The organism is Sandaracinus amylolyticus, assembly GCF_000737325.1.
Classification (GTDB): domain Bacteria; phylum Myxococcota_A; class Polyangia; order Polyangiales; family Sandaracinaceae; genus Sandaracinus; species Sandaracinus amylolyticus.
The window spans coordinates 6,432,869-6,661,424 of record NZ_CP011125.1 but is presented as its reverse complement, the minus strand read 5'-3'; the positions used below and the strand labels follow the sequence as shown (position 1 = coordinate 6,661,424).

210 protein-coding genes (2 of these 210 cut by a window edge) are annotated in these 228,556 nt (G+C 72.6%); 116 read left to right on the top strand and 94 right to left on the bottom strand.

Annotated elements, in window-relative coordinates; genetic code table 11:
* The 3 genes from DB32_RS28075 to DB32_RS28065 form a co-directional block, all read left to right on the top strand.
* On the top strand, positions 1–1,215 hold the 3' portion of the coding sequence (locus tag DB32_RS28075) for a serine/threonine-protein kinase (RefSeq protein WP_053235715.1). The gene continues 411 nt to the left of window position 1, outside the view; only the last 1,215 of its 1,626 coding nucleotides appear in the window; the start codon falls outside the window, past its left edge; its stop codon occupies positions 1,213–1,215.
* A gap of 134 nt (positions 1,216–1,349) precedes the next feature.
* Entirely contained in the window at positions 1,350–2,402 is a 1,053-nt protein-coding gene (locus DB32_RS28070; protein ID WP_157069476.1) for a hypothetical protein, read from the top strand.
* A 28-nt stretch (positions 2,403–2,430) separates the two neighbouring features.
* Positions 2,431–4,098 (top strand): caspase family protein, encoded by a 1,668-nt coding sequence (locus DB32_RS28065; protein WP_053235713.1) that lies wholly within the window; start codon positions 2,431–2,433, stop codon positions 4,096–4,098.
* Here DB32_RS28065 and DB32_RS28060 read toward each other — a convergent pair whose 3' ends face one another.
* The gene (locus DB32_RS28060; protein WP_053235712.1) at positions 4,099–4,707 is read right to left on the bottom strand and encodes an alpha-ketoglutarate-dependent dioxygenase AlkB; all 609 of its coding nucleotides are present in this window, start codon (positions 4,705–4,707) and stop codon (positions 4,099–4,101) included. It lies immediately after the preceding gene.
* 286 nt (positions 4,708–4,993) lie between these two features.
* On the opposite strand from DB32_RS28060, the gene DB32_RS28055 reads away from it, so the two are divergent.
* The 3 genes from DB32_RS28055 to DB32_RS28045 all read left to right on the top strand — a co-directional run bounded on the left by DB32_RS28055 (position 4,994) and on the right by DB32_RS28045 (position 8,093).
* Positions 4,994–5,470 (top strand): LEA/WHy family protein, encoded by a 477-nt coding sequence (locus tag DB32_RS28055; protein ID WP_157069475.1) that lies wholly within the window; start codon positions 4,994–4,996, stop codon positions 5,468–5,470.
* 65 nt (positions 5,471–5,535) lie between these two features.
* Positions 5,536–7,461 (top strand): AMP-dependent synthetase/ligase, encoded by a 1,926-nt coding sequence (locus DB32_RS28050; RefSeq protein WP_053235710.1) that lies wholly within the window; start codon positions 5,536–5,538, stop codon positions 7,459–7,461.
* A gap of 50 nt (positions 7,462–7,511) precedes the next feature.
* Positions 7,512–8,093: a hypothetical protein gene (locus DB32_RS28045; protein ID WP_157069474.1), complete on the top strand. Its 582-nt coding sequence runs from the start codon at positions 7,512–7,514 to the stop codon at positions 8,091–8,093.
* Positions 8,094–8,133: 40 nt separating this feature from the next.
* Here DB32_RS28045 and DB32_RS28040 read toward each other — a convergent pair whose 3' ends face one another.
* Positions 8,134–10,443, bottom strand: a complete 2,310-nt coding sequence (locus DB32_RS28040; RefSeq protein ID WP_075097650.1) for a serine/threonine protein kinase — start codon at positions 10,441–10,443, stop codon at positions 8,134–8,136.
* A gap of 32 nt (positions 10,444–10,475) precedes the next feature.
* Between DB32_RS28040 and DB32_RS28035 the strand changes: the two genes are divergently transcribed.
* Both DB32_RS28035 and DB32_RS28030 read left to right on the top strand, forming a co-directional pair.
* Positions 10,476–11,288, top strand: a complete 813-nt coding sequence (locus DB32_RS28035) for a tetratricopeptide repeat protein (RefSeq protein ID WP_053235707.1) — start codon at positions 10,476–10,478, stop codon at positions 11,286–11,288.
* A complete protein-coding gene (locus tag DB32_RS28030) occupies positions 11,282–12,229 on the top strand; it encodes a hypothetical protein (RefSeq protein WP_053235706.1) in 948 nt (315 codons plus the stop codon). Before DB32_RS28035 ends, DB32_RS28030 begins: the two co-directional genes overlap by 7 nt.
* On the opposite strand, the gene DB32_RS28025 is transcribed toward DB32_RS28030, so the two are convergent.
* Entirely contained in the window at positions 12,226–12,789 is a 564-nt protein-coding gene (locus tag DB32_RS28025; RefSeq protein ID WP_053235705.1) for a class I SAM-dependent methyltransferase, read from the bottom strand. The two genes, DB32_RS28030 and DB32_RS28025, sit on opposite strands and share 4 nt — an antisense overlap.
* 93 nt (positions 12,790–12,882) lie before the next feature.
* Between DB32_RS28025 and DB32_RS28020 the strand changes: the two genes are divergently transcribed.
* Positions 12,883–13,131 (top strand): hypothetical protein, encoded by a 249-nt coding sequence (locus tag DB32_RS28020; RefSeq protein WP_053235704.1) that lies wholly within the window; start codon positions 12,883–12,885, stop codon positions 13,129–13,131.
* On the opposite strand, the gene DB32_RS28015 is transcribed toward DB32_RS28020, so the two are convergent.
* Both DB32_RS28015 and malQ read right to left on the bottom strand, forming a co-directional pair.
* On the bottom strand, positions 13,132–14,544 hold the full coding sequence (locus DB32_RS28015; protein WP_053235703.1) for a sensor histidine kinase: 1,413 nt from the start codon (positions 14,542–14,544) through the stop codon (positions 13,132–13,134). It lies immediately after the preceding gene.
* Positions 14,545–14,560: 16 nt separating this feature from the next.
* Complete coding sequence (gene malQ, locus DB32_RS28010) at positions 14,561–16,123, bottom strand: 4-alpha-glucanotransferase (protein WP_053235702.1); 1,563 nt, start codon at positions 16,121–16,123, stop codon at positions 14,561–14,563.
* A gap of 166 nt (positions 16,124–16,289) precedes the next feature.
* Here malQ and DB32_RS28005 point away from each other — a divergent pair, with 166 nt between their 5' ends.
* The 22 genes from DB32_RS28005 (at position 16,290) to trpB (ending at position 37,052) form a co-directional block, all read left to right on the top strand.
* Entirely contained in the window at positions 16,290–16,958 is a 669-nt protein-coding gene (locus tag DB32_RS28005) for a Crp/Fnr family transcriptional regulator (RefSeq protein WP_053235701.1), read from the top strand.
* 582 nt (positions 16,959–17,540) lie between these two features.
* Positions 17,541–18,281, top strand: coding sequence for a tetratricopeptide repeat protein (locus DB32_RS48605; protein WP_169791585.1), 741 nt, complete (start codon positions 17,541–17,543; stop codon positions 18,279–18,281).
* A 59-nt stretch (positions 18,282–18,340) separates the two neighbouring features.
* A complete protein-coding gene (locus tag DB32_RS27995; protein ID WP_240481261.1) occupies positions 18,341–18,760 on the top strand; it encodes a helix-turn-helix domain-containing protein in 420 nt (139 codons plus the stop codon).
* Positions 18,761–18,808: 48 nt separating this feature from the next.
* Complete coding sequence (recO, locus tag DB32_RS27990) at positions 18,809–19,534, top strand: DNA repair protein RecO (protein ID WP_053235699.1); 726 nt, start codon at positions 18,809–18,811, stop codon at positions 19,532–19,534.
* A gap of 8 nt (positions 19,535–19,542) precedes the next feature.
* Positions 19,543–19,893: a gamma-butyrobetaine hydroxylase family protein gene (locus tag DB32_RS27985; protein ID WP_053235698.1), complete on the top strand. Its 351-nt coding sequence runs from the start codon at positions 19,543–19,545 to the stop codon at positions 19,891–19,893.
* 94 nt (positions 19,894–19,987) lie between these two features.
* Positions 19,988–20,560, top strand: a complete 573-nt coding sequence (locus DB32_RS27980; protein ID WP_157069473.1) for a hypothetical protein — start codon at positions 19,988–19,990, stop codon at positions 20,558–20,560.
* A 156-nt stretch (positions 20,561–20,716) separates the two neighbouring features.
* On the top strand, positions 20,717–21,112 hold the full coding sequence (locus DB32_RS27975; protein WP_053235696.1) for a response regulator: 396 nt from the start codon (positions 20,717–20,719) through the stop codon (positions 21,110–21,112).
* Positions 21,109–23,229, top strand: a complete 2,121-nt coding sequence (locus tag DB32_RS27970) for a chemotaxis protein CheA (protein WP_053235695.1) — start codon at positions 21,109–21,111, stop codon at positions 23,227–23,229. The genes DB32_RS27975 and DB32_RS27970 overlap by 4 nt, the downstream gene beginning before the upstream one ends.
* Positions 23,226–23,801 (top strand): chemotaxis protein CheW, encoded by a 576-nt coding sequence (locus DB32_RS27965; RefSeq protein ID WP_053235694.1) that lies wholly within the window; start codon positions 23,226–23,228, stop codon positions 23,799–23,801. Before DB32_RS27970 ends, DB32_RS27965 begins: the two co-directional genes overlap by 4 nt.
* 2 nt (positions 23,802–23,803) lie before the next feature.
* Positions 23,804–24,304, top strand: a complete 501-nt coding sequence (locus DB32_RS27960) for a chemotaxis protein CheW (RefSeq protein WP_075097648.1) — start codon at positions 23,804–23,806, stop codon at positions 24,302–24,304.
* Positions 24,301–26,421, top strand: a complete 2,121-nt coding sequence (locus tag DB32_RS27955) for a HEAT repeat domain-containing protein (protein ID WP_053235693.1) — start codon at positions 24,301–24,303, stop codon at positions 26,419–26,421. The genes DB32_RS27960 and DB32_RS27955 overlap by 4 nt, the downstream gene beginning before the upstream one ends.
* The gene (locus tag DB32_RS27950) at positions 26,421–27,311 is read left to right on the top strand and encodes a CheR family methyltransferase (protein WP_240481260.1); all 891 of its coding nucleotides are present in this window, start codon (positions 26,421–26,423) and stop codon (positions 27,309–27,311) included. The genes DB32_RS27955 and DB32_RS27950 overlap by 1 nt, the downstream gene beginning before the upstream one ends.
* Positions 27,308–28,408: a chemotaxis-specific protein-glutamate methyltransferase CheB gene (gene cheB, locus DB32_RS27945; RefSeq protein WP_053235692.1), complete on the top strand. Its 1,101-nt coding sequence runs from the start codon at positions 27,308–27,310 to the stop codon at positions 28,406–28,408. Before DB32_RS27950 ends, cheB begins: the two co-directional genes overlap by 4 nt.
* Positions 28,409–28,463: 55 nt before the next feature.
* Positions 28,464–29,348 carry a GAF domain-containing protein gene (locus DB32_RS27940; protein ID WP_053235691.1) on the top strand — a complete coding sequence of 295 codons (885 nt, stop codon included), beginning with the start codon at positions 28,464–28,466 and terminating at the stop codon, positions 29,346–29,348.
* A gap of 81 nt (positions 29,349–29,429) precedes the next feature.
* A complete protein-coding gene (locus DB32_RS27935) occupies positions 29,430–29,807 on the top strand; it encodes a response regulator (protein ID WP_053235690.1) in 378 nt (125 codons plus the stop codon).
* Between the two features lie 54 nt (positions 29,808–29,861).
* Positions 29,862–30,479, top strand: coding sequence for a phosphoribosylanthranilate isomerase (locus DB32_RS27930; RefSeq protein ID WP_169791584.1), 618 nt, complete (start codon positions 29,862–29,864; stop codon positions 30,477–30,479).
* A gap of 110 nt (positions 30,480–30,589) precedes the next feature.
* Complete coding sequence (locus DB32_RS27925) at positions 30,590–31,882, top strand: DUF2330 domain-containing protein (protein ID WP_053235688.1); 1,293 nt, start codon at positions 30,590–30,592, stop codon at positions 31,880–31,882.
* The gene (locus DB32_RS27920; protein ID WP_053235687.1) at positions 31,879–32,670 is read left to right on the top strand and encodes a hypothetical protein; all 792 of its coding nucleotides are present in this window, start codon (positions 31,879–31,881) and stop codon (positions 32,668–32,670) included. Before DB32_RS27925 ends, DB32_RS27920 begins: the two co-directional genes overlap by 4 nt.
* A gap of 97 nt (positions 32,671–32,767) precedes the next feature.
* Positions 32,768–33,451, top strand: a complete 684-nt coding sequence (locus DB32_RS27915; RefSeq protein WP_053235686.1) for a hypothetical protein — start codon at positions 32,768–32,770, stop codon at positions 33,449–33,451.
* Between the two features lie 85 nt (positions 33,452–33,536).
* Entirely contained in the window at positions 33,537–34,787 is a 1,251-nt protein-coding gene (locus DB32_RS27910) for a DUF2314 domain-containing protein (RefSeq protein WP_053235685.1), read from the top strand.
* 74 nt (positions 34,788–34,861) lie between these two features.
* The gene (gene trpA, locus DB32_RS27905; protein ID WP_053235684.1) at positions 34,862–35,641 is read left to right on the top strand and encodes a tryptophan synthase subunit alpha; all 780 of its coding nucleotides are present in this window, start codon (positions 34,862–34,864) and stop codon (positions 35,639–35,641) included.
* Positions 35,642–35,858: 217 nt separating this feature from the next.
* Complete coding sequence (gene trpB, locus DB32_RS27900) at positions 35,859–37,052, top strand: tryptophan synthase subunit beta (protein ID WP_053235683.1); 1,194 nt, start codon at positions 35,859–35,861, stop codon at positions 37,050–37,052.
* Between the two features lie 9 nt (positions 37,053–37,061).
* Here the strand turns inward: trpB and DB32_RS27895 are convergent, their stop codons facing one another.
* Positions 37,062–37,508: a DciA family protein gene (locus DB32_RS27895; RefSeq protein ID WP_169791583.1), complete on the bottom strand. Its 447-nt coding sequence runs from the start codon at positions 37,506–37,508 to the stop codon at positions 37,062–37,064.
* Between the two features lie 123 nt (positions 37,509–37,631).
* Here DB32_RS27895 and DB32_RS27890 point away from each other — a divergent pair, with 123 nt between their 5' ends.
* Positions 37,632–38,756, top strand: a complete 1,125-nt coding sequence (locus DB32_RS27890; RefSeq protein WP_053235681.1) for a ribonuclease D — start codon at positions 37,632–37,634, stop codon at positions 38,754–38,756.
* A gap of 7 nt (positions 38,757–38,763) precedes the next feature.
* Here DB32_RS27890 and DB32_RS27885 read toward each other — a convergent pair whose 3' ends face one another.
* From DB32_RS27885 to DB32_RS27820, 14 genes are all read right to left on the bottom strand, one after another.
* The gene (locus DB32_RS27885) at positions 38,764–39,171 is read right to left on the bottom strand and encodes a hypothetical protein (RefSeq protein WP_083457855.1); all 408 of its coding nucleotides are present in this window, start codon (positions 39,169–39,171) and stop codon (positions 38,764–38,766) included.
* Positions 39,164–39,949, bottom strand: coding sequence for an alpha/beta fold hydrolase (locus tag DB32_RS27880; protein ID WP_053238981.1), 786 nt, complete (start codon positions 39,947–39,949; stop codon positions 39,164–39,166). The genes DB32_RS27885 and DB32_RS27880 overlap by 8 nt, the downstream gene beginning before the upstream one ends.
* Positions 39,950–40,015: 66 nt before the next feature.
* Positions 40,016–40,951: an NAD(P)-binding domain-containing protein gene (locus tag DB32_RS27875; protein ID WP_075098044.1), complete on the bottom strand. Its 936-nt coding sequence runs from the start codon at positions 40,949–40,951 to the stop codon at positions 40,016–40,018.
* A gap of 108 nt (positions 40,952–41,059) precedes the next feature.
* Complete coding sequence (locus DB32_RS27870; RefSeq protein WP_169791582.1) at positions 41,060–42,781, bottom strand: 1-acyl-sn-glycerol-3-phosphate acyltransferase; 1,722 nt, start codon at positions 42,779–42,781, stop codon at positions 41,060–41,062.
* 92 nt (positions 42,782–42,873) lie between these two features.
* Positions 42,874–43,260, bottom strand: a complete 387-nt coding sequence (locus DB32_RS47195) for a hypothetical protein (protein ID WP_157069471.1) — start codon at positions 43,258–43,260, stop codon at positions 42,874–42,876.
* Positions 43,261–43,288: 28 nt separating this feature from the next.
* Positions 43,289–43,939, bottom strand: a complete 651-nt coding sequence (locus DB32_RS27860) for an RDD family protein (RefSeq protein ID WP_053235677.1) — start codon at positions 43,937–43,939, stop codon at positions 43,289–43,291.
* Positions 43,923–44,750 (bottom strand): inositol monophosphatase family protein, encoded by an 828-nt coding sequence (locus tag DB32_RS27855; RefSeq protein WP_053235676.1) that lies wholly within the window; start codon positions 44,748–44,750, stop codon positions 43,923–43,925. The genes DB32_RS27860 and DB32_RS27855 overlap by 17 nt, the downstream gene beginning before the upstream one ends.
* A gap of 55 nt (positions 44,751–44,805) precedes the next feature.
* Positions 44,806–45,525: a CHAP domain-containing protein gene (locus DB32_RS27850; protein WP_053235675.1), complete on the bottom strand. Its 720-nt coding sequence runs from the start codon at positions 45,523–45,525 to the stop codon at positions 44,806–44,808.
* 55 nt (positions 45,526–45,580) lie between these two features.
* On the bottom strand, positions 45,581–46,087 hold the full coding sequence (locus DB32_RS48600) for a hypothetical protein (protein ID WP_169791581.1): 507 nt from the start codon (positions 46,085–46,087) through the stop codon (positions 45,581–45,583).
* 2 nt (positions 46,088–46,089) lie between these two features.
* Positions 46,090–48,528: an alpha/beta fold hydrolase gene (locus DB32_RS27840; protein ID WP_053235673.1), complete on the bottom strand. Its 2,439-nt coding sequence runs from the start codon at positions 48,526–48,528 to the stop codon at positions 46,090–46,092.
* A 97-nt stretch (positions 48,529–48,625) separates the two neighbouring features.
* Positions 48,626–49,540 carry a hypothetical protein gene (locus DB32_RS49170; RefSeq protein ID WP_053235672.1) on the bottom strand — a complete coding sequence of 305 codons (915 nt, stop codon included), beginning with the start codon at positions 49,538–49,540 and terminating at the stop codon, positions 48,626–48,628.
* Positions 49,541–49,644: 104 nt separating this feature from the next.
* Positions 49,645–50,328 (bottom strand): hypothetical protein, encoded by a 684-nt coding sequence (locus DB32_RS27830; protein ID WP_053235671.1) that lies wholly within the window; start codon positions 50,326–50,328, stop codon positions 49,645–49,647.
* On the bottom strand, positions 50,328–51,179 hold the full coding sequence (locus DB32_RS27825) for a TIGR02147 family protein (protein ID WP_053235670.1): 852 nt from the start codon (positions 51,177–51,179) through the stop codon (positions 50,328–50,330). The genes DB32_RS27830 and DB32_RS27825 overlap by 1 nt, the downstream gene beginning before the upstream one ends.
* Before the next feature lie 75 nt (positions 51,180–51,254).
* Complete coding sequence (locus tag DB32_RS27820) at positions 51,255–52,607, bottom strand: M23 family metallopeptidase (RefSeq protein WP_053235669.1); 1,353 nt, start codon at positions 52,605–52,607, stop codon at positions 51,255–51,257.
* A gap of 376 nt (positions 52,608–52,983) precedes the next feature.
* On the opposite strand from DB32_RS27820, the gene DB32_RS27815 reads away from it, so the two are divergent.
* From DB32_RS27815 to DB32_RS27805, 3 genes are all read left to right on the top strand, one after another.
* Positions 52,984–53,907, top strand: coding sequence for a lysophospholipid acyltransferase family protein (locus DB32_RS27815; protein WP_053235668.1), 924 nt, complete (start codon positions 52,984–52,986; stop codon positions 53,905–53,907).
* 179 nt (positions 53,908–54,086) lie between these two features.
* Positions 54,087–54,920 carry a nuclear transport factor 2 family protein gene (locus DB32_RS27810; protein ID WP_169791580.1) on the top strand — a complete coding sequence of 278 codons (834 nt, stop codon included), beginning with the start codon at positions 54,087–54,089 and terminating at the stop codon, positions 54,918–54,920.
* A 180-nt stretch (positions 54,921–55,100) separates the two neighbouring features.
* The gene (locus tag DB32_RS27805) at positions 55,101–56,036 is read left to right on the top strand and encodes an SDR family oxidoreductase (RefSeq protein WP_053238980.1); all 936 of its coding nucleotides are present in this window, start codon (positions 55,101–55,103) and stop codon (positions 56,034–56,036) included.
* A gap of 86 nt (positions 56,037–56,122) precedes the next feature.
* On the opposite strand, the gene DB32_RS27800 is transcribed toward DB32_RS27805, so the two are convergent.
* From DB32_RS27800 to DB32_RS27790, 3 genes are all read right to left on the bottom strand, one after another.
* Positions 56,123–57,127 (bottom strand): hypothetical protein, encoded by a 1,005-nt coding sequence (locus DB32_RS27800; RefSeq protein WP_157069468.1) that lies wholly within the window; start codon positions 57,125–57,127, stop codon positions 56,123–56,125.
* 176 nt (positions 57,128–57,303) lie between these two features.
* Positions 57,304–58,224, bottom strand: a complete 921-nt coding sequence (locus tag DB32_RS27795) for a M23 family metallopeptidase (protein ID WP_053235665.1) — start codon at positions 58,222–58,224, stop codon at positions 57,304–57,306.
* Between the two features lie 32 nt (positions 58,225–58,256).
* On the bottom strand, positions 58,257–58,772 hold the full coding sequence (locus tag DB32_RS27790) for a tRNA (cytidine(34)-2'-O)-methyltransferase (protein WP_240481259.1): 516 nt from the start codon (positions 58,770–58,772) through the stop codon (positions 58,257–58,259).
* Positions 58,773–58,907: 135 nt separating this feature from the next.
* Between DB32_RS27790 and DB32_RS27785 the strand changes: the two genes are divergently transcribed.
* Positions 58,908–59,975, top strand: a complete 1,068-nt coding sequence (locus tag DB32_RS27785; RefSeq protein WP_053235663.1) for a hypothetical protein — start codon at positions 58,908–58,910, stop codon at positions 59,973–59,975.
* Positions 59,976–59,993: 18 nt separating this feature from the next.
* Here DB32_RS27785 and DB32_RS27780 read toward each other — a convergent pair whose 3' ends face one another.
* Positions 59,994–62,108 carry a serine/threonine-protein kinase gene (locus tag DB32_RS27780; RefSeq protein WP_169791579.1) on the bottom strand — a complete coding sequence of 705 codons (2,115 nt, stop codon included), beginning with the start codon at positions 62,106–62,108 and terminating at the stop codon, positions 59,994–59,996.
* A gap of 162 nt (positions 62,109–62,270) precedes the next feature.
* Here DB32_RS27780 and DB32_RS27775 point away from each other — a divergent pair, with 162 nt between their 5' ends.
* Together DB32_RS27775 and DB32_RS27770 are read left to right on the top strand one after the other, a co-directional pair.
* The gene (locus DB32_RS27775; protein WP_157069467.1) at positions 62,271–62,525 is read left to right on the top strand and encodes a hypothetical protein; all 255 of its coding nucleotides are present in this window, start codon (positions 62,271–62,273) and stop codon (positions 62,523–62,525) included.
* 90 nt (positions 62,526–62,615) lie between these two features.
* Positions 62,616–65,138, top strand: coding sequence for a sigma 54-interacting transcriptional regulator (locus DB32_RS27770; protein WP_053235660.1), 2,523 nt, complete (start codon positions 62,616–62,618; stop codon positions 65,136–65,138).
* A gap of 329 nt (positions 65,139–65,467) precedes the next feature.
* Here the strand turns inward: DB32_RS27770 and DB32_RS27765 are convergent, their stop codons facing one another.
* Positions 65,468–67,492 (bottom strand): ABC-F family ATP-binding cassette domain-containing protein, encoded by a 2,025-nt coding sequence (locus DB32_RS27765; protein ID WP_053235659.1) that lies wholly within the window; start codon positions 67,490–67,492, stop codon positions 65,468–65,470.
* Positions 67,493–68,044: 552 nt separating this feature from the next.
* Here DB32_RS27765 and DB32_RS27760 point away from each other — a divergent pair.
* Positions 68,045–69,328, top strand: a complete 1,284-nt coding sequence (locus DB32_RS27760) for a hypothetical protein (RefSeq protein WP_157069466.1) — start codon at positions 68,045–68,047, stop codon at positions 69,326–69,328.
* Here DB32_RS27760 and DB32_RS27755 read toward each other — a convergent pair.
* The 3 genes from DB32_RS27755 to DB32_RS27745 all read right to left on the bottom strand — a co-directional run bounded on the left by DB32_RS27755 (position 69,318) and on the right by DB32_RS27745 (position 73,473).
* Complete coding sequence (locus tag DB32_RS27755; protein WP_083457847.1) at positions 69,318–70,163, bottom strand: M48 family metallopeptidase; 846 nt, start codon at positions 70,161–70,163, stop codon at positions 69,318–69,320. The two genes, DB32_RS27760 and DB32_RS27755, sit on opposite strands and share 11 nt — an antisense overlap.
* A 218-nt stretch (positions 70,164–70,381) precedes the next feature.
* On the bottom strand, positions 70,382–71,695 hold the full coding sequence (locus DB32_RS27750) for a M16 family metallopeptidase (protein WP_053235657.1): 1,314 nt from the start codon (positions 71,693–71,695) through the stop codon (positions 70,382–70,384).
* Positions 71,695–73,473, bottom strand: a complete 1,779-nt coding sequence (locus DB32_RS27745; protein WP_053235656.1) for a peptidylprolyl isomerase — start codon at positions 73,471–73,473, stop codon at positions 71,695–71,697. The genes DB32_RS27750 and DB32_RS27745 overlap by 1 nt, the downstream gene beginning before the upstream one ends.
* Positions 73,474–74,117: 644 nt before the next feature.
* On the opposite strand from DB32_RS27745, the gene DB32_RS27740 reads away from it, so the two are divergent.
* Positions 74,118–75,152, top strand: coding sequence for a DNA adenine methylase (locus tag DB32_RS27740; RefSeq protein ID WP_053235655.1), 1,035 nt, complete (start codon positions 74,118–74,120; stop codon positions 75,150–75,152).
* On the opposite strand, the gene DB32_RS27735 is transcribed toward DB32_RS27740, so the two are convergent.
* Complete coding sequence (locus DB32_RS27735; RefSeq protein WP_157069465.1) at positions 75,153–75,626, bottom strand: hypothetical protein; 474 nt, start codon at positions 75,624–75,626, stop codon at positions 75,153–75,155.
* 23 nt (positions 75,627–75,649) lie between these two features.
* Between DB32_RS27735 and DB32_RS27730 the strand changes: the two genes are divergently transcribed.
* From DB32_RS27730 to DB32_RS48590, 6 genes are all read left to right on the top strand, one after another.
* Entirely contained in the window at positions 75,650–76,858 is a 1,209-nt protein-coding gene (locus tag DB32_RS27730) for a M20/M25/M40 family metallo-hydrolase (protein WP_157069464.1), read from the top strand.
* Positions 76,859–77,016: 158 nt separating this feature from the next.
* The gene (locus DB32_RS27725; protein ID WP_053235652.1) at positions 77,017–77,517 is read left to right on the top strand and encodes a DUF2914 domain-containing protein; all 501 of its coding nucleotides are present in this window, start codon (positions 77,017–77,019) and stop codon (positions 77,515–77,517) included.
* A 55-nt stretch (positions 77,518–77,572) separates the two neighbouring features.
* A complete protein-coding gene (locus DB32_RS27720) occupies positions 77,573–78,409 on the top strand; it encodes a hypothetical protein (RefSeq protein WP_053235651.1) in 837 nt (278 codons plus the stop codon).
* 160 nt (positions 78,410–78,569) lie between these two features.
* Positions 78,570–79,013, top strand: a complete 444-nt coding sequence (locus DB32_RS27715; protein ID WP_053235650.1) for a response regulator transcription factor — start codon at positions 78,570–78,572, stop codon at positions 79,011–79,013.
* Between the two features lie 79 nt (positions 79,014–79,092).
* Positions 79,093–79,476, top strand: a complete 384-nt coding sequence (locus DB32_RS48595) for a hypothetical protein (protein ID WP_053235649.1) — start codon at positions 79,093–79,095, stop codon at positions 79,474–79,476.
* A 131-nt stretch (positions 79,477–79,607) separates the two neighbouring features.
* Positions 79,608–80,078: a response regulator gene (locus DB32_RS48590; protein WP_169791578.1), complete on the top strand. Its 471-nt coding sequence runs from the start codon at positions 79,608–79,610 to the stop codon at positions 80,076–80,078.
* Here the strand turns inward: DB32_RS48590 and DB32_RS27700 are convergent.
* Positions 80,075–80,353 carry a hypothetical protein gene (locus DB32_RS27700; protein WP_157069462.1) on the bottom strand — a complete coding sequence of 93 codons (279 nt, stop codon included), beginning with the start codon at positions 80,351–80,353 and terminating at the stop codon, positions 80,075–80,077. The genes DB32_RS48590 and DB32_RS27700 overlap by 4 nt on opposite strands.
* 178 nt (positions 80,354–80,531) lie before the next feature.
* On the opposite strand from DB32_RS27700, the gene DB32_RS27695 reads away from it, so the two are divergent.
* Together DB32_RS27695 and DB32_RS27690 are read left to right on the top strand one after the other, a co-directional pair.
* The gene (locus DB32_RS27695; protein ID WP_053235646.1) at positions 80,532–81,359 is read left to right on the top strand and encodes a sigma-70 family RNA polymerase sigma factor; all 828 of its coding nucleotides are present in this window, start codon (positions 80,532–80,534) and stop codon (positions 81,357–81,359) included.
* A gap of 50 nt (positions 81,360–81,409) precedes the next feature.
* Entirely contained in the window at positions 81,410–82,795 is a 1,386-nt protein-coding gene (locus tag DB32_RS27690; protein ID WP_075097647.1) for a sigma-54-dependent transcriptional regulator, read from the top strand.
* 16 nt (positions 82,796–82,811) lie between these two features.
* Here DB32_RS27690 and DB32_RS27685 read toward each other — a convergent pair whose 3' ends face one another.
* The 3 genes from DB32_RS27685 to DB32_RS27675 are packed head-to-tail and all read right to left on the bottom strand — an operon-like array spanning position 82,812 to position 85,524.
* Positions 82,812–83,924, bottom strand: a complete 1,113-nt coding sequence (locus DB32_RS27685) for a hybrid sensor histidine kinase/response regulator (protein WP_053235645.1) — start codon at positions 83,922–83,924, stop codon at positions 82,812–82,814.
* Positions 83,925–84,299: a response regulator gene (locus DB32_RS27680; RefSeq protein ID WP_053235644.1), complete on the bottom strand. Its 375-nt coding sequence runs from the start codon at positions 84,297–84,299 to the stop codon at positions 83,925–83,927.
* A 19-nt stretch (positions 84,300–84,318) separates the two neighbouring features.
* A complete protein-coding gene (locus DB32_RS27675; RefSeq protein ID WP_053235643.1) occupies positions 84,319–85,524 on the bottom strand; it encodes a sensor histidine kinase in 1,206 nt (401 codons plus the stop codon).
* A gap of 226 nt (positions 85,525–85,750) precedes the next feature.
* Here DB32_RS27675 and DB32_RS47185 point away from each other — a divergent pair, with 226 nt between their 5' ends.
* A complete protein-coding gene (locus DB32_RS47185) occupies positions 85,751–86,206 on the top strand; it encodes a universal stress protein (protein ID WP_053235642.1) in 456 nt (151 codons plus the stop codon).
* Between the two features lie 42 nt (positions 86,207–86,248).
* Here the strand turns inward: DB32_RS47185 and DB32_RS27665 are convergent, their stop codons facing one another.
* Complete coding sequence (locus DB32_RS27665) at positions 86,249–87,196, bottom strand: universal stress protein (RefSeq protein ID WP_053235641.1); 948 nt, start codon at positions 87,194–87,196, stop codon at positions 86,249–86,251.
* Positions 87,197–87,387: 191 nt separating this feature from the next.
* Here DB32_RS27665 and DB32_RS27660 point away from each other — a divergent pair, with 191 nt between their 5' ends.
* A complete protein-coding gene (locus DB32_RS27660; RefSeq protein WP_075098040.1) occupies positions 87,388–87,822 on the top strand; it encodes a universal stress protein in 435 nt (144 codons plus the stop codon).
* Here DB32_RS27660 and DB32_RS27655 read toward each other — a convergent pair.
* Positions 87,801–88,322, bottom strand: a complete 522-nt coding sequence (locus DB32_RS27655; protein WP_053235639.1) for a GNAT family N-acetyltransferase — start codon at positions 88,320–88,322, stop codon at positions 87,801–87,803. The two genes, DB32_RS27660 and DB32_RS27655, sit on opposite strands and share 22 nt — an antisense overlap.
* Positions 88,323–88,365: 43 nt before the next feature.
* Between DB32_RS27655 and DB32_RS27650 the strand changes: the two genes are divergently transcribed.
* Genes DB32_RS27650 through DB32_RS27600 form a run of 11 tightly spaced genes read left to right on the top strand, consistent with a single transcriptional unit; the run spans position 88,366 to position 104,062 of the window.
* Positions 88,366–88,782: a hypothetical protein gene (locus tag DB32_RS27650; protein ID WP_157069460.1), complete on the top strand. Its 417-nt coding sequence runs from the start codon at positions 88,366–88,368 to the stop codon at positions 88,780–88,782.
* 28 nt (positions 88,783–88,810) lie between these two features.
* On the top strand, positions 88,811–90,319 hold the full coding sequence (locus tag DB32_RS27645) for a hypothetical protein (RefSeq protein ID WP_053235637.1): 1,509 nt from the start codon (positions 88,811–88,813) through the stop codon (positions 90,317–90,319).
* Positions 90,298–92,115, top strand: coding sequence for a pseudouridine synthase (locus tag DB32_RS27640; RefSeq protein WP_169791577.1), 1,818 nt, complete (start codon positions 90,298–90,300; stop codon positions 92,113–92,115). Before DB32_RS27645 ends, DB32_RS27640 begins: the two co-directional genes overlap by 22 nt.
* A gap of 57 nt (positions 92,116–92,172) precedes the next feature.
* Complete coding sequence (locus tag DB32_RS27635; protein ID WP_053235635.1) at positions 92,173–93,417, top strand: TolC family protein; 1,245 nt, start codon at positions 92,173–92,175, stop codon at positions 93,415–93,417.
* Positions 93,414–94,511: an efflux RND transporter periplasmic adaptor subunit gene (locus DB32_RS27630; protein ID WP_169791576.1), complete on the top strand. Its 1,098-nt coding sequence runs from the start codon at positions 93,414–93,416 to the stop codon at positions 94,509–94,511. The genes DB32_RS27635 and DB32_RS27630 overlap by 4 nt, the downstream gene beginning before the upstream one ends.
* Positions 94,508–97,699, top strand: coding sequence for an efflux RND transporter permease subunit (locus tag DB32_RS27625; RefSeq protein ID WP_075097646.1), 3,192 nt, complete (start codon positions 94,508–94,510; stop codon positions 97,697–97,699). The genes DB32_RS27630 and DB32_RS27625 overlap by 4 nt, the downstream gene beginning before the upstream one ends.
* Positions 97,635–98,318, top strand: coding sequence for a response regulator transcription factor (locus DB32_RS27620; protein ID WP_053235633.1), 684 nt, complete (start codon positions 97,635–97,637; stop codon positions 98,316–98,318). The genes DB32_RS27625 and DB32_RS27620 overlap by 65 nt, the downstream gene beginning before the upstream one ends.
* The gene (locus DB32_RS27615; RefSeq protein ID WP_053235632.1) at positions 98,315–99,676 is read left to right on the top strand and encodes a sensor histidine kinase; all 1,362 of its coding nucleotides are present in this window, start codon (positions 98,315–98,317) and stop codon (positions 99,674–99,676) included. Before DB32_RS27620 ends, DB32_RS27615 begins: the two co-directional genes overlap by 4 nt.
* 52 nt (positions 99,677–99,728) lie before the next feature.
* On the top strand, positions 99,729–101,015 hold the full coding sequence (locus tag DB32_RS27610; RefSeq protein WP_053235631.1) for a hypothetical protein: 1,287 nt from the start codon (positions 99,729–99,731) through the stop codon (positions 101,013–101,015).
* A gap of 51 nt (positions 101,016–101,066) precedes the next feature.
* Positions 101,067–102,488: an MBOAT family O-acyltransferase gene (locus DB32_RS27605; protein ID WP_053235630.1), complete on the top strand. Its 1,422-nt coding sequence runs from the start codon at positions 101,067–101,069 to the stop codon at positions 102,486–102,488.
* Positions 102,488–104,062, top strand: a complete 1,575-nt coding sequence (locus DB32_RS27600) for a GDSL-type esterase/lipase family protein (RefSeq protein WP_053235629.1) — start codon at positions 102,488–102,490, stop codon at positions 104,060–104,062. Before DB32_RS27605 ends, DB32_RS27600 begins: the two co-directional genes overlap by 1 nt.
* A 97-nt stretch (positions 104,063–104,159) precedes the next feature.
* Here the strand turns inward: DB32_RS27600 and DB32_RS27595 are convergent, their stop codons facing one another.
* From DB32_RS27595 to DB32_RS27585, 3 genes are all read right to left on the bottom strand, one after another.
* Positions 104,160–105,587 (bottom strand): sensor histidine kinase, encoded by a 1,428-nt coding sequence (locus DB32_RS27595; protein WP_053235628.1) that lies wholly within the window; start codon positions 105,585–105,587, stop codon positions 104,160–104,162.
* A complete protein-coding gene (locus DB32_RS27590) occupies positions 105,584–106,783 on the bottom strand; it encodes an FIST signal transduction protein (protein ID WP_053235627.1) in 1,200 nt (399 codons plus the stop codon). Before DB32_RS27590 ends, DB32_RS27595 begins: the two co-directional genes overlap by 4 nt.
* Before the next feature lie 115 nt (positions 106,784–106,898).
* Positions 106,899–107,960 carry a mechanosensitive ion channel family protein gene (locus DB32_RS27585; RefSeq protein ID WP_075097645.1) on the bottom strand — a complete coding sequence of 354 codons (1,062 nt, stop codon included), beginning with the start codon at positions 107,958–107,960 and terminating at the stop codon, positions 106,899–106,901.
* A gap of 67 nt (positions 107,961–108,027) precedes the next feature.
* Here DB32_RS27585 and DB32_RS47180 point away from each other — a divergent pair, with 67 nt between their 5' ends.
* Both DB32_RS47180 and DB32_RS27575 read left to right on the top strand, forming a co-directional pair.
* The gene (locus DB32_RS47180; RefSeq protein ID WP_053235626.1) at positions 108,028–108,639 is read left to right on the top strand and encodes a hypothetical protein; all 612 of its coding nucleotides are present in this window, start codon (positions 108,028–108,030) and stop codon (positions 108,637–108,639) included.
* Between the two features lie 19 nt (positions 108,640–108,658).
* Positions 108,659–109,846: a class I SAM-dependent rRNA methyltransferase gene (locus DB32_RS27575; protein ID WP_169791575.1), complete on the top strand. Its 1,188-nt coding sequence runs from the start codon at positions 108,659–108,661 to the stop codon at positions 109,844–109,846.
* Positions 109,847–110,444: 598 nt separating this feature from the next.
* Here the strand turns inward: DB32_RS27575 and DB32_RS27570 are convergent.
* On the bottom strand, positions 110,445–111,014 hold the full coding sequence (locus tag DB32_RS27570; RefSeq protein ID WP_053235624.1) for a DUF4202 domain-containing protein: 570 nt from the start codon (positions 111,012–111,014) through the stop codon (positions 110,445–110,447).
* A 34-nt stretch (positions 111,015–111,048) separates the two neighbouring features.
* Between DB32_RS27570 and DB32_RS27565 the strand changes: the two genes are divergently transcribed.
* The 3 genes from DB32_RS27565 (at position 111,049) to DB32_RS27555 (ending at position 113,784) form a co-directional block, all read left to right on the top strand.
* Positions 111,049–111,456: a TerB family tellurite resistance protein gene (locus DB32_RS27565; protein ID WP_083457836.1), complete on the top strand. Its 408-nt coding sequence runs from the start codon at positions 111,049–111,051 to the stop codon at positions 111,454–111,456.
* Complete coding sequence (locus DB32_RS27560; RefSeq protein ID WP_053235622.1) at positions 111,456–112,784, top strand: ABC1 kinase family protein; 1,329 nt, start codon at positions 111,456–111,458, stop codon at positions 112,782–112,784. Before DB32_RS27565 ends, DB32_RS27560 begins: the two co-directional genes overlap by 1 nt.
* A 400-nt stretch (positions 112,785–113,184) precedes the next feature.
* Positions 113,185–113,784, top strand: coding sequence for an RNA recognition motif domain-containing protein (locus DB32_RS27555; protein WP_053235621.1), 600 nt, complete (start codon positions 113,185–113,187; stop codon positions 113,782–113,784).
* Between the two features lie 173 nt (positions 113,785–113,957).
* Here DB32_RS27555 and DB32_RS27550 read toward each other — a convergent pair whose 3' ends face one another.
* Complete coding sequence (locus tag DB32_RS27550; protein WP_053235620.1) at positions 113,958–115,400, bottom strand: sigma 54-interacting transcriptional regulator; 1,443 nt, start codon at positions 115,398–115,400, stop codon at positions 113,958–113,960.
* Positions 115,401–115,535: 135 nt separating this feature from the next.
* Here DB32_RS27550 and DB32_RS27545 point away from each other — a divergent pair, with 135 nt between their 5' ends.
* Positions 115,536–116,057 carry a hypothetical protein gene (locus DB32_RS27545; RefSeq protein WP_053235619.1) on the top strand — a complete coding sequence of 174 codons (522 nt, stop codon included), beginning with the start codon at positions 115,536–115,538 and terminating at the stop codon, positions 116,055–116,057.
* Positions 116,058–116,081: 24 nt separating this feature from the next.
* On the opposite strand, the gene DB32_RS27540 is transcribed toward DB32_RS27545, so the two are convergent.
* The 6 genes from DB32_RS27540 to thiO form a co-directional block, all read right to left on the bottom strand.
* Positions 116,082–116,450: a DMT family protein gene (locus tag DB32_RS27540; RefSeq protein WP_157069457.1), complete on the bottom strand. Its 369-nt coding sequence runs from the start codon at positions 116,448–116,450 to the stop codon at positions 116,082–116,084.
* Positions 116,451–116,457: 7 nt separating this feature from the next.
* Complete coding sequence (locus DB32_RS27535; protein ID WP_053235618.1) at positions 116,458–117,561, bottom strand: peptidylprolyl isomerase; 1,104 nt, start codon at positions 117,559–117,561, stop codon at positions 116,458–116,460.
* Between the two features lie 63 nt (positions 117,562–117,624).
* Positions 117,625–118,554 carry a hypothetical protein gene (locus DB32_RS27530; RefSeq protein WP_053235617.1) on the bottom strand — a complete coding sequence of 310 codons (930 nt, stop codon included), beginning with the start codon at positions 118,552–118,554 and terminating at the stop codon, positions 117,625–117,627.
* A 78-nt stretch (positions 118,555–118,632) separates the two neighbouring features.
* Positions 118,633–119,484: a YIP1 family protein gene (locus DB32_RS27525; RefSeq protein ID WP_053235616.1), complete on the bottom strand. Its 852-nt coding sequence runs from the start codon at positions 119,482–119,484 to the stop codon at positions 118,633–118,635.
* On the bottom strand, positions 119,481–120,371 hold the full coding sequence (locus tag DB32_RS27520; protein WP_053235615.1) for an alpha/beta hydrolase: 891 nt from the start codon (positions 120,369–120,371) through the stop codon (positions 119,481–119,483). The genes DB32_RS27525 and DB32_RS27520 overlap by 4 nt, the downstream gene beginning before the upstream one ends.
* Positions 120,368–121,483 (bottom strand): glycine oxidase ThiO, encoded by a 1,116-nt coding sequence (gene thiO / locus DB32_RS27515; RefSeq protein ID WP_083457833.1) that lies wholly within the window; start codon positions 121,481–121,483, stop codon positions 120,368–120,370. Before thiO ends, DB32_RS27520 begins: the two co-directional genes overlap by 4 nt.
* 267 nt (positions 121,484–121,750) lie before the next feature.
* Between thiO and DB32_RS27510 the strand changes: the two genes are divergently transcribed.
* The 12 genes from DB32_RS27510 (at position 121,751) to ftsZ (ending at position 137,300) form a co-directional block, all read left to right on the top strand.
* Positions 121,751–123,220: a hypothetical protein gene (locus tag DB32_RS27510; protein ID WP_053235614.1), complete on the top strand. Its 1,470-nt coding sequence runs from the start codon at positions 121,751–121,753 to the stop codon at positions 123,218–123,220.
* A 17-nt stretch (positions 123,221–123,237) separates the two neighbouring features.
* Positions 123,238–124,353 carry an isopenicillin N synthase family dioxygenase gene (locus DB32_RS27505; protein WP_053235613.1) on the top strand — a complete coding sequence of 372 codons (1,116 nt, stop codon included), beginning with the start codon at positions 123,238–123,240 and terminating at the stop codon, positions 124,351–124,353.
* 2 nt (positions 124,354–124,355) lie between these two features.
* Entirely contained in the window at positions 124,356–125,489 is a 1,134-nt protein-coding gene (gene rlmN / locus DB32_RS27500; protein WP_053235612.1) for a 23S rRNA (adenine(2503)-C(2))-methyltransferase RlmN, read from the top strand.
* Positions 125,490–125,720: 231 nt separating this feature from the next.
* A complete protein-coding gene (locus tag DB32_RS27495) occupies positions 125,721–127,727 on the top strand; it encodes an MYXO-CTERM sorting domain-containing protein (protein ID WP_157069456.1) in 2,007 nt (668 codons plus the stop codon).
* Between the two features lie 56 nt (positions 127,728–127,783).
* Positions 127,784–128,167: a hypothetical protein gene (locus DB32_RS27490; RefSeq protein ID WP_053235610.1), complete on the top strand. Its 384-nt coding sequence runs from the start codon at positions 127,784–127,786 to the stop codon at positions 128,165–128,167.
* Complete coding sequence (locus DB32_RS27485; RefSeq protein ID WP_053235609.1) at positions 128,157–128,726, top strand: antibiotic biosynthesis monooxygenase family protein; 570 nt, start codon at positions 128,157–128,159, stop codon at positions 128,724–128,726. Before DB32_RS27490 ends, DB32_RS27485 begins: the two co-directional genes overlap by 11 nt.
* 127 nt (positions 128,727–128,853) lie before the next feature.
* Complete coding sequence (locus DB32_RS27480) at positions 128,854–130,461, top strand: serine/threonine-protein kinase (RefSeq protein ID WP_053235608.1); 1,608 nt, start codon at positions 128,854–128,856, stop codon at positions 130,459–130,461.
* Positions 130,462–130,484: 23 nt separating this feature from the next.
* Positions 130,485–131,861, top strand: coding sequence for a hypothetical protein (locus DB32_RS27475; RefSeq protein WP_075098038.1), 1,377 nt, complete (start codon positions 130,485–130,487; stop codon positions 131,859–131,861).
* A 54-nt stretch (positions 131,862–131,915) separates the two neighbouring features.
* Positions 131,916–133,310: a UDP-N-acetylmuramate--L-alanine ligase gene (gene murC / locus DB32_RS27470; protein ID WP_053235606.1), complete on the top strand. Its 1,395-nt coding sequence runs from the start codon at positions 131,916–131,918 to the stop codon at positions 133,308–133,310.
* Entirely contained in the window at positions 133,307–134,317 is a 1,011-nt protein-coding gene (locus DB32_RS27465; RefSeq protein ID WP_053235605.1) for a cell division protein FtsQ/DivIB, read from the top strand. Before murC ends, DB32_RS27465 begins: the two co-directional genes overlap by 4 nt.
* Positions 134,318–134,596: 279 nt before the next feature.
* Positions 134,597–135,862 (top strand): cell division protein FtsA, encoded by a 1,266-nt coding sequence (gene ftsA / locus DB32_RS27460; protein ID WP_053235604.1) that lies wholly within the window; start codon positions 134,597–134,599, stop codon positions 135,860–135,862.
* Between the two features lie 136 nt (positions 135,863–135,998).
* Entirely contained in the window at positions 135,999–137,300 is a 1,302-nt protein-coding gene (ftsZ, locus tag DB32_RS27455; RefSeq protein WP_053235603.1) for a cell division protein FtsZ, read from the top strand.
* A gap of 77 nt (positions 137,301–137,377) precedes the next feature.
* Here ftsZ and DB32_RS27450 read toward each other — a convergent pair whose 3' ends face one another.
* The 9 genes from DB32_RS27450 to DB32_RS27410 form a co-directional block, all read right to left on the bottom strand.
* Complete coding sequence (locus tag DB32_RS27450) at positions 137,378–138,313, bottom strand: NADP-dependent oxidoreductase (protein WP_053235602.1); 936 nt, start codon at positions 138,311–138,313, stop codon at positions 137,378–137,380.
* Positions 138,314–138,375: 62 nt separating this feature from the next.
* Complete coding sequence (locus DB32_RS27445) at positions 138,376–138,915, bottom strand: hypothetical protein (RefSeq protein WP_053235601.1); 540 nt, start codon at positions 138,913–138,915, stop codon at positions 138,376–138,378.
* Positions 138,912–139,676, bottom strand: a complete 765-nt coding sequence (locus DB32_RS27440; protein WP_053235600.1) for a hypothetical protein — start codon at positions 139,674–139,676, stop codon at positions 138,912–138,914. Before DB32_RS27440 ends, DB32_RS27445 begins: the two co-directional genes overlap by 4 nt.
* Positions 139,676–140,776: a pyridoxal phosphate-dependent aminotransferase gene (locus tag DB32_RS27435; protein WP_053235599.1), complete on the bottom strand. Its 1,101-nt coding sequence runs from the start codon at positions 140,774–140,776 to the stop codon at positions 139,676–139,678. The genes DB32_RS27440 and DB32_RS27435 overlap by 1 nt, the downstream gene beginning before the upstream one ends.
* A gap of 118 nt (positions 140,777–140,894) precedes the next feature.
* Positions 140,895–141,509: a hypothetical protein gene (locus DB32_RS27430; RefSeq protein ID WP_053235598.1), complete on the bottom strand. Its 615-nt coding sequence runs from the start codon at positions 141,507–141,509 to the stop codon at positions 140,895–140,897.
* Between the two features lie 52 nt (positions 141,510–141,561).
* Positions 141,562–141,819, bottom strand: a complete 258-nt coding sequence (locus tag DB32_RS47175; protein ID WP_053235597.1) for a hypothetical protein — start codon at positions 141,817–141,819, stop codon at positions 141,562–141,564.
* A complete protein-coding gene (locus tag DB32_RS27420; RefSeq protein ID WP_053235596.1) occupies positions 141,816–142,670 on the bottom strand; it encodes a SirB1 family protein in 855 nt (284 codons plus the stop codon). Before DB32_RS27420 ends, DB32_RS47175 begins: the two co-directional genes overlap by 4 nt.
* 36 nt (positions 142,671–142,706) lie before the next feature.
* Complete coding sequence (gene pckA / locus DB32_RS27415) at positions 142,707–144,293, bottom strand: phosphoenolpyruvate carboxykinase (ATP) (protein WP_053235595.1); 1,587 nt, start codon at positions 144,291–144,293, stop codon at positions 142,707–142,709.
* 171 nt (positions 144,294–144,464) lie between these two features.
* Positions 144,465–145,385 carry a S66 peptidase family protein gene (locus tag DB32_RS27410; RefSeq protein ID WP_075098035.1) on the bottom strand — a complete coding sequence of 307 codons (921 nt, stop codon included), beginning with the start codon at positions 145,383–145,385 and terminating at the stop codon, positions 144,465–144,467.
* A 13-nt stretch (positions 145,386–145,398) separates the two neighbouring features.
* Between DB32_RS27410 and DB32_RS27405 the strand changes: the two genes are divergently transcribed.
* On the top strand, positions 145,399–146,022 hold the full coding sequence (locus tag DB32_RS27405; RefSeq protein ID WP_157069454.1) for a DedA family protein: 624 nt from the start codon (positions 145,399–145,401) through the stop codon (positions 146,020–146,022).
* Positions 146,023–146,202: 180 nt separating this feature from the next.
* Positions 146,203–146,907, top strand: coding sequence for a hypothetical protein (locus DB32_RS27400; protein WP_157069453.1), 705 nt, complete (start codon positions 146,203–146,205; stop codon positions 146,905–146,907).
* Between the two features lie 191 nt (positions 146,908–147,098).
* Here DB32_RS27400 and DB32_RS27395 read toward each other — a convergent pair whose 3' ends face one another.
* Positions 147,099–147,419 (bottom strand): hypothetical protein, encoded by a 321-nt coding sequence (locus DB32_RS27395; protein WP_053235591.1) that lies wholly within the window; start codon positions 147,417–147,419, stop codon positions 147,099–147,101.
* A gap of 219 nt (positions 147,420–147,638) precedes the next feature.
* Between DB32_RS27395 and DB32_RS27390 the strand changes: the two genes are divergently transcribed.
* Entirely contained in the window at positions 147,639–148,823 is a 1,185-nt protein-coding gene (locus DB32_RS27390; protein ID WP_053235590.1) for a cupin domain-containing protein, read from the top strand.
* A 28-nt stretch (positions 148,824–148,851) separates the two neighbouring features.
* Here the strand turns inward: DB32_RS27390 and DB32_RS27385 are convergent, their stop codons facing one another.
* From DB32_RS27385 to DB32_RS27375, 3 genes are read right to left on the bottom strand one after another with little or no spacing between them, the layout of a single operon-like run.
* Positions 148,852–149,754 (bottom strand): hypothetical protein, encoded by a 903-nt coding sequence (locus tag DB32_RS27385; protein WP_053235589.1) that lies wholly within the window; start codon positions 149,752–149,754, stop codon positions 148,852–148,854.
* The gene (locus DB32_RS27380; RefSeq protein ID WP_053235588.1) at positions 149,739–150,863 is read right to left on the bottom strand and encodes a FecR family protein; all 1,125 of its coding nucleotides are present in this window, start codon (positions 150,861–150,863) and stop codon (positions 149,739–149,741) included. Before DB32_RS27380 ends, DB32_RS27385 begins: the two co-directional genes overlap by 16 nt.
* Positions 150,860–151,441, bottom strand: coding sequence for an RNA polymerase sigma factor (locus DB32_RS27375; RefSeq protein WP_169791574.1), 582 nt, complete (start codon positions 151,439–151,441; stop codon positions 150,860–150,862). The genes DB32_RS27380 and DB32_RS27375 overlap by 4 nt, the downstream gene beginning before the upstream one ends.
* 114 nt (positions 151,442–151,555) lie before the next feature.
* Here DB32_RS27375 and DB32_RS27370 point away from each other — a divergent pair, with 114 nt between their 5' ends.
* Entirely contained in the window at positions 151,556–152,296 is a 741-nt protein-coding gene (locus DB32_RS27370; RefSeq protein ID WP_157069452.1) for a hypothetical protein, read from the top strand.
* Between the two features lies 1 nt (position 152,297).
* Here the strand turns inward: DB32_RS27370 and DB32_RS27365 are convergent, their stop codons facing one another.
* Positions 152,298–154,016 carry a hypothetical protein gene (locus tag DB32_RS27365; RefSeq protein ID WP_053235585.1) on the bottom strand — a complete coding sequence of 573 codons (1,719 nt, stop codon included), beginning with the start codon at positions 154,014–154,016 and terminating at the stop codon, positions 152,298–152,300.
* 95 nt (positions 154,017–154,111) lie between these two features.
* Here DB32_RS27365 and DB32_RS27360 point away from each other — a divergent pair, with 95 nt between their 5' ends.
* Positions 154,112–155,197 (top strand): aldo/keto reductase, encoded by a 1,086-nt coding sequence (locus DB32_RS27360; protein ID WP_053235584.1) that lies wholly within the window; start codon positions 154,112–154,114, stop codon positions 155,195–155,197.
* A 675-nt stretch (positions 155,198–155,872) separates the two neighbouring features.
* Here the strand turns inward: DB32_RS27360 and DB32_RS27355 are convergent.
* The 7 genes from DB32_RS27355 to DB32_RS27325 form a co-directional block, all read right to left on the bottom strand.
* A complete protein-coding gene (locus DB32_RS27355) occupies positions 155,873–157,669 on the bottom strand; it encodes an SLC13 family permease (protein ID WP_053235583.1) in 1,797 nt (598 codons plus the stop codon).
* A gap of 66 nt (positions 157,670–157,735) precedes the next feature.
* Positions 157,736–158,824, bottom strand: a complete 1,089-nt coding sequence (locus tag DB32_RS27350) for a DNA topoisomerase IV subunit B family protein (protein WP_157069451.1) — start codon at positions 158,822–158,824, stop codon at positions 157,736–157,738.
* Positions 158,825–158,946: 122 nt separating this feature from the next.
* On the bottom strand, positions 158,947–159,759 hold the full coding sequence (locus DB32_RS27345) for a hypothetical protein (protein ID WP_157069450.1): 813 nt from the start codon (positions 159,757–159,759) through the stop codon (positions 158,947–158,949).
* A gap of 1 nt (position 159,760) precedes the next feature.
* Entirely contained in the window at positions 159,761–160,555 is a 795-nt protein-coding gene (locus DB32_RS27340) for a succinate dehydrogenase/fumarate reductase iron-sulfur subunit (protein ID WP_240481258.1), read from the bottom strand.
* Between the two features lie 11 nt (positions 160,556–160,566).
* On the bottom strand, positions 160,567–162,510 hold the full coding sequence (locus DB32_RS27335; protein WP_053235580.1) for a fumarate reductase/succinate dehydrogenase flavoprotein subunit: 1,944 nt from the start codon (positions 162,508–162,510) through the stop codon (positions 160,567–160,569).
* Positions 162,511–162,555: 45 nt separating this feature from the next.
* Positions 162,556–163,275: a succinate dehydrogenase cytochrome b subunit gene (locus DB32_RS27330; RefSeq protein WP_053235579.1), complete on the bottom strand. Its 720-nt coding sequence runs from the start codon at positions 163,273–163,275 to the stop codon at positions 162,556–162,558.
* A gap of 69 nt (positions 163,276–163,344) precedes the next feature.
* Positions 163,345–164,505: a KamA family radical SAM protein gene (locus tag DB32_RS27325; RefSeq protein WP_083457831.1), complete on the bottom strand. Its 1,161-nt coding sequence runs from the start codon at positions 164,503–164,505 to the stop codon at positions 163,345–163,347.
* Positions 164,506–164,790: 285 nt separating this feature from the next.
* On the opposite strand from DB32_RS27325, the gene DB32_RS49165 reads away from it, so the two are divergent.
* The 5 genes from DB32_RS49165 (at position 164,791) to DB32_RS44485 (ending at position 168,487) form a co-directional block, all read left to right on the top strand.
* Positions 164,791–165,207, top strand: coding sequence for a hypothetical protein (locus DB32_RS49165; protein WP_083457829.1), 417 nt, complete (start codon positions 164,791–164,793; stop codon positions 165,205–165,207).
* A gap of 108 nt (positions 165,208–165,315) precedes the next feature.
* The gene (locus DB32_RS27315; RefSeq protein WP_053235578.1) at positions 165,316–165,819 is read left to right on the top strand and encodes a hypothetical protein; all 504 of its coding nucleotides are present in this window, start codon (positions 165,316–165,318) and stop codon (positions 165,817–165,819) included.
* Positions 165,820–165,937: 118 nt separating this feature from the next.
* Positions 165,938–167,227: a YXWGXW repeat-containing protein gene (locus DB32_RS47170; RefSeq protein ID WP_157069449.1), complete on the top strand. Its 1,290-nt coding sequence runs from the start codon at positions 165,938–165,940 to the stop codon at positions 167,225–167,227.
* Positions 167,202–167,633, top strand: coding sequence for a hypothetical protein (locus DB32_RS27305; protein WP_053235576.1), 432 nt, complete (start codon positions 167,202–167,204; stop codon positions 167,631–167,633). The genes DB32_RS47170 and DB32_RS27305 overlap by 26 nt, the downstream gene beginning before the upstream one ends.
* A 68-nt stretch (positions 167,634–167,701) precedes the next feature.
* Entirely contained in the window at positions 167,702–168,487 is a 786-nt protein-coding gene (locus tag DB32_RS44485) for a Kazal-type serine protease inhibitor family protein (RefSeq protein WP_075097644.1), read from the top strand.
* Positions 168,488–168,860: 373 nt separating this feature from the next.
* Here the strand turns inward: DB32_RS44485 and DB32_RS27295 are convergent, their stop codons facing one another.
* Together DB32_RS27295 and DB32_RS27290 are read right to left on the bottom strand one after the other, a co-directional pair.
* On the bottom strand, positions 168,861–169,910 hold the full coding sequence (locus tag DB32_RS27295) for a beta propeller repeat protein (protein ID WP_157069448.1): 1,050 nt from the start codon (positions 169,908–169,910) through the stop codon (positions 168,861–168,863).
* A gap of 586 nt (positions 169,911–170,496) precedes the next feature.
* Entirely contained in the window at positions 170,497–171,744 is a 1,248-nt protein-coding gene (locus DB32_RS27290) for a serine/threonine-protein kinase (RefSeq protein WP_053235574.1), read from the bottom strand.
* 91 nt (positions 171,745–171,835) lie between these two features.
* Between DB32_RS27290 and DB32_RS27285 the strand changes: the two genes are divergently transcribed.
* From DB32_RS27285 to DB32_RS27275, 3 genes are all read left to right on the top strand, one after another.
* Entirely contained in the window at positions 171,836–172,690 is an 855-nt protein-coding gene (locus tag DB32_RS27285; protein ID WP_075097643.1) for a tetratricopeptide repeat protein, read from the top strand.
* A gap of 61 nt (positions 172,691–172,751) precedes the next feature.
* Positions 172,752–173,072, top strand: coding sequence for a hypothetical protein (locus tag DB32_RS27280; RefSeq protein ID WP_053235572.1), 321 nt, complete (start codon positions 172,752–172,754; stop codon positions 173,070–173,072).
* 57 nt (positions 173,073–173,129) lie between these two features.
* Positions 173,130–173,843: a hypothetical protein gene (locus DB32_RS27275; protein WP_157069447.1), complete on the top strand. Its 714-nt coding sequence runs from the start codon at positions 173,130–173,132 to the stop codon at positions 173,841–173,843.
* On the opposite strand, the gene DB32_RS47160 is transcribed toward DB32_RS27275, so the two are convergent.
* Positions 173,844–175,307, bottom strand: a complete 1,464-nt coding sequence (locus DB32_RS47160) for a hypothetical protein (protein ID WP_053235570.1) — start codon at positions 175,305–175,307, stop codon at positions 173,844–173,846.
* On the bottom strand, positions 175,304–176,980 hold the full coding sequence (pgi, locus tag DB32_RS27265; protein ID WP_053238974.1) for a glucose-6-phosphate isomerase: 1,677 nt from the start codon (positions 176,978–176,980) through the stop codon (positions 175,304–175,306). Before pgi ends, DB32_RS47160 begins: the two co-directional genes overlap by 4 nt.
* Positions 176,981–177,154: 174 nt before the next feature.
* On the opposite strand from pgi, the gene DB32_RS47155 reads away from it, so the two are divergent.
* Positions 177,155–178,114 carry a DMT family transporter gene (locus DB32_RS47155; protein ID WP_169791573.1) on the top strand — a complete coding sequence of 320 codons (960 nt, stop codon included), beginning with the start codon at positions 177,155–177,157 and terminating at the stop codon, positions 178,112–178,114.
* Here the strand turns inward: DB32_RS47155 and DB32_RS27255 are convergent.
* Both DB32_RS27255 and DB32_RS27250 read right to left on the bottom strand, forming a co-directional pair.
* On the bottom strand, positions 178,050–178,538 hold the full coding sequence (locus DB32_RS27255) for a DUF421 domain-containing protein (RefSeq protein ID WP_053235568.1): 489 nt from the start codon (positions 178,536–178,538) through the stop codon (positions 178,050–178,052). The two genes, DB32_RS47155 and DB32_RS27255, sit on opposite strands and share 65 nt — an antisense overlap.
* Positions 178,539–178,551: 13 nt before the next feature.
* Positions 178,552–179,061 carry a hypothetical protein gene (locus DB32_RS27250; protein ID WP_053235567.1) on the bottom strand — a complete coding sequence of 170 codons (510 nt, stop codon included), beginning with the start codon at positions 179,059–179,061 and terminating at the stop codon, positions 178,552–178,554.
* A gap of 606 nt (positions 179,062–179,667) precedes the next feature.
* Between DB32_RS27250 and ltrA the strand changes: the two genes are divergently transcribed.
* The gene (gene ltrA, locus DB32_RS27245) at positions 179,668–181,119 is read left to right on the top strand and encodes a group II intron reverse transcriptase/maturase (protein ID WP_205627084.1); all 1,452 of its coding nucleotides are present in this window, start codon (positions 179,668–179,670) and stop codon (positions 181,117–181,119) included.
* Between the two features lie 114 nt (positions 181,120–181,233).
* Positions 181,234–181,731: a hypothetical protein gene (locus DB32_RS27240; protein ID WP_053235566.1), complete on the top strand. Its 498-nt coding sequence runs from the start codon at positions 181,234–181,236 to the stop codon at positions 181,729–181,731.
* Here the strand turns inward: DB32_RS27240 and DB32_RS27235 are convergent, their stop codons facing one another.
* From DB32_RS27235 to DB32_RS27225, 3 genes are all read right to left on the bottom strand, one after another.
* Complete coding sequence (locus DB32_RS27235; RefSeq protein ID WP_083457823.1) at positions 181,732–183,288, bottom strand: DUF4215 domain-containing protein; 1,557 nt, start codon at positions 183,286–183,288, stop codon at positions 181,732–181,734.
* 76 nt (positions 183,289–183,364) lie between these two features.
* Positions 183,365–184,444, bottom strand: a complete 1,080-nt coding sequence (locus DB32_RS27230) for a glycosyltransferase family protein (RefSeq protein WP_053235564.1) — start codon at positions 184,442–184,444, stop codon at positions 183,365–183,367.
* Between the two features lie 22 nt (positions 184,445–184,466).
* Positions 184,467–185,711 (bottom strand): outer membrane protein assembly factor BamB, encoded by a 1,245-nt coding sequence (locus DB32_RS27225; protein ID WP_053235563.1) that lies wholly within the window; start codon positions 185,709–185,711, stop codon positions 184,467–184,469.
* Here DB32_RS27225 and radC point away from each other — a divergent pair.
* The 6 genes from radC to DB32_RS27195 all read left to right on the top strand — a co-directional run bounded on the left by radC (position 185,641) and on the right by DB32_RS27195 (position 190,178).
* On the top strand, positions 185,641–186,546 hold the full coding sequence (gene radC / locus DB32_RS27220; RefSeq protein ID WP_083457822.1) for a RadC family protein: 906 nt from the start codon (positions 185,641–185,643) through the stop codon (positions 186,544–186,546). The two genes, DB32_RS27225 and radC, sit on opposite strands and share 71 nt — an antisense overlap.
* A gap of 115 nt (positions 186,547–186,661) precedes the next feature.
* Complete coding sequence (gene rpmH / locus DB32_RS27215) at positions 186,662–186,811, top strand: 50S ribosomal protein L34 (protein ID WP_053235561.1); 150 nt, start codon at positions 186,662–186,664, stop codon at positions 186,809–186,811.
* A 186-nt stretch (positions 186,812–186,997) separates the two neighbouring features.
* On the top strand, positions 186,998–187,525 hold the full coding sequence (gene rnpA, locus DB32_RS27210) for a ribonuclease P protein component (protein WP_169791572.1): 528 nt from the start codon (positions 186,998–187,000) through the stop codon (positions 187,523–187,525).
* An 11-nt stretch (positions 187,526–187,536) separates the two neighbouring features.
* The gene (gene yidD / locus DB32_RS27205; protein WP_240481368.1) at positions 187,537–187,791 is read left to right on the top strand and encodes a membrane protein insertion efficiency factor YidD; all 255 of its coding nucleotides are present in this window, start codon (positions 187,537–187,539) and stop codon (positions 187,789–187,791) included.
* Between the two features lie 22 nt (positions 187,792–187,813).
* The gene (gene yidC / locus DB32_RS27200) at positions 187,814–189,523 is read left to right on the top strand and encodes a membrane protein insertase YidC (RefSeq protein WP_240481367.1); all 1,710 of its coding nucleotides are present in this window, start codon (positions 187,814–187,816) and stop codon (positions 189,521–189,523) included.
* Positions 189,516–190,178, top strand: coding sequence for a Jag family protein (locus tag DB32_RS27195; RefSeq protein ID WP_053235557.1), 663 nt, complete (start codon positions 189,516–189,518; stop codon positions 190,176–190,178). Before yidC ends, DB32_RS27195 begins: the two co-directional genes overlap by 8 nt.
* A 6-nt stretch (positions 190,179–190,184) precedes the next feature.
* Here DB32_RS27195 and DB32_RS27190 read toward each other — a convergent pair whose 3' ends face one another.
* Both DB32_RS27190 and DB32_RS48580 read right to left on the bottom strand, forming a co-directional pair.
* Complete coding sequence (locus DB32_RS27190) at positions 190,185–190,799, bottom strand: 16S rRNA (guanine(527)-N(7))-methyltransferase RsmG (protein ID WP_053235556.1); 615 nt, start codon at positions 190,797–190,799, stop codon at positions 190,185–190,187.
* Entirely contained in the window at positions 190,796–191,071 is a 276-nt protein-coding gene (locus tag DB32_RS48580; protein ID WP_169791570.1) for a hypothetical protein, read from the bottom strand. The genes DB32_RS27190 and DB32_RS48580 overlap by 4 nt, the downstream gene beginning before the upstream one ends.
* A 106-nt stretch (positions 191,072–191,177) precedes the next feature.
* On the opposite strand from DB32_RS48580, the gene DB32_RS27180 reads away from it, so the two are divergent.
* The 4 genes from DB32_RS27180 to DB32_RS27165 all read left to right on the top strand — a co-directional run bounded on the left by DB32_RS27180 (position 191,178) and on the right by DB32_RS27165 (position 195,896).
* A complete protein-coding gene (locus DB32_RS27180) occupies positions 191,178–192,581 on the top strand; it encodes a GAF domain-containing protein (RefSeq protein ID WP_053235555.1) in 1,404 nt (467 codons plus the stop codon).
* A complete protein-coding gene (locus tag DB32_RS48575; protein ID WP_053235554.1) occupies positions 192,578–193,702 on the top strand; it encodes an alpha/beta fold hydrolase in 1,125 nt (374 codons plus the stop codon). The genes DB32_RS27180 and DB32_RS48575 overlap by 4 nt, the downstream gene beginning before the upstream one ends.
* Before the next feature lie 46 nt (positions 193,703–193,748).
* The gene (locus DB32_RS27170; protein WP_053235553.1) at positions 193,749–195,266 is read left to right on the top strand and encodes a hypothetical protein; all 1,518 of its coding nucleotides are present in this window, start codon (positions 193,749–193,751) and stop codon (positions 195,264–195,266) included.
* Positions 195,267–195,341: 75 nt separating this feature from the next.
* Entirely contained in the window at positions 195,342–195,896 is a 555-nt protein-coding gene (locus tag DB32_RS27165) for a hemophore-related protein (protein ID WP_053235552.1), read from the top strand.
* A 3-nt stretch (positions 195,897–195,899) separates the two neighbouring features.
* Here the strand turns inward: DB32_RS27165 and DB32_RS27160 are convergent, their stop codons facing one another.
* The 4 genes from DB32_RS27160 to topA are packed head-to-tail and all read right to left on the bottom strand — an operon-like array spanning position 195,900 to position 201,807.
* Positions 195,900–196,622, bottom strand: coding sequence for an N-formylglutamate amidohydrolase (locus DB32_RS27160; protein ID WP_053235551.1), 723 nt, complete (start codon positions 196,620–196,622; stop codon positions 195,900–195,902).
* Between the two features lie 36 nt (positions 196,623–196,658).
* Positions 196,659–197,885 carry a hypothetical protein gene (locus DB32_RS27155; protein ID WP_053235550.1) on the bottom strand — a complete coding sequence of 409 codons (1,227 nt, stop codon included), beginning with the start codon at positions 197,883–197,885 and terminating at the stop codon, positions 196,659–196,661.
* Between the two features lie 49 nt (positions 197,886–197,934).
* Positions 197,935–198,774, bottom strand: coding sequence for an SDR family oxidoreductase (locus tag DB32_RS27150; RefSeq protein WP_053235549.1), 840 nt, complete (start codon positions 198,772–198,774; stop codon positions 197,935–197,937).
* A gap of 3 nt (positions 198,775–198,777) precedes the next feature.
* Positions 198,778–201,807, bottom strand: a complete 3,030-nt coding sequence (gene topA / locus DB32_RS27145; protein WP_083457817.1) for a type I DNA topoisomerase — start codon at positions 201,805–201,807, stop codon at positions 198,778–198,780.
* Positions 201,808–201,852: 45 nt separating this feature from the next.
* On the opposite strand from topA, the gene DB32_RS27140 reads away from it, so the two are divergent.
* On the top strand, positions 201,853–203,475 hold the full coding sequence (locus DB32_RS27140; RefSeq protein WP_083457815.1) for a trypsin-like peptidase domain-containing protein: 1,623 nt from the start codon (positions 201,853–201,855) through the stop codon (positions 203,473–203,475).
* A 323-nt stretch (positions 203,476–203,798) separates the two neighbouring features.
* On the opposite strand, the gene DB32_RS27135 is transcribed toward DB32_RS27140, so the two are convergent.
* Both DB32_RS27135 and DB32_RS27130 read right to left on the bottom strand, forming a co-directional pair.
* Entirely contained in the window at positions 203,799–204,752 is a 954-nt protein-coding gene (locus DB32_RS27135; RefSeq protein WP_157069444.1) for a hypothetical protein, read from the bottom strand.
* 169 nt (positions 204,753–204,921) lie between these two features.
* A complete protein-coding gene (locus DB32_RS27130; RefSeq protein ID WP_169791569.1) occupies positions 204,922–206,520 on the bottom strand; it encodes an AAA-type ATPase lid domain-containing protein in 1,599 nt (532 codons plus the stop codon).
* 147 nt (positions 206,521–206,667) lie between these two features.
* On the opposite strand from DB32_RS27130, the gene DB32_RS27125 reads away from it, so the two are divergent.
* Genes DB32_RS27125 through DB32_RS27110 form a run of 4 tightly spaced genes read left to right on the top strand, consistent with a single transcriptional unit; the run spans position 206,668 to position 209,460 of the window.
* Entirely contained in the window at positions 206,668–207,381 is a 714-nt protein-coding gene (locus tag DB32_RS27125) for a Crp/Fnr family transcriptional regulator (RefSeq protein ID WP_053235544.1), read from the top strand.
* A gap of 6 nt (positions 207,382–207,387) precedes the next feature.
* Positions 207,388–208,188: a hypothetical protein gene (locus tag DB32_RS27120; RefSeq protein ID WP_053235543.1), complete on the top strand. Its 801-nt coding sequence runs from the start codon at positions 207,388–207,390 to the stop codon at positions 208,186–208,188.
* Positions 208,185–208,901: an alpha/beta hydrolase gene (locus DB32_RS27115; RefSeq protein ID WP_053235542.1), complete on the top strand. Its 717-nt coding sequence runs from the start codon at positions 208,185–208,187 to the stop codon at positions 208,899–208,901. The genes DB32_RS27120 and DB32_RS27115 overlap by 4 nt, the downstream gene beginning before the upstream one ends.
* Positions 208,902–208,935: 34 nt before the next feature.
* Positions 208,936–209,460, top strand: coding sequence for an AgmX/PglI C-terminal domain-containing protein (locus DB32_RS27110; protein ID WP_053235541.1), 525 nt, complete (start codon positions 208,936–208,938; stop codon positions 209,458–209,460).
* A 6-nt stretch (positions 209,461–209,466) separates the two neighbouring features.
* Here the strand turns inward: DB32_RS27110 and DB32_RS27105 are convergent, their stop codons facing one another.
* Both DB32_RS27105 and DB32_RS27100 read right to left on the bottom strand, forming a co-directional pair.
* Entirely contained in the window at positions 209,467–211,410 is a 1,944-nt protein-coding gene (locus DB32_RS27105) for an ABC transporter substrate-binding protein (RefSeq protein WP_169791568.1), read from the bottom strand.
* 98 nt (positions 211,411–211,508) lie between these two features.
* Positions 211,509–212,237, bottom strand: coding sequence for a ferredoxin--NADP reductase (locus tag DB32_RS27100; protein ID WP_053235539.1), 729 nt, complete (start codon positions 212,235–212,237; stop codon positions 211,509–211,511).
* 163 nt (positions 212,238–212,400) lie between these two features.
* Here DB32_RS27100 and DB32_RS27095 point away from each other — a divergent pair, with 163 nt between their 5' ends.
* Positions 212,401–213,633 carry a sterol desaturase family protein gene (locus DB32_RS27095; protein WP_075097640.1) on the top strand — a complete coding sequence of 411 codons (1,233 nt, stop codon included), beginning with the start codon at positions 212,401–212,403 and terminating at the stop codon, positions 213,631–213,633.
* A gap of 126 nt (positions 213,634–213,759) precedes the next feature.
* On the opposite strand, the gene DB32_RS27090 is transcribed toward DB32_RS27095, so the two are convergent.
* Both DB32_RS27090 and DB32_RS27085 read right to left on the bottom strand, forming a co-directional pair.
* On the bottom strand, positions 213,760–215,844 hold the full coding sequence (locus DB32_RS27090) for an outer membrane protein assembly factor BamB family protein (RefSeq protein ID WP_157069442.1): 2,085 nt from the start codon (positions 215,842–215,844) through the stop codon (positions 213,760–213,762).
* Entirely contained in the window at positions 215,841–216,737 is an 897-nt protein-coding gene (locus DB32_RS27085) for a HEAT repeat domain-containing protein (protein ID WP_083457813.1), read from the bottom strand. The genes DB32_RS27090 and DB32_RS27085 overlap by 4 nt, the downstream gene beginning before the upstream one ends.
* Positions 216,738–216,746: 9 nt before the next feature.
* Here DB32_RS27085 and DB32_RS27080 point away from each other — a divergent pair, with 9 nt between their 5' ends.
* A complete protein-coding gene (locus DB32_RS27080) occupies positions 216,747–218,012 on the top strand; it encodes a bifunctional nucleoside/nucleotide kinase/histidine phosphatase family protein (protein ID WP_053238971.1) in 1,266 nt (421 codons plus the stop codon).
* A gap of 393 nt (positions 218,013–218,405) precedes the next feature.
* Here the strand turns inward: DB32_RS27080 and DB32_RS27075 are convergent, their stop codons facing one another.
* The 3 genes from DB32_RS27075 to DB32_RS27065 form a co-directional block, all read right to left on the bottom strand.
* Positions 218,406–219,725 (bottom strand): transposase, encoded by a 1,320-nt coding sequence (locus DB32_RS27075; RefSeq protein WP_157068918.1) that lies wholly within the window; start codon positions 219,723–219,725, stop codon positions 218,406–218,408.
* A gap of 1,098 nt (positions 219,726–220,823) precedes the next feature.
* Positions 220,824–221,186 (bottom strand): hypothetical protein, encoded by a 363-nt coding sequence (locus DB32_RS27070; protein ID WP_053235536.1) that lies wholly within the window; start codon positions 221,184–221,186, stop codon positions 220,824–220,826.
* Positions 221,183–221,680, bottom strand: a complete 498-nt coding sequence (locus tag DB32_RS27065) for a hypothetical protein (RefSeq protein ID WP_053235535.1) — start codon at positions 221,678–221,680, stop codon at positions 221,183–221,185. Before DB32_RS27065 ends, DB32_RS27070 begins: the two co-directional genes overlap by 4 nt.
* 101 nt (positions 221,681–221,781) lie before the next feature.
* Between DB32_RS27065 and DB32_RS27060 the strand changes: the two genes are divergently transcribed.
* Positions 221,782–222,264 carry a CHRD domain-containing protein gene (locus DB32_RS27060; RefSeq protein ID WP_083457812.1) on the top strand — a complete coding sequence of 161 codons (483 nt, stop codon included), beginning with the start codon at positions 221,782–221,784 and terminating at the stop codon, positions 222,262–222,264.
* A gap of 373 nt (positions 222,265–222,637) precedes the next feature.
* The gene (locus DB32_RS27055) at positions 222,638–223,414 is read left to right on the top strand and encodes a hypothetical protein (RefSeq protein ID WP_053235533.1); all 777 of its coding nucleotides are present in this window, start codon (positions 222,638–222,640) and stop codon (positions 223,412–223,414) included.
* A gap of 54 nt (positions 223,415–223,468) precedes the next feature.
* Here the strand turns inward: DB32_RS27055 and rsmA are convergent, their stop codons facing one another.
* Both rsmA and DB32_RS27045 read right to left on the bottom strand, forming a co-directional pair.
* On the bottom strand, positions 223,469–224,302 hold the full coding sequence (gene rsmA / locus DB32_RS27050) for a 16S rRNA (adenine(1518)-N(6)/adenine(1519)-N(6))-dimethyltransferase RsmA (protein ID WP_053235532.1): 834 nt from the start codon (positions 224,300–224,302) through the stop codon (positions 223,469–223,471).
* A gap of 157 nt (positions 224,303–224,459) precedes the next feature.
* A complete protein-coding gene (locus DB32_RS27045; RefSeq protein ID WP_053235531.1) occupies positions 224,460–226,115 on the bottom strand; it encodes a DUF58 domain-containing protein in 1,656 nt (551 codons plus the stop codon).
* An 81-nt stretch (positions 226,116–226,196) separates the two neighbouring features.
* Between DB32_RS27045 and DB32_RS27040 the strand changes: the two genes are divergently transcribed.
* On the top strand, positions 226,197–227,342 hold the full coding sequence (locus DB32_RS27040) for a hypothetical protein (RefSeq protein WP_157069441.1): 1,146 nt from the start codon (positions 226,197–226,199) through the stop codon (positions 227,340–227,342).
* A 21-nt stretch (positions 227,343–227,363) separates the two neighbouring features.
* Here the strand turns inward: DB32_RS27040 and DB32_RS27035 are convergent, their stop codons facing one another.
* The gene (locus tag DB32_RS27035; protein ID WP_157069440.1) at positions 227,364–228,428 is read right to left on the bottom strand and encodes a hypothetical protein; all 1,065 of its coding nucleotides are present in this window, start codon (positions 228,426–228,428) and stop codon (positions 227,364–227,366) included.
* Here DB32_RS27035 and DB32_RS27030 point away from each other — a divergent pair.
* Positions 228,406–228,556, top strand: partial view of a DUF6193 family natural product biosynthesis protein gene (locus DB32_RS27030; RefSeq protein ID WP_157069439.1) — the start only. It continues 1,268 nt past the right edge of the window; 151 of the gene's 1,419 nt are visible here — the first part of the coding sequence; the start codon lies at positions 228,406–228,408; its stop codon lies beyond the right edge, outside the window. The genes DB32_RS27035 and DB32_RS27030 overlap by 23 nt on opposite strands.

The following is a 228,556-nucleotide window of genomic DNA, read 5'->3' as shown; positions in this document are numbered from 1 at the left end:
GGCCTCGGCGCCGCGCACACGCTCACCGATCCCGACGGGCTCGCGCTCGGGATCGTCCATCGCGACGTGTCGCCGCACAACGTGCTGATCGGGAGCGACGGAGTCGCGCGCATCACCGACTTCGGCGTCGCGAAGGCCGAGGTGCGGCTCAGCTCGACGCGCGACGGCCAGTTCAAGGGCAAGCTCTCGTACATGGCGCCCGAGCAGGCCTCGAGCGGGCGCGCCGATCAGCGCAGCGACCTCTTCAGCATGGGCATCGTGCTGTGGGAGACCTTGACCGGGCGGAGGCTCTTCCGCGCCGACAACAACGGCGAGCTGCTCAATCGCCTGCTCAACGAGCCGATCGTCCCGCCCTCGACCTACGTGCCCGAGGCCGCGGCGTTCGACGCGATCTGCGCGTGCGCGCTCGAGCGCGATCCCGAGGCGCGTTACCAGACCGCCGAGGAGTTCGTGCAGGCGATCGAGGACGCGGCGCCGGCGTGCGGCGGCGTCGCGAGCCCGCGCGCGGTGGGGCGTCTCGTGCGCGAGCTGCTCGGCCCGAAGATCGATGCCCAGAACACGCGAATCCGCGCGGCGACCGACACGCTCGGCCGCGCCGAGATGCGCGGCGGGCTGCTCCCGCTGCCGGGCCCTGGTGGATCGCAGCCGAGCCAGCCGAGCAGCAGTCGCCCCGCGTCGCTCACGCCGAGCGCGGTGCGCCCGATCGTGCTGGACACGAGCGAGATGACCGTCGGCGCCAAGCCGTCGACGCTCGCGAGCGAGGTGTCCGGCGAGCAGCCTGCGCCGCGGCGATCGCGATCGAAGGCGTGGATCGTCGCGGTGCTCGCGCTGCTGGTGATCGGCGGCGTCGGCGCGGCGTTCGCGCTCGGCATCGCGGCCAGCGCGCCGAGCGCGACGACCGCGCCGGCGATCGCGGCGCCGCCCGCGATGGTGAGCTCGACGAGCGCCGAGCCGAGCACGCCCGAGGCGGTGCCCGCGCCGAGCGAAGCCGCGGCGACCGCGGCGCCGTCGGCCGAGCCGGTCGGGACGCCCGAGCGCGCCGAGGCCACCGAGCCCGCGCGCTCCGACGAGACCGCGGCGTCGCCGGAGCGCCGCGAGAGCGAGTCGGCGCGCGAGGCGCGTCGCCGTCGTCGCGCGGAGGCGGAGGCGAGCGCCGCCGCGGCGAGCGACGACGAGGACGATGGCGATCTGATCGTGAACCCCTACCGGCGCTGACGTCGCGCGCGCGCTCGCGCACCGAAGGCCGGTCTCGTGGGAGGGCCCACTTCCTTATGAATCTCGACATCCGAGCGACCACCACGTGGCTCGCATGCGTGATCGCGATCGCTCCGCTCGCGTCCGGTTGCCGCGTGTACGACCCCGCTCTGCTCGACCGTGTCGACGCCGGCGGGGGCAGCGCGTGCGAGCAGCGGACGCAGCCCCCGACGCGCCCCGACGTGGCGGACGGCGACGGCCCCGAGGTCGCGTTCGGCCTGCGCATGGTCGTCATGGAGCAGGGCAACGACTGGCCGGCGTACGGCTACGATCTCGACGGGTTCTGCACCGAGCAGCCCGATCTGATGAGCGAGTGTGTTCCGCCCGCCGAGCGCAACCCGCCGGTCGATGGCGCGGGCGGCGTCGACAACGTGTTCGGGTTCCGCTTCTTCCCGCTGGTCGACGCGACCACGCCCGATCTCGAGTCGGAGGCGCAAGAGGCGCAGGAGAAGGGCCAGGGGCTCCCGATCATCCGGCTGCGCGGTTGGAACGGCGAGCCCAACGATTCGCGCGTCGACGCGGCGATCATGCAGGCGGTGTTCGGCGCGCCCGGCGACGCGTCGGACGAGCCTCCCTCGGTGCCCGCCGATCCCGCGAGCTCGCGCCCGGTGTGGGACGGGCGCGACTGGTTCTGGGTGCGCGACGACGCGTTCCTCATGGACGATCTCGGACGCCCGCTGATCCGCGACGACAACGCGTACGTCGCCGACGGCGTGCTCGTCGTGCGCCTGCCCGATCGCGTCGACATCATCTTCCCGGCCGACGCGTACGGCGTGCTCGTGCGGCTCACCGGCGCGCAGGCGACGGGCCGCATCTCCGCCGACGGCACGATGCTCGAGGACGTGCGCGTCGCGGGTCGATGGTCGCTCAACGATCTGCTCGTCACCGCGCGGAACATCGGCGTGTGCGAGGGCGAGACCGAGTACGACCTGCTCAACTCGCAGCTCGATCGCATCGCGGACGTGCGCTCGACGCCGGGCTCGGGCGGGCCGGGCGTGGTGTGCGACGCGATCAGCCTCGGCGTCGGCTTCACCGGCACGCGCGTGCGCGTCGCGGGGCTCGCGGAAGGACCGCCGCTCGCGGATCTCTGCGCGACGACGTCCGACGGCGGAACGGCGGACGCCGGTGTGCCGGACGGCGGGACGTGAGCGCGCGTCGCGTCGTACAACTGTCTCGATGAGACAGGCGATCGCGCTCCTCCTGATGTTCGTCATGGTCGCGGGCTGCGGCGGCGCCACGGTGCCGCGCGGTCCGGCGCGCAACGCGCGCAGCGTGGCGGACGGCGACGCCACGGTCGTCGTCGGACCGCGACGCATCGCGCTCGGATCGTTCGAGGACGCGCTCTCGCCCGGCGATCCCGTCGACGACACCGGGCGACACCAGCGTGCGTACGAGATCGATCTCGATCCGTCGCAGCGCGTTCGCTTCCGCGTCCCCGCGGGCGAGCTCGACCCGATGCTGCGCATCGCGGGCCCGGGAGGCTTCGCGCTCGAGAACGACGACGTGTCACCGCACTCGCTGGACGCGATGCTCGAGTTCGTGCCGCCGAGCGCGGGCACGTACCGCGTCGTCGTCACGACGGCGCCGCCGGGGCAGAGCGGTCGGTTCCAGCTGCGCGTCGACGCGCGCGCGCCCGACGGAGTCGGCGCGCGCATGCAGCTCGGCCAGCGCGTCGCGGGCACGCTGGGCGCGACGCCCGTCGACGCCGATCTCGGGCCCGGCGTGGTGCCGCTCTGGTTCGAGGCGCAGGGCGGATCGATCGTGCGCGTGCGCGTGACCTCGCGCGAGTTCGACACGATCGCCGAGGTGCGCGGCCCGCACGGGCAGCAGTGGATCAACGACGACGCGAACGATCTCGGGCCCGACGGCACCGAGCGCGCGCTCGACAGCACGCTGATCGTCGCGGCGCCGGTCACCGGCATCTACCAGCTGCTCGTGAGCGCGTACGGTCACGCGAGCGGCGGCGCGTTCCAGGTCACGACGTCGGTGCGCCCGCCGGTGATCGTCGCGGCAGGCGACGTCTCGCCCGCGGGCGCGTTCGCGGGCCCGGAGGGCGGCGGTCGTGTGCTCGGCCTCTACGCCGGCATCACCGAGTACGTCACGCACGGTCGCCTCTACGGCTGCGCCGACGATGCGCGCCTGCTCGGCGAGGCGATGCGCGGCGCGCACCTGCAGCGCGTCGACGAGCAGATCGTGCTCACCGACGCGATGGCGACGCGCGCTGCGTTCCTCGACGGGCTGCGCTCGATCGCGTCGCGCGCGCAGCCGCAGGACGTGGTCGTCGTGTTCTGGTCGGGGCACGGCAACGTGCAGCCCGCGGTGAACGATCCGAGCGAGCTCGACGGGCTCGACGAGACCATCCAGATGATCGACGGCGCGATCACCGACACCGAGGTCGTCGCCGCGCTCGACACCGTGAACGCCGGGACCGTCGTGCTCGCGCTCGACTCGTGCCACTCGGGCGGCTTCGCGGACGACTTCGTGCGTCGCGCCGGGCGCGTCGGGCTCTTCTCGAGCGACGAGGACGTGCTGAGCGACACCGCCGAGCCGCGTCGCGCCGGCGGATATCTCTCGTGGTATCTGCGCAACGGCGTGCTCGGCCACGCCGATCGCCGCCCTCACGACGGGGTGCTCTACGTCGGCGAGCTCACCGACTATCTCACCGACGGGTTCGTGACCGATCACCGGCTCATGAACCGCGAGGGCAGCCTCGACCCGATGCAGCGCCTCGTGGTGCGTCGCGGCTCGGTGCGCTGGAGCGACGTGCTCTGGGTCTATCCGCGCGGCGAGGATCTCACGATCCCGACGCTGCCCTCGATCGCGCTCACCAGCCCGCCTCCGTGATCACGCGGTGCGCTCGCTGCGGAACGCGCGCAGCGTGACCGAGATGCGGCGCCCCTCGCTCCGCGCGGCGTGGGGCACCTCGTGCGTGTACGCGAGGTTCGTCTCCCAGGGCATCACGAGCACGGTGCCGTCGCGCACCGCGAAGTCGCGCAGCCCCTGCGCGCGCCACGGGCGTAGGCGGAACGCGCGCTCGCTGCCGAACGACACCGTCACGATCGGCGTCCCCTCGACCATGTTGATCGTGCTGTCTCGGTGCTTGCCGATGTAGTGCTCGTGCGCCGCGTCGTACCAGTTGAGCAAGAGACCGTTCAGACGCGGATCGATCATCGTGCGCGCCCACTCGTGCAGCGCCTCGAGCTCGGGTGGCACCGGCAGCGCGCGGTTCACGTTGCCGGTGTAGCGATAGTCGGCGCCGTAGGCCTGTTGCCACCGCGGCGTCTTCACGAGACGCCCGTGCATCTTGATCTCGTGGAACGCGTCGGGGTGCAGCGCCCAGAGGCGCTCGAACGTCGCAGCGTCGGGGCGCAGCGCGGGCGGGAGCTCGCCTTCGTGGAGCGCGTGTGTCTCGTCGAGCGCGTGTCGCGTGAAGAGCGCGGGATCGAGCTGCATTTGTGAGATGCTGAGCCGATGTTCAGTGGTGGTCAAATCGTCAGGATGATCGTCGCGTCGGCGATCACGTGCACGATCACCCGATCAGCTCCTCGAGCGCCGCGTCGAGGATCGCGAACGCGACCCGCAGCACGAGCGGGACCGCGTCGGCACGTGCGCGCGCAGCACGTCGCGTGACCTCCGCGCGAGATGATCGACGAGACGAACATGCTCCGCGCGTAGCGGATGGCGCGGGCGGGAGAAGCCGAAGCGCGATCGCGTACGATGCGCCCGCGTGGAGGTGTCGATGCGGACTCTCGTGGCGATCGCGATCGCGCTGTCGATGATGGGGGCGGGCTGTGGTGCGGCGCCGGGCGAGGAGGAGACCACACCGGTTGCGTCCTCCGCGCTGCGCCCGCTCGAGATCGCGCGTCCCGAGGCGCAGCTCCGCGCGATCGAGGGCGAGCAGGCGATCTTCGACATCCGCGTGATCGTCACGAACCCGAACGAGGCCGAGGTCGTTCTGAGGCGCGCGACGGGCGAGCTCGTGCTCGACGGCAACCGCGTCGCGAGCCTCGAGATCGAGGGCGAGGAGCCGCTCGAGGCCGACTCGGAGCGCGCGTTCGTGTTCGACGTCTCGGTGCCGGTCGCGATGCTCGCGACGGTGCGCGCCGATCAGTACGTCGCGCGCGGGACGCTCTACGCGGACGGAGGGACCGGCGACGGCGCGCTGCAGACGCCGTTCGAGCTCACCGGTGACGTGCCCGCGCTGACCGCGCAGTAGCCCGCGTCGTTCTCCGCAGGCAGCGTCTTTCTCCGCGTGTTGGGTTCGCGATAGCCTGGCTCGCGATGCTCGAGCTCGGCCCCGATCTCCCGGCGCGCACCACCGCGCCGGCCGCGCGAACCCTCGGCGAGATGTTCTTCCTGCGCTGCGCGCGCAGCGCTTCGCTCCCCGCGCTGCATCGCAAGCGCGAAGGCGCGTGGGATCCGATCACGTGGCAGGGCTTCCTCGACGGCTCCGCGAAGGTCGCGCGCGGGCTGCTCGCGCTCGGCCTCGGTCCCGGTGATCGCGTCGCGATCCTCGGGCCGACGCAGCCCGCGTGGGCGATCGACGATCTCGGCGCGCAGCTCGCGGGGATGGTGAGCTTCGGGATCTATCCGAAGCAGTCGCCGGAGCAGGTGCGCTATCTGCTCGAGCACAGCGAGGCGAAGGTCGTCTTCGTCGACGAGGCGGAGGAGATCGAGACCGTGCTCGCCGCGGCGAAGGGTCTGAAGGGCCTCGTCGCGATCGTGCCGTGGACGATGGCGCTCTATCGACGCTTCGAGGGTCGCGATCCGCGCCTCGTGCCGCCGACGCGCTTCGAGGGCGAGGCGCTCCCCGAGCGCGACATCCGCGAGATCCAGGAGCGCATCGATCCCGAGGACACCGCGATCCTGATCTACACGTCGGGCACGACCGGCCCGCCGAAGGGCGCGATGATCGCGCACCGCAACATCCTCACGATCCTCCGCAGCGCGTCGGAGGCGACCAACCTGCGGCAGAGCGATCTGTCGCTGAACTTCCTGCCGATGGCGCACGCCGCGGAGCGCGTCCTCGGGTTCTACGGGCGCGTCGATGCGGGCATCCCGGCCGCATACGCACAGAGCACGGCGACGGTGCTCGACGATCTGAAGAGCGTCGCGCCGACGGTGTTCGGCAGCGTGCCGCGCATCTTCGAGAAGGCGCACGCGAAGATCTTCTCGGAGATCGAGAAGCAGAAGCCCGCGGTGCAGCGCCTCTTCGCGTGGGCGAACACCGTCGGCAAGCGAAGGCTCGAGCACATGCTCGCAGGGCGCCCGGTGCCGGCGCGCATCGCGGCGCAGTACGCGATCGCCGATCGGTTGGTGTTCCAACGAATCCGCGCGGCGTTCGGCGGTCGCGTGCGGATGATGGTCACCGGCGCGGCGCCGACCGCGCCTGCGATCCTCGAGTTCTTCTGGGCGGCGGGTCTGCCGATCTACGAGGCGTACGGGATGACCGAGTCGACCGTCGTCACGCACATCAACCGCGAGGGCGCGGTGAAGCTCGGCACCGTCGGTCGCGTGATCCCGCCGAGCGAGCACCGCATCGCGCCCGACGGCGAGATCCTCGTGCGCGGCCCGTGGGTCTTCAAGGGCTACCTCAAGAACCCGCAGGCGACCGAGGAGATGCTCGAGGGCGGCTGGCTGCACACCGGCGACGTCGGCGTGATCGACGGCGACGGGTACCTGAAGATCACGGATCGCAAGAAGCACCTGATCATCACCGCCGGCGGCAAGAACCTCTCGCCCGCGAACATCGAGAAGGCGATCAAGGAGCAGGACCCGCTGATCTCGCAGGTCCACGCGCACGGCGATCGTCGCAACTACGTCGCCGCGATCGTCGCGCCGAGCCCGATCGAGACGCTCGAGTGGGGCATCCCGCGCGGGCTCTGCACGAAGGAGGAGCTCGACGCGCGCCAGAAGGAGCTCATGGCGAACCCGAGCGGTCGCACCGAGGCGCTGAACCTCGCGATGGCGAAGGTCGTCGCGCATCCCGAGTTCCGCGAGCGCATCCGCGCGGCGGTGCGCCGCGGCAACGAGCATCTCGCGCGGGTCGAGCAGGTGCGTCGCTTCGTGATCCTCGATCGCGACTTCAGCCAGGAGCAGGGCGAGCTCACGCCGACGATGAAGGTGAAGCGCAAGGAGGTCGAGGCGAAGTACGCGTCGCTGCTCGATCGTGCCTATACGGAGGATGGCTTCGCGCTCGAGCCGTGACCTCGACATTCGCGGCCGGCCGGGTGTATGAGCGACGCAGAGAGGTGCTCATGAGGGTTCGTTCCCTGATCGCGATCGTGTCGGTGCTCGTCCTCGGCGCGTGTGGTGGTGGTGGATCGAGCTCGAGCGAGACCACGAGCTCGAGCACGGAGGGCGAGGGCACGACGGGCGGACAGGCGACGTCGTCGGAGCTCGAAGGGTTCGACAGCGAAGGCTTCGAAGAAGGCGAGCCGACGGTCGATCACGGTCGCGGCAGTGCGCGCGAGCTGCTCGGGATCAACCCGCCGCCGCAGCCCTGGGATCAGATGAGCCACGCCGACCAGGAGATGTACATGGTGGCGTACGTGCTCCCGATCCACGCGGAGATCTTCGCGGAGCACGACCGCGAGGAGTTCGCGCAGTTCGACTGCGCGAGCTGCCACGGCGACGACGGTCCGCAGCGCAACTACGAGATGCCGTCGCGCTCGCTCCCGCCGCTGCCGCCCGAGGGCAGCGAGCGCTGGCAGCGCGCGGCGCAGCGCGATCCCGAGGACTGGGCGTTCATGACGGACGTGGTGCTGCCGACGATCCGCACGCAGCTCGGCGAGCCCGAGATGACGTGCTTCGGCTGCCACCCGCAGTCGACCCGCTGATCGCGCGCGCGAGGCTCCCTCGCGACGCGCGGGAGCGCGCTCAGAAGCCGGGATCGGTCACGACGGTCGGCCGCCGCGGAGGCGGAGACGTCGTGCTCGACGACGACGTGCTCGGGCTCGGACGGATCGACGATGCGGTGGTGCGCGGCGCCGTGGTGCGCGGCGCGGTCGTGGCGGTCGGACGCGGAGCGGTCGCGCGCGTTGCGGTCGCACGCGGAGCGCTCGATCGCGCCGAGGTGCGCGCAGCTGCGCGCGGTGCGGAAGGACGCGTGGCGGTCGCGCGCGGCGGGGGCGTCGGACGTGCCGGAGGCGCGACGTCGCGCTCGGGCGCCGGCGGCGTCGGCGCGACCTCCGGAGGAGCCGTCGTCGCGACCGGCGGCGGCGCGGGATCGGGCGCCGCAGGCTGGGCCTGCGGGTCGGGCGCGACCGAGGAAGGTTCGGAGTCCGAAGGATCTGGTGCCGTCGTCGCCGTGGGCGTCGCGGGGCTCGCGCTCGCGGGCACGTCGCTCGTCGCAGTCGTGCTCTGCTCGCCGCGCTGCGTCGCGATCCACCCGATCAGCACGACGAGCACCGCACCGAGCGCGATCGCGATCGCCCACGGAAGGCGCGCGCTCGACGATGCCGGCGGCGGCGCGTCGAGCGTGGTCGGATCGAACGGCGTGACGGGCAGCGCGGAAGGCATGAACGCCGCGGAGTCGAGCGCGGCCGACGGCAGCGGTGCGCTGCTGGGCTTCGCGGACGGCGGCGGGGGAGGGGCGGTGCTCGCAGCGGCGGCCGCCGGCGCGACGATCTCGAGCTCCGAGCTCGACATCTCGATCGAGTCGCCGGCCGAGCGGCGCTCGGGACGCGGAGGCGCGTTCGTCGTGCCGGGGCTCGACTTCGCGGGCAGCGAGGGCGGCTTCGCGGGCGCGGCCTCGTCGGGCACGTCGATCTCTTCGAACGACGGGCGCGCGGGCTCCGCGAGCGCGACGAGATCGACCTCGCTCGGCCGTGCGTCGCGCACCTCGTCGTCGCTCACGTCGAGCGTCGGACGTGCAGGCGTCGCCGCCGGGAGCGCGTCCGGCGCAGCCTCGACGGCGTCGACGTCGCTCGGCTTGCTCTCGGTCTTCGCGGGCAGCTTCGACGCCGGCATCGCCGCGATCGCCTTGGCGGCAGGCGCGGGGAGCTTCGTCGCGGGCACCGCCGCGACCTTGGTCGCGCCGGCCGCGGGCGTCGGGAGCTTCGTCGCAGGCAGGTTCGCCGGCTTCGTCTCGGCCGCGGGCGTCGAGGCCTCGGGCGCCGCGGGATCGTTCGCGGGCTTCGTCGCCGCCGACTTGGCGTCGGCCGTGGGCTTCGTCTCCGGCGCCGTCTTCGCGTCCGTGGCCGGCTTGCTCGCGGCCGCGAGCTTCGACTCGCTCGCGAGCTTGGCCGTGCTCGTGGGCTTCGCTGTGCTCGTGGGCTTCGCAGCGGCTGCGAGCACGCCCGTCTCGGGATCGCCGATCGGCTTCCGCGGTCCGACCGGGAGCTCCATCGACGCGACGCTCTTCGCCATTAGCAGGCACGACTTCAGCGCGCGCCCGAGCTGCTTCGCGTCGGCGTAGCGCTTCTTCGGCTCGCTGCTCATCGCGCGATCGAGCGTCAGCGAGAACGCCGCGAGCTCCTTCTTCACGCTCTGGAGCGCCGGTGGCCGCTTGTGCAGCACCGCGTCGACGAGCGCGATCGTGTTCTTCGCCATGTGCGGCGGACGCCCGGCCATCGCCGCGTAGACGATCGCGGCGAGCGAGTAGAGGTCCGCCTCCGGGCTCGCGACGAGCTCACCGCGAACCTGCTCCGGCGCCGCGTACGCGTAGAGGTTGTGCAGCGTCGCGAGCGACGTCCTCTCGGCGTCGTCGCTCGCGCGGATCTGCGCGCGGTTGAGCGCGATCCCGATCAGCTTCGGGACCTCGCGCGCTCCGTCGCCGTGGAGGAAGACGTTGCCCGGCTCGAGGTCGCCGTGCGCGAAGCCCGCCGCGTGCAGCGCCGCGAGCCCCTCGCTGATGCCCACGGCGACGTCGACGATCTCGCTCACCTTGAGCGGCGCGCTGGCCCAGCGCATCGCGAGGCTCTCGCCGTCGAGCCGCTCGACGACGAGGTAGGGCACGCCCTCCTCGGTCTCGCCGTGGTCGAACGCGCGCACGACGTTCGGATGATCGATGCCGCGCAGCTTCTCCGCGCTCGCGAAGAAGAACTTGCGCGCCGCGTCGCCCGCCTCTTCGTCGAGCTGCATGACGACGACCTTGCGATCCGCGTCGGCGTCTCGCGCGGTCCACACGCTGCCCAATGCGCTCTCGCCGAGCGGTACTTCGAGCGTGTATCGTCGGCTGAACGACACTGCTGACCACTTCTATCAGACGTGGAGCCGAGGTGGCGAGCGCTTATCCGATCGCATCCAGCGCGTGGACGAACGCGGCATCGATCGCCGTGTTGATGGTCGCATCTCACGTCGCATCACCGCACGCGCACGCACAACAGAGCAGCGTGCTCGAGGCGGACGCGCGCGAGCGACGCACCGATCTCGCGCGAACACTCTTCGCAGAAGGCGTGCAGCTCGTCGCGGAGCAGCGCTGGGAGCAGGCCGAGTCCCGCTTCCGACAAGCGCTCGCGAACCGCGACGCGCCGGCCATCCGCTACAACCTCGCGTCGGTGCTCTTCGAGCAGGGCGAGTACCCCGAGGCATCGGTGCTCGTGGAGTCGGTGCTCGCCGACTCCACCACGCCCGCCGACATCGGCGAGCACGCGCGTGATCTCCGCGCGCACATCGCGGAGCGCGCCGGCTACGTGCGGCTCGACGTGCGCGACCTCGACGGCGCCGACATCGCGATCGACCAGTACACGCTGCGCGATCCGACGCGCGAGGTGCCGCTCGCGCCGGGCGCACACGCCGCGACCGCGTCGTACGGTCTGCGCCGCGAGGCCCGCGCCGAGATCCAGATCGCGACGGGCGAGCATCGCGTGGTCACGCTCGAGCGCATGCAGCACGCGCCCGAGGAGGCGGTGAGCACACCGTCGACCGGCGGCGAGCGGGTGGAAGAGCAGTGGTGGTTCTGGACGGCGATCGGCGGTGGCGTCGTCGCGGTCGCGGTGGTGATCGGTGTGGTCGTCGCGGTGAGCAGCGACGAGGGCCAGGTCGAAGACCCGATCCCGGGCAACTTCGAGCCGGGGGTGCTGCGATGGTGAGGCGCTCGTTCCTGCTCGCGCTCGCGCTGATCGCGACGCTCGCGTCGTGCAGCAACACGACGCCGCGCACGCAGGTGATGGTCGTCGTCGACACCGACCTCCGCGGACCGCTCGGGATCGACAACGTGATCGCGACCGTGATCGCGCCTGGCGGCGAGGTGCAGATGGCGAACGCGAGCGTCGGCGCGGGTCAGCCCGACTGGCCGCGCACGCTCGCGCTGGTGTGGGAGGAAGGGCGCCGCGGGCTCTTCACGGTGCGCCTCAGCGGCAATCGCGGCGGCGGGCTCCTCGTGCAGCGCACCCAGCGCTTCACGTTCCAAGAGGGCCGCACGCTCATGCTGCGCATGGACCTCTTCGCGCGCTGCGCGGGCGCGGTGTGCGGCTCCGAGCAGACGTGCGGCGAGAGCGGGTGTCGCGCGATCGACGTCGCGGCGTCCGAGCTCACCGAGTGGACCGGCACGCCCGACCCGTTCCCGATCGATGCCTCGGCTGCGAGCATGGACGCGAGCGTCCCGATCGACGCGCCGGTGCCCGTCGACGCGCCGCCTCCGGTCGACGCGTTCGTCGAGGTCGACGCGTTCGTCGAGGTCGACGCGGGGTCGATCGACTCGTGCGTCGTCACGACCGAGACGTGCAACATGCGCGACGACGACTGCGACGGGATGACCGACGAGGGGTTCGCTCTCGACACCGACGAGTCGAATTGCGGCGCGTGCGGTGTCGCGTGCGACTTCCGCAACTCGACTGGCGAGTGCATCGCGGGCTTCTGCGAGATCACCGCGTGCACCGCGAACTTCGACGACTGCAACCTCTCGGGTGTCGACGGCTGCGAGATCGACCTGCAGACCGACGAGATGCACTGCGGCGCGTGCGGCACGCGCTGCAACGTCGGCGCGGCGCGCACCTGCTGTCGCGGCAGCTGCGCGCGCGACTGTCCCTAGCGCTTGCGCGCGAGGACGCGCGCGATCGCGCGCTCGCCGAGCCAGCCCTCGCGGTAGTACACGACGTCGAGGCCCTCGCACGCGCGCAGCAGCTCGTTGCGCTCCGCGAGCCAGCGCGCGCTGGGCTTCGACGGGTCGCGCTCGAGGCTCGCCACCGTCGCGACCTCCGCGATCAGCACGCCGCCGGGCGCGAGCGCGCCGCGGAATTGCAGGAACAGATCGGGCTGGCGGTAGTGGAAGCAGGCGATCGCGTTCCACGTGCCCTCGGGCAGGCCGTGCCGCTCGAGATCGCGCACCGACGTCGTGATCTTCACGCCCTCGTCACGCGCGGCCTCGCGCGCGAGCGTGAGCCCGACCGGCGAGATGTCGACCGCGGTCACGTCGAGCCCGCGGCGCGCCATGTAGAGCGCGAGGCGGCCGGCGCCCGCCGCGACGTCGAGGCCGCGACCGTCGCGCGGGATCTCGGCGTCGAGCTCGGCGACCCATCCCGGCGAGGAGCGCGGGCGGTCGACGCGCTCCGACCACTTCTTGTCCCACTTGACCCGATCTTCCTCGGCCATTTCGGTCGCGGAGCGTGGCGAGGGCGCGAGGTGACGTCAACCGCTCGCCACGTTTGCGCGTGGTGCACGGGCGTGGCTATCCTCCGCGCCTCCATGGCCCACGACACGCACGGCGCAGCAGTCGATCACGCGCATCACGCCGGGGGCGAGCACCCCGAGCTCCCGCCCGTCCAGGACGAAGCGGCGGACACGCCGATGTGGCTGCCCGTGACGGGTCTGGTGCTGCTCGCGCTGCTGACGCTGTTCGTGCTGTGGCGCGCGGCGCAGCCTGCGCCGGAAGCGCCCGTCGAGGCGGCGGTCGCCGACGCGCCTGCCGAGGTCGAGGCCGCGCCCGCGGAGTGATCACGCGCGCTGGAGGCGCACCACGAAGCGCGCGCCGCCGCTCGGTGCGTCCTCCGCGCTGATCGTCCCGCCCACGCGCTCGACGATCGTCCAGCACACGGCGAGCCCGAGCCCGGTGCCGCTGCCCGTCGGCTTCGTCGTCACGAAGGGCTCGAACAGACGATCGCGCACCTCGGGCGCGATGCCGGGCCCGGTGTCGTCGACGGTCAGCGCGATCTGGTCGTCGTGCTCCGCGATCGTGATCGTGATCGACCCCTCGCCCTCGATCGCGTCCGCCGCGTTGAGCAGCAGGTTCAGCACGAGCTGCGTCAGCGCGTCGGCCTCGCCGCGCACGCGCGGCAGCTCTTCGGGCACGCGCTGCTCGATCGTGATGCGCCGCAGATCCTTCTGTGGCGCGACGAGGTGCACCGCGCTCGCGACGACCTCGCCGAGATCGGCGCGCCCGATCGGCGCGTCCGCGCCGGCGCGCGAGTAGTCGAGCAGATCGCGGATGATGCGGTGGATGCGCTCGGTCTCGTGCTGGATGCGCCTCAGGAACTCCGCTTCCTCCGCGGGCTCGAGCCCGCCGCCGCGCACCAGCTCGAGCAGCCCGAGGATCGCGGCGAGCGGGTTGCCGATCTCGTGCGCGACGCCCGCCGCGAGCCGTCCGACCGACGCGAGCTTCTCGCTGCGCACCAGCGAGTCCTGCGTCGCACGGAGCTCCTTCGTCGCGCGCTCGAGGTCGGCGAGCCGCTCGACCAGCGCGGCGCGCTCGCGCCGCAGATCCTCGGCCATCGCGTTGAACGACAGCGCGAGCCGCTGCACCTCGGCCGCGCCCTGCACCGGCGATCGTGCGGTCCCACGCCCCGCCGCGAGCTGCTCCGACGCGCGCGTCAGCGCCTCGACGGGCGTCACGATCAGTCGCGTGAGGAGCGCGTAACAGAGCACCAGCATCGCGAGCGACGTGATCACCGCGTAGAGCACGACGAGCCGCACGAGCGCGGTGCCCGCGCCATCGCCCTCGATCGCGCTCGAGACCCACACGCGCACCACGCCGTCCGCGAGACGCGCCTCGCCGATCACGCCGTGCCCGACCTCGCCGCGCTGCGAGCGCACGGATCCGTCGTCGCCGACGATCGCGAGCCCGATCACCGACTCCGGCCGCATCAGCGCGTGCTCGACGCGATCGACCGCGATCTCCGGTGCATCCGCGCGTCCGATCATCGCCGCGGCGCCCTCCGCCGCGATCTGCGCGGCGCGCTCGCGCTCCTGCTCGAGCGCCCGCGACGCGAGCCGATCGATCGCGATCGCCACGAGCGTCACCGAGATGCCGAGCGCCGCGATCAGCGCGAGCGTGATCTGCGCGCGCAGACCGAGCCCGCGCACCCGCGACGCGGCATGCCGTCCGAACGGATCCGCGACGCGCTCCGACACGCGCGCCGATGCTACCTCAGCGCGACACGCGCTCGGTCAGCTCTGCGAGCCGACGAAGCTGACGGCGACGACCGCGCACGATCGCGTCCTCTTCCATCACGCTGACGGTCCACGGCATGCGCCACGACCAGTTCTCGGGGCCCACCGTGTTCGGCGTGTTCACCCGATCGCGCAGCGCGAGCACGTCCTGCACCGGCAGCAGCGCGAGCCGCGACGGGCTGCGGTACACCGCGTCGAGCAGCGCCGCGTGCAGCTCCTCGCCGTACTTCCGCGCGCGCTCGGCGGGCACGTCCGCGAGCTGCGGGATGCGCCGCGCCGCGTTGCGCTCCCACTCGGGCAGCGCGTCCCACCACTCGATCGAGCTCTCGGTGTCGTGGGTGCCCGTCGTCGCGACGCTCAGCTCCGGCCACGCCGCGGGATCGCGGAAGCGATCGTGATCCTTCTCCCAGCGCAGCACGCGATAGCCGGGGATGCCGAGCTCCTTGAGCGACGCGCGCACGAAGTCCGGGATCACCCCGAGGTCCTCCGCGATCAGCTCCGTGCCCGACGACGCGAACGCCTTCAGCACCGCCTCGCCCTGCGCGCGCTGCTGCGGCTCGTGCTGCGGCCAGAAGTAGTGTGCGCTCTTGTCGATCGGCCGGTGGTACGTGCGGTAGAGCCCGACCACGTGATCGATGCGGATCAGATCGTAGAGCTGTGCCGTGTGCCGTCCGCGCTGCGCGAAGAGCTCGTAGCGCTCCTCCGCGATGCGCTCCCAGCGATACGGCGGAAGCCCCCACTCCTGACCGTCCGCGCTGAACGCGTCGGGGGGCGCGCCGACCGTCGCGTCGAATCGATACCGATCCTTGCGCGCCCACACGTCCGCGCTGTCGTCGGCGACGAGGAACGGCTCGTCACCCCCGAGCGCCACGCCCGCCGCCGCCGCTTCCTTGCGCGCGGCCTGGTGCTGCCCGAACGCGAGGTACTGCAGCCACGTGCGATACGCGATCTCGCGCGCGTGCGCGCGACGCAGCCCCGCGATCTGCTCGGGGCTCGCGTCGCGCACCTCGACCGGCCAGTCGCGCCAGCTCTGCGGGAAGCGGTCCTTGAGCGTGCGGAAGAGCGCGTAGTCGTGGATCCAGTGCGCGTGCTCGTCGACGAAGCGCGCGAGCGCGCGACGCCGCTCGCTCGACGCGTCCACGTCGCGCTCGAAGCGCTCGAAGCAGCGGCGCAGCACGCCGTCCTTCAGGCGACGCACGTCGGCGTGGCGCACCCGCGGCGACTCGCTCACCGCGTCGAGCAGCGCGCGCTCGTCCGCCGTCAGCGCGCTCATCCCGCCGAGCGCCTCGAGCTCCGGCACGTCGGCGATCCGCAGATAGAGGGGATCGAGCGCGAAGAACGAGCACGACGAGTACGGGCTGTCCTGCCCGGGCGAAGGCTCGAGCAGCGGCAGCGTCATCACCAGCGAGAACCCGGCGTCGCCCGCCCACTTCGCGAAGCGCGCGAGGTCGGGGTACTCGCCGACGCCCCATTCCCGTCCGGTCCGAATCGAGAAGAGCGGGACCAGGACACCCGCCGAACGCCGTCCGAGGATCTTCATCCGTGCACCACCACCGGGCCGAGGTGTGCCCGAAACGGAACGCCAAGTCGAGTCACGTTCGCCGCCGCATCGCGCCGGCTCACACGTACGCACCGCGCCTCGCGCGCACGAACGTGCGGAAAAGGTGGGCTCCCCGCGTCCCGGTTGAGGTAGTCTGCGCTTCCCGATGCAGGAGCTCGGACAAGCCGACCGCCAGCGTCTCTTCGAGCGCTTCGGCCGTTCCTACGCCGCCGGCGACACGATCTACGACGAGGGCGAGTCCGCGGAGCACTGTTATCTCCTGCAGGACGGCCGCGTCCGGCTGGTGAAGAACATCCGCGGCGCCGAGCGCAGCCTGACGGTGCTGAAGCCCGGGGATCTCTTCGGGGAGGACGCGCTGCTCCCGCGCGTGCGCCGGAGCGCCTCGGCGGTCGCGCTGACCGACGCGCAGGTGCTCGCGCTCGATCGCCGCACGTTCGGCGTGCTGCTCGCGGGCAACCCCGAGGTCGCGAGCCGCCTGGTCGAGCAGCTCGTGCGACGGCTCCGCCACGCGGAAGAGCAGCTCGAGAACGCGATGCTGCGCGACCAGCCCTCGCGTGTGGTGAACACGCTGCTGCGCCTGACGGCCGGGCTCGAGGCGACCAGCGAGGGATACGTGCTGTCGATCTCGCCGCTCGAGCTCTCGAGCCGGGTCGGGCTCGACGTCGACGCGGTGAAGAAGGCCGTCCAGCAGCTGCGCGACGGCGGGTACCTCCGGATCGCCGACGAGAAGATCATCCTCCCCGACCTCGACGCGCTGCGACAGCTCTACCAGCTGCTCGGCATGAAGGAAGAGGTACGGGGCGGCTTCCCCTGAGCCCTCCCGACCCGGTCGAGCTGAAAGCGACGGCGGGTCGTGCGCGCTCGACCGAATTCGACCCGCGAGATGGCTCGGGTCGTGCGCGCTCGACCGAATTCGACCCGCGAGATGGCTCGGGTCGTGCGCGCTCGACCGGATTCGACCCGCGAGATGGCTCGGGTCGTGCGCGCTCGACCGAGATCGTCTCGCGAGCTGGCTCGGGCCGCGCGCGCTCGACCGAGGCCATCCCGAGCACGGAGGTCGCCGTCCTCGAACGGTGCCCCGCGTCGAGAGATCCGCAGCCAGCGTCGGTGTACAACGACGATTCGAGCGCACGGGGCATTTTCCGCGGGGCGACGCGGGGAGGGATCCACATTGACGGCCCGCCGACACCCCGGTAGATCTGGCCGCCGCCGCTTCCGGGCGGGTGGCCGACGGATGCAGCGAGGTGTTTCCAGAATCGCGGGCTCAGCGCCGCGAGGGGGTTCCGGGCTCGCGGGCTCAGCTCCGCGAGGGGTGTTCATCGGCGCCGCAGCGCTCCTCACAACCCTGTGGGCGATGTCGCTGGGCGCGTGCGGCGGGGGACCGAGCGAGGAAGACGTGCGGCGTTCCCAGGCGGAATACGACCTCGGGGTCGGGCTGATGCAGGAGCAGAACGTCGCCGGGGCGTTCCAGCACCTGCGTGAGGCCATCCGTCTGGATCCCGACAACGCCGAAGCGCACCTCGTCCTCGGCACGCTCCTGATGCTCCGCGGCGATCACCCGGAGGCGGAGCGCGAGCTCCGCGAGGCGCTCCGCGCGAACGGCGCGCTCGGCGGCGCCGGCCTGCCCTCGCTGACGCCCGAGGCGCACAACACGCTCGGCGTCCTCTATCTGAACACGCAGCGGTACGAGGACGCGGTCCGCGAGCTGCGCATCGCGACCGGCGACGAGCTCAACCGCACGCCGCACCTCGCATGGGGGAACCTCGGCTGGGCGTACCTGGAGCTCGGGAACCTGAGCGAGGCCGAGCTCGCGCTGAGCGAGGCCGTGCGGCGCGAGCCGCGATACTGCGCGGGGTGGTTCTTCCTCGCGCGCGTCCACTCGTCGCGCGGCGCTGCCGCGAGCGAGACCGACGCCGAGGCGCACTTCCGCGCCGCCGACGACGCGCTGACGCACGCGCTCGAGGTCGACCTCGAGGAGTGCCGGCGCCTCCAGGACGCTTGGAGATTGCGCGGGGAGACCCGCGCTCGGCTCGGACGAAGCGACGAAGCGGTCGCGGACTTCGAGCGCTGTGTGGAGCTCGATCGGGAGACCGAGTCGGGCCGTGCTTGCAGTGGCTTCCTCGAGGCGAGCCCGTGATCGGGGCTCGAGATCACCGTTTCCCGGAGAGGCGGCAAGTGGAGTCGATCGGAAGGTGGTTGAGGCACGAGCGCGAGGTCCGACAGATCTCGCTCGAAGAGCTCGCGCAGACGACCCGCATCCCGCTGAAGATGCTGCAGCACCTGGAGGAGGATCGTCACGATTCTCTCCCAGGAGAGGTGTTCGCTCGCGGCTTCCTCAAGAGCTACGCGCGCGCCATCGGCGTGCCCGAGGGCGAGGCGGTCGAGCGTTGGGCGCAGCACCGTCGCCCGCAGATCGCGGCCCCGGCCCCGATCGCGGCAGCGACGATCACGCCGCCCGAGCGCAGCCGTCGGTTCGGCATCGCGATCGCGCTCGTGATCCTGCTGATCCTGTTCACGCTCGCGCTGTCGATCGTGCTCCGCCCGCGTCATCGCGACGCGCCGGTCGAGCTCTCGCACGCGACCACGGTGCTCGACGCGGAGACGCAGCGGACTTAGACGCGTCGGTACGAGGAAGGGCCGGAGCGAGCTCCGGTCAGAGACACGGTGAGCCAGACCGAGCTGACGCACGCGGTCGTCCTGCGAAGCGTCGCGTACGGCGAGGCGGATCGGATCCTCACGTTGCTCACCGAGGCCCACGGGAAGGTGTCGCTGATGGCGCGCAACGCGCGCGCGAGCCGGCGACGCTTCCCGGGCGGCGCGCTCGAGCCGTTCGGGCTGATCGAGATCGAGATGGCGCTCGGGCGCGGCGACGTCGGGCGCCTCGCGAGCGCGCGCCTGGTGCGTGGGTTCCCGCGGCTGCTCGGCTCGCTCGAGTGCCTGAGCGAAGCCGGCGGGGCGATCGAGCTGCTGCGCGAGCTCGTCCCGCCGCGCGAGCCGGACGTGCGCTGGCTCGTCGAGGTGGAGCGGTTCTTCGAGGTCCTCGATGCGCGCGCGCCCGAGCCGGGCATCGAGGTGCGGCTCGCGTTCACGCTGCGCGCGCTCGCGCTGATGGGGCTCTCTCCGCGGCTCGATGCGTGCGGACGATGCGGTCGTCGCGCCGAGGATCGTGCGGCGCTCTTCGACGCGGGGCTCGGCGCGATCGTGTGTCGCGCGTGCGGAGGCGGGCCGCTGCACCTCGCGGCGAGCACGCGCGCGCACATGATCGCGAGCCAGCGCGACGCATGGACCGACGCGGTGCAGGGCTGGGACGAGCGCGCGCGGAGCGAGGCGGAGAGCGCGATCGACGCGTTCGTGCGACGGCACGTGGGTCGGACGCGCAGCGAAGGGTGAGGCGGGTGATGAGCGACGAAGAGGTGGTCCCGATCGAGATGCGCGCGCCCGAGGGCGCGCGGGTGATGGAGATCGACTGGTCCGACGGGACGTCGACGCGCCATCCGCACGTCGTGCTCCGCGGGTTCTGTCCGTGCGCGCACTGCCAGGGACATCAGGGTCCGATCCAGTGGGCCGGCGACTTCGAGGGCGCGTCCCTCGACATCACGAGCATCGAGGAGGTCGGCAGCTACGCGGTGCGGATCGCGTGGGGCGATGGTCACGCGACGGGCATCTACACGTGGCGTCACCTGCGCGCGCTGGGACCGCTCGGCGAAGGCTCGCTCGACGACGCTCGCAACGCGCGCTTCGGCCGCTGACCTTATGCGGCGAGGTGTGCGCGACAAACGCGCGGACGCGACTATGGTTGCGCGCACTATGTCGCCCACGAGCAACACACACGGACCGCACGCGGTGGTTTCGCGCGCGGGGCTGATCGTCGCAGGACTTCTCTTCGCTGCCGCGCTCTTCGTCGCTCCATCACGCGCCGAGGCGCGGGGACCGCTGTACGCCGGCTTCGGCCTCGGGCCGTACGTGCTGGTCGCGCACGACTACGCGGACGCGTTCGATGACGCGCACTTCCGCACGAGCTTCGAGTTCGGCATCCACTTCAGTCGCGACGACACCGGGTTCTTCATCGCGTTCGAGGCGGTGCCGACCTTCGGTGACTGGTACGTGATGTTCTTCGGCGGGATGCGCCTCGGTGGCGACATCGAGGTCTACGCGAACCGCGACATCGGCGTGATCGTGCGGCCGAGCGGGCTCATCGGCGGCGGCATCTGGGATCCGGACGGGCGCGACAACGATCTCGCGTACCTCGTGCTCCAGCCCGCGTTCGACCTGCGTCTCGCGCTCGCCGATCGCCTGATGCACCTGTGGATCCGGCCGGTCTCGTTCGACCTGCTCTTCTACCCCGACTGGTACGACGGGGACTTCCACTTCGACGCCGGCTACTCGTTCATGGCCGGTCTCGACTTCAACTTCTGAGATCGCGCCGTCGCGCAGCCCGGCCTTCACGCGCCGGGCTGCGCCCACACGCGCCCTCCACGTGGCACGATCGGTCACCTCTCCGATCGCGCTCTCGCACGAAAGCCTCTCGTCATACTGGCCGAGACCGATGCGATTTCGGTAGGATCGGCCCCGATGCTCGAGCGCGTGCTGATCGTGGAGGACTCCAGCGCCATGCGCGCATTCGTCCGCGCGACGTTGGAGGCACAGGGGATCACCAAGCACGTCACCGAGGCCGCGAGCGGCTTCGAGGCGCTGCGTCTCCTGCCGCGTGATCGCTTCGACCTCGCGCTCGTCGACATCAACATGCCCGACATCCACGGGCTCGAAGTCATCAAGCTGATCCGCGCGAGCCCGCAGCATCACCAGGTGCCGGTCGTCGTGATCAGCAGCGAGGCGTCGGCGCGCGATCGCGAGCGCGGCATCGCGCTCGGCGCGGACACGTGGCTCGCGAAGCCGTTCACGCCCGAGCAGCTCGTCGAGACCGTGCGTCGCGTGCTCGCGCGCCGGAGCAGCAGCGAGGCGCCGTGAGCGACGAGGTCGAACGGATCCGCGAGGAGTTCCTCGCGGAGTCGCAGGAGATCATCGAGTCGCTGTCGCGCGATCTCCTCCTGCTCGATCACGGGCAGAAGGAAGGCAAGCCCGATCCCGATCTCGTGAACTCGGTGTTCCGCGGCGTGCACACGCTGAAGGGCATCGCGGGCATGTTCGGGCACGTCGCGCTGAGCGAGCTCGCGCACGAGCTCGAGGACCTGCTCGATCAGCTGCGGCTCGGGAAGATCCCGCTCTCGCAAGAGGCCCTCGACGTGATGTTCGAGGGCGTCGAGGTGCTGCAGCGCCTGCTCGGCGCGGCGCGGCGCAACGCGGATCCCGCGAGCGAGGTGGACCTCGCGACGTTCCGTCGCTCGCTGCAGATGCTCATGGGGCTGCAGAGCCAGCCTCCGCGGCTCGACGCGCTCGGCGGGTACGATCTCGATCCCGGCGTGCTCACCGTGCTCACGGAGTACGAGGAGCACCGGCTGCGATCGAACGTCGAGCAGAGCGTGCCGCTCTATCGACTGCGCGTGCGCTTCTCGCTCTCGTCCATCGACAGCGACCTCGAGGAGCTCAAGCAGCGCGTCAAGCCGTGGGCGGAGATCATCACGTACCTGCCGTCGATGGAGGGCGGCAGCGACGACGCGATCGATCTCGAGGTGCTCATGGCGAGCCGCACGCCGGTCGCGGAATTGCGCGACGCGATCGGCGGGCCCGACGTGACGATCGAGCCGGTGACGCGGCGCGATCCCGGTCGCACCGTGCCGCCGCCTGCGCCGACGACGCGCGAGGGCGACGACGACGCGGCGGCGATGAAGGAGCCGGGCGCGGCGGTGGTGCGACCGCCCTCGGTCGTGCCCGCGAAGGACGCGAACCTCGGCGCCGACGCGCTCGCGGTGCGCACGGTCGCGAAGACCGTCCGCGTCGACATCGAGAAGCTCGATCACCTGATGAACCTGGTGGGCGAGCTCGGCATCGTGAAGAGCGCGGTCGGGCGCATCGTGGAGCGGCTGCGGCAGCGCGCGGACATGCGCCCGCTCGCGTCGGAGCTGCACCGCATCCATCGCGCGTTCGAGCGTCAGCTCGCGGGGATGCAGGAGGGCATCCTCGACGTGCGCATGGTGCCGCTCGGACAGACGTTCGATCGGCTCGGGCGCGCGGTGCGTCAGGTCGCGCGCGAGCACGGCAAGGACGTGCGGCTCGTCGTCACGGGCGCCGAGACCGAGATCGACAAGCTCATCGTCGAGGAGCTGACCGATCCGCTGCTGCACATCATCCGCAACGCGGTCGATCACGGCATCGAGCGCGCGGAAGCGCGCCTCGCGATCGGCAAGCCGGAGACCGGCACGCTCGCGCTGAACGCGTACCAGAAGGGCAGCCACGTCGTCATCGAGATCGAGGACGACGGCGCGGGGATCGATCCCGCGCGCATCCTCTCGCACGCGGTCTCGCGCGGTCTGCTCACCGCGGAGACGGGACAGGACATGAGCGCCGAGGAGCTGCGGCAGCTCATCTTCCTGCCGGGCTTCAGCACCGCGGCCGAGGTCACGGATCTCTCGGGGCGCGGCGTCGGGATGGACGTCGTGAAGACGAACATCGGGCGCCTCGGCGGCGTGATCGACGTGCACAGCCAGGTCGGCATCGGCACGAAGTTCACGCTGACGCTCCCGATCACGCTCGCGATCCTCAGCGCGCTGGTGCTGCGCGTGCGCGCGCAGACGTTCGCGATCCCGCTCAACGTCGTGCAGGAGGCGCTCTTCCTCGACGAGACCGCGGTGCGCCTCGTCGAGGATCACGAGGTGATCACGCTGCGCGGGCAGAGCCTTCCGATCGTGCGCCTCGCGTCGCTCTTCGGGATCGCGGGCGAGCCGACGGGCGCGCGCTCGTTCGTCGTCGTCACGGCGCTCGGCAACCGACGCCTCGGGCTCGTCGTCGACGCGCTCGAGGGACAGCAGGACATCATCACGAAGCCGCTCGGGAAGAGCCTCCACAACGTGCGTGGCTTCTCGGGCGCGACCGACCTCGGTGATCAGCGCGTGGTGCTCGTGCTCGACGCGCCCTCGATCCTCGAAGAGGTCCTCGCGAGCGGGGATCGTCGCGGGGTGGCGGCATGAGCAACGGGCCGCTGGTGAAGCAGCAGGGCTCGATGATGCCCGCGAACCTGCGCGGGCCGCGGACCGATCGGATCCGCAGCGCGGCGACCGCGGAGGTGATCACCGAGTTCCTCGTGTTCACGCTCGGCAGCGCGCGCATGGGGCTCCCGCTCGCGAGCGTGCAGGAGATCCTCAAGATGGTCGCGATCACCGAGGTGCCGCGCGCGTCGCACGACGTGCTCGGGATCCTCTCGGTGCGCGGTCGCATCACGACGGTGCTCGATCTGCGTCGTCGGCTCGGTCAGCCCTCGGTCGAGCCGACGCGTCACACGCGCATCCTGCTCGTCGCGGGATCGGACGAGACGCTCGGGCTCGTCGTCGACACGGTGCTGCACGTCGTGCGGCTCCGTGAGGACGAGATCGAGGCGTCGAGCGTGGTCGCGGCGGATCTGCCCGAGCACGTGCTGGGGCTCGGGCGGCCGCGTCGTCGCGACGCGGTGCGCGGCGTGGTCGGCGCTTCGGATACGAAGGGCGATTCCGGCGAGGCGGAGGTGATCGTGCTGCTCGATCCCGATCCGCTGCTGCGGAGGTGAGCGTGGCGCGCGAAGTGCGACGCAGGGGAAGCGATCGCGACAAGAACCTCGTCGGGTTCTTGATCGGCGACGTGCACTACGCGATCGACATCCAGCGCGTGAAGGAGATCATCCGCCCGCTGCCGCTGGTCTCGCTGCCGCACCCGCCGCCCGCGGTCGTCGGCGTCGCGGATCATCGCGGCGAGGTGGTGCCGGTGCTCGACGTGCGGCGTCGCTTCGGGCTGCCTGCGTCGACGGAGTCGCGACGCACGAAGTGGCTGCTCGTGACGCTGCCCGGGCGCACCGTCGGTCTGATCGTCGACGCGGTGTCCGAGGTGTTCGCGGCCGGCGAAGAAGACCAGCGCGCGGTGCCGGCGATCGGCATGGGCGATCAGGCGCGCGGCATCGTCGCGGTGTTCGGTCATCGCGGCACGCTCGTGTTCGTGCTCGACGTCGATCGCATCGGCGCTGCGGCCGAGCTCGTCGACGTCGAGGCCGCGTTCGAGATGCGAGGTCGAGCATGACCAGCGCGCCGCCGCCGCAGTCGCGATGGGACGACGAGAGCGAGGCCGCCGAGGCGCGGCGGCTCGCCGCGCGCGCGCTCGGCGAGCGTCCGGGCCCCGACGCGCCGGAGCGCCTGATGGCAGCGCTCGCCGATCCCGACTGGCGCGTGCGCAAGGAAGCCGCGAGCGCGGCGGTCGCGCTGTCCGGTGACGCGCGCGTCGTCGAGCGTCTGTCGGAGGCGCTGCTGCAGCCCGACGAGGTCGGCCTGCGGAACGCGGCGATCGAGGCGTTCGTACGCATCGGACCGCGCGCCGCGACGGCGCTGATCGACGCGCTCGAGCGCGCGACCGCGACCGCGCGCAAGTTCGTCGTCGCCGCGATGGCGGGCGCCGGCGAGCAGGTCGTGCCCGCGCTCGCGCGGCTCGCGGGGGATCCCGATCCGAACACCGCGACCGTCGCGCTCGAGTCGCTCGCGCGCATCGGCGGGGACGGCGCGGAGGACGCGCTCCGCAAGCAGCTCGAGGCGAGCGACTGGGTCGTGCGCCTCGCCGCGCTCGAGGGGCTCGCGGCGCTCGGCGCGCGCGCGCCGGTCTCGCTGCTCGCGCCGATGGTGACCGATCCGTTGGTCCGTCGCTTCGCGCTGCGCTTGCTGGGACGCAGCTGCGATCCCGACGCGGTCGCGCCGCTCGTCGCGACGCTCGGCGCAGCGACCGGCATCGCCGAGGTCGCGGAGATCGCGCTCGCGCTGATCGCGCTCCACGAGGCCGACGAGCGCGCGGCGGCGTCGATCGCGCGCGAGGCGCGACGGCTCTCGGGCGCGGATCGCGCGCTGCTGCGCCAGCCGATCGCGACCGACACCGGCAACACCGAGGAAGAGCTCCCGGCACAGCGCGCCGCGGCGACGCTGCTGCTGCTCGCGCGCGACGTGCAGGCATTGCCCGCGATCTCGGCGCTCGCGGCGCGCGCCGAGCTCGGCCCCGCGGCGCTCGCGGCGCTGCGCGCCTTCGGTGCGGAAGCGGTGCGCCCGCTGCTCTCGATCGAGCCCGCGCTCGATCCGCCCGCGCGCGCGTGGGCGCTCGAGGCCGCGGCCGAGCTCGCGACGATGCCGCTCGAGGCCGCGCCGGGCGACGACGAGCGCGCGCCCGATCCCGAGCTCGGTCGTGAGGTGCACGCCGCGCTGCGCGCAGCGCTCGACGCGCGCGACGAGGTCGTGGTGCAGGCGGCGGCGCGCGCACTCTCGATCTGGGCCGAGCCCGGCGACGCGCCCACGCTCGTGAAGCTCGGATCGACGCGCGGCGGCGCGGTCGCGCGCGCGACGAGCACCGCGCTCGAGGCGCTCTCGCACTCGGCTCCGCACTCCGTCGAGATCGCGCTCGACGACGCGTCGCCCGATCGCGCTGACGCGTGGTCCGAGGCGGTCGCCGCGCTCGCGCCCGAGGTCGCGCTCGAGAAGCTGCGCGCCGCGATCGCATCGGGCGAGGCATCCGCGCGGCGTGCTGCGCTGCTCGCGCTCGATCGCGTCGACTCCGCGGAGGCCGCCGAGGTCGCATCGATGGCGCTCGCCGACGAAGACGTCGACGTGCAGGTCGCCGCGGTGTCGGTGCTCGCGCGCATGCGTCACGTCTCGGCGCGCGCGATCGCCGCAGCGACGCTGCCGGTCGCGCTGCGCGACGAGAGCCCCGCGGTGCGTGCCGCGGCGGCGCGCGCGATCGGCGCGCTCGGTGATCCCGAGGTGCGCGGTCGCCTGCGCGATCTGCTGCGCGATCCCGGCCCGGGCGTCGCGCTCGCCGCGCTCTCGTCGCTGCGCGCGCTCGGCGGCGCGGAGCCCGCGAGCGAGCCGGATCTCGAGGAGCTCCTCGTCGACGTGCTCGGGCATCCCGACCAGGAGGTCGTGAAGGAAGGCCTGCGCGTCGTCGCCGAGAAGATTCGCGACCGCCGCGAGGCGCGCCTCGCGATCGGCCTCTCGCACCCCGCGTGGGACGTGCGCCGCCTCGCCGCCGCGCTGCTCGGCGCGATCGGCAGCGAGGGCGCGCTCTCGCACCTGCGCGCGCGCCGTGCGATCGAGACCGACGACCTCGTGCGCGCCGCGATCGACGACGCGCTCGATCCCGCGAAGGCCGGAGGCGCGGGGGCCTAGTGTCGATCCTCTTCGACAGCGGCCCGAAGCTGAAGATCGAGGAGTTCCGACTCCTCCGCGATCTCGTGAACCGCTACTCGGGGATGCACTTCGACGACGCGTCGATGTTCGTGTTCGAGCGTCGGCTGCGCGATCGCCTGCGCGCGCTCGATCTCCCGGACTTCACCGCGTACTACCACCACCTCCGCTACCACCCGAGCGCGCCGGCCGAGCTCGAGGACGCGGTCGAGGCGCTCGTCACGAACGAGACGTACTTCTTCCGCGAGGAGTATCAGCTCCGCGCGTTCCGCAACGATCTCCTGCCCTCGATCTACGAGCAGGCGCTCTCGCGCGGCACCAAGCGCATCATGCTGTGGAGCGCGGGCTGCTCGACCGGCGAAGAGGTCTACACGCTCGCGATCCTCGTCGCGCGCAGCGGGCTCTTCGACGGGTGGGACGTGCGCGTCTTCGGCAACGACATCTCGCGTCGCGTGCTCGCGACCGCGCGCCGCGCCGTGTATCCGCCCTCCAGCTTCCGCGCCATGCCGCCCGAGTACGCCGAGTTCTTCGTCGAGGAAGACGGCGGCATGCGCGTCATCCCGCGCATCCGCGCCATGTGCCAGTTCGGACACCTCAACCTGCTCGACGGCGACAAGACGACATTGCTCGGTCGCGTCGACGCGATCTTCTGCAGGAACGTGCTCATCTACTTCGACACGGCCTCGCGCAAGAAGGTGATCGACACCTTCTACGAGAGGCTCCATCCGGGAGGCCATCTCCTGCTCGGCCACAGCGAATCGCTGCTCCACGTCTCGACCGCGTTCGAGCTCGCGCACCTGAGCTCCGACATGGTCTATCGGCGCCCGCTCGAGGGCAGCGCGCGAGCGCGTCGAGACGGAGGCGAACGATGACGGCCGAGGCCCGCACGCTGCGCGTGCTCGTCGTCGACGACAGCGCGTTCAACCGGCGCACGATCGGCGATCTGCTCGCCGCGATCCCGGGCGTCGACGTGGTCGGCAAGGCCGCCGACGGCGAAGAGGCGCTGCGCCTCGTGCTCCAGCTCCGGCCCGATCTCGTCACGCTCGATCTCGAGATGCCGAAGATGGACGGCTTCACGTTCCTGCGCCTCGTGATGGCGCGGCAGCCGACGCCGATCCTCGTGGTCTCGGGGCGCGGCGCGAAGGCCGACGTGTTCAAGGCGCTCGAGCTCGGCGCGCTCGACTTCATCGTGAAGCCGAGCCCGACCGTCTCCACCGAGCTCGGCACGATCCGCCGCGAGCTCGAAGAGAAGGTCGCGATGGTGCGCATGCTGAAGCCGCTCGACCACGGAGCGATCCAGCCGCCCGCGCGCAACGACACCGCGACCCAGCTGATCCGGCTTCCGCGCGCGGACGGCGCGCGCCCCGCGCCCGAGGATCCGACCCCGCGACGCGTCGTCGTGATCGGCTCGTCGACCGGCGGACCGCCTGCGCTCGTCGAGGTGTTCTCGCGCCTGCCCAGCGACTTCGGCTCCACCGTCGTGATCGCGCAGCACATGCCCGAGCGCTTCACGAAGACGTTCGCCGACCGCCTCGAGCGGCTCGGCGGGATCCGCGTCGCGGAGCTCGAGGAGCGCGAGCCGCTGCGCGCCGGGCGCGCGCTGGTGTGCCCCGGCGGGCGCTGCGTCGAGGTCCAGCACAAGGCGGGCACCACGTACGCGCAGGCGCTCGGTCCCGCGCCCGACGACCGCTACGTGCCGAGCGTCGATCGCCTCTTCAAGAGCGCGGCGAACGTGTACGGGCCGCGCTGCGTCGGCGTCATCCTCACCGGCATGGGCGACGACGGCACGCGCGGCGCCGAGGCGATCAAGAAGGCGGGCGGCATCGTGATCGCCGAGAGCCAGGAGACGGCGGCGATCTGGGGCATGCCGGGCTCGGCCGAGCGTGCCGGTGTCGTCGATCGCAGTGTGCCGCTGCACGGGATCGCCGATGCGATCCTGCGCGCATGTGGGGAGCGACGCGGCGCTTGATGCATCGTCACGATGGCATCGCGCACGCACGATCTGATACCGTCGTGAGGACGGAATGAGCGAGGACGAACGGGAGCGACGAACGAGCGAGCACCCCGCCGATCTGACGCGGGAGCGCGAGGCGTTCGTGCGGCAGTTCCTGCGGAAGGGCGTGGAGGTCACGGAGTCTCTCCTCGAAGAGAACCGTGAGGTGCGCGAGCAGCTGCAGCGCACGCGCGAGGAGAACGCGCGCCTGCGCGCGCAGGTCGCGAGCGACGACGCGATCCGCGATCTGCTCCGGAAGATCGAGCAGCTCGAGGCGGAGCGGCGCGCGCTGCTCGCGAAGAGCGACGAGCTCGACGAGCGCACGAAGCAGAACGAGGTGCGCACGTTCGAGATCGAGCAGGAGCTGCACGATCTCGCGAACCTCTACATCGCGAGCAGCCACCTCCACGCGACGCTCTCGGTGCGCGGCGTGGTGAAGCACCTGTCCGAGCTGCTCCAGCAGCTCATGGGCGGCGAGCGCTACGCGATCTTCCTGATGGAGCGCAACGGCGAGCGCGCGTGGCCGCTGCTGAGCGAGAACCTCGGCGAGCTCGGCTCGGTGGTCGTCGGCGAGGGCCCGATCGGCATCGCGATGATGACGGGCATCGCGCGCATCCGCGACGACGAGCCGCTCCCGCCGGGCACCCTCGAGGAGCCGCTCGCGATCGTGCCGATGATGGTGCGCGGCGTGTGCGTCGGCGTGATCGTCGTGGTCTCGGTGCTCGCGCAGAAGGAGCGCTGGGCCGCGGTGGACCACGCGCTCTTCGACTTCCTCGGCTCGCACGGTGGCACTGCGCTCATCGCGGCGAACCAGTACGCCAGCCAGTCCGATCCGCGGACCGCGCTGGACGGCATCGAGCGGCACCTCTCGGCGCCGCAGGTCGGGCAGTCCTCGGCACCGCCCGCGGGTGAGTGATGTCGAGCCACGACGCGTCGCTCACGTTGGCCGAGGCGGCCGAAGGTATGCGGGCTCTTCTTGTCGGATCGAGGATGACGGATGGCTGATTTCTCGTGTCTCGTCGTCGAGGACTCGCCCATGATGAGGCAGCTCCTCGTCTTCGCGCTGGCCCGCGTGAAGCGTGTCGCCGTGACGGAGGCGGAGGACGGCGTCGATGCGCTCCGGAAGCTCGCGTCGAACCGCTACGACCTGATCCTGACGGACATCAACATGCCGATCATGGACGGGCTCAAGCTCGTGAAGCGGATCCGCTCGGACGCGCAGCACGCGAACGTGCCGATCATCATCATCACGACCGAGGGCTCGACCGAGGACCGGCAGCGCGCGATGGCGCTCGGCGCGAACGCCTACATCACCAAGCCAATCCAAGCGCCGCAGGTGATCCAGAAGGTCAAAGAGCTGCTCAAGCTCGAGTGATCCGTCAGGCTGTCCGTCTTCCCGATGATGGCGGTCGGCCATCGCGGCGAGACCATGACGGCGATCAAGATCTGCGGGATCACTCGGCTCGAGGATGCGGAGCACGCGCTCGCGCTCGGGGTCGACGCGATCGGGCTCAACTTCTGGGCGCGTAGCAAGCGACGTGTGGAGCACGCGGTCGCGCGCGAGATCGTGCGGCGCGCGAAGGATCGTGCGCGCGTGGTCGCGATCGTCGTGGACGCGACGCGCGCCGAGATCGCCGACATCCGCGAGTCGACCGGCATCCGTTGGGTGCAGCTGCACGGCGACGAGGACGCGACGTTCACGCGCGCGCTGCTGCCCTGGGCGTACCAGGCGGTGCGCGCGCAGGGCGACGAGGGCTTCCGCATCGCGATGGGCGCGCCGGGGATCGAGGTGCTGCTCGACGCGAGCGTGCCGGGAGAGAAGGGCGGCACCGGCGTGGTGGCGGACTGGTCGCTCGCGTCGCGCGTCGCGCGCGCTCGTCCGCTCTGGCTCGCGGGCGGGCTGACGGCCGAGAACGTCGTCGAGGCGATCCGCGTCGCGCGGCCGATGGGCGTCGACAGCGCGAGCGGTGTCGAGCGCGCGCCGGGCGTGAAGGATCCTGCGAAGGTCGAAGCGTTCGTGCGCGCGGTGCGAAACGCGTCGCGCTGAGCCCTCGCGCGAGCCGACGTCTTCGTCGTACGCTGGTGCCGGCACGACGCGTGCTGCGCATGCGCGAGCGCGCGGAGGTCTGTGCCGCTCCGCGCCGTAGAGGGGGATTCATGCTCCGACCGCTCTTCGTCGCGACCGCCGTCTGCGCCGCGCTGACACCGCTCTTCGCGCCCGACGTCGCGCGGGCGTGCGGCGGCTGCTTCCACCCGCCCGAGGGCAATCCATCGCCGGTCACCGGGCATCGCATGGCGGTCGCGCTCGGCACGACGCAGACGACGCTCTGGGATCAGATCGCGTACGACGGAGACCCGGCGGACTTCGTGTGGGTCCTCCCGATCGCCGGCACGTCGACGGTCGAGATCGCCGACAACGCGTTCTTCGAGTCGCTCGTCGCGCACACCACGATCACGCTCGTCGCGCCTCCGCCGCCGCGCACGTCGTGCGGCGACCCGTGCGGAGACACGATCTTCGCGTCGGCCGACAGCGCGCCGGGACGCGAGCTCGGCGGCGACGGCTCGGTCACCGTGCACCACGAAGGCGTCGTGGGCCCGTACGCGACCGCGACCATCGGCTCCGAAGATCCCGACGCGCTCGTGACCTGGCTGCGCGAGAACCGCTACCAGGTGCCCGACGCGATGCTCCCGACGATCACGCACTACGTCGATCTCGGCATGAACTTCGTCGTGCTGCGCCTCAGCCCGAGCGCGAACGTGCAGCGCATGGTGCCGGTGCGCGTGACCGTGCCCGGGCTGTCGACGACGTTCCCGCTGCGCATGGTCGCGGCGGGCGTCGAGGTGTCGGTCGAGCTCGAGCTCTTCGTGTTCGCCGAGAGCCGCATCGAGGCGGCGAACTTCGGCAACGCCGAGGTCGATCGCGCCGCGGTGTCGTTCGACTGGGCGACGCTCACGTTCGACTACGACGCGCGCTACGAGGACGCGCTCTTCGCGGGCGAGGGCGTGGGCACGAACTGGGTGACCGAGTACGCGGCGATCGCGTCGGCCTCGATCGGCGCGTACCAGAGCTTCCCGCCCGACGGCAGCGAGCCGACGAGCGCCGCGGCGGACTGGATGGTGGTCACGCGCTCGGTCGCCGACCCGTACCTCACGCGCATGCGCACCCGCCTCCCAGTCAGCGAGCTCGGCGTCGATCTGCAGCTGCGCATGTCGGACCGCGAGGACCTCGCGGAGACGCGCGTGATGGTGACGCGCGAGCGGAACCGACCCGACGAGCCCGAGTGCCCCACGTTCTGCGCGCACCCGGGCGTCGAGCCCGGAACGAGCGGTCGTGGGCGCGGCGATCGGCTGCGCTGCAGCACGAGCATGCCCGGCGCCGGTGCGCGCGGTGTGCTCGCGCTCGCGAGCGTCGCGGCCGTCGCGATCGCTCTGCGCAGGCGTCGCGCGTGAGCCTCGTGCGTGCGGCGTTCGTCGCGGCGCTGCTGCTCGCGCCGTCGCTCGCACGCGCCGACGACGAGCCCGCCGCGTCGCTGGGCAATCCCGTCGCGATCACGCAGCCGGTGCTCGATCCCGAGCTCGCCGAGCGCGAGGCCGCGCGCTTCCCCGGCGTCGCCGCGCGCCCGCTCACGCTTCCCGAGGGCATGGCGCGCATCGATCAGCTGATCTGGTATCGCTTCTTCGCGATCCCGTTCCCGCGGCGCGGCGTGCCGACCGCGCTCCACGTCGGCGTGCACGACGACGTGCAGATCGGCGCGTCGTGGGGCGTGCTCGACGATCCGTCGGTGCACGTGCTCGCGCGCTGGATCCACGATCCCGTGATCGACGTCGGCGTGTCCGCCGTGCTCACGATCCCGGCGATGACCGACGGTGACACCGCGCTGCGCGTCGGCGTTCCCATCGCGATCCGCGCGGCGTCGTGGCTGCGCATCGACGCGTCGATCGATCTCGATCTGCTCTTCTGGAGGCAGGTGGTCCCGCTCGTCGAAGCGCCGGTGTCGATCACGGTCGCGCCGCTCGAGACGTTCTTCTTCGGCGTGCTCGGGAGCGCGGGATGGCTCGACGATGCGGTCACGAGCGGCCCACCGTGGCTCGCACAGGCGGGCGGCTTCATCGGGTGGAGCGGTCGCAACGTGCACGGGGTGATCGCCGACGGGCGCGTCTCGGTCCAGGTGTTCCTGCCGGGCGACGACGTCGTCGTGTCGCTCGGCCTCCGGTTCTTCCCGCGCTTCTGGCGATGAGCGCGTCGCGCTCGCGCGAGTGGGATCGCCCCGTGCGGACGATCGAGCGCGCACCCGGCGCGAGGGAGCGAGCATCCGTGCGCGCGGTGCGCGTCTGATGGATGCCGAGCACCTCGCGTTCGGCGAGATCTCGTCGTGGTCCGCGCCCGACGTGCGACCGAGCGCGTTCGACGAGACCGCGATCGCCGTGCTCGAGTCGCTCTCCTCGGTGTTCGTCCCGCTGAGCGTCGAAGCGCGCTCCGCGTGCACTCACGCCGACGAGGCGTGGAGCGAGCCCGAGCAGCACTTCGTGCGCGGGGGCGTGCTGCTGCGCGCCGCGCGCCCCGACGTGGTCGCGCCACGCATGTACGTCGGCGAGCACGTCGACGACGTCGCGCGCATCTCGCGGCGCGAGCTCGCGCCGTGGCTCGCCGCGCTCACCCGGCCATGCCCCGTCGATCCGGCGCACGTGCAGCGCTGGACGGAGCTGTGGATCGAGTCGTGCGCGGTGCGGATCTTCGATCCCTCGCTGCGTGTCCTGCGCGTCAGTGCGGCCGAGCGGCGCGAAGAGTTCCACGAGGTCGCGATCGACGAGGATCACTGGCTCGCCGCGCCGACGCACGCGCTCCGTCGCGCGCTGGTCGCGGCTCCGATCACGCTGCGGCTCACGATCGCCTACGGCGTGCTGCACGCGACGCTCGGCGCGCGCTGGTCGCGGTGGACGCAGCCCACGCCCGAGCGCGAAGCGCTGCGCGCTGCGACGGCGACGTTCGTGCAGCACGGGCTCGAGCCGCGGACCTGATCTGCGTCACGGTCCGGGCGTTCCCGCTCGGCGATGGCGCGCTCGCTCCGCTTCGGTTCCGGGCGCGCGCGAGTAAGCTGGGCGCATGCCGACGATCCCGGTCGAGCCGCTGCTGCGCAACCTCTTCGCGATCTATCTCGGGCCGGGCGCTCCACCCGACGCGCGCTCGCTCCGGGCGCACGTCGAGCAGGAGCTCGGCTCGCTCGCCGAGCCGATCGGCGGCATCGCGCGGATGTTGATCGCGCGGCCCGAGCTGTTGACCGTCGACGTGCAGCCCGCGCGCGCGCTCCCCGCGCCGCCGCTCGAGATGATGCGCTACCTCGGCACCGGCGAGGACGAGATCGCGCGCATCGCGCGCGCGTCGCACGCCGCGATCGTCGCGGTCACGCTGCCGATCCTCCCCGGCTTCCCGGGATCGGCGCTCGCGCTCGCGGGCTCGCGCGCCGTCGCGAGCCTGCACGACGGCGTGATCCTCGACGTCGATCGACGGCGCGCGCTGCCTTCGAGCGACGTCGATCGGCCGGTCGACGCGCAGCCGCGCTTCGTCGCGACGCGCGATCTCATCCTGCCGGTCTCGCGCGGCGACGACGGGCTCGGCTGGATGACGACGCTCGGCATGCCCTCGTACGGCCTGCCGAACCTCTCGATGCGCGCGATCACGCCGGGCACCGAGCGACCCGTGCTCCAGCTCGTCAACGCCGTCGCGCAGGCGATCGTGGAGTCGCTCGAGCGCGAGGCGATCGACAAGCGCGGCAAGCTCGAGCGCGTGACGCTCGGTGAGACGATCACGATCGATCACGGCCACCTCGCGCGCGCGCGCGGCCAGTCGGCGCCGAACGATCGCGGTCGCGGCGCATCGATCGGGCTGCGCCTCGCGCCCGCGGGACAGCACGAGCCCTTCCTCGAGCTCGTCGCGCCGCCCGGTGTGCGCGACGACGTGTGGGCGTCGCGCGCGCTCGACGCGCTGCTCGGTGCGCCGAAGACGATGGGCGGCGCGTACGACGCGGACGCGATGGAGGCCGCGCATCGCGAGGCGGTCGCGACGCTCCCGCGCGCGCGCGAGCGCTTCTCCGCGGGCCTCGACGTGCACGAGGCGCTCTACGTGAAGCACGGCTTCGACGACCGGAAGGGCGGCCGCGAGTACATGTGGATCGCGGTCACGTCGTGGCGTGGTGATCGCATCGAGGGGCGCCTCGCGAACCACTCGACGAACCGCATCGATCTGCGCGCGGGCGTGAGCGTGTCGATCGCCGAAGGCGACGTGTACGACTGGATGCTCGCGGGTGCGGGCGGCGTCATCGAGGGTGGCTTCACGAGCAAGGTGAGCGGCGCCTGAGCGGCCGCTCCAAGCCGTCGCAACGCCGCGATCCAACGCTTGCGCCTGCACGCGTGAGCCCCCAACCTCGCCGCATGTCGCGCATCGCCCAGGCCTTCGAGCGTGCTGCCGCGGAGAAGCGGCCCGCGCTGATCACGTATCTCTGCGCCGGCGATCCCGACCTCGCGTCCACGCCCGATCTGATCGTCGCGATCGCCGAGGCCGGCGCCGACGTGATCGAGCTCGGCGTGCCGTTCAGTGATCCCACCGCCGACGGTCCGGTGATCCAGCGCGCGAGCGAGCGCGCGCTGCGCGCGGGCACGACGCTCTCGGGCGTGCTCGATGCGGTGCGCGCGGCGCGTGCGCGGACGAGCGTCCCGATCCTGCTCTTCGGTTACTACAACCCGCTCGCGGCGCGCGGCGAGGCGAAGGTCGCGCGCGAGGCGAAGGACGCGGGCGCCGACGGATTCCTCGTCGTCGATCTCCCGCCCGAGGAGGCGCCGGCGCTGCGCGATCACGTGGTCGCGCTCGGGCTCGACTGGGTGCCGCTGGTCGCGCCGACGAGCACGCCCGCGCGCGTCGCGCGCGCCGCGGAGGTCGCGACGTCGTTCGTCTACGTCATCTCGGTCGCGGGCGTGACGGGCGCAGGGCACGCGGATCTCGAGGTCGCCGCGAAGCGCGCGGCCGAGGTGCGCACCGCGACGGGCCACAAGGTCGCGCTCGGCTTCGGCATCAAGACCGCCGACGACGCGCGCCGCGCGGCGCCCCACGTCGACGGCATCGTCGTCGGCAGCGCGCTGGTGACCGCGATCGCCGAGCGAGGCGTCGCCGGCGCGAGCGAGCTCGTCCGCTCTCTTCGCAGCACGCTCGGCTGACTTCCCGCGTCGAGCCCCGGACCGCGGCCGAGCAGCGCCTCCGTACACGTTCTCGTTCTCGTGAGACGTGCACGTGTACGTGCTCCGCCGTTTCATCGACGCCATCGATGCCTCCCTGACGAGCCATCGACCCGGTCGATACCTCGCTCCGGCCCGTCGATGTGGGCCATGCGGCACCTCGACGCTCCCGCACCGGGCCTCTAGAACGTCGCTCCACATGTCCACGTCGCTGCCCGGTCGTTTCGGTCCCTTCGGCGGCCGCTTCGTCGCCGAGACCCTGATCCCCGCGCTGGACGACCTCGAGAGCGCCTACGCCGCCGCGCGCGCCGACGCGGCGTTCGAGGCGCGCCGGCTCGAGCTCCTCGCGCGCTGGGTGGGCCGACCGACGCCGCTCTTCTTCGCCGAGAACCTCTCGCGCGAGGTCGGCGCGCGCGTGTGGCTGAAGCGCGAGGACCTCTGCCACACCGGCGCTCACAAGGTGAACAACACCGTCGGTCAGGTCCTCCTCGCCAAGCGGATGGGCAAGCCGCGCGTCATCGCGGAGACCGGCGCGGGACAGCACGGCGTCGCGACCGCGACCGCGTGCGCGCTGCTCGGCCTGCGCTGCGAGGTGTTCATGGGCGCCGAGGACGTACGCCGTCAGTCGCCCAACGTGCAGCGCATGGAGCTGCTCGGCGCGAAGGTCGTCCCGGTCACGAGCGGCAGCGCGACGCTCAAGGACGCGATGAACGAGGCGATGCGCGACTGGGTCACGAACGTCGCGACCACGTACTACTGCGTGGGCTCGGTCGCGGGGCCGCATCCGTATCCCTCGATCGTGCGCGACTTCCAGCGCGTGATCGGCGACGAAGCGCGCGCGCAGATCCTCGCCGACGAGAACGTGCTGCCCGACGCGGTGGTGGCCGCGGTCGGCGGCGGCTCGAACGCGATGGGCATCTTCGCGGGATTCGTCGACGATCCGAGCGTGAAGCTCTTCGGCGTCGAGGCCGCGGGGCACGGGATCGCGAGCGGCAAGCACGCCGCGACGCTCACCGCGGGCAAGCCCGGCGTGCTCCACGGCATGCGCACCTACGTGCTGCAGGACGACGACGGACAGATCGTCGAGGCGCACTCGATCAGCGCGGGCCTCGACTATCCGGGCGTCGGGCCCGAGCACGCGTGGCTGCGCGACACCGGGCGCGCGCAGTACGTGAGCGTCGACGACGAAGAGGCGCTCGCCGGGTTCCAGCTGCTCGCGCGCACCGAGGGCATCCTGCCCGCGCTCGAGAGCAGCCACGCGATCGCGGCGCTGCACCCGATCGCGAAGCAGCTCGGCAAGGACGCGCGCATCGTCGTATCGCTGAGCGGCCGCGGCGACAAGGATCTGAACACGGTGCGCGACGCGCTCGCGGCGCGCGGCACGTCGCACTGAGCCCGCGGCTCATCCGCGACCGGTCCGTCGCGTCGGCGCGCGCGGACCGCGCGGCGCGAGCGACTGCGCGGCGGCCTTCGCGACGGCGTCGCGCACCTGATCGTCGGCGATCGTGATCAGCGACGCCGCGACCTGATCGGGCAGATCGGTCAGCGAGAGCGGCGCGATCGGCGGCGGCACCGGCTTGCTCGGCGGCTTCGGCGGGAGCGGGCCGACCTTGATGCGCACCTTCGTCGGATCGATGCCCGGCACCGCGCGCGAGAGCGCCTGCATCCACCCCGGCAGGAGCATCGAGATCTCCTGCGACCACGCGCTCGTCACCGCGTGGATCATCAGCGTGCCGCGATACAGCTTCGCGGGCCGCGCGTTGCGCGACACGCGCGGCGGCACGTGGCGCTCCCACCACGCGATCGCGCGCACCAGCCGCAGCTCGTCGGGCTCGTTCGACGGGTACACGCGCGGCACGAGCTCGGCGAGACTCGCGACGCCGTGCTGAGGACCTCTGCGTCGTCGTCGGGTGCGGCTCTGCATCGCGGAAATCGCAGCGAGCGTAGCACCGCGGTGCGATACGCTCGGTCGATGATCGATCGTCCCGAAGAGCTCGAGCGCCTCGCGCGCGCGCTCGCCGCCGCGCCGGCGATCGGTCTCGACACCGAGGGCGATGGCCTCTATCGCTACCGCACGCGCCTCTGCACGATGCAGATCGCGCACCCGCAGGGCGTCGCGCTGATCGACACGCTCGCGATCGTCGATCGTCGCGCGCTCGCGCCGATCCTCGGCGCGGCAGGGCCGGAGAAGGTGCTGCACGACTGCGCGTTCGACGCGCGCCTCCTCGCGCGCGAGGGGCTGCCGCTCGCGAACGTGTTCGACACCGCGGTCGCGGCGCGCTTCCTCGGCGAGCTCTCGACGGGGCTCTCGTCGCTGCTCGGCAAGCACCTCGGCGTGTCGATCGGCAAGGACCTGCAGCAGGCGGACTGGGGCAAGCGCCCGCTCGACGACGCGGAGCGCGCGTACCTCGAGCAAGACGTGCGGCACCTGCTCCCGCTCGCGTCGCTGCTGCGCGAGCGCTGCGCCGACGCGGAGATCCTCGAGGAGGTGCGCGTGGAGTCGGCGTGGGCCGCGAGCGCGAACGCCGAGCCCGAGGAAGAGCCCGGGCCCGCGTGGCTGCGCGTGAAGGGCGCCGGCGATCTGCGCACCGGCGCGCAGCGCGCGGTGCTGCGCGAGATCGCGGCGCTGCGCGAGCGCATCGCGCAGGACGAGGACGTGCCGCCGTTCCGCGTGCTGCCGAACCCGGTGCTGATCGTGATCGCGCGCAAGATGCCGCGCGATCGCGCGGCGCTCGACGCGATCCACGCGCTCGCGAAGCGGCCCGAGCTCGCGCCCGCGATCCTCGAAGCGGTCGCGCGCGGCCTCGACGCGCGCGAGGTGCCGCGCGACGAGCTCGATCTGCTGCGTCCTCCTGCGCCGCCCTTCGAGCAGCGCGAGCGTCGCAAGCGCATCGAGACGGCGCTCACGACGTGGCGCAAGGCCGAGGCCGACGCGCGCGGCGTGAACGTGCAGGTCGTGCTGCCGGGGCACTGCCTCCGCGATCTCGCGGGGCGCGCGCCCAGCGACGAGCGCGAGCTCCTCGACGTCCCCGGCTTCGGTGCGTGCCGCGTCGAGCGCTACGGGCGCGTGGTGATCCAGATCGTCAAGGGAGCTTGACCATCCGCTAGAGGGCGCGTCGCGCCTCGATCAGCGCCGCGAGCGCGGCCTCGCGCGTCGCGTAGATGTTCGCGTCGGCGCCGTGCAGCACGCGGCTCGTGTTGACGCTCGTCGCGGTCCAGCGGTCCGCGCCGTAGCGAACCGACTGCCGCGCGTGCTTGGCGAGGATGCGCGCGCGCATCTCGCCGAAGCGCCGGCTCGCGGCCGGGAGCACGCGCAGCCCCGAGAGATCGATCAGCAGATCGATCCCGCCGCCGAACCGCGCGAGGTCCACGTCGACGCGCCGGGTCCACTCGTCGACGTCCGCGTCGTCCTGCAGGACCACGTCGCGAAAGCGCGCCTCCACGATCACCGGCGTGCCGTCGGCGGGCACCGGCGTGAAGCGGATCGACCAGCGCGCGCGCTCGTCAGGCATCGGTCGGCAGCGCGGCGAGGAACGCTGCGACGATCGCCGCGGTCTCGCGCGGGCGCTCGTTCGGCAGGTAGTGCCCCGGCCCCGGAAGGTGCACGAGGGTGCCGCGCGCGATCGGATCCACGACCGTCGCGCGCAGGAACTCCGGCGGCAGGAACGGATCGTCGCACGCGACGCAGAGCACCGGCGCGCGCACGGCGGCGAGCTCGTGCGCGAAGCCACCGGCGCGCCACGAGTCGAAGCCTTCGCGGATCGCGGCGTCGCTCGTCTGGAGGGAGTGCTCGAGCAGGCGCTCGCGGCTCGCCTCCGAGAGGTCCTTGCACGCCGCGCCGAGGATGCCCGTCTGCTTTGCGCGGTCGCCGGCGCACGTCGAGAAGAGCTCGACCACCTCGGGCGGGAGCGGGATGCCCGACGCGGGCACCGGCGAGAGCAGCACCACGCCGAGCACGCGATCGGGGTGGCGCGCCGCGAGGAGCTGGGCGAGCTGACCGCCCATGCTGTGCCCGACGATCGCGAACCGCGATGCGCCCACCGCATCCGCGACCGCGATCAGATCCTCGGCGTGCTGCTCGATCCCGTGCCCCTGCGAGGGTCGATCGGACGCGCCCGTGCCTCGCAGATCCGGGAGGATCCACCGCTGGTCGCGCGGCTGCATCGCCTCGAGCATCTCGTCCCAGACGCTGCTCGAGACCATCCACCCGTGCACGAACAGCACGGGCAGGCGCCCTTCGCCGATCGTCCGCACCGAGAGCTCGTGACCGTCGCTCGTTCGTACCCGCATCGTGACTTCCCCCATCGAGAACGAAGGGGATCATTGTCACCGAACGCGGCCCTGGTAGGCCAGCGTTTACTCGCGCTTCGAGCGACGCGACATCAGCCGCTCGATGACGCCGGTCGGCGTGAGCTTGCCGTCGAGCGCGTCCGCGAGCGCCTCGATGATCGGCACCTCGATCCCGCGGCGCATCGCGTGGCGCTGCACGCGTCGCGCGATGGTCACGCCCTCGATGTACGCGCCCGCGTGCTCGCCCGCCTGCTGCAGGGTCAGCCCGCGTCCCAGCGCGCGCCCGAGCTCGAGCTCGGGGCGCTCGTCGCCCGCGACCGCCGCGATCAGATCGCCGTAGCCCGCGACGCCCGCGAACGTGCGATCGTCGGCGCCCAGCGACACGCCGATGCGCGCGGTCTCGACCATCCCGCGCGTCGCGAGGATCGCGAGCGCCGCTGGGTTGATCCCCATCTCCTGCGCGTAGCCGATCGCGAGCGCGAGGAGCCCGACGAGCGCCGCGCTCACCTCGACGCCGACGACGTCCTCGGTCTGATAGAGGCGCAGCGTCGGTCCCGCGATCGCTTCGCGCAGCGCGTCCGCGACCTCGGGGAAGCCGGTGCCCACGATGCCGCCTCCGGGCACACCCTCCGCGATCGACTTCGCAGAGATCGGCCCCGCGAGGCATCCCACGCGACGCGCCGGCGTCAGCTCGCGCAGCACGCGGCTCACCGTGCGCAGCTCCTCGCCGACGAGACCGCGGCTGACGTGCACGAGCAGGTGCCGCCCGTCGAGGTGCCTGCCGAGCTGCTCCGCGACCTTCGCGACGTGCATCGAGGGCACCGACACGAAGATCAGCTCGCAGCGCCCGAGCGCGGCGATATCGCGCGTCGGCTCGATGCGCTCGCCGACCTCGCCGTCGCGCCGGCTCCACAGCGTCGCGGTCCGCCCGTTGCGCGCGATCGCGCGCGCGAGCCCGACGCCGAAGCCGCCTCCTCCGATCACTCCGATGGGCGTGCTCATCGATCTCCTCCAAGCGAGCCAGTCACGTGCACCGTTCGGCGCGAGCGCGAAGCGCATCGCAGCGCCACGCGCTGCGGCCGGGGTACGGGGGCGGAGCCCCCGGGGGAATCAGCCCAGCCGAGCGATCTCCCGCGCCGCCGCGAGATCGCCTTCGCCCGCGACGCGCTCCGCGTAGGGCACGAGGCGGTTCTGGTAGTAGAGCAACATCGTCGGGTCCTCGGCGGTGATCTGCCCGTCGTGCTCGATCACGATCGTGCGCCGGTGGTAGCCGTTCCACGCGGCGAACACGCGATCGATCAGCGTCGTCGCGTCCCCGCGATCCGCGAGCTCGCTGAGGTGCACCTCGCCGCGCGACGCGAGATCACGCAGCCGCTCGCGCATCTGCCCGACCTCGCGCGCGAGATCGTCGCGACGCACGGTGACCTCGCCGCGATGGCGCAGCCGACCGAACAGATCGACCCCCGGCGTCGCGCGCACGAGCCGCCGGAACAGCGCGTGCGCGACGATCTGCGTCGACATCAGCACGGTGTCGCGCTCGAACTCGCCGACCAGCACCTGCCCCATCTCGCGCGTGTACTCGGCGTCGCGCCGCGGCTCGATCGTGGGCACGCCGCGGAACTGCACGTAGGTGCCGGGATCGATCACGCGCCCGTCGGGCGTCAGCGAGCCACCGTCGTCGTCGACCGCGTTGCCGAACGGATCGAGCGGGCGCCCGAAGCGGATCACGCACGCGCTCTCCATCTGCGCGACGCGCCGGAAGAACGCGAGCCAGCGATCGAGCTGCGAGAACTCGTCGTCCTCGATGATGTAGCGCGCCTTGCCGGCTTCCTTCAGCCAGTCCTCGACGAGCGTCTCGGCCTCGAGCACGAGCCCGTAGTTGATCGTCGTCGGCACGAAGAACACGGGCCGCGCGATGCCGCGCACGCGGTTGCGCGAGAACGCCTCGATCGCGGTGCCCGCGAGGCCGAGCTTCAGCTTGCGCTCGAGCATCCCCGAGCGGCTGCGCGTGCCGCCCGGGAAGAAGAGCGAGTGGTACCCGCGCTCGATCATCACGCACGAGTACGTCTTCAGCACGTCCTTGTAGAGCGCCGCGCGGATGCGGCGATCCACGCGGTACGCGCCGAGGTTGTGCATGAAGAAGCTGATGATCGGGTTCGTGAAGAGGTTCTTGCCCGCGCCGTACACGACGGGCGGGAGTCCCTCGCGCATCAGCGCGTACCCGAGCGCGATCGAGTCGAGGTTCGACGAGTGCGTCGGGACGAACACCAGCGTGCCGCGCTTCGCGAGGCGCTTCAGGCGATCGATGTCGCCCTCGGTGCGCAGCATCTCGTCGACGACGTGCGTGCCGCTCGCCATCGTCATGAGATCCTCGGGCAGCGCCGACGGCTTCATCACGCCGGTGAGCAGCGGCGGCACCGCGCGCGTGGCGAACTGGTAGATGCGCGGATCGAAGTTGCCCGCGATGTCCCACGCCATGCGCTCGCAGATGAGCCGGAGCGTCTCCTTCTTCTCGCTCTCGCTCATGCGGCCGACGCGGCGCATCGTGCCGCGCCAGAAGCCGAGCGAGTCGCGCGCCTCGTCGTCGCGCTGCGACTCGAGCCGCTTCACCTCTTCGTGCGCGACCTCGTTGAGCACGTACTCGAGCGGGCGCTGCTCGTGCACGTGACGCTCGACGCAGCGGCGCGTGACCTCGCGGATGATGTCGTCGCGCTCGCTGTTGAACCAGAAGATCGTCGGATCGTCCGGCGCTGGAACGTAGGGCGTGAGCCGTGGAAGCCGGATCGGCCGGGTCAGAAGGTGCTTCACCGTGCGCACGGGGCTCTTCGCCACGACGTCGACTCCTCCGCTCGTCGCGCCCGGAGAGCGTGGCGCGGACGGGCGCATCATACGCGGGCCCGGGCGCCTTGCGACGATCTCGCGCGTCAGCTCGCGATCGCGAGCATCATCGCGACCAGCCCGAGGACACGCAGGAGCCCCACGATCAGGCCGAAGCCCGCGGCGACGTAGACCCACGTCGCGACGCTGCCGGGCGTCATCCGGTCGGACGTGCGCGCCGCCACGAGCGCGCCCGCGCCGACGAAGACCGCCGGGACTGCCGTGTACAGGCCCGCGAAGCACGAGACGAACGCGAGCAGCGCGGCGCTCGACGCGGCGCCCGAGATGGCCGCTGTCGAGCGCGCCTGGCCGGCCCTCAGGTCCGCTCGATCGACGCAGCCGCGGCACACGGGCCGGCCCTGGTCGTCGAGCTCCGCGGTCGCGACGTCGATCGCGACTCCACAAGCACCGCATGATCCCGCTGGGAGCGTCATGCGCGCGTTCATACGCGAGGCGAGGCGCTCATGCGAGCAGACCGGCGAGCGCGAGATGAGGCGCACGCGCCGCGACGCGCCCATCGCGCCGGAGCGCGAGCGGCACCGACGCGATCACGATCCACGGCGCGACGACTGGGAGCGCGAGGATCGCGAGGATCGCGCGCCACGGGCGCGGCGGCGCCACCGCGAGCCCCGCGGCGCGCATCCCGGGCGACGCTCCGCGCGCGAGCAGCGCGATGAGGACCGCGAGCGCGATCGCCGGGGCCACGCGGGCGAGCGCGTCGGAGAGCGCGAGCGACTCGATCGCATGCGGCAGCGTGATCGCGATCGCGAGCAGTGCGCCGAGGACGAGCACGTCGATCACGCTCGCGAGGAGCCATCGCGACGGAGCGCCGGCCCTCGGCTCGCCCGCGGATCCGACGAGCGAAGCCGCGATCACGATCAACGCCGCCGCGACCTCCGCGGAACGCCGCGTCGTCGAGCGCGCCGACTCCACCGCCACGTACGCCGCGTCGCTGCGCGCCGCGTCGTACTCTGCGCTCCCCAATCGCGCGCGCTCCGCGCTCCACCCCGCGCGCGCCGACTCGTACGACACCACCGCGATCGCGACCACGACGATCGCGATCAGCGCACCGCCGATCGCGATCGCCCGCGCGACCTCAGCGCGACGGCTCATCGAGCAGCGCGAGCAGGTCCTTGTGGAACAGCCCGTTCGACGCGACCGCGCCGCCGCCGAAGATCGTCGGCTGTCCGTCGAAGCTCGTCAGCACGCCGCCCGCTTCGTGCACCAGCACCGACGCCGCGCACACGTCCCACGGCATCACCGCGGGGTCGATCATCGCGTCGACCTGGCCGCGCAGCAGGCGGCGATAACCGTCGAAGTCACCGAACCCGCGCTGCGACTCGGTGCGCTCTCCGAGCCGCTGCAGCGCGGGCACCATCGCGGCGCCCGTGAACTGCTGGAGCGTGCCGTGCGAGATCGTCGCGTCCTCGAGCTTGCCGACGCGCGAGACCGCGAGCGGGCGCCCGTTGCCCCACGCGCCGTCGCCGCGCACCGCCCAGAAGAGATCCTCCGCCGCCGGCATGTACGCGATGCCGAGCACCGGGTGCCCGTCCGCGAGCAGCCCGAGCAGCACCGACCACGTCTCGGTGCCACGCACGAACGCGCGTGTGCCGTCGATCGGGTCGAGCACCCAGCGCATGCCCGCGGTCTCGGGGCCGCTCTCGCCGGTCTCCTCGCCGAGGAACGCGGTGTCGGGATAACGGCGCCGCAAGAAGCCCGAGAGGCGCTCCTCCACCGCGCGATCGGCCTCGGTCACCGGGGATCGATCGGGCTTGCGCTCGACGCGCGTGCGATCGGTCCAGCGGATCATCCCCGCTTCGTACATCCGCCGCGCCGCGTCGCCGGCGACGAGCACCTCGTCGATCAGCTCGGCGAGCGCGCGCCGTCCGCCGATGCGATCGAGATCGAATCCCCCCTTGCTCATGGTCGACGGAATCGCACGCGGGCCCCGCGTCGTGCAACCCTCCGCGCGCCGTCGATCACCGATGGACCACGGCCGGCACGACCCGCGGCGTGTGCGCGCGCGCCAGCGATCCGAACCCGTCGATGCGCGCCTGGGCGCGCCATCGCGCGTAGCGCACGAGCCGCACGCGCCCGCCCGCGTTGCCCTCGATCGTGTGCAGCGTCTCGCCGTCGACGCGCTGCACGATCGCGCTGTGGCCCCACGTCGGCGTGGAGATGCGCACGTAGTCGCCGGGCTGCGGCACGAACGAGCTCCACTCGCGATCGGCGCGCGAGACGTAGGCGCCCCGGCGATCGAACCAACGCCGGATCGACGTGTTCGTCGGCAGCAGCCACCCACCGCGGCTCCCTCCCGTGAAGGGCACGCCCGCGGCGCGATACACCCACGAGACGAAGTCGCTGCACCAGAGCGCGTCCGCGCGCACGTGCGACGCGAGCGCGCCCGGATCGCCGCGTCGCGCGCGACCGACGCTCGCGAGATCGTGGTCCACCTCGCCGAGCGCGATCTCGACCGCGCGCACCGCGCTCGAGGGCGACCACGCGGGCGCGCGGCGATGCGCGCGGACGCACTCGAGCTCGACCGCGTCGAAGCCCTCGTCGCACGCGCAGAACGCCTCGTCCCGCTCCGAGGTGCAGAGCCCGTGCAGGCTGCACGTCACGCCCGCACACGGCCCCTGGGCGCGCGCGGTGCTCGGGAGCAGCGCGAGCATCAGGACGAGCGCGGCGCGGGGCGTCACGAGCGGTCGGACGTACGAGCGGCGCGATCGATTTCCGCGCCCGCTCCCGACGCGCTCACGTCGTCGGTGACCGCCGCTCGAAGCGCGCGCCGAGGCGCTTCGCGAGCGCGCGAGAGAGCCGGTTGAACGCGCTCTGGGGATCCTCGTCGCCGCCGAGCGCCGTCGCGTCGATCGTGCGCCCTTCGGGGAGCTGCAACACCGTGCGGTGAGCCCATCCGCCGCGACTCGCCGGCGTGCGGGTGTGGACCTCGTGTGCATGCGTCAGCGAGCCCACCGGGATCTCCCAGTCGACCTTCTCCGCGAGCCGCGCGCCGAGCAGCACGCGCGCGCGACGGAGGCGCATCCCGTGCTCGTCGAGCTCGACGCGGACCTCCTCGCTGAACACGTAGTAGACGAGCGCGAAGAGCACGAGCGCGAGCGCGACCGGGATCGCGGCGAACAGCACGCCGCGCTCCCAGAGCGTGAGCACCGCGCTCACGGCCGGCAGACCGATGAACAGCGTCGCGCACCCGATGGCAGCGCGGCCGTCGGGCGGGCGGACGAAGCTCTGCGCGTCGCTCACGTTCACTCCCCGATCGTCGGCGTCTCGCCCGCGAGCGCCTCGAGCACGAAGCGCGTCGCGTCGGCGCGTCCTTCGTCGCTGCGCGTCGACACGAAGTGCCCGTCGACGCCGTCGGGCGGCGCGTACTGCCGCAGCCCGATGGTGCGCGTCGTGCCGCCCACGGTGACGTTCCCGCGCGCCGGCGACGCGATCGTCGGCAGCCCGATCGCGACGCGCTCCGGCAGCACCAGCGGCAGCGCCGCGCTGCGCGCGAACGCGCTCATCGTGCGCTCGGGCGAGTACGAGTCGCCGAGCCCGTAGGTCATGAAGATCTCGCGCCCCGTGTCGCCCTCGAAGGGCTCGCGCCACATGCGCCGTCCGAGGTTCACGGGATCGACGCGCTCGTAGAACGCCTGGACCAGCGCGAGGGCAGGGTGGTAGTCGCCGACCGCGAGGTTCCCCGCTCCGTCGGGATCGAGCAGCGCGATCGGGACCACGCGCGCGATGTTCACCGGCTCGGTCTTCGTCAGCAGCGACTCGGTGAGATCGCCGCCGAGCCCGCTGAACAGCACCGCGCGCACGCCGGGCTCCCAAGGCGCCATGAGCGACGCGTGGGTCGCGCCCTGGCTGTGCCCCCACACCACGATGCGCGACGCGTCGAAGTCGATCGTGTCGTCGGCGTGGCCCTCGGCGAAGCGCACGAGCGCCATCAGATCCGCGGCGCCCTGGAGCCACACGTCGCGCGCGGCGCGCGGGTTCGCGAAGTTGAACACGAGGTTCTCGGGATCGCGCGTCGAGCCGCCGCGACGCGCGCCGTGCTGCGGCATGTCGATCGCGATCATCGCCGCGCCCGCGCTCGCCCACGTCTCCGCGAGCGTGCCGACCGATCCCGTGAAGCTCCCGCCCGTGCCGTGCGCGGTGATCACGACCGGATATCCGCCCTCCGGACGCGCCGCGGTCGGGATCGTCATCACCATGCAGATCGGCTCTTCGCGCACGACGCTCGCGCTGCCGTCGCTCGCGAGCTCGATCCCGCCGCCGTCGTCGGGATCCTCGTAGGGCGCGGTGCCCGACTGGAAGATCGGCACCGTGATGCGCGCGTGGATCTCCGTGAACGCCGCGCTCGGCGCGCCGCATCGACGCTGATCGGTCCCGTCGTCGCACGGCGAGGTCACGCCCTCGCCGCACGTCGTCACGTCGCTCAGCGCAGGCACCGGGCGCGCGCGGATGACGTCGCGGAGCGCGGGCACGACGTGCTCGACGGTCTGCGTCGTGAACACCGCCGCGTTCAGGATCGTGCTCGCGTCGATCGCGCCCGACGCCGCGAACGCGCGCAGCGGCGCGTACGCGCTCCACGCGTGCGTCAGCGCGGCGTCGCTCGGCGCGGTGTCGCTCATCACCGCGTCGAAGTCCTCGTCGCGCTCGAACGCCGGTCCGCCCTCGGCCGCGGTGATGCCGCGGGTCAGGATCATCGCGTACGTCGTGCCGGGGCGAAGCGGATCGCCGTGCCCCGATCGGAACGCGACCCAGTCCGGGCAGATGTAGCGAGTGATCGGCCCGTACGTCGTGATCCACGCGAGCCCGCGATCCTGCCCGTACGTCGGCGAGCCCGGCGTGATGTCGACCCAGCGCACGTGGTCGCCGATCGACGCGCCGTCGTAGCCGCGCGAGAAGCGGAAGTAGATCACCGGGTTCGTCGCGAAGCCGTCGAGATCCTCTTCGCTCGCCGCGATGTGTCGCCCGAGCACGTCGACCGGCAGCGCGGTGCCCGGCGTCGGATGTCCGCTCAGATCGACGTGCCCGTCGCGACGGCGCACGTCGTTGGGGAACGGCAGGCGATGGAAGTCGCCGTCGTCGGCGGTGCCGCGCGGCACGCGGAAGTACGCGGTCGGCGTGCCCTCGTCGGTCTGGCACTGCACGCCGGGCCAATGCGGGATGCTCGGGATCTCGCCGCCGACACCGCCGTCGGCGGTGATCGCGGGCGGGCTCTGGCACGAGCGCGTCCCGCCGACGTCCAAGCACGAGAGGCCCGCGAGGCAGTCGCTCGTCGACGCGCACGCGTCGTTCAGATCGCCCGAGCCCGACGCGCGGCACCGCCCGCCGAAGCCCTCGATCGTGCACACGAGCCCGTGCGCGCACTCGCTCGTCGACGTGCAGTCCGCGCCGTCCTCGCCGGTGCCCGCGGGCGCGCAGACGCGGCGCGCATCGCAGTAGAGCGCGGGCCCGCAGTCGCCGGTGAGCGCGCAGACCGCGCCCTCGACGCCGAGGCCGCCGGGCTCGCACGTGCTGCCCTCGCCGCACACGAGCCCGGCGCGGCACTCGATCCCCGTCGTGCAGGGATCGCCTACGCCCGCGTCGCCGGGACGTGGGCCGCCGTCGGGGCGATCACCTTGGTCGAACAGCTCGCATCCGCTCAGCGCGAGCACGGCGAGGACGGCGAGCAGAGCGCGCGAGCGGAGCATGGGCGTTCTCCTTGGACAAAGGAAAGATCCGCCCAGAGGATATACGGAACCACGGCGGACGATCACGGCCGTCGCGCCATGATCGTCCGCCGGGCGATCACCGCACGCAGATCCCGATGCAGTCCGCGCCGCCGTGCTCGGGATCGCACTCGTCGCTCGGATCGTCGATGCAGCGCTCACCGTCCGGGCAGTCGAGGCCCGCGAACCCGCCGCACCAGTGTCGCGGCTCGCTCGCGCGCTCGCACACGCCGATGCAGTCGGCGCCGCCGTGCTCGGGATCGCAGTCGTCGGTGGGATCGTCGACGCACTCGTAGCCCTCGGGGCACGCGAAGCCCGCGAAGCCGCCGCACGCCGCGCCGGGCGTCGTCTCGCAGAGCCCGATGCAGTCGGCGCCGCCGTGCTCGGGGTCGCAGTCGTCGCTCGGATCGTCGACGCAGGTCTGCCCCTCGGGGCACGCCAAGCCCGCGAACCCTCCGCACTGCGCAGGGCCGCCGGGCTCGAGCTCGCAGACGCCGTGGCAGTCGGCGCCGCCGTGCTCGGGGTCGCAGTCGTCGCGCGTGTCGTCGACACACACGTGGCCCTCGGGGCAGGGCAGCCCGGCGAAGCCGCCGCACTGCGTCGGCTCGCTCGGCGCGGGCCGACAGAGCCCGATGCAGTCGGCGCCGCCGTGCGCGGGATCGCAGTCGTCGCTGGGATCGTCGACGCAGACCTCGCCCGCGTCGCACGCCGTCCCCGCGAACCCACCGCACGTGTCGCTCGCGCAGTCGGGATCCGGCCCCGCGCAGTGCGTGTCGCACGCGCCGTCGCCGTACCACCCCGCGGCCGCGCACACGTCGCACGTCGCACCGAGCCCGAGCCGCGCGCAGAGCGCGCGCGTGCGCGCTGCATCGCCGTGGGCCTCTGCTGCTTCCCGTTTCTGCAGCGTCGCGTCGCCCGAGCCTGCGGTGCTGCCGCACCCGATCGCGCCGAGCGCGGCGATCGCGAGTCCGAACCGAAGATGCCAAGAGCTCATGAGTCCCTCTCTGTCCGGTGCCGCTCGACCCCCGAGCGACACGACGCCCTCTCGCGCCGGCCGAGCTCGGCCGCGCGTTCGTCGAACCCGTCGATGTGCGCGGCTCAGCGCGCGTTCGCGATCAACGTCACCCCGCGCCGGCCCACCCGCGGCGCGATCGTCTCCACGTCGAGCGCGTCGACGTGGAGCGCGCCGTCGCCCGCGCGCAGCGCGATCTCGATCGTCTCCGACGCGCCCGCCGCGAGCGTGCCGCTCGTGTCCGTGACCACCTCGAACGCACCCTCCGGATCACGCAGCGCGATCGGCGCGAGACGGACCGTCTCGCTGCATCCGTTCTCGATGCGCAGCGTCGCGCGCTCGTCGTCGCCGACGTCGATCGCGTCGGGCGGATCGAGCCGCACGCACGTGTCGAGCGCCTCGCCCGGTGCCGCGAGCCCGTCCATCGTCACCACGCGATCGAGCGGCGCCGATCGCCCGCTCGGCGCCTCGATCCACAGCCGCACGCGACCTCCGTCGCGCGCCGACAGGTTCTCGCGCCGGAAGCTCCCGTCCGCCGCGACCGCGATGCGCACGACGGGCCGCGGCTGATCGAGCTCGAGGATCCACACCTCGCCCTCGGGCGGATCGACCGCGCCCGGCGCGCCGGTGATCGCGTACGAGATCTCGATGATCCCCGACACGACCTGCGCCGACACGTCGTTCGCGTCGAGCGCCGCCGGTGGGTTGCCCGTATCGGTCGGCGCGCACCCGAGCAGCGCCATCGCGATCACGATCCCCCCCGCCCGCATCACGCCGCCTCCGGAGGTCGCGTGAGCGGGAAGATCTGCACGCCGACGTGCACCACGTGCGTGCCTTCGTCCTCGAGGCTCGCGAGCGTGATGAGCTCTTGGCGGAACCGCTTCACGCGCTCGACGATGCGCTCGTATCCCGCGGCGCTCGTGCACAGCGTGATCGCCGACAGATTGCGCGTCGTGCCGGGCAGGTGATCGAGCGCCTCGCGCGCGCGCTCGAGCATCACGCGGTGATAGGACGCGAGGTGCACGCCGCGCGTCGCGTCCTCGGTCTTCACGACCCACTCGGCGGGCGCGAGCGTTCCGTCCTCGTGCTTCGTCAGCAGCGAGAGCGCGACCAGCGTCTCGAGCGCGCTCGCCGCCTGCTCGCGCGTGATCGGCGGCACCATGCGCTCCGCGATCCACCCGGGCTCGCCGCGGAACCCGGGGAGCATCGCCATCTCGCGGATCGCGGGGATGTACCACTGCGAGTAGTACGCGGCGTGGCGCTGATCGAGCGTCTGCGCCTTCCGATACCCGCGGTGCCCGGTGAGCCGCTGGTACGTGTCGGCGCGCTCCGCCGGCGTGCGCGCGTGGTTGAACGCGACGAGGTCGAGGAAGTACGCCGACTCGTCGTCCGGCAGCTTCATCGCGGCCGCGTAGCGCACGGCCATCTCCGCCGTGAGCCGCCGCTGTCCCTCGATGACGAGCTTCAGGTGGTTCGGCGAGCGCAGCCCCGCGCGACGCGAGAACAGGCGATACGAGAACCCGCGCCCGCGCTCCTTCTGCGCGACGTAGTAGTCGCCGAGGAACGCGCGATGATCGAGGTAGTCGTAGACGCTGATCTCCGCTGCTCTTCGGCGCGCCACGGGATCAGCATTGCTCGCCGGGGATCGCGATTCCAGATCGCGCGCCGAAGAAGCGTATGCGGCGCCGGATACACCTCACGGCGTCGGCGTGACGAGCAGCGCGCCGGGATCGCGCGCGACGCCGCCGATGCGCAGCTCGAGCTCGATCGGCGTCGCGCCCATCCGCGCGATCCACGCGCCGCGCTCGACGCGCGTCCCGACCTCGGCCGCGAGCACGCCGACCCCGACGTAGGCCGTGACCCATCCGTTGCGGTGCAGCAGCACGATCGACGGACCGCGCCCCGGCAGCTCGCCCGCGAACACGACGAGCCCGTCCGCGGCGGCACGCACCGCCGCGTCGGGCGCACCGACGAGCTGCATCGCGACGCGCGATGACCGGAACGCGCGCGCGACCGTTCCGTCGCGCACCGGGAAGAGCAGCGTCGAGAACACGCGCCCCTCGACGCGCGAGAGCATCGCGTCGCTCGCCGCGCGCGACAGCAGCCGGCGCGCGAGCGCGAGCGATCCCAGCTCGAGCCCGTCGAGCTCGCGCAGCACGGGCTCGGTCGGCGCGACCGGCGTGACGCTCGCCGTCGTCGCGACGGTCACCACGTCCTCGGGATGCGGCGCGAGCGGGGCCTCGATCGGGCGATCCTCCGCGGTCACTTCCTCGGGCGGCGCGACGCGCCCGCTCGCCGCCGCGCGCGTCGCGAGCCGCTGCACGAACGTCGGCCCGCCGTCGAAGAGCGCGGCGGGGTTCATCGCGCGTCCCTCGTGCCAGAGCTCGAAGTGCAGGTGCGGCCCCCGCGCGATCCCGGTGCGCCCCACCAGCGCGATGCGCTCGCCGCGCCGCACGCGATAGCCCGGCTGCACCGTGGTGCGCGCGTTGTGCGCGTAGAGCGAGACCCACCCGTTCGCGTGCACGATCAGCACGAGGTTCCCGTACCCGCGCACCCCGTTGTCGCTGTACGCGACGATCCCGTCCGCCGCCGCGCGCACCACCGTGCCCGGGTCCGCCGCGATGTCGATCCCGCGATGGATCAGATCGGGCCGCGTCGTGCGCACGTACCCGTAGCCGCGCACCCAGCGCCCGTCGTCGACCGGCCAGAGCAGCCGCGAAGGCTCGCGCCCGCGCGCCGCGGCGACCCACGCATCGAGCGGACGACCGTGCAGCAGCTGGTGCGCGCACTCGCGCGTGCCGAGCCCGAGCTCCTCCGCGCGCAGCTTCGACGCGCCGCGCGGGGTGGGCACGCGGCGCGGCCCGTCGCTGAAGCGCGAGTAGTCGAAGCGTCGCGGCGCGTGATCGTGCTCGTCCTCGAGGTCGGCGTCGCCGGTCGCGCTCTCGACGATCTCGCGCGCCTGATCGGCGGGATCGGGATCGGCGTGAGCCACGCCCGTAGCGCTCGCGATCCCCGCGATCATCACCCAGCACGACAGCCGCACCCACATGCCCCGATACCGACCAGACCCGGATCGATCGGTCAAAGAATCGGCGTGGAGGCCCTTCCGACGCGCTCCGGAGGCTTCCGACGTGCTCCGGGGGCTTCCGACGCGCTCCGGCGGCTTCCGACGCGGCTCGCCGAGGGCTTCCGACGCGCTCCGGGAGCTTCCGACGCGCTCCGGGAGCTTCCGACGCGCTCCGGGAGCTTCCGACGCGCGTCGATCCGGCGCTCCGGCCGCGCCGGAGGCCTCACGAGCCCGGCGGAAGCGCCCGGCGCGCGCCCCGCCGCTCCGCGCGCCCGAGGAACGGCCTCTCCGAGGCCGCGCGATACCCTCGCCGCGTGTCGTTGACGCCGCGTCGCGCGCGTGAGCAGGATGGCCTCGCATGTCGGCCACCGAGTCGATGATCCCGTTCTCGCAGTCGCCTCGCGGCGTCGCGCAGGCTCGCCTCGAAGCGCTCATCTCGCGCTTCGGCGATCGCATGGTGCGCATCGCGGAGGAGCTGCTCGGCGAAGAGCTCGACGCGCGCCTCGCGCGCATCCGCACGAGCTCGAACGAGGCCGGCGTCGATCCCTTCGGCTTCGATCCCGGCACCGCGCGCTACGTGCTCGCGCTCTCGGCGTTCCTGCACCGCTACTACTTCCGCACCGAGGTCCACGGGATCGATCGCATCCCCGAGGGACGCGTGCTCGTGATCGCGAACCACTCGGGCCAGATCCCGATGGACGGCGTGATGATCGGCACCTCGCTGATGCTCGACGCCGAGCCGCCGCGCTTCCCGCGATCGATGGTCGAGCGCTGGAGCGCCGAGCTCCCGTTCGTCTCGGTGCTCTTCCCGCGCTGCGGCCAGGTCGTGGGATCGCCCGACAACGCGCGCCGACTGCTCGATCAGGAAGAGGCGCTCATCGTCTTCCCCGAGGGCTCGCGCGGCATCTCGAAGACGTGGGATCAGCGCTACCAGCTCGTCGACTTCGGGCTCGGGTTCATGCGCCTCGCGCTCGAGACGAACACGCCGATCGTGCCGGTCGCGGTGATCGGCGGCGAGGAGCAGCTCCCGTCGGTCGCGAACATCCGCCCGCTCGCGCGCCTGCTCGGCATGCCCGCGTTCCCGGTGATCCCGCACGTGATGCTCGGCCTGCCGGTCCCGCTGCCCACGCGCTATCGCCTCTGGTTCGGCGAGCCGCTGCGCTTCGAGGGCGATCCCGACGACGACGACGCGGTGATCGAGGCGAAGGTCGCGGTGGTGAAGCAGTCGATCCAGTCGGCGCTCCACCAGGGGCTCAAGGAGCGCAAAAGCATCTTCTGGTGAGCTTCCGAGCGGTTGCGCTCGCTCTCTCCCACACCTTGACGAAGCCGCGCGCGCGTACTCTTCTTCGCCCCGTCATGACGCGCGCCTCGCTTCGGATCCTGGCCGTTCTCCTTCTCGCGGGCTGTGGGGGCGGCACGCAATCCACGCTGCCCGACGAGTCGGGGGACGACACGGGCGGCATGTCTCGTCGCATCGTCGACATGCCGACGGGCCTGGGCGGCACCCAGTGGCGCTGGATCGAAGCGCACTGCACCGAGGGCCCGCTCGATCTCGCGTCGCGCGGCTTCTCGCAGGAGCTGCGCATCGAGCAGGACGGCGAGTCGATCCTGCTCACGTACGACCAGACCTTCGCCAACGAAGAGTGCTCGCAGACGGTCGTGCAGCGCGTCTCGCCGCCCGAGCAGCCGGGCGAGCTCCGCATGGAGGAGGTCGCGCGCGTCACCGTGCCGTCGACCGAGGCGTGCTTCGGTCGTCCCGAGCAGCCGCGCCCGGGCGAGGTGCGCCGGAGCGGTCAGCTGCTCGAGGTGCTCGTGCAGCGCTCGAACTGGTGCAACGGGTTCGAGGTGCGGATGGTCTACGCGCCCGCGACGCCCGACGAGCTCGAGAACGCCGAGATCGTGCGTCGCTGGGTCGCGCACTACGGCCGCGGGGACGCGGAGCGCATCGCGCGGCTGTTCGCGGAGACGGGCTCGCTGCTCGAGCCGTTCACCGAGACGCAGACCGGAGATCCCTATCGCCACGACGGCCGCGAGGCGGTGCGCACGTGGTTCGCCGAGACGTTCGCGACCGCCCCCTGGCGAGCGATGCGCATCGTGTCGATGCAGCCGGGCGAACAGCCCAACACGATGGTGGTCGAGTGGGAGTACATGGATCCGCGGCTCGCGGAGCCGCTGCGCGGGCGCAGCCGGTTCACCCTCGCGGCGGGCGAGATCTTCGAGGCGCAGCTCGAGCTGCTGGGCGCGCCCGTGCTCGCGCCCGAGGGCGGCGCGGCCGCGCCCGCGACGAGTGGATGAGCACCAGGCGATCTCGTGACCCGGGGGGTTCGCGTGAACGAGTTCAAGCGTCCGAGCGCGCGCGCACCGCGGGGGAGCGGAGCGTCGACCGAGAGCGGGCCGGGAACGATCCCGGCCCCGAGCCGTCCCGTCGCCGAGCCGATCGATCCGCTCGCGAACGTCACGTCGCCGGGGATCCAGATCCCGGCGCTCGACGAGGGCGAGGGCGCGGTGCTGATCACCGGCATCTGCGGTCGCCTCGGGCGCTTGGTCGCGCGGCAGATGCACCGCGTCGGGCCGGTGGTCGGGATCGATCGCCGGCCGTTCCACGGCAAGCCGAAGGACATCGTCCACCACCAGTTCGATCTGCGCCGCAAGAAGACGCGCGACGTCTTCCGCGCGGGCGGCATCAAGGCGGTGGTGCACCTCGGCGTCATGCACGACCCGCGTGCGAGCCGGAAGGAGCACTACTCCTGGAACGTCGTCGCGTTCCAGAAGCTGCTCGAGTACATGACGCAGTACGGCGTGCCGAAGCTCGTGCTGCTCTCGAGCGCGAACGTGTACGGCCCGAGCCCGGACAACCCGCAGTTCCTCACCGAGGAAGCGCCGCTGCTCGGCGCGCAGCACTTCAGCGAGATCCGCGACCTCGTCGAGGTCGACATGCTCGCGCAGAGCTTCTTCTGGAAGCACCCCGAGATCGAAACGGTGATCCTGCGCCCGTGCCACATCCTCGGCACGGTCCACAACGCGCCGAGCAACTACCTGCGGCTCGATCGCCCGTGGTCGATGCTCGGGTTCGATCCGATGGTGCAGGTCATCCACGAGCGCGACGTCGCGTACGCGCTGCAGCTCGCGCTGCGCCCCGGCGTGCGCGGCATCTTCAACCTGAAGGGCCCGGGCGAGGTCCCGCTCTCGCGCATCATGCGCATCCTCGGCAAGACGCCGATGCGCATCCCGATGACGGTCGCGAAGCCGCTGCTCGAGCGCATGTGGGACCTGCGCATGACGAGCTTCCCGGTGCCCGAGCTCGATCACATCCGCTACGTGTGCATGGTCGACGACTCGCGCGCCCGCGACATCCTCGGCTTCCGCCCGCACTTCTCGCTCGAAGACACGGTGCGCGCGGTCGAAGCCTGACGACCGGAGCCGGGGCGACGGAACGCGCGAAGGCCGCGCCCTCTCGGGTCGCGGCCTTCGGCGCGCTCACTCCTCGGTCGTGGTGATCAGCTGCGGTTGCGGCAGACGCCGTTGAGGCAGTCGCGGCCGTCGTCGCAGTCGCTCTCGCGGCGGCACTCGGGCGTCATCGTCTCGCTCGTCGCGAAGCAGTAGTAGACGCCACCCTCGGGACGGCAGAGCGGGAGCTGCGCGTCGATGCTCAGGCACTGCGAGTCCTGCATCGTCGGGCAGGGCGTGCGGCAGACGCCCGCGACGCACTTGCGGCCGGTCATGCAGTCCGAGTCCTCGTCGCAGAAGGGCTCGGGCTCCCAGTCGGGACGGCAGAACGAGTCCTCGGGGGCGCAGTAGCTGCCCGCGCCGCAGGTGCGGGCGGCGCTGGTGCAGTCGGGCAGGCAGCGGTTGTCGACGCAGTGCTCGCCGAGGCCGCGGCACTGCGACGTCGTGGTGCACTCGTCGGCGGGACGGCAGAAGCCGCCCTGGCACGAGTCACCCGCCGCGCAGCCCGCGTCGCTCGTGCAGACGCCGGTGCACTCGTTGTTCAGGCAGACGTTGCCCGGCGCGCAGTCGCGGTCGCGGCCGCAGGTGTCGTCGATCGGGCGGCAGTAGCCCTCGATGCACACCTCGCTCGACGCGCAGTCGGCGTTCGCGCGGCACGCGCCGTCGGGGCGGGGCGCGCAGGTCCCGCGCGGGTCGCACCAGAGGCCGTCGGCGCAGTCGTCGTCGTTCTCGCAGGTGTCCGACGGCGTGCACTCGCCGCCTTCGCACACCTCGCCCGCGGGGCAGTCGCCATCGGCGCGGCAGGTCGAGGGGCCGCTCGGCACGCAGGTGCGCGAGGCGCTGCAGACGAAGCCGTCCTCGCAGTCACCGTCGTCGTCGCACTCGCCGGTGGGCACGCACTCGCCGTCGATGCTGCAGAGCTCGCCCGTCGGGCAGTCGCGATCGCGCGAGCACTCGCGGTCGGGGCCGTCGCCGCCGTCGTCCGTCCAGATCGGGCAGCCAGGCAGGAAGGCGAAGAGCGGAAGAGCGAGGAGCACTCCACGCAGCATTCTCATCGGGACGACTCCTTTGGAGCGGATGCGGCGCAACGGTGTGCGATGATCATGCCACGACGCGCTCTCGTGGATCCCAGCGTTTCCGGCTGGATCGGCGCGCGGCGTCGTAAACGGAGGTTCACGACGGAGCGCGCGCCGTCGTGAAGTCGTGTTTTCGATCCCGAGGCTGGAGCCGCTCAACCCGGCTCCTCGTCGGGGGGCTCGGGCGCGTCGGCGGCGGGCTCGTCCTCGGCGGTCTCGGGGCGCGCCGGGCGACCGACGAAGCGGCGCAGCGGGTCGCGCGGACGTCCCTCGAGGCGCCACTCGAAGTGCAGGTGCGGGCCGTGCGCGAGGCCGGTCGCGCCGACCGCGGCGATGATCTGTCCGCGGCCCACGAGCTCGCCGGCGGCGACGTAGGTCGCGCTGCAGTGGGCGTAGAGGCTGACGCTCCCGTCGCGGTGCACGAGGACGACGACGTTGCCGTAGCCGCTCATCCGGTTGTCGCTGTAGACGACGAGGCCGTCGTTCACCGCGACGATCGGCGTGCCGGGATCGGCGCCGATGTCGACGCCCTCGTGGCGGCGCCGGCCGCGCGCGCGGCGCATGCGACCGTCGCGACCGCGGCGCAGGCGCTGGTGGATCCCGAAGCCGCGCCAGAGCCGTCCGCCCTGCACGGGCCAGAGCAGATCCTCGTGCGCCGCGCCGGCCGGCACCGCGGCGATCCACTCGGGCAGCGGCGCGCCCGCGACGGCGTGGTGCGCGACGCGCGGCTGATCGAGGCCGAGCGCCTGCTGTCGCGCGAGCGCCTCCGCCGACGGGCGCGGCACGCGGCGCGGTCCCTCGCAGACGCGGCGGCCGCGGCTGCGGTGGCAGTTGCGCCCGCCGGTGCTCTCGGCCCAGTCGATCGGCCCGACCCCGGCGGGCAACGTCTCGTCGCGTGTCTCCGGCGATGGCTCGGCGCTCACCGCCGCGTCGCTCGTCACGCCCGCGTCGGGGTCGATCGGCGCTGCGTCGGGCTCGATCGGCGCCGCGTCGGCGACGTCCTGGGCGGATCCGATCGACGTCGCGAGCGCGAGCAGCGACGCGAGGATCGGAAGGCCACGGACGGGAGCGCGCACCGCTCCGAGGCTCGCAGCGCGTCGAGGCGAGGTCAATCACCGAGGAAGGTGCGGTCCAGCGCGCCGCTCCGGCGCAGCGCTTCGTAGAGGACGATCGACACCGCGTTCGAGAGGTTCAGCGAGCGCACCGCGCCGAGCGTCGGGATGCCCCACGTCGTGTCCGCGTGCTGCTCGAGGAGCCACGCGGGCAGTCCCACCGACTCGCGCCCGAAGACGAGCGCATCGCCGGGCGCGAGATCGGCATCGAGGTAGCTGCGCGTCGCGTTCGCCGAGAAGAGATGCAGCCGCACGTCGGGCTGCGCCGCGCGGAACGCGCTCCACGACGCGTGCACCGAGACGTCGACGAGGTGCCAGTAGTCGAGCCCGGCGCGCCGGATCGAGTGCTCGTCGAGACGGAAGCCGAGCGGCTCGATCAGGTGCAGCGGCGACTGGGTCGCGGCGCACGTACGCGCGATGGAGCCGGTGTTCGGCGGGATCTCGGGCTCGAGGAGCACCACCCGGAAGGGATTGGCGAGCGGCGTCGCGCGTAGCTTCTTCGACTGACTCACTGACCCTTCCGTGCGTTTTGCCGCGTTCGGCCAGACGTTTCGGCCGGAGCATCCTTGATCGGCGAAGAATCGCAAAGGTAGGATGCTCTCCGCCCCGCTTTTTCCTCGCCTTCGCGCGGGTTTCGAGGTGTCCAGATGACCGCGCCCTTCTCGGCTCGTCTCGTCGCGCTCGCGTTCGTCGTCGTCGCGATTCCAGCCTGCGCCACGGGCGGTGGTGAATTCGACGGAGGCGGCACCGTCCGTCCCGACACCGGTCCCGTCGACGCGCAGCAAGTGCCGACCGACGCCGCCGGCGGCTGCGCGATGACCTGCGACAGCGGGACCGTCTGTCGCGAAGGCGCGTGCGTGCCGACCTGCGACGTCGACACGCCGTGCGCGGCCGGTCGCATGTGCTGCGACGGCGCGTGCATCGAGGTCGGGAGCTCCTACGCGAACTGCGGCGCGTGCGGCAACCAGTGCGGCGCGACCACCGATCGCTGCACGACCGGCACGTGTCGCTGCGGCGGCATCCAGGCGTGTCCCGTCGGCGCGCTGTGCTGCGGCGGCGCGTGCGCCGATCCCCAGACCAACGGGATGCACTGCGGCGCGTGCGGCAACGCGTGCGGCGAGGGCCAGGCGTGCGTGGCCGGCACGTGCACCACGCCGACGTGCGAGCCCGCGTGCGCGAGCGGCGAGACCTGCACCGTCGACGGCACCTGCGTGTGCGGCGGGACCGGCGGACCGTGCCCGGCGGGCAGCACCTGCTGCGGCGGCGCGTGCGTCGACTCGACGAGCGATCGCAACAACTGCGGCGGGTGCGGGATCGCGTGCACCGCGAGCCAGCAGTGCATGGGCGGCTCGTGCATGGAGACGCCGTGCGTCCCGGCGTGCGGCGCGGGCGAGACGTGCTCGGGCGGGACGTGTCGTTGCGGCGGGGGTGCGGCGTGCACCACCGGCACCGCGTGCTGCGGCGGCAGCTGCGTGCGGCTCGACACGATCGCGAACTGCGGGCTCTGCGGCCGTGCGTGCACCGGCGGGACGCAGCAGTGCTGCGACGGGAACTGCGTCGACACCCAGACCAGCGTCGATCACTGCGGCGGGTGCGGCCAGACCTGCGACGAGCTCTTGAACGTCGGTGATCGCTGCATCGGCGGGGCGTGCTCCTGCGGCGGCGGCCCGAGCTGCCCTGTCAGCTGTCTGTTCGGTGGCTGCTTCCCGCCGTGATCCGGCGGCGCGGCGGGCTCAGCCCAGCCAGCTGATGTCGATCAGCGTCTGAGGGTCCTCGAGGGCCCTCGCGCCGAGCAGGTTCACCTCGACGTCTTCGGCGCCGAAGCGCTCGAGGCTGCGCTCGAGGAAGCCCAGTACCAGCACGCTCGTGGTCAGCGACGACTCCGACTGCTCGAGCAGCTCGAGCCGTCCGTAGCCCTTGCCGAGCCGGCGCACCTGCAGCTCGAGGCCCTGCGTGAGGCCCTGCATCACCTGCGGCATCTCGGCGATCAGCAGCTCGGGCGGCGGCTGCGGCGGGCGCACCTTGCGCATCACCTCGAACGCGCCCTCCGCCGCGGCACGACCGCACTCGAGCACCATGTGCAGGTCGTCCTGCCCCAGGCGCGCGTCGATCTCCTCGACCAGCGCGCGCAGCGTGTCGTAGTCGACCCACGTGTCGGGCTGGATCCCCTCGTCGAACGGGCCGCGCACGTGCGCGGGCATCGCGTCGAGCAGGTCCTTCAGCGCGCGCTCGCCGAACTTGCGCGCGACGAAGCGCAGCACCGAGACCACGAGCCGTCCCTGCACCTTCGGGCCCGGCGTCGAGGGCGGCGCGTCGGTCTCCGCATCGGGCACGCGCTTCACGCGCGAGAGCGGGATCGCGCTCTCGTTGCTCTCCTCGGGCAGCGGCGGCGCGGGCGGGAGCGCGAACGCGTAGGGCGAGAACTCGGGCGGCGGTGCGGGCTCGGTCAGCGGGCGCAGCGCGCCGCTGCCGGGCGGCGGCATCGTCGACTTGTGGATCGAGCCGCCGTCCCTCGCGGCGAGCCCGGGCGTCGAGCTCTGATGGAGCTGCGGCGGCGCGAGCGGTGCCGCGACGGGCGTCGTCCGGATCGTCGCGTCGGCGTTCACGCCGGGCGGGCGCGACGCGGCCTCGCGGCGCTGCGTCGAGCGATGCTCTTCCTCGGGATCGGGCTGCGGCGCCTCGACGTCGATCGGGATCTCGACGCTGTCGCGACGGCGATCCGGGCGCGGCGTCGCGGTCTTCTCGACCGCGGGCTTGTTGCGCAGCGCGAGCAGCGCCTGCACGTCGTCGCGCGGCAGCTCGATCGAAGGGCGCGTGCCGCGCTTCTTCGTCTCGCGCGCCTTGATGCGCATCATCTCGAACGTGAACGAGTCGCTCGGCGCGTCCTCTTCGATGTTGATCGTGCGACCGCCGAACGGGACGAGCGCCGCCGCGAGCTCCTCCGCGCTCGCCCAGCGATCCTCGCGCACCTTCGACAGCGCGCGCGCGATCACGCGCTCGAGCCCCTCGCTCACGTCGGGGCGCATCGTGCGGATCGACGGCGCCGGCTCGTTGCGCACCTTGCGCGCGAGCTCCGCGAACGTCGGCGCGTCGAACGGGCGCTGCCCCGCGAGCATCTCGAACAGCACCACGCCGACCGAGTAGACGTCGGTGCGCGGGTCGCGTCGATCGTCGCCGCGCAGTCGCTCGGGCGCCGCGTACGCGGGCGTGCCCACCAGCGTGCGCTCGGGCGTGAGCGTCTTGCTCTCCTCGCTCTGCCCGCTGCCGCCGAAGAGCGCGGCGAAGCCGAAGTCGCAGACCTTCACGAAGTTGCGGTCGCCGAAGCGCGCCACGAGCATCAGGTTCGCGGGCTTCAGATCGCGATGCAGGATCCCGCGGTCGTGCGCCGCCGCGAGCCCCGCGAGCGTGTGCGTCGCGATCGCGCACGCGCGCTTGATGTCGATCGCGCCCTCGGTCGCGATGAGCTGCGAGAGCGAGCGCCCGCGCAGGTACTCCATGACCATGTACGGGCGCTTGTCCTCGAGGCCGAAGTCGAGGATGTCGATGATGTTCGGGTGCCCGATCGCCGCGGCGGCGCGCGCCTCGCGCTGGAAGCGCTCCACCGACGACGGGTTCCGCGCGACGTTCGGGTGCAGCAGCTTGATCGCGACGAAGCGCCGCAGGACCTGATCGGCCGCCTTGTAGACCGCGCCCATGCCGCCGTCGCCGAGCAGCCGCACGAGGTGATAGCGACCCGCGATGGTGGTGCCGACGAGGCCCGGATCGCCGCCGATCGGGAGCCCGGTCGCAGGGCATCGCGCGAGCGATCCAGGGTGCCGAGCGCCGCAGTGCGGACAGGCGCGTGCCACGACGCCGAGCATAGCGGAGGGCGAGCCTCCGTGGTGATGTGTTTGCTGTTCGAGGACGGACCGCCGCGAGCTCTGTTTCTGCTCGGGATGCGCTGTTCTCCGAGGCCACGCGCGAGCGAGATTTCGCGCACGGCAGCGTTCCTGCTAACCTCCGCCTCTCCGATGAGAGCCCTGCGTTCGGCCCTGGTGTGTGCCGCGGTCGCGGTCGGGATCGCCCCCGGGTGTGTCCCCTCGACCTCGCGCCAGGGCGTCGGCGGCTACTGTCATCGCGACGATCAGTGCCTCGAGGGGCTGCGCTGCATCGAGCGTGTGTGCCGCGAGGGGGCGCGACCGCAGCCCGACGGTGGGCCGGTCGACGCGTGGTGGCCGCCCGACCCGCCCGACACGGGGTTCGTCCCCGAGCCCGACGGCGGCTGAGCACGGAGCGAGCGAGGCCATGCGAGGAAGCGGCGAGCAGTCTTCGCCGCTCGGTTCGCGACGCGGTGACGGTCGGACCGGGAGGCACGGGTGAGCCAGGGGCGGATGCTCCCGTTGGTCGGGCCCGCGCTCGTCCTCTATCTCGTCGTCGAGCTCATCTCGTCGGGCGTCCCGCTCGACGCCGCGGCGTGGGTGCTCGTCTCGTTCGCGCTCGCGATCACGGTGCTGCCCTTCGTGCTCGCGAGGCAGGAGGAGCCGGAGGGCGTGCGGCGTCTGTCGTGGGTCGCCATGTGCGTCGCGGTCGGGCTCGTCGCCACCGCGATGCCGGGGCTGCTCTCGCCGCCGCTCGAGCTCGCGGCCGCGCTCGCGTGGCCGTGGGTCGGCTCGCTGGTGATCGATCTCGCGCTCGACACGCCGGATCGCCCGCCCGGCCTCGCGCGGGCACGCGTGATCGGAGCGCTCGCGCACGCGGCGGCGCTCGCGGCCGCGTGCGTGTCGATGCTCGCGGTGCTGCCCGAGATCGAGCTCTTCGGAGACGTGCTGCTCGTGCCGGCATCGGCCTCGGTGCTCGCGCCGATCATGGTCGTCGTGCAGCTCGTCACCGCGCTCGCGGTGCGGCTCGCGCGCCGTCGCCTCGGGAGCACGCCCGAGGCCCTCGCGTCGAACGGCGGCGCGCTCCTCGGGATCGCGTGTGGTGCCGCGACGGGCGCGGCGGCGCTGATCGCGGTGGCGATCGGCGCGTACGACGCGGGCGCGTCGGTGGTGCGCGGGCTCGTGTGCACCGGCGCCGTCGCGATCCTCGCGGGGCACCTCGCGATGCTCGACGCGCGCCGTCCGATCCACGCGGCGCGCGCGTCGCGTCGGGTCGTCTCGGCCGCGCTCACCGCGAGCGCGCTCGGCGCCGTGCTCGCGTGGCTCTCCGATCGCCTGCCGAGCGATCGTGTCGCGCTCGGCGTGCTCTCGGCGGCGTTCGTCGCGACGGCCGCGCTCGTGTACCGACTGATCGCGGCGTTCGTGGAGACGCTCTTCGCGCCCGACGGTGGTCGTCTGCTGCGCGCGATCGCGGAAGGAGAGCGCGCGAGCGCAGGCACCCGCACGCTCGAGGAGCTCGCGTCCGCGGTGCTCGCGCCGCTGCGTCGCGCCGCGCGCACGCGCGATGCGCGCCCCGTGATCCAGACGCTCGAGCCCGCGAAGCAGGCGAGCGTCGACGCCGCGGGGATGCCGAAGGTCGAGGCGCGCGCGATGTCGCCCGCGCTCCTCGAGCGGCTGATGGATCGCCCCGGCGAGATCATCGTGCTCGCGCCGCTGCGCGCGATGGTCGTGCGCCGTCCCGATCTGCGCGCGCTCGTCGACGCGCTCGAGCAGCTCGAGGCGCTCTGCGTCGTGCCGATCGCGGCGGCGGGCGAGCTCGAGGGCGCGCTCGTCGTGCCCCGCGGGCGTCGTCGCGCGCCGGTCACGCTCGAGGAGATCGCCGCGCTCGAGGCGCTCGCGATGCGCCTCACCGGACCGCTCGCGATGCACCAGGCCGAGGCGCGCGCGCAGGACCGCGCGGCGCGCGCGATGGCGCAGAGCGAGCGGCTCGAGGAGCGCATCGACGCGCTCGAGGACGAGCTCACGCGCCTGCGCGCCGACACCCGCACGCTGAAGGCCGGGCGCGCGTCGGATCGCCTCGCCGCGCCGGCGATCGCGTACAGCCCCGCGATGCGCGCGCTCGTCGCGCGCATCGGCGAGGTCGCGGTGGTGGACGCGCCGGTGCAGATCGTCGGCGAGGTGGGCAGCCCGATCGATCAGATCGCGCACCTCGTCCACGCCGCGAGCCCGATGCGCGACGGGCCCTTCGTGATCGCCGACTGCGCCGCGATCCGGCCGGAGCGCACGGCCGCGGCGCTGTTCGGCGACGAGGGCGAGGCCGGCTCGCACCCCGGATGGCTGCGCCTCGCGACGGGCGGGACGCTGCTGCTGATCGACGTGCCCGCGCTCTCGCTCGAGACCCAGGCTGCGCTCGGCGAGGCGATCGCGACGCGCAGCGCGCGCGCGGAGGGCGGCGCGTCGGCGTACCCGGTCGACGTGCGGCTCGTCGCGCACAGCCGGCTCGAGGTGAACGCGCTCGCGCGCGTGAGCGCGTTCGACGCCGAGCTCGCGCGGCGCCTCGAGCCGCTGCGCCTCGACGTGCCGCCGCTGCGCGAGCGGCGCGAGGATCTGCCGTCGCTCGTGCTGCTCGCGCTCGATCGAGCGTGCCGCGCGCTCGGTCGCGAGGTGCTCGGCATCGAGGAGAGCGCGATGAGCGTGCTCCTCGCCTACGAGTGGCCGGGGAACCTGCGCGAGCTGCAGTCGGTGATCGATCGCGCGGTGGCGCGCGGGAGCGCGCCGCGCGTGGTGGAGAGCGATCTGCCGGCGCTGCCCCAGCCGAAGGTCGACGTGGTCGCGAGCGATCCGCTCGACGGCACGTGGACCGAGATCGAGCTGCGCGCGCTGCGCGCGGCGCTCGATCGTGCGGGCGGCAACAAGAGCGAGGCCGCGCGGCTGCTCGGGCTCAAGAGGACGACGTTCCTCGACAAGATGCGGCGCGCGGGGATCGAGGATCCCGGCGAAGGCCGCAGCGCGGCGGAGTAACCGCGAGCAGTGGAACAGCCGTGCACGTGACACGTGACACGTGCACGTGGACGATTCACGACGTGGTCCCACGCGTCGCGAGCCGGCGCGCTCCGCGTCCGAGCGAGCGCCACGCCAGATCACGGCGTCGTTCGCGGAGCGCGGCGCTCGTGTCCTCGAGACGCTGCGTCGTGACTCGGACACGTGCCACTTCGTGCACGGCCGTTCTCCCGGCGCGCGGCAGTCCGAGACGCGGCGTCGTTCGCGGAGCGCGGCGCTCGTGTCCTCGAGGCGCCGCGTCGTGACTCGTACACGTGCACGTGCCACGTGCTCGTGCACGGCCGTTCTGCTCAGCTCGCGCCGAGCTCCTTCTCCGCCGCCTCGAGCTCTTCCTGAGCGTGCTCCCAGCGCCCGGTGAGCTCTTCGATCTTCTCCGCGTCCGTCTGCATCGCCGTCAGCATCGCGAAGCGCTCGGCGTCGGGCATCGCGACCGCCGGGTCGCACAGCTTCTGGTTGCGCTCGGCCTGCTTCGTCTCGAGCTCCGCGATGCGCGCGAGGATCTCGTCGACCTTCTTCTTGAGCGGCGCGATCTTCTTGCTGCGCTGCTCGCGCAGACGCGCTTCCTCGCGCTTGCGCGCCTTGTCGTCCTCGCGGTTGCGCGGCACTTCCGGCACCTGCACCACGACCGGCGCGCTCTGCTTCACCGGCGCGCTCTTCGCGACCGGCTCGGGCGCCTGCTCGCCGCTGATGCGCGCGCGCGACAGCGCCATGTAGTCGTCGAGATTGCCCGGATACTCGAGCACCTGACCGCCCTCGACCAGCCAGATCTTGTTCGCGAGCCGCCGCACCAGCGCGCGGTTGTGGCTCACGAAGAGCATCGTGCCGTCGTAGCTCTCGAGCGACTCGATCAGGCTCTCGCACGACGCGAGATCGAGGTGGTTCGTCGGCTCGTCGAGCAGCAGGAAGTTGCCCGGCTTCACCATCAGCCGCGCCAGCGCCACGCGCGCGCGCTCACCGCCGCTGAGCACCTGGATCGGCTTGTCGACGTCGTCGCCGCTGAACAGGAACGCGCCGAGCACGCTGCGCACGCGCGTCTGCCCGAGCTCCTTGTTCACGCCGGAGACCTCGTCGTAGACCGTGCTGCGCGGGTGCAGCGTCTCCGCGTGATGCTGCGCGTAGTAGCCGGGCTGCACGTTGTGCCCGAGCTCGATCGTCCCGCGATCCGGCGCGAGCTCGCCCGCGATCATCTTGAGCAGCGTCGTCTTGCCTGCGCCGTTCGGGCCCACGATGCCGATGCGATCACCGCGGTACACCGTGAGGTTCACGTCGGGCAGCACGACGTGATCGCCGTACGCCTTGCGCAGGCCCGCGATCTTCACGACGTCCTGCCCCGCGCGACCGACCGGCGGGAACGTGAAGCTCATCGCGCGGCGCTTCCGGTACGTCTCGACGCTCTCCATCTTGTCGAGCGCCTTGATGCGGCTCTGCACCGCCTTCGCCTTGTTCGCCTGGGCGCGGAAGCGGTTGATGAACTGCTCGGTTTTCTCGCGCTCGCGCTCGATGTTCTTCGCCTTGTTCTCGAGGATCGTCTCCTCTTCGGCGCGGAGCTCGAGGTACTTCTCGTAGTTGCCCGGGTACTGCCGCACGCCCTCGACCTCGAAGGTCACGATGCGGCGCGCCTGCTCGTTCAGGAACTCGCGGTCGTGCGAGATGAGGACGAACGCGCGCGAGTACTTCTGGAGGAACTCGCTGAACCACGCGACCGAGGGCATGTCGAGGTGGTTCGTCGGCTCGTCGAGCAGCATCACGTCGGGCTGCTGGAAGAGCAGCGCCGCGAGCACCGCGCGCATCTTCCATCCGCCGCTGAACTCGCCGACGTCGCGCTGCAGATCCTTCTGCTCGAAGCCGAGGCCCGCGAGGATCTTGATCGCCTCGTGCTCGCTGAAGAGCGCGTCGAAGCGCGCGATGCGCTCGTGCAGATCGGCGAGGCGCGCGGCGGCGTCGAGCAGCACCTCGTCGTCGCCTTCTCGCTGATCGGCGAGCGCCTTCTCGTAGTCCTTCTCGGCGGCGGCGAGCTCGCCCTCGATCTCGTTGCGACCGGGCACGCTCGAGCGGACGAACTCGAGCAGGCGCTTGCCGCCCTCGACGACGATGTCCTGCGGGAGCCAGCCGACGCGCACGCCGCGCGAGCGGCGCAGCGAGCCGCTGTCGAGCTGCTGCTCGCCCGAGAGCACGCGCAGGAGCGTGCTCTTGCCGGACCCGTTCGGACCGATGAGCCCGATGCGATCGCCCTCGGCGACGCGCAGCGAGAGGTCTTCGAAGATCGATCGCGCACCGAACGAGACGGTCGCGGACTCCAGGACGACGAGAGACACGGCGGGGCGGGATATAGCTCGTGAGGACCCCCGAGGCGCGACGTCGTGCTCGGACTGCCCGTTCGTCGAGGTCCGAACCACGGCGGAACGCCGGTCGCCGGTGGCGCGGATGGTCCGAACCACGGTGGACCGCCGCGCGCCGGGGGTCGGCGGCCATCGAACCACGCCGGACCACCGCTCGCCGGTGGTCGTCGGTGGTTCCGACCACGGGGGACCACCTCGCGCCGGTGGTCGGCGGTGGTTCGAACCACGACGGACCACCTCGCGCCGGTGGTCGGCGGTGGTTCGAACCACGACGGACCACCTCTCGCCGGTGGTCGCCCGTGGTCCGAACCACGACGGACCACCTCTCGCCGGTGGTCGCCCGTGGTCCGAACGACGACGGACCACCTCTCGCCGGTGGTCGCCCGTGGTCCGAACCACGCCGGACGGCCCCGCTGCGGTGGCCGGCGGTGGCTCGGGCACCGCTTCGCGCCCCGCCGGGCCGCAGTGGGTCGGACCACCGCGTCGCGGACGTTCGACACCGCACGCGGACCAGGCATCCTCCGGTCGGTGACCGAGACCGTCGATTCGCTCGACACGGCGCTCCGCACGACGACGACGCTGGGGCTCCTCGTCGCGTCGACGGTCGCGCTCGCGAGCCGAACCGTGGGCGAATTCGCGGTCGTCGGTGGGCTCGCGCTGGTCCTCGGCGGGGTCGCGGCGCTCGTCGTCTTCCTGCGCGCGCGTGCGGTGCTCGACGACACGGCGCTGCACACGTACGTGGGCTGGCGCGTCCGCAGCATTCCGTGGAGCGAGGTCACGTCGGTGACCGTCGAGGGGCGCCGCGTCGTCGTCACGAGCCGCGGCGCGCGCACCGGGCTCGATCCGCGGCGGTTCGCCCATCCCGACGCGATGCTGCGGTTCGTTCGCGACCGGGTGGGGCTCGACGCCTGGACGCTCGACGAGCGCACGATGCTCGCGCTCGCGCTCGGCCCGCCCGCGAGGCCCGCGCCGTTGCCGAGCCGGACGCGCGGCGACGCGCCGGCGGGGTACCGCGAGCCACCACGCGCGTCCGGGCCCGTCGCGGTCGCGACGCTCTTCCCGCTTCCGCGGTTCGGCCGCGCGGACGTGTCGGCCGTCGACGTCGCGCTGGGCGGCGCCGTGCTCGCGGCCGCGGGCGTCGCGCTCTCGCTGCCCGAGCCGTGGCGCTCCGGGGTCTTCGTCGCGACGATCGGCGCCGTCGCCGCGTTGGCGTACCGAGTGCGGGCACGCTTCGTCGTGAAGCGCGAGATGCAGCGAGCCCGCGCGCTGCGCAACGCCGCGTTCGTCGGCGGGCTCGTCCGCATCGCGCACGGCGCGTGGACCTCGCTCGACGGAACGCGGCGGCGGCGGCACCACGCCGTCGACCTCGTCGACCCGTGGGGAGGCTCGCACCAGCACTACGAGCGCATCGATCCGACGACCGGCGAGACGCTCGAGTCGTACCTCGCGACCAGCGCCGGCGTGTTCGAGGGCGACGCGCGGCCTCGCACGCGCGAGGTGGGCGTGCTTCCGCAGCCGATCGACTCGAAGCGTCACTTCGACGGGTTCCCGCCGGAGCTCGCGCGGTGGATCGACCGGGAGGCGATCCCACGAGGCGCGGCGAAGGTCCTGGTGATCGACACCTACGCCGACGCGGTGTTCGTGCACCGGTTCTCGGCGTCGCGCGACTGCGTGGGCGACACGATGCACGCCGATCGCGACGCCGCGATGCGCCAGCTCGCGAGCGAGTACCCGGGCGTGCACATCGAGTGGAAGCCGGTCGACCCAGCGGCGGGCCGCTGGGCGTTCTGGTCGGTCGCGCTCAGCTCGTGAGCAGCTTGCCGATGTTCGCGCGCTCCCAGGCGAGCGCGCGCTCGTACTCGGGGTAGGCGCGCTCGCGGCGGCGGAACTCGGGCGTGTGGAAGATCGTGCGGCCGTCTTCTTCGCGCGCCGGCTCCACGTGGTGGAGCATCTCGTGGAAGACGATGTACTCGACGAAGAACGCGGGGACCCACGGCTGATCGAGCACGGGGTGCACGCGGATGAGGCGCTCGTCGTGGGTGTACGTGCCGAGGCGGATGCTGCGCTTGCGGCGACGGCCGCGCGCGGCGGCGCCGTGGCGGCCCCAGGTGATCGTCACGCCCGCGAGCGCGCCCGGGAAGTACGTCGACTCGATGCGCGCGTAGATCGCGAGGAGGTCGTGGTGCTCGCCGAGCGGGCGCAGCACGCGGGGAGGGCGCGGCGCGACGAAGCGATCGCGCTTCGCCTCGATGAACTCGCCGAGCCGTCGCGACGCGCGGCGATCACCGGTCTTCACGTAGCGGCCGAGCGCCTCGACGATCGCGCCGTCGGCCTCGACGAACATGCGGTGCAGGCGGAGGCGGAGCGCCATGCCGCTGCGCGCGCTCGAGATCATCGTGCGGCGGTTGCTCGTGAGCTCGACCTCGACGCGCACGCCGAGCATCGAGTTCATCACCTTCTCGATGTGGGCGCGGGCGGACTCTTCGGGATCGCTCGGCGGCGCCACGACGATCGGCGTTGGCGCGATCACCGCGGCAGGCGGCGGCACGCTGCCGCCGGGCGCGGCGTCGAACGAGAGCGAGAGCTGGCGCGCCGCCGTGCTGCCGGGTGCGCGCTGCAGCGGCCCGGGCCGCGCCCCGGAGGACACGACCCCGAGGGGCTCAGGATGCTGCACGCCGCGCATCGAGAGCCCAATCCTGATCTCCTCGGATCCAATGTCAATCTTTTCGTGCGGAACGACCGAGCACGCGCAGGTGGCACGTGGACGAGCACGAGGGACGCGCACGTGCACGAGCACGGTCGTCCCGACGAGGCGGGCGCGATCGAGACGGGTGCACGTGCACCTGCTCGTGCTCGGCGGCTCGATCAGCGGAACGTCTGCACGATCCGCTTGGTCTCGCGCTCCACCGATTCCGGGAGCACACCGACCGCGACGACCTGCATGTGGTCCGGACGGATCGTCCGCTGCGCCGCCGCCGCGAGATCGTCGAGCGTGACCGCCTCGATGCGCTCGGCGATGCGCTCGAGCGACTCACCGAGCTCGAAGACGCGATCCATCACGAGCCACTCGGCGATGCCCTCGGCGTCGTCGAGCACCGCGGTGAGGTCGAAGAGCGCGCGCTTCTTCGCCTTCGCGAGCTCGCGCGGCTCGATCGCGCGATCACGCAGGCCGACGAGCAGATCGAGCACCGTCGTCACGAGCGACGCGGTCTTGTTGTGCTCGATCGCCGCGCCGACGACGACGAGCCCGGTGTCCTCGTAGGGATCGAACGAGCCGAACGTCTCGTACGCGAGGCCCGTGTCCTCGACGACCGTGCGGAAGAGGCGCGTGCTCATCCCGTCGTCGAGCACGCGCGTGAGCAGGTCCGTCGCGTAGCGCAGCGGCTCCGAGACACGGCGCAGCGGATCCTTCTCGCCGACGCTCGGGAGCGCGACGCGCACGTCGGTCTGGCTCCCCGTGCTGTCGACGTAGGTGAAGCGCGGGCCCCGCGTCGGCTTGGTGAACGGCGAGGGCTCCTGGCGCTCGCCGCTCGCGAGGGTGCCGAAGCAGCGCTCGCAGGTGCGCACGATCTCGTCGGGATCGACCGCGCCCGCCGCGACCACGACCGCGTTGCGCGCGACGTAGTGCCGCGCGTGCCACGCGCGCAGATCGCTCTCGCCGAACTTCGAGAGGCTCGTCTCGGTGCCCGCGATCTTCGCGCCGAGCGGGTGCACGCCGAAGACCGCGCGGTGCGCGATGTCGTCGGGGTCCACGTCGCGACCGTCCTCGTCGACGCCCTCGAGGATCTCCTCGCGCACGATGCGCTTCTCGAGCTCGAGGTTGCGCAGGCTCGGGGTGCCGAAGATCTCCGCGAGGATCGCGAGGCCCTCGATCGCGTGCTCGGGCGGGACCGTGAGCTCGTACGTCGTGAAGTCGGCGCGCGTGGCCGCGTGCAGCGTGCCGCCGAGCTCCTCGACCGCGAGGTTGAACTCGTGGGCCGTCGGGTGCTCGGCGGTGCCGCGGAAGAGCATGTGCTCGAGGAAGTGCGAGATCCCCGCGTTGGCGGTGGTCTCGTGCCTCGAGCCGACCCGCACCCCGACCATCAGCGTCGCGGTGTGCAGGTGCGGGAGCGGCGCGACGACGATCGGGAGGCCGTTCGTCAGCGTGCGCGTGCGGACGTCCAGTCCCGCTCGCTTCATCACGCCGCGACGCCGATGCCGCGACGGGGAGGCAGCGCGGTGGACTCCTCTTCCTCGGGCTCGGCCTCGGGCTCGTCGCCGCCCGCGGGCGCCTCTTCCTGCTCCTCTTCTTCCGGCGCCTCGTCGCCGTAGAGCAGGACGTCCTCGTTCACGCGCAGCTCGCCGTCGGCGCGCGCGCGATCGCGCAGGCCGTGCACGTACGCGCGGAGGACCTCGGTCTGCTTCGCCTCGAGCAGCTGCTGGCGGATGCTCGCCTGGACCTCGGGCGTGAAGTTCTCTTCGGTCGCCTCGGTGCGCTGCTTGAGCTGGAAGACGTACCAGTCGTCGCCCACCTGGATCGGCTCGCCGGGCAGCGGCTCGTCCATCGTGCGCTCGAACGCGGCGCGCGTGAGCTCGCCCGCGCCGGTGCCGCTCACGGGGGTGTCGGTGCGGCCGAAGAGGCGCGACTCGCGGACCTGCGGCGCGAACGAGTCGCGCTCCGGCGCCTCGGGCGCGGCGCCGTCGGGGCCGGCCGCGGGCGCGTCCTGCCAGTTCCACTGCAGGCGCGTGTCGAGCTCCTGCATCGAGTTGCCTTCGCGGAGGTACGCGAGCGCGCGATCGGCCTGCTCGCGGGCCAGCTCTCCGGCCCTCGAGCGCGCGTAGAGCGTCTCGGCGAGCTCGCGCTTCGCCTCGTCCTCGGGCACGTCGCCCTCGCGGCGCCCCTCGACCTTGATCACGTGGTAGCCGAAGTTCGTCTCGACGACGTGATCGGTGATCGAGCCCGGCTCGGTCGCGAACTGCGCCTCGTCGAACGGCGCGACCATGCGGCCCCGCGCGTTCCAGCCGAGGTCACCGCCGCGACGCGCGCTGCCGGTGTCCTCGCTGTTCGCGGTCGCGAGCGCGGCGAAGTCCTCGCCCGCCTGGGCGCGGCGCAGGAGCTCCTCGGCGCGTGTGCGCGCGGCCGTGCGATCCGCCTCGGGCGCGTCGGACGTCGCCTTGATGAGGATGTGCCGCGCGCGGCGCTGCTCCTCGAGGCCGGTGTAGCGGTGGCGCTGGCGCTGGTACTCGGCGTCGACCTCTTCGGTGTGCTCCGCCATCCACGCGCGGATCGCCTCGTCGCCGCTCTCGACGCGGTCGCGGTAGTAGACCGGGCTGAAGCGCACGTAGTCGATCTGCGCGCGGTCGGTCTCGCGCTGGTACTGCTCGCGCACTTCCTGCGCGCTGACGGTCACGGTCGCGAGCACGGCGTCGCGCGTCTGCTGCGCGAGGCGCTCGCGGACCTGCCAGCGCTCGAACTCCTCCACGCTGCGGCGGAGGTAGTTCTGGATGAAGCGCCGCATGTTCTTGCTCGAGAACCGGCCGTCGCGGTCGTCGAAGCTCTGCGGGATCTCCGGCCCGGGGTAGCCCGCGGGCGCGTCGACCGGCGGCGTCGAGAGGATGACGCCCGTCTCCGCGACCTCGCGCATCACGTCGTGCGAGTCCGCGGTGAAGCCCATCCGCTCCGCCTCGTGCGCGAGCAGCTCGCGCTCGACCAGGCCGTCCATCGTCAGCTCGCGGAGCCGCAGCGTGCGGGCGCGATCGACGTCGAAGCGCTGGAACCCGACGAGCTGGTACGCGGCGCGGAAATCACCCTCGGTGATCGTCGTCCCGTAGACGCGCGCGGCGAACGCTCCCTGGTTGTTGAGCGAGCAGCCCTGCGAATTCGGGCCGCCGAACGTGAGGATGAAGGTCGCGCTCAACAGTCCGACGAGGATCGAGAGGATGACCGTCTGGAAGCGCTTCTGGATGACTTCGAGCATGGAGGCCGGTGCACGCCGATCCCGGGGCGAGACGCGAACGTGCTCCGTCCGCGGCGCCCGGATGAAAGGGGACCGGACTGTAGAAGAGGGCCTCTCCGCGCGCAATCGCCGCGAAACGCCGAGTTTCGGCGGGTGCGAGGGCGGGTCGCGATCAGGGGTTTCGCCGCGAGGGACGCTCGTGCTACTTGGAGGCTCCGGCTCGCGGATCGCGCGGGCTCGGACATCGGATTCCGGTGCGCGCAGGGCTTGGGGGGGCGCGCTCTACCGAGGGCGGTGAGGCCGGGGGGGCTCGCCGCCCTCTTTCTTTTCCCGGGGGCTGTGCGCCCCCGTACCCCGAGCTGCGCGCGGGGCCCCAGCCCGCTTGCGATCTCGCGCGGCGGTCGGCTCGTCGGGGACGGTGCGCGGGGTGCGCCCCCGGACCCCGAGCTGCGCGCGGGGCCCCAGCCCGCTTGCGATCTCGCGCGGCGGTCGGCTCGTCGGGGACGGTGCGCGGGGTGCGCCCCCGTACCCCGAGCTGCGCCGCGTGCGATCTCGCGCGTGGCCGACTCGGGACGGCGCCGTTCGAACGTGGTCGTGGTCGTGGTCGTGGTCGGCAGCGCGCGCCGGATCGACGCGCGAAGCCCCCGGGCTAGGCTGCGCGCCGCGTGATCAAGTACCTCGGGAGCAAGCGCGTCCTGCTCGACGGGATCCTCGAGGCGGTGCGCGCGACGGGCCCAGCGGAGACGGTGCTCGATCTCTTCTCGGGCACGTCGCGCGTCGGGCACGCGCTGAAGCGCGCCGGACATCGGGTGATCGCCAACGATCACAACGCGTACGCGAGCGTGCTCGCGCGCTGCTACGTGCAGGCCGATCGCGAGGACGTGGAGCACGACGCGCGACGCCTGATCGCCGAGCTCTCGGCGCTGCCCGGGCGCGCCGGGTGGTTCACCGAGACGTACTGCGAGCGGGCGCGCTACTTCCAGCCGAAGAACGGCGCGCGCATCGAGGCCATCCGCGAGGAGATCGCGCGGAAGTCGCTGCCGCCCGAGCTCGAGGCGGTGCTGATCGTGTCGCTGATGGAAGCGGCCGATCGCGTCGACTCGACGACCGGCGTGCAGATGGCGTTCCTCAAGTCGTGGGCAGCGCGCGCCCACAACGATCTCGAGCTGCGCTTGCCCGAGGTGCTGCCGCGCGCGCCCGCGGGGAAGGGCGAGGCGCACGCGCTCGACGCGCTCGAGGCCGCGGCGACGCTCGAGGCCGACGTCGCGTACGTCGACCCGCCGTACAACCAGCACTCGTACCTCGGCAACTACCACGTGTGGGAGACGCTGGTGCGCTGGGATCGCCCCGACGTGTACGGCATCGCGTGCAAGCGCGTCGACGTGCGCGAGCGCCCCAGCGCGTTCAACCGCAAGCGCGAGGCGAGCGTCGCGCTCGCGGCGCTCTTCGCGCGACTGCGGGCACGCGCGCTCGTGGTGTCGTTCAGCGACGAGGGGTACGTCGATCGCGACGCGATGATCGCGATGCTGCGCGAGCGCGGCGAGGTCGTCGTCATCGAGCGCGACCACAAGCGCTACGTCGGAGCGCAGATCGGGATCTACAACCCGCGCGGCCAGAAGGTCGGCGAGGTCTCGCACCTGCGCAACACCGAGTACCTCTTCGTCGTCACCGAGCGCCCGCTCGCGCTCGCGGCGGAGTGATCACTGCAGCACCGCACAGTCGAGCGTGACGGTCACGCGGCTCGCGTCGGTGCGTGATCCGAGCGCGAGCACGCCGGCGCGCGCGCCCCACGACGCGCCCGCGATCTGGCAGAAGCCCGTCGTGCTCACCACCGCGTCGCCGTGCGTGCACTCGAGCGTGCGCACCTCGGACCAGTTGGTCTCGTTGAGCTGCGCGCGGTTCGGCGCGGAGTAGGTGCACTGCCAGCCGCTCATCGGCACCTCGATCGAGCCGGGCTCCGCGGTGGCCGTCGTCCGGCGGGCGGGTTGATCTCCGTGCGCCGACACGAACACGGTCCACTGCACCGTCGCGTCGGCGGGGACCGGGCGCTCGCGGCGCTCGCCGCGTGGCCTGCGCTGCGCCGGCGCTGCGCTCGGCGCGAGCGCGACGACGGCGACGATCACGAGGAAGAGCGTGCGCACGAGCGCGGGAGACGGGCGTAGCGAGGGCGACATTCAACGCGTGATATAGCGGAGGGGTGCCGACCCTGGAACGAGAGGCGCGCGTGCGCGCCGCGGTGCGCGATGCGTTCGAGCGCGCGCAGGTCCCGCTCCTCGCACGGCTCGTCGAGCAGTCGAGCTGCACGCGCGAGCCCGAGGACGTCGAGCTCGCGGCGCGCATCTACGACGACGCGGCGAGCGCGCTCGGGCTGACGATCACACGGCATCCCGACCCGACGGAACGCTACGCGGCGCATCGCGTGTACACGACGCCGGCGACGCTCGACGCGGATCGCGCGCTCGCGCTGGTCGGCCACGTCGACACGGTGTTCCCGCGCGCGATGGGCTTCTCGGGGTTCGTGCGCGAGGGCGACGTCGCGCGGGGGCCCGGCGTGCTCGACATGAAGTCGGGGCTCACCGCGATGCTCTTCGCGATCGGCGCGGTGCGCGACGCGGACCCCGATGCGTTCGCGCGTCTGCGCGTGCGCGCGATCTGCGTGAGCGACGAAGAAGTGGGTTCGCCTTCGTCGCGCGCGCTCTTCGCCGCGCTCGCGCCGCGCACCACGGCCGCGCTGGTGTTCGAGGCGGGGCGCCGCGAGGACCGCATCGTCACACGACGCCGCGGCGGCGGGCTCTGGACGATCGTCGCGCATGGTCGCGCGTCCCACGCGGGCGCCGCGCACGCCGCGGGCATCAACGCGATCCACGCGATGTCGCTGATCGTGCCGCGGCTCGAGGCGATCACCGATCACGCGCGCGGGCTCACCGTGAACGTCGGGCTCTTCGCCGGCGGCAGCGCGAAGAACACGGTGCCCGAGCGCGCGGAGATCGGCATCGACGCGCGCTTCGAGAGCGCGCGCGACGCGGCCGAGCTCGAGGCGCGGCTCGCGGCGATCGTCGCGGCGCCGTTCGAAGGGCTCCGCGACGTCCCGGAGAAGCTCTCGCAGGTGCGCTTCGAGCTCGGCGGCGGCGTGACGCGACCTCCGATGGAGGCGAGCGCGGCGAGCCAGGCGCTGCGCCTCCGCTACGAGGCGTGCGCCGCGCGATGCGGGCTCCGGGTGGGCGAAGCGCCGCTCCAGGGCGGCGGCTCCGACGCGAACCTGCTCTCGGCGGCGGGCGTTCCGAGCATCGACGGGCTCGGCCCGTGGGGCGAGCACTTCCACGAGACGAGCGAGTGGAGCAGCCTCGAGAGCCTCGCGCGCCGCACCGAGGCGCTCGCGCTCTTCCTGCTGCACGAGAGCGCGTAGTCACGGTCGCGTGTCTCGACGCCCACGCGCGCGCGACGCGAAAGGTGGCATTCTCGCCGAGCTCGCGGGTGGTGCACCGGTTGCCAGGGGGGCAGCGGGCACGGCTCGCACGGACGGCCGATCACGAAGTGCGGCGTCGGCCCAGGAGGCACGCCATCATGCTCAGAGCTCGAAACCTTCGTCGTCGTGGGATCGCGTCGCTGCTCGTCGCGTCGGCGCTGCTCGTGGCCGCGCCAGTCTCCGCCGATCCGCCCGGGGACGACGTCGCGCGCGAGGCGCGCGCCGCGCAGACGACCGCCGAGGAGAGCGAGGCCGTCGACGGCCTGCGCATCACCGAGATCACCCTCGCGCGCAACATCGAGGCGGGGCAGGTCGTCGATCCGACCACGACGTTCGCGGCCGCCGACGGGCGCGTGATGGTGCTGATCCGCGTCGAGAACACGACGGGCGCGGAGACCGACATCCGCGTGACGTTCGAGCGCGCGGATCGCGAGGTCGCGGCCGGGGGCTCGGGCGGCGTCTCGCTGCACATCCCGGCGCGCCCGCGGTACCGCACCCAGGCCCGCACGGGCACGCGCGCGCCCGGTCGTTATCGCGTCGTCGTGCGCACCGCCGCGGGCAACGTGCTCGGCACCGCGGAGTACGAAGTCACGGCGTGACGCATCGCCCACGGCGCGCGCGAGCCCTTCGCGCGCGCCGTGGTAGCTTCGCGCGATGGTGCGGGCCCGCCTCGGAGTCCTCGTCGTCCTCGCCGTGATCGCCGCGCTCGCGCTCGGCGCGTGCGTGCGACGCGGCGGCAGCGCGACGGTCGGTCGACGCCAGCAGAGGCAGCTCGTGCAACAGGCCTCGCGCGAGCTCGGCTGCGATCAGCAGGCGCTCGTGCTCACGGCCCTGAACGAGCGCGTCTACCAGGTGCACGGCTGCGGGCAGCTCCGCGACTACGCGTGGGCGCTCGGGCGTCGCGGCGGTTGGTCGCCGCTCCAGCCAGTGGTCCTGCGCGCCGCGGCCGAGCTGGGATGCCCCGCGGCGCAGCTGCACGTCGACGCGCCCGCGGCCACGGTGCGCAACGCGAGCGGTTGCGGCCGGAGCGCGCGCTACGACCTCGTGTGTGGCGGCATCGAGTGCGCGTGGATGATGACCGCGCAGGGCGCCGGGTGGGGCGCGCCCGTCGCCGCCGTGGCGCCCGCTGCGCAGCCGAGCCCCGACGCCGTCCCGCCTCCGCCGGGCGCACCGGTGGAGCCGACCGCCACGACCGCGACCGTGACGACCACGAGCATCGACGACGGGCTCGTCATCCCCGAGCCCCCCGCGGGCGGCTCGCCCGAGGAGATGCTGCGGGCCGCGCTCGATGCGCGGCGTGCCGACATCCATCGCTGTGCAGGTGTCGGCGTGATCCCCGTCCGCGCGTCGTGGGCCGCGGATGGCACCGTCTCGCTCGCGCTCGAGGCACCGCTCGCCGGCAGCGCAGCCGAGTCGTGCGTGCGCGCCGCGGTCGTGACGCCGCGCGTCCCCGCCGGCACGGCGGGCGAGATCGTGCACCCCGTCCTCTGACCGAGATCGAGCGTCCTCGCGCCTCACCGCGCGCAGCCCTTCGTGACGCACGCGCCGCACTTCGGACGCCACGATCGCGGGATCTCGCACGTGACACTCTTCTGGCCTGTCGTCTGCACACGCACCCGCAGGGGCTCGTGAGGGCCCGGAGGAGGGTGTCATGGCAGTCTCGCGTCCAGTCGAGCTCGAGGATCTCCCTGCGTGGCGCGCCCACGTCCTCGTCGCGACCGCTGACGCAGCCGAGCGCGCGTCGATCGCCGACGCGCTCCGCAAAGATGGTCACCTCGTCAGCGTGGTCGAGGACGGAGTGGAGCTCCTCGAGCACCTCGACGGGGCCGATCCGACGTCGCGCGCGCAGCTCGTCCTCGCCGACGTCGAGCTCGACGGATTCACCGGGCTCGAGGTGCTCGGCATGACGGACGGCACGCCGGGGCGTCCCCCGATCGTGCTGCTCTCGTCGCGCGTCGATCTGCCGATGCGCGGGGCTGCTCGCCAGTTCGGCGCGGCCGCGCTCGTGCCGAAGCCGTTCGACATCGACGAGCTGCGCCTGCTCGTGGGATCGATGCTGCGTCCGCACTATCGGTCGCCGGCCTGCGCGGCCTGATCGCGGTCGCGCACCCTCGGTCGCCCATCGCGCGACTTGCCGTTGTGAACGACGGTGAGCGCGTCGATGTCCGCTCCGCATGGGGTTGCGCGTGGTGGTGGTTGCGAAGGCGGGGGCCCTCCGCGATCGCGTGTGCGATGCGCTGCGGGCACGCGGCGTCGAGACCTGTGGGGATCTCGACGCCGCGATGGCGAGCGGGCCGATCGATGCCGTGATCGCGGAGCTCGATCCGAGCCCACGCAAGAGCGGGCTCGGCATCCTGCTCGCGGCGAGCGAGCGCGCGCCACGCGCGCGGCGTGTGCTCCTCGTCGAGGGGCGCGCGTCGATCGCGGACGCGGCGTTCGCGTCGGGCGTCGCGGATCGCGTGCTCTTGGGGTACGTGCCGCCGCGGATCGAAGCGATCGCGGAGTGGCTGACGAGCACCTGCGAGCACGGACCGCGTCGCGTCTCGGCGCTCTCGTGATCGAGCGGCCGCGTGATCGACGGGCCGCCTCAGCCGGGCATCGCCACGCTCGGGTCGTTGTGCAGCGATCGCGCGGACCTACCTCGCCAGGCGCGATGTCGACTCCACGCAGTCGTCCGGAATTGCGCGCGGTGACGCCGCCCGAAGACGTCGCCGAGCTGAAGACGCAGCGCGCGCGCCTGCCACGCACGCGCTCGTCGTCGCACGCACGGACCGCGACGTGCGGCGTGTCCGACGTGAGGGTGCTGATCGTCGACGATCACGACGACACGCGTCGCATGTTCGCCGAGTACCTCGCGTGGCACGGCGCGCTGACGCTCGAGGCGAACAGCGTCGCCGAGGCGCTCGTCGTGCTGCAGCGCGAGGTCGTGCACGTCGTGGTGACCGACGTCGCGATGCCGCGCGAGGACGGCTACGCGCTGCTCGCGCGCATGGACGCGGCGCCCGCGTGGGCGAGCATCCCGCGCATCGTCGTGTCGGGGCACAGCTCGGTGATGGAGGCGTCGGAGCGCGCGCCGCGCGCGACGTATCTCAAGAAGCCGATCGATCTCGATCGACTGCTCGAGGCGATCGCGGCCTCGTACGCGCACGCCGAGCGTTAGGCGCGGTTCGCGGTCGCCGCGTCGCGCGACTCGGCGGCGCTCACGAGCTCTCTCGCGCGCGCCAGCGCGGCCGTCCACGGCTCGCGTGCGTACGTGTCGCGAGCGAGCTTCACCGACTCGGTGACGGCGGCGACCAGCTCGCGCGCGGCCTGGCGACGCTGCGACCAGCTGCGTGGTGCGCTCCAGGGGACCCGCGCCGCGCCGCGCAGCATCGCTGCGATCCGCTCGTACTCGCGCGCCCAGGCCCCGTCGTCGATGCGCACCACCCCGGGCATCTCGTCCCCGCGCGCACCGGCGACAAGCGCGCAACCGCTGCGCGTCGCACGCGCCCCGCTGCGCAACGGATGCGCGCGGCGCGGCGTGATTCGCGAGAAAGCGATGTGATCACGATGGTTTACGTGTGTGGCACGACGGCCGCAAAGGCGTCTCCTCGCCACCGAGGAGATCCCGACCATGCGCGCCACCACCGACGACGTCTCGCTCGCCCAGCTCCGCCGCACCGCCGCCGCGGCCCCGATGCTCGGGGCGGAGGTCGAGCTCGAGTACCTGCGTCGCATCCAGGCGCACGACGACGGGCGCGCGCTGCGAGCGCTCCTGGACGCGCACCTCCGCCTCGTGGTGGCGACGGCGGCGCGGTTCGCGCGCTCGGGGGTGTCGGTCGCGGAGCTGGTCGCCGAGGGGAACCTCGGGCTCGTCGAGGCCGCGCGCCGGTTCGACGCGGGCAAGGGCACGCGCTTCTCGACGTACGCGGCGTGGTGGGTGCGCGCGCGCATCAGCCGCTTCGCGATGGGCAATCGTCGCATCGTGGCGGCGCCCTCGACGCGCAACGCGCGGAAGCTGCTCGCGGGCATGCGCAGCGTGGAGCGCGCGCTGCAGCAGGCGAGCGGAGAGCGCCCGTCGCGCGAGATGATCGCGGCGGTCACCGGGACGTCGGCGGAGGACGTCGCGATGGTCGAGAGCGCGCTGTCGGCGCGCGACGTGTCGGTGGGACCGAGCGACGAGGACGGCAGCTCGGTCGAGCTCGGCGCGAACGATCCCTCGCCCGAGCAGGCGATCGCCGAGGCCGAGGAATGCGAGCGCCGCGAGCGCGTCGTGGCGCTCGCGCTGGCGCAGCTCGATCGGCGCGAGCGCGAGGTGGTGCAGCGGCGGATCCTCGAGGACGACGCCGAGACGCTCGCGGACATCGGGCGGATGCTCGGCCTCTCGCGCGAGCGCGTGCGTCAGATCGAGGCGCGCGCCAAGCGCAAGCTGCGCGCCGTGCTGGTGGCCGAGGTCGCGTGATGGACGGGCGAGTTGCGGCGCAGCTCGCGGGCGCTCTAGAACCCTTGGGCATGGCGTCCCGCTCCGAGCTCCGAGGTCGCGTGCTCGTCGTCGACGACGAGACGCACGCGCGCGACGCGCTCGCCGAGATCCTCGCGGAGGAAGGCTACGAGACCGCGACCGCCGCGGATGGCCTCGAAGCGCTGCGGCTCATGGAGGAGCTGCGGCCCGACGTCGTGCTCACCGATCTGAAGATGCCGAGCCTCGACGGGCTCGGGCTGCTCGATCGCGGCAAGGCCGAGTACCCCGAGACGTCGTTCGTCGTGATGACGGCGTTCGGGACGATCGACACCGCGGTCGAGGCGATCCGTCGCGGGGCCGAGAACTACGTCACGAAGCCGCTCGACGTCGGCACCGTGACCGCGCTGCTCGCGCGCGCGATGGACAAGGCGAAGCTCGCGCGCGAGGCGTCCGAGCTGCGCGAGCGCCTGCACGAGACCTACGACTTCAGCCGCATCCTCGGCGAGCACCCGTCGATGCGCCGGCTGACGCAGGTGATCGCGCAGGTCGCGCCGAGCCGCGCGACGGTGCTGATCCACGGCGAGAGCGGCACCGGCAAGGAGCTGATCGCGGCGGCGATCCACGAGAACAGCAAGCGCAAGAGCGGGCCCTTCGTGCGGCTCAATTGCGCGGCGCTCGCGGAGTCGCTGCTCGAGAGCGAGCTGTTCGGGCACGAGAAGGGCTCGTTCACCGGCGCGATGGCGCGCCGCAAGGGACGCTTCGAGCAGGCCGACGGCGGGACGCTCTTCCTCGACGAGATCAGCGAGGTCCCGAAGCCGTTGCAGGTCAAACTATTGCGCTTCCTGCAGGAGCGCGAATTCGAGCGCGTCGGCGGCAACGAGACGATCCGCGTCGACGTGCGCGTGGTCGCGGCGACGAACCGCGACCTCAAGCAGTGCGTGCAGGACGGGACGTTCCGCGAGGATCTCTACTACCGGCTCGACGTGGTGCGCGTCGACGTGCCCCCGCTGCGCGCGCGTCGGAGCGACATCCCGATCCTCGCGCACCACTTCCTGCATCGGTTCGCGAAGGAGAACGAGCGCGCGCTCGAGGGGTTCGGCGACGAGGCGATGAAGGCGCTGCTCGCGCATGCGTGGCCGGGCAACGTGCGCGAGCTCGAGAACGCGATCGAGCGCGCGGTCGTGCTCGCACCGGGCAAGCGCATCGAGCGCGAGCACCTGCCGATGCCGACGCCCGCCGCGGAAGCGGGCTCGGTGGGCGCGTTCGTGCCGGGGATGACGCTCGCGGAGATCGAGCGGATCGCGATCCTGCAGACGCTCGACGCGTGCGAGGGCTCGACGGGCAAGGCCGCGGAGATGCTCGGGATCTCGCGGCGGAAGATCCAGTACCGCCTCAAGGAGTGGGGGATGGGCGGGGACGTCGAGGACTCGGACTGACCGCCGAGCACGGGGCTCAGGTGGTCGCGGCGGGGAGGGTCACGATCGCGGTCGTTCCCTCGCCCGGCGTCGAGTCGAGGCTCACGGTGCCGCCGTGGAGCTCGACGAGCTTCTTCACGATCGTGAGCCCGAGCCCGGTGCCGCGCGGCTTGCCCGCAGTGACGAACGCGCGGAACGCGTCGCGCAGCAGCTCGGGCGCGATGCCCGGTCCGGTGTCGGCGATCCGTAGCTCGGCCGCGCCGTCGGACGTGCGCGACGCCGCGATCGTCAGCGTGCCGTGGCCCTGGGGACGCATCGCGTCGAGCGCGTTGGTGACGAGGTTCAGCACGACCTGCTTGATGCGGCCCTCGTCGCCGTCGATCGCGGGCACGTCCGGCGCGAGCTCGAGCGCGAGCGTGATCCCCGCGTCGGCCGCGACCGGCTCCTGCAGCGCGTGCACGTCGGCGAGCAGCGCGACGAGATCGACGCGTCGCTTCTCGAAGTGACGCGGCCGCGCGAGGCCGAGGAACTCGTCGAGCAACGTCGAGAGGCGCCCGAGATCGCTCTTCACGAGCCGCACGCGATCGCCGACGCCCTTGTGGATCGCGGGATCGCCGCTCTTCTTCGACGCGCGCTCCATCAGCTCGAGCTGCAGCATCGCGGCGTTGAGCGGGTTGCGGATCTCGTGCGCGAGCGCCGCCGTGAGGCGGCCCATCGCGGCCATCGCCTCGGCCTCCGCGGCGCGCGCCTCGAGCTCGCTGCGCTCCTTGCGCAGGCGCACCTGACCGAGCGCGCGCTCCGCGAGCGCCAGCAGATCCGGCGGCTGGAAGGGCTTCTGCACGTACGCGAACACGCCGTGGCGCACCGCTGCGATCGCGGTGTCGAGCGTCGCGTTGCCGGTCACGAGGATCACCTCGCCGTCGGGCGAGCTCTCCTTGAGGAACGGCACCAGATCGATGCCCGACACGTCGGCCTGCAGCCGCACGTCGACGATGGCGACGTCGAACGGGCGCTCGCGCACCTTCGCGCGCGCCTCGCCGACCGTCGACGCGATGCGCACGCTCGCGCCCGTCTCCTCGAGCAGCTCCGCGACGTTCTCCGCGAGCGCGAGGTTGTCTTCGATGACGAGGACGTCGAAGGGCGGCGTCACTCAGGCCCCGCCAGCGCCGACCACCTCGACGTCGCGCAGCGCCGCGATGAGCACGTCGGGCCCGAACGGCTTCGCGAGCACGCGACGCACGCGCGCATCGCGCTGCGCGAGGCGCTCTTCCTTCGTGAACGCCGTCATCAGCACGTACACCGCGTCGGGCGAGTGCTCCGCGAGCTGCCGCAGCAGATCGATCCCGTCCATCCCCGGCATGCGCACGTCGAGCAGCGCCGCGTCGAAGCGCAGCTCGCGCGCGGCGTGGAGCACCGCGAGGGGATCGTCCATCACGAGCGCCTCGAGACCTTCCATCTCGAGGATCTCGGCGAGGTTCTCCGCGAGCTCGCGGTTGTCGTCGACGATCAGGACGCGTCGGCTCATGGCGTGCGAGGACGTAGGGTCAGGACGGAGCGCCCGTCACCGCGAGCGCGCCCGGAAGGCGGATCTCGAAGCGCGCCCCCTCGGGCGCATCGGGCTGTCCGAGATTGTAGCCGCGGATCGTGCCGCCGTGCTTCTCGACGATGCGACGGCACAGCGGCAGGCCGAGGCCCACGCCGGTCGCGCGCGTGGTGAAGAGCGGCTCGAACAGCCGTCGCACGGCTTCGGTCGAGAGGCCCGGTCCGTCGTCCTCGATCACCAGCACGAGCTCGTCGCCCTCGCGTTGCGCGTGGACCTTCACCACGCCCTCGCGCTTTGCGCCGGCGATCGCCTGCGACGCGTTGAGCACGAGGTTCACGACGACCTGACGCAGCTGCACCGGGTCCACGCTCGCGCGCGGCAGCGCCTCGTCGATGGCGACCTCGACGCGCAGCTGCTCGGGCCGGGGCACGCTCGCGAGCGCCTCGTCGATCAGCGCGCGCACGTCGACGGGCCGGCGATCGGGCGCGCGGTCGCGCGCCATCTCGAGCAGGTCCGAGATGATCGCGCCCGAGATCGCGAGCTGCTCGCGGATGCGGTGCAAGTGGCGCGCGGCCTTGTCGTCCGCGTTGCCGCGCTCGGCCTGCTGCCTCGAGGAGAGGAGGTGGAGCGACGTCTCCATCACCGCGAGCGGGTTGCGCAGCTCGTGACCGATCGACGCCGCGAGCTGCCCGATCGTCGCGAGGCGCTCGTTCGCGCGCTGCTTCTCGACGTAGCTCTCGCGGTAGGTCTCGAGCATCACCGCGAGCTCGATGTCGCAGATCTTGTCGATCGCGTCGTGCCCGTGGATCTGCTCGTCCGCCGGCCACTGCGCCGCGCGCAGCGCGTCGTGCAGACCGCGCCGGATGACGTTCATCGCCGCCATCATGTAGCGCTGGTCGAGATCGATGCGGACGTGCATGCGACCGATGCGCGCGCGCTGCTCGAAGTAGCCCTCGTCGTAGATCCCCGAGACGACGCCCTCGAGCCACGCGTGCATGCTCGCGTGCAAGCGCGCGCGCTGCGCGGGACCTCCGGTGAACACGGCGCGAGCGCCCGCGTTGTCGTCGATCGTCCGGTAGAACTCGTCGACGATGTGCGGGAACGCGGGGCGCACGGCGGGCCCCATCCGCACCAGCCACCGCGCGTCCTCGTCGCCGAAGCCGACGTAGTCGAACAGCTCGCGGAGCATGTCGGAGGTCGCGGCCACGCGGACTTCTTCCGGCGTTCTCACGTGGACGTCAAGAGAGCCCCCGACCTCGCGCATGGGCGCGAGCTGCTGCAACGCGCAAGCCGGGCTCTCGCGCACATGGCGCGTCGTCTGCAACGAGGCGCAATGCTGGCGCGGAGCCGAACGAGGCTTCACGGATCTGCGAAAGCCTTGCGTCGTACGAGTTCTCAACGCGCAAACGTTGCGCCTCAGCCACGAGAGAGCCATGCCCGCCATCCACCGCGTCCTGGTCCCGGTCGACTTCTCGGAGAGCTCGGAGCGCGCCGCCGACTACGCCGTCGCGCTCGCGCGGCAGCTCGGGGCAGGCGTCCACTTCCTCCACGCGTGGCAGATGCCGGTGTACGCGTTCCCCGACGGTGCGGTGATCCTCGGGCCCGACGTCGTCGCGCAGATCACGACCGAGCTGCAGCGGTCGCTCGACGCGCTGGTCGAGCGCCACAAAGAGCCGGAGCTCGCGGTCGAGGGGCACCTCGCGCAGGGGCTGCCGGATCGCGAGATCGTGCGTGCCGCGGGTGAGCTCGGCTGCGAGCTGATCGTGATGGGCACGCACGGGCGCACCGGGCTCCCGCACCTGTTCCTCGGCAGCGTCGCGGAGCGTGTGGTGCGCTCGTCGAGCGTGCCGGTGCTCACCGTCCCGCCGGATCGCACGAAGCACAAGTGATCGAGCGCGCGTCCGTCGGCGTCGGCGTAGAGCGCCCCGCGATCACCGCGCGGGGCGCACACAGAGCACCGGACGACGCGCGCGACGCAGCACACGCTCGGCGACGCTCCCGAGCAGCGCGTGCGCGACGCCGGTGCGTCCGTGGGTGCCGACCACGATCAGCGTCGCGCCGAGCTCGAGCGCGAGCTCGCCGAGCGCGACCGGCGGATCGCCGCGCACGACGTGCAGGTCGACGGGCGGTGCAGCGTCGAGCCGAGCGCGTGCCTCGGTGATCATCTCGGCGAGACGGTCGCGCGCGCCGGCTTCCTCGTGCGCGGGATGATCGATCGTGTCGTCGGCGATCGGCGCCGCGTGCTGGGCCGCGACGGCCGCGGGCAGGATCTCGGGCACGACGTGCACCGCGTGGACGCGCGCGCCGAGCTGCTTCGCGAGCTGCAGCGCGAGGTCGAGCGCGACGCGCGAGGGCGGCTCGAAGTCGAGCCCGACGAGGAACGTGCCCGACGCGAGCCGCGGCAGCTCGCCGGTGTGCGGCGCGACGAGCACCGGACAGGGCGCGCGGCGCACCACGCGATCCGCGGTGATCCCGAGCAGCCACTCCATCGCGGCCGAGCGCAGCACCTCGGCCGGCCCGCTCTGCCCGTGCGGTCCCACGACCACGAGCTGCGCATGCGTGCGGTGCGCGTCCTCGACGATCGCCTCCCACGGCCGTCCTTCGATCAGCGCGCACTCGACCTCGGGCGCGGTCGCCGACGCGCGCGTGCGCTCGGACTCGAGCTGCTCGGCGAGGAACGCGGTGCGCTGCTCGACGCGCTCGATGAGCGTGCGCTGCGCGGGCGAGGCCGCGCGATCGCGGAGCCCGCCGAGATCGGTCGCGTGCACGAGGCGCAGCGGCGCGCGCAGATCCTGCGCGACGCGCGCGGCGAGATCGACGGCGCGTGCGCCCCCGGGCGAGAGGTCGGTCGCGCAGACGATCGGTGATTTCGGGTCCATGTGTCTCCTCGAGCGCGGGCTCTGCGCTCGCACAAACAGAGATCATGCCAGCAACGCGGCGGCGCTCGCGACGTCGGCGCGTTGCGTGCAATCTTGCGGATCGAGACGCGCCTGCAGCGTTCCTGCGCGAGTCCGAGATGCAGGTTCGGCGCGTGCGCGCAAAGGATGCGCAGAGAGAGGACGAGGTCACCATGCTCCAGATCCGACGAATCCTGGTCCCCACCGACTTCTCCGACGCGGCCGAGCAGGCGCTGCGCTACGCGGTCGATCTCGCGACCAAGCTCGGCGCGGAGATCCACCTCGTGCACGCGTGGCAGCTCTCGGCGTACGCGTCACCGACGTCCGATCTCGCGAAGGGCATGGAGCGCGATCTGTCGCGCGACCTCGCCGCCGTCGCGCAGCGGTACGGCGCGCACGGCGTGACCGTGCACCGGCACCTGCGGATGGGCGTGCCCTACGTCGAGATCGTCGAGGCGGCGAAGGACCTCGGCTGCGACCTCGTGGTGATCGGCACCACCGGCAAGACCGGGCTCGAGCACTTCCTGCTCGGGAGCGTCGCCGAGCGCATCGTGCGCACCAGCGAGCAGCCGGTGCTGACCGTGCGCTACAAGCCCGCCGCGCCTTGATCGTCGGGGTCGTCGTCGGCGCACTCACGCGTCATCTCGATCATCGTCGGACGGAACCCACAGCGCGCGAAGACCTTCTGGGCGCGGGTGTTCGACGTCGCGGTGGAGAGCACGACGCGTGGTGCGCCGAGCGCCCCGGCACGCGCACAGAACGCGCGCACGAGGCGCTCGCCCGCGCCGGTGCCGCGCGCGTCCTCGCTCACGAAGACGTCGTGCAGCGCCGCGTGCTTGTCGAGCAGCATGTTCCAGTCGCGGCCCTCGACGCGGCCGTACGCATAGCCGACGATCGCGTCGTCCTTGGTGGCGACGAGCAGGATCGTGTTGGCGCGCGGGAGCTCGCGGCCGAACCACTCGCGATAGCCCTGCTCGACGCCGCGCGCGAGGAAGAAGCGCGCGGGATCGAGCGCGTGGTGGAAGCGGACGAGGTCGGCAGCCATCGCCGCCATCGCCGCGAGGTCGGTCTCGGTCGCGGCGCGTACGACGAGCGCGTCGGTGCTCATGAATGCAGGGTAGCAGCCGGTCGTCGGTGACCACGGAGGACGCGTGAGGAGAAAGCTGGCGCTGGTGGCGGTGGCGATCGTGATGGGCGTCGCGGGCTGCGGCGGGGACGACGAGGAGGCGCGCGATCGATCGCGCGGCGGCGCGTACGACGCGTGCGACATCGAAGCGGACGAGTGCCCGCTCGACGTCGACGGATGCGCGGGCGTGATCGTCGACTACGTCGACTACCGCACGGCCGAGCGCGGCGTGTGCACGAGCGTCTGCGAGAGCGACGCGGAGTGCCCGGCGGATCCCGGCGGGCTCGGCGGCGCGTGCATCGACTTCGGGGGCACCGCGCTCTGCTACGAGCGCTGCGACGCCGACGAGGACTGCGCGCCCGACTGGGGGTGCACCGATCGGCTGCCCGCGCCCGGCGGTGGCGAGATGTTCTTCGAGCCGGTGTGCTTGCCGGTTCGCTGACGCGTGAGGTTGGGCGCATGCTCCGGCCGTGCGTGCGTCGAAGGGATGGATCGCGATCGGCGCGATCGGCGTGGTGGCGCTGATCGCGTGGGCCGCGCGGGGCGCGGGGAGCCCCTCCGAGGAGCCCGTCGACGACGCGGAGGAGCGCGAGGAGGACGTCGCGCCGGCGATCGAGGTGACCGTCGCGCCCGCGGCGATGCCCGAGCACGTGCGGTGGATCGCGGTGGGCGGCGGCGCGGATCCCGAGCTCAACCAGATCTCGCTCGAGGAGGATCTGCTGCTCGCGCGCGAGGTGCTCGGCGACGGTGGTGTGGTGCTCTTCGCAGGGGGGCCGGGGACGCGCGCGGTGCAGGTGACGGACGACGCGGAGCGGGGCGATCCGCTGCGTCGCGAGCTCGGCGATCTGCTGGTGCCGCGCGGCGGCCGCGATGCGCGCTACCAGCCGGCGCGGCTCGCGATGCACGGGCCGGCGACGCTGGACGCGACCGTGGAGGCGCTGCGCGCGGCGCTGGTCGACGGCGACGAGCCGCTCTTGCTGTGGGTCGCGGCGCACGGCGATCGCGGCGAGCTCCCCGCGGACTCGACCGCGCTGCTGTGGGGCGGCACCGAGCTCGCGCCGACGACGATCGCGGAGACGATCGCGTCGACCGAGTCGCCGCGCCCGCTGCGGATGGTGATCACGTCGTGCTACGCGGGCGGGTTCGCCGAGCTCGCGTTCGACGGGCTCGATCCCGACCGCGGGCCCTCGTCGCTCGACGTGTGCGGGCTCTTCGCGACGAGCTGGGACGAAGAGGCGGGCGGGTGCGATCCGAGCCCCGATCGCGCGTCGCACGAGGCGTGGTCGATCCACGTGCTCGAGGCGCTGCGCGGGCGGGATCGCGCGGGGAACGACGTGCACGCGGAGATCGATCTCGATCACGACGGGCGGGTGTCGCTCGCGGAGGCGGACGCGCGGGCGCGCATCGCGGCGCTCTCGTTCGATCTGCCGACGAGCACGTCGGCGCGCTTGCTGCGGGTGATCGCGCCGAGCGAAGGGCCGAGCGCGGCGGTGTCGATGCCGGAGGACGAGGCGGTGGTGCGCGCGATCGGCGAGCGGCTCGACATCGAGGGCGAGGGCGACGCGCAGGCGCGGCTCGATGCGCTCGCGCGGCGTCGCGTCGAGCTCGAGGCCGCGATCGAGGCGCGCGCGGAGGAAGCCGACGAGGCGTGGTGGGCCGTCGTCGGCGAGCTGCTCTCGCGATGGCCGGTGCTCGACGATCCGTGGCACCCCGACTTCGACGCGACGCTGGTGCGCGAGGCGGACGCGATCCGCGCGTTCCTCGGGCGCTCCGAGGCGCGGGCGCGGTGGCTCGAGGCGCAGGACGATCTCGGCGCGATGCAGGAGACCGAGGCCGCGCTGCGCGTGCAGGCCGCGCCGCTGCGGCGCTGGCTCGAGGCGTACGAGTCGATCGCGCTCGCGGGGCGGCTCCGCGCGCGTGGTGGTGAGGCATGGGACCGGTACGAGCGGATGCGCGCGTGCGAGCGCGGGACGTGGTGATGGCGAGCGAGCACGTGTGCCCGGGGTGCCCGCGCATCGGCGTCGTCGAGGAGACGCAGCGTGCGGAGAAGCGCGCACAGGTCGAGCACGCGCTGCAGCGGTTCGCCGAGCTCGCGCGCGTGACGATCGACGAGGTGCCGCGCGCCGAGCCGCCGCTCCGGTATCGCACGCGGGCGAAGCTGATGGTGCAGGGGACGTCGCTCGGGCTCTTCCGCGAGGGCACGCACGACGTGGTCGACACCGTCGACTGCCCGGTGCTCGCGCCGGCGGTCCACGAGGTCGCGGCGCGGGTGCGCGCGCTGCTGGACGATCCGCCGCGCGACGCGGGCGCGGTGCTGCGCGCGAGCGATCGCGGAGGCGCGCTCGCCGCGGTCGATCTGCGCGAGGTGGTCGACGCAGGAGTTGCCGGCCTTCGAGGACATGCGTCGGTGCTGGTGACGTTCGCGCTCGATCGCGAGGTGAGCGAGCGCGAGGCGCGCGCGGCCGCGGACGCGGTGCGCAACGGATGCGCGAGCGTCGCGTCGGTCGCGATCAACCTGCGCGGTCGCGGGCCGCAGGTGCTGGGCGCGGAGACGCGCCTCGTGTGGGGCCCGGGCGAGCTGCGGGATCGGATCGCGCCGGGCGCGCCGTGGACGCTCGCGACGCACGGCTCGTTCGTGCAGGCGCATCGCGGGGTCGCGGCGGCGATGCACGACGCGATCGTGGCGGCGCTCGAGGGCGCGCCGCGGGTGATCGAGCTCTTCGCGGGGTCGGGCGCGCTCGCGCTGCGGCTCGCGTCGAGCGGGGCGCGCGTGCACGCGATCGAGGCGTTCGCGCCGGCGATCGAGAACGCCAAGCGCGCGGCGGACGCGCAGCGCATCGGTGGGCTCTCGATCGAGATCGGCGACGCGACCGCGGCGCTGGTCGCGATGGCCGCGCGTGGAGAGCGCGCGGATGCGATCGTGCTCGACCCCCCGCGACGTGGTGTGCCTCCCGAGCTGCGCGCCGCGATCGCCGCGCTCGCGCCGGCGCGCGTGGTCTACGTCGCGTGTGATCCGGAGACGCTCGCGCGCGATCTCGCGCACCTCGCGCGGCTCGGGCTCGCGGCGCGGCGCCTCTCGCCGTACGACCTGATGCCGCAGAGCGCGCACGTGGAGACGATCGCGTGGCTCGAGCCGTCGGCGCCTCCGCCGGTGCGCGTGCTGCACGAGGACGAGCGGCTGATCGTCATCGACAAAGATCCCCACGAGCCGACGACGCCGCACCCCGAGCATCCGATCAGCGCGCTCGCGCGGGTGCGCGCGCTGCCGGGCGCGGAGCACGCGGTGCCGGTGCATCGCCTCGATGCGGGCACGAGCGGCGTGTGCCTCTTCGCGCGTCGTCCCGAGCACGTCGAGCCGTTCGCGCGCGCGCTCGCGACGGGGCGCAAGCGCTACCTCGCGCTCGTGCGCGGCGTGACGCACGGCAAGGGCATCGTGCGGCGCGCATTGCGCGAGGAAGGGCGCGATCTGCCGTCGACCACGCGCTTCACGCGGCGCGCGATCGTGGGCGGTCACTCGCTGGTGCGTGCGGCACCGGACGAGGGGCGCACCCACCAGATCCGGCGTCACCTCGCGTCGATCGGACATCCGCTGCTCGGCGACGCGCGCTACGGGCACGCACCGAGCAATCGCCATCTGTGGGAGCGCGCCGCGCTCGATCGCCCGTTCCTGCACTGCGAGCGCATCGAGCTCGCGCTCGAGAGCGGACCGCTGGTGCTCGAGAGCGGGCTGCCCGCGGATCTCGCGCTGGTCCTCGAGCGGCTCTCGCGTTCCTGAGAACGCTCTCAGGAAGCTCTCAGTCGCGCGCCCGGCGCGGTGCGCATATCTGGGGCGATGCCGCGCCTCTTGCTCGTCGTGCTCGTCCTGCTCGCGTGCCCAGCTGCGGTGCGCGCGCAGGCGATCTCGTTCGACGAGGCGCTCGCGCTCGGCGAGGACGCGCCCGACGTGCGAGGCGCGGAGCGCGCGCTCGCGTCGCGCGCCCGCCGCGATCGCGACATCTCGGACGTCACGAGCGCGACGGAGCTGCAGCTGGTGCCCGGCGTTCGTGTGCTCCGCGAGCAGGATCGCGGGTTCGAGGGATCGATCGGCGTGGTCCAGGGCTGGAGCCTCGCCGGGCTGGGTGGGGCGCGTCGCCGCGCCGCCGAGGACGAGCGTGCGGTGATCGCGGCGGAGCGTCGCGCCATCGCGCTGGAGCGTCGCATCGGCGCGGCGCGCGCGTGGATCGAGCTCTCGGTGCTCGAGCGCCAGCTGGCGCTCGCGATCGCGGAGCGCGACATCGCGCGGGAGCTCGAGGAGCGGGCACGACGCGCCGCGGACGTCGGCGTGATCACCGCACCCGACGCGTCGGAGGTGAGCGCGTTCCACGGCGAGACGCAGCTCGCCGCACACGCCGCGGAGGGCGCGCGGCTCGCGGGCGCGCTCGCGCTCGCCGACGCGATGGCGGTGCGCGCGGAAGAGACGATGCACACCACCGGCGGCGCGCCCAGCCCGGAGCTGCCGGGCCACGACGAGCTCGAGGCGCGGCTCTCCGACGTCGAGGGACTGCCGCGCGTCGAGATGGCGCGCCTCGCGGCGATCGCAGCGCGCGCGAGAGAGGCCGAGCGCGCCGCGCTCGCGGGGCCGACGATGCAGACGGGCCTGCAGGTCTATCGCGAGGCGCCCGACGGCCTGATGATCTTCGGGCAGCTCTCGTTCGGGATCCCGCTGGTCGATCTCGGTGCGCGCGACCGCTCGCTGGCGCTCGAAGAAGCGGAGCGCGCGGACGCCGCGCTCGAGGCGCACGAGCTGGAGGCGCGGCGGCGCGCGGTGGAGATCGCGCACGAGGTCGATCACACGCGACGCGCCGAGCAAACGCTGCGCGAGGTCGTGGTGCCTGCGCTCGAGGCGCTGGTGTCGTCCCGCGAGGCGCAGATGCGCGCGGGAGAGACCACGACGATGCTGCTGCTCGACGCGCGGCGGCGCAGCCTCGCGGCGCGCAGCCGTCTCGTGCAGGTGGAGGGCGCGCGTCGATGGGCCGAGGTGCGCGCCTGGCTGATGCTCGCGTCGCGCGCGCGCGCCGAGCGCGTGGAGGAACGTTGATCGTTCGTCGTCTGATGGTGTGCCTCCTCGCGACGACGATCGCGTGTGGCGAGCGCAGCGAGCCCGAGCCGGCGGTCGAGCCCGAGCCGGTCGCGGAGAACGGAGGCGCGCCCAGCGTCGCGCGGTGGGCCGAGGTGCGCGTGGCGGGTGATCGCGCGCTCCTCGAAGCGCCCGCGCGTGTGGTCGCGGGCCCGGGCGCGATGGCGCGCGTCGCGCCGCCGTTCGCGGCGCGCGTGCTCGAGGTCCGCGTGGCGCCGGGTGACTCGGTGCGCGCGGGCGACGTGCTGCTCGAAGCGAGCATGCCCGAGGTGCTCGACGCGGCCGCGATCTGGGTCGCGGGCGGACGCCGGCTCGCGCTGCGCGAAGCGCGTCAGGACGAGCTCGAGGCGCTGCGCGAGGAGGGCCTCGTCGAGCAGGGCAGGGTGTTCGAGCAGGCGGCGAGCCTCGCGGACCTCGGCGCGGAGCGGGCGCGCGCCCTCGCGATCCTGCGCGCTGCCGGCGTGAGCGCGGGACGCGCCGCGGCCGTGCTCTCGCGCGGATCGGTGCCGATCGTCTCGCCGATCGACGGCGTGGTGAGCCGCGTCGACGCGCGCATCGGCGAGGTGCGCGATCCGGCGGGCGAGCCGCTCGTCGAGGTGATCGGAAGCGCGCCGGTGCGCATCGAGGCGCGCCTCTCTCGCGCGATGCCCGAGGGGACGTCGCTGATGTTCGTGCCCGCGATCGGCGCGCCGGTGCCGCTGCGCGACGAGCCCGACGCGAGCGCGATCGATCCCGCGGACGGAACGCGCCTCTACTGGATCACGCCGCGCGAGACGACGACGCTCGCCGACGGACTGCGCGGCACGCTCGAGGTGCACGTCGCGCGCGAAGGCGTCCTGCAAGTGCCCGCGGGCGCGATCGGGCACGACGACGAAGGCGCGTTCGTGATGCTGCGGGGCACCCCCGAGCCCGTGCGGGTGCGGGTCCGCGTGCTCGCGACCGACGCGGGCATCGCGCTCGTCGAGGTGATCGAGCCCGGCGCGCTCTCACCGGGCGCACAGGTCGCCGACGATCCTGCGGCGCTGCTGCGCGCGCCGGCAGGAGACGATCATTGATCGAGACGCTCGTCGAACGCGCGGTCGCGCGCCGTCGCGCGGTGCTGATCGCGACCGCGATCTTCGCGGTGATCGGCGCGCTCTCGATCCGCGGGATGCGCTTCGACGCGCTGCCCGACGTGACCGGGCAGCAGGTCATCGTGCTCACGACCGCGCCCGGTCTCACGCCCGAGGAGGTCGAGCGCCTCGTCACGCGCCCGCTCGAGATCTCGCTCGGCGGCATGCCCGGCCTGGTCGAGACGCGCAGCGTGTCGCGCTACGGCCTCTCGGCGATCACCTCGATCTTCGAGGACTCGACCGACATCTATCGTGCGCGTCAGCTCGTCGGCGAGCGCGTCGCGATCGCGCAGGAGCAGCTGCCGCCGAGCGCGTCGCCGCCGGAGCTCGGCCCAGTGAGCGGCGGGCTCGGCGAGATCTACCAGTTCACGCTCAGCTCTTCGGAGCGCACGCCGGCCGAGCTGCTCGAGCTCGTGCAGCGACGCGTCGCGCCGATCCTCCGCACCGCGCCGGGCGTGGTCGAGGTCAACACGTGGGGCGGAGGTCGCCGCACGCTCGACGTGATCGGCGACCCGGTGCGCATGGCGCGCTGGGGCGTGACGCTCTCCGCGCTGCGGGAGGCCGCGTCGCGATCGACGGGCAGCGTGACCGGCGCGACGGTTCCCGCCGGCCCGGCGCACGTGCTGCTGCGCGGCGTCGCGCTGCCGACGACGCCGGCCGAGATCGCGGCCGCGGTGGTGCGCGTCGATCCGCAGGATCCCACGCGCGTGGTGCGCATCGGCGACGTCGCGGACGTGATCTCGGGACAGGAGCCGCGCATCGGCGCCGCGACCGAGGGAGGGCGCGGCGAGACCGTCTACGTGATGGTGCAGATGCTCCTCGCGGAGAACGCGCTCGAGGTGCTGCGCGGCGTGCACGAGCGTCTGCCCGACGTGCGCGCGGCGCTGCCCGACGACGTCGTGGTGAACGAGGTCTACGATCGGAGCGATCTCGTCAGCGCGACGCTGAGCACCGTCGGCAAGAGCCTGCTCGAGGGCGGCCTGCTCGTGATCGCGGTGCTCTTCGCGATGCTGGGCAGCCTGCGCGCGGGGCTCCTCGTCGCGCTCGTGATCCCGCTCTCGATGCTGGGCGCGGTGATGGGCATGGCGTTCTTCGGTGTCCCCGGGAACCTCATGAGCCTCGGCGCGCTCGACTTCGGTCTGCTCGTCGACGGCGCGGTCGTCGTCGTCGAGAGCGTGTTCCATCACTTCGCGGCGTTCAGTCCTCGAAACCGCGAACACAGCCACGAGCGATTCGAGGGACACGCGCGCGACGATCGTCCCGCGGACGCGCAGGTCGCGGAGACCTCGCGCAGCGTCGCGCGGCCGGTCTTCTACTCGGTGCTCGTCATCCTCCTCGTGTACCTGCCGATCCTCGCGCTCGAGGGGATCGAGGGGAAGATGTACCGGCCGATGGCGATCACGGTCGTCATGGCGCTCGCGACCTCGCTCGTCCTCGCGCTCACCTTCGTGCCCGCTGCCGCCGCGCGATGGCTGCGCCCCGAGCACGTGCCCGCGCGCGAGCCGCTCCTGGTGCGCGCGAGCGCGCGCGCCTACGCGCCGATCCTCGATGTCGCGATGCGCCGCCCGGTGCTCGTCGTCGCGATCGCGATCGGCCTCGCGCTGATCGGCGCGCGCGTGTTCTGGACCGCGGGCAGCGCGTTCGTCCCGCAGCTCGACGAGGGTGATCTCGTCGTGCAGACGACGCGCGCGCCCGACGTGTCGATCGAGACCGCGATCGCCGAGGGCACGCGCCTCGAGCAGGTGATCCGCGAGGCCGCGCCCGAGGTGCGGCACGTCTCGTCGCGCATCGGCAGCCCCGCCGTCGCGACCGACGTGATGGGCATCGAGCAGGCCGACGTGTTCGTCTCGCTGTACCCGCGCGACGACTGGGCCCCGGGCCGTACGCTCGACGACGTGATCGCCGATCTGCGCGGCGCGATCGACGCGCGCGCGCCCGGTGCCGAGCTCTCGTTCACCCAGCCGATCCAGATGCGCTTCAACGAGCTCGTCGGAGGCGCGGTGACCGACGTCGCGCTCGTCTACTACGGCGAGGATCTCGACGTGCTGAGCGATCTCGCGGAGCGCTCCGCTGCCGTGCTGCGCGAGGTGCCGGGCGCGGTCGACGTGCGCGTCACCGCGCCGCCGAGCGTCTCGCTCGTCGAGGTGCGCCCGCGCCCGCTCGAGTCCTCCGCGGCCGGCTTCGACGCGCAGGACGTGCTCGAGGCCGTCGGCGCGCTGCGCGCGGGCGTGCACGCCGCCGACACCTGGGAGGGCCCGCTGCGCATCCCGATCCGCGTGCGCCTCGGGGCGTCGACGAGCGCGTTCACGATCGCCGACGTCGGGCTCCCCACCGCGAGCGGTGCGCTCATCCCGCTCTCGCGCGTCGCGCACGTCGACGCGCAGGAAGCGCCCGCGCTCGTGTCGCACGAGAACGGCGCGCGACGGATCGTGATCGGCTTCAACGTGCGCGGCCGCGACCTCGGCACCGTGGTGCAGGAGGCCGAAGCGCGCATCGACGCCGCCGTCGACGTGCCGCGCGGATACCGCGCGGAGTGGGGCGGCCAATACGAAGGGCTCGAGCGCGCGCGCGAGCGGCTCGCGATCGTGATCCCGATCGTGCTGATCGCGATCCTCGTGCTGCTCTACCGCGTGTTCGGCCGCGTGCGACCGGTGCTCGTCATCTTCATGAACGTGCCGTTCGCCGCGGTCGGCGGGATGATCGCGCTCGCGATGCGTGGCCTGCCCATCTCGGTGTCGGCCGCGGTCGGGTTCATCGCGCTGTCGGGCATCGCCGTGCTCAACGGCGTCGTGCTGATGTCGCGCATCATGCACGAGGAGGCCGAAGGCTTCGCGCCCGACGAGGCCGCACGACGAGCGGCGCGCGCGCGCCTCCGCCCCGTGCTCACGACCGCGCTCGTCGCGTCGCTCGGCTTCGTGCCGATGATGCTCGCGCGCGGCGTCGGCGCCGAGGTGCAGCGCCCGCTCGCGACCGTCGTCGTCGGCGGGCTCGTCACCTCGACCTGGCTCACGCTCGTGCTGATCCCCTCGATCCACCCGTGGATCGCGCGGATCCGCCGGAGGCCCGATGAAGCTGCTCTTGGTGGAGGACGAGGAGAAGCTCGCGACGCACCTGGTGCGGGGCCTGCGTGAGGAGGGCCACCAGGTCGATCGCTGCTCGCGCGTGCATGACGCGCGCGAGCAGGCGCGCACGATCGAGTACGACGTCGTGCTGCTCGACTGGATGCTGCCCGACGGAGACGGCGTGGAGCTGCTGCGCGAGTGGCGCCGCGCGGGCCTGCGCACGCCCGTGCTCCTGCTGACCGCGCGCGGCACGGTGCCCGAGCGCGTGACCGGGCTGCGCGCCGGGGCCGACGACTACCTGCCGAAGCCCTTCGACTTCGACGAGCTGCTCGCGCGCATCGAGGCGCTGCATCGCCGCGCCGAGGGCGCGATCGATCTCCGCCGCGTCGGCGACGTCGCGCTCGACGGGCGACGTCGCGCGATCCGCTTCGGCGCGAGCGAGGTCGCGCTCACGGCGCGCGAGCACGCGCTCGCGGCCGAGCTCTTCTCGCACGCGGGCGAGGTGATCACCCGCGCGCACCTGCTGCGCAGCGTGTGGGGCTCGGGGTTCGAGGGCGATCCCAACGTGCTCGACGTCTACGTCGGCTACCTGCGCCAGAAGCTCGCGCGCGCGTCGGCACCGCTCGAGATCCGCTCGGTGCGCGGCGTGGGGTTCCGCCTCGTGTCGCGCGAGGAGCCCGACGCGTGAGCCTCGGCGCGCGGCTGCTCCTCGTCGGCGCGATCCTCCCGGCGCTCGCGCTGCTGGGCGCGCTCGCGATCGGCCGCGCGATGTTCGCCCGCGAGCTGACGAGCGCGATCGACGACGCGATGCGCACCCAGGCCGCGATCGAGGCGGTCAGCCTCTTCGACGGCCCGCACGGCGAGCCGCACCTGCACCTGCGTCGCTCGCCGCTCGCGCGCAGCGCCGCCGACGCGAGCGAGGCCGCGCTCTACGACGACACCGGGGCCCGCATCGTGATCTGGCCCGACGACGGACGCGCGCCCGAGCACGTCTCGCTCGCCGAGGCGAGCACCGAGCCGCGCCTGCGCACCACCGACGGCCTGCGCGAGCTCCGCGTCCGCGTGCGCTCGCCCGACGGACGCCGCTGGGTGCTCTGGCTGGGCCACGATCTCGGCCCGCACGAGGCCGCGATCACCGCGTACGACCGCACCGCCGCCATCGTCGTCGTGCTCGTCACGCTGCTGCTGCTCGGCGCACAAATTGCGCACGCGACCGGCCTCACGCGTCGCTTGCGCGGCCTCGCGCAACACATGCGCCGGCTGCGCGAGGGCGATCTCGCGTCCGCGCCGCCGCCCGATCGTGGTCGCGACCTCGTCGGCGAATTGCGCGACTCGATCGCGGACGCGACCGACCGCCTGCGCGAGGCGAAAGAAGCGCGCGAGCGCCTCGTCGCCGACGCCGCGCACGAGCTGCGCACCCCGCTCGCGACGATGCGCACCGCGATCGACGTCACGCTCCGCCGCGAGCGCTCCGCCGAGGATCTGCGCGACGCGCTCGAGCGCACGCGCGAGGAGGTCGACCGCCTCGCCGCGACCGCCGCCGATCTCCTCGAGCTCGCGAGCGGAGGGCGCGCGTCCGAGGAGCACGAGCCGCTCGATCTCGTCGCGCTCGCCGAGGACGCGATCCTCGCAGCCCGCTCGCTCGCCTCGGATCGCGGCGTCGATCTCGTGCTGCGCGGCGACGCGTTCGTGCCCACCGTCGCGGCGCCGCGCGCGCTGCGCCGCGCGATCGACAACCTCGTCGCGAACGCGCTCGCGTTCGCGCCCGAGGGCAGCGCCGTCGAGGTGCACGTCGAGCGCGACGGCGAGGCCGCACGGCTCCGCGTGCGCGATCACGGCCCCGGCATCCCCGACGCGCAGCGCGACGCCGTGTTCCAGCCCTTCCATCGCCTCGATCGCTCGCGCAGCGGCACCGGCCTCGGCCTCGCGATCGTGCGCGACGTCGCGACGCGCCACGGCGGACGCGCGTTCGCCCGCGCGCCCGACGACGAAGGCCCGGGCGCCGAGCTCGTGCTCGAGCTCGGAGCGCACGGCCGGACGGGATAGCTCGCACGGGTTTCGCGAATCGCGGTTTTTTCGCTATCGTCGCCAACCGCGTATGACCCAGGCACGCTGCATCCTCGCCGCCCGCTTCGTGAGCGCGCTCTTCGCATCGATGATCGCGCTCACCGCGATCCCAGCGCTCGCGCAGTCGAGGCCACGCGCGGTCGTGCTGCGCTTCGAGGGCTGGCGCGCCGAGCAAGCGCGCCGCGCCGCGATGCAAGGGCTCGAGCAGGGCTACGAGCTCGTGCCCGAGCAGGCGCTCGTCGACACCGCGTCGCGTCTCGGCGTCGACGTGAGCACGCCCGAGGGCATGGCGACGGTCGTCGAGGACCTGCGCGTGGAGCTCGTCGTCGGTGGCTTCGTCGAGGGCACCGGGCGCCGCGCGACGACGACCGTGTGGATCATGGACATCCGCGGCAACGAGCTCACGCGGCGCACCACGAGCGCGCCGAGCGGGCGCGGCGGCACGCAGGACATCGCCGTGGCCGCGAGCGAGGCGGCGGCCGAGGGCATCGCGGTGCTCCACCGCCCTCCGCCCGAGCCGATCGAGGTCCCGCGCGACGAGCCGGAGACCGCCCACGAGGTCGCGCCCGATCACCACATGATGCGCGAGGACGTGGACGTCTCGGGCCGCTGGAACCAGCCGATCGTGCGTGCGCTCGCCGGCCTCCGGATCCGCAACCGCACCGCCGCGATCTCGCCCAACGCGGAGCAGCACCGCTTCGACGCCGACTTCTTCCCGGACATCCAGCTCGCCGTGGAGCTGCGCCCGCTCGCGCTCTCCCCGGGCGCGGAGCGCGGCCTCTACTTCGCGGTGTCGGGCGGGTTCTCCGCGGGGCTCAGCTACGTGCGCCGCGACGGCCAGACGCGCGACATGATGACCTACGACTTCGAGGTCGACGCGGGCTACGGCCTCGTGCTCGCCGAGATGGTCGAGCTCGTCTTCTCCGCGGGCTTCGGCATCGACGGCTTCGATCTCAGCGACTGGCTCCCGACGCCGGGCGCGCCCGACTTCGCGTCGACGCTCTACACGTACATCCGTCCCGCGGTGCAGGGACGCATCCGCCTCGTGCCGAACCACCTGCTCGTCGCGGAGCTCGGCTTCGGCGGTCGCATCGTCGTCGACTCGGGCCCGATCCAGTACCTCGGCCCCGACGGAACCTCGAACGGCGGGATCGATCTCTTCCTCGGCCTCGCGGGCCAGCTCGACATCGGCTTCAGCTGGGCCGCGCGCTTCGCGTACCAGAGCTATTTCCTCGGCTTCAGCGGCATGCCCGCCGTCGCGGAGTCCGGCACCGACGAGTCGATCCAGATCTGGCTCATGGTCGGCTGGAGCTTCTGACCGGAACGACGTACGTCTCGCGGCCCCGGGCTCGTCCGGGGTCCTGACGGGATGCTGTTCAACAGCCTCGACTACCTGCTCTTCCTCGCGCTCGCGCTCGCCGGCTGGTGGGTCCTCGCGCGCGCCGGATGGGTGCGCCTCCTCTTCCTGATCGTCGCGTCGTGCGTGTTCTACGCGGCGTGGCAGCCCTGGTATCTCGGGCTGATCCTCGGCTCGACGCTGATCGACTGGCTCGTCGCCAAGCAGATCCACGCGCACGAGGACGACACGACGCGCAAGCGCTGGCTCTCGGTCAGCGTCGTGCTGAACCTCGGCCTGCTCGGCACGTTCAAGTACTTCGACTTCGGCTCGCGCGCGATCTCCGACGCGCTCGCCCCGATCGGGCTCTACCCGGACCCGGTCCTGCTGAACGCGATCCTGCCGGTCGGCATCTCGTTCTACACGTTCGAGTCCCTCAGCTACTGCATCGACGTCTATCGCCGGAAGACCGCGCCCGCGAAGAGCCCGCTCGAGCTGCTCTTCTTCATCACGTTCTTCCCGAAGCTCGTCGCCGGTCCGATCGCGCGCCCCGCGGACCTCCTGCCGCAGCTCGATCGCGCGCCGCGCGTCGACGTCGCGCGCGTCTCGAACGGCCTCTTCCTGATCGCGACCGGCCTCGTGAAGAAGGTCGTGTTCGCCGACTACGTCTCGGTGAACCTCGTCGATCGCGTCTTCGACAACCCCGACGCGTTCACCGCGGCCGAGGTCGTGATCGGCCTCTACGGCTTCACGCTGCAGATCTACGCGGACTTCTCGGGCTACACCGACGTCGCGCGCGGCTCCGCGAAGCTCTTCGGCATCGAGCTGCCCGAGAACTTCGATCGCCCGTACCAGGCCAAGAGCCCCGCCGAGTTCTGGCGTCGATGGCACATGACGCTCTCGACCTGGCTGCGCGACTACCTCTACTTCCCGCTCGGCGGATCGAAGCTCGGCGAGCGCCGCACGTACCTCAACCTCTGGCTCACGATCTTCCTGATCGGCCTGTGGCACGGCGCCGCGTGGACGTTCGTGATCTACGGCGCGCTGCAAGCGACTGCCGTCGTGCTGCATCGCCTCACGACGCGCGTGACCGGCAAGCCCGCGGGCGGGCCCGATCCGCTCTGGCTCACTGCGCTGAAGATCGCGGGGACCATGCAGTTCGTCGTGTTCTCGCGGATCCTCTTCCGCGCCGAGAGCCTCGACAACGCGGGCGAGATCGTCTCGCGCCTCGGCTCGGGCACCAGCTCGCTCGCGCAGATCGCGCCCGGCGTGTGGCTCGTGATGCTCGTCGGTTTCGCGATGCACTACACGCCGCGCGCGTGGTACGCGACCATGCGCGAGCGCTTCGTGGCGCTCCCGGCGATCGCACAAGGTGCGCTGCTCGCAGTCCTGGCCGGGGCCCTGCTGGAGCTTTCATCCACCCAGGTCGTCCCGTACATCTACTTCCAGTTCTGATGGCCACGAGCACCACCAAGCGCGCGCCCTGGGACGAGAAGCCCTACGGGCTCGACGACCCGTGCGACGCGACGCCCGAGGAAGCGCGGCGTGGCGTGGTGCACCTCGCGATCGTCGCCGCGGTGTTCGTGGTGATCGCGCTCGCGACGTACCTCGTGCCGCTCGACGCGATGCACGCGCTGCGTCCCTGGGAGCCCGGCGAGGACGTCCCGATCGCGCGGCTCTACGGGCGCGAGGCCGGCGAGGTCAGCGGCACCGCGATCGCGACCGGCGGTGCGAGCGCGGGCGGACCGCAGCAGGGCGCGCTCGACGACTCGGTGCTCGCCAACCTCGAAGACGAAGAGGACGACGCGCCGCCCCCCGAGGTCGAGCCCACGGATCCCGCGCAGCGTGCGACCGGCGTGCGCATCGATCCCAGCGAGCTCGAGGGTCTCGCGCGCGAGATCGAGGATCCGAACGGCACCGCGATGCGCGCGTTCTACGACGCGCTCCATCGCACCGCGTCGCGCGAGCCCGGCGCGATCACGCGCGTCGCGCACTACGGCGACTCCTCGATCGCGCTCGACGGCATCACCCAGACGGTGCGCGAGCGCATGCAGCACCGCTTCGGGGACGCGGGCCACGGCTTCGTGCTCGCGGCGCGCGGATCGATGCCCTATCGCCATCGCGGCATCCGCCACGAGTCGAGCGACGCGTGGCGCCTCATGGACATCACGCACCTACCGCTCTCCGACGGGCACTACGGCTACGGCGGCTACCAGGCGCGCTCGATCAGCGGCGCGACCGCGGAGTTCGGCACCGTCGAAGAAGGCCCGGTCGGCACCGCGGCGTCGCGCTTCGAGGTCCTCTACGAGCGCCATCCGCGCGGCGGCCGCTTCGAGATCCGCGTCGACGGAGGCGAGCCCCAGCTCGTCGACACGCGCGGCGAGCCGGTCACCGACGACGTGCACCGCGTCGTGATGCCCGACGGCCAGCACGAGATCACGATCCGCACCGTCGGCCACGGCGAGAGCCACCTCTACGGCGTGGTGCTCGAGCGCGACGGGCCCGGCGTCGTCTACGACTCGCTCGGCATGGTCGGCGCGCGCGCGCGTCGCTTCCTCGGCTTCGATCGCGCGCACCTCGCGCGCCAGCTCGAGCAGCGCGCCACGAACCTCGTCGTCATCGGGTACGGCGGCAACGACGCCGACGACGATCGCGACGAGGCGCAGTTCGAGGAGGACTTCCGCCAGGTCGCGCGCCTCGTGCGCCAGGCGCGCCCCGAGGCGTCGTGCTTGCTCTTCGCGCCGCTCGATCAGGCGGAGCGTGACGAGCGCGGCCGCATCCGCACGCTCGAGACCGTGCCGATGATCGTGAGCGCGATGCGCCGCGCGGCGCAGGCCGAGGGCTGCGCGTTCTTCGACACCTGGAGCGCGATGGGCGGCGAGGGCGGCATGGAGCGCTGGTTCCGCTCGCGCCCGCGCCTCGCCTTCGGCGACTTCCGGCACGCGACCCCCGCGGGCTATCGCGTGATCGGCAACATGCTCTACAAGGCCCTCCTCAAGGGCTTCTCCGACTACCTCACGCGCCGCTGAGCTTCCCGGGGGAGGCTGCGCGCCTCCCCTCTCGACCCGTCGAGCTGCGCGCGCGTCCCCTTCTTCTCGCGCTGCGCGGATCCAGCCCCGCGGGCGATCAGCGCTGCGGCGCGGGCTCGCTCGGCAGCTCGATCACGAACACCGCGCCGCCGCTCGGCGCGTCGTGCAGCGACACGCTCCCGCCGTGCGCCTCCGCCGCGCGGCGCACGATCGAGAGCCCCAGGCCCGTGCCGCTCGCCCGCGTCGTGAAGAACGGCTCGAACACGCGCTGCGCGAGCGCCGCGGGCACGCCGGGCCCGTGATCCTCGACCTCGATGCGCACCGCGTGGTCCTCGCCGCCGCTCACGCGCACCACGATCGGCGCGCCGTCGGGCGAGGCGAGCACCGCGTTCACGATCAGGTTGATCAGCGCCTGGCGGATCATCCGTCCGTCGACCCACGCCGCGCTCGCGTCGCCGTCGGTGGTGAGGCTCACGTGCGCCTCGGGGAAGCGCACGCGCACGCTCTCGATCGCCGTCTCCGCGATCGTCGCGACCGACTCCTGCTTCGGCGCCGGCGTGTGCGGCCGCGCGAAGTCGATCAGGTCGCTCACGATCTGGTTCAGGCGCCCCGCCTCCTCGCGCACGATCGCGATCATCCCGCGCGCGTCGCCCTCCGCGGGCACCAGCCGCGCGAGCACCGAGACCGCGTTCGAGATCGCGCCGAGCGGGTTCCGCACCTCGTGCGCGACCACCGCCGCGAGCTCGCCCAGCGCCGCGAGCCGCTCGCGCTCCACCCGCTCGCGCTGCGCGTCCGCGAGCCGCTCGTAGCTGAGCTGCAGATCGCGCAAGAGCCGCGAGCTCGTCACCGCCGCCGCGATCTGCCGCGCGAAGAGCCCGAGGAACGCCACGTCCTTCGCGGTCGGCAGCTCCTCGTGGAAGCTCAGCGGACCCCCGCGCGTGCGGAACACGAGCACGCCCTCGAGGTCCGATCCCGGCGTCCCGCGGCGCGAGAGCGGGAGCACCATCGTCCACGCGCGCGCCGTCGCCTCGGGCGACGGATCGTCGCGCGCGAACGCCGCGTCCACGCACTCGAGCAGCGGCGCGAACGACGTGGTCCGGCGCAGCTCGTCGGCGGTGCCGAAGCGCGGCTCGCGCTCCTCGGGCAGCGCGCCGAGGACCGTCGCGCACGCCTCGCGCGCGCGCTCCTCGGGCGGCTCTCGCCCCGGCACCGCGCGCACCACCGCGGGCACCAGCGCGCCCCCCTCGCGCACCACGAACGCGAGCGCCTGATCGAACGGGAAGAGCGCGAAGAGCATGTCCGCCGCGCGCTCGAGGATGCGCTCCGGGCTCGCGAGCCCCGCGACGTCGATCGCGAACTGGTTGAGCGCGTCGAGCCGCGCGATCTGTCGCCCGAGCTCGCGCTGCGAGAGGAAGAGCTTCTGCTCGGTGCGCACCAGGTGGCGCACTTGATCGTCGAGCGCCGCGTTCAGCCGCAGCAGCTCGCGGACGCGCGAGTCGCCGTCGTCGTGCCCGTCGTCGTTCATCTCGCTCGCGGGTACAGCGCGCAGAGCACCGCCGTGTAGTTGTGGAACCAAGTGCGCCCCGCGACCGGCGCGATCTCGCCGTACGTGTGCGCGCCGACCCAGGGCACCGCGTCGTCGAACTCGCGCTGCACCGGCGTGATGAGGCGCTCCGTGGTCTCGTGCCCGAAGAGCAGCGCGCCGCGCCCCGCGCACTCGAGGTCGAGCACCAGCAGCGGCTTCGCCCCGCGCCTCGTCGTGATCTCGCGCGCTGCCGCGATCGCGCGCGCGCACACCTTCTCGGGGTTGCGGATCGCGAGCTGCACGCGCGTGCCCTCGCGCAGCCCGGCCTGGAAGTAGAGCGCGCCCCGCGACGCATCGAGGCGCACCGGCACGCGCACCGTGAAGTCGTCGATGCCGAGCTCGTCGGCGCCGACCTTCTCGGCGACCAGCAGATGCGCGACGTGCATCGCCTCGAGCGTGCCCTTGCCGTCCGACAGGTACTCCTGGAAGAACGACCACGCGGGCTGATCGTCGATGCGCTCCATCCAGCCGCCCTCGGCGCGCGTGACCACGCGCTGACTGCCGACGAGATCGCACCCGTGCGTGACCAGCACCTCGGGCTCGACCGCGCCGCCGATCAGCAGCGCCGAGAGCCCGCCGTGCAGCACGCGATCGCCCTCGTACTGCCACGTGCGCTCGAAGCGCAGCAGATCGCCCGCGGTGCCGCCGACGATGCGCAACGACGCGGGCAGCGTCGCCTCGAGCGTCTCGAGCAGCGCGCGGCAGTCGCCCCCGACTCCGTCGGGGAAGAGCGCGAGCAGCGCCGCGTCCTCGCGCCCGCGCGCCGCGACCATCGACGAGAGCGCGCGGGCCGCGCCCTCGGGATCGTCGACGAACCCCGGCACCGAGAACGTCTCGAACCACATCTCGTCGGACGCGATCGCCGCGACCGTCGTCGCGTGCGTGACCTCCTCCGAGCCGTGGCGCGTGACGATCCCCTCGACCGAGCACCCGACGAGCGGCGCGCCACCCGTCGCCTCGCGCACGCCGCGCACGAGCGCCTCCTGATCGAGCCCCGCGGTCGCGAACACGATCACGATCGAAGGAGCACGGACCTCGAGCGCGCCGACCGCCTCGCGCGCCGCCTCGCGACCGGCGGTCGCGCCGTCGCGGTTGATGCTCCGGCCGACGCCCGCCCAGCTCCTCGTCGTCGTCATCCCCCGGACGTAGCCTACGCCCGAGCGACGCACTCTGTCTGCCAGGCGGACGACGCGCTCTGTCTGCGCAGCGGACGTCGTGCCGTCGCCAGCGAGCCGATTCGGCTCCCTCCCTTCAGCCCTCGATCGGCGCCTCGCGCTGCACGACGACGGTGCGCGTCGGGAACGCGAACGAGATCCCCTCGTCCTCGAAGCGCCGGTGCAGCGAGAGCAGCAGCTGCTGCTGGCGATCCGCGAACGCGTTGAAGTCGGGCGTCGTCACGTAGAACACCGTCTCGAAGTCGAGCGACGACTCGCCGAGCTTCACGAAGTGCGAGCGGTCGAAGCGCAGCCCCTCGATCGCCTCGATCGTCTGCCGCACGATCCCGGGGATCGCCGCGAGCTTCGCGTTGGGCGTGTCGTACTGCACGCCGAACGTCACGACCGCGCGCCGCTCGCTCATGCGCTTGAAGTTCCGGATGCGCGCACGCGAGAGATCGCTGTTCGCGAGCACGATCATCTCTCCGCTCAGCGAGCGCAGCTGCGTCGAGCGCCACCCGATCTTCTCGACCGTTCCCATGTACGTGTCGACGATGACGAAGTCGCCGAGGTCGAACGGGCGATCCACGTAGATCGAGAACGCCGCGAACAGGTCGCCGAGCACGTTCTGCACGGCGAGCGCCGCCGCGATGCCGCCGATCCCGAGGCCCGCGACGAGCGTGCTCACCTCGACGCCGAAGTTCGAGAGCACGAGCAGCACGAGCACCGCCCACACCACGAGGTTCGTCGCGAACCCGAGCGCCGCGCCCATCGTGCGCTGCCCCGGCTGCACGTCGACCCCGACGCGCGTTTCGAGCAGCAAGCGCACCGCGTTCGTGATCCAGCTCCCGACCTGGATCGCGAGCACGATGATCATCACGCGCCCGAGCCAGAGATCCCCGTCGCGCGGCAGGTCGAGCGAGCGCACCCCGGCCGCGACGCCCGCGACGAGGATCGTCATCGTGCTCGTCTGCTCGATGACCTTCACCACCACGTCGTCGAGGCGGGTCGCGGTGCGGTCGCTCAGCTTCGCGAGCCGCGACACCGCGAGCCGCTTCGCGATCACGAGCGCCGCGATCACCGCGGCCGCGACGAGCAGCGCGATCCCCCAGCGCAGCAGTGGGTTCCCGAAGAACCGGATGTCGAGGAGCTCCTCCATGATGGCCCTGACGTAGCGACGCCGCGGGGCGATCGCCACCGCCGCGTGCGCGTGAGAGCCTCTGCGCATGTCCCTCGTGCGCCTCGCCGCCCTCGCGCTCGTCGTCGCGATGCTCGTCGTCTCGAGCGCACGCGCCCAGCCTCCGCGCATGCGCCCGAGCGCCGCCGAGTGGTCGCGCGCCGAGGCCACGCTCCGCGCGCACGCCGAGCGCGAGTCGCGCGCGATCCTCGAGCTCACGCGGCAGCGCGCGATGGGCACGACGTTCTGGGTGCGCTGGCAGGCGGGCGGCGGTGGGCTCGTCGTGGTGCGCGGCGACGAGGTGCTGAGCGCGCGCGGCGACGCGACCGTCGCGCGCGTGCTGCAGCTCGATCGCTTCGTCGAGACGCGCTCGTGGGGCGCGCTCGAGCTGCTCCAGCTCGTGCGCCAGCTCGGCGAGCCCATCCCGCTCGAGCGCGACGTGATCGGCGCGACGTACGCGCGCGCCTTCCTGCGCCCCCGCCTCGAGCACGGTCCGGACGGCGCGCGCCTCGTGCTCCACGCGTTCCGCGAGGGGCCTCCCGAGGCCGAGCCCGAGCGCCGCTTCCACGTCACGCGCGCCGTGCTCACCGTCGATCCCGCCTACGCGCTCGCCTGGTCGCACGCCGACGTCGTGCTCGACGCGCGCGGCCGCGAACGCTGAATCGCGCTACATCCGCGCCGTGCCTCGCCCGCCTCGCGACGACCGCCGTTCTTCGTTGCCCACGCTGCGCCTGCGGCGCGCGCTGCGCGCCGCGCTCGAGGCGGGACACCCGTGGATCTGGCGCGACGCGCTCGACGCGTTCGACCTCGAGCCCGGCACCGTGGTGCGCGTCATCGACGATCGCGGGCCCGTCGCGACCGGCCTCGCGGAGCAGGGCGCGATCGGCGTGCGCGTGCTCTCGACGCGCCCGATCACGATCGACGCGACGTTCTTCGCGGAGCGCATCGCGCGCGCCGCGTCGCTCCGCGATCGCGTCGTGCCGCCCGACACCGACGCGTACCGCCTCGTGCACGGCGAGGGCGACGGTGTGCCCGGCGTGGTCGTCGACGTCTACACACACTGGGCGGTGATCGCGCTCGACGGCGCCGCGTCGGATCGCTGGCACGACGCGCTGGTCGCGGGCGTGCGCGCCGCGCGCCCCGCGCTCCGCGGCATCCTCGTGCGCACCGGCCGCCGCGAGTCGAAGAAGATCGAGCTCGCCGACGGCGAGGCGCCGCCGCCGCACGTCGACGTGCGCGAGCACGGCATGGTGCTGCGCGGCGATCTCGCGCACGGCCAGAAGACCGGGCTCTTCCTCGATCACCGCGAGTCGCGCTTCCGCGTGCGCCAGCTCGCGCGCGGGCTGCGCGTGCTGAACCTCTACGGCTACACCGGCGGCTTCTCGATCGGCGCGGGCCTCGGCGGCGCGATCGAGGTCGACACCGTCGACGTCGCCCCCGCCGCGCTCGAGCTCGCGCAGCAGTCGTGGTCGCTCAACGGGCTCACGGCGCCGCACCGCACCCACGCGCGCGACGTCCCGGAGTTCCTCGAGGAAGCGCGGGCGCGTGGCCAGCGCTGGGATCTGATCGTCGCGGACCCGCCGAGCTTCGCGCCGAACGAGGCGTCGCTCCCCGCGGCGATGAAGAGCTACCGCGCGCTCCACCGCGCGTGCCTGCGCGCGCTCGAGCCCAACGGCCTCTATCTCGCCGCGTCGTGCTCGAGCCACGTCGATCGCATCGCGTTCGATCGCACGCTGCGCGAGGCCGCGGAGAAGATCGGCCCGGTGCAGGTGCTCGAGCGCTGGGGCGCGCCGGCCGACCACCCGCGCCTCGCGGCGTTCCCCGAGGGCGACTACCTGAAAGTGGTTCTCGCTCGCCGCCTGGACTGACACATCGGCTCGCCGTCGCGAGGGCCCTCCCGTCCGCGTGCGGAGCACGCTCCCGTGCGGGCCCTCGCGCCAGCGAGCACTCCAGCCTGGACTGACACATCGGCTCGCCGTCGCGAGGGCCCTCCCGTCCGCGTGCGGAGCACGCTCCCGTGCGGGCCCTCGCGCCAGCGAGCACTCCAGCCTGGACTGAGCGCGCGGATCGCGAGGTCGGCCGCGCGCTCGCGGTGGGAGCGACCGACGTCGTCTTCCCGGGCCCGAGGATTGCGCTGTCGGCGGCCGTGGGGGTCATCCGGCGCGCGGAGATGCCGGCGAAAGACGCCGGTGGTGCCATGTCGCGCGCGGCGGTCGCGTCGCGAGCGGTCGCGCCGGCATGTCGCGCGCGGCGATCGCGTCGCGACGCGTCGCGGAGCAACCCTGCGCGCGGCGATTGCGTCGCGACGCGTCGCGGAGCAACCCTGCGCGCGGCGATTGCGTCGCGACGCGTCGCGGAGCAACCCTGCGCGCGGCGATTGCGTCGCGACGCGTCGCGGAGCAACCCTGCGCGCGGCGCGGACGCTGCGACCGGCCGCGGACCCACCCCGCACGCGCCGGCGTCCGCTCAGCCGCCCAGCGCCCGCCCGATCAGCGACTGCGCGCGCTCCGAGAGCGACGGTGCCGCCGCGAGCGCCGCTGCGTGCCCGGTGTCGCTCATCTTCGCCCACGTCTTGCGCAGGATGTCGATCACCTTCGCGTCGTCGTGCTGCGCCGCGAACGCGTCGAAGCCGTGCGCGAGGAACACCAGGCACGCGCAGTCCTCGAGCGCCTGCGTGTCGGCGTCGCTCGCGAGCTTCTGCTTCTGCACGATCGACGCGACACGCGCGACCGTGCCCTCGTCCCAGCCCTCGGCGCGCATGATCTCGCTCGCCCGCTGCGCGTGCATCGCCCCGAGCTCGCGCCGCCACTTCAGGTAGCCGACGCGCCCCTCGGGGTACGTCGCGCGCGGCACCTTCCAGCGCTCGACGTGCTGCGCGCGCACCGCGATGCGCAGCGCGTCGCTCGCGTCGGGCCGCAGCGCCGCGAGCGCCGCGCTCATCCGGCGTCCGTAGGTGACCGCCTCGCCGGTGGGATCGGCCGCGTTCACCGCGTCGATCGCCGCCAGCGTCCGCTCGAGCCGCTCGTCGTTCGTCACCCGGACCTCCGAGTCTCTGTTACTACTCCGCGCGATGTTGGACGACCGCCTGACCGCCGACGAGCGCCGCGCGCTGCTCTTCCTGATGACGTCGGTCGCGCTCGCCGACGGGAAGCTCTCGGACTCCGAGGTCCGCTTCGTCCAGCGCCTCGCGCTGCCGGTGGGCATCGAGGTCGGCGAGCTGCTCGCGATGGTCGACGAGGCGCACGAGGGCGAGCTCTGCGCGCGCCTCGCGCGCCCGGTCGCGGCGCGCATCGCGGTGCTCGAGCTGCTGCGCCTCGCGCACGTCGACGACGTGTACACGCACGTCGAGGAGGCCGCGATCCACGAGCTCGCGACGCGCCTCGGCGTGGACCTCGCGCGCGTCGAGAAGCTCGAGTCGTGGGTGCGCCGCGAGTGGCAGCTGCTGTCCGAGGGCCGCCGCCTCGTGGACGAGGGCTGATGGATCGGCTCCGCCTGTTCACGCGCTTCCTGCGCATCGCGTGGGTGTTCGTCGCCGCGCCGTTCCGCTACCTCGGGCGCCTGCTGGTGGCGGAGGCGCCGCCCGACGCCGCGACGCGCGAGCGCTGGCAGGGCGAGATCTTCGCGAGCGCGCTCGAGTCGCTCGGCGCGACGTACGTGAAGTTCGGGCAGATCCTCGGCTCGCGGCCCGACCTGCTGCCGCCGGGATGGCTCGCGGCGCTCGCGCGCCTGCAGGACGACGTGGCGCCGGCGCCGTGGTCCGCGATGCGCGCGATGCTGGAGTCCGAGCTCGGCCCCGAGCGCCTCGCGCGGTTCGTGGAGATCGACGAGACGCCGCTCGCGGCGGCCTCGGTCGCGCAGGTGCACGTCGGCGTGCTCGACACGGGCGAGAAGGTCGCGATCAAGATCCAGCGCCCCGAGGCGCGCGCGCAGATCGAGCGCGACCTCTTCCTGATGCGCGCGATCGCGAGCGCGCTCGATCGCATCCCGCAGCTGCGCCTGCTGTCGATCCCGGGCTCGGTCGATCGCTTCGGCGAGGCGCTCTCGAACCAGCTCGACTTCACGCTCGAGGCCGCGAACAACCGGCGACTCGCGAAGAACTTCAAGCGCGAGAAGAAGGTGCGCCTGCCGGTGATCCACGACGCGCTCTCGACGCCGCGCGTGCTGACGATGCAGTTCGTGGACGGCGTGAAGGCGACGCAGCCCGAGCGCGTGGGCGGCGATCGCGTGGAGCTCGCGGAGCGCGGCGGGCGCGCGATCCTGCAGATGGTGTTCGCGGACGGCTTCGTGCACGCCGACCTGCACCCCGGGAACATCCTGCTCGCCGACGACGGGACGATGACGTTCCTCGACCTCGGCATGGTCGCGGAGATCCCGCCCGACCTGATGCGCCCGTGGTGCGAGACCTTCCTCGCGCTCGCGCAGAAGGACGGCGCAGCGGCGGCGCGGCTCTTCTACGTGCACGCGCCGAGCGTCGGGAAGAGCGACTACGACGACTACGAGCGCGACGTGCTCGAGTACCTCTCGAAGCTCTGGGACGTGCGGCTCGGCGACATCGAGGTCGGCGCGGTGGTGAGCGGCATGATGAACGTGCTGCGCCGGCATCAGGTGCAGATCGAGCCGGTGTTCACGGTGGTGAACGTCTCGCTGCTGGTCGCCGAGGGGCTGGGGAAGCAGCTCGATCCGACGATCGATCTGGTGAACCTCGCGGTGCCGTACCTGCTGCAGGCGCAGCTCGCGGCGCCGCCGGGGAGGGCGCCGCGGCGCGAGGTGCAGCGTCGCGCGGAGGGGCGCGCGGCGGCGAATTGAGGTGGAGCGAAGGATTCGTGGAGCGGGGGGGCTTTGAGCCGGCGGATCACGGTGCTATCCTCGGCCGCGTCGAGTTTCGTTCGTGCCCGTCCGTGCTCCGAGATCCTGGCCCTCTTGGTTCGTTCCCGCGATCGTCGTGGGCGAGCCGCCGGTGTCTCGTTCCGTGCACGCGATGCGTTCCGCCCGCAGGTCCCATCCATGTCCGTCGAGCCCGTCCTGCATGAACGTGGCGAGCCCCGCTGCGCGGCCAGCAGACGTGTGGACCAGCAGAGGTATCGAGCGAGGTGACACGTAGCGAACGCGCTGCGTGCGAAGAGGCTGCGGGCGTCGAGCCCGCACGGGAGGGTCGCGAAGGCGACTCGCCCATGAGGAGAAGGCCGTAGGGAGAGAGAGTGGATCGATGTCGAAGAAGCTTTTCGTGGGTGGTCTGAGCTGGGGAACGACGGACGAGGGACTGCGGCAGGCGTTCGAGCGTTTCGGTGACGTGTCGGAAGCCAAGGTGATCACCGATCGCGAGACCGGTCGTTCGCGTGGCTTCGGGTTCGTCACGTTCGCCGACGGTGCGGCGGCCGATCGTGCGATCCAGGAGATGGATGGCGCGATGCTCGACTCGCGCACCATCAACGTGAACGAGGCGCGTGAGCGCACGCCGCGCGGTCCGGGCGGCGGCGGTGGCGGCTTCGGCGGCGGTGGCGGCGGCTACGGTGGCGGCGGCGGTGGCCGTGGCGGCTACGGTGGCGGCGGCGGCGGCCGCGACTTCGGCGGCGGTGGCGGCGGTTACGGCGGCGGTGGCGGCGGCTACGGCGGCGGTGGCGGCGGCTACGGCGGCGGCGGCGGTGGCTACGGCGGCGGTGGCGGCGGCTACGGCGGTGGTGGCGGCGCGCCGGGCGGCGGCGGCAGCGGTGGCCGTGGTGGCAGCGGCGGCGGCGGGCGTGGGGGCGGCGGTGGCCGTCCGGAGCGCAAGCGTCGTCGTGGCGAGGACGACGACGGCGAGTGGTGAGATCCGCGCGTCTTCGCGCGACTGATCTCCCCACGAAAAGCTGAGGACGAAGGCCGCACCGGCGTCACGCGATGACGCCGGCTGCGGCCTTCTGTCGTTCTCGCCGGGCGCCGCGCGCCCCCGGTCGACCGTCCGCGCTGCGCGCAGGTCGCGCTCGCGCGTGGGTCGTGGGCTCACTCGTCGACGTCGAGGTCGTCGTCCTGCGCGGTGATCCCGTACTTCTTCATCAGCTTGCGGAAGTACTTGCGGTCGATCTCCGCCTCGCGCGCGGCGTGCGAGATGTTGCCGTTGTTCTTCTTGAGGAGGCCCGCGATGTAGTCGCGCTCGAAGCTCGCGACCCAGCGCTCCTTCGCGTCCTTGAACGTGCCCTCGAGCTCCGACGCGCGGAAGTCGGGCAGCGGGATGGACACGTCGGTCTCGCTGTCGTTGTCGCGCGGGACGCCGCGCGGCCACGCGATGTGCTCGGGCACGTCCGCGAGCTCGACGGTGTCGCTCTCCGAGAACGACACCGCGCGCTCGATGACGTTGTGCAGCTCGCGCACGTTGCCGGGCCAGTCGTACTGCGAGAGCCGGTCGAGCACGCCCGGCGCGAACTGCGTCACGCGGCGATGCCCCTCGCGATCCTTGTTGAAGTGGCCGTGATCGAGGAAGTGCCGCGCGAGCAGCTTCACGTCGTCGCGACGCTCGCGCAGCGGTGGGAGCACGAGGCGCACGACGGTGAGGCGATAGAAGAGATCCTCGCGGAAGCGCCCGGCGCGCACTTCTTCCTCGAGGTTGCGGTTGGTCGCGGCGACGATGCGCACGTCGACCTTGATCGGCTTGGTGCCGCCGATGCGCTTCACCTCGCGCTGCTCGAGCACGCGCAGGAGCTTCGGCTGGAGATCGAGCTGCAGCTCGCCGAGCTCGTCGAGGAACACGGTCCCGCCGTTCGCCATCTCGAACACGCCCTGGCGGGTCTGGTGCGCGCCGGTGAACGAGCCCTTCTCGTGCCCGAAGAGCTCGCTCTCGATCAGGTTCTCCGGCACCGCGCCGCAGTCGAACACCATGAAGGGTCCGCCCTCGCGCTTGCTGGCGCCGTGGATCGTGCGCGCGACGACGTCCTTGCCGGTGCCGGTCTCGCCCTCGATGACGACGGTCGCGTCGGTCGGCGCGATCTTCTCGAGGATCGCGTAGATCTCGCGCATCTTCCGGTCGCGCCCGATGATCTCGCCGTAGCGATCGGTCTCGGTCGGGACGATGCGCACGCGCTCGTCGAAGGGCTGGAAGCGGATCTCGGTCTTGCCGAGCGTGATGACGACGTCGGGGCGCAGCCACGCTTCGCGGATGCGCACGCGGTTCACGAACGTGCCGTTCGTCGAGTCGAGATCCTGGATGAGGTACTGGTCGCCCTCGACGAAGATGCGGCAGTGATTGCGCGAGACCGTCTCGTCTTCGAGGACGAGATCGTTGTCCTCCATCGCGCCGATGTTGACGACGTCCTTGTCGAAGAGCCGCTCTTCGACTTGCCCTTCGCGCGCGACGACGAGCTTGCAGCGACGCAGTGTGATCGTCGCGGGACGACCGTCGATGTAGGTGATCTTGGTCGCGGAAGCGGGAATCGCGTCGGCGTCGGACATCCGCGCGCACACTTACCGCGGGCCGAATATGGGGTCAACGGTCCCCACGTGATCGCCCCCTGAACGGTGTACTGCGAGTCCTGTCTTGTTGCCGCCCCGAAAAGATCGTGACAGCCTCGGCAAAAGCGGGTCTGCATGGACGGCCAGGCGCTCTTCGACAAGGTCGTGGCCGCATCGGGCGTGAGCGCGGTGCTCGCCCCGGGACTCGTCAAGCGCGCGCTCCTGGACGGGAAGGTCCAGATCGAGGCCGCGACTGCCGCCGACTATCGCGCTGCGCTGCCGCGGATCTTGGCGCGGATGCGCGCGTACATGCCGGAAGAAGAAGCGCAGCGTCGCGCGCGGCGGATCGGCGCGATGCTCGCGCAGGTCGAGTCGGGGCGGACGCTCGTCGAGGGCGAGGACGAGACCGACTGGTCGCTGGTCGGTCGCGTGAACGACGCGCTGCGAGCGGGCCCGCCTGCCGAGGGCGTGCGTCGCAGCTCGACGCAGAGCGGTGAGCGCTCGCTCGACGAGCTCGACGACGACATCACCGTGCTCGGCCGCCGCTACACCGCGCACGAGCGCGAGCTGCTGCGCAAGGCGGGCGCGCCGGTGAAGGATCCGACGCAGCCCTTCACGATCCCGCCCCGCACCGGCTCGGGCGACGACGAGCGCTGAGCGCGCGCTGATCTCCCGGGGAGCTCAGTGCGCGGCGCCTTCGCCGCTGCCGCCGCGGAACACGAAGTACGCGGCGCCGCAGAGACAGAGCGTCGCCCAGACGAGATCCATCGAGAACGGGCGGCGCATGTAGAGCACGGCGAACACCATGAAGACGATCATGGTGATCACCTCCTGCATCACCTTGAGCTGACCCAGGTTGAACGTGCCGAACCCTGCGCGGTTCGCGGGCACCTGGAGGCAGTACTCGAAGAAGGCGATGCCCCAGCTCACCAGGATCGCGATCCAGAGCGGGCGATCACGCAGCGTCTTGAGGTGCCCGTACCACGCGAACGTCATGAAGACGTTCGACAGGACGAGCAGCCCGATCGTCCTCAGCCACACCGACGACATGGATCGATCACGGCGTGGGCTCGCCCTCGGGCGGCGCTTCCGCGGCGCTCTCGTCGGTCGCCGCGCTCTCGTCGGTGGCGCCCATCTCCTCCGCGCCCTCGTCGACCTCGGCGTGCTCGTCCTCGCCCGCGAGGCTCTCCGGCGGATCCATGCGGATCGGGCGCATGCGGTCGTACTCGACGGTCACACCCGCCTGGGTGCGGAGGCGCTCCACGAGCTCGTCGATCGCGGCCTGACGGCGCTCGCGCCACAGGCGGAGGCGGATCGACGGCGAGGCTTCCTCGAGGCTGCGATGCTCGGCGGGACGACGGCCGGTGAGCTTCACGACGCTCCACTGACCGCCGATCTCGACCGGCTGCGAGACGTCGCCGACCTCGGTGAGCCCGAACGCTGCGCGGACCAGCGCGGCGTCGACCGCCGGGTCGGTGCTGTTCGGCGCGCGGCCCTGGTCGTCGAAGTAGCGGAGATCGCCGCCGCGCGCGCGGCTCTCGGCGTCGAGGCTGCGCTCCTGCGCGATCGAGCGGAAGGTGCGCGCATCGGCCTCGCGCAGCTGCGGCAGCACGGCGTCCGCGTCGGCGCGCGTCGCGAGCAGGATGTGGCTCGCGCGGCGGAGCTCGGGGCGGCTGAACTCCTCGGGGTGCGCTTCGTAGAACGCGCGCACGTCGTCCGTGGAGATCGACTCGGGCGTGATGCGCTCGTCGAAGCGCTCGCGCACGAACTGCTGCACCGCGGCCTGCGACGTCGCCTGGCGCACCTCGGGATCGTCGCCGAAGCCCTGGCGCGCGGCCTCGCGCGCGAGGAGCTCGAAGCGCACCATGTTCTGCACGAGATCGCGCAGCTGCGCGGGGTCGCGATAACGCGCGCGCATGAAGGGCGACTGCCGCGCGACCTGATCCTCGATCTCGCCGACCGTGACGCGCACGTCGCCGACGCGCGCGACCACCTGCGCGCGACGCGCCTCGTCCTCGGGGGTGCGCGTCGCGGCCGGCGTCGGTGCCGGCGGGGTCGGCAGCGTGGGATCGACCTGCTGGGCCGTGCTTGCATAGGGAAGCGCGACGAGGGCGGCGCCCGCGAGCACGGCGGCGATCAGGAGCGTGGCGATCCGGCGCATCGGCGGGCCTTCATTCCATGCACGAAAACGAGGGTCAAGCGTGCTCGGAAGCCGTGGGCGGCCTCAGAAGCCGTAGCCCACGGAGCCGCCGAAGCTGAAGCCGTAGCCGTTGAACGCGGTGTCGACGCGGATCTGGATCTGGCGGATCGGCTTGAAGCGGAACGAGACGCGCGGGAGGTCGATCGTCGCGAAGATCGGCGGGACGCCGCCCTCGCCGAAGTAGAACGGGTTCGCGCCCGTGATGTGCTGGTAGGTGCCGCCGCGCTGGCGCGTGTTGTCGAGGCGACCGTTGGAGCCGGGCATCTCGATCGGGGTCTCGCAGCGATCGCCGGTCGCACCGTCGGGGCCGGGGCAGGGCATCCAGTTGCTGCCGCTGCCGGCCGCGTCGATCGCCTCGGTGCGGTAGAGGTCGCCGACCACGCCGCCGACGCCGAGGCCGAGGCCGATCTCGATCGCGAACCAGTCGGCGATCGGGATCGACCACGAGAAGCCGAACCAGCCGTAGACGACGCCGAGGTTGCTCTCGATGTACTCGGTCTCGCCGATCGGGTCGTTCTCGCCGCGGAGGAAGCCGTTCCAGCCCATCCCCTGGTAGAAGACCTCGACCTGGATGTTGAAGCCGTTGCGGCGGTAGTTGAAGTACGCGCCGACCGCGCCGTTCACCGGGACGTCGTAGCCGTTGGGGAACGCGACGCCGCCGACCTCGAACGGATAGCTCGGCAGGACGAGCGCGCGCGCGAGCGCGCCGACGAAGAAGTAGTCGCGGTTCTCTTCCTCGTGGGGATCGATGCCGTCGTCGCGGCGCTCGACCGTGGTCTGCTCCTCGAGCAGCGCCTGCTCGTCGGACAGCTGGGTGTCGGAGCCGGGCGCGGTCTCGTCGGTCGCCGTCGCGGTGGGGGCGTCCTCGGCCGGCGTGGCCTGCGCGGACGCGCGTGGAGCCGCGAGCGAGAGCACGAGCGCGGTGAGGAGCGAAAGCGAGGCGATGCGAGTCATGGACGCGCATCCTAAGCGGTGACGCGGATCGCGTGGAAGAGGCGGCGCGTCGTCCGTGTGCGCGGGCTCAAGCGCGGATCACACGTTCGGGATGCGGATCTGCGAGGCGAACGTCGCCGCGAGCATCGTGAAGAGCACGCACGCGAACATCGTCGCGAGCGAGAGCCAGAGCAGGAACGCGAGCGCGCCGCGCCGCGCCTCGATGCCCTGCATGCGGGAGACCGCGACGATCTGGATCCACGTCGACCACACGCCGAACGCGAAGCCGATCGCGCCGCCGAGCGGACCGACGAACGTGAGCGGTGTGACGATCGGGACGAGCGCCGCGGTCGCGCTCGCGTAGCAGAGCGCGCGGACGATCACGTGGTAGGGGCGGCGCAGCCCGCCGACCGCGCGCAGCGCGATCCACCAGAACGACGCGGCGACGAACGTGCTGACGAAGAACAAGAGCGGCGCGACCGCGAGCTGCGCGAGGAACGCTTCGTCCGATGCCGCCCACAGGAGCTGGCGCATCACGGGATCGGCGCGCATCTGGGCGCGCGTCTGCTCGGCGAACACGAGGTTCCAGCCGGTGCTCGACGCCGCCGCGACGAGGTGCAGGAGCAGGCCGAGCGCGACGGTCGGCGCGAGCGCGCGCTCGCGCGTGCGCTGCGAGAAGAACGCGTGCGGCCGGGTGATCACGCCGGCGACGGTGCGCACGAGCGCGCGCACGACGCCGAGCTCGCGACGCTGCTCCCACGGGATGACGCCGTCGCGCTCCGACTCGCACGACGCGCAGAGCACGGCGCCGGTGGCGAGCACGTGCGTGCACGCGACGCACGCGACGCGCTGGCAGCGCGAGCACGTCGCGTGACCGGGGCGATCGGGGTGCGCCGCGCAGCTCGCGGGATCGTGCGACGTCGGCGCGTCGATCGGGGTGGGCGGGATCACGCCGGCGATCCTGACGCCGCTCGGCGGGTGTGCGCCAGCACGGCGTCGGCGAGCGCCGCGGCGCCGCGCCAGTGCATGTTGTGGCCGACGCCGGGGAGCTCGATCTCGTGGGCGCGCGCGATCGCGGCCACGCGCTCGGCGTGATCGGCGGTGCGGAAGCCGTGCTCGGTGGACACGACGAGCACCGGGACGTCGATGCGCGCGAGGAGCGCGCGGAAGCTCTCGGGGCGGAACACGCGCGGCGAGCTGGTGCGGTGCATCGGATCGAAGCGCCACGCGAGGCCGCCCTCCACGGGGCGCGTGCTCTTCTCCGCGAGGAAGCGCGCGTGCGCGGGATCGAGATCGGCGTTCTGGGTGAGGAGGCGCTTGGCGGCCTCGTCGAGATCGCGCATCGGTCGCGGCGTCGCGGCGCGCACGCGCGCGACCGAGGAGAGCCAGCCCGCGATGCGATCGGGCGCGGCCTCGAGCGCGATCGCGGGCGGGCCGAGGCCTTCGCACAGCGTGAGCGTGAGCAGGCCCGCGGGGCGCGTGCTCGCGAACATCGCGCTCGCGGTGCCGCCCATCGAGTGCCCGAGCCAGTGGTGCGGCGCGCCGTCGGTGAGCTGCGGCGCGAGCTCGACGAGATCGAGCAGATAGTCCTCGAAGTGATAGTAGCCGCCGCGCCCGATCCACTCGGTGTCGCCGTGACCGCGCCAGTCGAACGCGAGCACCCGATGCCCGGCGCGCGCGAGGTGCTGCGCGAGGAAGTGGAAGCTCCACGCGTGATCGAGGAAGCCGTGCGCGCAGACGATCGGCGCGCCGCGCTCGTCGGGCGGGGCCCACTCGAGCACGCGATGGGAGAGGCCGTTCGCGACGTGGCGCGACTCGCGCGGCTGGATGTCGCTCACGCGGACCCTCGCGCGAAGCGACGCGGATCGAGCGCGGCGGCGTCGGGGATCGACGTGCCGCCCTCCGCGATCATCTCGGCGATCAGCACCGCGGTGAGCGGCGCGAGCAGGATGCCGTTGCGGTGGTGGCCCGTCGCGAGCCAGAGGCCCTCGGGGCCGGCGGGACCGACCAGCGGGAGCTCGTCGGGGCTCGCGGGGCGGAAGTTGACCGCGCTGCTCACGAGCGGTGCGTCGGCGAGCGCGGGGAACACGCGCGTGGCGCGCGCGATCACGGTCGCGACGCCGCCGAGCGTGACCTCCTTCGCGAAGCCGGCGTCCTCCATCGTCGCGCCGCAGACGATGCGTCCATCGGGGCGCGGCACGACGTAGCCGCCCGCGCCGAACACGATGCGCGATGCGATGCACGGCCGTCGCTCGGTGTGCACGAGCTGGCCGCGGATCGGGCGCACGACCTGCGCGGGGGCGGGGAGGCCGGGCACCAGCGCGGTCCAGCTCCCGGCGGCGACGACGACGTGCGCGGCGTCGATCGCTCCGTCGTCGACGAGCACGCCCGTGACGCGTGCGCCCTCGGTCCGGACACCGCGCACCGTCGCGCCCGAGCGGAAGCGAGCGCCGGCGCGCTCGGCCGCGATCGCGAGCGCGCGCAGCAGCACGGGCGGCTCGACCTGCGCTTCTTCGCGGAGATCGATCGCGCCGCGCACCGCGGGACCGAGCTCGGGCTCTCGCAGGCGCGCCTCGCCGGCGTCGAGGTGCTCGGCCTCCGCGCCGCCCTCGATGAGCGCGCGCGCGCGCGCCTCGAGGTCCTCTCCGTCCTCGGTCGCGACGATCATCGCGCCGCAGCGACGGAACCCGACGTCGACGCCCGCGCGCTCTCGCAGCTCCTCCGCGAGCCGCTCGTGGAGCTCGCGGCTGCGCACCCCGCAGCGCGTCGCGACGCCGGGCTCGCCGTGCTCGATGCGCGGCGCGAGGATTCCGGCCGCGACGCTCGACGCCTCGGCGCCCGGCACGCTGCGCTCGAGCACCACCGGGCGCAGCCCGCGCGTCGCGAGCCGCAGCGCGATCGCGCAGCCCATCACGCCTCCACCGATCACCACGACCTCGGGCGACGACACGCGCGAGAAATGCGGCAGCGGCCCCAGCGAGTCAATGCGTGGCGGTCCCGCGCGAACACCGGGTTGCGACGTGGAGCTTCGGAGGCGGACGGCCGAGCGCGGGGCGCGCGTCTCGGCCCCTCTCCTGCTCCTCCTGCTCTCCTCAGAGGAATTGCCCTTCTCTTCTACTCCCAGCGGCGCCGGCGATTGGCACTCTCGAGCGCGAGCGCGCCAATCAGAGCTGGATTCCCGATTGGCGTGCTCATGTCGCCGGTCGAGAGGTCTGCGATGCACGGCACGCGATTGCGAGGCCGCGCGGCGGTGATCGCAGTGGCGACGTGCCTCGCTGCTGCATCGAGCCCGTCGCGCGGTGAGGCCCAGGTCGAGCGAGCGACGGTGCTGCGCGCGCTCGGCGCGCTCGACGCCTACGATCTACGAGGCGTCTCCGCGACGTTCGACGCGATCGAGCTGCTCACGCCGACGAACCCCGCGGTGAGCGGGATCGGCGGTGAGCCGCGCCTCGCGCGCGCTCGCGCGGCGACGGACATCTGGCTCGTCTCCTACCTCGATCCGAGCCAGCGCCGGCTCGAGCAGCGCCTCGCGCGGGCGATGGGCGTCCCGAGCTTCTCCATCGAGCCGACGCTGCGCGACGAGCTCCAGCAGCTCGATCGCGGCGAGCTCCGCGACGCCGCGCGCGACGTGCGCCAAGGGCTCGCGCTGCGCGATGCGATCGAAGCGGGCGAGCCGGTCTCGTTCGCGGGCACGACCGGCGTGCGTCGCGATGCGCTGCTCGTGCACGTCGTCGGGACGGCGATCCAGGACGGCGACGACTCCGAGCTCGTGTCGTGGTTCGACGATCCGTGCGGCGAGGGCGCGCCGTGCGATCCGCCTTACTCGAGGTGGGCCGCGCCGAGCCGCGTGATCGCCGCCGCGCTGGTCGAGGCGAGCGCAGCGTACGACCGGCTCGATCAGTCGTGGCAGCAGGGCGACGCGTTCGCGCGCGCGGTCTGGCCGGCGCTCCAGGACGATGCGCGCCGCCTGAGCAACCACGTGCACCACCCGGCGCCGATCCTCGCGGCGGACGCGCCCATCTCGCACGCGCCGTACGACGACGGAGACGCGGCGCGCGCCGACCTCGTCGTCGGCGTGGGCGCGAGCGGCGTGCGCCTGATGCGCGTCCCGGCGGTGCGGGTGCGCGAGGGACGGCTCGAGCCGATGGCCGAGGAGACCCCGCCGATCGACGTCGACGTGCCGAGCGCGGCCGACGCGGAGCCCGCCGCGCTCGGCACGCTCGTCGAGCGATTGCGCAGGGTCGAGCTGGCGCCCGACGCCGTCGTCGCGATCGGCGCGGCGGACGACGTGCCCGCGGAGCGCCTCCAGCGCGTGCTCGCGTCGATGGTCGCGGCGCAGCGCGCACCGACGACGCTCGTGCGCGCCGCGAGCGACGGGAGCCTGCGCGCGGTCCCGACGCGGGTGATCGACGACTACGCGGCGGGCGCGCCCGGTGACGTGCTCGTCGAGCTGCGCCCGACGGGCTACGCGGTGAGCGGTCGCGACCGGGACCCCGCGGAGATCCCGCGCGTCGCCGCGATGAGCCTCGCGCCGCTCGACGAGGACGCGCTCGACGCGCTGATCGGATCGGTGCCGGGGCGACGCGTCGTCGTACGCGCCGCCGGCGCGCTGCCGGCACGCGAGCTGATCGACACCGCGTTCCGCGTCGCCGAGGACGGCGATCTGGTGGCGCTGGTCGGGCAGTAGCGCCATTCTCGGCGCCGATGTCCGCCGCTGCAGTCTCGTCCGAGCCGTCGATCCCGACCGTCGATCTCGCCGATCTCGCGTCCACTGCCGATCCCGCTGCCCGCGCGCGCGCCGTCACCGCGCTGCGCGAGGCGTTCGGTGTGTACGGCCTCGTCTACGTGAAGGGCCACGGCGTGAGCGACGTCGGCGCGCTCTACGATCGCTTCGACACGTTCACGTCGCGCAGCCTCGAGGAGAAGCAGCGCTTCAACCGCAGCGACCTCTGGTACCAGCGCGGATGGACGCCGCCCGACACCGAGAAGGCGGTCGTCGCGAGCGGTCAGCCGGACTTCAAGGAGTGCTGGTTCTGCGCGCCCGAGCCGCTCCCCGCGGAGATGAAGGCGCAGTACCCCGAGATCTTCGCCGACAACGTGTGGCCGGGCGACGAGGAGCTCGAGGCACGCGCGATGCGCGCCGGGCACGAGCTGCACCTCGCGGGGCTCGCGCTGCTGCGCGGATGCGCGCTCGCGCTCGGCCTGCCCGAGGGCTCGCTCGCGTCGCGCTGCGAGGGTGGCGCGCACGTGTTCCGCCTCTTGCGTTATCTCCCGCTCACCGCCGCGCAGACGAAGCAGAAGATCCTCTGGGGCGAGGAGCACACCGACTTCAACCTGCTCACGCTGCTCCCCGGCGGGCGGTTCCACGATCCGAGCGGCGAGGTCGCGCCCGCGCCCGACAGCGGAAGCGGGCTCTACCTGCGCACGCGCCCGAGCGCGGAGCACCCCGATGGCCAGCTCGTGCGCGGCACCGCGCCGGCGGGCTGCATCGTCGCGCAGGTCGGTCAGCAGCTCGAGATCCTCAGCGGCGGAACGTTCCTCGCGACGCCTCACGTGATCACCGCGCCGCACACGCCGGGCTGGTCGCGCTTCAGCGCCGCGCACTTCGTCCATCTCAACGCGCACGAGATCGTCTTCCCGCTGCCCGAGATGCGCACGCCCGAGGCGGTGCGCGCGTACGCGCCGCCGGTGCTCGCGGGCACGTACTCGATCAAGACGCTCGTCGACATCGGCCTCGCGCCGAAGAACGCGCTCGACAAGCTCGGGTATCGCCACTACGAGCGGCTCGCGACGATCCGCGCGCGAGAGACCACGAGCTGATCATGCTCGGAGAGGAGACGCGGAGCGGTCGGCCGCACCTCTTCGGGATGCGCCCCACGGATCTCGCGGCGTTCCTCCGCGAGCGCGGTGTCGTGTGCACCGACGCGGAGGCGCGTCGGCTCCAGGCCCACGTCGTCTCGCACGGGCGCGACGACCTCGCGACGATCGCGCGCCCGGTGCCCAAGCGCATGCGCGAGGCGATCGACGCGATGCTCGATCGCGCACCGCTCGAGCTCGTCGATCGCGTGCGCGACGAGGACGACGGGTTCGTGAAGTACCTCTTCCGCCATCCCGACGGCGCGCTCACCGAGGCGGTGCGCATCCCGCTGCACCAGCCGGGTCGTTTCACGCTCTGTCTCTCGTCGCAGGTCGGCTGCGCGATGAAGTGCGTCTTCTGCGCGACCGGCAAGCTCGGCCTGACGCGCAACCTGCGCGCGTGGGAGATGGTCGCGGCGTTCTGCGCGGTGCGCGACGATCTCGCGCGCGAGCGCCCCGACGCGCGCATCAGCGGCGCGGTCTTCATGGGGCAGGGCGAGCCCTTCCACAACTACGACGAGGTCATCCGCGCTGCGCAGGTGCTGAGCGATCCGTGCGGCGGTCGGATCACGCAGGAGGCCATCACGATCTCCACCGTGGGGCTCGTGCCGCAGATCCTGCGCTACGCGCGCGAAGGGCACGCGTTCCGCCTCATCGTGTCGCTCACGAGCGCGATCCCCGAGAAGCGCGTGCGTCTGCTGCCCGTCGCGGGGCGCTTCGCGATGGACGATCTCGTCGCGGCGCTGCGCGAGGTGCACACCGCGATCGGCAAGCGCGTGACGGTCGCGTGGGTGCTGATGGGCGGCGTGAACCACGGCGACGACGAGATCGAGGCGCTGCGCGCGCGCTTCTCGGACCTTCCGCTGCGCGTGAACCTGATCGATCTGAACCGCTGGGCCGAGGACGAAGACGGCATGCGGCGCGCGACCGACGACGAGCGACACGAGCTCGTCGCGAAGCTGCACGCGATGGGCATCGCGACGCAGCGTCGTTATTCGGGCGGGCGCAACAAGCACGCTGCCTGCGGCATGCTCGCGGCGCAGCACGCGGAGTCGATGCCGCAGCCGCCGCCCGAAGCGCCGTTCTACGGCGATTCCTGACTTCGCAGCCGGCGGTCCCGTCCTCGAGCGCGCCATTCGTGCCGTTCGCGGGCCGCGCGCCGACGCGGCGTAGTACCGTCGTGACGCCGAGCCGGATCACGCGCGAGGAGCACAGGCATGCCGCTTTCGAGACGCTGTCCCCGTCGGACGATCGCCGCCGAGATCGTCGCTGCGCTGGTGCTGCTCGCGCCGTGCGCGGCGCGCGCGCAGGCCACGATGATTGCGGAACCGTTGAGCTGGGCGGGGGTCCCGAGCCCATTCGCCGATGGCCCCGATGGAGTCGTGGTGCTGTCGGGCGATGGACAGCGTCTCGCGCGTCACGTCTATCGCGGCATCTCCAGCGGCGTCGTCGTGTTCCGTCGAGAAGCCGGCACGTGGGTCTACGAGGACGTGATCTACCCCGCGGACACCGATGCTTCCGTCAATTCGAGCTTCGGCGAGGTGATGCACTTCTCGCACGACGGCAGCGTCCTCTTCGTCATGGCGCCGGACCCCTACCGCCGAGTCGGCGCCACCGAGCCCACGTATGCCGCGATCTTCCGGCGCGCCGGCCGCGACTGGGTCTTCGAGAGCACGCTCACGGCGCTCGTCATGCCCACGCCGAGCCTGGCCCGGCTCACCGGCGGCTTCTCCGCCGACGGGCGCCGCGCGGTGGTCCACATGGGATCGATCGTGACGTTCGACTACGTCGGCGGCGCGTGGACGATCGCCGTCGAGCGCTCGGACGACGGTGGGTTTCCGCTCGCGCTCTCCGGCGACGGCAACCGCCTCTTCCTCGGCACCCGGATGGGCGTGCGCGCGTACACCTGGAGCGGCGCCGGGTGGAGGTTCGACGCGACGTTCGCGGTGCCAGCGAGCCCGTCGTTCCCAATCGCGCTGGTCGCGGATCGAGCGGGCTCGCGGGTCGCCGTCACCAGCGGCGAGTCTCCGGCTCCCACGCGGATCCACGAGCAAGCGGGCGGCGCCTGGATCGTGATCGCCGATCGCGCATCACCGCTCCCGTTCCGCGGGATGGACCTGTCCGACGATGGCTCGACCCTCGCGTACGGCGGGCGGTACGGCGGCACCGGCGGCGTGCCGATCTCCAACAGCGCGCCGGTCTACGTCCACGAGACCCCCAGCGGCTGGTCCGACGTGGGAACGTTCACGTACGACGACGGGCCGAGCCGGCTCACGCCCGTCACCGGCGTCGTGTCCGTCTCGGTGAGCGCGGACGGCGTGGTGTTCGCGATGATCGGCGGCGCCACGCGTGTCTATCGCGACGAGCGCGCGCTCGGCGCGCTGTGCAATCGCGCCCCGGAGTGCGCGAGCGGACACTGCGCTCCCAACCCCAACGGCTACGCGTATTGCTGCGACGTCTCCTGCGAGGGCGAGTGCGCCGACTGTCGGAGCGGGCACTGCGCGCCGCACGCATTCCCCGACGTCTGTCGAGCGAGCCGCGGCCCTTGCGACGCAGTCGAGACGTGCGCGGGATCGCTCGCGTGCCCGCCCGACGCGGTGGCGCCCGCGGGCACGACGTGCCGCGCCGCAGCCGGCGAGTGCGATCTCGCGGAGCTGTGCGACGGGAGCACGATCGACTGTCCCGAGGACGCGGTCGCTCGTTCGGGCACCGAGTGTCGCGCCGCGTCCGGCGTGTGCGACGCCGCCGAGCAGTGCAGCGGGATCGCGCCCGAGTGCCCCGCCGACGCGGCGCGCGCCGACGGAACGAGCTGCTCCGACCCGGGCCGCTGCGATGGCGAGTCGCGGTGCGCCGCCGGCGCGTGCATCCCCGGCGCGCCGGTCGAGTGCGACGACGGCGACGCTTGCACTGCCGACGTCTGCGCCGCGAGCGGTGCGTGCGAGAGCGCGCCGATCGCCGGCTGCTGCAACACCGACGAAGAGTGCGACGACGGCGATGCGTGCACGCGCGACACGTGCGGCGCGCATCGCTGCGATCACCGCGACATCTGCCTCGACGCGGGCGCGGCGCGCGCGGACGGCGGCAGCCTCCCCGACGCGAGTGTGCGCGTCGACGGCGGGCGCCCGCGAGACGGCGGGCATCCGCGAGACGGCGGCGCGAGCGGCGCAGCGGACGCGACGATCGACGCCGACGCCCATGCAGCACCACGAACCGGCGGGAGCTGCGCGTGCCGCGCGGGCATCGCGTCGCCGCCGAGCGCGCTCACGCTCTTCGTGGTCGTCGCGCTCGGTGCGTTCGCTGCGCGCCGACGTCGCGTCGCGCGCGGACTCGATTCGTGATCTCGCGGTGAACGGTCGTCCGACGCGCGGGCACGGACTCGCGAGGACGACGAACCATGTCGACGCTTTCGCTGCGCGAGCGCTCGCTCGCGCTCGCTCCGCTCGTGCTCGCGCTGACGTACGCGCTGGCGCCGCCACCACCCGCGCGCGCGATCAATCCGTTCGCCGAGAGCCGCCTCGACGCGGAGGACCGCTACGCGCTCACGGGCGACGTGGTCTCGCGCCTCGACGCGGGCTCGTACGTCTACTTCGAGATCCGCGACGCGCGCGGCGCCCACCACTGGGTCGCGACGCTCGCGGTGACCGCGCCCGAGCACGCACGGCACGTCGCCGCGACGATCCTCGGCCGCGCGCACGCCTTCCATTCCGCGCGTCTCGATCGTCGGTTCGAGACGCTGCTCTTCGGCATCGTGACCCAGGAGAGAGCCCATGCACCGTAGAACCTCCGCGATCCTGATCCTCGCCGCGATCCTGCTCTTCCCCGCGTGCGACACCGGCTCGTCGACGGCCGACACACGCGACGCGTCGAGCCCCGACGACGCCGGCGCGTGCTCGCCCGGCGTGCTCGAGGACGACCTCGAGAGCGCGTTCGGGCTCGTCGGCCCGGGGGTCGATCCCGAGACGGGCGAGCTCGCTCCGCCGGGCCCGGAGGGCTACATCGTGAGCTCGACGTACGGCGCGGCGCAGCCCACGGCCGAGGCGCAGGCGCGCTTCGGCGAGCTGATCGGCGACATCGTGCCCGAGCTGATGAACAACCCGGGCGTCGTCGCGTTCGAGCTGCGCAGCTCGGCCTCGTGCGGCACCGGGCGCACCCTCGCGATCTGGCGCGACGCCGCGTCGATGTACGCGTTCGTCGCGAGCGCGCCGCACGCGACCGCGATGGCGGAGGCCGCCGACGTGACGATGCCGGGCTTCCGCACGACGCACTGGATGGCCGACGACCTCGCCGACGCGAGCTGGACCGCGGCCGCCGAGCACGTCGCCGCCGACGCGGACTGAACGAGTGTCCCACGATCGGCTCGCACGCGGGCCTCCGCCAGCGAGCGCTCCGGCGGGGCTGAACGCACGGCTCCGTGGTGGGATCCACGACGGGCGCACCTCGCGGCGGGAAGTATCCTCCGCCGCGGTGACCGTCCCTCCCACCTCGCCCGGCACGCCCGAGCCGTCGCGCGTCCCGACGCCGATCACGCCCGGCGTGCTCGCGGTGGCGCAGCGCGCGGTGTCGAACGAAGAGCTCGCGACGAACCACAAACGGCTCGTCACGGCGTACGGGATCGCGACGGTGCTCGTGCCCGCGTTCGCGCTCACCGACTTCGCGCGCGAGTGGGCGTGGCCGCATCACACCGCGCTGGTCACCGCGCTCGTGATCCGCGCGATCGCGATGGCCGTCATCGGCGGCGCGTACTTCCGCCTGCGCACCGCGCGCGCGCTGAGCGAGCGCGAGCTCGACTTCTGGGTGAACGCGCTCACGCCGTTCCTCGCGGTCGTGATCGCGCTCCTGAGCCTCTGCATCAGCGGCGTCGACAGCCCGTACACCGACGCGGTCAACCTCGTCGCGACCGGCTACGCGTTCGTGCCGCGTCGCTGGACCAAGGTCGTCGGGAGCGCGATCACCGCCGTGATCGCATTTCCCGCGACGTTCCTCGTCGCCGCGCTCGTGTGGGACCGCGCGCGCGCCGAGCTCTCCGAGCCCGCGTTCGCGATGGATCTCGCGATCGAGACCGCGATCTTCGCGGCGACCGTCGCGGTGCTCGCCTACGCGGCGCACCTGCTCTGGGCGCTGCGGCGCGAGGTGTTCGCGGCGCGCAGCATCGGCCGCTATCGCGTGCAGAAGCGGCTCGGCCGCGGCGGGATGGGCGAGGTGTGGTCGGCGTTCGACGAGACGCTGAAGCGCAACGTCGCGCTCAAGGTGCTGCGTCTCGATCACGCGGACGCGGTCGCGCTGGCGCGCTTCGAGCGCGAGGTGCGCGCGACGATCGAGCTGACCCATCCGAACACGGTGCGCGTCCTCGACGTCGGCGTGACCGACGACGGCATCAGCTACTACGCGATGGAGCTGCTCGAGGGCGAGTCGCTCGGCGCGCTGCTGCGCCGCGAGAAGCCGCTCGCACCGGCGCGCGCGATCCACTTCGCGCTGCAGGCCGCGCGTGCGCTCGCCGAGGCCCACGCGCGCGGGATCGTGCATCGCGACGTGAAGCCCGAGAACCTCTTCGTCACGCGCGCGGGCGACGAGCCGGACTTCCTCAAGGTGCTCGACTTCGGCATCGCCCGGCTCGATCGCGCGGAGCACACACAGCTCACGCAGACCGGCATGGTCGCGGGCACGCCGCAGTACCTCGCGCCCGAGGTGATCGAGGGCGGGGACGCGACGCCCGCCGCCGACGTCTACGCGCTCGGCGTGGTGCTCTACGAGATGCTCACCGGCAGCTCGCCGTACGGCCGCGTCGAAGGTCCGGCGCTGCTGATCGCGCACCTCACGACCGACGCCGCGCCTCCCAGCGCGCACGCGCCGGTCGGGCCCGCGATCGATCGCATCGTGATGCGCTGCCTGCGGAAGCGACCGAGCGAGCGCTATCCGAGCGCGCGTGAGGTCGCCGAGGCGCTGATCGAGCTCGGCATCGCGGAGACGTGGCGGCCGAGCAGCGCGCCGCCTCCGCAGCCTGCGCTCTCCCTCGTCGCGAGCCCAGACGCCGAGACGCAGATCGCGAGCCCGCGCGCTGCCCGCAGCGAATGACGCGCGCTACGTTCGGCGACCTCATGAGCTCTCTGCGGACGATCCTCACGCTCGTCGCGATGTGCGTGGGGTGCGGGCAGGCCGGCGCGCCACCTCTCGAAGAACCCTGCGAGCCCGACGCCGACTTCGTGGCGACGCTCCAGCGGCAGCGCGCGCGAGCGCTGGAGGACACGTGCTTCCGGGACGCGGAGGACACGAGCGGCTGCGCGTGGGTCGCGCACGAGTACGACCCCGCGGAGCTCGCGCCCGAGATGGGCAGCAGCGACGAGGCCATCCTCCTCGTCGACTCGCTCCCGCGCCTGACCACGGCGATGTTCCGCTATCGCGCGCGGCTCCGCGGCTATCACCGGGTGGGTCCCGACGGCACGATCGCGCCGGCGGCGCACACCTGGCGTCTGCCTGCCGCGCTGCACGAGACGCTGGAGTCGCTCCGGCGTCCGTACTCCGTGCCCGCAGCGTGGCTCGAGCCGGTCGCGGACGCGCTCTACGAGAGCTACGGGTCGATCCTGCTCGACGACGTGGGGCACGGCGGCTTCGTGTTCGCGACGCTCGCGGAGCCGACCTCGCGTCATCCGATCGTGCTGCTCGATGGCCTCGACTTCACCGACTTCGCGCCCGAGCTGTTCTGCGCCCCGGCGAGCGACACGACGGTCACGGCGCGGCTGGAGGCTCGCACGCGCGTCGTCGCTGCGTCGCTGCGCGCCCTGATCCGGACCAGCGGAGTCCGCTACGTGAGCTACAGCGCGGGGTGGTCTCTCCCCGTGATGCGAACGACGTGGGACGCGTTCTGCAGCGGCGAGCCACCGAGCGACGCCGTCATGCGCGAGCGCCTCGCGACGTTCGCGCCGATCGCGGAGGTGCTCTTCGCGACGGAGGGCGTGATCGCGGCGCACGCGGGCGATGCGAGCGAGAACTCGCTCGACTTCCCCTTCGATCAGCGCTCGGACGTGTACCCGAACCGCGTGCGCGTCGGGTTCTTCACGGCGCTCGACTCGGGGCTGGACGCGCTCGGGCGTGGCGCGTCCAGCGAGCTCGAGGCCTGGCCCGGCCCGACCTCGGCCGACGTGTGGCTCAACAGCGGCGTGCTCCGCGAGCGCCCGTTCCCGTTCAACGACACGCCGCTCGAGACCATCGACGGGTTCGGGACGAGCGTGGCGCCGGTCACGTCGACGACGACGTCGTGGATCACGCCGCTCGCGCTCGCGCGGCTGATCCACCTGCGCGAGTCGGCGCACGCGGGCGCTCCCTTCGACGACGCGCTCGTGCGCGCGCTCCTCGACGAGCTGACCCCGGCCGCGTGTGGTCCGGGCGGCGACGAGCGGTGCCGGTTCCAGGACCCCTTGCGACACCGGCAGATCGAGGCTGCGCGCGCCGCGTGCGCACCTGCGCGCCGAGGGTGAGCGCGGCTCGAAATTCCCACTCGCGGCTGCGGCCGTGCTAACGGAGGGCCCAGCATGTTCCGCGGGCGTGTCCGGTCCATCCACTTCGTCGGCATCGGCGGCATCGGCATGAGCGGCATCGCCGAGGTGCTGCTCGCGAGCGGCTTCGGCGTGACCGGCTCGGACGCGCGCGAGAGCGACGTCACGAAGCGCCTCGAGGAGCTCGGCGCGCGCATCGCGATCGGACATCGCGCGGAGAACGTCGGCGACTCCGACGTCGTCGTCTTCTCGTCCGCGGTGCCGCGCACGAACCCGGAGCTCGTCGAGGCGCGCGCCCGCGCGATCCCGGTCATCCCGCGCGCCGAGATGCTCGCGGAGCTGATGCGCCTGAAGGACGGGATCGCGATCGCGGGCTCGCACGGCAAGACGACGACGACGTCGCTCGTCGCGACCGTGCTCCGCGACGCGGGCCTCGATCCCACCGTCGTGATCGGCGGCAAGCTCAACGCGCTCGGCAGCAACGCGGCGCGCGGCACCGGGAACCTGCTGGTCGCGGAGGCCGACGAGAGCGACGGCTCGTTCCTGCACCTCACGCCGGCAGTCGCGGTGATCACGAACATCGACGCCGAGCACCTCGATCACTACGGCAGCCACGACAAGGTGAAGGACGCGTTCGCGACGTTCGCGAACCGCGTTCCGTTCTACGGGCTCGTCGTCGCGTGCCTCGATCACCCGCACGTGCAGGACATCCTCCCGCGCATCGAGAAGCGCGTGGCGACGTACGGGCTCGCGGCGCAGGCGGACTACCGCGCGCGCCGTCCGGTCGTCGAAGGGCTCTCGACCAGGTTCGAGCTCGTGCGCCGCGGCGTGAGCGCGGGCGAGTTCACGGTGCGGATGCCCGGCATCCACAACGTGCTCAACGCGCTCGCGGTGATCGCGGTGTGCGACGAGCTCGGCGTGCCCGAGTCGGTCACGCGCAGCGCGCTCGCGAGCTTCGGCGGCGTGCAGCGCCGGTTCACGATCGTCGGCGAGGTCGATCAGATCACCGTCGTCGACGACTACGGCCATCACCCCGCCGAGGTGCAGGCGACGCTCGAGGCCGCTTCACGCGCGTACGGGCGTCGCGTCGTCGTCGCGTTCCAGCCGCATCGCTACACGCGCACGGTGCACTGCTTCGACGAGCTCACGCGCGCGTTCAACCGCGCCGACGTGCTCCTGCTCGCCGACGTCTACGCCGCGGGCGAGGCGCCGATCGAAGGCGCGACGTCGGATCGCCTCGCGCTGGCGATCCGCGCGCACGGCCATCGCGACGTGACGTGGGTCGGACCGCGCACCGAGGTCGCGAAGGCGCTCGCGTCGCGCATCGAGCCCGGCGACATCGTGATCACGCTCGGCGCGGGCGACATCACGCGCGTGGGCCCGGAGCTCGTGTCGATGCTGAAGGCCCGCAGCGCGGGAGCGAGCGGATGAAGATCGCGCAGCGCCGCGACGATCGCGAGGCGCATCGCTCCGTCGACGGGCAGAGTGACGCGCGCGAGAAGAGCGGCGCGCGACGGATCGCGCGACCGGCCGCTCCGGCGCCGAGCACACCGCGCAACCGCCGCACCGCGCCACGTGACGGCACGACGTCGAGCCCGTCGCTGCCCGCACCGGTCGCGCCCCGACCGTCGCTGAAGCAGCGCTTCACGGCGCTGCGCACGAAGCTGGGCGCGCGCCTCGAGCGTCTGCGCAAACCCGCGACCATCCTGTTCCGCATCCTCGTCGTCGCGCTCGCGATCGTCGCTGCGGTCGCGCTCTTCCGCGTCGTCGAGCAGCACGTGCGCACCTCGCCCGCGTTCGCGACGAGCGAGATCGAGCTCGAGGGCGCGTCGCGCCTCACGCGCGCCGACGTCGAAGCCGCCGCGGGCATCGCGGTGGGCCGCAACGTGTTCGAGCGCTCTCCCGACGAGGCCCGCGCCGCGCTGCTCGCGCATCCGTGGATCGCCGAGGCCGAGGTGCGCCGTCGCCTGCCGGGTCGCTGGTCGATCGTGATCCGCGAGCGCAGCGCGGCCGCGATCCTGATGCTCGAGGACGCGTGGCTCGTCGACGCGGAAGGCGCGGTGTTCAAGCGTGCCGAGAGCGGCGATCCCATCGATCTGCCGGTGATCACCGGCATCGCGCGCGAGCGCTTCACGACCGATCGCGCGTTCCGCACGCGCGTCCTGCTCGGCATCGTCGCGCTGCTCTCGGACTGGCGCGCCGCGGGCCTCTGGCGTCGCGAGCCGATCGGCGAGATCCACGTCGAGGCCGACGACGCGCTCACGCTGCGCATCGGCGACGACGCGACCGAGGTGAGGCTCGGCCACGGCCCGTACCGCGCGAAGCTCGACCGCCTGCGCCGCGTGCTCGACGAGCTCGGCCAGCGACAGGCGAGACCGGCGTACGTCTACCTCGACAACGTGCGGAGGCCGGACCGGGTGACCGTTCGCGTTCGCTGAGCGGGCTCCGGAGCGAACAGCCGTGCACGTGGCACGTGGCACGTGCACGTGTACGAGTCACGACGCGGTTGCTCGAGGCCTTGTGCCCGCGCGCATTGCATGACGCAGCAGCGCTGTGCCGACGCGCCGTCGATCTCGAGATCCGCGTCGTGAATCGTCCACGTGCACGTGCCACGTGCCCGTGCACGGCTGTTCCACCGCTCGCAGATCGACGAAGCGCGTGCAGTTTTTTTGTGCCCGTCAGATCAGCCGTGTAGACGTCGCTACATCGGAGCGATCATGGCGAGCAACCACGGCACCGAGAACGAGATCATCGCCGGGCTGGACCTCGGGACGACGAAGGTCTGTGCGATCGTCGCCGAGGTCACCGACGACGGCCTCGACATCATCGGCGTCGGCTCGGTCCCCTCGCGCGGCCTGCGCCGCGGCGTCGTGGTGAACATCGAGACGACCGTGCAGGCGATCCGCGGCGCGATCGAGCAGGCCGAGACGATGGCCGGCGTCGAGATCCGCTCGGTCTACGCCGGCATCGCGGGCTCGCACGTCCGCGGGATGAACAAGGACGGCGTCGCCGCGATCGCGAACCGCGAGGTCACCGCCGACGACGTCGCGCGCGTGCTCGATCAGGCGCGCGCGATCCCGCTGACCAGCGATCGCCAGGTCATCCACGTGCTCCCGCAGGAGTACATCGTCGACGAGCAGGACTGCATCAAGGAGCCGATCGGCATGAGCGGCGTCCGCCTCCAGGCGCACGTCCACCTCGTGACCGCGGCGACGACCAGCGTGCAGAACATCATCAAGTGCGCCGAGCGCTGCGACCTGCACGTCGCGGAGGTCGTGCTCGAGCCGCTCGCGAGCGCTCACGCGGTCCTGCAGGAGGACGAGAAGGAGCTCGGCGTCGCGCTCGTCGACATCGGCGGCGGCACCACCGACATCGTCGTCTACGTGAACGGCGCGGTCGTGCACACGAGCGTGATTCCGATCGGCGGGACGAGCTTCACGAACGACATCGCGACCTGCCTCCGCACTCCGATCGCCGAGGCCGAGCGCGTGAAGATCAAGTACGGCTGCGCGAGCCCGGTGATGGTCGACCCCGAGGCGACGATCGAAGTCCCGAGCGTCGGCGGTCGCGCCCCGCGCGTCATGCCGCGCCAGCAGCTCTGCCAGATCATCGAGCCGCGCGTCGAGGAGCTCTTCCAGGCGGTCGCGTACACGATCGATCAGGGCAACTACCGCGATCTCCTCGGCGCGGGCGTCGTCGTCACCGGCGGCACCACGATGCTCGACGGGATGCCCGAGCTCGCCGAGCAGATCCTCGGCCTGCCGGTGCGTCGCGGCGCGCCGACCGGCGTCGGCGGCCTGATGGACGTCGTGAAGAGCCCCGCCTACGCGACCGGCGTGGGCCTCGTGAAGTACGGCGCGGAGAAGCTGCGCAGCAGCGTGGTGACGAGCGCGCACCGGCACGCGATGGATCGCTCCATCGCGGTGCCCGCCGGACCGACGTGGGGCGCGCGCCTCGGCGCGTGGTTCCGCGAGGTGTTCTGAGTCCGGGCAAAACCACGATCGATACGATATCGACTGCCCAGTACCGGCAGTGCTGGGCAGTTCGCGAGACATGCTCGCTTCCCGCGGAGGGCGAACCCGGGGAGAGGGCCAGAGAGAAAAGGGCACGGGAGGCAACATGGGATTCCACATCGAGTTCGCGGACGACGCGGAGATGCAGGCCCGGATCAAGGTCGTCGGCGTCGGTGGTGGCGGCGGAAACGCGCTCCAGACGATGATCCAGAGCGGGCTCGAGGGCGTCGAGTTCATCGCGGCGAACACCGACACGCAGGCGCTCGAGCAGAGCCTCGCGCCGTCGAAGGTGCAGCTCGGCTCGGCGCTGACGCGCGGCCTCGGCGCGGGCGCGAACCCCGACGTCGGCAAGAAGGCGGCGCTCGAGGAGATGGAGCGCATCCAGGAGGCGCTCGCGGGCGCCGACATGGTCTTCGTCACCGCCGGCATGGGCGGCGGCACCGGCACCGGCGCGGCGCCGATCATCGCGCAGATCGCGCGTGACCTCGGCATCCTCACCGTCGGCGTCGTGACGCGTCCGTTCCTCTTCGAGGGCAAGCGCCGGATGAAGAACGCGGAGCAGGGCATCCGCGAGCTCGCCGCGTCGGTCGACACGATCATCACGATCCCCAACCAGAAGCTGATGAACCTCGACGACGACCTGTCGATCCTCGAGGCGTTCAAGCGCGCCGACGACGTGCTCGTCCAGGCGGTTCGCGGCATCAGCGATCTCATCACGGTCAGCGGCGTCATCAACGTCGACTTCGCCGACGTGAAGACGATCATGAGCGGCCAGGGCCGCGCGCTGATGGGCACCGGCTACGGCCGCGGTGATCGCCGCGCGCTCGACGCGGTGGAGATGGCGATCAACTCGCCGCTGCTCGACGACATCTCGATCGACGGCGCGATGGGGATCCTCCTCAACTTCACCGCGGGGCCCGACGTGCGCCTCAAGGAGATCAACGAGGCGGCGTCGCTGGTGCAGCAGGCGGCGCACGAGGACGCGAACATCATCTTCGGCCTGCTCACGGACCCCGACATGGGCGACGTGGTGAAGGTCACCGCGATCGCGACGGGCTTCGAGACCGACAGCTCGGAGATGCAGGAGGTCGTGGCGTCGGCGACGGCGGCGCGCACCTCGCGCACCTCGCTGCCGCTGACGATCCCGGGGCACCGCCCGTCGATGCAGCCGCAGATGGCGCTCAAGGCGCTCGTTCCGCAGCAGCAGCCCGCGCCGGTCGAGGCGCGCGCCGCGCGTCGCAACTCGGCGCCCGCGCCGCGCGTGAGCACGACGCGCGAGCAGCCCGAGCAGGCGACGCTGCCCGAGCTGCGCGTCTCGGGTCGCGCGTTCGGCCCCGCGGCCCTCGCCGACGAGGCGACGCTCGACATCCCGGCGTACCTGCGCCGCGCAGCCGCGCACCACGACTGATCGACGTCACGAACGAAGCGGCGCCCGGCGTGAGCGATCACGCCGGGCGTTGCGCGTTCGCGGCGTGCGCGCCCGCGTCACGACGCGTCGAGGATGATCTTCCCTTGCGTGTGCCCCTCGCGGCTCCGCGCGAACGCCTCGCGCGCCTGGCCGAGCGGGAAGCGCGCCGAGATCTCGACGTCGAGGGCTCCGTCCTCGACCCGACGCGCGAGCTCCTCGAGCACGCGGCGCGACGTCTTCGACACGATGCCCGTCGCGCGAACGCCGCGCTCCGCCGCGCGCTGCTCCGAGCCCGACGCGAGCCCGACGAGCGACACGAGCGCGCCACCTCGTCGGATCACGTCGTACGAGCGCAGCTGGGTCGCACCGCCGATCGTGTCGAGGACCCCGTCCACGTCGCGCGCCACGTCCTCGAAGCGCGCCTGCGTGTAGTCGACGACCACGTCCGCGCCCATGCTGCGCAGATACGCCTCGTGGACCGCGCGCGCCGTGGCGATCACCCTCGCGCCTCGCCACTTCGCGAGCTGCACCGCGAACGTTCCGACCCCGCCCGCAGCGCCGTGGATCAGCACGCTCTGCCCCGGCTGCACGTCGAGCGTCGGCGTGCCGTCCAGCTCGAACAGCGCTTGCCACGCGGTCAGCCCGGCGGTCGGCAGCGCGGCCGCACGTGCGTGGTCGAGCCCCGGAGGCTTCTCCGCGATCTCGTCGGGCCGCACCACGACGAGCTCCGCGTCCGCTCCGTCGTGCTTGCCGAACACCTCGTCGCCGAGCGTGAAGTCCGCGACCCCTTCGCCGATGCCGACCACGACGCCCGAGAAGTCGCGCCCTGCGACGTGCGGCAGCGGCAGCCGATACGCGCCCGCCGCGATCTTCCAGTCGATCGGGTTCACCGCCGCGGCGTGCACGCGCACCAGGATCTCGCCGGCGCGCGGCTGGGGCCGAGGCACTTCTTCGTAGCGCAGCACCTCGGGCCCGCCGTACTCGTGGAAGCGCACCGCTCTCATCGTCGCCATGAGCACTCTCCCGTCGTCTTCATCGAGACGCAGGGGTCGTGCCTCGCGGCGCCGGTGCGCGATCAGAACGTGCGCAGCGAGCGAATCGCGAGATAGTCCACCTCGCAGCTCCCGTCGCCTTCCTTGCGCAGGCTGACGCCGAGCACGCGCTCGATCTGCCAGGGCGGGCTCGCCACCTCGACGACGCGCATGTTCTGATCGCGCGTCGCGCTCGTCCACGTCACGTCGGGCACGAGCTCCGCTTCGTACGTCAGCGTGTTCGCGTCCTGCAGCGCGATGGTCGCGCGCATCACGAGGTGCGATCCGAGATCGCAGCGCGCGTTCGCGCGCGCGAGCAGCTGCGTGCTGATCATCGACTGCGACGCTTCGTCGGTCCCGCCGCGCACCGTGACGTCGCGCCCGACGAGCTGCAGCCCGTGATCGCCCGGCAGCGTCTCCACGTAGCTCGCGCCATCCTCGGCGCCCGTGATCTGCGCCCATCCGCACGGCGTGCCGTCGCACGTCGTCTCGAAGTCCTCGACGTAGATCGCCGACTCGTCGTCGGGGGCAGGGCACCCGACGAGCGACGCCGCGAGCGACGCGATCACGATCACGCGCCTCATCGGCGCACCTCGAGCCCGATCCCGAGCAGCGGTCCGCCGAGCTCGAGATCACTCCCGTAGCGATCGAGGTCGTACATGGAGAACCAGTCCCATCCGACGCGCGCCCCGATGCGCACGCCCTGCGCCACGCGGAACCCGACCTGCGCGTAGCCCGAGAGCCGCGGCGCGAACGCCCACGTGCCCGCGCCCTGGATCGACACGCCGCCCCAGCCGAGCCCGACGCCGAGCACCGCACCGAGATCGACGATCGGCCCGAGGTGCGCGCGCACGTGCGCCACCGCGAGCGCGTCGATGCCGCCCCCCACCGCGGGAGCGCTGTTGTTGCTGCCCCAGCCGCGCCCGCGCGCGCCCACGCGGCCGCCGAGCCAGAGCCACTCCGCGATGCGCGTCATCAGCGTGAAGTCGCCTGCGAAGAGCACCGGCGAGCTCCCGTACCGATGCGCCTCCAGCGCGTCGTCGAGCGACGCGCGCAGCGGCACGCCGCCGCTCACGAAGATCTGGAACGTCGTCGGCATCAGCGGCTCGGTCGCGTCGTAACGGCGCGCGCGCTCGCGCCGCTGCTCAGCCGGCGTCAGCTCGCGCGGCGACACCAGGATCGCCGGTCCGAAGTCGGCGCCCTCGGGCAGCTCGTCCGGCGCGGGCGCCTCGACGTCGGCTCGCACGGCTTCCGCATCGGCCTCGATCGCCGTCTCGACGTCCTGCGCGTGTGTCCGCGCTGGGATCGACGCCACGATCAACGCGACGATGATCAGCGCGCGCATCACGCCGCTCCGCGCATCGCGTCGGCGAGCGCCGCGAGGACGATGTGGTTCTCCTCGGGCGTGCCCACCGTGATCCGCACCCGCTCCGCGAGCCGCGGGTGCCCCGCGAACGTCCGCACCTGCACCCCCGCCGCGTGCATCCGCGCCGCGATCTCGACCGCGCGCGACCCCACCCGAACGAGCGCGAAGTTCGAGTCGCTCGGATCGACCGCGATCCCCGGGATCGCGTCGAGCCCCGCGATCAGCTTCGATCGCTCGGCGCGCACCAGCGCGATCTGCTCGCGCAGGATCGGCATCAGCGGTCCGAGCGCGAGCGTCGCGATCTCCTGCGAAGGAGTCGGGATGTTGTACGTGAGCCGCACCTTCTCGAGCTCGTGCGCGAGCCACGGCTTCACCCGCACCCAGCCGACGCGCAGCGCCGCGAGCCCGATCTTCGAGAGCGTGCCCAGCACCGCCACGTTGTCGTGCTGCTCGAAGAGCGCGTGCGAGATCGTTCCGCTCGAGAACTCGACGTACGCGTCGTCGAGCACCACGAGCGCATCGTGCGCCTGCTCGACGATGCGACGCACGACGCGCTCGTCGAAGCGGTTGCTCGTCGGGTTGTTCGGGCTCGGCAGGAAGATCAACGAAGGACGGTGCTCGCCGATCGCGCGCGACCACACGTCCGCGTCGAGATCCCAGCGCTCGTCGAGCGGCACCTTCACCACCGCGTGGCCGTGCCCGCGCCCGATGATCCCGTACATCGAGAAGCTCGGATCCGGGTGCATCACGACCGCGTGCGCGCGCCCTTCGCGCGGCCGCGCGATCGCGGTCTCGAGGATCGAGATCACCTCGTCCGATCCGACCCCGATCACCAGCTCGTCGGGCTTCGCGCCCACGTAGCCGGAGAGCGCCGCGCGCAGCGCCGTGCAGCGCGGATCCGGATACCGATGCAGCGCGATCGACGCCATCGCCTCGGCGATGCGCGCGCGCGCCTCCGCAGGCAGCGCCCACGGGCTCTCGTTGCCGTCGACGCGGATGCGCGCCGGTGCGGCGGGCGTCTCGTACGCATGCAGCGCCGCGAGCTCGGGCCGGAGCCGCTCTCGGATCGCGTCGCTCATTCGTCGTCTCCTTCGCCGCTTTCTTGCCGGAGGGTCTGTCCGCAGACCCTCCCTCCCACCGAGTGAATCGGCGGGAGCCTCCCTCCCACCGATTCGCGCCCGCGGAGTTGCGTTCGGATCAACGCGACTCCGCTTCGCTCTCGCTCTCGAGCGAGCGCGGCAGCTCGAGATCCTCGCTCTCGTCCGCTCGCTCGCTCGCGTCCCCCGCGCTCGCCGTGCCGTCGCGCGCACGACCGCGCTCGTCGAGGTCGCTCGGATAGAGGCCCATGTACTCGCTCACCACGGCGCGTACGAGGGAGTCGTCCGCGACCCCGCCGACTTTCACCACCCGGCTGCCGGACACCCAGAGCATCCAGCGATCGCCCTCACCACCGTCGAGCGACCACGCGCGCCCGCCGACGTCGACGACCGACACGTCGTAGCTCCCGAGCGAGCGCACCTGCCGGCGGATCTCCGCGCTCAAGCCCGGGGCCGCGTCGTACACCGTGACGAACACGTTCACGTACGGGATCTCGCCGCGGCTCGAGCGGCGCACGTAGGTCGCGGTGTGGCCCACCGCGCCGTTCCCTTCGACCGGGAACTCCACGTCGAGCACGCGCTGGTAACGGCGATACGAGAGGTCGCCGATGTCGCGCTCGAGCACGTAGCGCGTCGGGATCGCAGGCCCGCAGCCCGCCGCGGCCGACGCGAGCACGGCGAGCATCGCGACGAGCCCGGCCGCACACCGACGCATACGTCGCGACGGTAGACCAGGGCTCCGGACGCGTCGAGCCCGATCGCGCCGATCAGGTGGTGCCGCGGGCCCGCGCGCGCCGGATGGCCTCGCCCACCGGGCACCCTGCGCAGCCGGTGCGGCAGCAGCGCTGCCCGCGCTTGCTGGGCGGCAGCGGCGTCCCTTCGATCGCCGGCGCGCTCGGAGGCGGGCCCGCCGGCCGCGCGATCGGCAGGTGCCGCGGCGGCGGCGCGGCTCCGCGCGAGGCCGGCTGCGGCAGACCGCGCAGCGAGCCGATCGTCAGCGACCCCGCGCCGCGCTGCCGGCTCACGACATCCCCGTGGCGCTCGACGCGCGCGCCCTCGCGAGCGCACGTCGCACCACGAGCTCGTCGGCAGGCTGGCTCGCGTCCGAGAGGTACGCCTCGAGATCCTCGACCGCAGCCGCCGACGCGCCGAGCGCGAGCGCGTGCAGCCCACGATCACGCCGGAACGTGACCGATGCGGTCACGTCGACGAGCCGGTCGCTCACGACGAGCGCGCGCGCGTGATCGTGCCTGCGCTCGTGTGCGTGCTTCAGGTTCACGAGCATGCGGACCACCATCGAGCGCGGCGACACCACGTGCAAGTGCTCGGGGCGCAGCCGCGACGCGGAGCCCAGGAACTTCTCCGCGAGCCGCTCGAGCGCGCTCTCGCTCACCACCCGTCCGTCGAAGAACGGATCGAGGTGCACGCCGCGCTCGCCGCCCACGCGCACCAGGAAGTGACCTGGAAACCCGATCCCCTCGACCACGATCCCGATGCGCCGCCCGATCGCCATCAGCAGCGCCGACAGCGTGATCGGGATCCCGGTGCGTCGGTCCACGACGTCGCTCAGGTAGCTGTTGCGCGGATCGTAGTAGTCGTCCGCGTTCCCGCGGAACCCGAGCTCGTCGTAGACCAGCGCGCGCAGCGCCTCGGCCTGGTCGTTCGCGTCGAGGGCCACGAGCGCCGAGCGATGCGCCGCGAGCGGCGCGGCGAGCTCGTCGATGCGCGCGAGGCCCGACTCGACCGTGAGCGTCGGGTACTCGTCCTTCGCCAGGATCAGCGCGAGCGTCTCGATCGGAGTCGCGGGATCGGCGAGCGCGACGAGCAGATCGCTCGCCCCGCTCGCCTGGGTCCTCCGCCGGTCACCGAGCGCCATACTGCTCTCGCTCGTGTCGCCGATCCCGCTTCGCGATCAGAGCCGCGGGCCGGCCGCGCGGATCGCGTCGCTCGCCTGCGACTCGTACTTCTTGAAGTTGTCCACGAAGAACTTGGCGAGCTTCTTCGCCATCGCGTCGTACGCCGCCTTGTCCTTCCAGGTGTTGCGCGGCGTCAGGATCTCGCTCGGCACGTTCGGGCACTCGCTCGGCACCTGGAACCCGAAGACCGGGTCCTCCACCGTGCGCACCTTCGCGAGCGAGCCGTCGTGGATCGCGTCGATGATCGCGCGCGTGTGCTTGAGCGACATGCGCTTGCCCTCGCCATACGCGCCACCGGTCCAGCCGGTGTTGACGAGCCACGTCTGCGCGCCCGTCGTGCGCAGCTTCTCCGCGAGCAGCTCCGCGTACTTCGTCGGGTGCCACACCATGAACGGCCCGCCGAAGCACGCGCTGAACGTCGGGCTCGGCTCCTTCACGCCGACCTCGGTGCCCGCGACCTTCGCCGTGTAGCCGCTGATGAAGTGGTACATCGCCTGCTCGGGCGACAGCTTCGCGACGGGCGGCAGCACGCCGTACGCGTCGGCGGTCAGCATGATCACGTTCGTCGGCTGCGGGCCCACGCACGGGATCTTCGCGTTGTCGATGAACTCGATCGGATACGCGCAGCGCGTGTTCTCGGTGATCGAGATGTCCGTGTAGTCGACGACGCGCGTGTGCTCGTCGTACTTCACGTTCTCGAGCACGCTGCCGAAACGGATCGCGCGGTAGATCTCCGGCTCCTGCTCCTCGGTCAGGTTGATCGCCTTCGCGTAGCAGCCGCCCTCGATGTTGAAGACGCCCTTGTCGGTCCAGACGTGCTCGTCGTCGCCGATGAGGCGGCGGTTCGGATCCGCGCTGAGCGTCGTCTTCCCCGTGCCCGACAGGCCGAAGAAGATCGAGACCTTCCCGTCCTTCGACTCGTTCGCCGAGCAGTGCATGGACAGCTGTCCCTGCAGCGGCATCAGGTAGTTCATGATCGTGAAGACGCCCTTCTTCATCTCACCGGCGTACTCGGTGCCGAGGATGACGAACTCCTTCTTCGCGAAGTTCAGGGCGACGCTGGTCTTGCTCGTCATGCCGCTCGTGTAGCGGTTGGCCGAGAACGCACCGGCGTTGAAGATCGTGTAGTCCGGCTCGCCGAACGACTCGAGCTCCGCGAGCGTCGGCCGGATCAGCATGTTGTGCATGAACAGCGCGTGGTACGCGCGCGAGCAGATGACGCGGATCTTGATGCGATAGCGCTCGTCCCAGCCGGCGTAGCCGTCGACGACGAAGAGCTGCTTGCGCGTGTTGAGGTAGTCGACCGCGCGCTCGTGGTTCACCGCGAAGACGTGCGGGTCGAGCTTGATGTTGACGTCGCCCCACCAGACGTTCGCGCTCGAGCCCGGCTCGTCGACGATGCGCTTGTCCTTCGGGCTGCGTCCGGTCTTCTCGCCCGACATCGCGATCATCGCGCCCGTCGATGAGATCGCCGTACCAGCTTCGTTGCGCAGCGCGAGCTCGTACAAGGCAGCGGGGGGCGCGTTGCGAATGACGTTCTTGACGGTGATGTCGTACTTCGCGAGCGAGAAGTGCCGATCCATGGCGAGGCCACCTCGTGGTTCCCGACGCGCCGCCGGATGCGCATCGAGGTGATGAAGACGCGGAGCGATGTTTCTACCCCGGCGGAATGGGCCGGGCACGCCCCCGGAAGAGCACGGCCGGCGGAGCATTACCCCGCGAACATATGTGCGCCAACGCGGCGTCGAGAAAGATCACAAGTGGACCACCGGCTCGACGAAGGTCACGCACCCGCGAGTGCCGTCGATCCGTGCGCGCGCGCCGAGCGGAAGCTCGAGCGGCTCGTCCACGTGGCCGCACGGCAGTCCCGTGAGGACCGGCACGCCGAGGTCGCCGAGGCGCTCCGCGATCACCGTCTCGACCGTCGTCCCATCGGCGCTCGCCGCGCATCGCGTGAACGTTCCGACCAGCACGCCCGCGACGCGCGCGAGCGCGCCCGAGAGGCGCAGCTGCGTGAGCATCCGATCGACGCGATAGGGCGCCTCGCCGACGTCTTCGACGAACAGGATCGCGCCGTCGAGCGGAGGCGCGAGCGGCGTGCCCGTCATCGCGGCGAGCAGCGCGAGGTTCCCGCCGATCACCTTCGCCTCGACCACGTCGCGCGACGCGCCGATCGGCGCGAGACCTTCGAACGCGTGCTCGCGCGCGCCCTCGACGGACTCGATCCACCGCGCGAGCATCGCGTGGCTCCCGCGCCCGAGCGCCGCGACCATCGACGCGTGCAGCGAGCACACGCCCGCGCGTGCCCAGAGCGCGTGCAGCGCGGTCACGTCGCTGAACCCGACGAGCAGCTTCGGCTGCGCGGCGACGCGCGCGGGATCGATCGACGACGCGATGCGCATCGCGCCATACCCGCCGCGCGCCGCCACGATGCAGTCGACGTCGGGATCGCCGATCGCGTCCTCGAGCTCCCGCAGCCGACGCGCGTCGTCGCCCGCGAGATAACCCGCTCGCGCGCCTATCTGCTCGTCGTAGGTCACGCGATAGCGCGCGCGGAGCCGATCGACGCCGCGCGCGAAGTCCTGCATATCGAACGGCGACGAGGGCGCGATCACCCGCACGTGCGCGCCCGGGCGCAGCGCGCGCGGCCGCAGCGAGGAGCGATTGGAAGGCACGGCCGAGGAGATCATGCGGTGGCTGGAGCGGAGCGAGGGGCCGCTCGGGTACGTCGTGCTCGCGCTCGCTTCGCTCGTCGAGTACGTCGTGCCGCCGTTCCCGGGCGACACCGTCGCGCTCTTCGGGATCTTCCTCGCCGCGACCGCGGACTGGAGCGCGGCGTGGGTGTACCTCGCGCTCAACGCCGGAGCCATCGGCGGCGGGATGATCGCGTACGGCTTCGGGCGCGCGGTGTCGTCGCCGGAGCGCAGGCCGCGCTGGCTGTGCGGACCGCGCACGACGCGCGCGATCGAGCAGATCACCGCGCGCTACGAGAAGCACGGCGCGGTGTACCTCGCGATCAACCGCTTCGTGCCGGCGCTTCGCGCGTTCTTCTTCGTCGGCGCGGGCATCGCGCGGCTGCCCTGGCCGGCGGTCGTGCTCTGGGGTGGGCTCAGCGCGGCGGTGTGGAACGGGGTCCTGCTCGGCGTCGGGTGGACCGTCGGCGAGAGCTGGGACGAGATGCTCGCGTGGGCGCGCGCGTACTCGGCGGTCGCGACGGCGCTCGTGGTGCTCGTCGTGCTCGCGCTCGTCGCGCGCGCGCTCGTCCGAAGGGCGCGCACGTCGTCGCGCTCGGACGGGGCGCCTCCCGCTTGACGCAACGCGTCCGAAACTCTGACGCGACGCGTGGCACACATCGGAGCTATGGAACATTTCACTGGCAAATCATCGCTTGACGCATTGCGTCACGAGGGCTACCTCAAGGCCGTCGTCGCGCCGTGACGCGCCCCTCGCGTCCGCCGGATCGCGACGGCGAACGAGGAACCGATGCCTCCGATGCTCGCTCCACGTGCGAGGGCGATCTCGCTCTGCTGTGCCCTCGCGAGCATTCCCCTCACCGGCTGTGGCCTCTCCACGGCCAGCGCCGCGCCCGAGACTTCACCGCCCGAGACGTTGATCGCGCGCCTCGAGTCGTCTCCCGCGCTCGACGTCGTCGGCGTCCACAGCGACGCCGAGGTCGTCATGCGCCTCCCGCTCAGCGAGGCGGTCGGCGCTCCGATCCCGCTGGTCGTCGACTACGGCGAGGCGACGATCGGCGCGCACGGCGCGCGCACGCTGGTGCTCGAGAGCCTTCTCTTCGCGTTCGAGCGCGTCGACGTTCCCGCGGAGCGTCTTCCCCCGAACGGCCTGAGCTTCGACGAGATCCGAGTGCGCGCGGTCGGCCCCGTCGAGGCGCACGTCTCGTGGGCGAGCACGAGCGAGGCGCGCGCGCTCACGACGGTCGACCTCGAGCTCGACTGGCGCATGGTGCTGCCCGACGGACAGACGCATCGCCTCGGCACCGAGCGCATCGAGGACGCGGAGGTCGCGCTGCGCGTGCTGCTCGACTCCGAAGGGCGGGTGATCGCCGACGTCGATCTCGCGCTCGAGCAGGTGTGGCAGTGGGCGGGCGTGGTCGAGCTCGAGCACCTCGACGTGCACCTCGTCACGCGCGAGCGGCTGCCGATCGCGCCGCACTGGTCGCGGCCCGTGATGGAGTGATCGCGAGCGGCCCGACGGGAAAAGAAAAGACCGACCACGACCACGACCACGTCGACGACCACGATCACGTGCGCCGTCGTCGTCGCCGCGAACGTGGTCGTGATCGTGAACGTGGTCGTGGTCGTGAACGTGGTCGTGAACGTGGTCGTGGTCGTGAACGTGGTCGTGACGTTGGCGCGGGTCCCGAGCGCTCAGTGACAGGGCCCGCGCCCGCGTCCCGCCGCATCGTTCGGATCGCTGTCGCTCCAGCCGCGCTCCGCGCACACCCCGCGGCCCGCGCCGTCGGCGCCCGGCCCGCTGTCGCGATCGGTGAACCCGGTTCGCCCGCGGCCCGGCGGATCCTGGGGATCGCTGTCGCTCGCCTTCGCCTCGGCGGGCGCGGGTGACGCGATCACCGATGCCGCGCCGAGCGCGCCGAGCGCGCCGAGCGCGCCGCGCCGTCCGAGCCGGTGCGTGACGATGTCGCCGGGGGTGAGCGTCGGTCGCGGCTTCTTGCTGTCGTGATCGGGCATCGCGGGCTTCTCGACGATGGATCCACGTTCGCGATTCGATTGCCAAGATCATGCAGTCAGCGCTCGCCGGCGCAGGGCCCGCGCGAGAGCGTGCGGTCCTGAGCGGACGAGCCGATCTTTGGACACTCCTCGGCGCGTGTGCTCCGACGTGCGCGATCCTCGTCGTTGACGTTTCACTCTCGGCGCGAAGATCCTGAGCCCGTCTTCGTAAGAGGGTTCATGGCCGAGAGCACGTACGCGTTCCGCAAGCTCATCGCTCCGATCACGCCGGAGCAGTTCTACGCCGAGCACTGGGAGCGCAAGCCGCTCGTCATCCGTCGCGAGCAGCGCGACTACTACGCCGACCTCCTCAGCCTGCGCGCGTTCGATCACGTGATCACCACGCAGGCGCTGATGCACCCGCAGTGCTTCATCGCGAACGCCGCGCGGCAGGTCGACGCGAGCGAGTACACGTTCCCGAACAACAGCGTCGACTCGGCGCGCCTCTACCAGCAGTTCGCGGACGGCGGGACGATCGTCTTCAACCAGCTCGAGGGGTTCATCCCGCCGCTGGCCGATCTCTGTCGCTCGCTCGAGCGCGACATCAGCACGCGCTTCCAGTGCAACATCTACTGCACGCCGAGCAACGCGCAGGGCTTCCCCACGCACTACGACTCGCACGACGTCTTCATCCTGCAGATCCACGGGACGAAGCACTGGATCCTCTACAACACGCCGGTCGAGCTGCCCTTCAAGGGCCAGCCGTTCCGCCGCGACGAGACGCCGAAGGGCGAGGTCACCGCGGAGTTCGATCTGCACCCCGGCGACATGCTCTATCTCCCGCGCGGCGTGATGCACGACGCGCAGACGCGCGAGGGCGAGACGCTGCACATCACGCTCGGCGCGCTCGCGACGAGCTGGACCGAGCTGCTCCTCGAGGCCGTCGCGAAGGTCGCGCTCGGTGACGCGGACTTCCGCCGCTCGCTCCCCGTCGGCTACGCGCAGACCGAGTTCGATCGCGCGCGGTCGCGCGAGTTCTTCCAGTCGCTCATGAAGCGCGTGGCCGAGCGCGTCGACTTCGACGCCGCGATGGATCACTTCGCGGACGACCTCGTCTCGACGCGCCACGCGCTGCTCGAGGGACAGATGGAGCAGATCCTCCGCCTGCCCAAGCTGAGCGTGAAGGATCGCGCGGGCGCGCGTCCGAACCTCGTCTATCGCTGGAGGATCCGCGACGGTCAGTTCATCGTCTCGTGCTACGGCGCGGAGATGCGCCTGCCCGAGCACGCGGCGGAGCCGGCGCGCTTCGCGCTCGAGACGCCCGACTTCGTGATCGAGGATCTCCCGGGCGACCTCGACGACGCGGGCAAGCTCGTGCTCGTGCGTCGCCTGGTGCGCGAGGGCATGGTGCGCGTCCACGCCTGACGCCCGGGAGCGAGCGTCGCGCTGCAGGCTAGAGCGCGATGCGCACGCCGAGCGCGACGTCGACGATCAGATACGAGAGCGCGAGCGCGGTGCCCGAGGTCTCGACGATCTCGAGCCCCGCGATCACGCCGTCGGCGCCGAGCGCGCCGGCGATCGCGACGCGCGGATCGAGCCACCACGCGAGCTCGAGCGCGAGGCCGAGCGTGCACCACGGCGCGGTCGTGGTGCGCGCGGAGCTGCCGTCGCGCCGGGTGCCGACCGCGTGCACGACGCCGACGTCGGCGCGGGCGAGGAGCGCAGCCTCCAGCGCATCGGAGCGCGCGAAGACCCAGCCCCCCGCGAGCTCGAGCCCGAGCAGGGCGACGTCGACCCGACCTTCGTCCGCGCTGCCGCGTGACCAGCCTCCGCCGAGCGCGGCGCGCGCGATCCAAGTGCCCTCGAACGTCGCGCCAATCGCGAGCTGCGCGAAGACGAGCCCATCCAGCGAGAGCGGGGCGAGCCCGCCACCCGCCGCGAGGTCGAGCGCGGCCCGCGGCGCGTCGTGCGGCGCGACCGGCACGCGCGAGGGCGGTGCGCTCGCCGTGCGCATTCGAGCGGCGGTCGCGAGGGCCAGTCGTGCGCGCTCCACCAACGCGAGCGCGAGCGCGCGTGTCGTGGACGCGAGCTCGTCGCGCGAGGGCAGGGCGATCGCGTCGTGCGCGACGACGCCCTCCGCGCGAGCGACGAACGAGAGGGTGCGCGCGCTCGGATCGCAGAGCGTCGCGTCGAGCTCGATGGTCATCGCCTCCGCACCGACCTCGATCGCGACGAGCTCCGCGAGCAGCACGACGTCGGCGTGCACCGCGGCGCACGCGGGCACGCGCAGTGGTGCGTGCTGCGCTCGCGCGGTCGACGCCGCGAACAGCACGAGCGCGATCAGCGCGCGACCCAACGCTCGACCTGGTGCCGCCACCGTCCCGCGGGATGGTGACGCACGTACTCACGCGCGGCCTCGGTCGCGCGCGCGGTCTCGCCCGCGCGCACCAGCGCCTCGACGCGACGGGCGCGCGCCGCCTCGACGAGGGTGGTGTCGAGCCCGAGCTCCAGCGCGAGCGTGAACGCATCCGCCGCGTCCCGCGGTCGATCGAGGCGGTCGAGCGCGAGGCGCGCGAGCGTGAACGCGGCGAGCGCGCGATCGGCACGCGGCTCGTCGTGCGCGCGCGCGATGTCCCCGAGCAGCGCGGCCGCTTCGGCGACGCGCCCCTGCGAGCGCAGCAGGTCGGCGTCGCGCAGATCGCCCGCGCGTCGCTCGGCGGCTGCGGGCTCGGCCGGTGCAGTCTCGGGGGGCGCGGTCTCGGGCGCGACGGCCTCGGACGGCGCGGTCTCGCGCGATGGCGCGGTCGTGGCGCGAGCTGGCCTGCGCTCGGGCCCCGCGGTCTCGAGCGTCGCCTCCGGCGGCGTCTCGGACCGCGCCGCGACCACGAGCGTCTCGAGCGCCTGCCGCGCGCCGATCGTCATCGACCGACCCGCGGTGAGCCGCGCGAGCCCACCCGGCACGTCGTCACCCCGCACCAGCACGACGCCGTGCTCGACGTCGACCCGCACCCCACCGTCGACGTGCGCCACCGTGAACGACGTGCCGAGCACCTCGACCACCACCGCGCCGGTCTCGACGATCCAGCGCCTCGATCCTCCCGGCGTCACGTCGAACCGTGCGCGCCCTGCGCGCAGCCACCACCGCAGCGCGTGCGCGTCGTTCTCGAGCACGTCGAGCTCGCTGTTCGCGTCCACGTCGACGCGCGAGCCGTCGGCGAGCACCAGGTCGCGCCCCGGCGCGCACGCGAGCTCCGCGCCGTCCCCCAGCTGCAGCGGGCCGGGCCGCGGGGTCGACCCGCGGATCGCGAGGACGACGAGCGCGATCGATGCGGCCGCGGCGCCGATCACGAGCGCGCCGCGCGCCGGGCGCGCGCTGCGCCGCGCCTCGATCGCCCCCCAGTTGTGATGCAGCCGGTGCTCGTCGCTGGCGTCGCGCAGCGACGCGCGCAGTCGCTCGTCGCTCATGCTCGGTCCTCCGCCGTGAGCCGCCGCAGCGGCGCGATTCGCTCGTCTGCCTCGGCGAGCCTGCGCTTGCACGTGGCGAGCGAGACCGAGAGCGCGTGCGCGGTCTCCTCGAGCGTCCAGCCCTCGACGCGATGGAGGATCCACGCGCTCCGTGAAGCCACCGAGAGCGTCGCGAGCGCGCCATCGATCTCGCGCAGCTCCGCGACGAGATCGGGACGGCTCCCGTGCGCGGCGTGCGCCGCGAGCGTCGCGTCGTCGTCACCCCGGTCGAGGCCCAGCGCGCGCAACAGGCGCCGCCGTCGGAACCTGCGATGACAGAGCGTGATCGCGATGCGCTGGATCCACGCGCGGAACGCGACGCCGTCGCGCACCTGATCGAGCCGCTCGAGCGCGCGCACGAACGTGTCCTGCACCACGTCGTCGGCCTCGTGCACCCGGCCGAGCACGCGCGTCACCGCGCTCGTCACCGCGCCGGCGTGGCGCCGGTAGAGCGCCTCCGTCGCCCAGCGATCCCCGTCGCGCGCGCGGCGCACCAGGTCCGCGTCGTCGACGAACGACGGCGCGGGCAGCTCGGTCACGGGAGCGATGCGGGCGGCGCGCGGCACGGGTCGAGGTCAGGATCCCCGACCTCGCGCGATCGGCTCAATGCTTCCGAGGTGAGCCTGGATCCGCACCTCGCGTGTCCTCCTCGCATGACCCGCTCACACGCCCTCCTCGTGATCACGATGCTCCTCGGCGGCTGCGTCACCGAGGCCTCTCTGCTCTCGAGCCCCTCGACGCCCTCGTGCAGCGAGGACGTCGACGTCGTCACCGCGCCCGCGGAGGTCGGGTGCACGTCGATCGAGGTCGAGGGCAGCGACGAGGCCGCCTGCGACACTTCGTCCGTCCCCGACGCCGGTGCCTCACCGATCGTCGCTGGCCGCCGGGTCCGCGTGCGCCGCGCGCACGACCTGCCGACCGTGATGCGCGTCGAGCTCCTCGTCTCGCCGTCGACCTGCACCGTCGGGCCCTGCCCGCGCGATCTGTACTGGCACGGCGGTGGCGGGTGCGAGTGTGGCGTCGGCCTCGAGGGTGGCGGGTTCGAGTCCGGCGTGTACGAGGTCCGGGTCCCGCCTGGCGATTCCACGGTGCTCCTGCCCGATCCCTCGCGGCGTTACCGCGTGAGCGCGTGCACGATGACGTCCGCGCCGTGGCCGACCTACCCGGAGTGCGGCCTCTCCGGCTTCGCGAGCGGCGAGCAGGGCGGCACCTGCCAGCCCTCGTGCTTCACCGACGCCGACTGCCCGGTGCCCAGCTCCGGCACCGCGGTGCCCGACTGCGACGTCGCGGGGACCTCGTGCTCGCTCGACTGCGGCGCCGGTCAGACGTGTCCCGATGGTCAGGTGTGCGGCGCCGTCCTCGGCCGCCTGGTCTGCGTCGTGCCGGACGCATGAGTCAGGGCACGCACTCGCCCGTCGACACGTTGCAGCGCGGCAGGCCGACCATCAGCGAGCGGCACCATGCGTCGCCGCCGAAGAAGTTGCAGCGCGGCGCGCACACGCTGAACGCGCTGCGCCAGCACACCTGATCGAATTCGCTCACGCCCGCGCACGTCGAGTCGTCGAAGCAGCGGCACGTGAACACGTCGGCCGGCGTGTCGTCGCCGGGCTCGTCGTCGATCCCGTTGCAGCACTCGCCGTCGGGCAGGAACGGGCGGCAGTCGCGATCGCTGCAGTCGGTGCGCCCGTCGCGATCGTCGTCGACGCCGTTGGTGCACGCGGCGATGCCGAGCTCGTTCGCGACCGGGCCCGCGTCACGCGGCCGACCCGCATCGCGCGGCGCGCCCGCGTCGAGCGGAGGAGGGCCCGCGTCGCGCGCGCCGCAGCGCGGATCGCGCGCGCAGTCGGGATCCGCGCAGTCGACGAGCCCGTCGCCGTCGTCGTCGCGGAGGTCGGCGCAGAAGAGCTCTCCGCGCGCGCACGCCGGGGCGGGCGCGCAGTCGGGATCGTCGCAGTCGATGCGCTCGTCGCAGTCGTCGTCGACGCCGTCGCCGCAGCGCACCTCGCTCCTCGAGCTCGGACGACACGCGCACGCCGGGTGCGCGCGACAGTCGGGCTCGTCCTCGCAGTCGCGCTGCTCGTCGCAGTCATCGTCGAGGCCGTTCGTGCAGATCTCGCGCTCCGCGCGCGGGACCACGACGCACCCGCCTTCCGCGTCGCTGCACGTCGCGACCTGACACTCCGCGACCGGTCCGCAGTCGAGCGGCGCACCGCGCACGCAGCGCGCCGCGACGCAGCGCTCCTCGCCGTTGCACACCGACGCGTCGCGGCACTGCGCATCGCCCATGCACGGCACCACCCGGCACCCGTCCGCATCACCCGGCACCGGGCTGCAGATCTCGCCCGCGGGACAGCGCGTGCTCGGCCGCGACACGCAAGCGCGCGCGCCCTCGTCGCACACGTCGTCGGTGCACGCCGCGCCGTCCGCGCACGCGATCGGCGTGCCCGCGACGCAGGTGCCGCCCGGGCCGCAGCGCTCCTGTCCGGTGCAGAACAGCCGGTCGTCGCAGTCCGCGTCGCTCCCGCATCGCGCCGCGACGCAGCCGCGCGCGGGATCGCAGGTGCGCCCCGCGCCGCAGAGCGTGTCGTCGGGGATCGACTCGCACGCACCGTCGGGCTCGGCGCAGCGCTCGACCGTGCACTCGACGCCGTCGTCGCAGGACGGCGGAGACGAGAGCGTGCACAGCCCCGAGGGCGCACAGCCCTCGAAGCCGTTGCAGGCGACGCCGTCCTGGCACTCCTCGTCGCTCGTGCAGCGGATCGGCGAGCACCCGAACGTCGGGTCGCACGCCATGAGCCGCGGGCACACCGAGTCGTCGGGCACGCTCACGCAGCCCATGCCCTCGACGCACTGGTCGTGGGTGCACTCGGTCGAGTCGTCGCAGCGGGGCGGCTCGCCGGGCGCGCAGCGGCCGCCGATGCAGAGCTCCACGCCGTTGCACTCGCGGCGATCGTCGCACTGGCCGTCGGTGCGGCACGTGACGGTCGCCGCGTCGAGCCCCGCGCCGCCGTCGCGTGGCATCACCGAGCCGTCGGGCGCGACGTCGAGCGCCGTGCGCACGCCACAGCCCACCAGCGCGAGCGTCGTCCCGAGCACCAGCGCGCGTGCGATCACGGTGTCCTCCGTCGAGGGACGAGCGTATCCCAGATCGCGCAGCGCCCGCGGAAACCGGCGATCACGCCATCGCGCTGCGATAGGATCCCGATCGGATGGAGCAGCGAGCGCTCGGGCCCGGAGATCTGCGGGTATCCGTCGTCACGTTCGGCGCGATGGGCTTCGCCGCGCCAGGCCCCGACGAGGACGCGCGCCGCGCCGCGATCCTCCGCGCCGCGCTCGACGCCGGCGTGACCGCGATCGACACCGCGCCGCTCTACGGCTTCGGTCGCTCGGAGCGCGTCGTCGGCAAGGTCATCGCGGAGCTGCGGCCGCGCCCGAAGGTGCTCACGAAGGTCGGCCTGCGCTGGGACTGCCCCTCGCAGCACGGCGAGCCGCTCTTCCAGGCGCTCGGCGAGCACGGGCAGCCGCTCGTCGTGCGGCGCGACTCGCGCCCGGAGTCGGTGCTGCTCGAGATCGAGCGCAGCCTCGAGCGGCTCGGGGTGGAGCGGCTCGATCTGGTGCAGGTGCACCAGCGTGATCGACGGGTGCCCATCCGCGAGACGTTCGCCGCGCTGCGCGACGCGGTGCGCGCGGGCGCGGTGGCGCACGTCGGGGTGTCGAACTTCACGGGGCGCGAGGTCGAAGAAGCGCGCGCCGCGCTCGGTGACGTGCCGCTCGCGAGCCTGCAGTCGCCGCTGAGCTTGCTGACGCGCGACGTCGAGCGCGACGGGCTCGTCGCGGCGCGCCGCGTGGGCGCGGGGTTCCTCGCGTACTCACCGCTCGCGCAGGGCCTGCTCTGCGGCACCTACGGCCCGCACCGCGAGGTCAAGGACTGGCGCGCCGGGACCGCGCTCTTCGCGCCGAAGGTTCGCGAGCTGATCCAGGAGGCGATCCGCGACGTGCTCCAGCCGATCGCGACGCGCCACGGCGCGACGCCGGGCCAGGTGTCGCTCGCGTGGGTGCTCGCGCGCCCCGGCGTGAGCGCGGTGATCGCGGGCGCGAGCAGCGAGGCGCAGGCGCGACAGAACGCGGGCGCGTCGGCGCTGCGCCTCGAGCCGCGCGAGATCGCGGAGCTGGAGAGCGCGTTCGCGCGGGTCACGGCCGCCGCGCAGCGACACGCGAAGGTCGGCGGGGTGATGCGCAGGGCGCGCAGCGTGGTCGGGGCGGTGAAGCGGCGGGTGATGCCCTCGGGATCGTGAGCGGCTCGGCCGAGCGCGCCCTCGCTGAGCGGACGACCGAGCACGAGAGAACGAGTACGGCGCGCCGCGGACGACCGAGTGCCGGAGGCGCGATCCGTCCGCGATGGCTGCGAACCCCCGACGCACCGCGCGAAGCCACGGTCGCCGCGCGCGACGGTGAGCGAAGAGGCCGAAGCCGAGACGTCCGAGGCTACGACGGTCAGCCGGAGTCGTCGCAGCGAGAATTCTGACTTCCAACCCGTGACGGCACTGGTCGAACGCGAGAATTCTGACTCGCGACCTCTGCCCGAAGTGGTCGAAGCCGAGAATTCTGACTCGCGACCTCTGCCCGAAGTGGTCGCAGGCGAGAATTGTGACTCGTGACCTCATACGCATGGTCACGGATCGATAAATTGTGACTCGTGACCTCATACGCATGGTCACGGATCGATAAATTGTGACTCGTGACCTCATACGCATGGTCACGGATCGACAAATTGTGACTCTGGCCATCCCATCGCCCGGGCTGAAGCGATCGGATTTCACCGCAGAGGGCCGCAGAGGGCCGCAGAGGCCAGCGCGGAGAAGGGGACCGCTCCGACGAAGAGGGCGAGAGACACGAAATCTCTCCGTGGCCCTCCGTGGCCCTCCGCGGTGAGCTCCCGTGCGGCCCCGCCGCGCGCACGCGCTGCCGTATCAGAACGGAAAGACCAGCGGGATCAGCAGCGTCGCGATGATCGCGCACACGATGTCGAGCCCGGCGCCCATCCGCATGAAGTCGCCGAACCGATAGCCGCCCGCGCCGTAGACCATCAGGTGCGTCTGGTACCCGGTCGGCGTCGCGAACCCGCACGACGCGGCGATCGCGACCGCCATCGCGAACGGCATCGCGCTCACGCCGAGCTGCTGCGCCGTCGCGATCGCCAGCGGGAACGCGAGCGCGGCCGCCGCGTTGTTCGTCAGCAGCTCGGTCAGCAGCAGCGTCGTGACGTACACCGCCGCGAGCGCGAACGTCGGGCCGAGCGGCTGCGCGATCGCGACCACGCCGCTCGCCATCACCGCCGCCGCGCCGGTCGACTCCAGCGTCCGCGCGACCACGAGCGCGCCCGCGATCGAGAAGAGCACGCTCCAGTCGATCGAGCGCCGCGCCTGCTCCATCGTGCAGCAGCCGGTCACGATCATCAGCGCGCCGCCCGCGAGCGCGAACGGCAGCACGTCGAGGTTCGTCCACGGCTCGAGCGCGCCGCCGAGCACCACCGCGCCGAGGATCGCGATCGCGATCCAGCCACGGTCGTGGCGCACCGGCGCGCGCCCCTCGACCGCCGAGACGAGGAAGAAGTCGCCGCGATCGCGCTGCTCCTCGAGGAAGCGCGGGGGGCCCTCGACGAGCAGCGTGTCGCCGGGCTGCAGCACGATGTCGCCGACCTTGCGCTTGATGAGCTCGCCGTTGCGATGCACCGCGAGCACCGCCGCGCCGTAGCGACTGCGGAAGCGCCCGTCGCGGATGCTCTTGCCGACCATCGGCGAGGTCACGCTGACGACCGCCTCGCAGAAGATGCGGTCGGTGCGCGGCACGTCGAGCTCGATGCCGTCGCCGTCGGCGACGGGAACGAGCCCGCGCACGTTCGTCAGGTCCGCGACCGACTGCACGAGCCCGACGAAGATCAGCCGATCACCGCCGCGCAGCACGAACTCGGGACCGACGGCGGGCTCGACGTCGTCCCCGCGCTCGACCTCGGCGAGGAAGAGCCCGGGGAGCTGTCGGAGGCCGGCCTTCTCGACCGAGGTGCCGTCGAGCGGGCTGCCCTTCTCGACCTCCATCTCGACGGTGTACTCGCGCGGGTTCGCGAGGCGCTCCGCGGCGGGCGTGCGCGAGGGCAGGAGGATGCGCGACGCGATCACCACGTAGACGATGCCCGCGACCGCGATCGCGATGCCGATCGGGGTGAGCGAGAACATGCCCATCGGCGGCATGCCGGCGTCGATCATCAGGCCCTGCACGACGATGTTCGTGCTGGTGCCGATCAGCGTGCACACGCCGCCGAGCACCGCCGCGTACGAGAGCGGCATCAGGAGGCGCGTGACGTCGAGGCGGTAGGTGCGCGCCCAGTCCTTCACGACCGGCAGGAACGCGGCGACGACGGTCGTGTTGTTGAGGAACGCGCTGACGGCGGTGACCGGCAGCATCATCCGCACTTGCGCGACGAGCGTGCTGCGTGGCCTGCCGAGGATGGGCGCGCCGATGCGCGAGCTGCCGCCCGAGTGCGCGAGCCCCGCCGCGACGACGAAGAGCGCCGCGACCGTGACCAGGCCCTGGTTGCCGAGCGACGACGCGACGTCGCGCGGGTCGAGGAACCGATCCGAGAAGATCCGGAGCGTCGAGAGCACCGTCGCGGCGCCGAGCAGGAGCGCATCGGCCGAGGCGAGGTTGCGCGCGAGCGCGACGACGAGCGCGGCGACCACGCCGCAGGTCACGTACCCTTCCCAGCCCAAGCGCGACGCCTCCGACGAACGAGCGACCGCATCCTAGCGCGGGCACGTCGTCGAAACACCAGTTTCTCAGTGGGGAATGCGGGAATCGAGCCGCGCGGCGAGCTCCTCGGTGGTGCACCCGGTGTTGCGTGCGAGCTGCGCGAGCAGGGCAGGGCGCGCGAGGACGTAGGGCGCGAGCACGGGCTCGAGGGCTTCGCGCACCAGCTCGTCGAGGCCCACCTTCGACCCGACGCCGACATCGATCGCGATCGCGCCGACCAGACCGCGCGCGACGTTCTCGGGCAGCCGCGCGCCCGGCCCCGGCTCGAAGAGGCAGCGCTCCGGGAGCAGCGCGGTCGCCATCGTCCCGACGAGCGCGGGCGCGAGATCGTCCTGCCGCAGCTGGTTCCACCATCCGACCGCCCACGCGTCGACCCGCGCGGGCCCGTCTTCGACCCAGCCGAGCGCGATCGCGAGCGAGGTGCCGTCGACGCGCGCGAGATGCGCCAGGAGCGGCTCGGCGACGCCTCGGGCGACCAGCCGATCGACGAGACCGTTCGGCGCGTGGTGCTCGTGCGTGGCGCCCGAGCGCGCATCCAGCATGTGGATCCGCGTGCCCGCCGCGAGCACCGCGAGGTCGTCGAGCAATGCGTCGAGCTCGTCGGCGACGATGCGCGCGTTCACCCCGAAGATGCCGAGATCGAGCGCTCCACGGACGCGCACCATCCGCCGGGCAGCGGAGCAGTCCGAGCGCTCGTCGGACACCGCGACTCCCTTCTTCCAGCACACCCGGGCGCGTGCGCCATCCGCGCTGGCCTCGACATCGAAGGCCTCACAGAGCGCGTTCGTCACCGCGGGATTGCACGCCTCCACGAAGACCCGCCGCTCGCGAATGCACTCGCAGCCGCAGTGCATCGTGGAGAACACGGTGCGCAGCGAGAGCGTGTCGGCGGGGACGCGTGCGTCCTCGCCGACGATCTCGAAGCGCGTGTCGTCCTCGATCGTGACGATCACGCGTGACGCACCGGTGTGCAGGAAGGTGCGGACCGCCTCGGCGATGCACCGGGAAACCGTGCGAGAGTCGCGCAGGTCTCCGACGTACATCCCTGGCCGTTTCCGGATCGGTTCGAGGCCCTCGAGCACCTCGATGTCACGAGGCTCATAGGTCGCGCCCATCGCGTCTCCTCCTGGGTGGATCGCGCTCGCACGCGCGCATCCCACGTCGCGTTCGGAGCCCCTCCAGCGGGCGCGATCAATGACGGAAGAGTACCACGATCAAACGCGGAATTCGACGGGTTTCACCGCGAATTCAGCGCTTCACCGAGCGCGTCGACGAAGCGCTCGTCGAGCCCTTCGTCGCGCCAGCTCGAGCGCGCTCCGGGCGTCGTGACCTCGCCCGTCGTGCCGTCGATCGTGAAGGTCACGCGGCAGTCGCTGGCGCCGTCGCAGGTCACGCGCTCGAAGCGATACGCGGTCCCGCTCGCGCACCAGTTCTCTTCACACACCGCGTTCAGCCGATCGATGACCGGCTCGCCGCGCGGCATCGCGGGGTCGAGCTCGGTGCCCACCGCGAGCTCGTAGGGCGCGCCCGCGTGCTCCGCGTCCCAGGTGCCGACCCACACCCGCAGCGCGCCCGGCGCGAGCGTGCGCGCGATCGCCGGCGCGAGGCCGTCGAAGTCGTCGTTGCAGAGCCACGCGCCGTCCGCGGTCTGCACGAGCAGCGTGGTGTCGCCTTCGCTCGTGACCCGCAGCGCGACGTGCGTCTCCGCGGTCACGTCGATCACGTGATCGGGCTCCTCCGCGACGTGCCCCGCGCACTCGCCGCGTCGCGTGCTCGCGGCGACGGATCCGCCCGCGGTCCCTGCGAGCTGCGCGGTGCCGCCCGGCGCGATCGATGCGCGCGTGGTCGCCGGCGCTTCGGGCGCGCGTCGCTCGCGCGGCGGCTCGACGTCGATCGCGGCGAGATCCTCGTCGAGATCGAGATCGGTCGGCAGCGCGCCCGGCGGTCCGGGCCACGGGAGCTCGTCCTCGACGTCGCACGCGGCGAGAGCGCACGCGAGCGCGATCACCACGCCCCTCGGGAACGAGGCGTGCGACGTCGATCGAGTCATCTCACCCAGCGCCGCCGTCTTTGGCGGTCGGCTCCTTGTACGTGAGCTGCGCCTTCAGGTGATCGCGGTTCATGCGCGCGATGAACGCGACGCTGATCTGCTTCGGGCACGCGGCCTCGCACTCGTAGTGGTTCGAGCACGCGCCGAACCCCTCGCGGTCGTGCTGCGCGACCATGTCGAGCGCGCGGCGCGAGCGCTCCGCCTGGCCCTGCGGGAGCAGGCCGAGGTGCGAGATCTTCGCCGCCGTGAAGAGGCTCGCCGACGCGTTCGGGCACGCCGCGACGCACGCGCCGCAGCCGATGCACGCCGCCGCGTCCATCGCCTCGTCGGCGATGGGCTTCGGGATGGGCATCTCGTTCGCGTCGACCGCGCTGCCCGCGCGCACCGTGATGTAGCCGCCCGCCTGGATGATCCGATCGAGCGACGCGCGCTCGACCATCAGGTCCCTGATCACCGGGAACGACTTCGCGCGGAACGGCTCGACGTAGATGGTCGCGCCGTTCTCGAACTTGCGCATGTGGAGCTGGCAGGTCGTCGTCGCGCGCTGCGGCCCGTGGGGCTGCCCGTTGATCACGACGCCGCACGTGCCGCAGATGCCCTCGCGGCAGTCGTGATCGAACGCGAACGGCTCCTTGCCCGCCAGGATCAGGCGGTCGTTCACGACGTCCATCATCTCGAGGAACGACGCGTGCGTGCTGATGCCCTTCGCGTACTCCGAGTAGTCCTCGAAGCGACCCGCGTCGTTCGGGCCGTTCTGTCGCCAGACGTGAAGCTTGAGATCGATCGTCTCGGCCACGGTTCAGCTCCTCACTTGTACGAACGCTGGGTGAGCTTGACGTACTCGAACGTCAGCGGTTCCTTCACGAGCTCCCACGACGTCCCCGCGCCGCCCTTGCCCTGCCACTGCCAGGCCGCGGCGTACGCGAACTTCTCGTCGTTGCGCTGCGCTTCGCCTTCCGGCGTCTGGAACTCCTCGCGCAGATGGCAGCCCGCGCTCTCCTCGCGGTCGAGCGCGTCGAGGCACATCAGCTCGCCGAGCTCCATGAAGTCCGCGACGCGCCCCGCCTTCTCGAGCTCGCGGTTGAGCGCCTCGCCGCCGCCCGTGATCTTCACGTCGCGGTGGAACTGCTCGCGCAGATCCGGGATCGCCGCGAGGGCCTGCTTCAGGTCCTTCGCGTTGCGGGCCATGCCGCAGTTGTCCCAGATGATCGCGCCGAGCTTGCGGTGGAACTGGTCGACGGTCTGGCGGCCCTTCTGGCCGACGTCGACGAGCTTCTGGAAGCGATCCTTCGCCTCGCGCAGCGCGTCCTTCACGGCCGGGTGCGACTCGTCCGCCTTCGCCTTGCCCTTGCGCGCGAGGTAGTCGGTGATCGTGTACGGCAGCACGAAGAAGCCGTCCGCGAGGCCCTGCATCAGCGCGCTCGCGCCGAGGCGGTTCGCGCCGTGATCCGAGAAGTTCGCCTCACCCGCGACGAAGCATCCGTCGATCGTGCTCATGAGGTTGTAGTCGACCCAGAGCCCACCCATCGTGTAGTGGGTCGCCGGGTAGATGCGCATCGGCGTCTCGTACGGGTCCTCGCCGGTGATGCGCTCGTACATCTCGAAGAGGTTGCCGTACTTCTCCGCGATGGTGGCCTTGCCGTCGCGCTTGATGGCCGCGCCGAAGTCGAGGTAGACGCCGCGCCGCACGCCCATGACCTCGGGGCCGACGCCGCGACCCTCGTCGCACACGCGCTTGGCGGCGCGCGACGCGATGTCGCGCGGGACGAGGTTGCCGAACGACGGGTAGATGCGCTCGAGGTAGTAGTCGCGCTTCTCCTCGGGGATCGTGCGCGGGTCCTTCGTGCAGTCGCCCGCGTCCTTCGGCACCCACACGCGGCCGTCGTTGCGCAGCGACTCGCTCATCAGAGTCAGCTTGCTCTGGTACTCGCCCGCCTGCGGGATGCACGTCGGGTGGATCTGCGTGAAGCACGGGTTCGCGAAGAGCGCGCCCTTCTTGTGCGCGCGCCAGATCGCGGTCGCGTTGCAGCCCTTGGCGTTCGTCGAGAGGTAGAAGACGTTGCCGTAGCCGCCGGTCGCGAGGATCACGACGTCCGCGGTGTGCGCCTCGAGCTTTCCGGTGACGAGGTCGCGCGTGACGATGCCGACCGCGCGCCCGTCGGCGACGATCAGGTCCACCATCTCGCAGCGCGTGTACATCTTGACCTTGCCGCCCGCGATCGTGCGCTCGAGCGACGAGTACGCGCCGAGCAGCAGCTGCTGGCCGGTCTGACCGCGCGCGTAGAACGTGCGCGAGACCTGCGCGCCGCCGAAGCTGCGGTTCGCGAGCAGGCCTCCGTACTCGCGCGCGAAGGGCACGCCGAGCGCCGCGCACTGGTCGATGATGTTGACGCTGACCTCGGCGAGGCGGTGGACGTTGCTCTCGCGCGCGCGGAAGTCGCCGCCCTTCACCGTGTCGTAGAAGAGGCGGTGGATGCTGTCGCCGTCGCCCTGGTAGTTCTTCGCGGCGTTGATGCCGCCCTGGGCGGCGATCGAGTGCGCGCGGCGCGGCGAGTCCTGGTAGCAGAACGCCTTGACGTTGTAGCCGAGGTCCGCGAGCGACGCGGCGCCGGCCGCACCGGCGAGCCCGGTGCCGACCATGATGATGTCGAACTTCCGCTTGTTCGCGGGGTTGACCAGCTTCATGTCGAAGCGGTGGTTCTCCCAGCGCTTGTCGATCGGGCCCGTCGGGGCGTTCGAGCGCAGCTCCATCTCGTGATGCTCCTTACGACGAACGGAAGTTGAGACCGCGCGCGCTCAGGGCGTGGGCGGCAGCGCGGGGAGGTCGGGCACGTCGCCGCCGATGACGCGCGCCATGATCGTGAGCGGGATGATCACGTTGCCGAGCGTCACGAACGCGGCGAACGCCATCGCGGCGCCGCGGATGCGCTGGTCGAAGCGCGGCGAGCGGAGGCCGAGGCTCTGCAGCAGCGAGTGGCCACCCTGGTAGAGGTGGAAGCCGAGCAGGATGTTCGCGAAGACGTAGAACGACGTGACCCAGATGCTGCGGAACCCGTAGACGACGTTGAGATAGACGTCGTGGGGATCGAAGCGGTAGCCCTGGACGACGTCGGCGCCGATCGTCAGGTGCGCGAGGTGGAACGCGATGAACGCGAACACGATCGGGCCCGAGAGGATCATCGTCTTGCGCGCGTAGCGCAGCAGCGGGCCCTGCGCGCCGACGTCGCTCGCGACCTTGTAGCGGCTGGGGCGCGCGGCGTTGTTCGCGAGCGAGAGCTGCACCGTGAGCCCGACGTGCACGACGAGCGCGAGCAGCAGGATGGCGCGCGCCGTCCAGAGCGCCTTCGGCATCGAGTGCAGGAGCTCGGCGTACGCGTTGAGGTGCTCGGGGCCGAGGAAGACCTGCAGGTTGCCGATCAGGTGGGCGATCACGAAGCCGAAGAGGATGGCGCCCGTGATGGCGACCAGCGCCTTCTTCCCGATCGAGGTCCGCGTGAGGGTCAGCGCCTTCTGCATCGTCGGTTCCTGCTCTCGCCGCGCCCCTGCGCGTGAGGCGCGCCAGCTATACACCCAGGGTTTCGGAATTCAATCGCGATCCGCAGGGACGCACACCTTCGGCGGCGAGGGCGGATCGACGTAGTCGACCTCCACGCCGCGGTGCGTGCGGAGCGTGGTGACACCGCGCTCGCGCCGCACGATCCAATCCGGTCCGACCGGCACCTTCCCCATGCCGCCCGGCGTGTCGACGATCAGCTTCGGCAGCGCGATGCCGCCGACGCGTCCCTGCAGTCGTTCCATGAGGTCGATCCCGGTCTGCAGCGGCGTGCGCAGGTGCGAGGTGCCGCGGACCGGGTCGGCCTGGAGCAGGTAATAGGGCCGGACGCGCGCGCGCACCAGGCCTCGGAAGAGCGTCTCGAGCGTGCGCGCGTCGTCGTTCACGCCGCGCAGGAGCACGCTCTGGTTCATCACCGGGATCCCGTGATCCACGAGGCGCGCGCACGCGTCGCGCGACTCGGGCGAGAGCTCCTTCGGATGGTTGAAGTGGGTCATGACCCAGACCGACGGGTGCGATCGCAGCGCCCGACACAGATCCGACGAGATGCGCTGCGGCAACGTGACAGGCGCGCGCGTGGCCATGCGGACGACCATCACGTGCTCGATGCGCGCGAGGCGCTCGAGGATGGCTGCGATGCGCGCGTCGGTGCCGACCAGCGGGTCGCCGCCCGAGACGATCACGTCGTGGATCTCGGGGTGCGCCTCGATCCACGCGAACGCGGGCTCGAGCTTCTCGAGGGCGCGCACGCCGCCGTCCTGGCCGACCATGCGCGAGCGCGTGCAGAAGCGGCAGTAGACCGAGCAGCGGTCGGTCGCGATCAAGAGGACGCGGTCGGGATATCGACGCACGAGGTGCGGCGCGACCTCGTGCGCTTCTTCGCCGAGCGGATCGCGCAGATCGCCGGGGACCTCGCGCGCCTCCTCGATGCGCGGCACGCACTGCAGGCGGATCGGACAGTGGGGATCCCGTCGATCGCAGAGCCCGAGGTAATAGGGCGTGATCGACATCGGGAACCCGCCCGCGAGCGCGCGTCGGGTGCCCTCGCGCTCCTCCGGCGTGAGCTCCAGCGCAGCCTCGAGCCCGGCGAGATCGGTGATCGCGTGGCGGACCTGCCAGCGCCAGTCGGACGCATCGAGGCCCGCGTCGTCGTCGGCGGGCGGGCGGGCCGACGGCAGGACGGGGAGCGACATCGGGCGCGAGCATGACAGCGAAGCCGTGCTGCGGCGAACGCGGGGCGCGCGCGGCGAGCAACCGTTGCGTGATCGGGACGAGGTGGCGCGCGCGAGGCGGGGGGGCATTGCGGCGCGGCGCGAAACAAATGCAACATCCCGCGCGGATTCGCGCCTGGTCCGCTTCTTGGTCTTGGCCCGGCGCGCCCCGCGAGGCGGGACCTTCCCGCAGCCTTCTCGCGCCACGCGCCCCACGAGGGGCGCGCAGTGGGCCTTCCGTTCCGGAAGAGAGCCAGGAGGACAGGAATGAAGACGATCGCGAAGCTCACCATCTCGCTCGCCATGCTCGGTCTCGTCGCGTGCGGGTCGTCGGAGACGGCCGAGACACCGGCGGCCGAGGCCCCGGCGGCGGCTCCGGCGGCTCCGGCGGCGCCCGCGGCCGAGCCGGCTCCGGCGCCCGCGGCCGAGGCGGCCCCTGCGGCCGAAGCGGCGCCCGCGGCGGGCGGCGGCGGCGGCGTCTGCGCGCGCGCGCAGGAGTGCTGCACGGCGTACGTCAACGCGATGCCCGGCGGCGCGGCGAGCGGCGCGGGCGCGGCCTGCGATGCGCTGCGCCAGACGGCGGCGGCGGGCGCGTCGGCGGAGCCGGCCTGCCAGGCGGCGATCGACGGCTACCGCCAGTCGCTCACCGCGATGGGCACCGCGGTCCCCGCGGCCTGCCAGTGATCGTCTGACGATCGACGAACGGGCGCGCGCTCGCGGTCTCGCGGGCGCGCGCTCGCGCGTTTTCGTCGGTGATCCCGGCACGCGACCTCCGGTACGATGGCTCCCCGCATGGGGCAGGGCGGGGGCGAGAGCGGCACGGTCGTCGTGGTCGACGGCGCGTCGTCGGTGGTGGTCGACACGCGCGCGTGGCCGGTGGTGATCGCGACGTGGTTCGGGGAGCCGACGGAGGCGCTGGTCGAGCGCTACTTCGCGGTGCACGGGGAGGTCGTCGATCGCGCGCGGGCGAGCCGCACGCGCTTCGTGCTGATCACCGACACGTTCGCGACCGGCGCGCCGTCGCCCAAGGCGCGCAAGCGCATCGTCGACCTCACGGCCGCGCAGGCGCCCGACGTCGCGGCGCTGACGGTGCGCAGCTTCGTCGTGATCGAGAGCATGCTGATGCGCGGGGTCGTGACCGCGCTCGCGTGGGTCTACCCGAAGATGGCGGAGTCCGAGAACGTCGCGACGATCACCATCGCGCTCGAGCGCGCGTTCGCCGAGCTCGACGCGGCGCGCGTCGCGCGGCCGGTCGGGATGACGCCGCGCGACTACCGGCGCCCGGCTCGCCCGTGACGCGTGACTCTCGCGCGTGAAGCGGGCAGGGTGACCGCGCGTCGATGAACGCGTGCACCGGACGGCGGGAGCGGCGAGAATCCGCCCGGACGTCTGGATGGCTCACCCCGGAGGACCCGTGAGACGACTCGTTCCTCTCCTGCTCGTGGCGCTCTCGATCGCCGGTGCCGGCTGCGGTGGCGCGACCGTGCGCGCGCGCGGCTCGGCGACGATCGTGGCGAGCGCGCCGCCGCCCCGCCCCGCCGTCGTCGTGACGCCGCCCGCCCCGCCGATGCAGGGCGCGATCTGGGTCGAGGCGCACTGGGAGTGGCAGGCGAACACGTACGTGTGGGTCGACGGCTACTGGCTCGAGCCGCAGCCCGACTGCGCGTACATCCAGCCGCACTGGGAGCGCCGGGGCGCCGGGTGGGTGTACGACCCGGGCGGGTGCCGCCGCCGCGACGGGCAGGTCGTGGTGACGCCGCCGCCGGGGCACCGCGGGACCGTGGTGGTCACGCCGCCGCCGCGGGCGGGCGGAGCGGTCGTGGTGACGCCGCCTCCGCAGTCGTCGGGCGGGACGGTCGTGGTCACGCCTCCGCCGCGCGCGGGTGGGACGGTGACGGTGACGCCGCCTCCGCAGTCGTCGGGCGGGACGGTGGTGGTGACGCCGCCTCCGCCGCGCGGCGGGACGGTGACGGTGACGCCGCCTCCGCAGTCGTCGGGCGGGACCGTGACGGTGACGCCGCCGCCGCGCGGTGGGACGGTGACGGTGACGCCGCCTCCGCAGTCGTCGGGCGGCACCGTGGTGGTCACGCCTCCGCCGCGCGGCGGGACGGTGACGGTGACGCCGCCTCCGCAGTCGTCGGGCGGGACCGTGACGGTGACGCCGCCGCGCGAGACCACCCCGCCGCCGCGCGGTGGCACCGTGGTGGTCACGCCGCCTCGTGAGACGACGCCTCCGCCGCGCGGTGGCGTCACCGTGACGACCCCTCCGCCGCGCCAGGACCCGCCGCGCGCGACGGTGACCGCGCCGCCGCCGCGCCAGGAGGCCGAGGTGCCGGTCGCGCCGCCGCCGCGCGCGACGGTGACCGCGCCGCCGCCGCGCCAGGAGGCCGAGGTGCCGGTCGCGCCGCCGCCGCGCGCGACGGTGACCGCGCCGCCGCCGCGTCAGGTCGAAGCGCCCGAGGCGCCCCGCGGTGGTGGCCGCGGCGCGACGGTGACCACGCCCCCGCCCCGCACCGGCGGCGGCGCGACCGTCGTGCTCCCCGATCCGCCGCAGCGCGAGGCGCCGCCGCCGCGTATCGAGGCGCCCGATCCCGAGGTGCGCCCGGGCGGTCCCGACCCCCGCACGCGCGTGCGTCCCCGCCGAGAGCCGGAGCAGGTGCAGCCGCCCCTGCCGCGCGATGCGGTCCGCGCCGCCCCGCGCTGACCGTCGCGGGTGGGCGCTCGCGCTGGTCGTGGTGTGGAGCGCCTGTGGCTCGGGCGAGAGCGCGCCTCCGGCTCCGGAGAGCGCGCCCGCCGAGCCGGCGCCTCCACCCTCGGTCGCCGAGAGCGCTCCCGCCCCGACGCCGCCCGCGACCGACGAGGCCGCGGAGGCGACGGGCGACGCGCGCGCGCCTGCCGACGCCTGCGCTCGCGCGCAGTCGTGCTGTCCGGCGTACGTCGCGGCGCTGCCTGCGTCGGGACGCGGCGAGGCGGGCGAGGCGTGTGTCTCGCTCGCGCTCGCCGTGGAGCTCGAAGGACAGGCGCGCGACGAGGCCTGTCAGGGTGCGCTCGAGGGCTTCCGCTCGTCGCTCCGGGCGACGGGCCTCGACGTGCCCGAAGCCTGTCGCTGAACGTTCGTGAGCCGAGGCGCACGCCCGCGGGCACTTGGTGCGCGTTCCGGAAACCACATCGAGGTGTCATGCGTTCGAACCGAGCTCTGGGTGTCTTCTTCGTGCTCGCGGGTGTGCTCGCGGCGTGTGGCGGTGGGAACGGCGGGACGTCGGGCGGTGGCGCCGGCGGCGGTCAGCACGCCGGCGGTGACTCGTGCGACGAGAGCGCCTGCGGGCCGCGCCCGCAGATGCCGAACAGCCCCTGCGCGGACGGCGTGACGGTCGCCGGGCCGGCGTGCGCGCGCGACGCGAACGGGCGCTGTGCCTGGATCGTCCGGGAGTGCCCGCCGGGCGAGCCGACGGGCGGCGGCGGGGGCGCGGCGGGCGGCGGCGCGATGTGCGGCGGGATCGCGGGCGTGCAGTGTCCGACGGGCCAGTTCTGCAACTTCGGCAGCCACTGCGGCGCCGGCGACCAGAGCGGGACGTGCCAGGCGCAGCCCGAGGTGTGCGCCGAGATCTACCAGCCGGTGTGCGGCTGCGACGGGCGCACGTACGGCAACGAGTGCGACGCGAACCGCGCGGGCGTGAGCGTCGCGTCGCAGGGTGAGTGCACCGCGGCGGGCGGTGGCGGCGCAGCCGGCGGAGAGCGCGCCTGCGGCAGCCGCGGCATGGCGCCCTGCGGGGCGGACGAGTTCTGCGACTGGGCGGCGTCGGCGCAGTGCGGAGCGACCGACGTGCCGGGTGTGTGCCGGCCGCGCCCCCAGATGTGCACCCGTGAATTCGCGCCCGTGTGCGGCTGCGACGGGCAGACGCATCCCACGCGCTGCGTCGCGAACTCGCAGGGCGTCTCGGTCGCCCACGACGGCCCCTGCTGAGCCCGCAGGGCACGGCGCGACGCCGCGCGCGGGCATCGTCGAGCCCGGAGGGCACGGCGCGACGCCGCGCGCGGTGATCGTCGAGCCCGGAGGGCACGGCGCGACGCCGCGCACGGTGATCGTCGAGCCCGGAGGACACGGCGCGACGCCGCGCGCGGCGATCGTCGAGCCCGGAGGGCACGTACCGACGCGGCGCGCGGCGATCGTCGAGCCCGGAGGGCACGGCGCGACGCCGCGCGGCGCGATCGTCGAGCCCGGAGGGCACCGACCAACGCCGCGCCCAGTGTTCGTCGACCGTGAGGGGGCTCCGCGTCGCGACCGTCGGGCCCGGAGGGCACGCCGAGACGATGCGCGTATCGATCGCGCGCCCTCGTCAGGTTCCGTCGGCGATCACGTGGCGCACGATGACGCCGCCGGTGCCCACCACGTACACGTGACGACCGAGGCGCTCGATTTCTCGCGCGTGGTTGCCGCCGAGGTCGAGCTCGATCGGCGACCACGTGCCGTCCGCGCTGCGCGCCAGCGCGGTGCCGCGCTCTCCGACCGCGAGCGGGCGCCCGTCCGGGCCGTGCGCGATCGCGTCGAGCGTCGCGTCGCCGTCGTGCTCGCGCGTGCACCCGTTCGCGCCGATCCGCACGATCGTGCCCGCCTCGCCGACCGCCCACGTGCCGCCGTCGCCAGTGCGCAGGACTGCGCGCAGCGAGCGCTCGGTGTCGCAGGGCACACGCTCCGCGCCGGTCGACGTGATTCGCACCACCGTGCCTCCGTCGCCGACCGCGATCGCCTCGTCGGGCGTGCCCTCGACCGCCCAGAGATCGCCGGCGTCGCGCACCCGCGACGCGCTCAGCGACTCCACCGTCCCGCGCAGCAGCGTCCCGCCGGTGCCGACCACCAGCACGCGACCGTCGCTGCCGATCAGCACATCGCGCAGTGACGCGTCGGTCGGCGACTGCACGAGCGTCGCGCCGTCCCAGCGCACCTCGACGATCGCGCCGAGATCGCCCACCGCGAGCAGCCGCGACTCGTCGATCGCCGCGAGCGCTGCGAGCCCGGCGTCGGTGGGCGACGTGCTCTCCTCGAAGCCGTGCTCGCGCTCGCGCACGATCCGGCCCCACTCGCCGACGCCGACCAGCGCGCCGCCGATCGTCGCGACGTCGCGCAGCGGCACCGTCGGGCCCGCGGTCGCGGTGCGCACGTAGTCCTCTTCGATCGTCGCGATGCGCCCGCCCGCGCCGGCGATCCACGTCGTCTCGTCGCGCGCGCCCGACACGCCGTGCCATCCGCGATCGAACCCGCTCGGCATGCGCACGACGTTCGTGCCCGACGCGAGCAGCACCGTGCCCTCGCTGCCCACGATCGCCGCACGCCCGCGGTCGCACGTGATCGACGTGATCGACTCGCCGGTGTCGAGCGACGTGCGCACGTTCTGCCACGCGCCGGTCGCGCGACGGCGCAGCAGCGTCGCCTGGTCGCCGCCCGCGTAGAGATCGCCGCTCGCGCAGCCCCGATCGCGCGCAGCGTCACGCCGAGCCCCGAGTCCTCGGTCGCGCGCGTGCCGTCCTGGAAGCGCAGGATCGTGCCGCGCTCGCCGACGATCCACACGACGTCGCCGCGCTCGTGCGCCGCGGTGAGCGCGACCGTCGTGCCGGTGTCGAGCGTGCTGACGTCCTCGCCGCGGACGCGCAGCAGCGTGCCTGCGTCGCCCGTGATCAGCGCCTCGAGGCTCGAGATCGGAAGCACCGCGCGCAGGGTCTGATCGGTGCCGCTCGTGATCGCGCGCGGGCCCTGGGGCGTGAGGCGCACGATCGTGCCCGCATCGCCGACCGCGAGCGCGCTGTCGTCGCTCACCCACGCCACCGAGCGCAGCGAGCGCGCGGTGCCGCTGCGCCACGTCACCAGCAGCCCGTTCAGGAAGCGCGCCGCCGCGCCGTCCTGGCCGACGAGCACCACGAGCCCGGGGCCGCCGACGTCGACGTCGTACCAGGTCGGCATCGCGCGCGGGCGCGGGTTCAGCCACGTCCATCCGCCGCCGTCTCCGCCGCGCGGCGCGAGCGCGCGGGTGACCGGATCGCGCGGCGTCGGGAGCGCGATCGGATCGGGGTCGCGCGGCACCTCGGGATCGCGACCGGTGATCGCGTACGTGACGATCGCGATCGTGAGCAAGCCGAGCAGCGCGAGCCCGGCGAGCATCGGCGCGCGCGAGCTGCCTGCGACGCGGCTCGCCGCGGCGGCGTCTTCTTCCTCTTCTTCGGGGGTGGTGCGTCGTTGGGTGGCGGCCATCGCAGCGGGCGAGTGATCGCGCGACTCGAGCAGCGAGGGCGCGCGGGAGGTCGGGGGGCCGCGCCGGTGAGCGCGGGCGCGGCGTCGCTGGCGCGGAGCGGGAGGAGCGCGTCGCGGACCGATGTGATCGACGCGGGGCGATCGTTCGGCTCCTTCGCGAGCATCCGCTCGACGAGCGCGACGAGCTCGCGCGGCACGTCGGTGCGCCACTCCGCGATGCGCGGCGCGGGCTCGGTGCAGATCTTGAGGACGAGCATCGGATACGACGTGTCGTCGAACGGGTGATGCCCGGTGAGGATCCGGAAGAGGATCACGCCGACCGCGTAGACGTCGGCGCGGTGATCGACGTCGCGTTTCCCCTGCGCTTGCTCGGGCGCCATGTAGTAGGGCGTGCCGAGCGCCGTGCCGGTGCGGGTGCGCGCGTCGGCGCCGTCGATCGCGTCGCGGATCTTCGAGACGCCGAAGTCGAGCACCTTCACGAAGTCCGAGTCGCCCTCGCGCGTCGTGAGGAACACGTTCTCGGGCTTGAGATCGCGGTGCACGATGCCCTTCGCGTGCGCGGCCGCGACGCCCTCGCACACCTGCACGACGATCTTCGCGGCGCGCGCGACCGAGAGCGGCCCTTCGTCCTTCAGCACGCGCGCGAGATCGCGGCCCTCGAGCAGCTCGAGCACCATGAAGAGCGAGCCGTCGTCCATCTCGCCGAGGTCGAGCACCTCGACGATGTGCGGATGACCGATCTGCGTCGTCGCGAGCGCCTCGCGGCGGAAGCGCACGACGATGTCGGCGTCGCGCGCGAGGTGCGCGTGCAGCACCTTGATCGCGACGCGGCGCTGGAGCGCGATCTGCTCGCCCTCGTACACCGCGCCCATCCCGCCCTCGGCGATCTTGCGCAGCACGCGGTAGCGCCCGTCGAGCGTCGCGCCGATCCACGGATCCTTCGCGCTCGTCGCGGGGCGCGTCTGCCTCTCGTCCACGGCGCGAGCATACCCTCGACGCACGCGCACGAGACCCGTCTAGAATGGCCGCGCGCGTGCTCGCGTCGCAGCACGACCGGAGGATGCCTCGATGAGATCAGCGCTCGCCGCCCTCGCCGCCCTCTCGATGATCGCGCTCGCGATCGCGATGACGCCGCCGGAGCGCGTTCACGCGCAGGACTTCGAGGCGCAGTACCGCGTCGCGCTCGCGCACAAGCGCGCAGGGCGTCTGCCCGAAGCGCTCGCCGCCGCACAGGAGGTCGTGCGCATGCGCCCGCAGCACGCGGCGGCGCACTTCACGATCGGATCGATCCTGCGGCAGCAGGGCCAGTACGAGCAGGCGCTCGCGTCGTTCCGTCGCGTGATCGAGCTCGAGCCGAACGACGCCGACGGGCACGCGATGGCGGGCGCCGCGCTCGCGCGCCTCGAGCGCTGCGAGGAAGCGGTGCCGGAGCTGCGGCGCGCGGTGGAGCTGAACGCGCGCGACGCGTCGAGCTGGGGCAACCTCGGTGCGTGCCTGCGCCGCATGCGGCGCATCGAAGAGGCGATCACCGCGTACCAGAACGGGCTCCGCGAGAACCCGGGCAACCCCGATCTGCTCAACAACTACGCGGTCGCGCTGCGTCAGGTCGGGCGCGCCGGTGACGCGATCAGCGCGCTCGAGGCGGCGCTCGCGCGCGCGCCCGACGACGCGAACATCCACCTCAACCTCGCGACCGCGTACCGCTCGCAGTCGCGGTGGCCCGAGGCTGCGCGTCACTTCGAGGCGTGGTCGCGCGCCGAGCCCTCGCCGCGCGATCCCGGGCCGCTCTTCGACATGGCGTACGCGTACGAGCAGATGGGCCGTCGCGACGAGGCCGCGCGCGTGTACGAGCGGTACATCGGGATGGTGCGCGACCCCGATCAGCGGCAGACGGCGCAGGATCGTCTCGACGCACTGCGTTGATGTCCACGACCGGGGGGACGTGAATCTCTTCGGCGAGTCGTGATACGAACCATGGCGACGCATGAGCCTCTTGCGACGCCTGTTCGGTGGCTTCGGCGAGCGCCCACCCGCGCCGCCGCTCCTGCTGCGGGTGCGCGCGGGCTCGGGCGCGATCCCCGAGCAGGTCGAGCTGGTGATCACGTGGGCGTCGGGGCGCCGTGATCAGCGCTCGGTGGTCGCGGCGCAGGGGCTCTGCATCGTGCCGTGGCGCGTGGGCGAGGGCGCGGTGCAGATCGCGGTGCGCGCGCTCGGCGGCCGCGCGTCGCTGCGCGTGAGCGTGCGCGAGAACGCGAGCGGGTCGGTGCACGAGGTGCGTCTCGCCGACGAGCTCGCGGCCGAGTAGCCGCGACTCGGGTCCCCACGATTGCACCGGGGCATCGCTGCGACGATGCTCCGCGACATGGCCCTCGACGCGATCGCTCTCCTCCGTCTCTCTGCTTCGGACCTCCCCGAAGGCGCCGTGGTGCGCACGCTCTCGGACGGCGTGCTGGTGCGCACGCGCGCGAGCTTCGCGTCCGAGCCCGACGAGCTCGCGCACGCGCTCCGTCGCGCCGTCGGGGACGCGCTCGATCGTCATCGCGACGAGCGCGGCGTGCTGATCCTGCCCGACGTCGCGCGACCGAGCGGCAAGACGTACGAGTCGGTGGTCGACGAGATCGGGGAGGGCGGGACGTGGATCTCGCTCGACGAGGACGAGGAGGGCGCGTTCGAGGGCGGTGACCTGCTCGCGACGATGATGAACGCGATGTCGAGCCCCGAGATGCAGAGCGCGATCGCGCGCGCTCGCGACGCGATGGCGGGCGCGGGCGGCGCGGACCCGCAGCGCATGATGGAGCTCGCGCGCTCGATGTCGGCGGGCATGTCGCCGAGCGTCGACGCGGACACCGAGGCCGAGATGAAGCGGATGGTCGAGCAGCACGGCGCGGGCGAGATGCCGGTCGATCTCGGCGCGCTGATGAGCGACCCCGCGTTCCAGCGGATGGTCGACGACGTGCGCACGCAGCTGCTCTCCGATCCGACGAAGCTCGCGCAGCTGCAGGAGATGTTCGGCGCGCTCGACGGCGAGGACGACGACGAGGACGAAGGCGAGGGCGGCGACGAGAAGCCGTCCTGATCAACGCTGCGCGAGCAGCGTGCGCGCGCGGTGCAGCCACGCCGAGAGCCGCTGCGCCGCGGGGATCGAGGAGAGCATCAGCTCGAAGCGGAGACCGCTCTCGTTGCGCTCGACGTGGACGAGCGCGGCCTCGAGCGCACCCGCGAGCGCCACGCCGAGCGCGTGATCCCGCTCGGCGTGCGCCTTCGCGTCGCCCGACACGCGCTCGCGGACCCAGCGCGCGAGGCGCTCGACGCTGCCGTCGCGCGCGGGCTCGGTGATCCCGTCCTCGAGCGCGACGAGCGTGAGGCGGAAGCTTTCGCCGTCGGGTCGCAGCTCGACGTGCTGCCCCTCGCTCTCGAGCCGCAGCGCCGCGCCGGTCGGCACCGCGACGCGCACGGCGCGCGCATCGCGGTAGCCCGCGGTGCCGAGCATGCGCTCGAGCTCGTCGAAGCAGCGCACGGTCTGCTCCTCGGCGCGTCGCACGCGCAGCGTGGGCGGGGCCGGCTCGCGCACCTCGCGCACCGAGGGGTCGCGCAGCTCGCGCGTGACGCGCAGCACGCTCGTGTCGCCGTCGGCGAAGACCTGCGCGAGCGAGAGCCCCTTCTCCTGGTACCCGACCGCGAAGGGGCCGCGCACCTTCGTGATCTCGAGCACGCGCTTCGCGCTCCCGACGGCGACGACGATCGCGCGATCGGTGCTCGCGTCGCGCGCGACCACGTGGAAGTCGTCCTCGATCCACGTGACGCGCACGTCGGCGTATCGCGCGCCGGTCTCGCGCAGCACGACGTGACGTCGCTCGACGAGCTTCCCCGCGCGATCGAGCACGGCAGCCTCGACGAGCTCGCCGTCGTCGTAGACCAGCGCGAACGCGACGCGCGCTCCTGCGCCGTGCGCGTCGAGCGCGGTGACGTCGCCCGGGAGATCGTGGCGCACCAGGGACGCGCGCCCGCGCGTTGCGTCGGCGACGATCAGCCTTCGCTCGCTCGCGTAGGCTGCGACGAGCAGCGGCGCTTCTCCGGCGCGCGCCGCGGCGAGGCGCACGCGTCCGTGCTGCACGATCAGCGGCTCGGGCGCGCGCGCGAGCGTTCCGTCGGCCTTCACCACGAGCACGCGCACGCTCTCGCCGTCCTCGGTGAGCACGTGGGTCTCGCCGCGCGAGGGCGCGATCGCGACGCTGCGCGCGCCCGCGGCCACGCGCTCGGGCGCGCGCACGAGCCCGCGCCCGTCGTCGCCGATGATGGCGAGCCACGCGCCGTCGTCCTGGCACCACACGCACGCGATGCCCTCGTCGACGTGGAACAGGCGCGGCGCGTCGCTGCGGGTGCGATCGCTCGTGCCGAGCGGGATCGGCGGGCGCGCGTACTCGGGCGCGAAGCGCTGGACGATCGACGCGGCCGCGCCCCACGGCGCGCTCCACGCGAGCGCATAGCCGCGCTGCGCGTGGAGCAGCTCGACGGGGAGGGGCGCGAGGTCGTCGCTCACCGGATCACGCTGCGCGCCTCGGCGACGAGCGCCGCCGTCGACGCATCGTGCGGCTGGGACGGGCCGCCGCGCAGCTCACCCTCGATCGTCTTCGCGAGCTGCTTGCCGAGCTCGACGCCCCACTGATCGAAGCTGTTCACGTTCCAGATGACGCCCTGCACGAAGATGCGGTGCTCGTAGATCGCGAGCAGCGCGCCGAGCGTGCGCGGGTCGAGGCGTCGGAACGTCATCGTCGTGCTCGGGCGGTTGCCCTCGAACACCTTGTGCGGCGCGAGGCGATCGATCGCGTCCTTCGAGAGGCCCTGCGCCTCGAGCTCGCGCGTCACGGCCTCGAGCGACTTGCCGACCATCAGCGCCTCGGCCTGCGCGATCATGTTCGCGAGCAGCAGCGTGTGCTGATCGCGCAGCATCGACGCGAGCGGCTCGGGCGTGCCGGGGCGCGGCCACTCGGGCTCGAGCGGCGCGAGGAAGTCGACCGGAACGAGGCGCGTGCCCTGGTGCAGCAGCTGGTAGAACGCGTGCTGTCCGTTGGTGCCCGGCTCGCCCCAGACGATCGGTCCGGTGGTGTAGCCCTCGATGCGCTTCGACTGGCGATCGACCGACTTGCCGTTGCTCTCCATGTCGCCCTGCTGGAGCCACGCGGGCATGCGATGGAGCGCCTGCGAGTAGGGCAGCACCGCGAACGTCTCGGCGTCGAAGAACGCCGCGTACCAGACGCCGAGCATCGCGAGCACGACCGGCACGTTCCGCTCGAGCGGCGCGGTGCGGAAGTGCTCGTCGATGCCGTGCGCGCCCGCGAGCAGCGCCTCGAAGTGCTCGAACCCGATCGCGAGCGCGATCGGCATGCCGATCGCGCTCCACAAGCTGTAGCGCCCGCCAACCCAGTCCCAGAAGCCGAAGGTGCGCTCGCGCGCGATGCCGAACTCGCCGACCTTCGCGTGGTTCGTCGACACCGCGACGAAGTGCGAGCGCACCGCGACCTCGCCGAGCGCGCTCACGAGCCACGCGCGCGCCGCCTTCGCGTTCGCGATCGTCTCCTGCGTCGTGAACGTCTTGCTCGCGACGACGAAGAGCGTCGTCTCGGGGCGCAGATCGTGGAGCGTGCGCGCGAGGTGCGCGGGGTCGACGTTCGACACGAAGTGCGGCCGGATCGGCCCGCCGATCCAGTACGGGCTCAGCGCTTCGCACACCATCAGCGGACCGAGATCGCTGCCGCCGATGCCGATGTTCACGACGTCGGTGATGCGATCGCCCTTCGCGCCGCGCAGCGCGCCGCTCCGGACCTCGTCGGCGAACGCGCGCATGCGATCGAGCACCTCGCGCACGTCGGGCATCACGTCCTCGCCGTCGACGACGATCGGCCGCGCCGAGCGATTGCGCAGCGCCACGTGGAGCACCGCGCGTCCCTCGGTGTCGTTGATCGGCTCGCCTGCGAACATGCGATCGCGCATCGCGGGCACGCCGCACTGCTCCGCGAGCGTCGTGAGCAGGCGCAGCGTCTCGTCGGTCGCGCGGTGCTTCGAGAGGTCGACGCGCAGGTCGTCGTGGTGCAGCACCAAACGCTGGGCGCGCGCGGGATCCTTCGCGAAGAGCTCGCGCAGCTGGACGCCGCGGATCGCGTCGGCGTGCTTCGAGAGCTCGTTCCAGGCGGCGGTGTCGGTCGGTCTCGGCATGTCGAGTCCGCGCATATCGCAACGGGCACCGAGCACGCAACCCGTGGCCCTCTGCAGGAGCGCTCGTCCCGGCGGACCCCGACGGGACCGCGCAACGCGCGGACGCGAGGGACGCCGGGCGAGCCGATCGTTGGCCCTCGACCTCCGCGGCGCCGCGGCCCAGGCTGCGCGCGCTTGGCTGTCGCATCCACCTCGGGCGAGCCGTCGCGCGCCCTCGTGCACGCCGCGCTGGTCGGCGTGCAGATCGCGTTCGCGTCGCTCTCGGTCGCCGGCAAGGTCGTCGTGCGCACGCTCGACCCGAGCGCGCTCGCGCTGATCCGTCTCGCGGGCGGAGCGCTGGTGTTCGGCGTGCTCGCGCTCGCGCGCCGCGAGCGCGATGCCGCGCCGGTCCCGCTGCGCGACGTGCTCGCGATCGCGGGCTGCGCGTCGCTCGGGATCTTCGGCAACCAGGTGCTCTTCCTCCACGGCCTGCGCCTCACCAGCGCCGTCAACGCGACCGTGCTCGTCGCCACGATCCCGATCTTCACGGTGCTGGTCGCGATCCTCCTGCGCCGCGAGGCGGCGCGCGCGAACGCGCTGCTCGGCGTGCTCGTCGCGTTCGCCGGCGTGGTCTGGCTCGTCGGTGGGCCGCGCATCGACGCGGACGGCGCGCTCGGCGATCTGCTCGTCGTCGGCAACTCGATCGGGTACGCGTTCTACCTCGTGCTGGTGCGCGATCTCGCGCGGCGACACGGATCGATCCGCGTCGTCGCGATCGGGTTCGCCGCGGGCGCGCTGCTCGCGTTGCCGCTCGGCGTGCCCGCGCTCGTCGCGCAGGCACCCTCGATTGCCGTGGAGACGTGGTGGCTCGTCCTCTACGTCGTCCTCGTGCCGACGGTCTTCACGTACCTCGCGAACGCGTGGGCGCTGCGCTTCGCGAGCTCGTCGGTCGTCGCGATCTACGTCTACGTCCAGCCGCTCTTCGCGGCGTGGCTCGCGTGGACGTTCCTCGACGAGAGCCCGAGCCCGCGCGTGCTCGTCACCGGCCTCGCGGTGTTCGCGGGCATCTGGCTCGTCACGCGCCCCGCGCTCACGTCAGCACTTCGTCCCGCAGCGTCGGGCGCGACCCCGCCGGCGTCCGATCCCGCGCGATGATCGCGATGCGCCCGTCGCCCTCGAGGATGGCCCAGCGCACGTCCTCGAGGCGCGAGATGCCGGCCTTGTGCATCTCGCCGAAGAGATCCTCGACCGAGACGCGCTCCACGTTCATCGCGTCCTCGACGATCTTGCCTTCGGACACGAGCACCGTGGGTTGGCTCTCGAGCACCTTCGCCGCGCGCGGGAACCGATGCGTGATGACGCTGGTCGCGAACACGAGCAGGAAGAGCGTCATCACGCCGATCGCCGCGTTCGTGAGCGAGTGATCGCCGTCGTGCATCGCCTCGGAGACGATCTCGGGGACGATCATGAGCGTGACGAGCTCGAACGGCGTGAGGCTGCCGAGCTCGCGCTTGCCCATCACGCGGAACGCGAAGAAGAGCACCACGTAGACGATCGCGACGCGAAACACGGTGTCCACAGCGCCTCTCCTCTCACGGGAACACGAACGTGGAGAGCTCGATGCGCGTCTCCTCGCCGCTCTCGTCGCGCACGCGCAGCACGCCCGCGTGAGGGCCGGCGCCGTCCGCCTGGAGCTCGAGCACCACGCGCGCGCGCTCGCCGGGCTCGATCGGTCCGACGTCGGACGCCCACGCGCGTCGCGGCGCGGGCGTCATCTCGACGGCGATCGCCTCGCGCACGTACTCGGGCGAGATCGCGACCTCCGCGCGCGTCGCGCGGTCCCCCCGATTCACGAGATCGATCTGCACCATCGCGTAGCGGTTCTGGCGAACGCGCTGCGGGATCTCCGCGTGCACCTCGAGCGGGCCGACGCGTCGCGTCACGTGCTCCTCGTGCGCGTCGAAGAGGCCTCCGAGCGCGAGCGCCGGCGGCAGCGTGAAGAGCAAGAGGCCGAGCCACTGCGCGCGCGGAAGGTGCAACCGCGGGCGCAGCTTCGGCGGGGACGGCGGATGGTCCGCGCGATCCAAGGACGTCGTCGTCACACGTCTGCGTTCAGCAAAGCGTGCGCCCACGACGCAGCGGCGCGAGCGTCGCGATCTCGTGGCGACCGGTCGCAGCCGGGGCGGAGTGCCGCGACAGCCGCGTACCATCACGAGATGGTGCGTCGTGACGCAGACGAAGGTCGAGCCGTAGGGCCGACGTCTGCGCGCTGCGTTTCTCCTGCGGGTGAGAGTCCCGCCTCGGTAGGCACCGGAGCGCCGAGTAGCAGGCCCCGGGCGTCGGGAGAGATCCCGTCGTCCCGAGCGGGGCGTCGAAAGCCTGTCAGGCAGCGAGAGCTGTGCAGCGGGGAGCAAGATCGCGGGCCGCAACATGAAGTGAAGCCTGCAGCCTCGTCAGATGAACAATCCGAGAGCCGAGCCGCTCATTTCACGGCGAAGGCCACGCTCGAAGCGTCTGTTCCGGAGCGCGCATCGAGTCTCGGCGGGGTATGGGGCGCAGCACGCGATCACGGAGAAGCGCGGAACACGAGAGGCCCGTCTGCGCAGCCCTCGTCGGGGCGAAGCGCGCCGTATAAGCCGAAGGCGAAATCGGCCGCCGCGCAGCGGGAGTCCGAGGGGATCGTAGTACCGCACGGCATCGCGTCGGCGATGTCGACGAACGTCGTGCAGAACAACGCGACGGGAGGGAAGGGTCCCTGGGGCAGTCACGTCGAGGAAGCAGGTAAGCGCGAGGGAATGGCCGGCAGGACCGGACCTAACGACCCCGGCGGCCGTAGGCCGCGCGAAGAAGTGCGACAACTGCAGAGGCGACTGTGGGTCGCGGCCAAGCGAGCACCTGGAAGACGTTTTCACGCTCTTTATGACCACATCTGGAGGAGTGACGTCCTTCGGGAAGCGTGGAAGCGAGTCGAGGCGAACAAGGGCGCGGCGGGCGTCGATGGCCAGACGATCGCCGAGGTGAAGCAGTACGGAGTCGAGCGCTTCCTCGAAGAGCTCGGCGACGCACTGCGGAGCAAGACGTACCGGCCCGAGGTGGTGCTGCGCCGGTACATCCCGAAGGCAGATGGAAGGAAGCGGCCGCTGGGGATTCCGACGGTCCGGGATCGAGCGGTCCAGATGGCGGCGAAGCTGGTGCTGGAGCCGATCTTCGAGGCGGACTTTCTTCCGTGCTCGTGGGGCTTCCGGCCGAAGCGGGGCGCGCTGGGTGCGCTGGAGACGCTGAGGAAGCTCGGCGCGAAGGGGCATCACCACGTGCTCGACGCCGACATCCGCGACTACTTCGGGAGCATCGATCACGACAAGCTGATGAAGCTGGTCGCTCGACGCATCTCGGATCGGCGGATGCTCAAGCTGGTGCGGCAGTGGCTCGAAGCGGGCGTGATGGACGAGGGCGTCGTGACTCGCAACATCGCGGGAACGCCGCAGGGCGGAGTCATCTCTCCGCTGCTCTCGAACATCTACCTGCACGTGCTCGACGTGACGTGGATGCGCAGGAGCGCCCCGCCCGGGACGCTGGTGCGCTACGCGGATGACTTCGTCGTGATGTGCAAGACGAAGCGCGAGTGCGAAGAGGCAGAGAGGCGCATTCGAGTCATCCTCGGGCGCCTCGGTCTCGAGCTGCATCCGGACAAGACGAGGCGAGTCGAGCTCTACGATGGCAAGCAGGGCTTCGATTTTCTCGGACATCACCTGCACAAACGCATGAGCGGAGCGCTGTGGGAGAGGAAAGGCAAACGCCTGTACTTCCTGCATCGCTGGCCGTCCGCGCGTGCGATGAAGCGGGTGAGACAGCGCGTGAAGGAGCTGACCCCGAGGAGGCGGTGCCACGCGGATCTCCGCGAGGTGATCGCCGATCTCAACCCCGTGCTGCGGGGCTGGGGCAACTACTTCCGCACCGGAAATGCCGCCAAGAAATTCAACCAACTCGACAGCTACGTCTGGCGTCGGCTGCGGGACCTGCGCGTGGAGCGCAAGGGCCGGCATCTGAAGCCGGGGGAGTCGAGCAGGTGGACGCGCGAGTACTTCTGGAGCCTCGGACTTCATCGCCTGCGAGGGACCGTGCAGTACCCCGAGCGAGCCTTCTTCCAGGAGGTCGCGTAATGCAGCGACTCGAGAGACTGCCCGTAAGCCGTGTGCGGGAAATCCGCACGCACGGTTTGAACGGGGGTCTTGACCAACCGCCGGCGCAGGCCGGTAGCAGGTAAGGATCTACCAATGACGTCGACGCCCACCGGTCGCGGCCCGTTCGCGCACTCCGCCACGCGCGCGTTCTGGATGCCGTGGGCGCCCGCGCTCGGCGTCGCGGGCGGGCTGCTGCAAGCGCTGCCGATCCGCGCCGGGTTCGACTGCTGCTGCATGCCGTGGGCGGCGATCGCCGGCGCGATCGCGACGTTCGCGATCGTTCAGAAGGCGAGCGCTCGCATGGAGCCCGCGGAGGGCGCGCTCGTCGGGCTGATCACCGGCTCGGTCGCGGGCCTCGTCGGCGGCGTGGTCGCCGCGCTGCGCGAGATGCTCTTCGCGAGCGGCGGTCTGATCGCGCCGCTCCTCTCGAACGACGTCGAGCTCACGAGCTCCGACGTGCTGCGCTTCGTGTGGGCGGGCGCGGCGACGTTCTTCGCGTACCTCGCGCTCTCGCCCGCGCTCGGCGCGATCGGTGGTGCGGTGGGCGCGGCGATCGCGAAGCCGTCGCCGAGCCCACCGCCTCCCGCGTGATCAGATCGGTCCGGTGAACTCGCAGTCGTTGCCGCACTCGTCGTCGTCGACTTCGTTGCCGTCGTCGCACTGCTCGCCGCGCGTGAGGATCCCGTCGCCGCACACCTCCTGGCAGCTCGACTGGATGCGATCGAACCCGTTCAGATCGAGGCGGAAGTTCGAGCCGCAGCCGCGCCGCTCCGCGTGGAAGAGCGCGACCTCGTAGATGCGTCCGACCTCGAGCCCGAGGTTGCGAGACGGCTGCACGCAGCTCCCGGTGCACGACGCGGTGCCGTCCGCGTTGAGCGTGATGGTTCCCGTGAGCTCGCCGTGGATGCCCCCGAGGTCGAGCGCGAGCTGGCCTCCGACGAACACCCAGACGTCGTCGTCGCCGCTGAACGTGAGCTGCTCGCCGCCCTCGAAGACGAACCAGTAGCGGACCTCGGAGGTGAACCCGAAGTTGTGCGCCGGCGTGCAGTCCTCGCGCTCGACGAGCGCCTCGACCCAGCCCTGCCCGTCGAGCGGGAAGAAGCCGCCGCCCGCCGGCGAGTACGTGTACGTACCGCTCGCGCCGCGCGTGAGCGTCAGCGACGAGACCACCTCTCGCGCGAGAGGGCCCCCGCGGTACCACTGGTTCCACTCCAGCTCGCTGTGGGTCTGCCAGTTGCCGGCCGCGTCGCCGCGGCACGTCCCCGCTGTCGCGCCGATCTCGCAGATGCCCGTGTAGACCGGATCGCCGTTCGCATCGAGCATCGCCTCGACCATCCCCGGCGAGACGCCCTGCGAGCCCACGGTGTGGTTGAAGTCGCGGTGCGCGGTGCCCGCCGCGGTCGGGACCATCACGAAGTCGCGGAACACCGTCGGGACCTCGAGCGACACCGGCGGGAACTCGTCGGGCTCGGCGGTGCAGCCCCAGCCCTCTTCGATGGCGCACGTCGGCGAGCATCCGTCGCCCGCCGCGACGTTCCCGTCGTCGCACGGCTCGTCGGGGAACTTCATCCCGTCGCCGCACACCGACGCGCACGCGCCGACCGCGCACTGCGGCACCACCACGCACTCCGAGCAACCATCGAACGGGAACTCGTTGCCGTCGTCGCAGTCCTCGCTGCCCTCGGCCGTTCCGTCGCCGCACTCCGTGCGACGGCACCCGCTCGCCTCGCAGACCCAGCCGTCCTCGACCTTGCAGGTCTCCGAGCAGCCGTCGCCCGGAGCGGCGTTGTCGTCGTCGCACTCCTCGCCGAGCGCGCCCACGCCCGCGACGATTCCGTCGCCGCACTCGCGCGCGACGCAGGGCAGACCCGCGCCCGGGCAGCGCCATCCGTCCTCGAGCATGCAGGTCGCGTTGCAGCCGTCGCCGGGCGTGAGGTTCCCGTCGTCACATTGCTCGAGACCTTCGACGAAACGCCCGTTCCCGCATGCATCGTCGATGCGGGCGTCGACTGGGCCGCCGTCGAGCGCGGTGTTCGCGTCGGGCGAGCCGCCGCCGCCCGCGTCGGTCGCGTCCCTGGGCTCACGCTCGGTGCAGGCGAAGAGCGAGAGCGAGCCGACGATCAAGACAAGACGAGAGAGCCGCTGCATGAGCCACCTCTAGGCGGCCGATGCTAGCGATCGCAACGATCTCGTTCCAGACGGGTCGCTCGGTTTAACCGCGATTTCACAGCCCCGCGGCGGCCCGGTCGAGGAGCTGATCGAGCTCGCGCATCAGCGGCGCGTTGTCCTTCTGGTCGTAGGTGGCGAGCGCCTCTTCGCACCGCTCGATCGACGCGACGAAGTCGTGCACGACCTTCGGGTCGTCCAGCGACTCGGCGTACCGCCCGTACCCGAGCTTCTGAAGGTAACGTCCGTTGAGCACCTGCTCGTACTGGCCGCCCACCGGCACGCTGAGCATCGGCTTGTGGAGGAACACCGCCTCGCCCATCAGCGTGAACCCGCCGCCCGCGATCACCGCGCGCGCCGACGCGAGGTCGTCGATGAAGCCCGTCTCGCTGAACGGTCGGTAGCGCAGGTTGCCCTCGACCTGCTCCGCCGCGATGTTCCGGCGCATGCCGTACACGCGGCACTCGAGCCCGGTCTTCTGCAGCGTCTCGACGAGCCCCTCGTAGCCCTCGGCGGTCTGGTAGACGAGCAGGTGATCGCCGCGCGAGCGCTTCGCCGAGAGGATCTCGGGGCGCAGGATCGGCTTGTGGAGCGACGTGCGCTCCTTGCGGATCGGCGGATGGAAGAACGTCGTGATCAGGTACCAGTCGCAGAAGGGCAGCTTGCTCTTCACGAACGCCTTCGCGATCTCGAAGTCCGCGCGGTGCCCCTCGATCGCCTCGTCGTCGATCCAGCAGCGATTGAGCACCTGCATGTTGTCGATGCTGATCACCGGGAGGCGATGCGCCTTGCCGTAGAAGTACGTCCACGACTCGAAGTCGCTGATGACGCACTGGGGCGCGAAGTCCCCGATGAGCTCGAAGTACGCCGCGATCTGCTTGGGCAGCGCGGCGGTGCCCTTGAAGACGTTCTCGAAGAGCGTCTTGCCGCGCCGGACGCGGTTCTCCTCGTAGACGATGTGCAGGCCGTGGATGCGGTTCACCTCGGTCCCGGTGAAGCGCTTCTGGAGGAAGTCCACGGCGCGCCCCGACGCCATGATCTCGACCTCGTGACCCTGCGAGAGAAGGTGCTCGAGCACGACGCGCGAGCGCATCGCGTGGCCCATCCCTTCACCGACGACGCCGTAGAGGATCCGCATGCGCGAATCCTACACGCCGTGATCACTCCGCGCGCAGCGCGCGCACGCGATGATCGTCGGCGCCCACGATCAGCAGCCCCTCGGGCGTGATGATCGGCTCGCCGTCGACGTTGCCGTGCGCGCGGAAGAACCAGCGGAGCCGCCCGCCGGGATCGAGCGAGTACACGAAGTCGTCGTCGGCCCCGAAGTAGACGTTCCCGTCGCGATCGACGAGCGGTCCGCTCGACACGCTTCCGCCCGACTCGCCCGCGGTGATCGCGAAGCTCCAGCGCTCCTGCCCGCTCGCGGCGTCGAGCGCGACGACCCGCGGATGCGGCGCGAACACGCCCGCGTACACGACGCCTTCACCGAGCCCGAGCGGCGCGCGCACGTCCCCGTCGACGTCGGTCGACCAGCGCAGCGTCCCATCGCGGTGCAGCGCGTAGACACGGTGATCGTCGCTGCCCGCGTAGATCGTCCCGTCGTCGCCGATCGCCGGCGATCCATCGACGTCGTCGCGCGTCTGGAAGCGCCAGCGCATCCGTCCGTCGGGCGCGATCGCGTAGACGTGATCGTCCTGCGAGCCGACGTAGACGGTGCCGTCCTCGTCGATCGCGGGGGTCGCGAACACCTTGAGCCCGGTGCGGAAGCGCCAGCGCACCGTGCCCTCGCGATCGACGGCGAACACGTCCTCGCCCGCGCCGAAGACGAGCGTTCCGTCGGGCGCGATCGCGACGCCGGTGTCGGCGTCGTCCTCGGTGTCGAGGTGCCACACGATCTCGCCGCTGGTCGCGTCGATCGCGAAGAAGCGATCGGCGTCCGAGCCGACGTACACGCGCCCGTCGGCGAGCGCGGCGGTCGAGTAGATCGGCCCGCCGAGATCGCGGCGCCAGCGCACCCGCCCATCGCGCGTGATCGCGTAGAGGTGGTGGTCGTGCGAGCCGACGTAGATCGTGCCGTCCTCGCCGACGACCGGCTGCGCGCTGACGTGCCCGCCCGTCTCGACCTCCCACGCGAGCGCTGCCGACGCCGGGCCGGCGAACGCGCTGCGCGCGGTGTGGCGCCGATCGGACCGGAACTGTCGCGGCGGGCCGGGCTCGGCGGGGCGCGGCGGCGCGCTCGTGATCGCGCCCTCGGCGCGCGCCTGATGATCGTGCACCGGCGCGGCGTCCGCGGAGCGTGCGCGCGGATCGGGCGCGCGCTCCTGCGTGACGTAGATGACGACCATCGCGGCGATCGCCGCGACCCACATCCCGACGAACGCGAGCCAGCGCCGATCGACCGTCATGGCGGCCGCGCGCTTACCAGATGCGCCTGGCGGCCGCCACCTCTCCGCCCGCCACGCCGCCACCCGACGCCGCGAGAACGCACGAGATCGCGCGGCGCGACACCGGCACGCGCGATGCGCAGCGCCGGCGCGAGGAGGCGTCGTGATGCACGTGGTCGAGAGCTTCGCAGGAGACGGACCGCGCGAGCGCCTGAGGCGGGAAGGGCGCGAGGCGCTGAGCGAAGAAGAGCTGGTCGCGCTGGTGCTCGGCACCGGCAGCGCGCGCGAGCCGGTCACGGTGCTGGCGGCGCGCGTGGTGCGCGAGATCGGCGGTGCGGCGGGCCTCGCGCGGAGCGGCGTCGGCGGTCTCTCGAGCATCGACGGGCTCGGCGAGTCGAAGGCGATGCGGCTCGTGGCGGCGATCGAGCTCGGCCGTCGCGTGCAGCAGCGCCCGTGGTCGCCGGGACCGAAGATCGAGACCAGCCGCGACGTCGACGATCTCCTGCGGCCGCGGCTCGCCGATCAGGAGATCGAGCAGTTCGTCGCGCTCGCGCTCGACGCGAAGAACCGCGTCTCCGCCGAGCTGAAGATCGCGGTCGGCGGGCTCTCCGCGTGCCCGGTCGCGCCGGCCGACGTGTTCCGCGCGATCCTGCGCGAGGCCGCGGCGAGCGTGGTGTTCGCCCACAACCATCCGAGCGGCGATTCGACGCCGAGCGCCGACGACATCGCCCTCACCGATCGCCTCGTGAGGGCGGGTACGCTGCTCGGCGTGCGCGTCCTCGATCACGTCGTGGTGGGGCGCGAAGGCTACTTTTCCTTCGTCGATGCCGGGCTCCTGCCCCGCTCGGCCGGATGAGGCGCGAGGGCGCCAGAGCACGAGCGTCGCTTGACGCCGTTCGTGGCGCGTGCTTATTTCCGCGCCCTGATTTTTCCGGTCCCCGAAGGGCCGGGGCCCCCGGAGGGATGTTCTCGTGAAGCGCACCTATCAGCCGCACACCACGCGCCGGCTGCGCACCCATGGCTTCCGCGCCCGCATGGCGAGCAAGAACGGCCGCAAGGTCCTCGCTCGTCGTCGCGCCAAGGGCCGTCACAGCCTCGTCCCGAGCATCTACAAGAAGTAGCCGCATGCCCGACGGCGTCGGGAGCGCAGCCCGTCGCGGGGCCACCCCTCGAGAGGGGAACACCTCGTGACGGGCGTCGCGCATGCCGGAGCCGCGCGCCGGGATCGAACGTCCGCTCATGCGGTCGAGGCTCTCGTGATGGGCTCGGCCGCGACGACGTGTCCGCCGAAGAGGCGCACGCTTCGCGTGCTGCTCTCGGCAGCGAGCCCGACCCATCCGAGCATGGCCCCCGACCCCAAGCCCGAGGCGCGAGCGCTCGTCGACGCATCGATCGTCGACGCAGCAGCCGCTCGGGTCGAGCGCGGCTCGACCCGCGAGACGTTGCGCCCCGACGATCGCCTCAAGCGGCGCGTCGACTTCCGTCGAGTCCAGAGCTCGGGACGGAAGATCCATACCCCGCACTTCGTTCTGGCCGTGCTCCCTCGCCCCGAGGGCGGCCCGACGCGGCTCGGCATCACCGTCACGCGCAAGGTCGCGGGCGCGGTGGGCCGCAACCGGGTCAAACGAGTCATGCGCGAGGTCTTCCGCCGCCACCGCGAGCTCTTCCCCGTCGCGTGCGACGTCGTCGCGATCGCGAAGGAGAGCGCCCACACGCTGGGCTTCGCGGACGTGCTCGCGGAGATCCAGAGCGCGCAGCGCGGGCTCTCCGGAGCGCACCGTCCGCGCGGACCGCGCGGGCCGGCGCCGCGCCGTGGGGGAGGAGGCGCGCCGTGATCGCCCGCGCGATGCTCTTCCTGATCCGGATCTACTGGTGGACGCTGTCCCCGCTGATCGGCCAGGTCTGCCGCTTCCAGCCCACGTGCTCGCGCTACACCGCGACGTGCATCGAGCGCTTCGGCGCCGCGCGCGGCGGATGGCTCGGCGTGAAGCGCATCTGTCGGTGCCATCCCTTCCATCCGGGGGGATGGGACCCGCCGCCCGAGCTGCCCGGCAGATCGGGACCCTCCGCTCCCATCGAGGCGAACGCCGATGCAAGGTGAGAATCAGCGCTCGTTGCCGACGATGCTCCTCGTCGCCGGCGCGTTCCTGGCGATCTACTACGGCGCCCAGTACTTCTTCGGCTCGCCCGAGGAGACCACGCCCGACGGGGGCGAGACCGCCGAGCTGACGCCCGAGCAGCGCGAGCAGCGCGACGCCGAGGTCCGCCGCGACTCGGCCGCGCGCCAGGGCCAGCTCGCGACCGGCACGATCACCACCGGCGACATGATCGCCACGATCGACAACCTCGGCGGCGGGCTCACGCACGTGCAGCTCACGGCCGAGCGGTATCGCCAGGCCGAAGCGGCGATGGACCTCGTGACGACGGATCGCGAGGAGTACCGCCCGCTGCGCATCGATCTGCCGGGCGTGTCGATCCCGGTCGATGCCGTGTGGGATCTGGAGCAGGTCTCGCCGACCGAGGTCCGTCTCACGTGGCAGGGCCGCGGGGTCGAGGTCGTGCGCAGCTTCCGGGCGGGCGAGGGCCCGTACCAGATCTGGCAGACGGTGCGGGTGCGCAACACCGGCAGCACCGAGCGCGATCTGCGCCTCCGCGTGTCGACGTGGCACTACGTCGCGCGCGAGGCCGAGGGCGGCTCGAGCTTCTTCGGGAACCGCTCGCCCGCGATCAGCCAGGGCCTCTGCCGCCACGACGACGAGACCGAGCGCAAGGATCGCGAGGCGCTGCTCGAGCGTCACGGCTGGGGCGGCGCGATCGACTTCGTCGCCGTCGAGAACACGTACTTCGTGCAGGCGATCGCGCCGCACGAGACGCCCGCCGAGTTCTGCGGCCTGCAGGCGACGAATCGCGGTGACGTCGACGGCGAGCCGCACGGCTCGCTCTTCGAGGCGACGCTGCTCTTCCCGCGCGTCGAGCTCGATGCCGGCGAGCAGCACGTCTGGCAGACGCTCGCGTTCGTCGGCCCGAAGACGCCCGCCGCGCTCGAGGCCGCGGGCCACGATCTGCCCGAGGTCGTGAACCTCGGCACGTTCGCGATGATCGCGCGCGCCTTCGCGTCGCTGCTGCGCTTCATCCAGACCTACGTCGGCAACTGGGGCATCGCGATCATCATCCTGACCATCATGGTCCGGATCGCGCTCTTCCCGCTGACGGACCGCAGTTTCCGCTCGATGGCGCAGATGCGGAAGCTCAAGCCCGAGATGGACGAGATCAACGCCCGCTTCCCGAGCGATCCGGAGAAGAAGCAGGCGGCGATCATGGAGCTGTATCGCAAGCACGGGATCAACCCGCTCGCGCAGCTGGGCGGCTGTCTCCCGGTGCTGTTCCAGATGCCGGTGTTCTTCGCGCTCTACGCGTCGCTCTCGACGAACATCGAGCTCTACCACCAGCCCTTCGCGCTCTGGTGGCAGGATCTGAGCGCGCCCGATCCGTTCTTCGTGCTTCCGCTCGCGCTCGGCGCGCTGATGTGGCTGCAGCAGAAGCTGACGCCGACCTCGATGGACCCGGCTCAGGCGCGTGTGATGCAGTTCATGCCGGTGATCGTGACGTTGTTCATGCTCTTCCTGCCGGCGGGTCTCTGCCTGTACATGTTGACCAACTCCGTGCTGGGCATCGGACAACAGAAGCTGAACGAGTGGCGTCTCAACCGTTCGCAGGCCGCCGCGGTCGCGACGACCGGGACGACCACCGAGTCGGGGGCGAACGAAGGTGACAAGGGCACGGGGGGCGCGAGCGCGAGCAAGCGCGGTCCCGGGAGGTCGCGTCGTGGGTGACGATCGCAAGCAGGAGCTCGAGGGCGCGCTGCTCCTCGGGGACGACGAGGAGCTCGAGGGCGAGTCGGGCGGGACGCGAGGCTCGCCGGGCGACGGCAAGGCCGAGGAGGCGATGGAGTTCCTCTCCGGCGTGCTCTATCGGATGGGCCTCGAGACGCGCGTGACGGTGCGCGAGGACGACGAGCAAGTCGTCCTCGACATCCAGGGCGCAGACGCGGGACGCGCGATCGGCAAGAAGGGCGCGACGCTCGATGCGCTGCAGTTCCTCGTGAACAAGGTGGTGAACCGCTTCCCCGACGGGCGTCGCTACGTCGTCGTCGACAGCGGCGACTACCGCGAGCGCCACGACGCGAGCCTCGTGAACATGGCGCGTCGCGAGGCGAAGCGCGCGGTCGAGCTCGGCCGCACCGTGACGCTCGAGCCGATGCCGGCGCGCGATCGGCGGCTGATCCACCTCTCGCTCGCGAAGTTCCCCGGCGTGTCGACGAAGTCGAACGGCGAGGGGATCGGGCGCCGCATCCAGATCATCCCGGCGCGCCGCAACGGCGGTGGCGGGGGTGGTGGCGGCGGACGTCGCGATCGCGATCGCGGTCCGCGCGACGACCGTCCGCGCGATGATCGTCCCCGCGACGACCGTCCGCGCCGCGACGACTGAGGGTCCCTACGCGCGCTCGAAGCGCGCCAGCACGCGCGGCGCGCTGCTCCACGGCAGCGCGTAGCCCGCACGATGGGCGAGCTTCGCGCTCGCCGTCGTGGGCGGCTCGCCCGCGGTGAACACGAGGCAGCTCGGTGCGAGCGCGAGCCCCGTCTCGAGCCACACCTCGGGCGCGAACGTCGCGCGCGCCGACGCGACGTCGTGCGCACCGAGCGCGCTCGCGCTCCCCGGCTCGACGCGCCCCTCGACAGCGCGCACGCGCGACGCGAGATCGAGCGAGCCGATCGCGGTGCGCAGGAACGCGATGCGCTTGCGCAGCGGCTCGACCATCGTGAGCGTCACGTCGGGCCGCAGCAGCGCGAAGGGCAGGGCAGGCGCGCCCGCCCCGGAGCCCACGTCGATCACCGACGCGCCCTCCGGCACGAGCGCGCGATCCGCCATCACGATCGCGTCGGCGAAGAGCACCTCGGTCATCGCGCGCTCCTCGCGCGCCGCGGTGAGATCGAGCCGCGCGTTCCACGTGCGCACCAGCGCCGCGAAGCGGTCGAGCGCATCACGCTGCGCCGCCTCGAGCGGGCGACCCAGCGAGCGCGCGAGCTCGTCGATGCGTGCAGTGCTCATCGCTCCTCGTACCAGTCGTCGTGGCTCGACAGCGCGTGACAGCGCAGGCACTGCGTCATGCGCCACTGCTTCGCGCACGCGGGACAGCGACCGCGCGTGTCGAACGTGTTCCACACGTGCAGGCACTCGCACTGCCAGCGATCGTGCGAGCGCGGCTCCCACCGGCACTTCGGACAGCGGATGCGCGGACCGCGATCGCGCGTGCCGAGGAAGTCCCGGAGGTCCACGCCGCCATCGCCGTCGCCCGCGCCGCCATCGTCTGCGCGTCGCACCTCGAGGAGCATCGCGCGCAAGCTGTGCGGCGCCCTCGGACGCGTCAAGCCACGTGCTCCGACGTGCGGTGGCGACGCGAGGAGCGGACCCTATACTCGCCTCATCGTGAGCCAGCGAGAGCCCGAGCTGCCCCTGTCGGTGCAGGTGCACGAGCGAGGCGACGCCGCGCTCGAAGGTGTGCTGCGTCTGATCGACGAGGCCGCGCGTCCGCGCCCGCTGAGCGAGGTGCTCGCGGCGCTGTGCGCCGAGGTCTCGCAGATCGTCGGGTGCGAGATCGTCTCGATCTACCTGCGCGAGAAGCACGACGACGGCGAGGACCTGCGCATCGCCGCGAACGTCGGGTTCCCCGCGGGCGCGATCCAGAAGATCCGCCTGCACGTCGGCGAAGGCATCGTCGGTCACGTCGCGCAGAAGCTGCGCCCGGTGTCGGTCGAGCTCGCGCCGACCGACCCGCGCTTCAAGGCGTTCCCCGAGCTCGGCGAAGAGCGCTATCCGATCTTCCTCGCGGTGCCGCTGCTCGTCGGTCGTCGCGCCGAGGGCGTGATGGTGCTCCAGCGATCGCGCGAGCGATGGGCGGCGGAAGAGGTCGTGCTCGCGACCGCGCTCGCGAGCTCCTTCGCGTACGCGCTCGAGCGCGCGCGTGTGCGCCGGAGCGAGGTCTCGCCGTCGAAGGAGTCGCGCCGCGCGCGCCTCGAGGGCGAGTCGCTCTCGCCGGGGAGCGAGCTCGGGCGCGTCGAGACGCTGCCGACGTTCGAGGGGCTCGCCGCGCGCTGGGCGGCGATGGAAGCGGAGCAACCGGCCGACGTCGGCGTCGCGGCGACGTGGCGCGCGTCGCGCGTGAAGGACGCGTTCGAGACGCTGGTCCGCGATCTCTCGAAGGCGCGCAAGAAGGTCGCGCCGAAGCTCGACGGCGCGCAGCGCACCGCGCTCGAGTCGCTCGCGCTGCTCGAGTCGGACTCGCGCTTCCTCGAGATGCTCGCGGAAGAAGGCGCGAAGGGCGGCAACATCCCGCTCGCGCTGCGCAAGGTCGCGCGCGAGTACGCGCAGGCGCCGTACAAAAGCACGGTCGCGGGCTCGGTGCAGGGCTGGCTCGCCGAGCGCGCCGAAGAGGTCGAGGAGCTCTGCTTGCTCATCGCCGCGCGCTCGGTCGGCGAGCGTGTCCCGACGGGCAACGCGGCGCTGCTGGTCCCGGAGCGCCTGTCGGCGGTCGTCGCGCTCGCGGCGGTCGCGCACAAGACAGCGGCGATCGCGGTGGGCAACAGCGTCGAGGCGAACGCGCTCGGCCCCGCGATCGCGCGCGCCGCGGGCGTTCCCGCGGTGTCGGGCGTCGGTGGGCTCTTCGCGTGGGCGCGCGCGGGCGACGTCGTGCTCGTCGAGGGCGACGAGGGCGTCGTCCGCGTGAACCCGACGGCGACGCAGATCGCGCGCTTCCGCCAGAAGGAGCGCGTCGCGCGCGAGACCGTGTCGCCCCCGCCGGGCGAAGGTGGCGAGGAGCCGCCGCGCGGATGAGCGTCGCGGCGCTGCTCGCGGTCGCGACCGGCATCGCCTTCCTCGTCGCGACGATCGCGCACTACCGCTACTGGGTGAAGCGGCTGACGGTGCCCCTCGAGTACGTGCTCGAGGAGCGCATCGAGACGCCCGACGGCTCCGCGATCGAGCTGCGTCGCCTGCCACCGCTGCGCGAGGAGCCGGGCGGCGTCGTCGAGCCCGCGCCCGAGAAGGTGCCCGAAGCGCTCTCGCGCCCGCCCGTGCTCCTCGTGCACGGGATCGGCATCAACCACCAGAACAACGACATGCTCCCGGACCTCTCGCTGGCGCGACACCTCGCGACCGCGGGACGCGACTGCTGGCTGCTCACGCTGCGCACCGGGCGCAGCGACGCGCGGCTTCGCGAGCGGGGCCTCATGCGCTTCGAGCGCATGGCGCGACACGATCTGCCGATCGGCATCGCGCGCGTCCTCGAGCTCACCGGCGCGAAGCAGCTCGACTACGTCGGCTTCTCGATGGGCGGCATCCTCCTCTACGGCTCGATCGCGCGCACCGTCGACCCGGCGCTCGTGCGCAAGGTCGTGATCATCGGCTCGCCGGGGATCGTGAAGACGCGCTGGCCGCTCGCGCTCTTCGCGTGGACCCGCTTCCTGCCGTGGTGGCTCGTGCCGACGATCCCGCTGCGGCTCGCGTCGCGCATGTTCGCGTTCATCGCGGACGTGCTGCCCGCGACGCCGCTGCATCGCATCGTCTACAACCCCGCGAACGTCGAGCGCGGCATCGCGGGCGCCTCGTTGATGACGATCCAGGACCTGCCGGCGGCGCTCGCGTACGACCTCGTGTCGTGGGTCGGCCGGGGCGGGCCGTGCGACGGCGAGGGGCGTCCGGTCGTGGAGCGGCTCGAGGAGCTCGAGATCCCAGCCCTCTTCTTCGCGGGCGCCGCAGACCAGATCGCACCGCCCGACAGCGTGCGCGCGGCGTACGACGCGTGGGCTCGCGACCGGCCCGCCGTGGAGAAGACGTTCGTGCTGCTCGGCCGCGAGGCCGGCGCGAGCGAGGACTACGGGCATGGCGACCTCGCGATCGGTCGTCGCGCGCGTGAGGAGATCTTCGAGCCGGTCGAGGCGTTCCTGGGTCGTTGAGCGATCCCGGTTGGAATTCCGCGCTGCCCCGCGACGACGCAGCGGCATGCGAAGTCGCCACGTCCTGCTCGTCTCGATCCTGATGCTCGCGGCCGCGCTGAGCGGCTGCACTCAATCGCACGATCGCATCGAGATGCCCGCGCTCGGCGAGACCGCCGAGATCACCGTCGGTGCGAGCGGCGGAACGCTCGCGCTCACGGGCGTCGAGATCACGATCCCGCCCGGCGCGCTCCCGAGCGATCGCCAGGTGCGCGTCACGGTCGTCGACGAGACCCCGCCGTCGTGGCTGCGACCCAGCTCGCCGATCCTGCGCTTCGAGCCCGAGGGCCTCGAGTTCGATCAGCCGATCGAAGTGCGCATCCCGTTCAGCGGCGACTCGCGTACCGCGACGGTGTTCTGGAGCCAGCGCGAGGGCGACGCGTTCGTGCCGCGGGCGACGCGCATCGAAGGCCGCGTCGCGATCGCGGAGAGCACGCACTTCAGCCAGGCGTTCGTCGGCAGCGCGTGCGAGGGCGACGACTGCTGCGATCAGGCGAACGGCGAGCTCGACGTCGTGCTGATGGTCGACAACTCGAACTCGATGTCCGAGGAGCAGGCCGCGCTCGCCGCGCAGCTCCCGCGCCTCGCGCGCGCGCTCGCGAGCGGCGACTCGAACGGCGACGGCGTGCAGGACTTCCCCGCGCTCGAGAGCGTGCGCGTCGGCGTCGTGTCGAGCGACATGGGTGCCGGGGGCAACTCCGTCCCGACCTGCGACGGCGGCGCGGGAGGCGCGATGTTCGGCGACGACGGGGTGCTTCGCACCGCCGGACGCACTTCGCTCCCCGGCTGCGACGCGAGCTATCCGGCGTTCGCCGAGGTCGGCGCCGACTCGACGAGCGCGGAGATCGAGGGCTTCGTCCGCCACGTGTCGTGCGTCGGCACGATCGGCACCGGCGGCTGCGGCTTCGAGCAGCAGCTCGAGTCGATGCTCAAGGCGGTCACGCCGGCGACGTCGCCGCTGCGCTTCTTCGACGACACGATGGGCCACGCCGACGGCGAGAACGCGGGATTCCTGCGCGACGACTCGATGCTCGCGGTCGTGATGCTGACCGACGAGGACGACTGCTCCGTGCTCGACCCCGAGATCATCGATCCGAGTGGCGAGTACTCGAGCGTCGACCTCAACCTGCGCTGCCACGCGTTCCCCGAGGCGGTGCACGACACCGAGCGCTACGTCGACGGCCTGCTCGCGCTGCGTGATCAGCCGGCCGACGTGATCTTCGCGAGCGTCGCCGGCGTGCCGACGGACGCGCTCGAGGGCGATCCCTCGCTCGATACGATCCTCTCGGACGCGCGCATGCAGTCGGTGATCGATCCCGACATGCCGACGCGCCTCACGCCGTCGTGCGAAGTGCCCGGCATCGGCAACGCGTTCCCGCCGCGGCGCATCGTCGAGGTGGCGCGCGATCTCGACGCGGCGGGCGCGCACGGCGTGGTCGGTTCGATCTGCCAGGACGACTTCACGCCGGTGATCGATGCGATCCTGAGCCGCGTCGCGTCGCGCGCGCGCGGCGAGTGCCGCTGATCGGTCGCGATCGAGCGCCCTCGCGTCGTCGATGCACGGCGCGAGGGCGCGCGTGTCTCTGGCAGACTCGCTCGCGTGCGGCTGACGGTGCTCGTGCTCGTGACGCTCGTCGCATGCGAGGCGCCGGCCTCGTGCCCCGAGGGTGCGATCGAGCGCCCCGCGCGCGCCGACGCGATCCGCGCGCGCCTCGCCACGGTCCTGGAAGGCGCGTCGCTGCTGCGCGTGCATTCCGGGCCGATCTGCTTCGCGGACGGGCCCTCGGTCATCGACGAGCGGACCCACGCCGTCGTGCTCGATCGTGCGCTCGGCGAGGGTGAAGCCGCCGCGCGGCTCGGGCACCTGCTGGTGCACGTCCGTGACGGCTCGCCCTATCGCGAAGGCCCCCACTGCGACGTCGTCGTCGCGCGCGCGCTCGACGCCGAAGCGCGCGCTCACGCGCTCGAGCTCGACCTCCGCCGCGCGCTCTCGGTCGCGCCCGACGTGCTGCGCTACGAGCTCGAGCCCGCGTACTGGGCCGCACCGCCCGACGAGCGAGTCGCGCTCGTCCGCGCGTACCTCGAGGCGCACCCCGACGGCGCGCCCGGCATCGACGCGCTCGCGAGCGCCTATCGCCAGCGCTGCGAGCGCTGAGAGTCAGCGCAGCCGCGACGCGAGCAGCGACACGAAGCGCGCCCGGAACGCCGCATCGACCGCGAGATCCTGCCGCACCTCGAGCTCGATCGCGCGCCGCCCGTGCGTGCGCGCGTGTCGATCGACGACGTGGATCAGCCCCGCGCGCCCCGAGTACGGCTCGTTCGCCGCGACCTTCATCCCCGCCGCCGCGAACGCTTCGATCAGCTCCATCGCGAGCACTTCTTCTTCGTCGAAGAGCACGCCGACCTCGAGCGCGCGCGGCGTGCCCTCGTAGAGCGGCGTGAACGTGTGCATCGCGAGCAGGATCGGCGCTTGCGATGCCGCGACCTCGCGATCCACCGCGGCGTGGAACGGCCGGTAGTACCCGTCGAGCCGGATCTCGCGCTCCGCGGGATCGATCGCCGCGTTGAGCTCCACGACCTCGCCGTCGGCCACGTCGCGGAACAGCGTCGGAGAGCTCTCGGGCCGGTTCGGATCGGCGAGCAGCCGCGAGAACCGCGAGAGCACCGCGACACCGCCGATCGCCGCCGCGTACTCGCGCGCGAGGTCCGCCGCGCCGAGGTCGTACGCCCAGTGCGTCCCGACGAGCCGCGCCTCGTCGCGCGCGCTCCACCGCCACGGCTCGGGCAGTCGCTGCGACGCGTGCTCGCAGGTGATCAACACGCCTGCGCCGGTGCCCGCGCGCACGACCTCCCATGCTTCGTCGATCTCGATCGCGTGCATGCGCCCACGGGCTATCACGCCGCACCGCGCTGTCGATCAGATGAGGATCGATCCGCGCTCCACGATCTGCACGCGGCGCCCGACGATCTCCTCGCGACCGTCGACGACGCGCCACCACACCACGAAGAGCTCCTGCCCGCTCCACGCGCACGACACGGCGCGCACCGAGCCGCCGGCGCCGACCTCGACCGCGCGCGAGAGCGGCTCGGCGTCCTCGTCGAGCACCACGACCTCGACGCGATCGATCACGTCCGCGCCGCCCCACGGTCCCGGCCCCGACGGCACGCACACCGCGAGCGCGCGACGCTCCGGCATCGTCGCGATCGACGGCCGCACGCCGCGCGCGGTGGTGCGCGCGACCGCGAGCGGGCCCGCGACGACGCGACGCGCGAGCGGCTCGGTGATCGCGACGTGCACCTGCACGCCGTCGGTCGCTGCGACCGCGACGCGCAGCTCGTCGTCCTCGGGTGCGCTCACGCGCGCGGCCTCGATCGCGCCGCGCGACCAGACGTTCGCGGTCATGACGCGCAGCTCGGCGCGCGCGCCGTCCTGCGCGATCACCCGCTGCACGATGCCCTCGCGATCGGCCCACGCGACGATCGCATGCTCGCCCGCGGCGACGATGCGCGCCGACGCCGCGACGTCCGCGCCCACCACGGCGCGGACACGCGCGAGCCCGAGCGAGTCGTCGAGCACCTCGGAGACCGCGAGCAGCGCGGCGCCGCGCGTCGTCGCCGACGCGTCGGTCACCACGAACCAGCGCTGTGCGCCGCGCGCGACGTCCGCATCGACCCCGATCACCTCGGTCGCGCCCTCGACGACTCCATCGCCGCCCAGCCACGACACGACGCTGCGCCCCGGGCTCGCGCCCACCGCGGCCACGCCGCGCTGGCACGCGTCGGCGTCGAGCGCGGTCGCGTTCCCACCGCCGTCCTCGCGCGCTTCGATCGCGCGCACCCGACCGTCGCGCGCGAGCACCGCGACGCGTCCGCCCCACGCGACGTTCCACGCGGCGCCGTCCCACGCCACGTGCGGCAGTCCGGCGCCGCGCCCGTCCCCGAGCGCGATCTCGCCCGACGCCGGAGACACCGCGACCCGCCCGCGCCATGGATACGGGACGCGCTCGTCCTCCCGTGCGATCAGGACCTCGCAGCCGGGCCCTTCGTGCGCCTCGTAGCAGCCGGCGAGCAGCGCGAGCGACACGGCCCCCAGCACCGCTGCCCGCGCGGTCTTCGGTGGCTCGCGCCGCGAAGTGAGCGCCATCCCACGCGAGTCGGCCCGGCGACCGGCCGTTTCCAACCGCGCCGGCGCGTCAGCGTCGCGCCGCGATCGCGTCGCGGTATCCCTCGCGGTACGTCGGGTACGCGGGCGCCCATCCGATCGCGCGCAACCGCGCGTTCCGACAGCGCTTCTGGGTGCCCCGCCCGCGCTCGCCCGCGCTCTCCTCGAAGGGCGGCTCGGGCATCCCGAGCTCCGCGGCGACCCATCGATACACGTCCGCGAGATCCGTCGGCTCGTCGTCCACGCCGACGTACGCCGGCTCGACCGCGTCGATCTCGAGCAGCCGCTCGATCGCGCTCGCCGCGTCGTCTCGATGGATGCGGTTGGTCCACCGCGGGTCCCGAGGTAGCCGCGCGGTGCCCTCCGCGACCATCCGCACCATCCGGTCGCGTCCCGGCCCGTAGATGCCCGCCAGGCGCAGCGCGACGCCCTCCGCGAACCCCTCGCGCACCACGCGTTCGCCCTCGAGCAGCCAGCGCGCGGTGCCGGTCGGCGTCGTCTCCGACGACTCGTCGACCCACCCGCCGTCGTCCTGCGCGTACACCGCGGTGCTCGTCGTCAGCACCGCGCGCCGCACGTCGGCGCCCGCCTCGCGCAAAGCGTCGCGCACGTTCTCGAGACCCGTCACGTACGCCGCGCGGTACGCGTCGTCGCCGCCCGCGTCGGGCCCGACCGCGTAGACCAGCCGATCCACGTCACCGGGCAGCCGCAGCGTCGCGCGATCCCGCAGATCCGCCGCGATCGGGACCACGCCCGCGGGCAGCTCGCGCGCGCTCCGCCGCAGCGCGAGCACCCGCTCGCGGCGTGCGACCAGCCGGGTCGCGAGCGCGCTCCCGACGTAGCCGCACCCGGCGATCAGGACCGCGCCCACGCGTCAGGGCTCGGCGGTGACGTCGGGCGAGCGCTTCTTCGCGGGGCGGCTGTCCTCCGCCTCCGCGCCGTCGCCTTCGTCGCTCTTCTTCGCGCTCGCCTTCTTCGCGGCGGGCTTCTTGGTGCTCGCCTTCTTGGCGGCCTTCTTCGCGGGCGCCTTCTTCTCGGCCGCGGGCTTCTCGCTCGCCGCCGCCTTCGCCTTCGCGCCGCCACGGCCGCGCTTGCTCTTCGTGCTCGGGCCGCGCTCGCGGCGCTCCGCGAGCAGCTCCTGCGCGCGCTCCGGCGTGATGCCGTCGATCGTGTCGCCCTTGCGCAGCGACGCGACGGTGTCGCCGTCGCTCACGTACGGACCGAAGCGTCCCTCGCGCAGCACGATCGGCTTCTGGCTCACCGGGTCGACGCCGAGCTCCTTGAGCGGCCCCGTCGCCGCCGCGCGACGCGGGCCACGCGTCTTCGGCTGCGCGAGCAGCGCCAGCGCCTGCTCGGTCGTGACCGTGAAGATCTGATCCTCGCTCTCGAGGCTCCGGCTCTCCGTGCCCTTCTGCACGTACGGCCCGTAGCGCCCGTTCTGCGCGGTGATCGCCACGCCGTCCGCGGGATCGTTGCCCACCGTGCGCGGCAGCGAGAGCAGCTTGAGCGCCTGCTCGAGCGTCAGCGTCTCCGCCTTCATGCTCGAGAAGAGCGACGCCGTCTTCGGCTTCTCGCCGTCCTTCGTCGCCTCGCCGAGCTGCACGTACGTGCCGAAGCGCCCGGCCTTCACGAACACCGTCAGGCCGGTCTCGGGATCCTTGCCGACCTCGCGATCGCCGCTCGGCGCCGTGAGCAGCGCGAGCGACTTCTCCACCGTGAGCTCGTCCGGCGCGAGCTCCTCGGGGATCGACACCGTGTCCTCGCCGCGCTGCAGGTACGGGCCGTAGCGCCCGACGCGCGCCACGATCTCCACGCCGTTCGGATCGACCCCGATCGGGATCGAGTTTACGGCGCGCGCATCGATCTCTCCGAGGTTCTCGGAGACCATCGTCTTGAGCCCGTTGTCGCCGCCCGCGCCGTTCGGCCCTTCGTTCGCTGCCTCACCGAAGTAGAAGCGACGCAGCCACGGCACCGCGTTCTGCGCGCCGTTCGCGATCTCGTCGAGATCGTCCTCCATGCGCGCGGTGAACGCGTAGTCGACGAGCTCGGGGAAGTGCTTCTCGAGCAGCGAGACCACCGCGAATGCGGTCCACGACGGATAGAGCGCGGTGCCCTTCTTGAACACGTAGCCGCGGTCCTGGATCGTCGACAGCGTCGACGCGTACGTCGACGGGCGACCGACGCCCAGCTCCTCGAGCCGGCGCACCAGCGACGCTTCCGTGTAGCGCGCCGGCGGCTGCGTCTCGTGCCCGTTCGCCTTCAGCTCGCGCGCGACGAGCGACTCGCCCTCGACCAGCTCGGGCAGGTGCTTCTCCCGGCTCTCGAGCTCCGCTTCGGGATCGTCCGAGCCCTCGACGTACGCGCGATAGAAGCCCGCGAACTGGATCGTGTTGCCCGAGACCGAGAACTCGACGTCGCGTCCGTCGCGCGCCTTGCCCGCGATCTTCACGACGATGCTCTCGCCGCGCACGTCCTGCATCTGCGATGCGACGGTGCGCTTCCAGACGAGCTCGTAGACCTTCGCCTCGTCGGGCCCGACCTCGCGCGAGACGTCCTCGGGCGTCTTCCAGGTGTCGCCCGCGGGACGGATCGCCTCGTGGGCCTCCTGCGCGTTCTTCACCTTGTTCGCGTAGGTGCGCGGCGCGCTCGGCACGTACTCGCGGCCGTACATCTCCTCGATGAGCCGCCGCGCCGCGGTGAGCGCTGCCTCCGACAGCGTCGTGCTGTCGGTACGCATATAGGTGATGTAGCCGTTCTCGTAGAGGCGCTGCGCCGCCTTCATCGTGCGCGACGTGCTGAAGCGCAGCTTGCGCCCCGCCTCCTGCTGCAGCGTCGACGTCATGAACGGCGCCGAGGGCGAGCGCTTGTACGGCTTGCGCTCGACCGAGCGCACCGTCATCGGCTGGCCGCGCAGCCCGTCGGCGAGCGCCTTCGCCTGCGCCTCGTCGAGCAGCACGACGTCGCTCTTCGTGAGCCGGCCGTCCTCGCCGAAGTCCTTGCCGCTCGCGACGCGCGCGCGGCCGACCGACACCAGGCCCGCGTCGAACGTCGAGCCGTCCTTCTTCGCGATCAGCGCGTCGAGGTCCCAGTACTTCGCGGTCACGAAGCGCATGCGCTCGCGCTCGCGCTCCACGAGCACGCGCGTCGCCACGCTCTGCACGCGGCCCGCCGACAGCTTCGGCAGGATCTTCTTCCAGAGGACCGGCGAGACCTCGTACCCGAAGAGCCGATCGAGGATGCGCCGCGCCTCCTGCGCCTCCACGAGCCGCCGGTCGATCTCGCGCGGCGACGAGAGCGCCTGCTGGATCGCCTTCCGCGTGATCTCGTGGAAGACCATGCGCCGCACCGGGACCTTCGGCTGCAGCACCTCGTAGAGGTGCCACGCGATGCTCTCTCCCTCGCGGTCTTCGTCGGTCGCGAGGTAGAGCTCGTCGGCGTCCTTGAGGAGCTGCTTGAGCCGCTGGATGTGCTGCTTCTTGTCGGCGTCGACGACGTAGAGCGGCTTGAAGTCGTTCTCGACGTCCACCCCGAGCTTCGCCCAGGGCACCTTCTTGAGGGCCGGCGGGACGTCGTCCGCGCTCTTCGGCAGGTCGCGGATGTGCCCGATGGAGCTCTCCACGACGTAGCCGTCGCCGAGGAAGCCCGCGATGGTGCGGGCCTTGGCGGGGGACTCGACGATGACGAGGGACTTGGTCACGGCGGTGTATCCCGAGGCGGCTGGTTCCCGAAAAGAGCGAGCGGAGCAGCGCGGAAACGCAGTCCTGGTGGCGGCCCACGGGCCTGTCGACCCGCGGGGCGCGCACCCTGCCACGCTCCCGCGCAGAGGTCCACCCCCTCCCCCGGAGCCGTTTCCGGAAGGAGGGCGAGGCGTCGGGTGTCTTGCCCGGGCCTCATCGAGGCGCATGATTCCGCCCCTTCGGTCCCAGAAGCTCCCCGTTCCAGGACGACCATGAGCCGCCCCACGAACGCCTCCACCGCCCTCACGGCCGTGCTCGCGCTCGCCTCGCTCGGCCTCGCGGGCACCACGTTCTACCTCCACCAGCAGCAGTCCGACGAGCTCGCGCGCCTGCGGGCCGCCCAGGCCGTCGTCGCACAGCGACCGCCGCAGCTCCCCGGTACGCCCACACCGCCGCCGGTGCGCGATCCGCTCCCCGCGGCCGCCGACCTGTCGAGCGCGTCGATGGCGGACGTCGTCGAGCGCGTCCTCCCGGCGGTCGTGAACATCGCGACGACGCGCGGCGGCGTGCGAGGGCAGGGCCCCTTCGGCCCGATGGGCGTGCCGCAGGGCGGGCACGGCGCGGACTCGCTCGGGTCGGGCGTGATCGTCGGCGACGACGGGCTCGTCGTCACGAACCACCACGTCATCGCGAGCGGCGGCACGATCCTCGTGACGCTGTCCGACGGCCACGAGTATCCGGCGACGATCGTCGGCGCCGATCCCCAGACCGACATGGCGCTCCTGCGCCTCCAGGGCGTCGAGCGCCCGCTCACGCCGATCCCGTACGGCGACTCGAGCCAGCTGCGTCAGGGCGACGTCGTGCTGGCGATCGGCAACCCGTTCGGCGTCGGGCAGACGGTCACGATGGGCATCGTGTCGGCGACCGGGCGCGCCGACATGGGCATCGCGGAGTACGAGGACTTCATCCAGACCGACGCCGCGATCAACCCGGGCAATTCGGGCGGCGCGCTGATCTCGATGCGCGGCGAGCTCGTCGGCATCAACACCGCGATCCTCAGCCGCACCGGCGGCAGCCACGGCATCGGCTTCTCGATCCCGTCGAACATGCTGCGCCCGATCGTCGAGAGCTTGCTGCGCCACGGGAAGGTCGTGCGCGGTTGGCTCGGGGTGACGATCCAGGACATCACGCCCGACCTCGCGAGCGCGATGGGCCTCGATGCGCCGCGCGGCGTGATCGTCACGGGCATCGAGCCGGGCAGCCCCGCGGAGCAAGCGGGCGTGCAGCGCGGGGATCGCATCGAGCGGCTCGACGCGGAGCGCCTCCTTTCTTCTGCGCAGCTGCGCAACCTGGTCGCGACGCGTGGCGCGGGGGCGCGGATCCAGCTCGCGATCGCGCGCGGCGCGGACCGGCGCACAGTCGAGGTCGCGCTCGGGGAGCGCCCGCCGGTCGCGATCCAGGCGCCGGTCGCGCCGACGGTCCCGCCCCAGGCGCGCACCCAGGATCCGCGCGGCTTGCCGCCGTTCGGGCTGCCGCCCGGGCTGGTGCCGGGCGTGCCGGGCCTGACCGATCCGGGGATGCGCGCGCAGCCGAGCGTGCCTCGTGATCTGCGCGGCGCGGACGTGGGTGGGCTGCAGGTCGTCGACCTCGACACGCGGGTGCGCGCGATGCTCGGCATTCCGCCCGACGTGCGCGCGGGCGCGGTCGTGGTGGGTCTGCGTCCGGGATCGTCGGGCGAGCAGGCGGGTCTGCAGCCCGGCGACGTGGTCGTGGAGGTGAACCGCACGCCCGTGAGCGGCGTGGCCCAGCTCCAGCACGAGTACGCACGGGCGGGCGGAAACGCGGTCCTCCTGGTCCGCCGCGGCGCCGCGACGCTCTACGTGCTGATGCGCTGAGGGCGTCGATCGCGGCCCTCGCTCGAACGTTCGCTGCCCCGCCTCGATCGATCGTGGTCCCCGAGGGACCGAGAGGATCGGATGCGGGGGGCGAGGTCGTGGAGGCGGGGGATCATCCCGCCGACGGCGGGGGGCTCATCGGCGATCGCCGGGGGGCACGCTGCGCGAGGGTGGGGCCGCGATCTTCCGAGGCGGGGCGCGCAGTCTTCGAGGCCCGAGGTGCCATCCGCGCGGCGGGGGCCACGACGCACCGACGGAAACGCGAAGGGCGGCGAGGCTCTCGCCCCGCCGCCCTCGCGCGGATCACACGTGTCGGATCGACGTCAGGGCGTCGGCAGACAGATGCGCTGCGACTCGCCCGCCGCGATCGGCTTGCAGTTGAAGCCCTCGAGGCAGTCGTTGTCGTCGATGCACGACTCGAAGCAGATGCGCGGCGAGCCGAAGTACTCGACGCAGGTGCCCTGGAGGCCCGAAGGCGTCACCGGGCACTGCGCCGACGAGGTGCACTCGCTCGTGCAGACGCCGGCCGCCGTCGTGCCGTCGACCGCGATCTGGAAGCAGCCCTGCGAGACCTCCGAGCACTGATCGGGGTTCGCGCCGAAGGGGCACTCGTTGTACGGCGGGATGCCGGGCGGGGGCGGCGGGGTGCCGTCACCCGGGAGACAGACCGCGCTGCCGTCGCTGAGGTCGGTGCAGCCCCAGTTGCTCTCGCAGCTCGCGTTCGTCGTGCAGAGCTCGTAACAGAAGAAGTTCGAGCCATCGAACGAGACGCAGTGGCCGCTGCCGGGGCAGTCGAGGTCGTCCGCGCACTCACGCGTGCACTGCGAGCCGGTGTCGCTGCCGTTCGTGATCGGCACGCACTGGTCGTTGCCGTCGGCGCACTGGCTGGTGCTCGAGCACGCGTCGTAGGTCGGCTCGCCGACCGGCGCCGTGCCGCCCGGGAGGCACACCGCGCTGCCGTCGCTGAGGTCGTTGCACGACCAGCCGGACTCGCAGATCGCGTCGGTGACGCAGGTCTGGTAGCAGAACGAGTTCACGCCATCGAAGGAGACGCAGTGACCGCTGCCGGGGCAGTCGCTGTCGAAGTCGCACGTCGATGTGCACTGGGCGTCGGTCGCCGAGCCGTTGGTCACCGAGACGCAGCGGTCGAACGCGTCGTTGCAGTCTCCGTCGGTGACGCAGGTCTCGTACGTCGACGACCCCGTCACGACGACCTTGCATCCCGAGGCCAGGAGCATGGTGGCGAGGCAGACCGTCGCGAGGGCGATTCTTTTCATGTTCTGGAAGTCCTCCCCGGCTTCGAAGCGTCTCACGAGCTTGCCGGTGTGCTCCAGGACGACCCTACGTCACCCTGGATTCAAGCTGTGACGAGAAATGTCCCGGTGCGTCCGATGACGGCGCGACGGTCCGACCTCTCCTCACAACGTGGCTCGACCTGTATGGCCGCTACCGGCCGGCGACATCATCCGCGAGGGCCGCGGCGGTTCTGCCCGGGGGCGGCTTCAGGCCGTACTTCTCCATCTTGTAGATCAGCGCGCGGCGCGAGAGGCCGAGGCGCTTCGCGGCGTGGGTCTGGTTGTGGTTCGCCTCGGCGAGCGCCTTCACGATCGCGTCGCGCTCCACCGAGTCGACGTGCTCGCGGAGCCGACCGTCGCCCTGCGCCGCCGCGAGGCTGTCGCCCGGGAGGTGCTCTGCGAGGATCTCGCCGCCGCCCGCGAGCCGCACCGCGCGCTCCATCGCGTTGCGCAGCTCGAGCACGTTGCCCGGCCACGGATAGCTGCGCAGGCGCGCGAGCGCGCCCGCCGAGAAGCGCACCGGGACGCGCGCGCCGGCCTCGATCGCGAAGCGCGTCGCGAGCGGGACCACGTCGTCGGGGCGCTGCCGCAGCGGCGGGATCGCGATCGGGTCGCGCGCGAAGAGATACGCCGCGAGCTCCGCGTGGAACGCACCACGCTCGGCGAGCGCGCGCAGATCGCGATGGCTCGTCACGACGAGGCGCGCCTCGGGCTCGAGCGCGCGCAGCACCGGGAGCCAGCGCGCCTGGGCGTCGGGTGTCAGCTCGCCGACTTCGTCGAGGATCAGCGTGCCGCCGCGCGCCTCCGCGGCCTCGTCGAGCGCGTGCTCCAGCGCGCGCGGGTCGGCCGTGCGCGCACACGAGAGCACCACCAGCGGGCCGCCTCCCGCGATGCGGTGCATGCGGCGCGCGAACGCGACCTTGCCGGCGCTCGGCTCGCCGGTCAGCAGGATCGGGCCGCGGGCGTGGGCGCGGACCTCGAGCCGCTCGGCGGCGCGTCGGCTCGCGGCGTCGTCGAGCACCGGATCGTCCTCCGGCGGGCGCGACACCGGCACTCGACCTCGCTCCTCGAGCTGCATCCGAAGGGCGAGGCGCGCCGCGCGGATCAGGCGCTCGGGGTGATCCGCGTCCTTCGGCGCGACCGCGCACGCGACGATCACGCCCTCGAGCCCGACGCCGCGCAGCACGCGCTCGACGACCGCGAGCGCGCGCTCGCGCGTGGTGTCGGGCAGGAGGATCTCGGTCTCGTCGTGGGCGTAGCTCGCGACGACGTCGCCCGCGCGGAAGCGATCGAGCGCCGCCCCGAGGAGCACGCCGCCCTCGCCGCTGCGCGCGAGCGCCATGACCAGCGCGGTCGGACGACCGCCGCGCGCGGCGCGCGCCATCTCCTCGGCGAGGCGCTCCTTGAACTCCGCGTGGGTGAGCGCGCGTCGCGTCGCTGGCAGATCGGGGGAGCTGATCCCGACCACCAGGTGAGCCGGGCCGATCGTGAGCTCGTCGCCCGGCTTGAGCTCGACCGGGCTCTCCATGCGCTTGCCGCCCAGGAAGATCTCGGGCGCGCGCGAGGTCTCGCGCAGCGAGAGCGTCCGCCCGTTCCACGCGATGCGGCCTTGCGATCCGAGCGGCTCCGCGATCCCGTCGACCGCGACGAGCGCCTCGCCGCGTGGACCCGCGAGCATCGACTCCCCGAGCGGCACGTCGACGATCCAGCTGCGATCGCGACACCGCACCGCCACGAAGGCGCGTGCCACCGCGCCGGATGCTCCCTCCGCTGCGGTGCGCTCCGCCGCCATGCGGGCCGACTATATCCCGAGCCGAGGCGCCAACGGGGCACGCGTGTCACGCGCGCGACGTTCTCGCCGCGAAACGGAGTGGTCGTGATATGGTGGGTGACCACGATGGCGATCGCACCTCGTTCGGCCGACGAGCTCTTCCGGGATGTGCCCATCCTCGGTCAGCTCCCTGCTCCCGATCTGCATCTCCTCGCCGAGGCCGCCGAGGTACGGAAGGTGGCGCGCGCCGCGCCGCTGTTCAGCGAGGGACAGGCCGCCGAGGGGCTCTTCGTGGTGCGCACCGGCGAGGTGAAGCTCACGAAGAGCGGCCGTGACGGACGCGAGCAGATCATCTACCTCGCGCGCCCGGGACGGCCGATCATCGAGGGCGTGCGGTTCGACGGCGGGGTGTACCCCGCGAGCGCGATCGCGATGCGCGCGGGCAGCGCGCTCCTCGTCTCGAACGAGACGATCGCCGCGCTCGGCGAGAAGCGCCCCGCGATCCTGCGTGTGATGCTCGATCTGCGCGCTCACCGCGCGGACAAGACGCTGCGCCTGGTGAGCGATCTGTCGCTGCGCACGGTGCCGGCGCGCCTCGCGTCGTTCCTCTGCACGCTCGCCGCGGCGCGCGAGCTGCGCGGCGAGGACTCGCGGCACCTGGTGCGCGATCTGACGACCGAGACGGTCGCGGGGCGGCTCGGGACGGTGCGCGAGGAGATCTCGCGCGGCCTGGCGCTGCTCGAGCGCGAGGGCGCGCTGAAGGTCACGCCCGATCTGATCGAGGTGCTCGACATCTCGAAGCTCGAGTCGATCGCGTACGGGCGCAAGAAGGGCTCGTAACGAGCGGTGATCGGCGCGCGGGCGTTCGCGGCCGTCGTCGGGGCCTGCGTCGTCGCGTTCGTGCTCGCCGCGCTCGTCGCGCCGCTGGTGCCGGTCGATCCGAGCCGCAGCGCGGTGGCCGCGTTCGCCGCGTTCGGGCTCGGGTTCGCGGCGGTGTCGGCGATGACGATCGCGGCCGGCGCGGTGATCGGGCCGCTGCCGCCGCGCGCGCTCGCGCTCTGGGTCCCGGTCATCGCAGTGCTCGCGGGGTCGGCCGCGACGCGCGCGAGCGGCATCGCCGCGAGCGCGCTGGTGATCGTCGCGCTGCTCACGGGCGGCGCGGTGTCGGGCGGCGTGGTCGGCGCGCGCATCCAGCACGCGGGGCACGTCGTGATCGTCGCCGTGGTGTCGTCGCTCGCCGACGTGTGGAGCGTGCTCAGCCCCGCCGGGCCGAGCGCTGCTGCGCTCGAGTCGGCGCCGATGCTCTCGGTGCTCGCGCTCCCGTTCCCGATGCTCGGCACGCGCGCGATCGAGCCGCTGCTCGGCATCGGCGACGTGGTGTTCGTCGCGCTGTACCTCACGGTGTCGCGGCGCTTCGCGCTCGGCGTGCGTCGCACCATCGTCGCGCTCGGGATCGCGTTCGCGGTGACCGCCGCCAGCGTGATCGCGCTGGAGCGCGCGCTGCCGGCGTTGCCGTTCCTCGGCGCGGCGATCCTCGTCGCGCACCCCGAGACGCGCTTGCCTCCGCCGCACGAGCGGCGCGTCGCCGCGATCGGGATCGGCGTCCTCGCCGTGCTCGTGATCAGCGTGCTAGCCCTGTCCCGATGAAGATCGAGCGGCTCGGAGATCTCGACGCGCGCATCGTCGGCGGCACCGATCGCCAGGGCGGTGGCGACGGACCGGTGGTGGTGCTCCTGCACGGGTTCGGCGCGCCGGGCGAGGATCTCGTCGGGCTCTGGCGCGTCGCCGACGTGCCGCGCGGCACGCGCTTCGTGTTCCCCGAAGCGCCGCTCGATCTCTCGAGCGTCTACGGGATGGGCCGCGCGTGGTGGATGATCGACATGATCGCGCTCGATCGGATGATGCGCGAAGGGCGCGCGCGCGATCTCGCGAACGAGGTGCCCGAGGGCATCGAAGAGGCGCGCGCGAAGATCGTCTCGATGCTCGACGCGATCGAAGAGCGCCTCCGGCCGAGCTCGCTGATCCTCGGCGGCTTCTCGCAGGGCGCGATGCTCTCGCTCGACGTCGCGCTCCACGATGCGCGCCCGCTCGCGGGGCTCGCCCTCTTCTCGGGCACGCTGCTCGCGCAGTCGATCTGGGCGCCGAAGATGGCCGCGCGCGCCGGTCTGCCCGTGATGCAGAGCCACGGCGCGTTCGATCCGATCCTTCCGTACCCGAACGCCGAGCTCTTGCGCGATCGTTTGAAGGACGCGGGCGTCGACGTGGACTTCGTGCCGTTCCGCGGCGGCCACGAGATCCCGCCGGTCGCGCTGCAGCGCTTCGGCGCGCTCGCGCATCGCGTGCTCGCGCCGCGCGATTGACGCGCGGCGCGCGCTCCGAGTACTGCTCGCGCGCATGATGCGGCGAGCGGGTGGGGTCGCGGCGATCGTTCTGGCGCTGTCGGGATGCGCGGGCGGGAACTGTCCGCGTCGCGCCGCGAGCACCGGGGGGAACAGCAGCGAGGGCAGCGAGTCGACGGTCGTCGCGTCGCAGGGCCCGACCGCGCACGAGACGCCGCAGCACGATCTCGAATTCGACGAGCAGGTCGTGACCGCGAGCCCCTCGGACGCGCCGCCCGAGCGCCTCACGCCCGAGATCGTCCAGCACGTCGTCACGGGTCAGCTCACCGACGTGCACCAGTGTTACGAGAACGCGCTCCACGCCGCGCCGGGCACCGCGGGCCGCGTCGCGGTCCTCATGCACATCTCGTCGACGGGCAACGTCGTGTCGACCGAGGTCGCGGAGAACACGACTGGCATCGATACGCTCGGCACGTGCATCGCCGAGCACGCGCAGCACTGGCACTTCCCCGAGGCCGCGCACGACATCGCGGTGCGGTACCCGTTCGCGCTGCAGCCTGCGCCCGCCGTCGCGCAGTGATCTTCGTCAGCGCGGCGCGTCGGGCGAGACGAAGAGCTCTCCGCGCAGCTCGAGCAAGCGCGTCGCCTGCCTCGCCTCGCGCGCCGCGCCGAGCCCGCCGCTCGCGCCGGCCGTCGGCGCCTCGCGTCCCGCGGCGAGCCACGACGCGACGTCGGCGCGGCTCGTCGCGCCCGACGCCACGGCGCGCCGCACGAGCCCGAACGCGTCGTACGCGTACGCCGCGAACGCGTCGGGCTCGGTCGCGAAGCGCGCCATGAAGCCGTCGGTGAACGAGCGCGCCTCGCCCTCCGCCGTCGGCGCGTGGAACGGCACGCTGAAGAGCGCGCCCTGCAGGTAACGACCCGCGGTGCGCGGCAGGCGCGGATCGAACCCGACGCTCGGCACCATCAGCGCGATGCGCCGCCCGCGCGGCGGAGGCGCCGCGCCCGGCATCGTGCTCCACAGCCCCCCCGCCGCGAGCGCGGGCGCGATCAGCGCGAGGCGCGCGCCGCTGTCCGCGACGAGCACCGCGTCCGCGCCGCCCTGCGCGATCTGCTGCACCTGCGGCCCGAAGCTCGTCGCGGTCGGCGCGTAGGCCGCGCTCGTCGCCATCTCGCCGCCCTCGGCCGCGACCGCGCGCGCCAGCGCATCGCGCATCGCCACGCCGTACGGCGACTCCGGGTGCAGCGCCGCGAACCGCGCCGCGCCGCGCGCTCGCGCCGCGCGGACCAGCGCGCGCAGCTCGCCCTCGGCGCTCGGGAACAAGCGGAACGCCATCGGGCCCGCGCTCGTCACGTCGCCCGCGGGCGAGAGCGTGATCAGCGGCACCCCGAGCTGCTGTGCGCGACGCGCCGCGGCGACCGCCGAAGGACCATCGAGCGGGCCCACGATCGCGATCGCACGGTGCGTCGACACCAGCTCCTCGACCGCGCGCGCCGCGCGCTCGGGATCGCCCGCGTCGTCGCGCAGCACGAGCTGCGGCGCGTCGGGCGGCGGCGGGCCCTCGGCGGGCGTTCCTGCCGCGAGCATCAGTCCGCGCAGCGCGCGCTGGCCGATCTCGCGGCCGCGCCCCGAGAGCGGAAGGATCGCGCCGATCACCCGCGGATCTGCCGTCGCGATGCGGTCGGCGCGCAGCACGAGCGCCGCGAGCTCCTCCGAGAGCTCCACGCCCTGCGAGCGCAGCTCGCTCGCGATCGCGCGCACCCGCTCGACGTCGCCCGCGTCGTACGCCGCGCGGATCGCGCGCAGCGCGACCTGGGGCCACGACGTGCCGTCGCGCGCGAGCGTGTCGTAGGCGAGCGGGACGAGCTCGGCGGGCAGCTCGTTCGTCACGATGGCCTCGATGCGCGTGCGCGCCTCGTTCGTGTCGGTCTCGGAGGTGTTCGCGCGGACGAGATCGTCGAGCGCGCCGAGCGCGGTGATCGGATCGCCCGTCTGCATCGACGCCGCCGCGAGCGTGCGCAGCAGGAGCGACGTGCTCTCGGGATCGACCAGCCGACCGCGCAGCGGCGTGAGCACGTCGATCGCCTCGGCGCTGCGCCCGAGCAGATGCAGCGCGACACCGCGATGGAAGCGCGCGCGCTCCGCGACCACCTCGTCGTCGCTCGTCGCGGCGCGCTCGAAGCGCTCGAGCGAGCCCTGCGCGTCGCCGCTCGCGAGCAGCACGCGCCCCAGGCCCAGCTCGGCGAGCGGGACCAGCCGATCCTCGGGGTGCTCGGCGAGGAACTCGCGGTAGCGCTCCGCGGCCTCGCTCGAGCGGCCTTGCTCCGAGGCGCGCTCGGCCTCGCGCAAGTCGGCCTCGGCGTCGGGATCGTCGGTGGTCAGCGCGGGCGTCGTGCCGATCGGGCGCTGTCCCGTGCCGCCTGGGCACCCCGTGAACACCAGCGCAGCGGCGAGCGGCAGGAGCGTGAGGAGGGCAGCGCGACGCAGCGCAGGGCGGGCTCCGTCGAGGAGCTCGAGGGGCAGGGGCATCGCGTCGGCCATCATGCCGCCGGGCGTGCCAGAGGGCGAGCGTGGGATCAAGGAAACGACATGTAGGCAGCCCGGAGCTCGACGGGTTGCAGACCGCCTCAGTCGTAGCGTTCCGAGTGCACGTGGCGGCGATCCAGGCGCAGCTCGTCCTTCAGCGTGCGGCGCACCTCGCTCACCATCTTCGACAGCCCGCAGACGTACACGTGCGGCGCGCCCGGCATCGTGGGCAACAGCTCGTGGAGGTGGTGCTGCACCCAGCCGCAGCGCCCCTTCCAGATGCGCGTGTCGGCGCGCGACAGCGTCAGCTCGAGGCGGAAGCGCGGGTGGCGCGCGGCCCAGCCCTCGAGCTCCTCGCGCCACAGGATGTCCTCCTCGGTGCGCGAGCCGAAGAGCAGCACCTGCGGCGGTCCGTCCTCGCGGCGCAGCTCTTCCTGCAGCATCGCGCGCAGCGGCGCGAGCCCGGTGCCGGTGCCCACGTAGAGCGCCGGCGCGTCGCGCTCCGCGTCCTCGCGCACGAAGAGCCCGTTCGGCCCGCGCGCGTCGACGCGCGTCCCGAGCTCCATCGCGTGCAGGCGCTCCGAGCCCGGCCCGCCCTCGACGAGCGTCACCGCGAGCGCGAAGCGATCGGGCGCGCTCGCGTCGGGCGCGCTCGCGATCGAGTAGTCGCGATCGATCCCGCCCCCGAGGTGCAGCTTGACCCACTGTCCGGCGAGGAAGTCGAACGCGCGTCCGTCGGTGGTGCGGAACACCAGCTCGCGCACCGTGGGCGAGAGCATCCTCGCATCGGTCAGCTCGACGGTTCGCAGCTCGGCGGGGATTCGGCGCATGACGAGAGGGCGCGCAGGCTGACGTCGGAAATCGTGCGCGTCGAGCCCTCTCTCGGGCGATCCGCGCGCGATCGCAAGCGCACCTCACCGGCGACCGCGCCTGCCGAGCGTCGCACGATCGTCGGCGGGTGCGCCGCACCTTCGGGCAGAATCGCCGTCAGCCATGTCCGACGAACCGAAGCTCGTGGTCGCGCCCACGGTCGAGAAGCTCGAGCGCCTCGCCACCTCGCACGGCGCGCTCGCGCCCGGGACCGGCCTGCTCACCGGCGTCATCGCGCTCGTGCTCGCGATCCTCTCGGTGCTCGCGGTGATCGGCTTCCACTTCCCGGCCTACCTCTCGACGCCCGAGCTTCGCCACGTCTACGACGTCCAGACGCTGCGCTACGTGCTCTTCGGCGCGATGGTCGTCTCGGGCGCGCTCTCGCTCGTCAACATCGTCTTCGGGCGCCGCCGCTGGCTCGCCGCGTCCGCCTTCGCGATCGTCGCGCTCGCGGAAGCGCTCGGCGGGCCCACCGTGCCGATCGGCGATTTCCCCGATCACACGCCGTACGTCGGGCTCGACTTCTTCGTGCTCGATCTCCTCGGCTCGACGCTCGTCTTCGTCTTCCTCGAGAAGCTGTTCCCGCTGCGCCGCGACCAGCCGATCTTCCGCGCCGAGTGGCAGAACGACCTGACGCACTTCTTCGTGAACCACCTGATCGTCGGGCTCGTGCTGCTGATCACGAACCGCGTCGTGCACGGCGCGTTCGGCTGGGCGGTCAGCACCACGGTGCAGTCGTTCGTCGCGTCGCTGCCGTTCCTCGCGCAGCTCTTCCTCGTGATCCTCGTCGCCGATCTCGTGCAGTACTGGACGCACCGCGCCTACCACGAGGTCCCGTTCCTCTGGCGCTTCCACTCGGTGCACCACAGCGCCGAGCACATGGACTGGCTCGCGGGATCGCGTCAGCACCTGCTCGAGCTGATCGCCACGCGCATCATGGTGCTCGCGCCGATCTTCGTGCTCGGGTTCTCGCAGCGCGTGATCGACGTCTACGTGATCGTCGTCGGCTTCCAGGCCGTGTTCAACCACGCCAACGTCGACGTGCGGCTCGGGCCGCTGCGCTATCTGATCGTCACGCCGAACTTCCATCACTGGCATCACTCGCGTGACACCGAGGCGATCGATCGGAACTACGCCGCGCACTTCGCGTTCCTCGACTACCTCTTCGGCACCGCGGTCACCGCGGATCGCAAGTGGCCCAACCGCTACGGCGTGGTCGGCGACTACGTGCCGCTCGGCTTCCTCAAGCAGCTCGCCTTCCCGTTCGTGGGATCGACGGAATCGCGCGAGCGTCCGACGCTCGCACCCGGCGAGGCGGCGTGGACCAAACCTCAGGACCCGCCGCCGCCTGCCTGACGCCTCGACGCCGCGAACCGAATGAGAGCAAGCGGGGCTGGGGCCCCGCGCGCAGCGTTTGGGGTGGGGGACCCGATCCGGCTTCGCCGGTCGGGGGGAGGGGTCTTCCAAGACCCCTCCGTAAGCTCAGCGACGCACGGTGTACGTCACGCTCTGCCGCGCGCGGGCGCGCGTCGCGGGGAACTGCCGCGAGCGCACGACCGGTTCGAGGCACGGCGCGAGCTCGCTCGGCGTCGCGGTGACCGTCGTGATCGTGCCGTCGGGCTCGACCGCGATCACCACGCGCGCCTGGGTGTGCGAGCGCTCGGGCGTCGTGAGGCACGCGTCGAGGTCGTCGTCGATCGGCGCCATGAGCTGATCGAGCAGCGGCCCCGTGATGCGCGCCGGCAGCTCGGTCGTCGTCTCTTCGCTCGTCGTCGCCGCCTCGCTCGTCGGCGCGCTCCGCGTCGGCTCGCTCGCGGGCGCCGCGCTCAGCGCGGTGAGCGCCTGCTGCGCCGCCGCCCGCGCCGCCTGCATCGACATCGGATCGTCGATCACCCAGCGCAGCGTGTCCTGCGACGCCGGCCCGGCGAGCGCCGCGTACGCCGTGATCGCCGCCGCGAGCGCGCGCCCCAGCGTCTCGTCGTTCTCCGCGTGATAGAGCCGCACGAAATCTTCGAGCGGCTCGCGCGCGCTCGCGTCGCCGAGCGCCTGCAGCGCCTCCGCCACCGCGGCGAGATCCTCGGCCGGCGTCTGCGGATCACGCAGCTGCGCGATCAGCAGCGGCACCGCGCGGCGCTCGTTCGCCCGCGCCGCGGCGCGCGCCAGCGGACCGACCGGCGGCGCGCTCGTCCCCGCGAGGTACGACGCGTGGCGCTCGAGCGCGCTCGTCACGTGCTCGATCCCGCTCTCGCGCATCGCCAGCGCGTCGCACGCCGCCGCGTGCAGCTGCGCCGGCAGCGAACGGTCGTCGCACAGCGCGACCAGGCTCGCCGTCACGTCGGGCTCCGGCATCGACGCGAGCAGCCGCGCCGCGTACGCGCGCGCCGGCACCAGCCGCGCGTCGGTGTTCTGCGTCGCCGCGAGCAGCTGATCGCGCAGCGGCATCGCGTCGCCCTCGGGCGCGCCGCCGCGGAGCGCGACGTTCGACACGTGGGCCCACGTCGCGGCCATCCCGGTCTGCGCGCGCGACACGATGCGCCCGTCCTCCCGCGACAGCCCGTACACGTTGCCCGCGTCGTCGACCACGAAGACGCCGCCCTCGGCCGCGCGCGCCCCGACCACGTCCGCCGGCAGCTGCTGCACCCAGCGCACGCTCTCGTTGCTCGCTCCGAGCGCGAAGACGAGCCGGTACGACACGAAGTAGATCGTGTCGTCCTGGAGCGACACGTCTCCGTCGCGCGGCACCGCGCGCCACACCAAGCGCACGCGGTGCGTCGCGCTCGTCGGCGAAGGCGGCGGCTCGTACGCGTTGCGCAGCAGGCCCGGGTTGCCCGGGAGCTCTCGCGCGACCGGCTGGAACCACGGCGCGTCGGGCGCCGACGTCGTCCGCTCGCTCAGCTGCGCCAGCCCTTGCTGCCCGAAGAAGATCGCGCGCTCGTCGGCCAGCGCGTGCCCGACCACGCCGCGCGTGAAGCGCACCCGCGCGAGCTCCGCGCCGCTCGCGTCGAGCACCGAGAGGTTCTGCTGCGCCCAGGGCAGGAAGATCATCCCCGCGCGCACCGCGGGCTCGCCGACCGCCTGCTCGACCCCGAGCTGCCACGCGACACCGCCGTTCGACACGACGACGAGCCGCGAGCGCGCTCCCACCGCGCCGCCGGTCGACAGCGCGATCGCCGCGAGCGCGCCTTCGCCGTCGGCGCCGGTCATCGAGAGCTCGTCGTCGCCGAACCGCGTCGCCACGCTCCCGTCGGACAGGCGCCGCACCACGATGCCCGAGGGCTCCTGCGTCACGACGTAGTCGCCCGCGACCTGCGGCGTCGTCTCCGCCTCGACCGTCTGCTCCCAGAGCGCGCGCCCCGCCGCGGCGTCGTACGCCCAGAGCCGCATCGGCGCGGGCGTGAGGCCCACCACGATCTCCGGCTCCTGCCGCGGCGGCGCCGCCGCGACGCGATCGAGCACGGCGCGCACGTCGTCCGGGCGATCGTCGGGGAAGTCGACCGCGAGCCCCTGCGAGCCGCCGCAGCCCACCAGCGCGATCGCGATCGCGCCCATCCATCGGCTCGCCGTCATTGCGCGATCCTCGCCACGACGTCCTCCGCCGAGCGCCGCACCGGGTCGTTCGCCGGCTGCGCGCTCGCCCACTCGCTCAGGAACGTCCGCACCTCGGGCGTCGCGAGCTCTCCGAGCCGCGCCACCACGTCGAGCCGGCTGCGCGACGGCAGATCGCGCCGCCGCAGCATCTCCTCGAGCACGCCCTGCATCTGCGAGAACGGAAGGCGCCCGAGGTACTCGAGCACCCGCCCGACGTGCTCCGCGCGCACCACCTTGCCCAGCGCGGGGCCCGCCTCGGGCACGCCGCGATCGAGCGCGAGGAAGAGCGACTCCACGGCGCTCACCGCGCCGAGATCACCGAGCGCCGTCGCCGCGGCGCTCCGCACCTCGGCGCTGCTGTCCGACAGCGCGCTCACCAGCGCGCGGTCCGCGCCGCGAGGCCGCGTCGCCGCGATCGCCTGCACCGCGCGCAGCCGCACCTCGGGCCGCCGGTGCGTGACGAGCTCGAAGAGCACCGGCCCCGCTTCCGCGCGCCCGAGCACGGTCAGCGTGTCGATCGCCGACTCGAGCAGATCGGGCGCCAGTCCGTCGCGGATGCGCGCCGCGAGCGGCTCCACGCCGCGCGGGCTTCCGAGCAGGCCGATCGACTGGATGGCGGTCTGCACCTCGTCGTGATCCGACGAGCGCAGCATCTGGGTCGCCTGATCGAGCGTGAGGTCCTGGGCCGTGGCGCGCGCTGGAGCGAGCGCGAGACCCGACAGCGCCGCGACGATCGCGGCGGAGATGGCTATGCGCAGCATCGACGATTCCCCCGGGAGAAGCGCGATGTGTATCGAGGCCTCGGCCTCGGGCGCAAGACGCTCCCGCGCGGCGCGTGGATCGCCGTTCCGACGCGGCGCCTCGCGTGTCATCGTCCCCCGATGGCGAATGCACCGCGCCGGGATCGTCCGGCGTCCGTCCGGCTGGCGCTCGTGATGGTGGGCCTTCCCGCGCGCGGCAAGACGCACATCGCGCGGCGCGTGATGCGCTACCTCTCGTGGCTCGGCTATCGCACGCGCGTCTTCAACGTCGGCAACTACCGGCGCGAGCGCGTCGGCTCGCAGATGAGCCACACGTTCTTCGATCCGACGAACCCCGAGGGACGCGCGGCGCGCGCCGAGGTCGCGATGGCCGCGCTCGCCGACATGCTCGCGTGGTTCGCGAACGGCGGCGAGGTCGGCATCTACGACGCGACGAACTCGACGCGCGAGCGGCGCGCGCTGGTCGCCGACCGCTGCCGCGCGCAGGGCCTGCAGGTCGTGTTCGTCGAGTCGATCTGCGAGGACGAGACGGTCATCGCGTCGAACATCCGGCAGACGAAGCTGCACATGCCGGACTACGTCGGCATGGACCCCGAGCAGGCCGTCGCCGACTTCCGCGCCCGCATCGCGCAGTACGAGAAGGTCTACGAGACGGTCGAGGAGGACGAGGGCAGCTTCGTGAAGCTGATCGACGTCGGCAGGAAGCTCGTCGCGTCGCGCGTCGACGGGTTCCTGCCGTCGCGGCTCGTCTTCTTCCTGATGAACATCCACACGATCCCGCGGCCCATCTATCTCTCGCGGCACGGGGAGAGCGAGTACAACGTCGCGCACCGCATCGGCGGCGACTCGCCGCTCTCGCCGCAGGGCCGCCGCTTCGCGCAGAACCTCGGGCGCTACGTCGAGGGCGAGGTCGGCGAGGGCGAGATCCGCATCTGGACGAGCACGCTGCGCAGGACGATCGAGACCGCGCGGCCGCTGGGTCGCGGCACGGTCGAGTGGCGCGCGCTCGACGAGATCGACGCGGGCGACTGCGACGGGATGACGTACGACGAGATCCGCGCCGCGATGCCGAAGGAGTTCGAGGCGCGCAGCGGCGACAAGTTCGACTATCGCTACCCGCGCGGCGAGAGCTATCGCGACGTCATCCGAAGGCTCGAGCCGGTGATCGTCGAACTGGAGCGCGAGCGCAGCCCGGTGCTGATCATCGCGCACCAGGCGATCCTGCGCGCGCTCTACGCGTACCTGATGGACAAGCCGCCGCGGGACTGCCCGCACCTCAGCGTTCCGCTGCACACGCTGGTGAAGCTGACGCCGCAGACGTACGGGGTGATGGAGGAACGCTTCGAGCTGGGGCCCGAGCCGGATCGGGCGGAGGCCCCCACGTAAGGGGCGAGGGTGTGGGTCCGGCGGCCGGGGTGCTGTCGTAGTCAAGTGCGGACGCGTGTGATCGCCGGATCGGGCGCGTCTCGCACCCGCTGATCCGCACACCGGGCCCTTCTTGCGCGAGGTGGCTCGCCGCGAACGAGGGTTGGTGTGCGGTGGCTTCAGGCGGTCGGATCGGAGAGCGACGGGACGGATAGGCCCGAACTGTCTTGTCGGACGTCCGCGTGAGCGGCGTCGGGTCGGCCTCGTTGGGCATTTCGCCCGCCGCGTCGATCTCGAGGGTGCGCTGGGACTCGCGGTGCAGCCTCGCGGGCTCGAGCACCCCAGGTGAGCGTCACCCGCTCGATCTTCGCGCCTTGGAGCGGAAGCGAAGAGAAGAGAGCGCGAAGCTCGCCGTCAGGAGCCGGCGAGCGAAGATTGTCCGGCGTCGCGCGAGGGCGACGCGGTCACAGCGGTCATCGAGCGCGTGTCGAAGAGCTTGGTCGCATCGAAGGGCGCTCCTCGCGCGACGTGCACCATCGCGCGCGCGAGCTTTCGCATCAGCGCGACGACGGCCTTGAGCTTGATGTCGGCGCGGTAGCCCTTTCGCGCTCGGTACCACTCACGCGCGACGGGGTCGCTCTGCACGAAGCGCAGCGCTGCGAGGAAGAGGTACCGACGCGCGCGTCCGGGACCTCGCTTCGTGATGTGGATCGTGTGCTGCCCGGCGTTGTTGCCGCTGCTCTGGACCCTGAGGTTGAGGCCCATCGCCTTCTCGAAGGACGCGGACGATTCGTAGTCGGCGGGATTGCCGAGGTCGGCGACGAGCGCAGCGGTCGTGACGGCGCCGAACGCGGCGCGGATCGAGTGGAGCTCGCGATGATTGGCGAGCTCGGCCTCGATGCGCTTGTCGACATCGCGGATGTGCTCGCGCAACGCGAGCATGTGACGCGCGAGCGAGCGCAGGAACGAGCGCTCCTGATCGTGCATCGACTCGCCGAGCGAGCTGACGGCGCAGCCGACGATCTGCTCGATGCGCTCGAAGGAGAGCGCCGCGCGCGAGACGCGTCGGAGCAGCGCGACTGCATCGCCGCGTCTGGCGCGGACCTCGGCAGGGCCGGGCATCTCGCAGAGCAAGTGCAGGTGCCACGCGGCGTCCATGTCGAGGTGCTGGGAGAGCTCGGGCCAGTGACGCGCGACGAGCGCTTCGAGCCGTCCGTACGCGGTCTCGAAAGGTCGAGCGTAGAGGTCGCGCTCGTCGATCAGACTGCGCATCGCCCTCTGGACTGCGCTCCGCTCTTTCCAGCGCTTCGAGATGCCTTGCGCGTGAAGATGCGCGAGCAGCGTGCACGCCTTGGCGTCGTGCAGGCTCGGCACTCCGTCGAGCAGCGCGGCCGCATCGTGGACCTTCTTGGCGTCGACGCGGAACACGGGGATGTCGCGCAGAGTCAGCTGATAGCGGAGCGCGTCGCCGTAGACGCCCGTCGGCTCCATCGCGACCTCGAGCGCGACGCCGAGCTCACGAAGACGGCAGAGCAGCTCGAGGAACAGGCGCGTCTGCTTCGGGTGCTCGAAGCGGACGATCTCGATACAGCGACCCGCTGCGCTCGCGAAGCCGGCGAACATCTTCGTCTTCGCGAGGTCGATCGCGACGATGCAGCACGCTCCGAGCGCAGTGGCGAGCTTGCTCGCGTCGACGTGTTGGATCTCGACGGTCCGATAGGTACGCTTGGCCACGGGGACGACCTCCTGCACGGCAGTTTCGACTGTCTCTTCGAGGCGTCCCCAACTCTCCTACAGCCGACTCGCGGGCTGCTGTACGAGAGGGCGCGAGCGTCGGGCGAGGTTGGACGCGTCGCGGCGCGCGCTTCGCGCTCTGCCGCGACGCTGTCGTCAGTCTGTGGTCGGAGTCTGCGAGCCCCCGTCGCACGAGGCCGCCGGACCCACACCCTCGCCCCCGGTACCGCGGTTCTGCCGCCTCGCGAGGTGATGTGGACGATGGCTCGCGACGGGTCCGCGCTTCGCCGCGGCCCCGACGCTCGCGTGTAGCACCGCGCTCCGCGCGTGTGCGCGCTGTCGCGCGAGGATGGAGCCCCGATCGAGCAGAGGCTTCGGCGCGAGGGGCGAGGGTGTGGGTCCGGCGGCCTGAGTGCTCGCGGGCTGCTGTTCGAAGAGGGCGCGAGCGTCGGGCGAGGTTGGACGCGTCGCGGCGCGCGCTTCGCGCTCTGCCGTGACGCTGTCGTCAGGCTGTGGTCGGAGTCTGCGAGCCCCCGTCGCACGGGGCCGCCGGACCCACACCCTCGCCCCCGGTACCGCGGTTCTGCCGCCTCGCGAGGTGATGTGGACGATGGCTCGCGACGGGTCCGCGCTCCGCCGCGGCCCCGACGCTCGCGTGTAGCACCGCGCTCCGCGCGTGTGCGCGCTGTCGCGCGGGATTGAGGAGGGCGCGGACGTGCGGTGATTGAGTCGCTCGGGCGAGCGCGCGAAGCGCGATCGAACGAGCGTCACGGAGAGCGAGTGCTCTGTCCGGCGCGCGGAGCGCGACGGACAGAGCATCACGAACGTGCGTGCGAGCGTTCGTCTCGGCGCGCGGAGCGCGACGCGACGAGCGTCACGACCGAGCACGTCCTCGAGTCACGCCCCCGAGCACGATCTGCGGGGACTCGAGATCGCGCCAACCGCGAAGCAACCCCACCACGAGCGGCCCGCTCGACGAGACCCAAACGAAACAGCTGTGAGCGCGAGCGCGCGCCAGCGCGCCCTCGCGCGAACGCGCACACCGAAGCCTCACGGTGAGCACCCAGCTCGTTCTCGAGATCGCGCGCTCGAAAGCGACTACACGCCGCTGTCGCCCGTCGCGCCGAGGACCACCTCGCGAACGATCGGCTGGTATCCGCAGCTGCAGCACCCACCGCCGTCGCGCTCGAGCGTGACGGTGAGCGTGACCGGCGCCTCGCCGTCGGTGCGCACGACCAACGTGTGCGTGCCCAGCGCGAGCTCGTCGACCGTGCAAACCGCTTCGCCGGCTCCGCCGCCGCAATGCGCGTCCGCGCCCTCGATCATCACGGGCGAGAGCAACTCGCCGCCCGCGCGCGACACGCGCAGCTGGAGAGGCGGGTAGCAGGCCCCGCAGTCGCCGCACGGCGTTCCGCACGCGCCGAACAGCAGCGCGACGATCGCGAGCGCGACGCGCGTCACGACACGCCCAACGACGTCAGGATCTCGACGCTGATCCCCGCCGCGCGGCGGATGTCGCCGCGGGCGCTCTCGTCGTCGACGATCGCCGCGATCGCCGCGCGCGCCGGGGCGAGCTCCTCGCGCAGCACCTCGCGGGCGTCGAGCGCCTGGGGATCGAGCGCGCGCGCGATGTCGAGCATCGCGTGCGCCGCGGCCGGCGCGAGGTCGGGATCGCGGCCCGCGGCGACCGCCGCGAGCGCCTCGAGCGCGCGCTCCGGCGCATGCATCGCGGGCGCGGCGCGCACCGCAGCGAGACGCACGTCCGCGCCCTGCTCCTCGCTCGCGATGCGCGCGACGATCGCGTCGTCGCCCAGCCGGTCCACGACTCGCGCGAGCTCCAGCGGATCGCTCGATCGCGCCGCGAGCAGCGGGTCCGTGTCCTGCGCGCTCGCGCTCGCCGCGATCACCGCGATCCCGATGCCGATCCACGCCCGCTTCGTCGTCCTCGCGCGCACGGGCGCAGCATCCTTCGTCTCTCGCGCGCGTGCACGCCCCCCGCGCCGTCGGCTCGTCCGCCTTGGGATTGGCGGCGACGGCAGGTGGCTATGAGCACGGCATGTCGAGCAACGCGCGGACACTGGTTGGCGTCGTCGTGATCGGGCTCGCGGTCGTCGGCTGCGGCGACGACGACGAGGACGCGGCGTTCACGTCGATGCTCTCGCTGACGACCGTAGAGGAAGTCCCCGTCTGCCCGGCCGCGGGCGCCGACGCGATGGGCTCCGGAGACGTCCTCATCGACGCCGACGGCACGAGCATCCGCGTCATGAACCTCTTCTATTCGGGCCTCTCGGGCCCGGCGACCGCGGGGCACATCCACTTCGGCGATCGCGGGGAGGCAGGCCCGGTGATCCTCCCCTTCGCCGACGTGACCAGCCCGATCGACGAGACCTTCACCGCGGCCGACTACCCGGCGTCGCCGCCCGAGGGAGCCCCCGCCGACTTCACCGCGTTCGTCGACGCGGTCCGCCGCGGGGAGACCTACGTCAACATCCACACCGAGGCGTGCGCGCCCGGCGAGATTCGCGCGCAGATCGAGTGACTCCTCCGCGCGCCCGCCGGCACCGCCGCACGCCGTCGCCCTCGCGACCGCCCGCGGCGATCTCCGGAAAGTCGAGTGATTCTGCTGGTCAACTCGCGCGAAATGACCATTTCGGGCGTCTGGGGAGCGTTGTCGTGACCGGTTGGTTCGGCACAACGCTCCCCACTCGCGTCAAATGGCCAATTCGGGCCTCTGGGGAGCGAAACTCGCGCGAATTCGCCATTTCGCGCGAGGTGCGCCGGGACGTCGCGCGGCATGGCCGTTCCCGGTGATCGGCGCGCGCAGATCGCACGCAACGGTCGTGAGGGCGCTCCGATGAGGGGCCGTACGCAGCGGCGGCGGTGCCGCGCGACGGTTCCCACGGAGACACGACATGGCCAGCAAGCAGGTGATCGATCGAGAGCGCTCGAGCCGGACGGTGGTCGCGACGCTCGAGCGGTACGCGCCGGAGGCGGGGCGCGGCGCGCACGACGCCATCCGCGCAGTGCTCGAGCTGCGCGAGGTGATGCCCGACGTCGAGCTGATGATCCGCGTCGCGGCGCGAACGCTCGAGCGCCGGACCGCGGAGCTGCGCGACGCCGACCGCGCGCACGAGCACGAGATCAACGGCGACCCGCGGGTGCGCGACGAGCGCGATCGCGTGCACCGCGGCCTCTACCAGCGCGTCATCTCGGTCCGCGGGATCGTGCAGGCGAACTTCGGCGACGTCGGGCTCAAGACGCTCGGCCTCTGGGACCCCTCGCCGCCCGACCCGCAGGGCACGCTGACGTACGCGCGGAACCTCGCGGCGGCGCTCGCCGCGCCGAGCACCGTGATGCCCGAGCCGCTGATCGCCGAGGTGGGCTTCGAGCGCGACGCGCTGGCGGCGGATCTCCGGGCGCGGGTCGACGTGCTGCAGGCCGCGGTCGATCACGTCGCTCGCGAGGAGAGCGCGGCGAAGGGCACCCAGTCGCGCAAGGACGCGGCGATGGCGGCCTACGATCGGACGTTCCGCATCGCGACGAGCCTCGGGATGGCGCTCTTCCAGCTCGGCGGGCTCGAGCAGGTCGCCGAGCGCATCAAGCCGTCGCCGCGCCGCCCCGGTCTGCTCGATCAGGGCGCCGAGGAGGACGAGGGCGAGGGCGGCAACGGAGGTGGCGCCGAGCCGTGAGCGACGGGGGCGCGGCGCGCGGAGCTCGTTCCTCCGCGCGCCGCGGGTCTTCGTTCACGGCGCCTCGATCGCCTCGCCGACCTTCGCGAGCTCTTCGATCGAGAGCGTCTCGCCGCGCCGCTTGGGGTCGATCCCCGCGGCCGCGAGCGCGCGCTCGGCGCGCTCGACGCCCACCGCCTGACCGAGTGCGTTGCGCAGCGTCTTGCGGCGCGCCTGGAACGCGGCGCGCACGACGGTGCGGAACGCGTCGGTCTCCTCCGCGCGCGGCACGTCGCGCGGGACGAGCATCACGACCGCGCTCTCCACCTTGGGCGGCGGATGGAACGAGCCCGCGGGCACCTTGAGCACGGGCTTCACGTCGAAGCGCGCTTGAACGAACACGGTGAGCGCGCCGTAGTCGTTGGTGTCGGGCTTCGCGATCAGGCGATCGCGCACTTCCTTCTGCACCATGATGACGGCGCGCGAGAGGCTCGCGGCGTGCTCGCAGAGGTTGCGGACGATGCCGCCGGTGATCGCGTACGGGAGATTGCCCGCGAGCGCGATGCGCTCCCCGCCCGCGAGCGTCGCGAGGTCGACCGCGGCGGCGTCGCCCTCGATGACCTCGAAGCGCTCGTTGGATCCCAGCTCGGCGCGCAGCACCGCGATCATCTCGCGGTCCTTCTCGATCGCGACGACGCGCGCGCCGGCACCGAGCAGCGCGCCCGTGAGCGTGCCGAGCCCGGGGCCCAATTCGATCACGCGCTCGCCGTCGCGCGGCGCGATCGCGCGCACGATGCCGTCGACGACGTGACGCGAGACGAGGAAGTTCTGGGAGAACGCCTTCTTCGGCGCGAGGCCGTGCCGCGCGAGGACCTTGCGCGGATCTTCCCACTCCGGCGCGCTGCTCATCGCGACGAGCGCTCCTTCCAGAACGACGGATCAACCGCGGAGGGCCGCGGAGAGCCACAGAGGATTCGCTTCCCATTCGTCCTCTGCGGCCCTCTGTGGCCCTCTGCGGTGAATCCCCAGGGACGAGGGCAGGTTCGCGCGGAGTCGGGGCCTGGCATCAAGCGCCCACCGCCACGCGTGCGCGTCCGCCGCGTCGGTTCGTCGCCTTCCACAGCAGCATCGCGGGCGCGTCGCTCGCGGCCGCGATCGTCAGCGAGATACCCATCGGCGCGAGCAGCACGCGCATCTCCTCGGCGCGGCGTCGCTCGCCGCGCGCGTACACCTCGAAGAGGTCCTTCTCGAGCGGCGTGCGGGGCGCGCTCGCGAAGCTCGGCCCGTCGGGCACCACGAACGTCACGTCGTGGCCGTGCAGGCGCAGCAGCTTCACCGCGGCGACCAGCGGCGCGGGATCGCCGAGCCCGTCGAGGTCGGTGATGACGGTGATCGACATCGGGCCGAGGCTCTTCTGCACCAGCTCGCGCAGGCTCGCCGCGAGCCCGGGGCCCTTCGAGCCGTCGCGCGGATCGGGACGATAGGGCAGGGGGATGCCGCGCACGCGGCAGAAGCGGCGCAGCATGGCGGTCGCGGGCGAGGACGCGACGACCGGCTCCTCCTTCGCCTCTTCGGCGGCGAGCGCCTTGCCGACGTGCCGGACGAGCAACGAGACGTTCCACGCGCCGCTGCCGGGACGGCCGGAGGGCGCGACCGAGAAGTCGACGCCGTCCTGCTGCCGCACGTAGCGGCCGACGATCGCGCAGACCTCGTCGTCGTCGACGTCGGTGAGATCTTGATCGACGACCTCGGTCGCCGCGAGCAGCGCGTCGAACACCCGGAGCACGTGCGCGGCTCCGTCGCGCGGCGCGACGTGCGCGAGCACCCGGCCGTCGACGGTGATGACGCCGAAGCGATCGCCGCTCGCGAGCGTGCGGCGGGCCTCGGCGGCGACCGCCTCGATCGCGTGGTCGAGCTTGCGCCGTCCGGGCTCGCCGCCGCGCATCGTGCCGCTGACGTCGAGCACGACGTAGCGCGTCTCCTGCACTTCTTGGTCGACCTCGCGCACCAGGAGCTTTCCGCGGCGCGCGCTGGGCTTCCACGCGATCGACTTGAAGGGATCGCCGGGACGCATCTCCCGCAGCTCGCGGAGCTCGGTGCCGCCTCCGTGGGGGGCCAAGAGCGCGGCGCCGCTGCGCTCGACGGGCAGACCGGGCATGACGCGCGCCTGGGTGGGCATGCGCGCCGCGGCCTGGGGCAGGACCTTGATGACGAGCGGGTTCGGGAAGTAGAGCGGCACCGCGAAGAGCCCGAGCGGTCCGTGCAGCGTGACCGCGAGCCCGTGGAGCACGACGCGCCCCACGGCGGGCGCGACGAAGCGGAACGTGAACTCGGTGCGCGCCGACGCCGCGAGCGCCAGCGAGTCGGCCTCGTCGTCGACGCGCGTGGCGCCGCCCGGCACGATCGGCTCGAGCGACGCGAGCAGCAGCGGCTCGGTGCCGCGATGGCGCATGAAGCAGCGCACGTCGAAGGGCGCGCCGGGCACGACCGCGCCGCCCCCCGCGCCGGGATCTCCGTGCCCGAGCCACCACGCGAACTCGAGGCGCTGCCGCCGCACCCGCCGCCCGACCGGCATGGTCGCCGCGAGCGCGGCCGCGAGCCCGATCATCCCGGTCGCGCCGACGACGGTCGCGGCGAGCGAGCCCGCGAGCGCGCCGACGACCAGGCACACCAGGACCGCGAAGAACACCGCGACCGCGGTGCGCGTGGGGATCGGGAGCACGAGCCGCTCACTCTAGTACGCGCGCGTCGAAGTTCGACGCCCCACGCGAGCGCGGGCGCGTCGGCGCTATCCTGCGCGGACGTGCGCTCGACGGACCGAAGGCGCTGGGGCTCGGTGGAGCGCACCGACGACGGGCTGCGGATCACGCTCCGCTACTCGGCTCCCTCCGACGCGGGCACCGCGATCATCGCGGCGGCCGCGGCGATCGGCGGCGCGGTGGCCGTGCCGTCGATCGGAGCGCTCGGCGCCGTGATCGCGCTGGCATCGCTCGTCGTGCTGGTCTGGACCGTGGTGCGGGCGCGGCGGGTGGCGACCATCACGTTCCACCGCGACCTCCGCGCGGAGGCGCCGTGGGCGGAGCCGTTCGAGCCGATCGCCGTCGCCGAGCTCGCGCGCATCGAAGCGCGGGAGGAGCCCGGGCTCGGGCATCGCATCGTCGCGATCCGTCGCGACGCCGCGGGGCAGGCGATCCCGGTCGTGCCGTTCCATCGCGTCCGCAGCGCGGTCGTCGACGTCTCGCGCATTCTGGCGGATCGGCTGGTGTTCCTGCAGCAGACGGGCGCGCCCGCGCCGGCAGCACCGGTGGCGACCGACGCACCGGCCGTTCCCGTTGTGTCGACGCCGGTCGCGGCGGCGGTCGCGGCGGCGGTCGCGATCCGCCCGGCTCCGGCGCGATCGCCGGAGCCGGCGCCCGTTCCGCCCGGGGGCCTCGAGCGCCTGGGGCCGGCGCTCCGCGCGATGATCGATCGGGGCCTCGCGGTCGAGGCGTCGTGGCCCGCGACGAGCGATTGGATGGAGCACGTCCTCTACGAGCCCGGCGCGCACGGGCGCTACGTGCGCGGGGTCTCGTCGACGTCGAACGACGGCAGCGGCGTCGGCGGCGTCCCGGGCGGGCGATCGTTCGTCGATGCGCCGCAGGTCGAGCGCGAGCTCGAGCGCAGCGACGCCATCGTCGTGGTGCTCGGTCGCGATCGCGCGTTCGTCGCGCGTTGCTCGCGCTGCGCGCCGCTCGCGGACGCGCTCGGCAGGCGCGCCGATCGCGTCTACGCGAACGGCGGCGTGTACCTCTCCGCCTCGGCGTGGGGGCTGCTGGCGCGGGCGTGGGATGGCGATGCGGAGGTCGATCGCCTGCGCTGCCCGGAGTGCGGTCGTCACGCGGAGCGCGAAGCGCGCTGGGCGTGGCGACGCACGGTGTTCGTCGCCGGCCGCGAGGACTCGCCATCGTGAGCGGTCCGACGCGGCCGATCGTCAGAAGCGCACCTCCACACGACCGCCGTCGTTCCAGAACGCGAGCGGGATGCCGATGAGCATCGCGACCGCGATCGTGACGGCACCGCCGACGACCAGCGGCACGTCGATGATCCGGCCGTGCTCGTCGGAGGGCCCGCCGACCATCCCGGCGAGCACGAGCCCGAGACCGGCCGCACCTCCGCCGATCCAGGTGAGCGCGCCTGCGGTCCGGACGGCGCTGCGATTCTGGTAGTGGAGCACCAGCTCCGCCCCGTCGAACACTCCGACGGGAGGGCCCGCACGGTGCGGGCTGCCGTCGCCGCGCGCGATGGCGAGCTGGTACGTGCCGGCCGCGAGCTCGGTGGTGCATGGCGCGCTGCAGACGAGCTCGTGGGTGTCGACGTCGATGCTGCCAGCCACGTTCCCGACCATCGTCGGGACTGCCGTGGTCTGCGTCACCCGGTGGAGCGACAGATCGGGTTGATCGGAGGTCACTCGCACACGCGCGAGGAGGGCGCCGGAGCCGCTGCGTGCCGACGACGCACGTCGCGGCGCAGCCTCGAGCACTTCGTCCGCGGGGCCGGCGGCCGCGACGTCGGTCATCGAGAGCGTCCGAGCCGCGCCCGTCGGCAGCACGATGACGATGTGCTCCGCGTCACGCTCGGTGATCGTGCCGCGAAGCGATGTGCCGTCGTGGAGGCGCACGGCGTCGGGATGGCGGCCTCGCGGCGGAGTGGGCGGCGACGATGGCGGTTCGGCCTCGCGCGGGGCGAGCGTCGGCGACGACGGCGCATCGGCGGTCGGTGCCGCGGGCGCGGAGAGGACGTCCTCGGCGGGCCCCGCAGCTTCGACCTCCGTGGCCGCGTAAACACGCGTCTCGCCCGTCGGCAGCATCACCACGACGCGCTCGGGGGAGCGCTCGACCACGATCCCGCGGAGGAACGTGCCGTCTCGCAATCGGACGACGTCGGGCGGCACCTCTTGGGCGTGGGCGCGACTGGGCGCGATGCGCGCCTGGGTCAGCGCGAAGAGGGCGAGAGCAAGGACGAGGACGCGTGGGTTGAACCAGCGGGAGCAGCTCACCGTGCGCAAATCTACTGTTTCCGCCAGCCGTGCAGGACCGCAATCGGCGCGCTCGGCGTGGTACTCGAAGGGGATGGAGGAGGAGCTGCACGCTTCCGCACGTGCGCTCGCCGAGCAGCTCGCCGCGG

What these genes read in the sequence shown, in the direction of transcription:
- DB32_RS28065 (WP_053235713.1), top strand. Translation starts at nt 2,431, where the DNA reads ATGAGACAGGCGATCGCGCTCCTCCTGATGTTCGTCATGGTCGCGGGC.
- DB32_RS28060 (WP_053235712.1), bottom strand. Translation starts at nt 4,707, where the DNA reads ATGCAGCTCGATCCCGCGCTCTTCACGCGACACGCGCTCGACGAGACA.
- DB32_RS28055 (WP_157069475.1), top strand. Translation starts at nt 4,994, where the DNA reads ATGCGGACTCTCGTGGCGATCGCGATCGCGCTGTCGATGATGGGGGCG.
- DB32_RS28050 (WP_053235710.1), top strand. Translation starts at nt 5,536, where the DNA reads ATGCTCGAGCTCGGCCCCGATCTCCCGGCGCGCACCACCGCGCCGGCC.
- DB32_RS28045 (WP_157069474.1), top strand. Translation starts at nt 7,512, where the DNA reads ATGAGGGTTCGTTCCCTGATCGCGATCGTGTCGGTGCTCGTCCTCGGC.
- DB32_RS28030 (WP_053235706.1), top strand. Translation starts at nt 11,282, where the DNA reads ATGGTGAGGCGCTCGTTCCTGCTCGCGCTCGCGCTGATCGCGACGCTC.
- DB32_RS28025 (WP_053235705.1), bottom strand. Translation starts at nt 12,789, where the DNA reads ATGGCCGAGGAAGATCGGGTCAAGTGGGACAAGAAGTGGTCGGAGCGC.
- DB32_RS28020 (WP_053235704.1), top strand. Translation starts at nt 12,883, where the DNA reads ATGGCCCACGACACGCACGGCGCAGCAGTCGATCACGCGCATCACGCC.
- malQ (WP_053235702.1), bottom strand. Translation starts at nt 16,123, where the DNA reads ATGAAGATCCTCGGACGGCGTTCGGCGGGTGTCCTGGTCCCGCTCTTC.
- DB32_RS28005 (WP_053235701.1), top strand. Translation starts at nt 16,290, where the DNA reads ATGCAGGAGCTCGGACAAGCCGACCGCCAGCGTCTCTTCGAGCGCTTC.
- DB32_RS27985 (WP_053235698.1), top strand. Translation starts at nt 19,543, where the DNA reads ATGAGCGACGAAGAGGTGGTCCCGATCGAGATGCGCGCGCCCGAGGGC.
- DB32_RS27975 (WP_053235696.1), top strand. Translation starts at nt 20,717, where the DNA reads ATGCTCGAGCGCGTGCTGATCGTGGAGGACTCCAGCGCCATGCGCGCA.
- DB32_RS27965 (WP_053235694.1), top strand. Translation starts at nt 23,226, where the DNA reads ATGAGCAACGGGCCGCTGGTGAAGCAGCAGGGCTCGATGATGCCCGCG.
- DB32_RS27955 (WP_053235693.1), top strand. Translation starts at nt 24,301, where the DNA reads ATGACCAGCGCGCCGCCGCCGCAGTCGCGATGGGACGACGAGAGCGAG.
- cheB (WP_053235692.1), top strand. Translation starts at nt 27,308, where the DNA reads ATGACGGCCGAGGCCCGCACGCTGCGCGTGCTCGTCGTCGACGACAGC.
- DB32_RS27940 (WP_053235691.1), top strand. Translation starts at nt 28,464, where the DNA reads ATGAGCGAGGACGAACGGGAGCGACGAACGAGCGAGCACCCCGCCGAT.
- DB32_RS27935 (WP_053235690.1), top strand. Translation starts at nt 29,430, where the DNA reads ATGGCTGATTTCTCGTGTCTCGTCGTCGAGGACTCGCCCATGATGAGG.
- DB32_RS27930 (WP_169791584.1), top strand. Translation starts at nt 29,862, where the DNA reads ATGACGGCGATCAAGATCTGCGGGATCACTCGGCTCGAGGATGCGGAG.
- DB32_RS27925 (WP_053235688.1), top strand. Translation starts at nt 30,590, where the DNA reads ATGCTCCGACCGCTCTTCGTCGCGACCGCCGTCTGCGCCGCGCTGACA.
- DB32_RS27915 (WP_053235686.1), top strand. Translation starts at nt 32,768, where the DNA reads ATGGATGCCGAGCACCTCGCGTTCGGCGAGATCTCGTCGTGGTCCGCG.
- DB32_RS27910 (WP_053235685.1), top strand. Translation starts at nt 33,537, where the DNA reads ATGCCGACGATCCCGGTCGAGCCGCTGCTGCGCAACCTCTTCGCGATC.
- trpA (WP_053235684.1), top strand. Translation starts at nt 34,862, where the DNA reads ATGTCGCGCATCGCCCAGGCCTTCGAGCGTGCTGCCGCGGAGAAGCGG.
- trpB (WP_053235683.1), top strand. Translation starts at nt 35,859, where the DNA reads ATGTCCACGTCGCTGCCCGGTCGTTTCGGTCCCTTCGGCGGCCGCTTC.
- DB32_RS27890 (WP_053235681.1), top strand. Translation starts at nt 37,632, where the DNA reads ATGATCGATCGTCCCGAAGAGCTCGAGCGCCTCGCGCGCGCGCTCGCC.
- DB32_RS27885 (WP_083457855.1), bottom strand. Translation starts at nt 39,171, where the DNA reads ATGCCTGACGAGCGCGCGCGCTGGTCGATCCGCTTCACGCCGGTGCCC.
- DB32_RS27880 (WP_053238981.1), bottom strand. Translation starts at nt 39,949, where the DNA reads ATGCGGGTACGAACGAGCGACGGTCACGAGCTCTCGGTGCGGACGATC.
- DB32_RS27875 (WP_075098044.1), bottom strand. Translation starts at nt 40,951, where the DNA reads ATGAGCACGCCCATCGGAGTGATCGGAGGAGGCGGCTTCGGCGTCGGG.
- DB32_RS47195 (WP_157069471.1), bottom strand. Translation starts at nt 43,260, where the DNA reads ATGACGCTCCCAGCGGGATCATGCGGTGCTTGTGGAGTCGCGATCGAC.
- DB32_RS27860 (WP_053235677.1), bottom strand. Translation starts at nt 43,939, where the DNA reads ATGAGCCGTCGCGCTGAGGTCGCGCGGGCGATCGCGATCGGCGGTGCG.
- DB32_RS27855 (WP_053235676.1), bottom strand. Translation starts at nt 44,750, where the DNA reads ATGAGCAAGGGGGGATTCGATCTCGATCGCATCGGCGGACGGCGCGCG.
- DB32_RS27840 (WP_053235673.1), bottom strand. Translation starts at nt 48,528, where the DNA reads ATGCTCCGCTCGCGCGCTCTGCTCGCCGTCCTCGCCGTGCTCGCGCTG.
- DB32_RS49170 (WP_053235672.1), bottom strand. Translation starts at nt 49,540, where the DNA reads ATGAGCTCTTGGCATCTTCGGTTCGGACTCGCGATCGCCGCGCTCGGC.
- DB32_RS27830 (WP_053235671.1), bottom strand. Translation starts at nt 50,328, where the DNA reads ATGCGGGCGGGGGGGATCGTGATCGCGATGGCGCTGCTCGGGTGCGCG.
- DB32_RS27820 (WP_053235669.1), bottom strand. Translation starts at nt 52,607, where the DNA reads ATGTGGGTGCGGCTGTCGTGCTGGGTGATGATCGCGGGGATCGCGAGC.
- DB32_RS27815 (WP_053235668.1), top strand. Translation starts at nt 52,984, where the DNA reads ATGTCGGCCACCGAGTCGATGATCCCGTTCTCGCAGTCGCCTCGCGGC.
- DB32_RS27810 (WP_169791580.1), top strand. Translation starts at nt 54,087, where the DNA reads ATGTCTCGTCGCATCGTCGACATGCCGACGGGCCTGGGCGGCACCCAG.
- DB32_RS27800 (WP_157069468.1), bottom strand. Translation starts at nt 57,127, where the DNA reads ATGAGAATGCTGCGTGGAGTGCTCCTCGCTCTTCCGCTCTTCGCCTTC.
- DB32_RS27785 (WP_053235663.1), top strand. Translation starts at nt 58,908, where the DNA reads ATGACCGCGCCCTTCTCGGCTCGTCTCGTCGCGCTCGCGTTCGTCGTC.
- DB32_RS27775 (WP_157069467.1), top strand. Translation starts at nt 62,271, where the DNA reads ATGAGAGCCCTGCGTTCGGCCCTGGTGTGTGCCGCGGTCGCGGTCGGG.
- DB32_RS27750 (WP_053235657.1), bottom strand. Translation starts at nt 71,695, where the DNA reads ATGAAGCGAGCGGGACTGGACGTCCGCACGCGCACGCTGACGAACGGC.
- DB32_RS27745 (WP_053235656.1), bottom strand. Translation starts at nt 73,473, where the DNA reads ATGCTCGAAGTCATCCAGAAGCGCTTCCAGACGGTCATCCTCTCGATC.
- DB32_RS27735 (WP_157069465.1), bottom strand. Translation starts at nt 75,626, where the DNA reads ATGTCGCCCTCGCTACGCCCGTCTCCCGCGCTCGTGCGCACGCTCTTC.
- DB32_RS27725 (WP_053235652.1), top strand. Translation starts at nt 77,017, where the DNA reads ATGCTCAGAGCTCGAAACCTTCGTCGTCGTGGGATCGCGTCGCTGCTC.
- DB32_RS27720 (WP_053235651.1), top strand. Translation starts at nt 77,573, where the DNA reads ATGGTGCGGGCCCGCCTCGGAGTCCTCGTCGTCCTCGCCGTGATCGCC.
- DB32_RS27715 (WP_053235650.1), top strand. Translation starts at nt 78,570, where the DNA reads ATGGCAGTCTCGCGTCCAGTCGAGCTCGAGGATCTCCCTGCGTGGCGC.
- DB32_RS48595 (WP_053235649.1), top strand. Translation starts at nt 79,093, where the DNA reads ATGGGGTTGCGCGTGGTGGTGGTTGCGAAGGCGGGGGCCCTCCGCGAT.
- DB32_RS27700 (WP_157069462.1), bottom strand. Translation starts at nt 80,353, where the DNA reads ATGCCCGGGGTGGTGCGCATCGACGACGGGGCCTGGGCGCGCGAGTAC.
- DB32_RS27695 (WP_053235646.1), top strand. Translation starts at nt 80,532, where the DNA reads ATGCGCGCCACCACCGACGACGTCTCGCTCGCCCAGCTCCGCCGCACC.
- DB32_RS27690 (WP_075097647.1), top strand. Translation starts at nt 81,410, where the DNA reads ATGGCGTCCCGCTCCGAGCTCCGAGGTCGCGTGCTCGTCGTCGACGAC.
- DB32_RS27680 (WP_053235644.1), bottom strand. Translation starts at nt 84,299, where the DNA reads ATGAGCCGACGCGTCCTGATCGTCGACGACAACCGCGAGCTCGCGGAG.
- DB32_RS47185 (WP_053235642.1), top strand. Translation starts at nt 85,751, where the DNA reads ATGCCCGCCATCCACCGCGTCCTGGTCCCGGTCGACTTCTCGGAGAGC.
- DB32_RS27665 (WP_053235641.1), bottom strand. Translation starts at nt 87,196, where the DNA reads ATGGACCCGAAATCACCGATCGTCTGCGCGACCGACCTCTCGCCCGGG.
- DB32_RS27660 (WP_075098040.1), top strand. Translation starts at nt 87,388, where the DNA reads ATGCTCCAGATCCGACGAATCCTGGTCCCCACCGACTTCTCCGACGCG.
- DB32_RS27655 (WP_053235639.1), bottom strand. Translation starts at nt 88,322, where the DNA reads ATGAGCACCGACGCGCTCGTCGTACGCGCCGCGACCGAGACCGACCTC.
- DB32_RS27635 (WP_053235635.1), top strand. Translation starts at nt 92,173, where the DNA reads ATGCCGCGCCTCTTGCTCGTCGTGCTCGTCCTGCTCGCGTGCCCAGCT.
- DB32_RS27620 (WP_053235633.1), top strand. Translation starts at nt 97,635, where the DNA reads ATGAAGCTGCTCTTGGTGGAGGACGAGGAGAAGCTCGCGACGCACCTG.
- DB32_RS27610 (WP_053235631.1), top strand. Translation starts at nt 99,729, where the DNA reads ATGACCCAGGCACGCTGCATCCTCGCCGCCCGCTTCGTGAGCGCGCTC.
- DB32_RS27605 (WP_053235630.1), top strand. Translation starts at nt 101,067, where the DNA reads ATGCTGTTCAACAGCCTCGACTACCTGCTCTTCCTCGCGCTCGCGCTC.
- DB32_RS27600 (WP_053235629.1), top strand. Translation starts at nt 102,488, where the DNA reads ATGGCCACGAGCACCACCAAGCGCGCGCCCTGGGACGAGAAGCCCTAC.
- DB32_RS27595 (WP_053235628.1), bottom strand. Translation starts at nt 105,587, where the DNA reads ATGAACGACGACGGGCACGACGACGGCGACTCGCGCGTCCGCGAGCTG.
- DB32_RS27590 (WP_053235627.1), bottom strand. Translation starts at nt 106,783, where the DNA reads ATGACGACGACGAGGAGCTGGGCGGGCGTCGGCCGGAGCATCAACCGC.
- DB32_RS27585 (WP_075097645.1), bottom strand. Translation starts at nt 107,960, where the DNA reads ATGGAGGAGCTCCTCGACATCCGGTTCTTCGGGAACCCACTGCTGCGC.
- DB32_RS47180 (WP_053235626.1), top strand. Translation starts at nt 108,028, where the DNA reads ATGTCCCTCGTGCGCCTCGCCGCCCTCGCGCTCGTCGTCGCGATGCTC.
- DB32_RS27565 (WP_083457836.1), top strand. Translation starts at nt 111,049, where the DNA reads ATGTTGGACGACCGCCTGACCGCCGACGAGCGCCGCGCGCTGCTCTTC.
- DB32_RS27560 (WP_053235622.1), top strand. Translation starts at nt 111,456, where the DNA reads ATGGATCGGCTCCGCCTGTTCACGCGCTTCCTGCGCATCGCGTGGGTG.
- DB32_RS27555 (WP_053235621.1), top strand. Translation starts at nt 113,185, where the DNA reads ATGTCGAAGAAGCTTTTCGTGGGTGGTCTGAGCTGGGGAACGACGGAC.
- DB32_RS27550 (WP_053235620.1), bottom strand. Translation starts at nt 115,400, where the DNA reads ATGTCCGACGCCGACGCGATTCCCGCTTCCGCGACCAAGATCACCTAC.
- DB32_RS27545 (WP_053235619.1), top strand. Translation starts at nt 115,536, where the DNA reads ATGGACGGCCAGGCGCTCTTCGACAAGGTCGTGGCCGCATCGGGCGTG.
- DB32_RS27540 (WP_157069457.1), bottom strand. Translation starts at nt 116,450, where the DNA reads ATGTCGTCGGTGTGGCTGAGGACGATCGGGCTGCTCGTCCTGTCGAAC.
- DB32_RS27535 (WP_053235618.1), bottom strand. Translation starts at nt 117,561, where the DNA reads ATGCGCCGGATCGCCACGCTCCTGATCGCCGCCGTGCTCGCGGGCGCC.
- DB32_RS27530 (WP_053235617.1), bottom strand. Translation starts at nt 118,554, where the DNA reads ATGACTCGCATCGCCTCGCTTTCGCTCCTCACCGCGCTCGTGCTCTCG.
- DB32_RS27510 (WP_053235614.1), top strand. Translation starts at nt 121,751, where the DNA reads ATGCACGGCACGCGATTGCGAGGCCGCGCGGCGGTGATCGCAGTGGCG.
- DB32_RS27505 (WP_053235613.1), top strand. Translation starts at nt 123,238, where the DNA reads ATGTCCGCCGCTGCAGTCTCGTCCGAGCCGTCGATCCCGACCGTCGAT.
- rlmN (WP_053235612.1), top strand. Translation starts at nt 124,356, where the DNA reads ATGCTCGGAGAGGAGACGCGGAGCGGTCGGCCGCACCTCTTCGGGATG.
- DB32_RS27490 (WP_053235610.1), top strand. Translation starts at nt 127,784, where the DNA reads ATGTCGACGCTTTCGCTGCGCGAGCGCTCGCTCGCGCTCGCTCCGCTC.
- DB32_RS27485 (WP_053235609.1), top strand. Translation starts at nt 128,157, where the DNA reads ATGCACCGTAGAACCTCCGCGATCCTGATCCTCGCCGCGATCCTGCTC.
- DB32_RS27475 (WP_075098038.1), top strand. Translation starts at nt 130,485, where the DNA reads ATGAGCTCTCTGCGGACGATCCTCACGCTCGTCGCGATGTGCGTGGGG.
- murC (WP_053235606.1), top strand. Translation starts at nt 131,916, where the DNA reads ATGTTCCGCGGGCGTGTCCGGTCCATCCACTTCGTCGGCATCGGCGGC.
- DB32_RS27465 (WP_053235605.1), top strand. Translation starts at nt 133,307, where the DNA reads ATGAAGATCGCGCAGCGCCGCGACGATCGCGAGGCGCATCGCTCCGTC.
- ftsA (WP_053235604.1), top strand. Translation starts at nt 134,597, where the DNA reads ATGGCGAGCAACCACGGCACCGAGAACGAGATCATCGCCGGGCTGGAC.
- ftsZ (WP_053235603.1), top strand. Translation starts at nt 135,999, where the DNA reads ATGGGATTCCACATCGAGTTCGCGGACGACGCGGAGATGCAGGCCCGG.
- DB32_RS27450 (WP_053235602.1), bottom strand. Translation starts at nt 138,313, where the DNA reads ATGGCGACGATGAGAGCGGTGCGCTTCCACGAGTACGGCGGGCCCGAG.
- DB32_RS27445 (WP_053235601.1), bottom strand. Translation starts at nt 138,915, where the DNA reads ATGAGGCGCGTGATCGTGATCGCGTCGCTCGCGGCGTCGCTCGTCGGG.
- DB32_RS27440 (WP_053235600.1), bottom strand. Translation starts at nt 139,676, where the DNA reads ATGCGCGCGCTGATCATCGTCGCGTTGATCGTGGCGTCGATCCCAGCG.
- DB32_RS27435 (WP_053235599.1), bottom strand. Translation starts at nt 140,776, where the DNA reads ATGAGCGACGCGATCCGAGAGCGGCTCCGGCCCGAGCTCGCGGCGCTG.
- DB32_RS27430 (WP_053235598.1), bottom strand. Translation starts at nt 141,509, where the DNA reads ATGCGTCGGTGTGCGGCCGGGCTCGTCGCGATGCTCGCCGTGCTCGCG.
- DB32_RS27420 (WP_053235596.1), bottom strand. Translation starts at nt 142,670, where the DNA reads ATGGCGCTCGGTGACCGGCGGAGGACCCAGGCGAGCGGGGCGAGCGAT.
- pckA (WP_053235595.1), bottom strand. Translation starts at nt 144,293, where the DNA reads ATGGATCGGCACTTCTCGCTCGCGAAGTACGACATCACCGTCAAGAAC.
- DB32_RS27405 (WP_157069454.1), top strand. Translation starts at nt 145,399, where the DNA reads ATGCGGTGGCTGGAGCGGAGCGAGGGGCCGCTCGGGTACGTCGTGCTC.
- DB32_RS27400 (WP_157069453.1), top strand. Translation starts at nt 146,203, where the DNA reads ATGCTCGCTCCACGTGCGAGGGCGATCTCGCTCTGCTGTGCCCTCGCG.
- DB32_RS27395 (WP_053235591.1), bottom strand. Translation starts at nt 147,419, where the DNA reads ATGCCCGATCACGACAGCAAGAAGCCGCGACCGACGCTCACCCCCGGC.
- DB32_RS27390 (WP_053235590.1), top strand. Translation starts at nt 147,639, where the DNA reads ATGGCCGAGAGCACGTACGCGTTCCGCAAGCTCATCGCTCCGATCACG.
- DB32_RS27380 (WP_053235588.1), bottom strand. Translation starts at nt 150,863, where the DNA reads ATGAGCGACGAGCGACTGCGCGCGTCGCTGCGCGACGCCAGCGACGAG.
- DB32_RS27370 (WP_157069452.1), top strand. Translation starts at nt 151,556, where the DNA reads ATGACCCGCTCACACGCCCTCCTCGTGATCACGATGCTCCTCGGCGGC.
- DB32_RS27360 (WP_053235584.1), top strand. Translation starts at nt 154,112, where the DNA reads ATGGAGCAGCGAGCGCTCGGGCCCGGAGATCTGCGGGTATCCGTCGTC.
- DB32_RS27350 (WP_157069451.1), bottom strand. Translation starts at nt 158,824, where the DNA reads ATGGGCGCGACCTATGAGCCTCGTGACATCGAGGTGCTCGAGGGCCTC.
- DB32_RS27345 (WP_157069450.1), bottom strand. Translation starts at nt 159,759, where the DNA reads ATGACTCGATCGACGTCGCACGCCTCGTTCCCGAGGGGCGTGGTGATC.
- DB32_RS27335 (WP_053235580.1), bottom strand. Translation starts at nt 162,510, where the DNA reads ATGGAGCTGCGCTCGAACGCCCCGACGGGCCCGATCGACAAGCGCTGG.
- DB32_RS27330 (WP_053235579.1), bottom strand. Translation starts at nt 163,275, where the DNA reads ATGCAGAAGGCGCTGACCCTCACGCGGACCTCGATCGGGAAGAAGGCG.
- DB32_RS27325 (WP_083457831.1), bottom strand. Translation starts at nt 164,505, where the DNA reads ATGTCGCTCCCCGTCCTGCCGTCGGCCCGCCCGCCCGCCGACGACGAC.
- DB32_RS49165 (WP_083457829.1), top strand. Translation starts at nt 164,791, where the DNA reads ATGAAGACGATCGCGAAGCTCACCATCTCGCTCGCCATGCTCGGTCTC.
- DB32_RS27315 (WP_053235578.1), top strand. Translation starts at nt 165,316, where the DNA reads ATGGGGCAGGGCGGGGGCGAGAGCGGCACGGTCGTCGTGGTCGACGGC.
- DB32_RS27305 (WP_053235576.1), top strand. Translation starts at nt 167,202, where the DNA reads ATGCGGTCCGCGCCGCCCCGCGCTGACCGTCGCGGGTGGGCGCTCGCG.
- DB32_RS44485 (WP_075097644.1), top strand. Translation starts at nt 167,702, where the DNA reads ATGCGTTCGAACCGAGCTCTGGGTGTCTTCTTCGTGCTCGCGGGTGTG.
- DB32_RS27285 (WP_075097643.1), top strand. Translation starts at nt 171,836, where the DNA reads ATGAGATCAGCGCTCGCCGCCCTCGCCGCCCTCTCGATGATCGCGCTC.
- DB32_RS27280 (WP_053235572.1), top strand. Translation starts at nt 172,752, where the DNA reads ATGAGCCTCTTGCGACGCCTGTTCGGTGGCTTCGGCGAGCGCCCACCC.
- DB32_RS27275 (WP_157069447.1), top strand. Translation starts at nt 173,130, where the DNA reads ATGGCCCTCGACGCGATCGCTCTCCTCCGTCTCTCTGCTTCGGACCTC.
- pgi (WP_053238974.1), bottom strand. Translation starts at nt 176,980, where the DNA reads ATGCCGAGACCGACCGACACCGCCGCCTGGAACGAGCTCTCGAAGCAC.
- ltrA (WP_205627084.1), top strand. Translation starts at nt 179,668, where the DNA reads ATGTCGACGAACGTCGTGCAGAACAACGCGACGGGAGGGAAGGGTCCC.
- DB32_RS27240 (WP_053235566.1), top strand. Translation starts at nt 181,234, where the DNA reads ATGACGTCGACGCCCACCGGTCGCGGCCCGTTCGCGCACTCCGCCACG.
- DB32_RS27235 (WP_083457823.1), bottom strand. Translation starts at nt 183,288, where the DNA reads ATGCAGCGGCTCTCTCGTCTTGTCTTGATCGTCGGCTCGCTCTCGCTC.
- DB32_RS27230 (WP_053235564.1), bottom strand. Translation starts at nt 184,444, where the DNA reads ATGCGGATCCTCTACGGCGTCGTCGGTGAAGGGATGGGCCACGCGATG.
- radC (WP_083457822.1), top strand. Translation starts at nt 185,641, where the DNA reads ATGACGACCATCGCGGCGATCGCCGCGACCCACATCCCGACGAACGCG.
- DB32_RS27225 (WP_053235563.1), bottom strand. Translation starts at nt 185,711, where the DNA reads ATGACGGTCGATCGGCGCTGGCTCGCGTTCGTCGGGATGTGGGTCGCG.
- yidD (WP_240481368.1), top strand. Translation starts at nt 187,537, where the DNA reads ATGCTCTTCCTGATCCGGATCTACTGGTGGACGCTGTCCCCGCTGATC.
- yidC (WP_240481367.1), top strand. Translation starts at nt 187,814, where the DNA reads ATGCTCCTCGTCGCCGGCGCGTTCCTGGCGATCTACTACGGCGCCCAG.
- DB32_RS27190 (WP_053235556.1), bottom strand. Translation starts at nt 190,799, where the DNA reads ATGAGCACTGCACGCATCGACGAGCTCGCGCGCTCGCTGGGTCGCCCG.
- DB32_RS48575 (WP_053235554.1), top strand. Translation starts at nt 192,578, where the DNA reads ATGAGCGTCGCGGCGCTGCTCGCGGTCGCGACCGGCATCGCCTTCCTC.
- DB32_RS27170 (WP_053235553.1), top strand. Translation starts at nt 193,749, where the DNA reads ATGCGAAGTCGCCACGTCCTGCTCGTCTCGATCCTGATGCTCGCGGCC.
- DB32_RS27160 (WP_053235551.1), bottom strand. Translation starts at nt 196,622, where the DNA reads ATGCACGCGATCGAGATCGACGAAGCATGGGAGGTCGTGCGCGCGGGC.
- DB32_RS27155 (WP_053235550.1), bottom strand. Translation starts at nt 197,885, where the DNA reads ATGGCGCTCACTTCGCGGCGCGAGCCACCGAAGACCGCGCGGGCAGCG.
- topA (WP_083457817.1), bottom strand. Translation starts at nt 201,807, where the DNA reads ATGCGCCTCGATGAGGCCCGGGCAAGACACCCGACGCCTCGCCCTCCT.
- DB32_RS27140 (WP_083457815.1), top strand. Translation starts at nt 201,853, where the DNA reads ATGAGCCGCCCCACGAACGCCTCCACCGCCCTCACGGCCGTGCTCGCG.
- DB32_RS27135 (WP_157069444.1), bottom strand. Translation starts at nt 204,752, where the DNA reads ATGAAAAGAATCGCCCTCGCGACGGTCTGCCTCGCCACCATGCTCCTG.
- DB32_RS27125 (WP_053235544.1), top strand. Translation starts at nt 206,668, where the DNA reads ATGGCGATCGCACCTCGTTCGGCCGACGAGCTCTTCCGGGATGTGCCC.
- DB32_RS27115 (WP_053235542.1), top strand. Translation starts at nt 208,185, where the DNA reads ATGAAGATCGAGCGGCTCGGAGATCTCGACGCGCGCATCGTCGGCGGC.
- DB32_RS27110 (WP_053235541.1), top strand. Translation starts at nt 208,936, where the DNA reads ATGATGCGGCGAGCGGGTGGGGTCGCGGCGATCGTTCTGGCGCTGTCG.
- DB32_RS27105 (WP_169791568.1), bottom strand. Translation starts at nt 211,410, where the DNA reads ATGCCCCTGCCCCTCGAGCTCCTCGACGGAGCCCGCCCTGCGCTGCGT.
- DB32_RS27100 (WP_053235539.1), bottom strand. Translation starts at nt 212,237, where the DNA reads ATGCGCCGAATCCCCGCCGAGCTGCGAACCGTCGAGCTGACCGATGCG.
- DB32_RS27095 (WP_075097640.1), top strand. Translation starts at nt 212,401, where the DNA reads ATGTCCGACGAACCGAAGCTCGTGGTCGCGCCCACGGTCGAGAAGCTC.
- DB32_RS27090 (WP_157069442.1), bottom strand. Translation starts at nt 215,844, where the DNA reads ATGACGGCGAGCCGATGGATGGGCGCGATCGCGATCGCGCTGGTGGGC.
- DB32_RS27085 (WP_083457813.1), bottom strand. Translation starts at nt 216,737, where the DNA reads ATGACACGCGAGGCGCCGCGTCGGAACGGCGATCCACGCGCCGCGCGG.
- DB32_RS27080 (WP_053238971.1), top strand. Translation starts at nt 216,747, where the DNA reads ATGGCGAATGCACCGCGCCGGGATCGTCCGGCGTCCGTCCGGCTGGCG.
- DB32_RS27060 (WP_083457812.1), top strand. Translation starts at nt 221,782, where the DNA reads ATGTCGAGCAACGCGCGGACACTGGTTGGCGTCGTCGTGATCGGGCTC.
- DB32_RS27055 (WP_053235533.1), top strand. Translation starts at nt 222,638, where the DNA reads ATGGCCAGCAAGCAGGTGATCGATCGAGAGCGCTCGAGCCGGACGGTG.
- rsmA (WP_053235532.1), bottom strand. Translation starts at nt 224,302, where the DNA reads ATGAGCAGCGCGCCGGAGTGGGAAGATCCGCGCAAGGTCCTCGCGCGG.